This is a genomic window from Mucilaginibacter pedocola, assembly GCF_002013915.1.
GTDB lineage: Bacteria > Bacteroidota > Bacteroidia > Sphingobacteriales > Sphingobacteriaceae > Mucilaginibacter > Mucilaginibacter pedocola.
Window position 1 is genome coordinate 1 of sequence record NZ_MBTF01000037.1, and the last position, 230,686, is coordinate 230,686.

Annotated in this window: 163 protein-coding genes, 3 tRNA genes, 1 pseudogene and 2 riboswitches (1 of these 169 cut by a window edge); of the genes and pseudogenes, 95 read left to right on the forward strand and 72 right to left on the reverse strand. The window is 46.3% G+C overall.

Translation table 11 applies throughout. The features are described 5' to 3' along the window. Positions 1–16: 16 nt before the first annotated feature. The 4 genes and pseudogenes from BC343_RS26315 to BC343_RS32020 form a co-directional block, all read right to left on the reverse strand. On the reverse strand, positions 17–982 hold the full coding sequence (locus BC343_RS26315) for an IS110 family RNA-guided transposase (protein WP_078347262.1): 966 nt from the start codon (positions 980–982) through the stop codon (positions 17–19). Positions 983–1,299: 317 nt separating this feature from the next. Then, entirely contained in the window at positions 1,300–1,902 is a 603-nt protein-coding gene (locus BC343_RS26320) for a helix-turn-helix domain-containing protein (RefSeq protein ID WP_238381876.1), read from the reverse strand. Positions 1,903–1,983: 81 nt separating this feature from the next. Next, the gene (locus tag BC343_RS26325) at positions 1,984–2,811 is read right to left on the reverse strand and encodes an AraC family transcriptional regulator (protein ID WP_394333397.1); all 828 of its coding nucleotides are present in this window, start codon (positions 2,809–2,811) and stop codon (positions 1,984–1,986) included. Next, positions 2,750–2,884 (reverse strand): annotated as a pseudogene (locus BC343_RS32020) (hypothetical protein); the annotation flags it as partial. The gene BC343_RS26325 and the pseudogene BC343_RS32020, both read right to left, overlap by 62 nt. Before the next feature lie 143 nt (positions 2,885–3,027). On the opposite strand from BC343_RS32020, the gene BC343_RS26330 reads away from it, so the two are divergent. Both BC343_RS26330 and BC343_RS26335 read left to right on the forward strand, forming a co-directional pair. Further along, positions 3,028–4,623, forward strand: coding sequence for a glycoside hydrolase (locus BC343_RS26330; RefSeq protein WP_078350817.1), 1,596 nt, complete (start codon positions 3,028–3,030; stop codon positions 4,621–4,623). Positions 4,624–4,767: 144 nt separating this feature from the next. Further along, positions 4,768–4,840, forward strand: a tRNA-Phe gene (locus BC343_RS26335). Between the two features lie 122 nt (positions 4,841–4,962). Here the strand turns inward: BC343_RS26335 and BC343_RS26340 are convergent. The 3 genes from BC343_RS26340 to BC343_RS26350 form a co-directional block, all read right to left on the reverse strand. Then, on the reverse strand, positions 4,963–6,087 hold the full coding sequence (locus BC343_RS26340; RefSeq protein WP_078350818.1) for a sensor histidine kinase: 1,125 nt from the start codon (positions 6,085–6,087) through the stop codon (positions 4,963–4,965). Further along, positions 6,084–7,412 carry a PAS domain-containing protein gene (locus tag BC343_RS26345; protein ID WP_078350819.1) on the reverse strand — a complete coding sequence of 443 codons (1,329 nt, stop codon included), beginning with the start codon at positions 7,410–7,412 and terminating at the stop codon, positions 6,084–6,086. Before BC343_RS26345 ends, BC343_RS26340 begins: the two co-directional genes overlap by 4 nt. Before the next feature lie 213 nt (positions 7,413–7,625). Continuing rightward, the gene (locus tag BC343_RS26350) at positions 7,626–8,177 is read right to left on the reverse strand and encodes a hypothetical protein (RefSeq protein ID WP_078350820.1); all 552 of its coding nucleotides are present in this window, start codon (positions 8,175–8,177) and stop codon (positions 7,626–7,628) included. A gap of 108 nt (positions 8,178–8,285) precedes the next feature. Between BC343_RS26350 and BC343_RS26355 the strand changes: the two genes are divergently transcribed. From BC343_RS26355 to BC343_RS26375, 5 genes are all read left to right on the forward strand, one after another. Further along, a complete protein-coding gene (locus BC343_RS26355) occupies positions 8,286–9,173 on the forward strand; it encodes a LysR substrate-binding domain-containing protein (protein ID WP_078350821.1) in 888 nt (295 codons plus the stop codon). 171 nt (positions 9,174–9,344) lie between these two features. Continuing rightward, positions 9,345–10,226 carry a PAS domain S-box protein gene (locus tag BC343_RS26360; protein WP_078350822.1) on the forward strand — a complete coding sequence of 294 codons (882 nt, stop codon included), beginning with the start codon at positions 9,345–9,347 and terminating at the stop codon, positions 10,224–10,226. Next, the gene (locus BC343_RS26365) at positions 10,223–10,621 is read left to right on the forward strand and encodes a hypothetical protein (protein WP_078350823.1); all 399 of its coding nucleotides are present in this window, start codon (positions 10,223–10,225) and stop codon (positions 10,619–10,621) included. The genes BC343_RS26360 and BC343_RS26365 overlap by 4 nt, the downstream gene beginning before the upstream one ends. A 184-nt stretch (positions 10,622–10,805) precedes the next feature. Next, positions 10,806–13,271, forward strand: coding sequence for a PAS domain S-box protein (locus tag BC343_RS26370; protein WP_078350824.1), 2,466 nt, complete (start codon positions 10,806–10,808; stop codon positions 13,269–13,271). A 168-nt stretch (positions 13,272–13,439) separates the two neighbouring features. Beyond that, entirely contained in the window at positions 13,440–14,360 is a 921-nt protein-coding gene (locus BC343_RS26375; RefSeq protein WP_162276950.1) for an SMP-30/gluconolactonase/LRE family protein, read from the forward strand. A 72-nt stretch (positions 14,361–14,432) separates the two neighbouring features. Here BC343_RS26375 and BC343_RS26380 read toward each other — a convergent pair whose 3' ends face one another. The 5 genes from BC343_RS26380 to BC343_RS26405 all read right to left on the reverse strand — a co-directional run bounded on the left by BC343_RS26380 (position 14,433) and on the right by BC343_RS26405 (position 18,172). After that, entirely contained in the window at positions 14,433–15,212 is a 780-nt protein-coding gene (locus BC343_RS26380) for an AraC family transcriptional regulator (RefSeq protein WP_078350826.1), read from the reverse strand. A gap of 8 nt (positions 15,213–15,220) precedes the next feature. Continuing rightward, on the reverse strand, positions 15,221–16,258 hold the full coding sequence (locus tag BC343_RS26385) for an SDR family oxidoreductase (protein WP_078350827.1): 1,038 nt from the start codon (positions 16,256–16,258) through the stop codon (positions 15,221–15,223). 383 nt (positions 16,259–16,641) lie between these two features. After that, positions 16,642–17,148 carry a helix-hairpin-helix domain-containing protein gene (locus tag BC343_RS26390; RefSeq protein WP_078350828.1) on the reverse strand — a complete coding sequence of 169 codons (507 nt, stop codon included), beginning with the start codon at positions 17,146–17,148 and terminating at the stop codon, positions 16,642–16,644. Beyond that, on the reverse strand, positions 17,145–17,405 hold the full coding sequence (locus BC343_RS26395; RefSeq protein WP_078350829.1) for a hypothetical protein: 261 nt from the start codon (positions 17,403–17,405) through the stop codon (positions 17,145–17,147). The genes BC343_RS26390 and BC343_RS26395 overlap by 4 nt, the downstream gene beginning before the upstream one ends. A gap of 407 nt (positions 17,406–17,812) precedes the next feature. After that, on the reverse strand, positions 17,813–18,172 hold the full coding sequence (locus tag BC343_RS26405; protein WP_238381877.1) for a winged helix-turn-helix transcriptional regulator: 360 nt from the start codon (positions 18,170–18,172) through the stop codon (positions 17,813–17,815). Positions 18,173–18,274: 102 nt separating this feature from the next. On the opposite strand from BC343_RS26405, the gene BC343_RS26410 reads away from it, so the two are divergent. The 5 genes from BC343_RS26410 (at position 18,275) to BC343_RS26430 (ending at position 22,861) form a co-directional block, all read left to right on the forward strand. Continuing rightward, on the forward strand, positions 18,275–19,027 hold the full coding sequence (locus BC343_RS26410; RefSeq protein ID WP_078350830.1) for an SDR family NAD(P)-dependent oxidoreductase: 753 nt from the start codon (positions 18,275–18,277) through the stop codon (positions 19,025–19,027). A gap of 13 nt (positions 19,028–19,040) precedes the next feature. Beyond that, on the forward strand, positions 19,041–19,799 hold the full coding sequence (locus BC343_RS26415) for an SDR family NAD(P)-dependent oxidoreductase (protein ID WP_078350831.1): 759 nt from the start codon (positions 19,041–19,043) through the stop codon (positions 19,797–19,799). 195 nt (positions 19,800–19,994) lie between these two features. Next, positions 19,995–20,555 (forward strand): hypothetical protein, encoded by a 561-nt coding sequence (locus tag BC343_RS26420; RefSeq protein ID WP_078350832.1) that lies wholly within the window; start codon positions 19,995–19,997, stop codon positions 20,553–20,555. Between the two features lie 6 nt (positions 20,556–20,561). Continuing rightward, positions 20,562–21,251, forward strand: a complete 690-nt coding sequence (locus BC343_RS26425) for a DUF6193 family natural product biosynthesis protein (RefSeq protein ID WP_078350833.1) — start codon at positions 20,562–20,564, stop codon at positions 21,249–21,251. A gap of 62 nt (positions 21,252–21,313) precedes the next feature. Then, entirely contained in the window at positions 21,314–22,861 is a 1,548-nt protein-coding gene (locus BC343_RS26430) for a serine hydrolase domain-containing protein (RefSeq protein ID WP_143822365.1), read from the forward strand. Between the two features lie 183 nt (positions 22,862–23,044). On the opposite strand, the gene BC343_RS26435 is transcribed toward BC343_RS26430, so the two are convergent. Further along, entirely contained in the window at positions 23,045–24,205 is a 1,161-nt protein-coding gene (locus BC343_RS26435; RefSeq protein WP_078350835.1) for an MFS transporter, read from the reverse strand. 133 nt (positions 24,206–24,338) lie between these two features. Continuing rightward, positions 24,339–25,124, reverse strand: coding sequence for an alpha/beta fold hydrolase (locus BC343_RS26440; protein WP_202909872.1), 786 nt, complete (start codon positions 25,122–25,124; stop codon positions 24,339–24,341). 153 nt (positions 25,125–25,277) lie between these two features. Here BC343_RS26440 and BC343_RS26445 point away from each other — a divergent pair, with 153 nt between their 5' ends. The 5 genes from BC343_RS26445 to BC343_RS26465 all read left to right on the forward strand — a co-directional run bounded on the left by BC343_RS26445 (position 25,278) and on the right by BC343_RS26465 (position 35,247). Beyond that, complete coding sequence (locus tag BC343_RS26445; protein WP_078350836.1) at positions 25,278–27,866, forward strand: ATP-binding protein; 2,589 nt, start codon at positions 25,278–25,280, stop codon at positions 27,864–27,866. Between the two features lie 47 nt (positions 27,867–27,913). Continuing rightward, complete coding sequence (locus BC343_RS26450) at positions 27,914–29,353, forward strand: SEFIR domain-containing protein (protein ID WP_078350837.1); 1,440 nt, start codon at positions 27,914–27,916, stop codon at positions 29,351–29,353. Positions 29,354–29,516: 163 nt separating this feature from the next. Next, positions 29,517–29,626, forward strand: a riboswitch (SAM riboswitch). Between the two features lie 100 nt (positions 29,627–29,726). Next, a complete protein-coding gene (locus tag BC343_RS26455; RefSeq protein WP_078350838.1) occupies positions 29,727–30,305 on the forward strand; it encodes a TlpA disulfide reductase family protein in 579 nt (192 codons plus the stop codon). A 308-nt stretch (positions 30,306–30,613) separates the two neighbouring features. Then, positions 30,614–33,802, forward strand: coding sequence for a SusC/RagA family TonB-linked outer membrane protein (locus tag BC343_RS26460; RefSeq protein WP_078350839.1), 3,189 nt, complete (start codon positions 30,614–30,616; stop codon positions 33,800–33,802). Positions 33,803–33,807: 5 nt separating this feature from the next. Next, a complete protein-coding gene (locus tag BC343_RS26465) occupies positions 33,808–35,247 on the forward strand; it encodes a SusD/RagB family nutrient-binding outer membrane lipoprotein (RefSeq protein ID WP_078350840.1) in 1,440 nt (479 codons plus the stop codon). 143 nt (positions 35,248–35,390) lie between these two features. Here BC343_RS26465 and BC343_RS26470 read toward each other — a convergent pair whose 3' ends face one another. From BC343_RS26470 to BC343_RS26490, 5 genes are all read right to left on the reverse strand, one after another. After that, a complete protein-coding gene (locus BC343_RS26470; RefSeq protein ID WP_078350841.1) occupies positions 35,391–37,373 on the reverse strand; it encodes an NACHT domain-containing protein in 1,983 nt (660 codons plus the stop codon). A 94-nt stretch (positions 37,374–37,467) separates the two neighbouring features. Next, positions 37,468–39,648: a hypothetical protein gene (locus BC343_RS26475; RefSeq protein WP_078350842.1), complete on the reverse strand. Its 2,181-nt coding sequence runs from the start codon at positions 39,646–39,648 to the stop codon at positions 37,468–37,470. Positions 39,649–39,736: 88 nt separating this feature from the next. Beyond that, a complete protein-coding gene (locus BC343_RS26480) occupies positions 39,737–41,263 on the reverse strand; it encodes an FG-GAP repeat domain-containing protein (RefSeq protein ID WP_078350843.1) in 1,527 nt (508 codons plus the stop codon). Positions 41,264–41,420: 157 nt separating this feature from the next. Further along, positions 41,421–43,211: a RagB/SusD family nutrient uptake outer membrane protein gene (locus BC343_RS26485; RefSeq protein ID WP_078350844.1), complete on the reverse strand. Its 1,791-nt coding sequence runs from the start codon at positions 43,209–43,211 to the stop codon at positions 41,421–41,423. A gap of 11 nt (positions 43,212–43,222) precedes the next feature. Then, complete coding sequence (locus BC343_RS26490; RefSeq protein ID WP_143822366.1) at positions 43,223–46,495, reverse strand: SusC/RagA family TonB-linked outer membrane protein; 3,273 nt, start codon at positions 46,493–46,495, stop codon at positions 43,223–43,225. 663 nt (positions 46,496–47,158) lie between these two features. On the opposite strand from BC343_RS26490, the gene BC343_RS26495 reads away from it, so the two are divergent. Together BC343_RS26495 and BC343_RS26500 are read left to right on the forward strand one after the other, a co-directional pair. Continuing rightward, positions 47,159–48,238, forward strand: coding sequence for a sensor histidine kinase (locus BC343_RS26495; protein ID WP_078350846.1), 1,080 nt, complete (start codon positions 47,159–47,161; stop codon positions 48,236–48,238). Then, on the forward strand, positions 48,219–48,914 hold the full coding sequence (locus BC343_RS26500) for a LytR/AlgR family response regulator transcription factor (RefSeq protein WP_078350847.1): 696 nt from the start codon (positions 48,219–48,221) through the stop codon (positions 48,912–48,914). The genes BC343_RS26495 and BC343_RS26500 overlap by 20 nt, the downstream gene beginning before the upstream one ends. Positions 48,915–49,129: 215 nt before the next feature. Here the strand turns inward: BC343_RS26500 and BC343_RS26505 are convergent, their stop codons facing one another. Continuing rightward, positions 49,130–50,086, reverse strand: coding sequence for an AraC family transcriptional regulator (locus BC343_RS26505; RefSeq protein WP_078350848.1), 957 nt, complete (start codon positions 50,084–50,086; stop codon positions 49,130–49,132). 100 nt (positions 50,087–50,186) lie between these two features. Between BC343_RS26505 and BC343_RS26510 the strand changes: the two genes are divergently transcribed. Together BC343_RS26510 and BC343_RS26515 are read left to right on the forward strand one after the other, a co-directional pair. Continuing rightward, entirely contained in the window at positions 50,187–52,445 is a 2,259-nt protein-coding gene (locus BC343_RS26510) for a TonB-dependent receptor (protein ID WP_078350849.1), read from the forward strand. 39 nt (positions 52,446–52,484) lie between these two features. Next, positions 52,485–53,852 (forward strand): HmuY family protein, encoded by a 1,368-nt coding sequence (locus tag BC343_RS26515; protein ID WP_078350850.1) that lies wholly within the window; start codon positions 52,485–52,487, stop codon positions 53,850–53,852. Positions 53,853–54,126: 274 nt separating this feature from the next. On the opposite strand, the gene BC343_RS26520 is transcribed toward BC343_RS26515, so the two are convergent. From BC343_RS26520 to BC343_RS26540, 5 genes are all read right to left on the reverse strand, one after another. Continuing rightward, on the reverse strand, positions 54,127–55,194 hold the full coding sequence (locus BC343_RS26520) for an NAD(P)-dependent alcohol dehydrogenase (RefSeq protein WP_078350851.1): 1,068 nt from the start codon (positions 55,192–55,194) through the stop codon (positions 54,127–54,129). A 13-nt stretch (positions 55,195–55,207) separates the two neighbouring features. After that, on the reverse strand, positions 55,208–55,603 hold the full coding sequence (locus tag BC343_RS26525) for a (R)-mandelonitrile lyase (RefSeq protein WP_078350852.1): 396 nt from the start codon (positions 55,601–55,603) through the stop codon (positions 55,208–55,210). 96 nt (positions 55,604–55,699) lie between these two features. After that, on the reverse strand, positions 55,700–56,578 hold the full coding sequence (locus BC343_RS26530) for a helix-turn-helix domain-containing protein (RefSeq protein ID WP_078350853.1): 879 nt from the start codon (positions 56,576–56,578) through the stop codon (positions 55,700–55,702). A gap of 61 nt (positions 56,579–56,639) precedes the next feature. Further along, complete coding sequence (locus BC343_RS26535; protein WP_078350854.1) at positions 56,640–57,221, reverse strand: TetR/AcrR family transcriptional regulator; 582 nt, start codon at positions 57,219–57,221, stop codon at positions 56,640–56,642. A 220-nt stretch (positions 57,222–57,441) separates the two neighbouring features. Further along, a complete protein-coding gene (locus BC343_RS26540; RefSeq protein WP_078350855.1) occupies positions 57,442–58,191 on the reverse strand; it encodes an SDR family NAD(P)-dependent oxidoreductase in 750 nt (249 codons plus the stop codon). Between the two features lie 518 nt (positions 58,192–58,709). Between BC343_RS26540 and BC343_RS26545 the strand changes: the two genes are divergently transcribed. The 3 genes from BC343_RS26545 (at position 58,710) to BC343_RS26555 (ending at position 61,285) form a co-directional block, all read left to right on the forward strand. Continuing rightward, positions 58,710–60,008 (forward strand): (Fe-S)-binding protein, encoded by a 1,299-nt coding sequence (locus tag BC343_RS26545; RefSeq protein ID WP_078350856.1) that lies wholly within the window; start codon positions 58,710–58,712, stop codon positions 60,006–60,008. A gap of 63 nt (positions 60,009–60,071) precedes the next feature. After that, positions 60,072–60,497 carry a DUF2750 domain-containing protein gene (locus BC343_RS26550; protein ID WP_078350857.1) on the forward strand — a complete coding sequence of 142 codons (426 nt, stop codon included), beginning with the start codon at positions 60,072–60,074 and terminating at the stop codon, positions 60,495–60,497. Continuing rightward, entirely contained in the window at positions 60,497–61,285 is a 789-nt protein-coding gene (locus tag BC343_RS26555; protein ID WP_078350858.1) for a (Fe-S)-binding protein, read from the forward strand. The genes BC343_RS26550 and BC343_RS26555 overlap by 1 nt, the downstream gene beginning before the upstream one ends. Before the next feature lie 166 nt (positions 61,286–61,451). Here BC343_RS26555 and BC343_RS31150 read toward each other — a convergent pair whose 3' ends face one another. Next, on the reverse strand, positions 61,452–61,616 hold the full coding sequence (locus BC343_RS31150) for a hypothetical protein (protein ID WP_156088777.1): 165 nt from the start codon (positions 61,614–61,616) through the stop codon (positions 61,452–61,454). Between the two features lie 134 nt (positions 61,617–61,750). Then, complete coding sequence (locus BC343_RS31155; protein WP_156088778.1) at positions 61,751–61,912, reverse strand: hypothetical protein; 162 nt, start codon at positions 61,910–61,912, stop codon at positions 61,751–61,753. A gap of 71 nt (positions 61,913–61,983) precedes the next feature. Between BC343_RS31155 and BC343_RS26560 the strand changes: the two genes are divergently transcribed. From BC343_RS26560 to BC343_RS26570, 3 genes are read left to right on the forward strand one after another with little or no spacing between them, the layout of a single operon-like run. After that, entirely contained in the window at positions 61,984–62,469 is a 486-nt protein-coding gene (locus BC343_RS26560; RefSeq protein WP_078350859.1) for an ABC transporter ATPase, read from the forward strand. A gap of 19 nt (positions 62,470–62,488) precedes the next feature. Further along, positions 62,489–62,680, forward strand: coding sequence for a hypothetical protein (locus BC343_RS26565; RefSeq protein WP_078350860.1), 192 nt, complete (start codon positions 62,489–62,491; stop codon positions 62,678–62,680). Beyond that, positions 62,680–63,015: a type II toxin-antitoxin system RelE/ParE family toxin gene (locus BC343_RS26570; RefSeq protein ID WP_078350861.1), complete on the forward strand. Its 336-nt coding sequence runs from the start codon at positions 62,680–62,682 to the stop codon at positions 63,013–63,015. The genes BC343_RS26565 and BC343_RS26570 overlap by 1 nt, the downstream gene beginning before the upstream one ends. A gap of 57 nt (positions 63,016–63,072) precedes the next feature. On the opposite strand, the gene BC343_RS26575 is transcribed toward BC343_RS26570, so the two are convergent. Further along, positions 63,073–63,645, reverse strand: a complete 573-nt coding sequence (locus BC343_RS26575; protein WP_078350862.1) for a hypothetical protein — start codon at positions 63,643–63,645, stop codon at positions 63,073–63,075. 163 nt (positions 63,646–63,808) lie between these two features. Between BC343_RS26575 and BC343_RS26580 the strand changes: the two genes are divergently transcribed. Continuing rightward, positions 63,809–64,441, forward strand: a complete 633-nt coding sequence (locus tag BC343_RS26580; protein ID WP_078350863.1) for a YdeI/OmpD-associated family protein — start codon at positions 63,809–63,811, stop codon at positions 64,439–64,441. An 88-nt stretch (positions 64,442–64,529) separates the two neighbouring features. Here BC343_RS26580 and mtgA read toward each other — a convergent pair whose 3' ends face one another. The 4 genes from mtgA to rpsF form a co-directional block, all read right to left on the reverse strand. Continuing rightward, a complete protein-coding gene (gene mtgA / locus BC343_RS26585) occupies positions 64,530–65,288 on the reverse strand; it encodes a monofunctional biosynthetic peptidoglycan transglycosylase (RefSeq protein ID WP_202909873.1) in 759 nt (252 codons plus the stop codon). Between the two features lie 101 nt (positions 65,289–65,389). Continuing rightward, entirely contained in the window at positions 65,390–65,833 is a 444-nt protein-coding gene (gene rplI, locus BC343_RS26590) for a 50S ribosomal protein L9 (protein WP_078350864.1), read from the reverse strand. 16 nt (positions 65,834–65,849) lie between these two features. Then, positions 65,850–66,113 carry a 30S ribosomal protein S18 gene (gene rpsR / locus BC343_RS26595; RefSeq protein WP_078350865.1) on the reverse strand — a complete coding sequence of 88 codons (264 nt, stop codon included), beginning with the start codon at positions 66,111–66,113 and terminating at the stop codon, positions 65,850–65,852. Then, positions 66,113–66,478: a 30S ribosomal protein S6 gene (rpsF, locus tag BC343_RS26600; RefSeq protein WP_078350866.1), complete on the reverse strand. Its 366-nt coding sequence runs from the start codon at positions 66,476–66,478 to the stop codon at positions 66,113–66,115. The genes rpsR and rpsF overlap by 1 nt, the downstream gene beginning before the upstream one ends. A 124-nt stretch (positions 66,479–66,602) precedes the next feature. Here rpsF and BC343_RS26605 point away from each other — a divergent pair, with 124 nt between their 5' ends. The 5 genes from BC343_RS26605 (at position 66,603) to BC343_RS26625 (ending at position 70,446) form a co-directional block, all read left to right on the forward strand. After that, positions 66,603–67,259 carry a hypothetical protein gene (locus BC343_RS26605; RefSeq protein ID WP_078350867.1) on the forward strand — a complete coding sequence of 219 codons (657 nt, stop codon included), beginning with the start codon at positions 66,603–66,605 and terminating at the stop codon, positions 67,257–67,259. Between the two features lie 67 nt (positions 67,260–67,326). After that, positions 67,327–67,572, forward strand: coding sequence for a hypothetical protein (locus BC343_RS26610; protein WP_078350868.1), 246 nt, complete (start codon positions 67,327–67,329; stop codon positions 67,570–67,572). 64 nt (positions 67,573–67,636) lie between these two features. Next, positions 67,637–67,900 carry a hypothetical protein gene (locus tag BC343_RS26615; RefSeq protein ID WP_078350869.1) on the forward strand — a complete coding sequence of 88 codons (264 nt, stop codon included), beginning with the start codon at positions 67,637–67,639 and terminating at the stop codon, positions 67,898–67,900. Then, on the forward strand, positions 67,900–68,544 hold the full coding sequence (locus BC343_RS26620) for a zeta toxin family protein (protein ID WP_078350870.1): 645 nt from the start codon (positions 67,900–67,902) through the stop codon (positions 68,542–68,544). The genes BC343_RS26615 and BC343_RS26620 overlap by 1 nt, the downstream gene beginning before the upstream one ends. Positions 68,545–68,613: 69 nt before the next feature. Next, the gene (locus BC343_RS26625; RefSeq protein WP_078350871.1) at positions 68,614–70,446 is read left to right on the forward strand and encodes a DNA polymerase III subunit gamma/tau; all 1,833 of its coding nucleotides are present in this window, start codon (positions 68,614–68,616) and stop codon (positions 70,444–70,446) included. 244 nt (positions 70,447–70,690) lie between these two features. Here the strand turns inward: BC343_RS26625 and BC343_RS26630 are convergent, their stop codons facing one another. Together BC343_RS26630 and BC343_RS26635 are read right to left on the reverse strand one after the other, a co-directional pair. Beyond that, complete coding sequence (locus BC343_RS26630; protein ID WP_078350872.1) at positions 70,691–71,116, reverse strand: hypothetical protein; 426 nt, start codon at positions 71,114–71,116, stop codon at positions 70,691–70,693. Positions 71,117–71,183: 67 nt separating this feature from the next. Beyond that, entirely contained in the window at positions 71,184–71,897 is a 714-nt protein-coding gene (locus tag BC343_RS26635) for a hypothetical protein (protein ID WP_143822367.1), read from the reverse strand. A 299-nt stretch (positions 71,898–72,196) separates the two neighbouring features. Between BC343_RS26635 and BC343_RS26640 the strand changes: the two genes are divergently transcribed. Next, positions 72,197–73,426 carry an NADP-dependent isocitrate dehydrogenase gene (locus tag BC343_RS26640; RefSeq protein WP_078350874.1) on the forward strand — a complete coding sequence of 410 codons (1,230 nt, stop codon included), beginning with the start codon at positions 72,197–72,199 and terminating at the stop codon, positions 73,424–73,426. A gap of 68 nt (positions 73,427–73,494) precedes the next feature. On the opposite strand, the gene BC343_RS26645 is transcribed toward BC343_RS26640, so the two are convergent. After that, positions 73,495–74,040, reverse strand: a complete 546-nt coding sequence (locus BC343_RS26645; RefSeq protein ID WP_078350875.1) for a hypothetical protein — start codon at positions 74,038–74,040, stop codon at positions 73,495–73,497. 143 nt (positions 74,041–74,183) lie between these two features. Between BC343_RS26645 and BC343_RS26650 the strand changes: the two genes are divergently transcribed. Then, positions 74,184–75,164: a type I phosphomannose isomerase catalytic subunit gene (locus tag BC343_RS26650; RefSeq protein WP_078350876.1), complete on the forward strand. Its 981-nt coding sequence runs from the start codon at positions 74,184–74,186 to the stop codon at positions 75,162–75,164. Positions 75,165–75,224: 60 nt separating this feature from the next. Here BC343_RS26650 and BC343_RS26655 read toward each other — a convergent pair whose 3' ends face one another. Both BC343_RS26655 and BC343_RS26660 read right to left on the reverse strand, forming a co-directional pair. Next, entirely contained in the window at positions 75,225–75,653 is a 429-nt protein-coding gene (locus BC343_RS26655) for a response regulator (protein ID WP_078350877.1), read from the reverse strand. 13 nt (positions 75,654–75,666) lie between these two features. Continuing rightward, the gene (locus BC343_RS26660; protein ID WP_078350878.1) at positions 75,667–77,148 is read right to left on the reverse strand and encodes a PAS domain-containing sensor histidine kinase; all 1,482 of its coding nucleotides are present in this window, start codon (positions 77,146–77,148) and stop codon (positions 75,667–75,669) included. A gap of 471 nt (positions 77,149–77,619) precedes the next feature. On the opposite strand from BC343_RS26660, the gene BC343_RS26665 reads away from it, so the two are divergent. The 5 genes from BC343_RS26665 to BC343_RS26690 all read left to right on the forward strand — a co-directional run bounded on the left by BC343_RS26665 (position 77,620) and on the right by BC343_RS26690 (position 81,886). Beyond that, on the forward strand, positions 77,620–78,693 hold the full coding sequence (locus tag BC343_RS26665) for a glycoside hydrolase 5 family protein (RefSeq protein ID WP_078350879.1): 1,074 nt from the start codon (positions 77,620–77,622) through the stop codon (positions 78,691–78,693). 3 nt (positions 78,694–78,696) lie between these two features. Next, positions 78,697–79,425, forward strand: coding sequence for a family 16 glycoside hydrolase (locus BC343_RS26670; RefSeq protein WP_078350880.1), 729 nt, complete (start codon positions 78,697–78,699; stop codon positions 79,423–79,425). A gap of 293 nt (positions 79,426–79,718) precedes the next feature. Then, positions 79,719–79,838, forward strand: a riboswitch (SAM riboswitch). Between the two features lie 152 nt (positions 79,839–79,990). Next, positions 79,991–80,626: a peroxiredoxin gene (locus BC343_RS26675; protein ID WP_078350881.1), complete on the forward strand. Its 636-nt coding sequence runs from the start codon at positions 79,991–79,993 to the stop codon at positions 80,624–80,626. Between the two features lie 15 nt (positions 80,627–80,641). Further along, positions 80,642–80,717: transfer RNA gene (locus BC343_RS26680), tRNA-Cys, on the forward strand. 581 nt (positions 80,718–81,298) lie between these two features. Further along, on the forward strand, positions 81,299–81,886 hold the full coding sequence (locus BC343_RS26690; RefSeq protein ID WP_143822368.1) for a GIN domain-containing protein: 588 nt from the start codon (positions 81,299–81,301) through the stop codon (positions 81,884–81,886). 142 nt (positions 81,887–82,028) lie between these two features. Here the strand turns inward: BC343_RS26690 and BC343_RS26695 are convergent, their stop codons facing one another. Next, a complete protein-coding gene (locus BC343_RS26695) occupies positions 82,029–82,640 on the reverse strand; it encodes a class I SAM-dependent methyltransferase (protein ID WP_078350884.1) in 612 nt (203 codons plus the stop codon). Between the two features lie 173 nt (positions 82,641–82,813). On the opposite strand from BC343_RS26695, the gene BC343_RS26700 reads away from it, so the two are divergent. Further along, entirely contained in the window at positions 82,814–84,991 is a 2,178-nt protein-coding gene (locus BC343_RS26700; protein WP_078350885.1) for a carbohydrate binding family 9 domain-containing protein, read from the forward strand. Positions 84,992–85,166: 175 nt separating this feature from the next. On the opposite strand, the gene BC343_RS26705 is transcribed toward BC343_RS26700, so the two are convergent. Then, positions 85,167–86,138, reverse strand: coding sequence for a hypothetical protein (locus BC343_RS26705; protein ID WP_078350886.1), 972 nt, complete (start codon positions 86,136–86,138; stop codon positions 85,167–85,169). 246 nt (positions 86,139–86,384) lie between these two features. On the opposite strand from BC343_RS26705, the gene BC343_RS26710 reads away from it, so the two are divergent. Together BC343_RS26710 and BC343_RS26715 are read left to right on the forward strand one after the other, a co-directional pair. Continuing rightward, a tRNA-Gln gene (locus BC343_RS26710) sits at positions 86,385–86,458 on the forward strand. Positions 86,459–86,576: 118 nt separating this feature from the next. Then, on the forward strand, positions 86,577–88,238 hold the full coding sequence (locus BC343_RS26715; RefSeq protein WP_078350887.1) for a hypothetical protein: 1,662 nt from the start codon (positions 86,577–86,579) through the stop codon (positions 88,236–88,238). Positions 88,239–88,254: 16 nt separating this feature from the next. Here BC343_RS26715 and BC343_RS26720 read toward each other — a convergent pair whose 3' ends face one another. The 4 genes from BC343_RS26720 to BC343_RS26735 all read right to left on the reverse strand — a co-directional run bounded on the left by BC343_RS26720 (position 88,255) and on the right by BC343_RS26735 (position 96,952). Beyond that, a complete protein-coding gene (locus BC343_RS26720) occupies positions 88,255–89,754 on the reverse strand; it encodes a SusD/RagB family nutrient-binding outer membrane lipoprotein (protein WP_078350888.1) in 1,500 nt (499 codons plus the stop codon). Positions 89,755–89,762: 8 nt separating this feature from the next. Beyond that, on the reverse strand, positions 89,763–93,203 hold the full coding sequence (locus tag BC343_RS26725; protein WP_078350889.1) for a SusC/RagA family TonB-linked outer membrane protein: 3,441 nt from the start codon (positions 93,201–93,203) through the stop codon (positions 89,763–89,765). 392 nt (positions 93,204–93,595) lie between these two features. Then, positions 93,596–95,755 (reverse strand): glycoside hydrolase family 3 N-terminal domain-containing protein, encoded by a 2,160-nt coding sequence (locus tag BC343_RS26730; RefSeq protein WP_078350890.1) that lies wholly within the window; start codon positions 95,753–95,755, stop codon positions 93,596–93,598. 87 nt (positions 95,756–95,842) lie between these two features. Next, the gene (locus BC343_RS26735; protein WP_078350891.1) at positions 95,843–96,952 is read right to left on the reverse strand and encodes a FecR family protein; all 1,110 of its coding nucleotides are present in this window, start codon (positions 96,950–96,952) and stop codon (positions 95,843–95,845) included. 454 nt (positions 96,953–97,406) lie between these two features. On the opposite strand from BC343_RS26735, the gene BC343_RS26740 reads away from it, so the two are divergent. After that, positions 97,407–100,067: a glycoside hydrolase family 2 protein gene (locus BC343_RS26740; protein ID WP_078350892.1), complete on the forward strand. Its 2,661-nt coding sequence runs from the start codon at positions 97,407–97,409 to the stop codon at positions 100,065–100,067. A gap of 404 nt (positions 100,068–100,471) precedes the next feature. On the opposite strand, the gene BC343_RS26745 is transcribed toward BC343_RS26740, so the two are convergent. The 6 genes from BC343_RS26745 to BC343_RS26770 form a co-directional block, all read right to left on the reverse strand. Then, a complete protein-coding gene (locus BC343_RS26745) occupies positions 100,472–102,043 on the reverse strand; it encodes an FG-GAP repeat domain-containing protein (RefSeq protein WP_078350893.1) in 1,572 nt (523 codons plus the stop codon). A 72-nt stretch (positions 102,044–102,115) separates the two neighbouring features. Then, entirely contained in the window at positions 102,116–103,450 is a 1,335-nt protein-coding gene (locus BC343_RS26750; RefSeq protein ID WP_143822369.1) for a vanadium-dependent haloperoxidase, read from the reverse strand. Beyond that, positions 103,450–106,746, reverse strand: coding sequence for a VCBS repeat-containing protein (locus BC343_RS26755; RefSeq protein ID WP_202909874.1), 3,297 nt, complete (start codon positions 106,744–106,746; stop codon positions 103,450–103,452). Before BC343_RS26755 ends, BC343_RS26750 begins: the two co-directional genes overlap by 1 nt. A gap of 136 nt (positions 106,747–106,882) precedes the next feature. Further along, positions 106,883–108,475, reverse strand: a complete 1,593-nt coding sequence (locus BC343_RS26760; protein WP_078350894.1) for a SusD/RagB family nutrient-binding outer membrane lipoprotein — start codon at positions 108,473–108,475, stop codon at positions 106,883–106,885. A 5-nt stretch (positions 108,476–108,480) separates the two neighbouring features. Then, positions 108,481–111,645: a SusC/RagA family TonB-linked outer membrane protein gene (locus tag BC343_RS26765; RefSeq protein ID WP_143822370.1), complete on the reverse strand. Its 3,165-nt coding sequence runs from the start codon at positions 111,643–111,645 to the stop codon at positions 108,481–108,483. Between the two features lie 428 nt (positions 111,646–112,073). Next, complete coding sequence (locus tag BC343_RS26770; RefSeq protein WP_078350895.1) at positions 112,074–112,712, reverse strand: RNA polymerase sigma-70 factor; 639 nt, start codon at positions 112,710–112,712, stop codon at positions 112,074–112,076. Between the two features lie 342 nt (positions 112,713–113,054). Here BC343_RS26770 and BC343_RS26775 point away from each other — a divergent pair, with 342 nt between their 5' ends. The 4 genes from BC343_RS26775 to BC343_RS26790 are packed head-to-tail and all read left to right on the forward strand — an operon-like array spanning position 113,055 to position 121,211. Further along, complete coding sequence (locus tag BC343_RS26775) at positions 113,055–114,494, forward strand: alpha-L-fucosidase (protein WP_238381879.1); 1,440 nt, start codon at positions 113,055–113,057, stop codon at positions 114,492–114,494. 13 nt (positions 114,495–114,507) lie between these two features. After that, positions 114,508–116,811, forward strand: coding sequence for a family 20 glycosylhydrolase (locus BC343_RS26780; protein WP_078350896.1), 2,304 nt, complete (start codon positions 114,508–114,510; stop codon positions 116,809–116,811). Then, complete coding sequence (locus BC343_RS26785; RefSeq protein WP_143822371.1) at positions 116,796–118,931, forward strand: alpha-L-fucosidase; 2,136 nt, start codon at positions 116,796–116,798, stop codon at positions 118,929–118,931. The genes BC343_RS26780 and BC343_RS26785 overlap by 16 nt, the downstream gene beginning before the upstream one ends. A gap of 6 nt (positions 118,932–118,937) precedes the next feature. Further along, complete coding sequence (locus BC343_RS26790) at positions 118,938–121,211, forward strand: GH92 family glycosyl hydrolase (protein ID WP_078350897.1); 2,274 nt, start codon at positions 118,938–118,940, stop codon at positions 121,209–121,211. A 405-nt stretch (positions 121,212–121,616) separates the two neighbouring features. Here BC343_RS26790 and BC343_RS26795 read toward each other — a convergent pair whose 3' ends face one another. Beyond that, a complete protein-coding gene (locus BC343_RS26795; RefSeq protein ID WP_078350898.1) occupies positions 121,617–121,955 on the reverse strand; it encodes a hypothetical protein in 339 nt (112 codons plus the stop codon). A gap of 166 nt (positions 121,956–122,121) precedes the next feature. On the opposite strand from BC343_RS26795, the gene BC343_RS26800 reads away from it, so the two are divergent. The 5 genes from BC343_RS26800 to BC343_RS26820 all read left to right on the forward strand — a co-directional run bounded on the left by BC343_RS26800 (position 122,122) and on the right by BC343_RS26820 (position 129,408). Further along, complete coding sequence (locus BC343_RS26800; protein WP_078350899.1) at positions 122,122–123,153, forward strand: GntR family transcriptional regulator; 1,032 nt, start codon at positions 122,122–122,124, stop codon at positions 123,151–123,153. Positions 123,154–123,418: 265 nt separating this feature from the next. Next, positions 123,419–124,540 carry an L-rhamnose/proton symporter RhaT gene (rhaT, locus tag BC343_RS26805; RefSeq protein WP_078350900.1) on the forward strand — a complete coding sequence of 374 codons (1,122 nt, stop codon included), beginning with the start codon at positions 123,419–123,421 and terminating at the stop codon, positions 124,538–124,540. Between the two features lie 44 nt (positions 124,541–124,584). Next, complete coding sequence (locus BC343_RS26810; protein ID WP_078350901.1) at positions 124,585–126,705, forward strand: bifunctional aldolase/short-chain dehydrogenase; 2,121 nt, start codon at positions 124,585–124,587, stop codon at positions 126,703–126,705. Between the two features lie 63 nt (positions 126,706–126,768). Then, positions 126,769–128,043, forward strand: coding sequence for a TIM barrel protein (locus tag BC343_RS26815; protein ID WP_078350902.1), 1,275 nt, complete (start codon positions 126,769–126,771; stop codon positions 128,041–128,043). Between the two features lie 3 nt (positions 128,044–128,046). Further along, positions 128,047–129,408 (forward strand): FGGY-family carbohydrate kinase, encoded by a 1,362-nt coding sequence (locus BC343_RS26820; RefSeq protein ID WP_078350903.1) that lies wholly within the window; start codon positions 128,047–128,049, stop codon positions 129,406–129,408. 21 nt (positions 129,409–129,429) lie between these two features. Here BC343_RS26820 and BC343_RS26825 read toward each other — a convergent pair whose 3' ends face one another. After that, positions 129,430–130,509, reverse strand: coding sequence for an acyltransferase family protein (locus BC343_RS26825; protein ID WP_162276951.1), 1,080 nt, complete (start codon positions 130,507–130,509; stop codon positions 129,430–129,432). A gap of 262 nt (positions 130,510–130,771) precedes the next feature. On the opposite strand from BC343_RS26825, the gene BC343_RS26830 reads away from it, so the two are divergent. The 6 genes from BC343_RS26830 to BC343_RS26905 all read left to right on the forward strand — a co-directional run bounded on the left by BC343_RS26830 (position 130,772) and on the right by BC343_RS26905 (position 151,900). Beyond that, the gene (locus tag BC343_RS26830; protein ID WP_078350905.1) at positions 130,772–132,541 is read left to right on the forward strand and encodes a tetratricopeptide repeat protein; all 1,770 of its coding nucleotides are present in this window, start codon (positions 130,772–130,774) and stop codon (positions 132,539–132,541) included. 195 nt (positions 132,542–132,736) lie between these two features. Beyond that, positions 132,737–135,598 carry an MBG domain-containing protein gene (locus tag BC343_RS26835; RefSeq protein WP_078350906.1) on the forward strand — a complete coding sequence of 954 codons (2,862 nt, stop codon included), beginning with the start codon at positions 132,737–132,739 and terminating at the stop codon, positions 135,596–135,598. Further along, positions 135,492–137,225, forward strand: a complete 1,734-nt coding sequence (locus tag BC343_RS26840) for a cadherin-like beta sandwich domain-containing protein (protein WP_078350907.1) — start codon at positions 135,492–135,494, stop codon at positions 137,223–137,225. Before BC343_RS26835 ends, BC343_RS26840 begins: the two co-directional genes overlap by 107 nt. A gap of 663 nt (positions 137,226–137,888) precedes the next feature. Then, on the forward strand, positions 137,889–146,093 hold the full coding sequence (locus tag BC343_RS30865; RefSeq protein WP_143822372.1) for a cadherin-like beta sandwich domain-containing protein: 8,205 nt from the start codon (positions 137,889–137,891) through the stop codon (positions 146,091–146,093). A gap of 274 nt (positions 146,094–146,367) precedes the next feature. Beyond that, positions 146,368–150,645, forward strand: coding sequence for a cadherin-like beta sandwich domain-containing protein (locus tag BC343_RS26900; protein ID WP_078350908.1), 4,278 nt, complete (start codon positions 146,368–146,370; stop codon positions 150,643–150,645). Between the two features lie 223 nt (positions 150,646–150,868). Next, positions 150,869–151,900: a YncE family protein gene (locus BC343_RS26905; RefSeq protein ID WP_078350909.1), complete on the forward strand. Its 1,032-nt coding sequence runs from the start codon at positions 150,869–150,871 to the stop codon at positions 151,898–151,900. A gap of 122 nt (positions 151,901–152,022) precedes the next feature. Here BC343_RS26905 and BC343_RS26910 read toward each other — a convergent pair whose 3' ends face one another. The 11 genes from BC343_RS26910 to BC343_RS26960 form a co-directional block, all read right to left on the reverse strand. Then, on the reverse strand, positions 152,023–155,160 hold the full coding sequence (locus tag BC343_RS26910) for an efflux RND transporter permease subunit (RefSeq protein WP_078350910.1): 3,138 nt from the start codon (positions 155,158–155,160) through the stop codon (positions 152,023–152,025). 68 nt (positions 155,161–155,228) lie between these two features. Beyond that, complete coding sequence (locus tag BC343_RS26915; RefSeq protein ID WP_078350911.1) at positions 155,229–156,323, reverse strand: efflux RND transporter periplasmic adaptor subunit; 1,095 nt, start codon at positions 156,321–156,323, stop codon at positions 155,229–155,231. A 37-nt stretch (positions 156,324–156,360) separates the two neighbouring features. Beyond that, the gene (locus BC343_RS26920; protein WP_078350912.1) at positions 156,361–157,635 is read right to left on the reverse strand and encodes a TolC family protein; all 1,275 of its coding nucleotides are present in this window, start codon (positions 157,633–157,635) and stop codon (positions 156,361–156,363) included. Between the two features lie 74 nt (positions 157,636–157,709). Beyond that, complete coding sequence (locus BC343_RS26925; protein WP_078350913.1) at positions 157,710–159,089, reverse strand: HAMP domain-containing sensor histidine kinase; 1,380 nt, start codon at positions 159,087–159,089, stop codon at positions 157,710–157,712. An 80-nt stretch (positions 159,090–159,169) separates the two neighbouring features. Continuing rightward, on the reverse strand, positions 159,170–159,847 hold the full coding sequence (locus tag BC343_RS26930) for a response regulator transcription factor (RefSeq protein ID WP_078350914.1): 678 nt from the start codon (positions 159,845–159,847) through the stop codon (positions 159,170–159,172). Between the two features lie 244 nt (positions 159,848–160,091). Next, positions 160,092–163,151, reverse strand: coding sequence for an efflux RND transporter permease subunit (locus tag BC343_RS26935; protein ID WP_078350915.1), 3,060 nt, complete (start codon positions 163,149–163,151; stop codon positions 160,092–160,094). Beyond that, entirely contained in the window at positions 163,148–164,083 is a 936-nt protein-coding gene (locus BC343_RS26940; RefSeq protein WP_202909875.1) for an efflux RND transporter periplasmic adaptor subunit, read from the reverse strand. Before BC343_RS26940 ends, BC343_RS26935 begins: the two co-directional genes overlap by 4 nt. Beyond that, positions 164,083–165,321: a TolC family protein gene (locus tag BC343_RS26945; RefSeq protein ID WP_162276952.1), complete on the reverse strand. Its 1,239-nt coding sequence runs from the start codon at positions 165,319–165,321 to the stop codon at positions 164,083–164,085. The genes BC343_RS26940 and BC343_RS26945 overlap by 1 nt, the downstream gene beginning before the upstream one ends. Positions 165,322–165,575: 254 nt before the next feature. After that, positions 165,576–166,004, reverse strand: coding sequence for a PepSY-like domain-containing protein (locus BC343_RS26950; protein ID WP_143822373.1), 429 nt, complete (start codon positions 166,002–166,004; stop codon positions 165,576–165,578). A gap of 74 nt (positions 166,005–166,078) precedes the next feature. Continuing rightward, positions 166,079–167,326, reverse strand: coding sequence for a sensor histidine kinase (locus tag BC343_RS26955; RefSeq protein WP_078350917.1), 1,248 nt, complete (start codon positions 167,324–167,326; stop codon positions 166,079–166,081). Further along, entirely contained in the window at positions 167,323–168,000 is a 678-nt protein-coding gene (locus BC343_RS26960; protein ID WP_078350918.1) for a response regulator transcription factor, read from the reverse strand. Before BC343_RS26960 ends, BC343_RS26955 begins: the two co-directional genes overlap by 4 nt. A gap of 198 nt (positions 168,001–168,198) precedes the next feature. Here BC343_RS26960 and BC343_RS26965 point away from each other — a divergent pair, with 198 nt between their 5' ends. The 7 genes from BC343_RS26965 (at position 168,199) to BC343_RS26995 (ending at position 186,695) form a co-directional block, all read left to right on the forward strand. Beyond that, the gene (locus BC343_RS26965) at positions 168,199–172,365 is read left to right on the forward strand and encodes a two-component regulator propeller domain-containing protein (RefSeq protein ID WP_078350919.1); all 4,167 of its coding nucleotides are present in this window, start codon (positions 168,199–168,201) and stop codon (positions 172,363–172,365) included. An 813-nt stretch (positions 172,366–173,178) separates the two neighbouring features. Beyond that, positions 173,179–176,352, forward strand: a complete 3,174-nt coding sequence (locus BC343_RS26970) for a SusC/RagA family TonB-linked outer membrane protein (RefSeq protein WP_078350920.1) — start codon at positions 173,179–173,181, stop codon at positions 176,350–176,352. 21 nt (positions 176,353–176,373) lie between these two features. Further along, positions 176,374–177,996, forward strand: a complete 1,623-nt coding sequence (locus BC343_RS26975) for a RagB/SusD family nutrient uptake outer membrane protein (RefSeq protein WP_078350921.1) — start codon at positions 176,374–176,376, stop codon at positions 177,994–177,996. Between the two features lie 133 nt (positions 177,997–178,129). After that, a complete protein-coding gene (locus BC343_RS26980) occupies positions 178,130–181,702 on the forward strand; it encodes a VCBS repeat-containing protein (RefSeq protein ID WP_078350922.1) in 3,573 nt (1,190 codons plus the stop codon). 93 nt (positions 181,703–181,795) lie between these two features. Next, positions 181,796–183,622: a 3-keto-disaccharide hydrolase gene (locus BC343_RS26985; RefSeq protein WP_078350923.1), complete on the forward strand. Its 1,827-nt coding sequence runs from the start codon at positions 181,796–181,798 to the stop codon at positions 183,620–183,622. A gap of 9 nt (positions 183,623–183,631) precedes the next feature. Next, positions 183,632–185,635 carry a c-type cytochrome gene (locus tag BC343_RS26990; RefSeq protein ID WP_238381880.1) on the forward strand — a complete coding sequence of 668 codons (2,004 nt, stop codon included), beginning with the start codon at positions 183,632–183,634 and terminating at the stop codon, positions 185,633–185,635. Positions 185,636–185,924: 289 nt separating this feature from the next. Next, positions 185,925–186,695, forward strand: coding sequence for a 3-keto-disaccharide hydrolase (locus BC343_RS26995; RefSeq protein ID WP_078350924.1), 771 nt, complete (start codon positions 185,925–185,927; stop codon positions 186,693–186,695). A 246-nt stretch (positions 186,696–186,941) separates the two neighbouring features. Here the strand turns inward: BC343_RS26995 and BC343_RS27000 are convergent, their stop codons facing one another. After that, positions 186,942–187,700, reverse strand: a complete 759-nt coding sequence (locus tag BC343_RS27000; protein ID WP_078350925.1) for an SGNH/GDSL hydrolase family protein — start codon at positions 187,698–187,700, stop codon at positions 186,942–186,944. A 307-nt stretch (positions 187,701–188,007) separates the two neighbouring features. Between BC343_RS27000 and BC343_RS27005 the strand changes: the two genes are divergently transcribed. Both BC343_RS27005 and BC343_RS27010 read left to right on the forward strand, forming a co-directional pair. Continuing rightward, on the forward strand, positions 188,008–188,463 hold the full coding sequence (locus BC343_RS27005) for a gluzincin family metallopeptidase (protein WP_078350926.1): 456 nt from the start codon (positions 188,008–188,010) through the stop codon (positions 188,461–188,463). Between the two features lie 18 nt (positions 188,464–188,481). Next, positions 188,482–189,633 (forward strand): M1 family aminopeptidase, encoded by a 1,152-nt coding sequence (locus BC343_RS27010; RefSeq protein ID WP_162276953.1) that lies wholly within the window; start codon positions 188,482–188,484, stop codon positions 189,631–189,633. Here the strand turns inward: BC343_RS27010 and BC343_RS27015 are convergent. From BC343_RS27015 to BC343_RS27025, 3 genes are all read right to left on the reverse strand, one after another. Then, positions 189,623–190,117, reverse strand: a complete 495-nt coding sequence (locus BC343_RS27015) for a hypothetical protein (protein WP_143822374.1) — start codon at positions 190,115–190,117, stop codon at positions 189,623–189,625. The two genes, BC343_RS27010 and BC343_RS27015, sit on opposite strands and share 11 nt — an antisense overlap. Before the next feature lie 64 nt (positions 190,118–190,181). Then, positions 190,182–190,919, reverse strand: coding sequence for an esterase family protein (locus tag BC343_RS27020; RefSeq protein WP_238381881.1), 738 nt, complete (start codon positions 190,917–190,919; stop codon positions 190,182–190,184). Between the two features lie 53 nt (positions 190,920–190,972). Beyond that, positions 190,973–191,569 (reverse strand): GDSL-type esterase/lipase family protein, encoded by a 597-nt coding sequence (locus tag BC343_RS27025; RefSeq protein ID WP_078351095.1) that lies wholly within the window; start codon positions 191,567–191,569, stop codon positions 190,973–190,975. Between the two features lie 206 nt (positions 191,570–191,775). Between BC343_RS27025 and BC343_RS27030 the strand changes: the two genes are divergently transcribed. The 21 genes from BC343_RS27030 to BC343_RS27130 all read left to right on the forward strand — a co-directional run bounded on the left by BC343_RS27030 (position 191,776) and on the right by BC343_RS27130 (position 216,949). Beyond that, positions 191,776–192,795 carry a glycosyltransferase family protein gene (locus tag BC343_RS27030; protein ID WP_078350929.1) on the forward strand — a complete coding sequence of 340 codons (1,020 nt, stop codon included), beginning with the start codon at positions 191,776–191,778 and terminating at the stop codon, positions 192,793–192,795. Between the two features lie 213 nt (positions 192,796–193,008). Beyond that, a complete protein-coding gene (locus BC343_RS27035) occupies positions 193,009–193,791 on the forward strand; it encodes a polysaccharide biosynthesis/export family protein (RefSeq protein WP_078350930.1) in 783 nt (260 codons plus the stop codon). Between the two features lie 17 nt (positions 193,792–193,808). Next, positions 193,809–196,274, forward strand: coding sequence for a GumC family protein (locus BC343_RS27040; RefSeq protein ID WP_078350931.1), 2,466 nt, complete (start codon positions 193,809–193,811; stop codon positions 196,272–196,274). A gap of 52 nt (positions 196,275–196,326) precedes the next feature. Beyond that, positions 196,327–197,217, forward strand: coding sequence for an ABC transporter permease (locus tag BC343_RS27045; protein WP_078350932.1), 891 nt, complete (start codon positions 196,327–196,329; stop codon positions 197,215–197,217). 8 nt (positions 197,218–197,225) lie between these two features. Then, positions 197,226–198,536 carry an ABC transporter ATP-binding protein gene (locus BC343_RS27050; RefSeq protein ID WP_078350933.1) on the forward strand — a complete coding sequence of 437 codons (1,311 nt, stop codon included), beginning with the start codon at positions 197,226–197,228 and terminating at the stop codon, positions 198,534–198,536. Positions 198,537–198,585: 49 nt separating this feature from the next. Beyond that, positions 198,586–199,563 (forward strand): glycosyltransferase family 2 protein, encoded by a 978-nt coding sequence (locus BC343_RS27055; protein ID WP_078350934.1) that lies wholly within the window; start codon positions 198,586–198,588, stop codon positions 199,561–199,563. Position 199,564: 1 nt separating this feature from the next. Beyond that, positions 199,565–200,524: a glycosyltransferase family 2 protein gene (locus BC343_RS27060; RefSeq protein WP_078350935.1), complete on the forward strand. Its 960-nt coding sequence runs from the start codon at positions 199,565–199,567 to the stop codon at positions 200,522–200,524. Between the two features lies 1 nt (position 200,525). After that, positions 200,526–201,380 (forward strand): DUF5672 family protein, encoded by an 855-nt coding sequence (locus BC343_RS27065; protein WP_078350936.1) that lies wholly within the window; start codon positions 200,526–200,528, stop codon positions 201,378–201,380. Continuing rightward, on the forward strand, positions 201,370–202,542 hold the full coding sequence (locus BC343_RS27070) for a glycosyltransferase family protein (protein ID WP_078350937.1): 1,173 nt from the start codon (positions 201,370–201,372) through the stop codon (positions 202,540–202,542). The genes BC343_RS27065 and BC343_RS27070 overlap by 11 nt, the downstream gene beginning before the upstream one ends. 54 nt (positions 202,543–202,596) lie before the next feature. After that, on the forward strand, positions 202,597–203,661 hold the full coding sequence (locus BC343_RS27075; protein ID WP_078350938.1) for an NAD-dependent epimerase/dehydratase family protein: 1,065 nt from the start codon (positions 202,597–202,599) through the stop codon (positions 203,659–203,661). Positions 203,662–203,670: 9 nt separating this feature from the next. Then, entirely contained in the window at positions 203,671–204,777 is a 1,107-nt protein-coding gene (locus tag BC343_RS27080; RefSeq protein WP_078350939.1) for a glycosyltransferase family protein, read from the forward strand. 430 nt (positions 204,778–205,207) lie between these two features. Next, entirely contained in the window at positions 205,208–206,332 is a 1,125-nt protein-coding gene (locus BC343_RS27085; RefSeq protein ID WP_078350940.1) for a glycosyltransferase family protein, read from the forward strand. A 5-nt stretch (positions 206,333–206,337) separates the two neighbouring features. Beyond that, positions 206,338–207,492 (forward strand): glycosyltransferase family protein, encoded by a 1,155-nt coding sequence (locus tag BC343_RS27090; protein ID WP_143822375.1) that lies wholly within the window; start codon positions 206,338–206,340, stop codon positions 207,490–207,492. A gap of 63 nt (positions 207,493–207,555) precedes the next feature. Beyond that, entirely contained in the window at positions 207,556–208,644 is a 1,089-nt protein-coding gene (locus tag BC343_RS27095; RefSeq protein ID WP_078350942.1) for an acyltransferase family protein, read from the forward strand. Positions 208,645–208,802: 158 nt separating this feature from the next. Continuing rightward, positions 208,803–210,038, forward strand: a complete 1,236-nt coding sequence (locus BC343_RS27100; protein ID WP_078351096.1) for a glycosyltransferase family 4 protein — start codon at positions 208,803–208,805, stop codon at positions 210,036–210,038. 30 nt (positions 210,039–210,068) lie between these two features. Then, complete coding sequence (locus tag BC343_RS27105; RefSeq protein ID WP_078350943.1) at positions 210,069–211,418, forward strand: hypothetical protein; 1,350 nt, start codon at positions 210,069–210,071, stop codon at positions 211,416–211,418. A gap of 8 nt (positions 211,419–211,426) precedes the next feature. Then, positions 211,427–212,539 (forward strand): glycosyltransferase family 9 protein, encoded by a 1,113-nt coding sequence (locus BC343_RS27110; protein WP_078350944.1) that lies wholly within the window; start codon positions 211,427–211,429, stop codon positions 212,537–212,539. Beyond that, positions 212,536–213,753 (forward strand): glycosyltransferase, encoded by a 1,218-nt coding sequence (locus BC343_RS27115; protein ID WP_078350945.1) that lies wholly within the window; start codon positions 212,536–212,538, stop codon positions 213,751–213,753. Before BC343_RS27110 ends, BC343_RS27115 begins: the two co-directional genes overlap by 4 nt. A 354-nt stretch (positions 213,754–214,107) precedes the next feature. Next, positions 214,108–214,653, forward strand: a complete 546-nt coding sequence (locus tag BC343_RS27120) for an LbetaH domain-containing protein (protein WP_078350946.1) — start codon at positions 214,108–214,110, stop codon at positions 214,651–214,653. A gap of 22 nt (positions 214,654–214,675) precedes the next feature. Beyond that, positions 214,676–215,488, forward strand: coding sequence for a glycosyltransferase family 2 protein (locus BC343_RS27125; RefSeq protein WP_078350947.1), 813 nt, complete (start codon positions 214,676–214,678; stop codon positions 215,486–215,488). A gap of 204 nt (positions 215,489–215,692) precedes the next feature. Beyond that, positions 215,693–216,949, forward strand: coding sequence for a WcaI family glycosyltransferase (locus BC343_RS27130; RefSeq protein WP_078350948.1), 1,257 nt, complete (start codon positions 215,693–215,695; stop codon positions 216,947–216,949). 145 nt (positions 216,950–217,094) lie between these two features. On the opposite strand, the gene BC343_RS27135 is transcribed toward BC343_RS27130, so the two are convergent. The 4 genes from BC343_RS27135 to rfbB form a co-directional block, all read right to left on the reverse strand. Continuing rightward, positions 217,095–219,251, reverse strand: a complete 2,157-nt coding sequence (locus BC343_RS27135; protein ID WP_078350949.1) for a heparinase II/III domain-containing protein — start codon at positions 219,249–219,251, stop codon at positions 217,095–217,097. 193 nt (positions 219,252–219,444) lie between these two features. Next, positions 219,445–220,305 (reverse strand): glucose-1-phosphate thymidylyltransferase RfbA, encoded by an 861-nt coding sequence (rfbA, locus tag BC343_RS27140; protein WP_078350950.1) that lies wholly within the window; start codon positions 220,303–220,305, stop codon positions 219,445–219,447. Positions 220,306–220,346: 41 nt separating this feature from the next. After that, complete coding sequence (gene rfbC / locus BC343_RS27145; protein ID WP_078350951.1) at positions 220,347–220,907, reverse strand: dTDP-4-dehydrorhamnose 3,5-epimerase; 561 nt, start codon at positions 220,905–220,907, stop codon at positions 220,347–220,349. Between the two features lie 20 nt (positions 220,908–220,927). Further along, entirely contained in the window at positions 220,928–221,980 is a 1,053-nt protein-coding gene (rfbB, locus tag BC343_RS27150; protein ID WP_078350952.1) for a dTDP-glucose 4,6-dehydratase, read from the reverse strand. Positions 221,981–222,322: 342 nt separating this feature from the next. Between rfbB and BC343_RS31890 the strand changes: the two genes are divergently transcribed. Genes BC343_RS31890 through BC343_RS27175 form a run of 4 tightly spaced genes read left to right on the forward strand, consistent with a single transcriptional unit; the run spans position 222,323 to position 226,366 of the window. Then, positions 222,323–222,994, forward strand: a complete 672-nt coding sequence (locus BC343_RS31890; protein ID WP_156088779.1) for a CatB-related O-acetyltransferase — start codon at positions 222,323–222,325, stop codon at positions 222,992–222,994. A 48-nt stretch (positions 222,995–223,042) separates the two neighbouring features. After that, the gene (locus BC343_RS27165; protein ID WP_078350954.1) at positions 223,043–224,329 is read left to right on the forward strand and encodes an O-antigen ligase family protein; all 1,287 of its coding nucleotides are present in this window, start codon (positions 223,043–223,045) and stop codon (positions 224,327–224,329) included. Further along, positions 224,307–225,185, forward strand: coding sequence for a glycosyltransferase family 2 protein (locus BC343_RS27170; RefSeq protein WP_162276954.1), 879 nt, complete (start codon positions 224,307–224,309; stop codon positions 225,183–225,185). Before BC343_RS27165 ends, BC343_RS27170 begins: the two co-directional genes overlap by 23 nt. After that, complete coding sequence (locus tag BC343_RS27175; protein WP_078350956.1) at positions 225,182–226,366, forward strand: glycosyltransferase family 4 protein; 1,185 nt, start codon at positions 225,182–225,184, stop codon at positions 226,364–226,366. Before BC343_RS27170 ends, BC343_RS27175 begins: the two co-directional genes overlap by 4 nt. 9 nt (positions 226,367–226,375) lie before the next feature. Here BC343_RS27175 and BC343_RS27180 read toward each other — a convergent pair whose 3' ends face one another. Next, positions 226,376–227,776 carry an undecaprenyl-phosphate glucose phosphotransferase gene (locus BC343_RS27180; RefSeq protein WP_078350957.1) on the reverse strand — a complete coding sequence of 467 codons (1,401 nt, stop codon included), beginning with the start codon at positions 227,774–227,776 and terminating at the stop codon, positions 226,376–226,378. Between the two features lie 821 nt (positions 227,777–228,597). Here BC343_RS27180 and BC343_RS27185 point away from each other — a divergent pair. Then, positions 228,598–229,038 carry a glycosyltransferase family protein gene (locus BC343_RS27185; protein WP_078350958.1) on the forward strand — a complete coding sequence of 147 codons (441 nt, stop codon included), beginning with the start codon at positions 228,598–228,600 and terminating at the stop codon, positions 229,036–229,038. A 3-nt stretch (positions 229,039–229,041) separates the two neighbouring features. Beyond that, complete coding sequence (locus BC343_RS27190) at positions 229,042–229,521, forward strand: glycosyltransferase (protein WP_078350959.1); 480 nt, start codon at positions 229,042–229,044, stop codon at positions 229,519–229,521. Between the two features lie 95 nt (positions 229,522–229,616). On the opposite strand, the gene BC343_RS27195 is transcribed toward BC343_RS27190, so the two are convergent. Beyond that, a protein-coding gene (locus BC343_RS27195) for an endo-1,4-beta-xylanase (protein ID WP_162276955.1) crosses the window boundary here: on the reverse strand, positions 229,617–230,686 show its 3' portion. 184 nt of this gene lie beyond the right edge of the window; only the last 1,070 of its 1,254 coding nucleotides appear in the window; its start codon lies beyond the right edge, outside the window — the gene reads right to left on this strand; its stop codon occupies positions 229,617–229,619.

Genomic DNA, 230,686 nt, shown 5'->3' on the forward strand with positions numbered 1-230,686 from the left:
TCGAAATGAACTGTGTTTAAAAGCAAATAATATTTGAATAATTTTCCTGATATGTTGAGTTAGTTTTAGCTATTGCAAAAGCTTGCTTTAGCAACTTATTTACGACTGCGATCAAAGCAACTTTTTTGGCTTTTCCTTTTGCCAGCAAGCGTTCATAAAGCTCCCGGCAGGCTTTATTGCAGCGTTTTGCGCTCCATGAGCATACATACAATGAGGCCCTGATCGCAGACATGCCCATTTTACATATTCTTGGCCTGCCTTTTACACTGCTGCCCGATTCGAACAGGCGCGGGCATGTCCCAATGTAAGAGCTTAATTTACTGCAATCGCCGAAACGCTCGAAACCACCGCTTACCAGGATGAGCATTATCGCTGTTTTTTTGCCAATGCCAGGTATGCTTTTCAGTCCTGATAGCATTTGCCCATAATGTTCAAGAACGATCTTTTCCATGTTAGCTGAAAGCCGTGATATAAGTTGTTTAAGGTGGCATAGCTCTTTTTGTATCGTCTGCCTCAGTGCTTTTTGCATCATTCCTGTAGCTGTAAAGCTTTCAAGCTGGTTGCTTAACACAGTATGCTGCTTGCTCAATCCTGATAAAATGGCTTCTGTTTGCTGTAATTCTACCACATGCTGCTGTGGTGGGGCCCATTGCTCCGGCTTAGCCATGGCACCATACTCTGCGATCAGGAGTGCGTCTTTCTTATCTGTTTTAGCCCGGGACATACGCATTTGGCTGTAGCGGCGAATCACCAAAGGATTTACCACACTTACCTTAATGCCCTTCGTATGCAGGAAGCAAGCAAGCCTTAAATAATATGGGCCGGATGCTTCCATCACGATATGGCTATCTGTATCCAATAGCTTTAAGAAGCCGTCGAAGCCTGTAGTTTCGTTGCTGAACTGATAATGGCGTCGGCCGGCTGATACGTCAAAGGACGCTTTTGAAATGTCTACACCAATGTAATTTGCATGAGTTTCCATAACTTTGTTTTGAGATAAATACTGTAGAAGAACCTGCTTTACTGCTTATCAATCCTACATACAGGCTCTTGTGGCCTAATGAACTGTTCAAGCTTGTAAGCAAAGGGGTAAAGTGATCTGCATTTCGAACGGCTTCCTACAGCCAATGACAACTCGTGATCTTTCTCTTTACCCTTTTTCTTCTACTTTAAATTTACTCTAAACACTTAACTTTTTCCTATAAGCAAACATAGGATGACATCGTTTTTTTTCCGTCCCCGCAGGGTCTCTTTGCAAAAGGACCCTGCGGCACACGGATGCCATTCAAAAACGTAAGGCTACTTCTTCACATAGCACTTCTGATAACTCAGCGGGCTTTTCCCGGTTATCTCTTTAAAGTACTTATGAAAGCTGGCGAAGTTGTAAAAGCCGCTTTCGTAGCATATCTCCTTTACGTTCATTTGGTTGTTGATGAGTAGCTTACACGCGCTGCCTACTCGTATCTCGTTTATAAAGCGCGAGTAGGTTTTTTTGCTGCGCGATTTAAAAAACTTGCAAAACGAATTGGGGCTGATATTGGCTACCGAGGCTATCTCCTCCAGCGTTATTTTCTTTTTAAAATTCTCGATAGAGTAATTATAAATGGCGTTGATACGGTCCTTCTCCGATTCCTGGAAGTTATGCTGAAAGCCCAGCGATGCCAGTACCTTGGTTTCTTCGGCAGCGGCTATGGCAATCAATACCTCCATTAGCAGGATGATTTTGCGGCTGCCCTCGGCCCGGGTTATTTGTTCTACCAGTTCGCCAATTTTAGGTACCCCTGCCCCAATAGGTTGTAAGCCCCTCCGTGCTCTGTTCAGTAGGTTTTTAATTCCCTTGTTTTCGGGCAGGGAAAGAAATTGCGCCCCCCAAAAATCTTCTGTGAAGTGTACTACGCTCACATCGGCGCTGGCTTTTCCGTCCCCGCAGGGTCTCTTTGCAAAAGGACCCTGCGGCACACGGATGCCCTTCAAAGACGTAACCTATTTCTTCACATAACATTTCTGATAACTCAGCGGGCTTTTACCCGTTATCTCTTTAAAATACTTATGAAAACTGGCGAAGTTGTAAAAGCCGCTTTCGTAACATATCTCCTTCACGTTCATTTGGTTATTGATGAGTAGTTTGCAGGCGCTGCCTACTCGTATCTCGTTTATAAAGCGCGAGTAGGTTTTTTTGCTGCGCGATTTAAAAAACTTGCAGAACGAGTTGGGGCTGATATTGGCCACCGAAGCTATCTCCTCCAGCGTTATCTTCTTTTTAAAATTCTCGATAGAGTAATTATAAATGGCGTTGATGCGGTCCTTCTCCGATTCCTGGAAGTTATGCTGAAAGCCAAGCGATGCCAGTACCTTGGTTTCTTCGGCAGCGGCTATGGCCATTAATACCTCCATCAGCAGTATAATTTTGCGGCTGCCTTCGGCCCGGGTTATTTGTTCCACCATTTCGCCAATTTTAGGCACGCTGGCCCCTATCGGTTGTAGTCCCCGCCTTGCCCTGTTCAGCAGGTTTTTAATATCCTTGTTTTCGGGCAAGGAGAGGAACTGTGGCCCCCAAAAATCTTCAGTGAAGTGTACTACGCTCACATCGGCGCTGGCTTCATCGTTCTCGTATTGCTCGTCGAATTGCCAGTAGTGGGGCAGGTTAGCGCCTACCAATACCACATCGCCATCGCTGAAATGCGAGATATGGTCGCCAACGAACTGTGTACCGCTGCCCTGTTTCAGGTATATCAGCTCCACTTCGGGGTGGTAATGCCAATGCCCGTTCACGTTGGGCCGGGTATCGCGCCGTGCATTGAACGATTGCACCAAATTGGTAGATACTTTTAATAACTGCGGTTTCATTTTGGGGGATAATTGGTAAGGATGAATCTACAAAAATTCAATCATTAAGCTTGTAAATGCATTTTATATTTTACAATAATACAATATCGCTTAATATTTTGATAAAGCCGTTAAATTCTACACTTTATTTCAACAGGTTAGTTACAATGCCCTACAGGCAAAAAGTTTAAATTTACGCCTATGAATATCCGCTTCCCCCGATACATTAAGCTTGCTCTATTGTTTACCGGCTTTTTGGCATTTGCACAGGAGTCGTTCGCCCAAACAAAGCCACAGGCAGCCTTAACCATTACCGTTGATGCCAATAACACCGCCCAAACTATCGAGAACATCGGTGCCTCGGGTTGCTGGTTTTCGGAGGGGATAGGTAAATACTGGCCTCAAAGCAAGAAAGAGAAAATAGCCGAATTGATGTTCAGTAGAGCGTTCGATGACACCGGCGCACCTAAAGGCATAGGCCTTTCCGCATGGCGTTTTAATATAGGCGCAGGCACCGCAGAGCAGGGCGATAGCAGCGGTATTAAAGATTTCCGCAAACGCACCGAATGCTTTTTAAGTGCCGACGGCAAATACGACTGGAGCAAGCAAAGCGGCTACCAATGGTTCCTGCGCAAGGCTAAGGACTACGGCGTTGAAAACCTCATAGCCTTTGTGAACTCGCCGCCGGTGCAGTTCACGCAAAATGGCTTGGGCTATAAAACCGTTAAAGACTACCGCAGCAACCTCAAGCCCGAAGCTTATGAAGCCTACGCTGCATTCCTGGTCGAAGTGATAAAGCATTTCGATGGCGAAGGGCTGCATTTTAACTACATCAGCCCTGTGAACGAACCGCAATGGGACTGGTACAACAAAAAGGGCCAGGCATCGCAGGAGGGGAGCGCCTGGGCCAATGCTGAGATACACCATGCCGTTGAAACCTTAGATGCCGCTTTGCAGAAAGCGAAACTCAGCACGCAAATATTAACCACCGAGGCGGGTATGCTCAACTATTTGTATGGCGGAAAAACCGCAACCTCGCGGCAAATACAAAACTTTTTTACCGATAGCAGCAAACTGAGTTTTGCAAAACTTAAAACCGTGCCGCGCATTATTGCCGGGCACAGCTACTTTACCGATAGTGGCGACAGCGCTATGGTGGCTACCCGCAGGCATTTGTCAGATACAGCCGCTAAATACGGCGTGAAGTATTGGCAGTCGGAATATTCGATGCTGGGCGATGGTTTCCGCGAAGGCACAAAAGCCAAACGCAGCCAAATGGATTGCGCCCTGTTCTTAGCTAAAATTATCAACCGCGACCTTACCATAGGCAATGCTACCGCCTGGCAACTGTGGAACAGTTACGAACCCGGCAGCGCCGAATGGGATACGCGCTATTACCTCATCGCCCTTAAACCGAACGAACAACATACCGACGGCGACTTCAGCATCACTAAAAACCTGTGGGCAATGGGCAACTACAGCCGCTTTATACGCCCGGGCATGAAAAGGCTCAACATGCAGCGCAGCGATAATATGGACGATGTAAAGGCCGGGCAGCAGCTGATGCTTTCGGCTTTTAACGGCGGAAAGGATAAACTGGTAATAGTGGCTGTTAACTACACCGATGAGGCAATGCCCGTCAACCTTGCCCTCAAAAACTTTAAAAGCATCCGCAAGTACCGCACTTATACCACTTCGGCAGCCCCCGAAGAAGATTTGAAACCCTCATCGGTACAAAAAATAAGCAACGGCATAGTGGTTAAGCCCCGTTCGGTAACCACTATTGTGCTGAATTAAGTGGTGTGGCGAAAATAATTGAAAAATTAATCGGCTGAATTTCAGGCAGAGGAGGGCGATTTTTGGCGAGGATGAAAACTAAATTCAAAAAAAACTTTACAGTAACCGAAAAAACGCTACATTTGCAAACCTTAAACGGAACGCGGTACCATAGCTCAGATGGTAGAGCAATGGACTGAAAATCCATGTGTCACTGGTTCGATCCCAGTTGGTACCACGAAAAGAAAGCCTTTAATCGAAAGATCAAAGGCTTTTCTTATTTTATACCCTTCGCTGGACAATAATTATATCTAAAAGACAGATACTCGCTTTTATGTACTATATGGCGGTATTCTTGATCTAAACCTTGGGTACGGTAAACCAAAAAGTGCTGCCCTTACCCAATTCGCTATCGGCGCCGATGCGGCCGCCATGCCGGTTGATGATCTCGGCGCAAATGAACAGGCCTAACCCAAGGCCCGAATAATTTTTACCCGAGTGGTCTGCCCGCCAGTAACGGTCGAACAGGTGCGGCAATTGTTCGGCGGGTATGCCAGGGCCGGTATCTTTTACCGATATTTTTACTTCGGTTTCCAGCTCATCAATGATCATCCAAATAGTTTTAGATGCCGGCGCATATTTTACTGCGTTGTTCACAAAGTTTACCACCACCTGGTCTATACGGTGTTCGTCGGCATAAATTTGCAGGCTCTTGTCGCCCTGCACTACCAATTCGTGCTTCTGCTCTATGCGTATGTGATTGCAGCAAACGTCCAGCATTTCCCAAATGGTGAACCATTCTTTTTGTAATTTCAACTTGCCCTCGCTGAAACGGTTAATATTCAACAGGTCATCCACCAAAGTGGTTATTTTGGCCATGCTGCGGTTAGATGTTTCGATGAGTTTAGGCAAGAGCGGACTCTCCGGCTTATCTTTCAACCGTTCCATTAGCTGTAAATTAGCTTTCAGGCTGGTTATAGGAGTTTTTAGTTCGTGGCTGGCAATACTCAGGAAATCATCTTTTCGCTGCTCAAAACCCTTACGTTCGGTAATGTTTTGCGTTACGCCTGCCATTTTAACGGGTTGGTTTTCCGCATCGTAGCGAGGCCTGCCCGATGCCAGTATCCAATGCCGTGAGCCATCGGGCCAGGTGATTTGGTATTCAGCTGTGTATACGCTGTCGTTTTTAAGTGCGGCATTGATCTGCTCCTGCACGTAATTGCGGTATTCGGGTACAATGGCTTCTATCAGGTCGGGGAAATCGAGCGGAGCGTTCGCAGCCAAACCAAAATTCTTTTTACACTGATCGCTGCAGGTCATTCGTCCCGATGTGATATCGAGCTCATAAGAGCCTAATTGCCCCGCTTCCAGTGCAAGACTTAAGCGCTTGTTCGCCTCTAAAACATCCTGCCGTGCCTCAACCTGGCTGCTCACATCCGTAGCCACGATCATTACCGATACAGTTTGCCCGTTCTCATCTTTCACGGGCTGGTAAACAAATTGAAATATATGCTTACCAATTCGCCGTTTTGCTCAATTAACGCTTTGGCTTCATCTCCATAGTAAGGTTTTCCGTCGGTCAGCACATCCTGCAATAAATCTAAAAAAGGCTGGCCTTCCAATTCGGGCAGGGCTTGTGCCAGGGGCAGGCCTATAACCCTGGCCGTTTTACCCCAAAGTTCCAGTAACTTACCGTTGGCCGATTCTACTACCAGGCTGTGCCCTGTTAGCAGGCCTATGGCAACCGGTGCATCGGCAAAAAGCGCGAGCGCCCTGGCCTCGCTTAAAAGCAGCACTTCGTTTTCCAGCCGCAGCCCGGCATTTGATGCATTAAGTTTTTGATTAGCGTTTTGCAGTTCGCGGCCTATCTCGTCCAATTGTTCATTGGCTGCAGTTAGTTCTTCATTTACAGATGTATATTCCTCGTTCAGGGCCTGCAACTCATCGTTGGTGGCCATATATTCTTCGTTGGCGGCGGCCAGTTCTTCGTTAAGGTCTTTTAATAACGCTTCGCTTGCTTCCAGTAACTTGCGGTTTTCCACAATGGCGGTTATATCTGTTACGGTGGCAAGTATAGAAGTTATATTGCCCTGGGAGTCCTCGAGCGGCTCGTAACCCAGGTCGATATAAATTTTGCGGGGACTGCCGTCGGTGCCGGCAATATCAGCCGGTGTTTCCTTAATGGCCAGTGAACGCCCGGTGTTCAGCACATCGCGCAGTAATTGCGGAAAAGGCTGCCCCTCCAGATCAGGGAAAACATCCATCAGCTTTTTGCCAATCACTTCTTCGCGGGTGCGCCCCCATATTACCAGCATTTGTTCATTGGCGGTCTCTATAACCAGGTCTTGCCCGTCTATAATACACATACCCACCGGCGAACTTGATACCAGTTGCTGTAAACGGCGCTCGGCCTGCTGCAAAGCTATACGCGCACTCACCTCTACAGCGGTATGCAAAAGGGCGTAGGTTTTGCCCTCATCGTCGAGCATTGGGCGGTATGTGAAATCGAAATAAAAGGTTTGCAAGTGGCCGTCTACCATTATTTGCGCAGGCGTGCCCTTGGCCTCATAGGTCTGCCCGGTGGCCCAAACGTTCTTTAGCAATTGAGTAAATGGCTGCCCGGTCATTTCCGGCAAAGCATCTTCAAATCGTAAGCCGTTCACGGTAGCATCTTTCCCCCATATCTTCAGCATGGCCTGGTTTACAAATGCAATGGTAAGATCTGCATTGCTGTAAATGGCAGTAGCATCGGTAGAGTTTTGTAAAATGGTTAATAGTTGGCCAGGGGTAAGGCCTTTATTATTAGTCATATCTTCAATTAGGGAAAAACAGTGCAATAATTTTAGAACTTTTAAAGTTAAATAAATGTTCTAATAGTAAAAAGGGCGTAGCCGCAAAAGGTGTATCATAATTATTGCGGGTGAGTGCTAAATTGAATTGGAGGAGTTGTGGCCCGGCAAATAAAAAAGCCCCGATCGATAAAGATCAGGGCATTCTTTTTACATCGGGCGACCGTGCTTTACTTATATCCCATACTCCCCGGTCAACGCTTTCTTCTCAATGCTTTTGGCAAATAGCGGCGTTTCTTCGTGGTTGTGCGCGTCAGATGCTTCCTGGCGGTCGTGGGCGGCTTGTGCCAGGGTAATGTTGTGGGCTTTAATATGCTCTAAAAACTCTGGCGTAGCGGTGGCGTGTATCTCGTTGGTGTACTCGCAGGTGTTATCGTCTATTTTGGTGGCTTTTAGTTCCCATAGCACCTGCACTTTGCTGCGGCCGTTGGCGGTGATGGCGTCTGATACCGATAACATGCGGCAGTAATCGGCACGGTACTCGGTGGCTACGTAGTGCTGTATGATGAGTGCGGTACCAATAGTTTCCACGTTTATAGACATGGGTTGGCCATCCGGTGTGCGGGTAAAGCCGGCGGCGATATGTGCCGTAGAGCAGGCCTGGTATTCGGCATCGGGAAGATTGAACAGCCAGTCGGCGATGTTTACTTTTTCGATAGGTGCGTTGATGATAGCTTTTACGGTAGAGTGCGAAAGGGCGTTTTCTGATGTTTGTTTAATTTCCATGGCTTTGTTTGTTTTGATATTTCAAAGGTGGTGGTTATTTGGTAATCGTCTAAACTCATTTTTTCGATATAGTTCATCGGTAAAACCGATTAATGACTATCTTTAGTTATGGAACTCCGCCAACTGAAATACTTTGTAAAAGCAGCCGAACTGCAAAACTTTACCGATGCCGCCGCACAGCTTTTCATTACCCAGAGCACCCTTTCGCAACAAATAAAACAACTGGAAGATGAACTGCGCCTGCCGCTGTTTGATCGTATAGCCAAGCGTGTGAGGCTTACCGAAGCGGGCAAAACCTTTTTGCCCTACGCCCGCAAAACCCTGAAGGATGCCGAAGATGGCCGCGATATGCTTAAAGATATGATGAACCTGCACACCGGTACGCTGGCGGTAGGTGTTACTTATGGGCTTACCAACCTGCTTACAAAAGCAGTAATTGGCTTTGCAGAACAGTACCCCGCTATTCAATTACAGATTGGGTTTGGGACTACTGAAGAATTGCTTCACAAACTCAACGAGGGTAAGCTGGATATGATGTTGTCGTTTTTCCGGGGAGATAGCAGCGGGAGTTATATTACCGAAGAGCTGTTTTTGTCGCGGCTTTCCTTAATTGTACACCGCGATCATCCGTTGGCAAGTAAAAGGCACATTAGTATAAAACTGCTTCAAGGCATGCATTTATTGTTGCCATCGGCAGGGTATAGTATTCGCAACTATCTGGATAGTGCGTTGACAAAGCAGGGCGTAACGCCTGATGTGCGAATGGAGGTAAACGACATTAATACCTTATTGCAATTAGTAAGCAGCGGCAAGTGGGCAACGGTGCTAATGGCCTCCTCGATATTCGATCATCCCGAACTGGTGGCTGTTGAGATAAAAGCCGATGGTATGGCGAGGTTTGGTACCATTACCTGGCCATTGGAAGCCTACCGCAAAAAAGCCGCTCTAAAATTATCAGAATGCTTAATTGCGGAAGGGAAGAAAATTGGAGGTTAAATAATAAGCAAAAATACACGTAATTATACGTATAATTGATTCCCCTAAGGAAAACGTCTGCCGATGAATCGGCTTGATTAAAATGAATGATGGCTGCTTACTAAAGCTGCATTTCATTGTTTTGATGCACCATGCCTTTTCTGTTTCTCTTACAAATTTCTGCCGATACAAATGACTTTTTCTTTCCGCAATCAATTCCGAAACTACTATACCGCTTTCGTTGGAAAACGGATACTGCAAGATACAGTAAGCGGGCAACGCGACCTGAGCTACTGGCAGAACAGGCTGTTTACAACTGCCATATTTTTTGCCTTGCCGGTTAGTTTATTTGCGCTGATACCGAGTGTTATACTGGAGTTGCAGGAGGGGCATACCTACATTGTAGCCGTGAACTTTTTTGCGCTTGGTTCGGTTGCGTTTTTTGCTACCACAACCAAAATCAGCATCCACTTGCGTAAAATGTTTATAGCGGGGGTAATAGTGTGTTTCGCCATAGTGGCCATGGCTTTTATGGGTTCGTTCACCATGGGCTGCATTTACCTGTTCCCCTTAAGTATATACGTGGCCCTTCAGTTCTCCAGCCGGTTGGCATACGGCACTGTAGCCTTAAACTTTGCTATATGCAGCTTTTTTGCCCTTGTTATTTGGCTCAGGCCCTTTAACCTGCCCGAACTTTTCAAAAATGTATCCCTTAACCATTGGCTTATTTATTCGGTCAACTTTGTTTTTATGGACCTGGTGGTTGTTATACTCATCAGGCAATTGCTAACCGGGCTGGAGCGAACAATGGTGAAAGAAAATTCCCTTTACCGCAACCTGCAAAAAGAATGGCACGAGAAACAGGTAAGCAGCGAGTTACTTAAAGAGTCGGAAGCGCATTACCGCACGCTGTTTTTTCAGAGCCCGCTGCCTAAATGGATATTAGACAGTGAAAGCCTGGCCTTTTTGCAGGTGAACAATGCAGCGCTGAATGCTTATGGGTATACCGAGGAAGAGTTTTTGCAGATGAAACTGCAGGATATTCATTTGCAAGGACAGCTGCCCGAATTTTGAGGGTCGCCCGGGTATCGCCCGAGTTTACGCCGGTATATACCACCATGCATGTATGTAAAGATGGCACCCCATTGCATGTAGAGGTTAGGCGCAGGGATATTTTGTTTAATGGAAAAAAAGCAAGGCTTATTATAACAACCGATATAACCGAGCAGGTTAACTATACACACGCCATTAAACTCCAGAATAAAAAGCTGCACCAAATTGCTTATGAGCATTCGCACGTGGTGAGAGTTCCGCTGGCCAACATTATTGGCTTAACCATGCTTATTAAGCAAACCGGGCTAACTGCCGAGCAAGCCGAATTGCTCGATTACATGGGGCTATCTGTTCAGCAGCTTGATGAAGCCGTAGGGCGAATTGTGCAGCACGTAGAAACTGTATTACCCGAGTAGTGCCGCCGGGCAGGCCGCAATCAACGGCGGTAGCAATTAGGTTGAATGCCCTGCCAGGTTAACAATGGTAGTGGCATGCAAGGCCAACAGAAATAAACCAAAAATTTTCAATTTTAAAAACCTTGCGCTATCTTGCATAACCTGATTTTTTAATGTATTCGTTTGGAGTGCAGCTTATATTACTATGGCTAAACCTTTATTGCACAATCCACTATTGGAAGTGCTTTGTGAGCATTTAACCGATTGTGCTATCTGTTTATTGAACCAACAAGGAGAGGTTATTAACTGGAATACCGGTGCCGCTCGTTTTTTTGGTTTTGAACCTGCCGAAGTGCTGGGGATGCCTGCCGATATACTTTTCAGCCAATCGCAATTAGCCCAAGCTTTACTTTCAACACATTCGAGGCCATTTTACCAAGCAGAGTGGCAATTGGCCCGCGGTGGCGAAATGGTGCTGGTGAAATTGCAACTTATAACCACAAACGGGGAAGGCGATTCGTACGCGCTGCTTGGCCAAAGCCTTTCGGGCGGATACAAGCCCGGTAACGCCTCAGATGCCGATAGCCCTTTTCTCTACAACGAAAGCCTTTTCAGGCAATTGATTGAGCATAGCCATTCGGGCATTAGTTTGTTTGATAGCAGGCTTAATTTTATTTACCGCAGCCCCTCGGCTGCACGCATTACCGGTTTTAAAGATACCCAGCGCGCTGTGCTCACCGTTTATGAAACCGTGCACCCCGAAGACCTGGCACATGTAAAGGCCGTGCTCAACGATCTGATGCTTTTTCCGGGGCAGTCGCGCCAATGCCATTTTAGGTGCCAACATGCTGATGGGCACTTCATACATCTCGATTGCATATTTACCAACTGGCTGGATGAACCCGGTATACGGGCCATTGTATTGAATTTTCATGATGTAATCGAAACCAAACTATCCGAAACAAAACTGGATGGCATGATGCAGGAGCTATCGGCCTACCAGTACGCGCTCGACGAAGCCGCTATTGTTGTGGTAACCGACCGCTTTGGTAGTATTACGCACGTTAATGATTATTTCTGCCGCATATCGGGCTATTCGCGCGAGGAGGTGTTGGGGATGGATCATCAACTGCTTATTTATAACCATTACCCAAAAGCTTTTTTAAAGAACATAAGGCATAACCTGGCCATGGGTAAAATATGGCGGGGCGATATACGCAACCGGGCAAAAGATAAAAGCTTTTACTGGGTAACAACCACTATTGTACCCTTCCTGAACCCCGATGGCAAGCCCTACAGGCACATTGCTATTTGCTATGATATTACGGCGGGCAAACAGGCCGAAGAAGAATTGCAGAGGCTTTTTGAGAGCGTGCCCGATATTGTTTGTACGGTTGGTACCAACAGGCGTTTCAGGTGGGTTAACCCGGCTGTGCGCAACATTTTGGGCTATACAGAAGATGAGTTTGTTCAGAAAACGATAGACGAACTTATTCACCCGGCCGATCGGGAGGTAAGCCGCCACCGAATGAAACGCTTTATTGAGGCAGAGATAGACACACATTCGTTCGAGAACAGGTATATAAAAAAAGATGGCTCGGTTATTAACCTGGCATGGAGCGTTCGTAAATCTCCCGAAGAAGGTATACACTTTTGCATAGCAAGAGATATTACAGAGAAAAAGCAGTTGGAAGAACTATTGCATAAAACCAACGAACTGGCCCATATAGGTAGCTGGGCCCTTTACCCGCAAACGGGAAATGTTTTTTGGTCGGACATAACGCGCGAACTGCTGGAGGTAGCGCCCGATTATGATATGCAATGGCATATGGCAGATATATTTTGCGGCCCCGAGTCGCTTAATAAAATAAACGGCTCTATTGACGATGTTATAAATGGAGGTGACCCTTTTAATATTGAAATAGAGGTGCGCACCGGCGGCGGAAAAATGATTTGGGTAAGTATTTTGGGCGAGGGCAAGTTTGACGGAGGTGTTTGTACACAGGTTTATGGTACGGTACAGGATATCGACATACAAAAACGCGCTCAACTGAAACTACAGGAGCAAGCCGAAGAACTGGCGGCCTCGGGCCAGCGGTACGGTGAACTTTTTCACATGAACCCGTTGCCCATGTTTGTGTTTGATGCCGATACACTGGCTTTTATGGATATAAACAGCGCTGCTATTAAACAATACGGCTATAGCCGCGAAGAATTTTTAAGCATGACGCTGCGAGAAATACGCCCTGCCGGTGAGGTAGATCGCCTCAACCGCGCCGTTGAAGAGCGCCGGCTGCATAACCACTTGTTTCGCCCGGGTGTGTTTACCCATCTAAAGAAGAATGGCGAGGCCATACAGGTAGAAATTGTAAGCAGCGCACTGCAATACCACGAGCGCCCTGCGAGGTTGGCCCTGGTGTTGGATGTTACCGAACGCAACCGGCAAGTAGCCGAAATAGAGGCGCAGAACAAAAAGCTGCGCGAAATAAGCTGGATGCAATCGCACATTGTGCGTGCGCCGCTATCGCGTATAATGGGGCTGGTAAACCTGCTGCACGATACAAACCCCAATAATAAAGAAATAGCGGAAATTACCGGTTACATACAACTGTCGGCAAAAGAACTCGACCAGGTGATCCAAAACATTACCGACAGCGCCTTTTCTAATTAAGGTTGCAGATGGCTTTGATAGCGCCTTGATAAATGGTGCTGATTGCCTACATTAGCATAAACAATTATACCTATGTTTTGCTCAAAATTTGCCAAATGTCTTGTGCCCGCCTTGCTTATATTGCCCATAATTGCCTTTTCGCAACCCAAAAAGGTTAAAACTGCCGATATGCCAACAGGCTCAATAGAGGTATTCCGCCCTGAGATGAAGAAACTTTTTAGCGTGGATGCGCGTGCGGAGGTTATTGCCAAAGGCTTTAAATGGGCCGAGGGGCCGGTTTGGGTACCCGGCAAAAAGATGCTACTGTTTTCTGACGTACCCAATAACAAAGTATACCAGTGGACGGCTGCCAAAGGCCAGGCGCTTTATTTGGAGCCTTCGGGGTATTTGGGTACAGCGCCAAGGGCAGGGGAGAAGGGTTCTAATGGTTTGGCCTTAACCAACGATGGGCGCTTGCTACTCTGCCAAGATGGTGAACGCGTGCTGGCCGTGATGGATGCCCCCATTAATGCACCAAAGGCGAAGTTTAAAGTATTGGCCAAAGGCTATCAGGACAAACGCTTTGATAGCCCTAACGATTTGGCAGTTGCCAAAAACGGCGATATTTATTTTACCGACCCGCCCTATGGCCTGGTGGAAGGCATTAAAAAAGATGCACCCTACCAAGGGGTATACCGTGTAAGTAAAAACGGCGTAGTAACGCTGCTGGTAGATTCGATATCGCGCCCTAACGGTATTGCCTTGTTCCCCTACGGGCGCAGCCTCATCATTGCTAATTCGGATACTAACAAGCCTTTTTGGTACAAGTACGACATTGATAAAAATGGCAAGCTAACCAACGGGCATGTATTTTACGATGGGCGTGCCGAATTCAAAAAAGCACCCCGTTCATCCGACGGCGTAAAGATTGACCCGGCAGGCCACGTTTACGCTACCGGCCCCGGCGGCGTGTGGGTTTTTGATAGTAAAGGTGTACCCCTTGGCCGTGTGAAGATCAATATTGATACCTCTAACTGCGAGATAGCTTACAACACTAAAGAAATGTTTATTACAGCAGGTAATTATGTGCTGAAGATAAAGATGCTGTAATAGCTGTTTTGGAACGCGCGGCACGCGCGCACCAGCGTAGCTTGGCGCTCGTGCGTTTGTGCCGCGTTCGTGTCAAACCAGTTCTGTAGGGTTATATCCAAAGCGCTTTTTAAAGGCGAAAGAAAAATGCGAAAGGTCTTCAAAGCCGCTGTCTAAATAAACTTCGGATGGTTTGCGTTTGTGCTCGGCAATCTGGTAATGCGCCAGTTCTAACCGTTTATTGGTTAGCCATCGCCCGGGTGTTTGGTTAAAGGCTTGTTTAAAATCCTTTTTGAAGGTGGTGAGGCTTCTGCCTGTGAGGTACCCAAACTTCTCCAACGGCAGGTTAAACCTGAAATTCTGCTCCATAAAAGCTGCCAGGTCCAGTTTGCCGGGTGCTTCAAAATACCCTAACAACCCATCGGCTGCCGGGTTAATAGTGCGTAGTACTCTTATCGCTTCTTCTACCTTAAAGGCGGCAATATCGGCGGGCAAAGCATCATTTAAATCGAAGTAGGGCTGCACCGAATTAAACAAACTCTGCAGCAGCATATTCTCGGTAAATATAACAGGCAGGTTACTGCGTGGTGCCATCGGCCGCTCATTGGTATAAAAGCGCTTTAGCCTATCCTGGCGGAAAATAACGGATATGGCCAGGCAGGGTTCGCCGTTGAGGGGCAGCTTACTCATGCGGCCCAGCTGGTCGCGCGGGAACAATACCGTATCGCCCGCCCGGAACCTGAAACTACGGTCGGCAGCGGAAATGCGCACCTCACCAGATAGTACGCGCAGCAGCACCGGGAAAGGCAGGGTAAGCTCGCGGCTGTAATGGATCTCTTTTTTGCAGGATACAAACACTTCGGCTATCTCCATAACGCAATTTACAATAAATTTAACCTGATGAGGCTTTCTGCCGTTGCAAGTATGGCCTCTTTGGTGCTGCGCGGTTTCCAGCCTAGTGTATCAATGGCTTTGGCGCTGGTGGTATTCATGTGTTTACTCAATAGCGGCAGCATGCTTTTTACCATGGGGTCGGTAAGGGCGGCAACGCGCAGCAGGGTATTGGGCAGTTGCTTTACGCTTACTTTTGCGCCGGCCTCGCCAAGGTTATCTTTTAATATTTTAGCTACCTCAACCATCCAGATGCTTTCGCCCGCGGTAGCTATATAGCGTTCGCCATTGGCTATGGGGCTGGTCATGGCCAGCAGGTGCAGGCTTGCTACATCGCGCACGTCCACAAAGAAGGAGTTTATTTTAGGGCTGCCTGCCATTTTACCGGTTAACAGGTTTTTTATCACGTTTATAGAGTGCGAATACTCGGCACCCAGCACCGGCCCCATTACGCCTGTGGGGTTAACCGCGCTTAATTCAAGCGCACCGCCTTCGCGTTGTATAAATTCCCAGGCGGCCTTTTCGGCCAGTGTTTTCGATTTCTGATAGGCAGGGGCTTTTTCGGTATTGCTCCAATAACTTTCGTCGTAAGGCGCGGTTTGGTCGGGGTGCCCGTAAACTATTGCACCTATGGCCGATGTTAGTACCACCCGTTTTACACCGCCATCGCGGGCCGCACGCAATACCCGCAGCACACCCTCGCGGGCGGGGACGATCATTTCGTCTTCGTGTTTAAAGTTGAGTTTAGGAGTGGGCGAGGCTACATGCAGTACATATTCGCAGCCTTTTACGGCTTCGGCCCAGTTATGATCTGCTGACAGGTCGGCTTTTATAAAGCTGAGTTTATCGCCAGCGTTGGCGCCACCTTCGGCCAGCATGGCATGTACATTAGCTGCCTTATCTAACGAACGCAGGGTAGCCCTTACGCGGTAGCCTGCATTTAACAATTGAATAATGCAGTGTACGGCAATAAAGCCCGAACCGCCTGTTACTAAAACTAATTTTCCGTTATCTGAATTTGTGTTCATCTCTTATGGTATTTGATGACACAAAAATCGGTGTAAACAGCCCCGCTAATTTTGTTTAAAAGGCGTAAGGTGCTTTGTTTAAAAGGCGGGTGGGGGTGGCTTGGATAGCTTGCAAGGGAACGCGCGGCACGCGCGCACCAGCGGTGGAGAGTAATTTAAAATAACTCTCGCACGGAACCTGTCGAAGACAATAAAAACCGGCATTGGCCTGTTCGGTAACCACAGGCCCTGCTTAGGCATTGCCTTTCATAGAACAGGGCGCAGCCGGCAGTTTTCTTTGGTTCGTTTCTTTTGCTGCCAAAAGAAATGAACATCCACAGGCTGAACATATATCATTGCCTCAGCTAACGAAGCGTTTCAGAACATTAAGCAATGACTAATGATCACTTCCCCTCCAACTTCTCTTTATACGATTCCATTTTTGGAAACAGCCCGGTTTCGTGCCAGGCACGGGTGGGGCGATCGGGCGGAAAGCCGTATTTTTCGCGGTAGGCCTTTCGTTCGGCGGTGAAATTCCACCAGCGTTTACTTTCGTCGCGGTGTTCAATGTAGTGGGTAAGCAAACGGTACGAATCTTCTACACATGGATCGGCCCAGCAGTTGCAGTGCTTTTCGTAGGCATCAAAAAGTTCTACCGGAGATCGGCCTTTCAATTCATCCAGCGAATAATAGCCTTGTGCCATCAACTCTTTGGCAAAGCCGATGCCTAAAGATGGAATGCTTTGGAATTCCGCAAGGGCATGCAACTCTTTACTGCGTTGCGGCGAGGCAGCAAGCATGGCAGCTATCTCATCAGGCGCGTAATCGCGCAGCATTTTTTGGCTCACCTTCTGCTGCTTCAGCGTTTGCTTCTCGGCAACGGTTAGTTCGTAGTCAATGTTCTTTTTCATAGCGTTTTCAGCAATTGGTCCATTTCTTTTTGGTGCCCGCCAATAATGCCTGCTACTTCTTCCTGCTCATAAACATCAAGCACAGTGCCATCATATATCCAGTTGTCATCCGCATCGAACAATATGCGGCCAACATTAGCCTCCTGCATGGCATCGTACAAAGCATAGCCCTCGCCTGTATCGGGCAATATGCGCAGCCAGCGGCCGGTACTTGTTTGGGCGTTGGTAGGTTTTTCGTGGAATAGCTTGCTCCTCATGCAAGTAAAGGTACAATAAAATCGCCTATTTGCTAATTAAATTAGTAATTTATTAAAGGAACTCGAAAAGGTTTTTATAGGAATTTTTGTCAAGCAGGCAGGTATATCCCCCAAACCATATTGGAGAACTCGCCTGCGGCAAAGCGGACGAGGGTTTGTCCGTCAGTAATTTCAAAAATGCCCATTTCGTGCCATTGTTGGTAAAGAGGGTCTTGCACCCTTACCGACTTCCTAAGATCTTTCCATTCGTGCCCCAAATATTCAAGCCATCTATCAGAAGTTCTTCTCCGTCGATCACCGAGCGAAAGAACACCCAGTTTTCATTTGATTGTATGTTAGTATACATTATCCAACCGCTATTTTATTATCGCTGGTGCGCGCGTGCCGCGCGTTACCCAATAAGCAAATTATCTCCCTGCTATCTTTTTCCGGTGCACTACGCCCCAGTCCGAAAGTTCGGTAATGATGGTTTGCAACGTATTGCCGTGTTCGGTAAGTTGATATTCTACCGTTACGGGTTGGGTCGGTAGAACCGTGCGCGTGATCAGCTCATTTATTTCCAGTTCCTTCAGTTCTTTACTCAGCATCCGGTTAGATACCCCTTCCACATCATTCAAAATATCAGAGAACCGCCGTTTGCCGTAGCAGCATATCGATGAGATGATCGCGATCTTCCATTTCCCGTTCAGGGCATCCATCGCATCCTGAACCGACCGCATCCTTTTTTTCTGTTCCTGGTGGAACTCAGTTATTTTACACGTTGCCATGATACTTAGTTACATCTGTGTTACCATTACTTTTCGGTACTAAGTTACTAAAAATAACTTTAGTACTATAGCTTTGCCCACGAAATCTTAAATGAAAAAGTAATGAGCAAATTAAAAAACAAAGTAGCCGTTATAACCGGTGGCAATAGCGGTATCGGCTTCGGTATTGCAGAAGCATTAAAAAACGAAGGCGCATCAGGAGCCATTGTAGGTAGGAACCAGGTAACGTTAGACAGCGCCTCAGCACGATTAGGAGACAGCTTCATTGGCATTAATGCTGATGTGACCAACAATGCTGATCTGGAACGCGTGTTTAAAGAGGCATCAGAAAAATTTGGTAAGATAGATGTATTAGTGGCCAACGCGGGTGCCGGAACCATTGGAACGGTAGCAACCATCAGCGAGGCAGACTACAACCAAACCATGGACCTGAACCTCAAGAGTGTTTACTTCACCGTGCAAAAAGCCTTGCCATACATGAATGATGGTGCATCTATCATCCTTATCGGCTCAAACGCAGCGCACCGTGCCTATGCATCTTTCACGCTGTATGGCGCAGCCAAAGCTGCGGTTATCTATTTGGCCAAAGGATTTTCCAGCGACCTACTGGACAGGAAGATCCGTGCGAATGTAATTACACCCGGAACCACCGATACGCCTGCCTTCGACAAGTTCGTTCCCGCCGAACAGATCGATGGATTAAAGCAACATTTCGCCAGCGTAATGCCGATAGGCAGGATTGGCCAACCCTCAGATATTGGTAAAACGGCGGTTTTTTTGGCCTCGGACGATTCTTCGTTTATGCTGGGTGCCGAGCTATTGGTAGATGGTGGGATGACGTATTTGTCGAAATAATTAATTGAAAAACATGAAAAAGTTAGAAAACAAAGTAGCGGTAGTTACCGGTGCTTCAAAAGGAATAGGTGCCGCCATAGCAAAATACTTTGCAGCAGCGGGCGCTAAGGTGGTAGTGAACTATGCCTCGAGCAAAGCAGGCGCAGATAAAGTTGTAAAGGAGATTACAGAAAACGGCGGCACAGCCATTGCCGTACAAGCCGATGTATCAAAAGAGGCCGACGTAACAAGGCTATTCGAAGAAACCGTAGCGGCTTTCGGCTCGCTGGATATTTTGGTGAATAATGCCGTATCGCAAGGCTACGCACCTATCGAAATGATATCTGTAGAAGCTTTTCACCAAAGCTTTAATGTGAACGTATTGGGGCCTATATTAACCATACAGGCAGCGCTGAAGCTGTTTGGCGCTAATGGCGGCAACATTATCAATATCAGTTCGGGAGCCAGTAAATACCCGCTGCCCAATGCCTCTTTGTACTCATCAACCAAGGCGGCATTGGATGCTTTCACCATTGCTTTATCCAAAGAACTGGGCACCAAAAACGTGCGTATCAATTCTATTTTACCCGGTGCTACCGATACCGAAGGCGCACGCAGCGCAGGCGTTACCGTAGGCAGCGAATACGAAAAAATGTTTATTGCAAATACGCCGCTCGGCCGCCGCGGTCAACCAGAAGATATTGCCAAAGCCGCAGTTTTCCTGGCATCGGATGATGCCGCCTGGATAACCGGCGAACAAATTTCCGTTTCGGGTGGGATGTATGGGTTTTAATGACTGTTAAATGCAGAGAGCGGGCACTTAGGGCCCGCCCTTCCCAAACACCGTTGGCATTCACATTCAGTGGGCATATATTGGACGGAACTTTTCTGGTGCGGTTACTTACAGTTGCAGGCAGGCAGTATGGGGATTAAATGCCATAGGTTAAGAATTGGGTAACAATGTTTATCTTTAACAAACCTTATTAACATGTCTTTCAAACTCGGCGACTTTTTCCCTAAAAAACAAATAAACGAGCCCTATTTAGAGCTGGCAGACCCGCGTTGGTCCGAATTGGAAGGCGGGTATAGAGCTTCGGGTTACGACGCTTCAATTTCGCTGAGGAAACTTGAAAAAGCAGCCAATGCCAAAGAGGTTGAGGAAGTATATCGCGAGTTATGGGAGGATCTTCATCACCAGGGCGACCTTGGCCCGGCATCTTACTATGCAGTTCCGCACATGGTACGGATAGCAAAAGAAAATAAGATCGTGACCTGGGATGTATTGGGTTTGGTATCTTTAATAGAGATACAACGCCACAAAGATGGCAACCCGGCTTTACCAAAAGCGCTGTATCCTGTATACAGTAAGGCTTTGTCCATGTTACAGGACTTAGTTGCGATGATATTGGATAACGATTGGGACACGAGCACTATAAGCACCGCACTTACGGCCCTGGCAATTGCCAAGGGGCATCTTAAATTGGCTGAAGCCGTTCAGAACCTGGATGATGACGACCGTATAGAGGACTTTTTGGAGCAATACGGATAAAGTACTATGTATATCAAATTAGCAAAACACACAAAACTCGATGATACTTTGAACCGTGCGTTCGCGCAAATAGGTTCTATATTAAAGGTGAGGGTTGATGAAGAGAATTTTCTCCCCGATTTCGGTTCGTGTGTAGAGAACGGCGCGAAGTTTTCGCAAATTTATACTGCGGAAGACGACACCTTGATACTGCCCGACTTTTGGAAAAATGGCGTTTGCTTTGCCCACGGAAGCACCACTGATGTTATCCAATTAGCTAACGCAATTGATCGGTGGTTATGCAACGATATTAAAATAAAAGAACTTTCAGGCCAGTTCCCTTTTATCTCGCCAACCGAGCAGGCTGCTTTTTTTGAAGAAGGCAGGGAAGTTGAATATGCCTGGAACAGGGTATTAAATGACCGCTCATTGAAAAATATCTCGACCGTAGTTAGGCTTGCTAAGCAAGACGAGGTATTAGGCGCGCTCTTTCCTTTCACGAGTATGAACAGGCTTTGCTTCAGCAGATGCACCGGGTATCCTTACACTTCTGATATTCCCCTCATCCAAGCAGCTCTTGATGGTACCTACCAAGTTCGGCTGCCGGATAATACTTTGTTAGGTGGTGGCAACGCTATAGAGGTAATATCTTTACTCAAACAAAACCTACCTGCGAATATTCAACCGGCAGTGCCCGGAACAGCGGATGATTTGTGATATGCCTTTTCCTTTTCCCACCCAAAACACCTACCTTTCCTATCAATAAACCATCTCAACCCATGCCAGCTAAAAATACCCTCTTGCCCTCTGCAAAGCTTTTCGCCTTTGCTTTATGTTTTGCCATAAATACATCGCAAGCGCAAAGCACCTTACCAACCAGTAAGCCCGAAACCGAAGGCATACCCGCCGCGGCTATCGATAGCTTTTTAACAGCTGTTGGGCAGAGCAAGCACGAGTTTCATAGTTTTATGATGCTGCGCCACGGTAAGGTGGTGGCACAGGGCTGGTGGAACCCCTACGAGGCTAAGCTGAGGCATACGCTATACAGCTGCAGCAAAAGCTTCACTTCTACGGCAATTGGTTTTGCAGTGAGCGAAAAACGCTTAACGGTTAATGATAAAGTGGTATCGTTCTTCCCCGATAAGTTGCCTGATACTATCCCTGCGCATTTGGCCGCGCTGACGGTGAAGGATTTGCTTACCATGTCGGTAGGGCAGGAGCAGGACCCTACTTTCGCTGTCGCATCTACGCAGGAAGATTGGGTGAAAGGCTTCCTGGCGCTACCTATTGCAAATAAGCCGGGTACTAAATTTTTGTACAACTCGCTGGCTACGTTTATGCTATCGGCCATTGTGCAAAAGGTTACCGGGCAAAAGGAGGTTGATTATTTGAAACCGCGCCTTTTTGAGCCATTGGGCATTAAAGGGCAGGATTGGGAAGTGAACAAACAAGGCATCAATACAGGCGGCTGGGGGCTGCGCGTGCAAACCGAAGCGCTGGCCAAAATGGGGCAGCTTTACCTGCAAAAAGGCAAATGGCAGGGCAAACAAGTATTGCCTGCTGCCTGGGTAGAAGAAGCCACCACCGCTAAAATAGACCAGGCACCCGGCGCGCCGCAAAGCAAAAAAGATTCGAGCGATTGGATGCAGGGTTACTGCTACCAGTTTTGGCGCTGCCGCAACAACGCCTTCCGTGCCGATGGTGCCTTTGGGCAATACATTGTGGTAATGCCCGATCAGGATGCCGTAATAGCCATTACATCTGAAAGCCCCGACATGCAGGGCGAACTGAACCTGGTGTGGAAGTACCTGCTGCCCGCCATGCAGCCAAAACCGTTGCCTGCCAATGCATCGGCCGATAAAAATCTCGATACTCATTTGGCAAACCTGAAGCTTGCGCCGCTTTCGGGCAGCGATAAAGGCACTTTCAACCAAAACTTTACAGTGAAGCCCAATCTTTTAAACATTAAAGCAATAGGCATCAACATTAAAGATGGCATTTGCCACATCAGTCTGAAAAAGGATGCCGAAACCTACAACCTTGATTTTGCTACCGGCAAATGGCTGCCCGGCGAAACTGCCATGCAAGGCCCCGGCATTGTTAATGGCGCAAAGGAAGACTTTAGCATACTGCAGCCTTACAAAATAGTTGGCAGCTATGCCTTTACCGAGGGGAAAGAATTACAGCTAAAACTTCGCTATATAGAAAGCCCGCATACCGAAACCATCATCTGTAAATTTGATGGCAAAAATTTAACGGCTGATGTTGGCTTTAGTTACACTTATGGTAAAGACCATATTACTTTGCAGGGAGAACTGGCGGAGTAATTTTGGGGAGGCTAAAGTCCGCGAGTTAACTCACCCCGACGGCCTGCCATTCGCGGGCGTAGGCTCTTTCTACTTCGTAAAGAGGGCGTAAAACATTTTATTGTAATGCAGCTCACCCTCTTTGCGAAGCAGAGAGGGTCGAACAGCGATAGCGCATTCGGGGTGAGTAAAATAGCCCGCCTATTAAAACGCCACCTTCACCTGCTGCTGTTTCTTGATCAGTAACCAGGCGAAGAAAGTTCCTGCCAAAGCCATACAGGCCCCCACCAACGATGGCGAATTAAAACCAAAACCCGCAGCAATAGGCAATCCTCCGAAGAATGCGCCCAAAGCATTACCGATGTTAAAGGCAGCTTGCGTGGCTGCAGCGCCAAGCATTTCGGCCTCCGCGGCGGTTTTTATCATGAGTATTTGTATGGGAGTTGCTAAGGCGATAGATAAAGCACCGGCAATAAAGGTAAGCGCCAACGAAACGGACTGGCTACCGGAGAACAGGAATATCAGCACTAATGTGGCCGCCATGGCGAACAGCAGCACAATACAGGCCTTTACGGGTTCCATTTTATCAGCCAATCGGCCACCAATAACGTTACCCACCACCATGCCCAAACCCGCAAGCACCATAATGTACGATACCTGGTTGGCCGAAAAATGCGAAACGTTGGTCATCAGAGGTGCTATATAGCTTATCCACGCGAACAAACCGCCGGTGCCTATAGCTGTGATCAGAATAATGAGCCATGCTTCGGTGCGTTTAAATAAGGCCAGTTCTGTTTTGATATCGCCGGTCCTATCTACCGGTAGCCTTGGCAACCATAATTTTATGGATAACATAGTAATTAGCCCTATAACAGCCACTAAACCAAAGGTATACCGCCACGAATAATGGTGCCCTATGTAGGTACCTATAGGCACCATCAACAAATTGGCCACGGTAAGGCCCGCAAACATTAAAGAAATGGCTTGCGCCTGTTTACCTTTCTCGGCCAAACGGCTGGCCACTACCGAACCTACGCCGAAGAAAGCGCCATGTGGCAAACCCGAAACCAGCCTCGCAATTAGCAGCGTGGTATTGTTTGGCGCAAAGGCCGATAGCGCATTGAATAGGGTAAATATTCCCATCAGCGCCAGCAATATCTTCTTGGGCTCGTAATTACTGCTAATGGCAACCAGCAAAGGCGCACCAATAACTACGCCTAATGCGTATGATGATATGAGGTGGCCGGCAACAGGTATGCTGATGTGGAAATCGGTTGCGATATCGGGCAGAAGGCCCATCATTACAAATTCGGTGGTGCCAATGCCAAGCCCGCCAAGGGCCAAAGGGAGTAGGTTCTTCTTCAAAACGGATATATTAAGTGTTTCGACACACAAAATTACGGTTTTGAAAGCAGGTAAATGGTATTAATAGTGTCATTTCGACACGAAGTGTTCTTGGCTCCCGGGAACGCGCGGCACGCGCGCACCAGCACCTATTTTATTTTCCTGCCGATGCCTTTTCTATTAATGCAGAAACCTCTTTGGGGCGCGACTGGTAAATCGAGTGGCTGGCACCGGCAACTTCTACCGTTACGCTATTGGCACGTTTGGCGTACATGCGCTCCAGGTCGGGATTAATAATGCGGTCGGCACCGGCCACCATGTACCAGCTGGGCTTGGTTTTCCAGGCGGGGTTTACGATGACGTGATGAAAGACCGAATCGGTTATAGGCATCTGTGCGTGTGCGGTAAAGTTGGCATCGACGGCGGGCAGGTCGGCGGCAAAATCGGCAGCGAAGCTTTCGGGGGCAATGTTATCTTTCCCGTCGGCACCTTTCTGTAACGATTTATAGGCCGCCGGGAATTTTTTGCCGTTATCGGCCTCGTTCTCGCCGGCATCAGGCGCGTGGGCCGCAATGTACACCAGCGCGGTAACTTTAGGGTCGTTACCCGCTTCAGTAATTATAGCACCGCCGTAGCTGTGTGCCACCAATACGCATGGCCCGTCCTGCGCATCTATTACCCGTTTCACGGCTTGCAGGTCGGCTTCGTATGATGTTAGCGGCTGCTGTACCACGCTCACTTTATAACCTTTTTTGGTAAGGATATCGAACACCGGCCGCCAGCCCGAGCCATCCACAAAGGCACCATGCACCAGCACGATGTTTTTTACAGGCGGAAGTTGGGCAATAGTTGGGTTATATATAATGGTGGCAGCTTGTAAGGTTGGCGCACTTTCGGCCATCGATAAAAGCAAAAGGGCAGCGGCTAATAATTTTTTCATGGTGTTAGCTAAGTTAACTTAAAGCGATAACGGCGCTATTCTTCAATTGTTTAGCTTTAGTATTTATCCTCATTGGTTTTTACAATAGCCCGACGTTTGTCCCCCTAATTTCCTCCTCTATCCCCGTTAATAATTGCTATTTTAGGCACATATATGAAACCTATATACCTTACCTTATTTCTACCGCTGTTTTTAATAATATGCTTCAACGCTTCGGCCCAAAAACACGGGCAGGCCGAGATAGATTCGCTAAAGGCGCGTTTGGCCACCGAGAAGCGCGATACCGCCAGGCTTACCCTGCTGTGCAAACTCGGGGCGGCTTATGCTCCCATTGGCCAGGCAGATATTGCCGCTAAATACATCCACGAAGCCGAGGCGCTTAATAAAAAATTGAAGCCCAAATACACCAATGTGTTGTTACTGCGTTCCTCGGCCATTGTTGATTTTTACGGAGCCGATATGGTGGGGACAATAGCCAAATTCAACCGCATTATAGCCATTGCCGATTCTACGCACAATGAAGCGCAAAAATTTGATGCCCTAACCTTCATAGCCCGCTGCGAAATAGGTATGGGGCAAAAAGATAAGTCGCTGGAGCATTCGCAGCAAACATTGGCCTATTTTAAAAAGGTAGGTAATAACAAGCGCATATCTGCCGAAATGGGGCGGATAGCCACTATCAATAGCATGAACCAAAAGCGGGACAAAGCCCTTGCCCTTTATGCCGAAGCACTGAAATATGCCACGGCCTCGCGCGATACCACCACTATTATCGATTCGTATAGCAACTATGGCGAGTTTTATATGGACAATGGCGAATATCAAAAGGCATTAGACTGGTTTGCAAAGGTTGAACCGCTTCTTAAGGGCTACGAGGCCACGCCCGATTATACGCATTTACTTACCCTGCAGGCCACCTGCTACCAATACATCGGTAATTTCAGTAAGGCGATAGAAGGCTTTTTGTTGGTGGCCAAAATAGCTGCCTCAAAAAGCAACAACTTCGAGTTGATGCAGGCATACTTTGACCTGGGCTATGTTTACGACCAATTGCACAACCCGCAAAAGGCTATAGACCTGTATAAAAAAGCGCTTATCCCTGCCAGAAAGATACCCCAGATTGGCGCAAGATATATAAGTGCCACCGAGGGCGAGATAGCCAGGTTACTTTTATCATTAAACGACTATAAACAAGCTGTTGAGTATAACAAAATGCAGCTTAAAGATGCCCTGAATCCGCAGATGAAGGCCTATGCCTACAACTCGCTGGCCGATACCTATTTTAAGATAAAGGACTACAGCAACGCTATGCGCTACGCCAAACAGGGGCTTGATTACAGCAAAACCCAAAAGTTCACATTTGCTGCGCTGCATACCGTAATGGGTAACATCATTCGCGATGCACCCGATAAAGTTCTGGTAGAGGGGGGCTTAGCCCCGGCAAAGCGGAACGAAGAAATGCTGAAGTACCTAAAAAAAGGTTTTGATTATGATGTGCAAACTAAAAACACCCGGGAGATAAAAGACGACCACCTTGCACTAAGCCTGGCCTACGAAAAGCTGCACAATTACCCTTTGGCCCTTACGCATTACAAACGCCACAAAGAAATGGCCGACAGCCTGGCCGAGCAAACCCAAAAGAGCGACGCACGCCAAAAGCTGGCCGAGTTTGAGTTTGCCAAGCACGAAGATTCGTTAAAGTATGCGCAAAGCCTGGCTACCCAAAGGCTGAACGAGCAGATGCGTTTGCAGAAAGCGGAGATACAGAGCAAACGCTACCAAAGCTATTTTTACATAGGCGGTTTGGTAGCGCTGGTAGTGCTATCAGGTTTTATTGCGCTCAACTACAACAACCAGCGCAAGGCCAATACCCGCATCAGCGAGGCCAATAATGAACTAAGCAAACAACAACAGGAAATAACCACCCAGCGCGACCAACTGGCCGAAACGATAACCGACCTGAAGGCTGCGCAGGCGCAGCTGATACAATCAGAAAAAATGGCCTCATTGGGTGAGCTTACCGCCGGCATTGCCCACGAGATACAAAACCCGCTGAACTTTGTAAACAATTTTTCGGAGGTAGGTACCGAGATACTGGCCGACCTGAACGAAGAACTGGATAAAGGCGACATAGAGGAAGCCCGCGCCATAGCAACCGAGCTGCACCAAACGCTGGAGAAAATAAACCACCATGGCAAACGCGCCGATGGCATTGTAAAAGGCATGCTGGAGCATAGCCGCGCCTCCACCGGGCAAAAAGAGGCAACAGATATCAATAACCTGGTTGACGAATACCTGCGCCTGGCCTACCACGGGCTGCGTGCCAAGGATAAAAGCTTTAACGCCGACTTTGCTCTAAACCTTGCCGAAGATCTGCCGCAGCCCAAAGTAATAGCGCAGGATATTGGCCGGGTAATGCTCAACCTTTTCAACAACGCTTTTTACGCCGTGCAACAGAAGCAAAAAACCGCAGGAGCCGGCTACAAACCTATGGTAAAACTTAGCACCCAGTTAAAAGGTAAACAACTGCTGCTAACGGTAGAAGACAACGGCACCGGCATACCCGATGCTATAAAAGATAAAATTATGCAGCCATTTTTCACCACCAAACCAACAGGACAAGGTACCGGATTGGGCCTCTCGCTCAGTTACGATATTGTAGTAAAAGCCCACGGCGGGAAGATAAATGTGGAGAGTAAGGAAGGAGAAGGGACAGTGTTTGTGGTGGCGTTGGGGGTATGAGGGTATCATAAATTCATGGATATGATTTAGAGTAGTATTAGATTTTTATGGAAAACAAAAAAGTATTTATTTCATATAGCTGGTCTTCACCATCGCATGAAGATTGGGTGTTAGAGCTGGCAAATCGATTAGTACAAGACGGAGTTGATGTAATCTTAGATAAGTGGGATTTACGCGAAGGGCATGACAAATATCATTTCATGGAAGGAATGGTGAAATCCCCTGAAATTCATAAGGTATTAATAATATTAGACAAAAAATACTCAGAAAGGGCTGACGAACGCAAAGGAGGAGTAGGAACAGAAACTTTGATTATTACACCTCAGCTATATGCAGATGTTACCCAAGAGAAATTTATACCAGTGGTTGCAGAAGTTGACGAAAGTGGCAGAGCTTATCTTCCTGTTTATTTGAACGGTCGCATCTATATTGACCTCTCATCTAAAGATAACTTTGAATCAAATTATGAAAAGTTATTGCGAAGTATATACAGCCGCCCCAGCCTCACCAAACCGGCGTTAGGAAAGCCCCCTAAATATTTATTTGAAGATTCGCCTGTCCGTTACAAGACTACGACCTTGGTTAGAGGACTGGATGTGCAATTAGACAAAAATCCAAATAGAATAAATAGTTTTTTAAACGATTTCCTGGACGAATATTTTAATTGCCTGCCAGCTTTTGCTTTAGATGAAACTGTAGGGACTAGCTACTTAGGAATCGGAGAGGCTGCCTTCAATAAATTAACTCAATATGTCTCTCTAAAAGCAGATTATTTAGCATTCTTGGGTAAGATTTTCAAAAGCACAATCTTCTTTGATCATGACGTATTAATACAGTTTTTTGAGAAATTGCCAATGTTATTCAGACCTTTAGATGAAAAAACTAATTGGCAATCGTATTATTACGAACATTATAAGTTAATAATTTATGAATTGTTTTTATATACAATTGGGCTAGCAATTAGGTATAATAATTTGACACTGTTGCAAGACCTATTTCATTCCCGATATTTTATAAAAGATCAATATGAGGGTCCAAAAAGTAATGATGATTTTACTGCTTTTCGTTATTATTATGATATGATGGACCAGTATTATAAAAAACTTTATAATAAGAATTTTTATAGCCCGCAGGCCGATTTTATTATTCATCACATTCCAGAGGGTTGGAATCGTTCATTTGTGATTAACGCCGATTTACTTTGTTATTACGTTGCTGCGTTAAATAATAAAATTTGGTTTCCGACCACATATATATACAAGTCTCGGGATGGCGCTCCGTTTGACATAATTTCAAGATTAGTTTCTCGAAAACATTTCGATAAGATAAAAAATATTTTAGGATTTGACGATGTAGAGGCATTGAAGAAAAGAATCGTCGAAGTTAATGAACTAAATCAGCGGAGAAGTTATTCTCACGGATTTGCGGATCCTATACCCCAATTTTCCTATTATATCGATGTTGATAAAATTAGTACAGCATTGTAATCCAACCTATCACATCACACAAGTGCGAATATGCATCGGTAGGGCAGGGCGCTTACCCGTGCCTAACCAACTAACAATTCCCAACATCTTCACAATTAAATTATATAATATCTATAGAATTAGTAGAATATATTATATATTTGCATCGTTAAATCGTTCTTAATAATTATCAAGAAAGACTGAGGGATAGGCCCGATGATGTCTTAGCAACCTATACGCCCATTGGTATAAAGGTGCTAATTCCTATCTGTAGCGATACAGAAAAGATAATGTCCGCAAAATATTTGCATTGCCTCGCACAAGGCTTTTCATTAGACCCCTCATCCCGCTCTTCTTTTTCTTGTTGGTTATTCGGAACACTGAATATCGAACTATGAAAATTAAACATCTACTATTTACAGGCGCTTTACTGTTATCTGCATTTATTGCAGGCGCACAATCCGTACAACCGGCTACCGCCGCAACTCCCGAGGTAGACCGCGGTTACCTTGTAAAAACAGGCGACACCGCCCCATCTGATTTTGAACTGCAACTAACCGACGGCACCAAAACTTCCCTGAAACAACTGGAGGGCAAGATCGTCATCCTGCAATTTACGGCAAGCTGGTGCGAAGTATGCCGCGAAGAAATGCCTCACCTGGAGAAAGACGTATGGCAGGCCTACAAAGACAAAGGCGTGGTACTGATAGGTGTTGACCGAGACGAACCGCTGAAGAAAGTTAAAGCCTTCCGCAAATTCATGAACATCAGCTACCCGCTGGCGCTGGATCCCGGTGCTGATATCTTTGGCCGCTTCGCCAACAAAAAAAGCGGCGTTACCCGCAATGTGGTGATAGACCGCGATGGTAAGATAGCCTACCTCACACGCCTTTACGATGAGCAGGAATTTGCCGGCATGCTAAAAGCCATAGACGACCTGGTGAATAAACCCGTTGCTGCCCTTAATAACTAATAACCCCTACATCCAAATCAATACATTTTATATGAACACAACTACCAGCCCCAACCGAAGCCGCTTGAAACAACCGACCTCGAACTTTAACAGCCTTATGGCAAGCTACCTCTCTTCTATGTGTTGTTTTTGCTAACTCTTCAGCAATTCCCGGCATAAGCTACCGCTTTAAGTAGCCGGGAACCATCAGCTTTTTCATTCAATACAAATACCTAAAGCCCGCTGGTATTGCGCCAATTGTGCAAGCCATAGCGCGAGCTGTGTGCATTCGTATTGGCATTTTTTCAGGACCTATTCAACAATTGATCATGTTTAAAACTTACAAATCAGTACTGGCAATTTTATTGCTACTCTTTACCCTGCAGCAGGCCAAGGCCCAGGCTTTAAAAATAAGCGGTGTGGTAACCGCTAAAACCGACGGGCAGCCGCTACCCGGCGTTAGCATCGGCGTAAAAGGAACCACCACCGGCACGCAAACAGATGTGCTGGGTAAATTCACCATCAGCGCTAACGCGAACGATGTGCTGCATATATCGTATCTCGGCTTTGCGCAGCAGGATGTGGTTGTGGCCAACACCGGCGCGCCTCTCAATATTGTTTTACAGGAAGCCGCCAATTCGCTTAACGAGGTTGTAGTTACAGCGCTGAATATCTCTAAGGATAAAAAGTCGCTGGGTTATGCCGTGCAGGGGCTGAAGTCTAAAGACATATCCGAAGCCAAGGAAACCAATTTTGTAAACGCTTTATCGGGTAAAATAGCGGGCGTTAACGTTACCGGCAGCCAGGGCGACATGGGTTCGTCGCGTATAGTTATCCGTGGCGAAACATCGGTATCGGGCAATAACCAACCGCTTTTTGTGGTGGATGGTGTTATTGTAGATAACTCGCAGTTTCAGGGTACCAACGGTTCGAGGGATTTCCAGAACGCCATTGCGGATATCAACCCCGAAGACATCGAATCGGTAAGCGTGCTGAAAGGGCCGAACGCCGCCGCGCTTTACGGTTACCGTGCAGCAGCAGGCGTTATCCTCATCAAAACCAAAACGGGCAAAGGCGCCAAAGGACTGGGCATTAGCATCAACTCTAATACCTCTTTTGCTACACTGAAGGTTTTCCCCGATTACCAGAACGAGTACGGGCAAGGCTCTAACGGCAAATTCAGCTATGTAAATGGTGCCGGCGCAGGTGTTAATGATGGTGTTGACGAAAGCTGGGGGCCTGCTCTTAACGGACAGCTGATCCCGCAGTTCTTCTCCAACGGTCAGCCCGCTCCATTTGTGGCTCACCCTAATAACGTGCGCGATTTCTTTAAAACCGGTGTTACGCTTAACAACGGCGTAGCCTTGGCAGGTAACAGCGATAAGTTCGATTACAGGCTATCGTACAACAACCTGCACCAAACCGGTGTGGTGCCCAACTCGTCGCAAGGCAGAAACTCATTCCTCATCAATACTACCTTCCGCCCTACATCTAAACTGACGATCACTACCATTGCCAATTACATTAAAGACGATGCCGATAACCTGCCCGGCGCATACGGCAGGCGCGCTACCAGTACCATGCTGCAGTTTACATGGTTCGGCCGACAGGTGGATATAAACCAGCTGCGCAACTACCGCGATGCTAATGGCAACACCTTTAACTGGAACAACAGCTACTACAGCAACCCATATTTTATTGCTTACGAGAACACCGTGGGGCAGCACAAAAACCGCATCATTGGTAGCGTGGAGCTGAACTACAAGATCATAGATGGCTTATCGGCAAACTTCCGCACCGGTACCGATTATTATAACGACCGGCGCAAGATCAAAGTAGCCTATGGCACCAACGGCACGCCATTTGGTTCGTACGAAGAGGATGCTTACACCGTGAACGAAACCAACACCGAGGGCCGTTTGCAATACACCAAAAAATTGAATAAAGACTTCACTTTTGATGGCTTTGTGGGTGGTAACATCAGCACTATTTTGAACGAGCAGAACGACCAGATAGCGCCTAAACTGGCGGTAGCGGGTTTATACACGCTGAGTAACTCGCGCGATCCATTGGTATCATCCAACTACTACGGTAAACTAAAAACCTACAGCTACTTTGCATCGGCACAAATTGGTTTCCGCAACTACGCGTTCCTGAACCTTACCGGCCGTAACGACTGGTCGTCAACCCTGCCGGCATCCAGCTTATCGTACTTCTACCCATCGGTGAACGGAAGTTTGATACTATCTGAAGCGCTCGACTTTAAGAGCGACGTATTAAGCTACCTGAAACTGCGAGGCGGATGGTCAAAAGTGGGTAAAGCAACTACGCCTTACCAGCTTATTAATACTTACAACTTCACCGCGCCCTTTGGTACCAACCCGCAGCAAAGCGCAGCAAGCATTAACCTGAACCCCGACCTGAAACCCGAAACCACAACATCGGGCGAGGCAGGCTTCGAGGCCGGTTTCCTGAACGACCGTGTTAGGCTTGATGTAAGTGTTTACAACACCAACAGCGTTAACCAGATACTGAACGTGGATGTGAGCCAAACCACAGGCTACAGCCAAAAGCTGATCAACGGCGGCCGCATTAACAACAAGGGTTTGGAGGTGCAATTAGGCTTAACGCCCGTAAAAGCCAAGGACTTTACCTGGGATGTAACCGTGAACTACTCGCGCAACAAAAGCAAAGTTATATCGCTTGATAACGAAGGCAAACTGCAAAGCTACATACTGGGCACCAACCGCACGGTGCAGGTATTGGCAGCCGTTGGCCAGCCGTATGGTACCTTGTTTGGCACTTCGTATACCCGCGATGCATCGGGCCAAATTATTATTGGTGCTAATGGCACTCCTGTGGTTAACAACACCAAAACGTACCTGGGCAAATACACGCCCGATTGGTTAGGTAGCATTAACAACAGCTTCACTTACAAAGGCATTAACCTGAGCTTTTTGGTGGATGCGCGCTTTGGTGGCTCTATCTATTCTAACACCAACCGCACGGGTACTTACACCGGCGTGCTGGCGTCAACACTGCCCGGCCGTGGTGCGGCTAATGGCGGTTTAAGCTACTACTATCCAAACAATAATACCTCGGCTGCAGCCGTACAGATCGCAGCAGGTACAGCGGCACCGGGCGGCGCTACCGTTTATGATGATGGTATGATCTTTAAAGGCGTAAAGGCTGATGGCTCGGCCAACACCACCATTGTGCCGGCACAATCGTACTACAAGGGCTTTACCAATGTTGATGAGGCTTTTGTTTACAGCGCATCGTACGTAAAGCTTCGCGAGGTTAAACTGGGTTACACCTTCCCGTCGCAATGGGTTAAGGGTATCGGGCTGCAATCGGCAACACTATCTGTTGTTGGCCGTAACCTGTGGATCATCCATAAAAACGTTCCGAATATCGACCCTGAGACCGCCTTTAACACCGGTAACGGCCAAGGTTTGGAAGACCTGACCCTGCCAACCGTGCGCAACATTGGCTTTAATGTTAACCTTAAATTCTAACGACAATGAAACTTAAATATACGACCATACTATTATCAGGAGCCCTTTTGCTATCGGTAAGCTCCTGCAAAAAGGACTTGGTGAAGATAAACCAAAACCCCAACGCATCGCAAAATGCGCAACCTGATTACCTGCTGACGGCCGCCACAAAAGCAACGGCAGATACCTATTGGGGTACCGCCAATAATATGGATGCCAGCCTGCTATTTGTGCAATACTGGGCAAAAATACAATACACCGACCCCGACAGGTATATCTACACAAGCACCTCGTTCACCGATCTGTGGAGCGTTGGCTACGCAAAAAGTATTGTGAACCTTAACCAGATCATTAAACTGGCCGATGCCCAGGCCAACCCCAATTATAAGGGTGTTGCGCTGGTGCTGCGCTCGTGGGTGTTCGCATTGTTAACAGATAACTATGGCGATATACCTTACACACAGGCTACCAATATCGACCAATATCTTACCCCGGCTTACGATAAGCAAAGGGATGTGTACCTCGCTTTGCTGGAGGACCTGAAAACTGCACAGGCATCGCTAAATGTAGCTGGTCCCGCCATATTGGGCGATGTAATCTACGCCAATAAAATAGCGCCGTGGAAAAAATTCGCTAACTCGTTGCGCCTGCGCATAGCCCTGCGCATTGCCGACCGCGAGCCCGAAAAAGCAAAGCAAGTAATAGCCGATATACAGGCCGAAGGCAGTGGCTACATCAGCGCCAACAGCGAAACCGCCCAATTGGTTTACCTGGCATCACCGAACCAAAACCCGATAAGCAACCTGTTCGACACCCGTGATGATTACCGCATCAGCAAAACCATTGTAGATAAATTGTTCGCGCTGAACGACCCGCGCCTGCCTATATATTCCAGCAAAACGCAGGATGCTACGCCAAATACCTATGTAGGTATACCCAACGGTTTATTAGTGGGCGATGCAAGTAATTTGGGCTTCACCAAAACATCAAAACCCGGTACCTACTTTTTGGCACCCGGCGCCCCGGCAGTCATAATCAGCTATGCCGAAGTATTGTTCGACCGTGCCGAAGCCGCCGCCCGTGGCTTCACTACCGAAAACGCCGCCGACCTGTACACCCAAGCAATCACCGCCTCGTTAAATCAATACAGCATAGGCGATGCTGCCATAGCAACATACCTTGCACAGCCGGCGGTAGCTTATGATGCCACGAATTATAAAAAATCGATAGGGGAGCAGAAGTGGCTGGCCTTATTCGGCCAGGGCTTAGAAGCATTTGCCGAATGGCGCAGGTTGGATTACCCGCAACTGGCACCAGCCGTAGCCGGCACGCTAAGCGGTAAACTACCCCTACGTTTCCTTTACCCCGGCACCGAGCAATCCCTAAACGGAACAAGCTACAAAGCCGCCGTTGCCAACCAGGGCGCAGATGTGTTGACGACTAAGCTTTGGTTCGATGTGAATTGATACACTTGGTTCTTATACTAACAAAAAAGCACCCGTGAGGGTGCTTTTTTGTTGAATAGATTCGCCGATTAAAAGAAATTAAAGCCTAGCGCGAGTATGCAGCGGTGTGAAATTGAGGGGGCGTACTCGAGTCAGTTAGGGAACTAGCTAATGGAGAAGTTATCGGCTAAATCAGTTTTGATATTATCTTCTATTTCATCTAACGTTTGCATGGCATTGTCTGCATCGATAATGATTTCTCTCAAACTTGAATAAGTCAATAGATTGTTGACATTTTCAAAGTTAATTGTGCTGTTAAGTGAGCTATTGATGTTTCCTGTTAATTTTACAAACTGATACATTTTTTTGAATTTGTATTTTATCAACGTTTTTTTAGGATCAACATCTCTCCGATTTATATATTTCACAAGTGGATTTTTTTTTGCCGCTAGTATATACAAAATCAAAATTTTGGGATGATCTGCAAAAAATGCAAATATGTCACCACCATCCATATGGGGCAACGCTATGCCTTCGAGTCTGTTGTTGCCTTGTTCATTTATACTGAACAAATCTATCATATTGTCCAGCCTGTCATCATCTTCGTGGTTAATACTGTTATCAAGTTGCGCCAAATAGTGTTGTGTCAAAAAACATAACTCCTTACGATATGTAATTTCTTTGTTGGGAATAGACAAATCAAGATTTCGAAGATACGATAGAGAAAAATTGCGAAATTCTGTCAGCAAGTTTAGTAATATAACATTTCGAAAGATTTTATAATCCATATCGTAATAGAGATCAAGGATATTTTGATATTTTTCAATCTCTTTGTGATTGTAAATTTGAGATATTATAGAAGTTTGGTGCTCTTTTGAATCTAGATAGATGAATTGCGCAGCAAAATATTCCTGTAATGATTTATGAGCCCAGCGATAATAGTTCCCGTCTTGGGTGAACAGCGGTACAGTTATTAATAAATCATTTAAGAAGTCAGAATCTCTAAATTCTATTCCTACACAAAACCCTCTACTTTCCCTTATGAGTCCCAATAATTCGTCTTTATCAAATTCGATTTTTTGTCGTTTGAATGTGGAAAATCCTATATGCCTCAATACTCTATGAAAGTCATCTATTTCTAGTTTTGAATATTTCGGGTGGGAATAAGAATCACCTTTAGTTAAGTCATGATTTTCAAAGTTTGCGTCGTAAACCTGTCTGTAAAAAAGATATTTTTTAAAAGGAATGGCTTGTTTGAACTGAAATGCTGTAAACAAGAGTGATACCAATAGAGGGTTTGTCATAAATTCCTCCATATTGGACATCGTGCTTTCTTGGAGTTTTTTTATCAATGATGTTGAAATATCTCCTTGTTTATCATATTTTCTAAGTAGTTCAAATGCTTCATTTTTATTTAAGGGTTCGATTCTAAATTGTTCAAAGTCACCAAAGCTTGCTAATGCTTTTTCTGGTCTAGAGGTTAAAATAAATTTATTATCATTTGCCTTTGATATAAAGCTTTGGATATCGGCCGTAACTATTTCTCTGTCAGTTAATGATATCTCGTCAAAGCCGTCAAGAATAAAGATAAACCCTCCGTCTTTGATAAGTTCAAACAGTAATTGAGAATTGAACTCTTTGTCGATCGCACTTATCTGTTCATGAATTTCTTTTAATATCGTTTTGTCCTTGCTTAGCCTTCGTAGTTCGATCAAAATGGGCGCCCCGTGCCGCTTATCTATAACATCCATGAATATTATCTTCATTAATGTTGATTTGCCCATACCGGCTGTGTCGGTAATTAATATTCTTTCATACTTTTGTAACAACTCATTTGGAAAACCAGTTAACTGAGTCTTTTTATCATCATTTGAATCACGGATTGTTAAAGGAATATAAATCTCCTTGAGAAGTAATTGGGAATTATTGAATACCAAGGTATTGGCAACGGATATTTTTTTATAAGTTCTATGAAAATATTCTGAAAAGTGCTTATCTGTGGGAACCCAATCTTTATTAAAATCAATCTTTAGTCTTTTATTTAACTTTTCAAGTTTAGGGACTAAAAATGTGTCAACGACTGCTTTTATTAACGGGCTTGCAACAATTAATGCATCTTTGACTTGACTAAGTTCATTTTGTGCCATATGAGTTCGATAAGGTTTTTATAAATATCGGAAAAATACTTATTCGACAAAATCAAGTATTGGACCGGTAATCATTTACACATTATCCCTACTTCTACCACTCCAACTTCACCCTAATCCCATCCGGGCTATTATCAAACCCCATATAAATGGTAGATGACTTTTCGCTCCACGATAGTTTTGGGTTGGGCACCAACGCGCCTTTGTTATCCGTTACGGTGATGACTTTCGGTGTAGCCGGCACCAGTACACGCATGCTGTTGATGGTATTTATAGGGCTTTTTGCCGTGAACTCGTAGCTGTTGCTGCCGATCTTTTCATCGTAGATGCGGGCTGCGGCGGCCAGTACTTGTGGTTTGGTTTTGTCGGCTATGCGGGCAAGGTTCACTAAAAATGCCTGGGTGCCGGGGGCTATTTTCTTTTCGTCGAGTACGGGCAGTTGCGGGTCGAAAAGGTCTATCACCGGGCCTTTGATGGTGTAGGGCTGGCTGTCAGTGTTCTCATCTATTACCGAAACGATATCATAGGGGCCGCGCTGCAGGTACAGGCTGTTCTTAAACTCCATTTGGCCGGCTTTGGCGGCATCTTCGTAGAGGCTTTTTACCGTGGCTATGTAGTTTTTAGCGCCGCCGGCCTCCAATACAAATTCTTTGGGGTTTTGGTTAATGTAGGCGAAGGTGCCTTTACCCACTTTAAATTGCGTTTGGCCGGGCCCGGGTTTTACACCGAGCAGTTTAAACAGGTGCTCTGATGGTGAAGCGTATTTATTGCTTTTGGTGTTCCACCATTCCATAACCGATTGGTAAGGGTCGTCGTCGCGGCCGCAGTAGAGCAGCACGCCGCCCTTTTTCACCCAGGCCGCAAGGTTCTTATGCACCTCGGGCGACATGGGCTTCATGTTCGAATAGCTCATCACCAATACCTTAATATCCTTCAGTGTAGCAGCAAAACCCAGGTTCTCCATGTGTACGGTTTGCACCGGTACACCCAGTTTTACCAAGGGCATGGTTTGCCCGTAGAAATTAGAGAACTGCGGGTCATCATACCCGTTATGCGTAGGGAAACGCTGGAACATCAGTGAGTTACCCATCAGCACACCCACACCATTTACGCCAGAAACGCGGTTGGCCGATATCGGCATGGCATTCAGCGCATTCACCATCACCTGCATTTGGGTACTGTAATATTTAGGGATAAGCACGGCGCTATCGCTGTTGGCTATTTTGTAGGGGCGGGTGTATATACGCTCGGGCCATGGCATCACCTCGTAATCGGCAACCATGGGGTAAAGCAGTTTGGCGGTAAAGGTGGCTTCGTAATTGCGTTTGTAGTCGCTCCAATCGCGCGGCCAGTCTTCAATAGGGTCCGTTAAAAAGAATACCTTACGGCGGGTAGGGGCAGTCATGGATACAGTTGAGCCATACTCCAAAAAGGCATTCTCGAATACGCGTTCCTTGCGCTTACCGTCATAAAAAGTAGGCTCGCGCGAGGTGCCGGTCCATACCTGTGCTATGTAACCATCAATGCTGGGCAGCGATGCCAAACTGGCTTCGGGGCTAACGATCTGCCACGAGGAATAGTTGACCAGCGAATGTGTGGGGATAAAAAACTTCACATCAAGCCCCTTACTTTTGCCATAGGCCTTGCCATATTCTGATGCCTGTTTAATGGCATTGTAATATAATTGGTATTTCAGTTTACTGCTCAGGTAAGTATTTTCCGGCGATTCGTGCTGCGGCCTCCAGGGGAAACCGTAGTACTTCTGCCATTCATCTTTAAAAACATCGCCGTAACCTGCCCTTGCCCAAAATTCAGGTTCCTCCAGGTAGATAGAAGTAATACCTGCATCGATCACTTTTTTAATAATGGCCTCTTTAAAATAGTTAATGAACGACTGCGTGGGCACAATGTAGGGGATGTTTTTGCCGTGGCCAATGGTATCGCCGTTTTGTTGTATCTGGCTTTCGGCCATGTGGTTTTTGCCATCCCACTTGCCCAAAAAGTAGTCCTGGTATTCGCCCCAGGCAATACCCGTCATAAAATGGGTGGTGTAACCATGCTCGCGCCACGACTGTACGCGTTGCTGAAAGGTTTGGTTGGGGCGGTCGTTAGCGCCGTACACAATGGCAATATCGCTGCGCACGTCAATCTCGGGCCGCCAGGCGCTGCTGGTTTGGAAGGCGGTTTTCTCTTTCGGGTTGTCAACAGGCGTTATCTGGGCATGCAGCGCAAGGGAGAACCCGGCGGCGCAAACAAGGGCTATGGCTTTTTTCAAGGCGGTATATTTGGAGATGTAAAATTGGTACTCTTCAAATATAGCTGTTGCCGTTTAAAAATGTCATCAGGACGGGAAAAATGTATGCTTACTTACCCATGTTCTTTAACACCACAAACGGCGTGTATGTATCCCACAATGCCTTCGTTTCTCCCTGGTTCATAAAGCCGATGGCGTAGTTGCCTAACACAACATCCGGCTTGCCGTTGCCATCCACATCTTTTACATCCATACATATCCATCGGCCGTATTTACTTAAAGGCAGACGGTGCGGGGTAAACTGCATGGTGCCTGTTTGCTCAAAGTAAGTAAAGCCCTCTTCGGGGTTGTTCTTCAGGTCGGAGAAGAAAGCGATTAGTGCTATATCCTGTTTACCATCGCCATTAAAATCAGTAGCTATGGCTTTGGTGGCGCCGTTAACCGGGTAAAAGTATGCCTGCTTGTATTTAAAACCGCCCATGTTCAGGAAGATGTAAACACCGTGGTAGGGTTTCAGCACGCGCGAAAAATCGCCGTTATCGCCGCAGGTGTACAGTATATCTAATTTGCCATCGTTATTTATATCTACCATTTGGAAACTGCTGGAGCCATATACCGGCGGAAAATGCAGCAGGTTGGTAGTAGTAAAGCCGCCTTTTTTATCGTTCAAAAAAAGCCATACACCTTCCTGTGCCTGGGCAAAAAGGCAGGCAACATCCGGCCAGCCGTCGTTATTAAAATCGCCTATGGTTGCTTGTTCTGCACCGGGCATGCTGCTGATGGTTGTTTTTTGGTATTGCCCGGTTGCCGTTTGCTTGTAAAGGAATAAGCCGCCAAAGTTATGCCCGAAACTGCATACCAAGCGGTCAGGCAGTCCGTCTTTGTCAAAATCGGCAATGAGCGATTGCATAGGGCGCGGCAAGTTTACTGCTACCGGTGTTTCGCTACCACCGGCGAGGGGCATATCTACTACCGAGCCGGTAGCCACATCAACAGCATCCATCGAACCAATAAATGTAAAAGCAGCGTGCTCAACGCTTTTTGCATCTTTGCTAAAATACGCGTCGACAGCAGGGGAATTGTATTGTTTTGCTGTTAGTTGCTTCAACATGGGCGACCATTGGTAGATGCTGTTTGTAGCTCTATCGCTTGTGAAATACTGTTTGCTAATGGTATCAAAGGCAACCATAGTGGTAGTTGCCGGGGTGGTATTGGCGTGTTTTGGCAGTTGTAGTTTAAAGCCTGCCCAATCGTGAACAGGCACAACTGGTGGTTTTGCAGGCGTTAAGGTTTTTGGTGCCGTGGTTTTATAGAAATCAACAATTTTCATCCAGTCTTCGTAACCTAACATGGCCTTGGCCGATGGGGCGTTTACATACTGGTCATCGCCATATACTCCTATACCGAGGTGAGGTGCCATTGCCGGCAATACATGCTTTGCCCAGGTTTCTCTATCGAGCAGGGCGGGTTCGGGGTATTTATGGCAGCTTACGCAGTATTTTTTAGATAATGTTTCGCCTGTTTCGGCGACGGGGGCTTTTGATGGATTGTCCCCACAACCCAGCGCCAATGTGATGATGATGGCTGTTGTGGCTATTATTGATGAAAGGATGAGGGGCTTGTTGAGTTTTTGCATCGGTAGAAATATACAGGATGTTTAGGGGATGTATTCGCAATTATAGCGATGGAGTTCAAACCCATCGCTATGGGGCGTTATCATCCCTCCCCATATAACGCAAAAAACGAGGCAACTTGCGCAGCCTCGTTTTTTTGGATAAAGTTTATGGTGTCAATTAATTGTACCCCGGGTTTTGTTTTAGGGTTGATGCACCACCTACAGTTTGCAAACCAATTTGAAACTGTGGTATAGGGTAGTATTCGTTTTTATTCGGTGTCCAGCTGGCACCGGTAACATCTGAGGCAAACTGGCCATCAAAACCATAGTAAGCCGCTAATGCCTGCTGCGCTATACCCCAGCGCGAAATATCGAAGAAACGCTGGCCTTCCATACCCAGTTCTATCTTGCGTTCAAAGTATACGGTCTTCAGAGCCTGGTCTTTACCCATGGCGGTGAATGCACCTGCAGGCCATGTGGCAACTACATAATTAGCCGCCGTTTCGGTAGTGAAACCGCCGGTTGGGTTAGCTGCGTTTACATATTTGTATACATAGCTGGCAGGGTTGGCTGCCCTTGCACGCACGCGATTTACCAAAACCTGTGCAGCATCAAGGTTACCCAGTTGTACTTTAGTTTCGGCGGCTAACAGCAACACATCAGCAAAACGGATAATGTTGATCTGGTTGGCACTACCCGGTGCCCAGCTGTGCTGATCGGAGTAGGTATCTTTAGTAGATTGGTAGTACGTATTCTTTTTAGGCGAATAAGGGCCGGCGTAGCTCTGTGCGCGAATCCAGTCCTGGCCGGGGTGGTTGCCCCAATCTAAGAACGGAATGCCGCGGCGCCCAACGGTCCAGTCTAAACGCGGGTCAACGTTACCGGCATCTGGCGTAAACGAGTTACCCGATGATACACCACCCAGGCCCTGGTCGGTCTTTAGCGGGTGGCTGTTGTAATCGTTTACGTAAGGTAAGCCGGCAGCATCGGTGCGGAAAGAGTTTGCCAGATCCATTGATGGCTGGAAGAAACCGCAGCAACGGAAAGGGCTGTTGTACGGGAAGTTAAGCATATCGCCATTGTTGGCCTCTGATATCTGGTTGCTGCCATCGTTAGCTGCCTGCTGTATAGCAAAAACGGTTTCTTTGTTGTTTTTGGTTGCAGCGCCAAAGTTGTCCTCATAGTTATCGGTAAGCCCGTAAGCTACCCCTTCGGCGTTAGTGCCCGATGCTATAACCGTGGTGAAAAGTGCATCAGCATCAGTCCATTTCTTTTGGTAAACATAAGTTTTTGCCAGGTATGCGCCGGCAGCCCATTTGTTTACACGGCCTTTTTGCGATTGCGTAGGAGGCAGGTTATCGTAAGCGAACTGGAAATCGGCTTCAATTTTTGGCCAAATGTCCTGGTCGTTGGCCACCATAAAATTGGTGGTGGTTTCATCAACGTAAGGCACCATATTCCATATCTTTTTCAGTTCGAAATAGTAGTGGCCGCGCAGGAAACGTGCCTGTGCAATAATATTGGTTTTGTCGGCATCGGGTATGCCGGCAACTAAATTCGCTATTTTGATGGTGTTATTACACCTGGCAATGCCTTCGTAAACAGCTTTCCATTTAGAGTTTAAGAAACCGTTGCTGGCATCCAGTGTCCAGGCGGCAATTTGGTTTATAGCGGTTTGGTCGGTACCGTCGCTGCCTTTGTGGGCATCGCCACCGGCAACACTACCAAATACCCAGTTACTACCTGCTGCTTCCCAGGCAGAGCCTCCGCCTAAGGCTGCATTATCCTGCGCGGTTCCGTCTAAGGCAGAGTAGGCACCAATTAGTAAACCATCAACACCAGCCGGGGTATATACCTGCTCTGTGCTTAGTTTACCTAAGGCAGGCTGCTCTAAAAACTTTTTGCACGATGTGCCCAATAAAACACCGGATGCCAATAAGCAAACCGAGAATATCTTTATATTTTTCATAATATGTGAGATTAGAATTTAACTTGTACACCAAATAGAATTGTACGCACAGGAGCATAGCTACCACGGTCGATACCGAAGTTTATGCTTGATTGCTGTGCACCGTTATCACCAGATCCGGTGATCTCAGGGTCAACACCCGAATAGCCGGTTACGGTTACCAGGTTTGCGCCCGATACGTATACACGTAGTTTGCTCATACCTACTTTCTTTAAACCTGCAGGGTCGAAGGTGTAGCCTAACTGCACGTTACGTAAGCGCAGGAACGAACCGTTCTCTACGTAGTAATCGTTTGGTGCGGTGCTGCTGCTGCTAAAGCCATTAACTTCCTGTATAGGGGCTTTGGCGTTGGTGTTAGTTGGTGTCCACGAATCGTATAAAGCGGTACGGCTTTTGGCACCACCAAAGTTAGAGTAGAAGTCTGTCCACCATTTTACGTCGTTCCAGATCTTAGCACCAACAGATGCGTACCAGAACATGCTCAGGTCCCACTTTTTGTAGCTGAAATCTAAGTTTAAGCCGGTAGTAAAGTTGGGGTTAGGGCTGCCTAAGTTGGTACGGTCGGCAGCGGTAATTTGCCCATCGCCGTTTACGTCAACATATTTAAAACGGCCCAGGCCAATACCGTCCTGGTAAACGCCGGTAGGGGCGCTTGCATTGGCGGCATCAATTTCTGCCTGGGTGTTCCAGAAACCATTGGTTTTGTAACCGTAGAACGAACTGATAGGCTCGCCTACCGCAATACGGTTAATGTACGAACCCGCAAAACGGCCCGATTGCAGCGGAACTTCCTGTTGGCCTAAAGAGATAGCTTTTACTTTATTGTTGTAAGAAGTGAACGTTAAGGTAGCGTTCATTTTCAACTCGCTGCCCAGGTTATGGTGGGTTGAAACAGCCACGTCAAAACCCGAGTTGCGCATTGCACCAACGTTGGTATACGGTTGCGTAGCAGTACCCGCAGTGCCCGGTAGGTTAGGGTTAAACAACAGGTCGGTAATATCTTTTACGTAATAATCGGCAGAGATCTCCCATTTAGAGTTAAATAAGGTTGCATCAAAACCAACGTTTAAGTTACCGTCTTTTTCCCATTTAGCATCGGGGTTACCAAAGGTGCTTTGGCCAAGGCCCGGTACAGTGCTTTTGCTCGATCCGGTTATATCGTAATATGAGTTGAACCTGTTTTGAGCAAAGGTGGTGTAAGCGTTGGCAGGAGTTACGTTGATCTGGTTACCCATAACACCGTAACCACCGCGGATCTTCAAATCGTTTAACCAGCTAATGCCTTTCATGAAGCTTTCTTCAGATAAGCGGTAGCCCAAGCTTGCTGCCGGGAACCAGCCGTAAGTATAGTTCATAAATCTTGATGAACCATCGCGGCGGATAGTGGCGTTCAGTAACAAGCGGTTGTTCCAGGTGTAGTCTAAACGGCCTATCAGAGAGAATAATTTATCTACCGATAGGTTGCTGTAAGCCGTTGGGGTACCGGTACCGGTAGAAAGGTTTACGTAGTTAGGGTCGAAAGTGTAGTAGCCGGTGTTGCTGCCGCCCAAGGCCTGGTATTGGTTACGGTACAATTCGGTACCGGCCAAAAACGCAATGTCGTGCTTGCCAAATACCTGGTGGTAACGGGCGGTGTTGGTCCAGGTGTAGTTATAGCCCGAGTACGAGTTTTCGTAGTAAGTATTCAGGATACCGTTCTCTGAGTTCTCATACTGCGGATAAGTGAAACTGTGGTTGTTACCCGAGAAATACTCGCCACCAAACTGGCTGCGTAACGTAAGCTGTTTAAGCACGTCTGCCTCGGCATATACGTTACCAAACAGCCTGTTGCCTATACCGTAGTTGTTGGCGGTACGTTGTTGGTTAGCAACCGGGTTAGCTGCGTTACCCAGGTTGGCAGTATTTGAGCCGGCATAGTTGCCCATAATATCGTAAACCGGGATAATGCGCTGCTCGCGGAACGACATACCGATGGCACTGCCTTCGTCGTTTTGGTTAGCCTGAGGGTTATCAGTTAACGAGAACGACATGTTTTCGCCTACACGGAAACGCTTGCTAATGTTGTAGCTGGTATTTGCCCTGATGGTGTAACGCTTGTTGTAAGTGTTTATTAAGCTACCCTGCTGGTTAAAGTAGTTCATCGAGAACAGGTAGGTTGCCTGGTCGGTGCTGCCGCTTAAAGCTAAGTTGTGGCTTTGTATAGGCGCATTTTTAAATATCTCGTGATACCAGTCGGTACCGGCCTGGTTGGCTTTGGTAATACGGTAAAAGCCAGAAGCATCGCCCGAGGTATAAAACGGGTTTACGTTATATTTTGAAGGGTCAACTTCCGGGTCACCGCTTTTGATGCCATAAGGGCCAAAGCCACCCGCGCTGATATATTCGGGCAATACGTCGCCATTAGGGCCATACAAGTTGCTGTCGAAATTTGGGGTAGTTGGTGTGCTGGTATTTAGCGTGGCCGTGTTAGTAATGGCCAGGCGGCGCAGGGCCATCATTTCGGTTGGGTTAAGCAAATCGTAAACGTTGCCGCCTTTTGGCCTTTGCGTACCGTAGTAGGCATCGTAGCTGATGTTTACCTTACCCGAACCTTTTTTGGTAGTAACAATAATAACCCCGTTGGCGGCACGTGCACCGTAGATAGATGCAGAACCCGCATCCTTCAGTACCTGCATGTTGGCAACGTCGTTAGGGTTAATATCGTTTACGTTGGTAGTGGGCACACCATCAACCACATACAGCGGCTGGTTATTGCCAAAGGTATTGGCACCGCGTATTTTAACCTGTGGCGTTTGGCCCGGCGCGCCCGATGTTACTACTGTAACACCCGCTGCCTGCCCCTGTAACTGGTTTTCTACCGATGCTACGGGCTGCTTGTTCATGGCAGCCATATCAACTACGGCAACAGCGCCCACAAGGTCTTTCTTGCGTTGGGTGGCATAACCTGTTACAACTACTTCATTCAGTGAGTTTTTGCCGGCTTGTAATGTAATGTTAATGGTTTCGCCATCGCCAACGGTAACTTCCTGCGTGGTATAGCCAATGTACGACACCACCAGCACGGCGCCTTTACTTACATTGAGGGTAAATACCCCGTTAACATCTGTTTGTGCACCAAGGGTAGTGCCCTTTACCAGCACCGAGGCGCCAACTACGGGCAGCTTGTCATCGCTGCCGATAATTTTACCGGTGTGCTTGGTTTGAGCCGAAACTACCATTGAGGATACTACGCAGCATAGCAGCATACATAGCGTTTTTCCCTTAAGGAGTAAACTTCTAAGCATAAAATTTGAGATTTGGTTGTTTGTATATTTGGTTTATTTATTGCGCACAAAGAGGGCTTGCCATGCAATAGCATTGGTTAAAAAAGTGCGTTTCGGATCTCATCCCGAAACGCACGCCAACATCATTTCTCAAGTGATATTGATCAACTAAATCCCGGGCTCTCATGTTAAAAATTGCCCAAGTCCTTTAAATATGATTGTATGATAGTAAGGTGGTTTCTTCCTCGCTTATCATGGTAATGTATGTAGTAGGCGTATGGAAGTTTTTATTGATGGGTGTTTAAACGCCTATTTAGGGGGAAGGTGCGTTAACTTGCCCGGCTCATAAAAGCCTTCCGGTTTATAATTCTTTGCAAATAATAGTGATATAGTCCATCAAAATTTGTAAATGCGACGAAATGGTGCTTTTGTGAGACGATTTGCCTGATGTTTGAGACATTGAAAAAATGGCAAAAATTATCTGCGGATGTTGTGTAATATTTTTGATATATTGGTGCTGAATATATAAACCAGTTATAACACCATCATGTATTTAAGTTAAGTTTGGCGTAGCCGCCGGGCTTATACCTAACTTCCTGCGCCGGAGACGCCGCCTTTGTGCCGTTGCCTGCCGCGGGGTATAATGATGACCTACTGAACCTTAAGTGATCATTTAACCAGGTTATGAGCAGCAACGCGGCGTTAACTCGCTTTGATTTGTCGAACAAGTATTTTAAAATAATAGTCCATGTTATGGCATGGCTGGCTATGCTCGCCTTCCCTTTTGTGTTAGACATTAGCGAGCACGGTAGCTTTCTCGATATTTTCGACAGCAAGAATCATCTGCTCCGGATACGCCTTTGCAGCTTTGTTTACTGGATACCGCTTTTTTACGTTAACATTTACGTGCTGGTGCCTTTGCTGTTTAGTAAAAAGCGGTACCTGCTGTACGGGGTTGCCACGGTTGTATTGTTTTGTTTTTGCGTGGTGTCCGATGCGGTGCTTATTAAATTTCTGCATGCGCCTTTAGTATATAAGCCACTGCTAACGGCATATTTTCGTATGCCGCCCTTCTTGCTTACGCTGGCGGCCAGTACCATATACACCATGATCGCCGATAAAATAAGCAGCGACCTGCGCAGCAGCGAGAAAGACAAAGAAACCCTTAAATCGGAATTGTCATTTCTGCGCTCGCAAATAAGCCCGCACTTTATTTTTAATATTCTGAATAATATTGCCGCCATGGTGAGGCTGAAAAGCGACGAGCTGGAGCCCACGGTAATGAAGCTATCGGGACTGATGCAATATATGTTGTATAATACCGACGATGATAGGGTGAGCCTGGCGGTAGAAACCAGTTACCTGAAATCATACATCGATTTGCAGAAGCACCGTTTTGGCAACCGCGTAAAAGTGCAAACAACTTTTGTGGTGCACGATGCCGAGCGAACAATAGAGCCTATGCTGCTGATACCCTTTGTAGAGAACGCTTTTAAACATGGCATCGGGGTTATTAACGATCCGCTTATTAAGGTAACGCTGGAGGCAGATAATAATAAGCTTAAATTTAGTGTGGTGAATAATTTTAACGATATCGACAATAATCAGAAAGATTCATCGTCGGGTATTGGTATAGTGAATGTAACCCGCCGCCTGCAGTTACTATACGGCGACCGCCACCAACTGGATATCCAAAAAGGAGAAACCTGTTTTACTATAAACTTATCAATAGACCTGGGACAGAATGAATTGTATAGCCGTTGACGATGAACCCCTTGCGCTTGCCCTTCTTGCCGATAATATCAGCAAAATACCCTTCCTGAATTTGGTGGCCACCTGTAACGATGCGTTAGAGGCCAGCCAAATTTTGCAGCAGAACGATATAGACCTGTTGTTTATGGATATACAAATGCCGGCCATGTCTGGCCTGCAATTTATAGGTACGCTTACCAAACGCCCGCTGGTTATCATTGTGTCGGCCTATAAGCAATACGCGCTGGAGAGTTTTGAACTTGATGTGATAGACTACCTGCACAAGCCCGTTCCGCTGGATAGGTTTATGAAGGCCTGTAACAAGGCCAACGAATTATATGAACTGCGCGCGCAGCAAAGCCAGCCATCTAAATACACTTTCCTGAATGTTGGCTATACGCTGTTGAAAGTAGTTTTTGATGAGGTGCTTTATATTGAGGGATTGAAAGATTATGCTAAGATCTACTTTACAAACAGCGATAAAACTGCTGTGGTGAGGTTGAGTTTTAAATCTATTGAAGAGCAATGGCCATCAGAATTTTTGAGGGTACACAAATCGTTCATCATAAATTCCAAACAGATAAGTGCCGTAAAGAAAAGTTCGATACTGGTGGCCGAGAACGAATTGCCATTAAGCGAAACTTACCGCCATACCATCAATAATTTTATAGCGCTTAACAGCCGGTAATGCGTAATTGAATTGAGTTGGCCATTTTTTTAGCCCGTGGGGCTGAAAGCTTTGTAGAGAACCGTTCAACCAACCTATCGAGCGCCGTAGGTGCTCAACTAAATCGAGTTCAACACCTAACAGCGTTGTTTATTCTCTAAATATTGTTTCTACAAAGCTTGAACCTCTACGAGGTTATAAACTTGTAGCTTAATGCCATTACGCTAACGGAATTACTACACCACCGGATGTTTACTCGGCAGGTACCCTAACTTCCGTTTAAAAGCATCGCTAAAGTGGTGAGCGTTTTTATAGCCTACCTCGTGCGCTACTTCGCTTACTTTGTAATTGCCGGATGATAACATGGCAACGGCCCTTCGCATCCTAACATCAAGCAAATAGCCGAATACCGTATTGCCATAAGCCTCACGGAAGCCTTTCTTTAACTTAAAATCATTCAACCCAACTTTGTGCGCCAGTTCAATGAGCGAGTAGGGCTGGCGCAGGTTTTGTTTAATGATGAGCTTTGCCTGCTCCAGTTTCTCCAGGTCTTTTGTTTTGATGGGGGAGGGTTGCTCGGTACCAACCTGTTTCAGTTGCTCCATACTGATGAAAAGCAGTTCCAGCATTTTTGCCGCCATAAATAGTTGGTGAAGGCTGTTGTTATCTGCCCGCTGCAGCAGGGTGGTAATTATATCGGTCATGGGCAAGGTTACCTGCCTGCCCGCGCGCCAGGCATTGCCGGATAGCCTGCTGCGCAACACCTGCTGCTCGCCGCTCGAGAAAAGTTTGGGCAATACATCCCCATAAAAACAAGCTACAAAAAGTTTTGCTTTGCCGCTAATGCCAAGCGTTGCCCCGCTGCCTTCTGCAGTAGGGAACACAAAGTGCGAACGCTCGCGCAGGCTAAAACTTCCGCGTATATGCCCGCTAATAGTTAAACTGCCCGAAAGTGTGAAGCACATAATTAAAGCGGCTTCGCCCAATTGCATATCCAGCGGGATTTCGTCCTCAATATCTACCTCAATTGAAAATGCCGATACATCCGCTATCTGCATAGCCTTAATATTTATTACCGACCCGCCTAACTTGCTTTCGCGCAGGGTTATTACAGGCTCGTTATTGCCCTGCATTTGGTAGGGGCTCGCGTTAAAAATGGTATCGGCAGAAATACTATGCGTAATGGTAAGCATTCAGGTAATCCGTTTAACGTTGAAAATAATCCCGATGGCGTTGACAGCAGGACTAAGAAATCGTTCAAATTTGCAACATTATTTTTAATTAGTCTAAATAATGATAAAATACTTTACGATACTCTTTTCCTTTATACTCTTCGTTCAGCAAAGCACGCTGGCACAAAACGGTTTTGGTACCGTTGAAGGCAGCGTAATAACCGCCGATGGCAAAGCCGCAGCCGGCGTAACCGTGCAGGTGCTTAACTCCAACTATGGTGCAAGCACGCAAAACAATGGCAGGTTTGCTATTAAGGTAAAAGCAGGAAGCTATACCTTGCAGTTTAAAGCATTAGGTGCCGCGGTTAAAGAAGCAAACATTACCGTTGAAGCAGGCAAAACCACCACCGTGCCCGGAGTTGCCTTAGAACTTACCGCATTGCAACTGAAAGATGTAGTGGTAACGGGCCAGTACGCCCCCCAATCCATGAAAAATTCGGTTTACATGGTACGAACTATCAGCGCCGAGCAAATACGCCTGCGCAACCCTACTAAAATTCAGGATATACTAACCGACCAACTGGGCGTACGTTTTACTAACGACCTAACCCTCGGCACATCGGATATTACCTTAATGGGCGTATCGGGCCAGCGGGTGAAGATATTAATGGATGGTGTGCCATTGCTGGATAGGGGAGACACCCGCGAAAGCCTTAACCAGATAGACATTAACACCATCGACCATGTAGAACTGGTAGAAGGCCCTATGTCGGTAAGTTACGGTAGCGATGCTTTGGGTGGTGTGATAAACCTGATTACCAAACGCGGAAGCGGCGGCGAAAATCTGAGGGTGAACGGCCGCGTGCAGGAAGAAACCGCAGGCAAACAATACAAAGGCTTTAATGGCAGTGGCACGCACCAGGCCAACCTGGGTATAAACTGGGAGCATAAAGGCTGGCAGGTAGGCGGTGGCGCAAGCCGTAATTATTTTGACGGCGCGCGTTTGGGCTGGATGCCGAAAGACCAGTACTTAGGCAACGCAGTAGTTGGTTATCGCAATAATAAATTTCACCTGTGGTACCGCTTTGATGGCACCGACGAAACCCTGCGCAACGATGGTACGCCAAACGCATCTACCAGCATCCGCATAGACCAGCATTTTTTAACCAACCGCTGGATGCACCAGCTACAGGCCGAGTGGCAATTGAGCGATAAACTGAGCTTCAACGGCGCAGCATCATATACCGATTATAGCCGCCGCACGCAAACCTCCAGCTTTAACGTCCTAACCGGCGACCGCAGGCTTACCCTGGGCACCGGCGAGCAAGACAAAGCCGCTTTTGATAGCAAATTCTTCCGCGGTACGTTGCAGTATAAACTGAGCGATGCGGTATCGATACAGCCGGGTGCCGAAGTAAACCTTACCGGCAGTACCGGCGCACGCATATTGGGTACCCCTACTATTAACGATTATGCCTTTTTTGTATCGTCGGAAATAATGCTTAATAAGGCCATCAGCATCCGCCCCGGTGCAAGGTTCACCAAAAACTCGGTGTACGACGCGCCGCCGGTGATCCCTTCGTTAAATACGAAGATCAAACTATCTAACGACCTGGATCTGCGTTTGGCTTATGCCCGTGGTTTCCGCTCGCCGGCCCTGCGCGAATTATACTTTAACTTTTTCGATGCCAGCCATTCTATCCGCGGTAACGAAAACCTGAAGGCCGAATACTCTAACAGTTTCAACGGCTCATTCACCTGGCGCTCGTTCAAAATTGGTGGAGCGGATGTGCGCTCGTCTATCGGAGGTTTTTACAACCAGTTCGATAATTTCATTGGCACAGGTTACGATCCTGCCGACCCATCGGTGATGACCTACATCAACATCGATAAATACAAAACCACCGGCGGTACCCTGGATAACACCATCAACTATAAAAACCTGACGGCGAAAGTGGGCTTCTCGTACACAGGCGTTTACAACCGCCTGCAGGCAGAAGATGCCAGCCTGCCCGGCTTTAACTGGTACCCCGAAGTAAACAGCACCCTACTCTACCACCTCAAAGGCATTAAAACAGATTTGAGCCTGTTTTACAAATTCAACGGCAAACTGCCGGCCTACGAACTGCGCACTGTTAGCGGTGTAACCAGCATCCATCGCGCCGAGCGCGCGGCCTTCCACACTGCCGATCTTACTATCAACAAGTTCGTTAACAGCCGCATTAGCCTGGCCGGTGGCGTGCGCAACCTGTTCAACATTACCAACGTGAACAACACCTCGGCAGATGTTGGCGGTGCACACAGTACCGGTGGCCCGGTACCAATAGGCTATGGCCGCTCGTACTTCCTTGGCTTAAACTTTCAATTCAGTAAATATTAATCATACACAACATAATCATTCTTAATTAATACACACTTCATGAAAAAATTATCTTACATCGTTTTAGCTTTTTTGCTGATAACTACCGCTTGTAAAAAAAGCGACCCGGCTTTACCGGATAATCAGCTGGCATTTTCGGCATCTACACAAGGTATATCGTCTACCGACGCCTCTATCGACATCGTGCTGAGCCTTGGCCGCGCAACCGACGTAACTATCCCGGTTACTATCGCTGTTACATCAACAGGCGTAACTTACGGTACCGAGTTTACAACTGCACCTGCTGCAACTGCAGGTACTATCAGCGCAACTATCCCTGCCGGCGCAAGCTCAACTACAATTAAACTGACCAAAACTGCCGGTATATTCCTGCAGGGTAACGAGTCGGCTACCTTTGAGGTGAAAACCGCAGGTTCACCTGTAGTTATTGGCGCTACCAGCAAACTGGTATTAAGCTTCTCATCTATCACTTCAACCGGTTCGGAATTAACACTGAACGGTGGTGAAGGCGGTTCGGCTGCTATCAACTCAGTTTATGTTGATTTAAGCGCAAATGCCCAAACATCGGTAAAACGTACCAGCTGGGACCTTGGCTTTTACAGCGGTGCCGATTTCCGCGTGATACTGAACAACACCAGCGCTGCATCGGTAGTTGCGGTTAACAAAAATGATATCAACGCCGTATCTGCTGCTGATATCACCATCACCGACCTGCAATTGGGCTTCGGCGCGGGTAACTTCAATATTTTTGATGATGTAACCGGCGACCTGACCAAAACTGCTATCCCTGTTGTATCGGCAACTGATGCTGATAATAAAGTTTATGTAATAAACCGCGTTGGTGGCTCGGGTACTACTGCAGCTGCTGCCGACCTTGAGAAAATACGTGTATTGCGCACCGCGACAGGTTACACCCTTCAATATGCCAAACTGAACGAGACTACTTTTAAAACCCTTACTATAAATAAAGATGCTGCCTATAACTACAGCTTTGTGAGCTTTGATACCGGCGCTATTGCTGTTGAGCCTGCTAAAGACCGTTGGGACTTTACCTGGGGTTACAGCATCTACTTCACCGGCACTACGCCTTATGCGTTCTCGGACTTAGTGTTTAACAACTACTTAGGCGGCGTACAAATTGCCGAAGTATTAACCAGCACTGTAGCTTACGATGCTTACGCCGAAGCTAACATTGCTACTACTACCTTCGCTGCAGGCCGCAACACCATAGGCTCTAACTGGAGGGCAACCACCGGTACCGTAGGTGTAAAAACCGACCGCTTCTACGTAATAAAAGATGCTGCCGGTAACGTGTATAAACTGAAATTTGTGAGCTTTACCACCCAGGATGGTGGTACAAGGGGCTATCCGAAAATAGCATACGCCCTGGTGAAAAAAGGCGCCTAATTAATACGTTGATATATCTGTTTTGAGGAAACGGCCCCGTGCAAGGGGCCGTTTCTGTTTTTGAGTGTTTTTTAACCACGGAGGTTAGGGAGGTGACGCGGAGGTTCGCGGAGACAGCCTGGCTTGTGGTTAATTTTTCACGCAAAGGCGCTAAGCCGCAAAGTGAAAAAACTTGTTAACTTAGGGCTTTTGCAAAACTCTCTAAACGGTTTGCTAAGCTCTCTGTGAACCTCCGCGTAACCTCTGTGTTCTCCGTGGTTAAAAAACACTTAACTTAGTTTTTCCCCTTCAACGAAGCCATATCAATAACAAAACGGTACTTCACATCGCCTTTTAGCAAGCGGTCGTAGGCATCGTTTATGTTTTGGATATCGATCATTTCAATATCGGCAGCGATGTTGTGCGCGCCGCAGAAATCGAGCATCTCTTGTGTTTCGGGGATACCGCCTATCATAGAGCCTGCAAAGCTTTTGCGGCCGGGGATAAGGCTGAAGGCAGCTACCGGCAGCGGATACTCGGGTGCACCAACCAATGCCAGCGAACCATCTACACGCAACAAACCCAAGTAGGCATTAATATCGTGCTCGGCCGAAACTGCATCCAGTACAAAATGCAGTTTGCCTCGGTATGCAGCCATTTGCTCTGCATCTTTTGATAGCACTACTTCATCGGCACCCAGGCGTTTAGCTTCCGCAAATTTTGATTCGGATGTGGTGAAGGCCACTACATGTGCGCCCATGGCTTTGGCAATTTTAATACCCATGTGGCCAAGGCCGCCAATACCTACCACGCCAACTTTTTTGCCGGGACCAACATTCCAGTGGTGCAGTGGCGAATAGGTGGTAATACCTGCGCAAAGCAATGGTGCAGCAGCGGCAGGGTCGAGGTTATCGGGGATGCGGAGTACGTAATTCTCGTCGACCACTACGCTTTCCGAGTAGCCACCGTAGGTAACCTGCCCGTCGATGAATTTGTCGGGAGCGTTGTAGGTACCTGTCATACCGGGTTCGCAGTATTGCTCCAAACCTTCCTGGCAGTACTCGCACTCGCGGCACGAATCTACTATACAGCCTACGCCCACCATATCGCCCACTTTAAATTTGCTTACATGGCCACCTACCGATACCACGCGGCCAACAATTTCGTGCCCGGGTACGCAAGGGTAAATAGTGCCGTGCCATTCGTTACGGGCGGTGTGCAGGTCTGAGTGGCAAACACCGCAGAATAAGATGTCTATCTCCACATCGTGCGGGGTAGGTTTGCGGCGTTTAATGTTTAATTGGTCTAAGGGGGCTTCGGCAGCTTCGGTGCCGAATGCTTTGATATTTGTTGTTTCTGTCATAAGTCGTTTTAAATTATTTAGTGTATTGCTCGTCGGTCACCTTTGCCAGCCAGGTAACCACTTCGCCGTTCACATCTTCCTGTATGGCAATATGGCTCATGGCCTTATCGGGCGCGGCGCCATGCCAGTGCTTCTCGTTCGGTTCGAACCAAACTACATCGCCGGGCAATATCTCCTGTATCGCCTCGCCTTCGCGCTGTACGCGGCCCACGCCCGATACCACAATGAGCGTTTGCCCCGCGGGATGCGTGTGCCATGCTGTACGAGCACCCGGCTCGAAGGTTACGAGCGCCCCGGCACCTTTGGTTGCCTCTTTCTTCTGAAATAATGGGTCGATGCGTACCTGCCCTGTAAACCAGGCCTCGGGTCCTTTTACAGATGCCTGTGCACCATTTTTAATGATTTGCATATGGATAGATTTTGATTGCTGCTCAAAAAAAGCACTGCAAAAGTAACTACCGTGCTAACGAAGTGTTTATAAAAATCAAACCGATGATTAAGAAAATCAAACTTCGGCTGTACGCAGCGACATGGGGTTGGTACCCGTAAGGCGTTTAAAGTAGTTGTTGAAATAGCTCGGATACTCAAAGCCCAGGGCGTAGGCAATGTCGGCAATGTTCCAGTCGGTGTGTTGCAGCAGGGCGCGGGCTTCGTTGATGATACGCTCGGCGATATGGGCGGTGGTTGGTTTTCCGGTTACCTCTTTTACGGCACGGTTAAGGTAGTTGATGTGCAGGCTGAGGTTTTGGGCATAATCCTGCGGGCTGCGCAATTGCAGGGGCTTATCGGGGCTTTCTACCGGGAACTGCCGCTCAAGCAGATCGAGGAATACCGAAGTGATGCGCGAGGCGGCGTTCTTGTGCTGATCGTAACTTTCGGTGGGCTGCAGTTTCATGGCCTCGTGCATAATAAGGTTGATGTAGCTACGCACCAGGTCGTCTTTATAGGCATATTCGCCTTCCTGCTCTTCCATCATCTTCAGGAAGATAGTGGCCAGGAAATCCTTTTGCTGCTCTGTAATATTAAGAATGGGGGTACCGCCTATCTTAAAGAAAGGCGATTGCTGCAGCATATCCGCTCGTTCAGATACATTCAGAAATTCTTCGGAAAACAGGCAGGCGTAGCCCACGCAGGTGGAAGAAACGGTTTCCCAGGAATAAGGCACCCGCGGGTTGCCGAAAAACAGCACGGTACCTTCGGCAACGAAGCTGCGGTCGGCGTAATGGATAATGCTTGTACCTGTGCTGAGGCATATTTTATAAAAATCCTTGCGGCTATAAATGCGGGTGGCGTTACTGTCGCCACCTATCTGGAAGGCGTTAAAGCCTTTCAGCTTCAGTTTGCTGTTATAATCAGATACGGGCCGGGTGCGTGCAGTTTCCATCCGGCAAATTTAAGGAAATCAAACTTGTATTTTCAAAAAGCCCTTGGGAAGTAGGCTTACACTACCCCAGCACCAGCACAGCGGTATTGATGATATCATCAAAAACAGCCTTATCTTTAGTTGATTTGGCAGTTACCTGTATGCCTTTTACGGTATTGAACAGGAAGCGGGCGAGGGCGCGGGCATCTTGTTGGTTGGTTATCTCGCCCTTTTCCTGCCCCTTTTTTATTACGGTGTAAAATATCTCGTCAATCTGCTGGTCGTTCTTTTGGATGGTTTCGCCCACCAGTTTATCGTGCAGGCCCATTTCCACTTCGGCGTTTACTATGAAACACCCTTTCTGACTTATATCATTCAGCAGACTGCTGCTTATAAATTCCAGCAGGCGTTTGATGGTTTCTTTGGCGGGCTGGTCTACGCGCATCAGTTCGCAAAACTTGGCAGAGTTGGCGGTTTGGTAGCTATCCAGCGCTTTCAGGAACAGGCTGTGCTTATCGCCAAAGGTATCGTACAGGCTGGAGCGGCTGATGCCCAATCCATCCACCAGGTCCTGCATCGAAGTGGCGTTGTAGCCCTTCAGCCAGAACAATTCAATGGCCTTGTTCAGTACCTCTGTTTCATCAAAATCTTTCGTCCGTGCCATAACCTAAAATAGCTTTGCCTAATAATAAGCAAAGCTATTCATTTTTAAAATGTTTTTAAGTGGGGCGCCGCAAACAGAGCGCAAAGGCCGGTGCGGTTCCCCTCTTGAGAGGGGTGGAGGGGTGTGTTTCGCAATTTTGCATAGTGGCTCACACACCCCTGCGCCCGCTCTCATCCAACGCGCCCCCTCTCAAGAGGGGAAGTTGGAATCCCGATAAAAATTATCTCACCCCGCCGCCTGCAAGCAGAGTTTCGTTTGTCAACCAGCGCGAATCGTCTGATGCCAGGAATACGGCTATATCAGCAATATCATCCGGCTGGCCAATGCGCCCAAGCGGGGTGGTTTTAACAGCCTCGTGGTGGAAATCGCTGCCAATGAAACCTGCAGCGTGTGTGCCTTCGGTTTCTACCATGCCGGGGTTTATTGAGTTCACGCGGATATTTTTTGGTCCAAGTTCTTTTGCCAGTACGTGAGTAATGGCATCAACAGCGCCTTTTGTAGCTGTGTAAATAGAACTTGCCGGAGGCGTAATAGCGCTCACTACCGAACCAATGTTGATAATGCTGCCGCCATTGGTGTTAAAGTTGGCAACTGCTGCCTGGGTGGTTAACAACAGGCCCAATACGTTGGTATCAAACTGGTAGTGGAAATCTTCCTCGTTTATCTGATCTATCGGGCTGAATTTGTATACGCCGGCGTTGTTCACCAAAATATCGGTAGGGCCAAAGGCTTTGGTGGTTTCTGCGAAGAGGTTCTCTACTTCGGCGCGGTTGGCCACGCTGCCTTGTACGGCAATGGCTTTACCGCCGTTGGCCACAATTTCTTCTACCACTTTATCGGCACCGGCTTTTGATGATGAGTAGTTCACCACTACCGAAGCGCCTGCTGCGGCCAAACTTTTTGCTATACCTGCACCAATACCTTTTGAAGCGCCTGTTACTACGGCTACTTTATTTTCTAACTTTTTCATTGTTTTTCGTTTTAAATTTGTTTATTGGAATAATCGTTCCGCAAATATAAACACGATTTGGAACAATCGTTCCGATAAATAATTTTTATTAGTTTATTATGACAATGACACGAGTTTATCGGCGAGGTGTCTTGACAGGATTTAGGGATGGGCAGGATTATTTCAGGATTTTATTTTTTGGGATTTAACCGATTGAAAGATGATTTCACCGATGGGAATCGATTTTATTGACTGCACCGATTTTTTTAATCTGATAATCCTATAATCATGCGAATCAGGGTTCAGAGAAATGCGATAGGGATAGGAGCGGAAAACCCACAGCCGCGGGTGGCTTGCGTGCGTGGAGAGGCGAGGATTTGCAGCGGATAGCCCGGGCCGCAGGTATCGCCATTATTTTACGCTTCCTTCAAGACAGATTCTAAATTCACCTAAACTTTTGCAATTCCTCAACATTTAAACAATCTTCACAAACATTACCGAGAATTTATACTTTAGCCTTTAATTACTATGCACGCATAATGATAAGCCAATTTATCTTCATCATCATTTTAGGGGCGGCCGTTTATTTGTTCGGCAAAAACGTGGCTAAGGTTAGGCGCAATATTTTGTTAGGGAAAGATACCGACCGTAGCGACAATCCTGCAGAACGCTGGAAACTGATGGCTAAAGTTGCGCTGGGCCAAAGCAAAATGGTGAAACGCCCAACGGCGGCAGTGCTGCACTTGTTTGTTTATGTGGGTTTTGTGATCATCAACTTGGAGGTGCTCGAGATAATGATAGATGGCATCTTCGGTTCGCACCGGGTATTTGCCGGTCCGCTTGGCGGGCTTTATGGTTTGCTTATTGGCAGCTTTGAAGTGTTGGCATTTTTAGTGCTGGCATCATGCGTGATATTCCTGGTTAGGCGCAATGTGGTTAAGTTGAAGCGCTTTACGGGTACCGAGATGACGGCCTGGCCAAAGTCGGACGCGAACTATATTCTCATTACAGAAATTTTATTGATGGCGGCCTTCCTCACCATGAATGCTGCCGATTATAAATTGCAAGCCCTGCATGTTGGGCATTATGTTACTGCGGGGAGTTTCCCGGTGAGCGCCTTAATTGCCCCGCTTTTGCCTGCGGGTGCCGGTGCTTTGGAGGCTATAGAGCGTGGTTGCTGGTGGTTCCATATCATTGGTATACTGGCCTTCCTGAATTACCTGCCCTACTCTAAGCACTTCCATATTTTGCTGGCCTTCCCTAACGTGTATTACTCTAATTTGAATGCCAAGGGCAAGTTCAGTAATATGGCGTCGGTAACCAACGAGGTGAAAGCTATGCTTGATCCATCCTTTGTGCCCGAAACTACCGAGGTGAGCCGCTTTGGTGTGAAGGATGTCACGGACTTAACCTGGAAGAACCTGATGGAGGCCTACACCTGCACCGAGTGCGGGCGCTGTACATCGGTTTGCCCGGCAAATATTACAGGTAAGCTGCTATCGCCCCGCAAAATTATGATGGATACCCGGGACAGGCTGGTAGAGCTGGGCAACAATATTGATAAACACGGAAAGGACCATACTGACGATAAAAGCCTGCTGGATAATTACATTACCCGCGAAGAACTTTGGGCCTGCACTACTTGCAACGCCTGTGTGGAAGCCTGCCCGGTAAACATAAACCCGCTGGAAATTATTACCGAAATGCGCCGCTACGTGGTGATGGAGGAATCGCAGGCGCCGGCCAGCCTAAACAATATGTTCGGCAACATGGAGAATAACGGTGCGCCGTGGAAATATAGCCAGGCGGATAGGTTCAATTGGGCGGAGAAGGGTTAGCAGTTGGCAGCTTGCGGTGGGCAGTTAGCAGTTTGCGTGACGGTTTAAGAAAGAAATTTTAAGATGGAAAGAGATTACGAATTATTTATTGAGAAGGTGGCTGCATCTAAATTGGTGTGGGGATTGAAGGATAAAAAAGGATGGGCTAATTCGTCGTCGGCGGAGGATGAGGAAGTGGATGTTATTCCGTTTTGGTCGGAGCGGGCGTATGCCAAGGCTTGCGCGCGTGACGATTGGAAGGATTATACACCTACCGAAATTCCATTGGCTTACTTTTTAGAAGAGTGGTGTGTAGGCATGGCCGAAAACGACACGCTGATAGGTACCAACTGGAACTCGAAAATGATAGGAGGCGAAGGGGAGGCTTTGGGCATTGCGTTAGATATTCTGAACCAGTTGAAGGTTATTAATTCGGCCATAAAGTTTAGCAGTTACGCCAGCATTGATGAATTTATAAGCGAAATAAGCGAAGAAGAAGAGCAACAATAATGGAGCTGAATATCCCTACAATGGCGCAAATGGTTGCCGAAGGCAAAACGCCCGAAATACTTTTCTGGGTGGGTTGTGCCGGCAGTTTCGACGAGCGTGCACAGAAAATTACCCGCGATATATGCAAAATACTGCAGCATGTAGGCATTAGCTACGCCGTGCTGGGTACCGAAGAAAGCTGTACCGGCGACCCTGCCAAACGCGCGGGTAACGAGTTTTTGTTCCAGATGCAGGCCATGGCTAATATAGAGTTGCTGAACGCCTACGAGGTAAAAAAGATAGTAACGGGCTGCCCGCATTGTTTCAATACCATTGCTAACGAATACCCCGGGCTTGGCGGCACTTACGAGGTGATACACCATACCCAACTGATACAAGGCCTTATAAATGATGGCAAACTAAAGGCTGAAGGCGGCGAAAGCTTTAAAGGCCGCCGTATTACCTTTCACGACCCATGTTACCTGGGTCGCGGCAACGGCGTTTACGAAGCGCCACGTGCCGCTTTAGAAGTGCTGGACACCGAACTGGTAGAAATGAAACGCTGCAAAACCAACGGCCTGTGCTGTGGTGCCGGCGGTGCCCAGATGTTTAAAGAACCAGAAAAAGGCAATAAAGACATAAACGACGAGCGCATGGTAGATGTAATAGAAGCTAAAGCCGACGTAATAGCCTCGGGTTGCCCCTTCTGTATGACCATGCTGAGCGATGGTGTAAAACATCTCAACAAAGAGCAGGATATAAAAGTGCTGGATATTGCCGAGATAACGGTGAGAGCGAACGGGTTGTAAACCGAATTTGCCTCTATAAAAAAGCGGGGGAATGTGCGATTCCTTCCTTGGGGAAGGAGGAGGAAGGGGTTTAGTAGACTGTGTAGATGCCAGCTTTGTGGCTAAACCCCTCCCTGCCTTTGCGCTCAGCCAACCGCACCCCTCCCCAAGGAGGGAATTTTAAGGTTTACATCCCCCTCTGCCTCAAAAACGTCAGCCCCACTTTCAAGCTATCCAGCCTTTGGGGCGATAATTTCCGCACAGGGATGCTGACGGATGTACCCGTGGAATCGAGGTCGCCGGTTGGGTCCTGGTAGGTTTGGATAATGATATCGTCGGTTTGGGTCTGCATTTGCAGGGTATCTGTTTGCGCACTGCCGGGCAGATAATTTAAGCCTTTTAGCCGCTTGATATTGAAAGAATAATAAAGCCGCTTACCCTGTTGATAAGTTTTTTGCAGGCGTATAAAATGATCGGGTGTGAGGGTTATTTCCCATTTGGCGATGTTTGGTTCGGCGGATGGTCGTAACTTTCTGTGAGGGCTTTATTGCCCCAGTTTACCCAGCCTTGTTCATCCATAAAAGCCGCAAAACCGCATAGCAAAGCCATTATTGCCAATAGCGGCACCGTTAAAAATACTTTTTTCACCGTTGGTAGACGTGATGTTGGTATGACAACAATTAATACTATCAAGTTAACAAATACAGTAAATTTGTGTTATGGAATTTTCTTCACATTCGCGCGTTTGGGTGTACCAAAGCAATCGTAAATTAACTGATGCCGAGGTGCTTGAAGCACAGGTTTACCTGGATAATTTTACCAAAAGCTGGACGGCCCACAGCAACCAGCTAAAGGCGAAAGCCGAGGTGCGTTATAACCGCTTTTTTGTGCTGATAGTAGACGAAAGCCAGGCAGGTGCCAGCGGCTGCTCAATAGATAAATCCGTAAACTTTATGAAGCAACTGGAGCAGCATTTCGGCGTCAACCTGTTCGATAGGTTCAACCTGGCCTATCGCGATGGGGAAGAAGTAGTATCAGTTCCACGCGCGCAGTTCGAAGCTTTGTTGAAAGAAGGCAAAATAACATCAGAAACAGTTGTATTCAACAACCTCGCCCAAACCCTTACCGACCTGCAAACCAAATGGGAAGTGCCTTTTAAAGATAGCTGGCATAAACAGTTGTTCGGCGATTTGGTGGTGGTGTAGATATTTATTAAATTTGAGTATGACAACTTTTACAGTACAAATTAAAGATAGCGATACCGAACTCTTTTTGGGTATGCTGAAAAAGTTCAAAGCCAAAGTAATAGAAGCGCCTAAAGAAAGTGAACTTACTTTGGAAATAATGGAAGCTTTAAAAGAGGTTAAAGATATGCGCGAGGGGAAACTCAAACCACTAACGCTTGAAGATATCTGATGCCTCATAGAATAATTTATTCTTCAAGGTTCATTAGAAAAGCGAAAGATTTGAAAAAGAAACATCTTTCGCTTGTAGAAGACTTAAAAGTCCTCGAATCCTCTTTATTAGTTGATCCAACATTAGGCGTTGATTTGGGAGCCGGACTCAGGAAAATTAGATTGGCTGTAACCAGCAAGAGTAAAGGAAAAAGCGGCGGCTATCGTGTAATAACTTTTTTGGTTACGGAAAACGAAGGGGCTATAGCGATTAATATGCTTACACTATACGATAAAAGTGAGGAAAGCAGCATAAACAAGAAACGTTTATTAGAATATGTAAAGGAACTTGAATGATGACTTTACAATCTGCCCGGAGCAACTTCTTTATGAAATAGTCGTCGTTGATTATACTTACTCCTCGATATTGAACGAGCCCTCTACCAAATGCTTACTATTATCGTTTTGGTCGGTGGCTTCCACTCTAAAAAAGCCGCGGATGTGGTAAGCGCCATCTATCTTCTTGAAGGTACTGGCCTTTACCTTGCCGCCGCTGTCGTCGCTTAAAATAAAATTTTGATACCGCAGGCCAAGCAGGTCATTGGCGTATTCACCTTCGCTTATAGCACTAAAGTTTAATTGAAATACGATCTCCGGATCAGCTTGTTCGGCAACCAGATTGGTGTAGCCGGTAACAGCAACGCTACCCGGTTGCGAAACTTTGGCGGTGGGTGCATTCAGTATAACCGTTTCGCCGCCATCAACTTTAAATACTATGGTATTGGCGGCGCCAACGGGCACAGTATAGGTAGCATCAGTGGGTGGGTTGCTGCCATCATCAACGTCGGGCACGGTTACCGTATCGGTGGTAGTGGTATCGCCGGTTTGAATATCTTTCGGGTATACAGGCGCATCCAATTTGCAGCCGCTAAACATTAAGGCAACACCAAGCGCAAAAGGCAGTAACCATAAAGTAATTCGGAACATAGGCGTATAATGGTAATCAAAGTTATCATATTTTCCTATTAGTAAAGTGTTTAACTGCGTTTAAATAATTGTTCGATCACTACGGCATCGGGCGGCTTATTAGCTAACAGCCTTGTTTACCGAAATATTTATAAATTTACTTTTATAAACCTACGCGAAGATTATGGAACAGTACGATGCCCGTATAGATGCCTACATAGAAAAAGCAGCAGATTTTGCTAAACCCATTTTAACGCACCTGCGCCAGTTGGTGCATAAGGCCTCGCCGGAAATTACCGAGACTATGAAATGGAGCGCACCATTTTTTGAGTATAAGGGCGTGCTGTGTTTTATGATGGCTTTTAAGCAGCATGCAGGCTTCGGTTTCTGGAAGGCTGACCAACTGCCCGACCCGCACCAAATACTCCATACCGAGGGCGGCGAATCGGCAGGTAGCATAGGCAAACTAACATCATTAGCCGATATTCCTGATGAGGATATATTAATTTGGTACATCCGCGAGGCCATGGCGCAAAAGGATGCCGCGGGCCCCGTTAAAGCCAAACCTGCCGCAAAGAAAACAGAGCCTAAACCAGCCGCAGCCGTTTTAGAAACGCCCGATTACTTGGCCGATCTGTTAGATACCAATGCCGAAGCGAAGACCTATTTTGAGAAATTCAGCCCATCGCAAAAGAAGGAATATATCACTTGGTTTGAGGATGCAAAAACCGAAGCTACCCGCGAGAAACGACTGAAAGAAGGCCTTGAATGGATAAGCGAGGGCAAAACCCGCCACTGGAAGTATAAAAACTGCTAAGCAGTAAATAACGAATCTCCAGCGCCGAGTGATGAAGTTTAAAAATTCGGAGTTGGAGATTCGAAATTCATTATTCGATATTCAATGATTAAAACTCCAGCGGCCCCAGCCTGCGCATATTTGCGCGGATAAGGTACTGCCTGTGCTTTAAATACCGGGTAGGGTTAGTGGCCGACCATTTACGCGGGCTTGGGAATATCACCGCAATAGCAGCCGCCTGCCTTACAGTAAGCTTTGATGCCGGCTTGTGAAAGTAGGCTTGCGAGGCAGCCTCTACGCCGTAAATTCCATCGCCCATTTCAATTACGTTGAGGTAAACCTCCATAATGCGTTTCTTGCTCCAAAAAACCTCTATCAGTACGGTAAACCACGCTTCCAATCCCTTGCGCAAAAATGAGCGCCCCTGGTACAGGAAAACGTTTTTGGCAGTTTGCTGGGTAATGGTGCTGCCGCCGATGAGTTTTTTGCTTTTTGAGTTTTTTTCGATAGCGCGCTGAATTGCCTTAAAATCGAAGCCGTGGTTCTCTAAAAAGGTTTGATCCTCGGCTGCAACTGCGGCGCGTTTCATAGGGTCGGCTATTTCATCAAAATCCACCCACTCTTTGTCTATCTTCCACTCTTTGCCGTCGGCCTTGCGTTCAAAACCACGTTGTATCATTAGCCAGGTAAATGGCGGGTTAACAAACCTGAAAAGGATAACGCCGAATAAACTTAGCCCCACAAAAGCAATGAAAAGCAATTTAACGATGCGAAATACCAGACGCCCTATGCCACCCCAACGCGTTTGTGGTTTACGGTATTTCGATTTAGTGTTTGTTTTGCTCTTCGCTTTGTTTGCCTGTGCCATTTGTATTGCTAATCTATAAAACAAAAAAGGAGTTCTGCGAATGCAAAACTCCTTTTTATTTTCTAAATCCGACATCGAAAATTCGACATCCGAAATCAGAATTACTCAGCTACTACTTCGAAAGGTACCTGAACTTTTACTTCTTTGTGCAGGTTTACGTTAGCAACGTATTCGCCAACAAATTTTGGCTCCTGGTCAAAAGTGATGCGGCGGCGGTCAACATCAAAACCTTCTTTTTTAAGGGCATCAGCAACCTGGATGGTATTGATGGCACCGAAGATTTTGCCGGTTTCGCCTGCTTTAGCGCCGATAGTAAGCTTAACGCCTTCTAATTTAGCAGCAATAGCATCAGCATCTTTGCGTATTTTTTCTTGTTTAAATTGAGCCTGTTTCAGGTTTTCTGCCAATACTTTACGTGCAGATTCTGTGGCTAATATGGCATAACCCTGAGGAATCAGGAAATTACGGCCATAACCTGGTTTAACGTTTACTACATCGTCTTTATCACCCAGGTTTTTTACATCTTGTTTTAAAATAACTTCCATTGTGTAAACCTCCTGTTTATTTTAATGAGTCAGTAACGTACGGTAATAAACCAATGTGGCGGGCGCGTTTAACAGCTTGAGCCACTTTGCGCTGGAATTTTAATGAAGTACCGGTTAAACGACGTGGTAATACTTTACCCTGGTCGTTAACGAATTTCAACAAAAAGTTAGCGTCTTTGTAATCGATATACTTGATACCGTTCTTTTTGAAACGGCAGTATTTTTTACGGTTGTCCTCTACTTTAGGGGCGGTAACGTATTTAATTTGCTCGTTTGCCATTATTTGCTTTCCTCCGCTTTAGCTGCAGGCTTTTTGTTGAAAGCACCGCTACGTTTTTTCTCATTGTAAGCCACTGCGTGTTTGTCAAGGGCAATGGTAAGGAAGCGCAGTACGCGCTCATCGCGCCTTAATTCTACTTCCAATTTGTTAATTACTTCACCGGGAGCCTTGAATTCAGTTAAGTGATAGTACCCTGTAGTTTTTTTCTGGATAGGGTACGCAAGTTTTTTCAAACCCCAATTATCCTCCTGGATAATTTCGGCTCCGTTGTCGGTTAAAACTTTGCTGTATTTGGCGATAGCCTCGGCAGCAACTTCGGTCGACAACAACGGGGTAAGAACGATCACGATTTCGTACTGTTGCATTGTTATACTTTGATTTTTAATTAAATACCCGCCTATAACGGGGCTGCAAATGTAGCAAGTTTTATTGATATTTCAAATCAATTTATATGTATTTTGCACCATTAAAACACTGCCTAACACCGTAATGAAAAATATCCTGCCATTACTTTTCGCCCTGCTATCGTTAAACGCTTATTCGCAACAGAAAAAGCCGGTTAAAGCTACCAGGCCTGCACCACCGCCGGCCGTGCGCAAACTAAGCGCCGCCGAGCTTAAACTGAACGGGTTGGTGTGCGATTGTATAAGCAAGGTTGATATTGATAAACTGAAAGGCACAGAAGCGAACAAGGTGTTCGAAGACTGCGTAACGGCCCACAGCGATTTGATCATTAAAATAGCGGCCGAGCACAAAATAAACGTTGCCGATGAAGCCGCCATGACAGGGCTTGGCGTAGACATAAGCAAAAACCTGCTAAGCCAAAATTGCGATGCCGCCCTTAAGCTGGGAATGAAGATGAACGATGACGAGCAAACAGATGCAGCAGGTACGCAGGATTTTACCGGTACTTATAAACGGATAGATGATAACGGCTTTAACCTGTTGATACTAACGGACGAGAGCGGAAACGAAAAACAATTTTTATGGCTGAGGCAATTCCCGGGTTCCGAAAAGTTGGCCGCGCCTGCAGAGCAATTGGCAGGTAAGAAGTTAAAAATAAACTCGCGCGAGATAGAGGTATATGTGCCTAAGGCTAAGGGTTATTATACAATGAAGGAGATAACAGGCCTTGATTTTTTGTAAACATTTGTTGGGTACTTACTGAAACATATTGGTGCGTGTAATTGTCTTGCTTACAAACACTATCACCATGGAATTTTCTGAAAGCAGGTATAACGAAACAGGGGCTACAGGTTTTTTGTACGACACTATATTTTTCCAGGCACCGGGCGAGGATGATGAGATATTTGAAGGCGACTGGGACGATGAAGAAGACGAAGATTTTGACGATAAACTAAACGATATTGACGACCTGCACGAAATACGCGTAGGCGACGACGTACGCGAACCCGACCCGGAGGATGATGACCATTTGCCGGATGATGATTTACAGTAGGGGCAACGCTTCATAGTTTGCAGAAGGCGTTTAAATTCGTTATATTTGAATTAGCGAATTTATTATGATAAAGGTACCAAGCGAGATAGAAGAACTGGAAAGCGTTGCTATTAAAGCTGTCTTGCGTTTGCGCGAAGAAACTCTTTTGTCCGGCGAACCCTTTATGCTCAATGTTGAGGGGCTACCCTCGGAGCAGTGTTATTTTGAATATCCTGACGGGACTATAAAATTAGTGGCTTATCTCCCCGGAATGAACGATTTTTCGGTAATTCAAGAGCTTACTGCTAAAGAGAGCTATAAATTGAGGCAAGATATAGGGTTGAACTGATGCCTACCCTCTATATTATTACCGGTCCGAACGGTTCCGGTAAATCTACGGTTGGTCCCGCTTACCTTCCAACCTATCTTCAAAGTAATTATAGTGTTTTTGATGGCGATAAACTTTACGCTCAGAAAATGCACGAGTTGCATTCAGCTAAGATAGCGTCTTCGAAAGAAGCGAGAAACATCGCAGCAGACTTTGTAGTGGCTACACTTGAAGCATTACTTGATAAGGCTTTGGCTGAACGAGATAACTTTATTTACGAAGGTCATTTCCCAAGTTATGCTACGTGGAAGTTTCCTAAAAGATTTAAAGATGCCGGGTATTTTGTTGAAATGCTGTTTTTGGGATTGCGCGACCCCGACATATCTGAAATGCGTGTTGGTATACGAACTAAGAAAGGTGGGCACAACGTTCCGAGATATGATATTGAAAATAACTTCTACGGCAATTTAGAAATGCTGAACGAGCACTATCAAATCTTAGATCACCTGCAAATTGTTGATACTTCCTTCTTTAGGCCTAAACCATTAGCGGCATTTAAAGGTTTCGAAATTGTATCTTGCGTAAAGTACCCGGATCTGCCGGAGTGGTTCGTTAAATATTTGCCGACGTTGGCTAACCAAATCAAAAGCGTAGACAGCCGTTAAACTACCGGCAAATCACAAAATTCCAACACTGCTATTTTACTTAGCAAATTTCTTGCTACCTTTATACCTGTGGATAATTTTATTGTTTCGGCACGCAAATACCGCCCGGCTACTTTCGAAACCGTTGTTGGCCAGCAGCATATCACCAATACGCTGAAGAACGCCATCAAAAATAATCAGCTGGCGCAGGCATTTTTGTTCTGCGGGCCGCGTGGCGTGGGCAAAACTACCTGTGCGCGTATCCTGGCCAAAACCATAAACTGCACCAATTTGCAGCCCAATGGCGAGGCCTGCGGCGAATGCGATAGCTGCCGCGCTTTCCAAAACGGTAACTCCTTTAATGTTCATGAACTGGATGCGGCATCAAACAACTCGGTTGATGATATCCGCAGCCTGATAGAGCAGGTTCGCATACCGCCCCAAGCTGCCCGTTACAAGGTTTATATTATAGATGAGGTGCACATGCTGTCGCAGGCGGCCTTTAACGCCTTCCTGAAAACGCTGGAAGAACCACCTAACTACGCTATATTTATATTAGCTACTACTGAGAAGCATAAGATACTGCCCACCATCCTGTCGCGATGCCAGATATTCGATTTCAACCGCATCAGGGTAGAGGATATGGCCGGGCATTTGGCCAATATTGCTACTAAAGAAAGCATCAAATACGAGAACGACGGCTTGCACATCATCGCCCAAAAGGCAGATGGTGGTTTAAGGGACGCCCTCTCCATGTTCGACCAGATCGTTAGCTTTAGCGGTGCCAATGTTACCTACCGCGCGGTAATCGATAACCTTAACATACTCGATTACGATTACTACTTCAGTATAACAGATAAACTATTGGGCGAAGACAATGCCCAAACATTGTTGCTGTTCGATGAGATATTATCGAAAGGTTTTGATGGCGCACATTTCATCTCGGGCCTGTCGGAGCATTTCCGCAATTTGTTGGTGGGCAAGGATACCGCCACCATTAAATTGCTTGAGGTGAGCGAAACCATTAAGGCGCGTTACCTGCAGCAATCGCAGGCGGCATCAACATCGTTCCTGCTATCGGCCATGAATATTGCCAACCAGTGCGATATTGCCTATAAGCAAAGCAAAAACCAGCGTTTGCAGGTAGAACTGGCGCTGTTGAAGATGTGCCATTTGCTCTCGGTTTTTAACTTGGCCACCGCGCCAATGCCACAAACAACAGCAGCTGCCCCGCAAGGGGAGTTAAAAAAAAAACCTGATACAGTAGCACCGGCACCAATTCAGGCACCCGTAGCGCCCGTTGAAACGCCCGTTGTGCCCAATAATGCGCCGCAAACTTATAACCGCTCTACCCCCTCGTTAACGCCCCCACCGGTGACGGCCACGCCCTCTATAGCGCCGCCGGCAGAAGCCGAAAAACCTAAGGTGTCGTTTACAGCCAATGTACATGCCGGGGTAACATCGGTAAAAATTCCCAGCCTGAAAGATTTAGGTAAACAGGTGGAAGAGGCATTAGCGGTAGAAGATGATCCTTACTTAAAAGGTACCGACAAGGAGCCCTTCAGCTACGATGAGTTTTTGCAATTGTGGACCGACCACGGCATGAAACTTAAAGCCGAAGGCAAGCCCGCCGGTGTTTACACCCTTTTTACGTCGGTAACGCCACGCGTAGTAAGCCCCGAGGTGTTCGAGATAACGGTATCAAACAGGGTACAGGAAAAAGACTTCCGCGACGAGCGCCCCAATGTGCTCAACTTTCTGCGTACCAGTTTAAAGAATTTTAGCGTAGAGGTAAATGCTAAGGTAGAGGAGAGTACGGTAGTGCGTAAGCCTTATACCTCGCTGGAGAAATTCCAGCATATGGCGGCTAAGAACCCGCAGCTAATAGATCTGAAGAATAAGTTTAATTTGGATTTTGATTAGTGAACTGGCTATTTAACCACAGAGGGCACGGAGCTTTACACAGAGGTTCACAGAGCTTGGTTTTGGGCTACTATTTTCACATATGTGCGTAGCATCGCAAAGCGAAAATAGCCAATTTGAAAACTCTTAATTAGCTTGCAAAGCTCTCTGCGTACCTCTGCGTTTTTCTCTCTGTGTTCTCTGCGGTTAAATAACCACTAACAAAAAAGGGACGACATTGGCTGCCCTCCCTTCAAACAAGTTTTTATCTGTTAAACCCCTTCGGTATATCATTTTTAGGATACCCTTCCTCATCCAAATCATCTCGATCATCCTCGGGTGTGTGGGCAAGCTTTTCATCCAGCGGGTTGAGTTCTACAATTTTACCGCTATCGATGTGCATCCCTAACGATTCCGCATCCGTTTCCAGCGAACGCTCTTCGTCGTACTCGCCTTTTACATCGTAGGGGTTGGCCTCGTCGTAAGTAGAATTGATGTCTTCGCCGTTTTTTACTGTGGTATCGTAAGGGTCGGGGTGGTCGTAGTCCGGGTCGTCGCCTTTTACATCGTATTCAAAGCTGTCTTCAGCTTCGTTAAAATTCAGGTCGTCGCTGTCGGCAGTATCTTCTGCACTGTTCTCCAGGTCGTCTTCCCTGTATTCGGGGTCTGTTTTTTCGTTCTCGGGTGCCATAGGTTTTCAATTTGTATACTATAAATATACATTAAAAACCCTGCCAATGTTTTTGGCTCAATAGTAATTAATAGTGTATCTGTTTACGGTACGAAGTAACACCCCCCAAAGCAAACTTAAGTGTAATGTTGTACTGCATCAGGTTGTCTTTGCTTTTGCCGGCAGTAAAACCATCCATGTTATCGTCGAAATCGCGGTTCATTTGCGCGCCAATATCAACTTTGAACGATGGTTCGTTGTAGCGGTTGAAAAGTTTAAACTCATAACCTATCCTCATCGGCAAAAACAACTCGTTGCTTTTATTGAGGCCGTCAGTATAATAGCCCGGTGTAACCTGAGATTCGCGCTGGATGTTGCCATCCCTTATATCGTTCATGATATAGCCAAGCCCTGCCGAAATGTAGAAGTTCTTGATCACGTTCATGAATTGGCTACGCGAATAATCTATCAGTTCGCCCGCCTGTAGCTGGCCCCTGAATACAAGCGCAGTGTAATTATTTTTAAAGTACCTACCCGATCTTGATAATACGTGCCCGCCTTCTAAAACACCCACCTGCACTTCGGCTACGTAATTAACAAAAGGTGTGTGGTTATAAGTGAAGTTTACGTTGGTAGAGAAAGTGTTTTTTATCAGTTCGGCATCGCCATATACACGGTTAATGTTGCCGCCAATACCAAAATCGTACTGGGCGTAATCGTAACCTATTTGGGCATTGGCAAAAAAAGCAACCGAGGTTAGCAGTAGGGTAAGTAATGTTGTTTTAAAAAGCAACTTTGTCATAAATTTCATTTAGCAATGCCTTGCTAAAGGGGCTTAAGTTTTAATTTTTTAAGAGCTGTATTTGTAAGTTTAAAAGCTATACAACTCTTAAATTCAAATGCGGGGTTAAATTACACTATTTATTTTATTGTTTAATTATCAAATAAGCGAATTTTTGTGTGTAAGGTTTGTAAACATTATAAGTGTTACAGCATTTTAACGCGGTTTTTTGAAAATTATGTCGATACTGTGAAAATTTACAAATAAAATTTTATGTAAGTTTGAAACCGTTAAAACAACAAAATAACCCATAATAAGGTATGTCAAAAATTAAAGTAGAAAACCCGGTAGTTGAACTGGATGGCGACGAAATGACGCGCATCATTTGGAAATTTATTAAAGATAAATTGATTATCCCTTATCTTGACCTGGATATAAAATACTACGACCTTGGTATTGAATACCGCGACCAAACCGACGACCAGGTAACTGTTGACGCTGCCAACGCTATTAAACAATACGGCGTAGGTATAAAATGCGCTACCATTACCCCCGACGAAGAGCGTGTGAAAGAGTTTGGCCTGAAACAAATGTGGAAATCGCCAAACGGTACTATCCGTAATATATTAGATGGTACAGTTTTCCGCGAGCCAATTGTAATGAGCAATGTACCGCGTTTAGTACCAAACTGGACTGCCCCTATATGCATTGGCCGCCACGCATTTGGCGACCAGTACCGCGCTACCGACTTTGTAACCAAAGGTAAAGGTAAACTTACCGTTAAATTCACTCCCGAAGATGGCGGCCCTGAGCAATCATTTGAAGTATTTAACTTTAAAGGCGATGGCGTGGCTTTAACCATGTACAACACCGACGAATCTATCAAAGGCTTTGCTCACGCTTGCTTTAACCAGGCGCTGATGAAAGGCTGGCCTTTATACTTATCTACAAAAAACACCATCCTGAAAAAATACGATGGCCGTTTTAAAGATATTTTCGAAGAGATTTACCAAAACGATTACAAAACCAAATTTGCTGAAGCAGGCATTACTTACGAGCACCGTTTGATTGACGACATGGTTGCATCGGCCCTTAAATGGAACGGTAACTTTGTTTGGGCTTGTAAAAACTACGATGGCGACGTACAATCTGATACCGTTGCACAAGGTTTTGGCTCATTAGGTTTAATGACCTCTACACTGGTTACTCCTGATGGCACCGTAATGGAAGCCGAAGCTGCACACGGTACCGTAACCCGCCACTACCGCGAGCACCAGGCCGGCCGCCCAACTTCAACTAACCCAATTGCATCTATTTTTGCATGGACCCGTGGTTTAGAGTTCCGCGGTATATTGGATGGTAACCAGGAGTTGATCGATTTCTGCAAAGCTTTAGAAGCTGTTTGTATAGAAACGGTAGAAAGCGGCAAAATGACCAAAGATTTGGCCATCACCATAAAACCAAAGGTAGAACACGGTACCGATTACCTGTACACCGAAGAGTTTTTGGAAGCAATTGACGAAAACCTGAAAGCAAAATTGGCTAAGTAATTAGCAGCTTTTAATATTTAGAGAGCCCGTACTTGTGAAGAGGACGGGCTTTTTTGTTGAGATGATTTTTATTTATTGACTGATAATTTTTCCATGCAGACCGCGGAAACTTTTGTAAGCACGCCTGCCGGGAATGGTAGCATAACAGAATCCGGGTATATCTTTTTAAGTTCAGTGATGAAACAATCGCATGCCTTATTTTTTTCTGCTAAATCACCGCCTTCATTATTTGATAAAATAGCCTCACGGAACATTGTTTCCATTTCTTTGGTCCAGGGCCTAAGCGTTGGCGTAAGTCCAGTTTCGCCCGCTATGGCCTCCTTTGCGTGCGCAAAGCCATAATCCACGCCAATTTTTCGTGCCAAACGAGTAAGGCTATCTTGCGGTATCGATTCTAAACCATTCGGTAGTTCGGTTTTCAATCTCGTTATCATATAGTCAATAAGGTCTGCCCTTTTGGTATCATCCGGTAAAAGGGCTTTCATATCCCCGTCAAGCTGATAGCGCCATTTTTGCTCATAGGTATCTGTCCATACGGTTGTTTGTTTTGATTTTGGTGAAGTGCATGAAAAAAGGCAGGCAGAAAGAAGAGTTATAATAAATACGTTTTTCATGTGTTAAGGTTGGCAACGTTGTATCGCACTAAGATAAATTAAACCTTGGTTTGTTTTCGAGCCAATACAATTTTAACAAAACCTTATTCCCCGCGTCGGCAAATTCCCTAACTTAGCCGCATTAACTCAAAGTATATACTACTATGTCAGCATTATATCCGCTAAAATTTAAAACCATCTATAAAGACAAAATTTGGGGTGGCCACAAAATAGAGACCTATTTACATAAAGATATTGGCGATCTGCCAAACTGCGGCGAAACCTGGGAAATATCGGGCGTAAAGTCGGATGTTTCTGTGGTGGATAGCGGCGAACTAAAAGGCCAGTCCCTTGCCGATTTGCTGGAGAAATTCCAGGGGGAATTAGTGGGGGAAAAGGTTTATGCACACTTCGGCAATATTTTCCCGCTGTTGGTGAAATTTATTGACGCTAACGACGACCTGAGCGTACAGGTACACCCCGATGATAAACTGGCTAAAGAACGCCACAACTCTTTCGGCAAAACCGAAATGTGGTATGTGATAGAAGCCGACCCGGGCAGCACGCTGATCACCGGTTTTAACCGCGAAATGACCGAGCAGGAATATGTAGATGCGCTGAACAGCGGCCACATTATGGATATCCTGAACAAAGAGGATGTTACTGCGGGTGATGTTTACTTTTTACCGGCCGGCCGCGTGCATACCATCGGCAAAGGCTTGCTGATAGCCGAAATACAGCAAACATCGGATATCACCTACCGTATATACGATTTTGACCGTGTTGACGATAAAGGCAACAAACGCGAACTGCACACCGAAGAAGCGTTGGCAGCTATCGACTACAAACACTACGACGAATACAAAACTCTTTATACTCCGGTGAAAGATGAAACCGTGCACGTAGTAACCTGCCCATACTTCACCAACAATATTTTAGACTTTACCCACGGTACCGAAAAGGATTATTCTGCTTTAGATTCCTTTGTGATACACGTGTGCGTGGCCGGCGAGTACACCATTACACACAACGGCGCTGCATACCCTGTTAAAATGGGCGAGTGCATACTGCTGCCAAAAACCATCGATAAAGTGGAACTAACCACCACATCGGGTTTCAAAATACTGGAAAGCTATATTGAATAGGTATTGTTAAAATAAAAAAACAGAAGGGGCGTGGGGGACTGCGCCTCTCTTTTTTTGCGCTTAATTGGCGTTGCGCAAACCCGGTTGGTACGAATTAATGATATCTGCGATATAAGTTTCGCTGATAGGCTTTAAAATATAATCCTCAATTACAGGATTTTTTTTTGCCCGGTTAATATCGTTTACGTCAACAGATGAACTGATGGCATAAAGTGAGACTTTTTTACCCATTTGGGATTTTAATTCCTCAAAGTTGTGGGTAAATTCCCACCCATCCATTACGGGCATGTTAATGTCTACAAATATTACATCAGGCAGTTTATCGGCATACGAAGGGTCCTTCAGGTAGTCAATTGCCTCCTGTCCGTTGCTGAAGTTGAGTATCTCAGCAAAAACGCCCTTTATTTCCATAAACTTTTTGAAACCGTAGATGAAGATATCATCATCGTCAATAATACACGCCGTCACCATTTTTCTCTCCGCACTCATTTTCTTGGTTGTTTTAGGTAAGCCTTACTGTAAATTTTGTGCCAACATTTACGGTGCTATCTACAGCAATGCTTCCACCCAGGGCTTCTACCTGGTTGCGGGTAATAAACAGGCCTATGCCTTTAGCATCTTTGTTGTGGTGAAAAGTGCGGTACATGCCAAATAGCTGATCGCCATAGCGTTTCATATCTATGCCCACGCCATTATCTTCAAACACCAGGTATATGTGGTTATCGTCGCGGCGGGTGTAGCAGTTTATTATGGGGTTGCGGTCGGGGTGTTTGTATTTTATAGCGTTGGTAAGCAGGTTTTGGAAAATGCTCTCCAAATAAGCAGGGATATAGTTTATATCGGCCACCTCATCAAAATCGGTAGTTATCTGCACATTAGCAGCATCTATATTGGTACGCAGCAAGGCCATTACATTATTAAACATAGCCTCAAAGTTCACCAGCTTACGCTCTTTGCCTATTTCTGACTGGATCTTCACGATCTCGTCCAAATGCCCCATAGTGGCGCTAAGGCTCTCGCTGATGGTTTTAATGTGCGAAAATATCTCTTCTTTATCTGCCTCGGCTTTGGTTTCCTCGAAAAGGTTCACCATAAATTTGAGGTTACCCGCGTGCGAGCGCAGGTTGTGCGATACAATATAGGCGAAGTTTTGCAGGCGCTTGTTCTTATCATCCAGCAGGTTGATAGACGACTGCATGCTAAGGCCGTCGCGTTTAATGATGTCGATATCCTGGAAAATACCGCGCACGGTAACGCATCTGCCAAAATCATCAATAACGGGTATGCCCTTGGCTCTCACCCAAATAATATTGTTTTTGGCAGTTTTAAACTGTACCTCCAAATCGTATGGTTTGCAATACTTTATGGCATCATCAACAGCTTTGGCAATGGTTTGGCGATAGGCCGGCTCAAAAAAGCTAATGGCTTCTTCAATACTCAGTTTAATATCACCATAAAGTTCGAAGATATTGTACACCTCGCGCGACATGTTCAGCGTCATGCTGGCAATATCTATATCCCAACCACCAAGGCGGGCAATGCGCCCTGTTTCGCCGCATCGGAAATCGGCCTGCGCGGCTTTAACCTCGGCAATTTTGTACTGGTTAATATTGTTTAATACGCCATAAATAAAGCTGCCGTCGTCATCATCGTGCTTCAGTACCGAACTCTCAAACCATTGGTAGCCTTGTTGTTTGGTTAACAGCCTTATTTGCGCTACCGGAGCAGGCGCCGGGCCGGTATAGTGGGTGGCCTTTAAAAATGGTTGCTTATCCTGGTAGTAAAGTATGTTTTCGAAAAAGTTTTGGTACGAGCACTCTATCTCGCCGGGCTGGTAACCTAAAATGGCGTAGAAGCCTTTGCTCCATTTAGCGGTTTTAGTAATGGTATTATACTCCCAAACACCGGTATTAACGTTGTTTATTAAACGCGCAAGATGAGCAGTGCTTTCGCCGGTAAAATCGTAACTATCAAAAAAACTCATTGTCCTGCTCGTTCCTGTATATTTTATACCACTACTAAGTAATAAACATGCCAAAAAAACGCATTTTGCCTTATTACAACCTTCGGTTGTTGCATTTATGCTATTCGTGATGATTTGCCCGGCTTATTGTTGGGGATATTATTTTGTTACGAAAGTATCAAAGTAATTCCGCTTTATCAGCTTTATTTTTAGCAATTTATCATTTAATTTAAAAAGTACGTAAGAAGCTTATACGCAAAAGTTATATTATGGTTATAACTATTGTTAATTGTATTAATAGGTAATATTAGGTTGCAGAATAATTAACAATTGCCATTTAATAAACAGGTTTAAAAAGTAGAGTTACACTATGCCCGTAAACTTTTTACCACCGCGTACGCTTAGCATTTTTGTATCGTTTTTAAAAATGAGACTATAACGCGAAGTAGCCCATCAGGTAAGTTATATATTTAGCAGCACCAATTATTTTTCATGAAAACAATACACTATAAATTCCTTTCGGCGATGCTTATCGCCACCGTAACCGCTACCGCCGCGTTCGCTCAAAAGGCAGCGCCGGGCAAAGTTTGGACACCCGCTAAAGCCAATGCCTGGTATGCCCAAAACAAATGGCTAACCGGCAGCGATTTTATCCCGAGCACTGCCATTAACCAATTAGAAATGTGGCAGGCCGATAGCTTCGACCCAAAAACCATCGACCGTGAGCTTGGCTACGCAGAAGGCATAGGCTTTAACACCATGCGCGTGTTTTTATACAGCCTTGCCTGGAAACAGGATAAAGCCGGCTTTAAGAAACGTATGGGCGAGTATTTGGCCATTGCAGATAAGCACAAAATAAAAACCATGTTCGTGTTTTTTGACGACTGTTGGAACGCCGATGCTAAAATTGGTACCCAGCCTGCGCCGAAAGTAGGTATACACAACTCGGGCTGGCTGCAGGATCCCGGCAACCGTATAAAAGATGCCGGCATTTATGACGAACTGCAAGCTTACGTTACCGATGTAATGACAACCTTTAAGCACGATAAACGCATTTTGCTTTGGGACCTTTTCAACGAGCCGGGCAACTCTAAAAAGAAAGATGCTTCGATGCCTTTATTGGTGAAAGTATTTAGCTGGGCACGCGCCGTAAACCCTGACCAGCCGGTATCTGCAGGTTTGTGGGATTGGAACTTCGAGAAATTGAATGCCTACCAGGCTTTGAATTCTGATGTAATTACCTACCACGATTATACCGACGAAAAATCGCACCTGAAAACCATCCAGCTTTTGAAAAGCCACGGTAAACCGCTAATTTGCACCGAGTACATGGCCCGTACCCGCGGGAGCAAATTTGGTAACGTATTGCCGATGCTGAAAGAGCAGAACGTAGGCGCGCTGAACTGGGGTTTTGTAATGGGTAAAACCAATACCATTTACGCCTGGGATAGCCCGATGCCTGATGGTGCCGAGCCTAAAGTATGGTTCCACGATATCTTCCGCAAAGATGGTACGCCATACATACAGGAAGAAGTTGACCTGATCAAAAAATTAAACGGAAAATAAAAAATGAAAGTTTTACCGGCCGTTGCCCTGGGTTTATTCATAAGCCTTTGCAGCCTTACAGAAGCCCGTGCACAAGGACGCCCAAAATTGGCAAAGCAACGGCCGGTAACTTTTATAACACGTGAAGCGAGAGTAGGGAAGGTGATGTATCCGCTGGCAGATATGCTGAAAGCAGGCGAACTGGAAACAGTAAACCGCGAAGCCACCGCTTTTGATGCCGACGGAAAGAAAGGCGTAAAACTCTCTGCTGCCGAGAATGAAGGCCTTGCATGGTTAAAGAACATAGATTTTGACCACGGGGAACTGGAGGTGGATATGAAAGGGAAAGATGTGTTTCAGCATAGCTTTCTTGGTATTGCTTTCCATGGTACAGATGAGCCTAATACGATGGATGTGATATACTTCCGCCCCTTCAACTTCAGGACAGACGACCCTGTAAGGAAGATACACGCTGTGCAGTATGTATCTCTCCCGGAATTTGATTGGGAAATACTTCGCGAAAAACACAACGGCCAATACGAAAAGGCCGTAACACCTGCCCCCAAAGCAGACGAATGGTTCCATGCCCGTATCGTGGTAAAAGGAGCCGATGTAACCGTTTACGTTAACGGCAACCCTCAGCCAAGCCTTTCTATCAAAAAACTCAACACCAATACCCACGGCAAACTTGGCCTATGGGTTGGTAATACCTCTGATGGCGAGTTTGCAAATCTTACGGTGAACTATAAGTAGATGTGCAGATTTCAGATTGCAAATGTGCAGATGACACTCATCATTGGTATACTAAAGCTCATCAGATAATCCTAAAATCAAGCGAATCAAGGTTCAGTAGATGTGCAGGTGTGCAAATTTCAAATGCGCAAATGAAGCTCTTTTGTACCAATTAATTCTTGATGATCTGTAATGCATCAGAGAATCCAATAATCAAGCGAATCAAGGTCTCTGTCATTTCAAAATAAAATTATAAAGTCTATAGGATTTATAGTTTTTGTATTTACATTTGTGTTGTTAAACGTTCTTTAAAATACTTATCCAGAAAGACAGAGGGAAAGGCCCTATGATGTCTTAGCAACCTGTACCGGCCACCTGGCTGTGTGTAAGGTGCTAATTCCTGCTTCGTGAACCAACCCGGAGACAGATAAGCTGAGTTAACAGACCATGGTGTTCAAAACGCACCTTTTGGCATTTCTGCCGCCGCCCGCCTTTCTTTACCAAAAATTTAACGGATAAGTTTTACAACTATTAAGCATATAGCATTACTTTGCTGTAAACAATACTTAAAATAAAACATACCACTATGAGCTTACGCATTGGCGACGACGCCCCAAATTTTAAAGCACAAACCAGTAAAGGCGAAATTGATTTTTACGACTACCTTGGCGATAGCTGGGGTGTACTTTTCTCACACCCCGCCGATTATACCCCTGTTTGCACAACCGAGCTGGGTAAAACGGCATCGCTGAAAGATGAATTTGAGAAACGTAATGTAAAGGTTATTGCCCTGAGTACCGACAGTGTAGAAAAACATGCCGGCTGGATAAACGATATCAACGAAACCCAGAATGTGGAAGTAACCTTCCCCATTATAGGCGACGAAAGCCGCGAGATATCTGAGGCGTACGATATGATACACCCTAACGCATCGCTTACGGCTACTGTGCGTTCGTTATTCGTTATCGGCCCGGATAAAAAAATAAAACTAATCATTAGCTATCCGGCATCAACCGGCCGCAACTTCCAGGAGATACTGCGCGTTATCGATTCGTTGCAATTAACAGCTTACCACAGCGTAGCGACCCCGGCTGATTGGAAAGACGGCGAGCAGGTAGTAGTGCTGCCATCTATCAAAACCGAAGATATCCCCGCCAAATTCCCTAAAGGGTTTGTAGAGGTGAAACCATACTTGCGTTTAACACCGCAGCCTAACAAGTAACAGGCAAGCGTTTAGAGCCGCGTGGCCGAGAGGATAGGCATGGGCCTGCAAAACCCAGTAACGGTAGTTCGAATCTACCCGCGGCATCCCACAAAAAAAGTGATCTAAGTTTTCAATTAGCGGCGTACCGGGAGGTGCGCCGCTTTTTTTGTGTTAGCTCTTATTCTTTGTCATCCTGAGTGCAGCGAAGGATCTATTAGCCACAATGCTATTATCGAAATGCTATTATCGTAATGCATTATCGCTAATAGATGCTTCGTCCCTCAGCATGACAAATGTTTGAGGCAGCGATAACGTGTTATTTTCTGCCTCCAAACTTTTCAAAAAAGTTACTGCCGCCTTCAATTTTACGCCGCCAAAATTCACGGATGCTGCAGTAGTCGTCAAAAAAGCCTTTCGATAAAATAGAGAATTGATAATTAAAAGGCTTATAAATAGCTATAAAATAGCGTAAAAATCAATTTTTTGAGGCTTTATTACGTTGTTTTCAAATAGTGTATTTTTTACACTAAGATGGCCGCGCTTTCTGAAATAAACCTCACCTTTGCGCTCACTTAGAACGGGGGTACCCAACAACTTTTTAAAGTGTACCAACGGGTAGGTAATTGTATTTAAAAAGAGGAAAAAATACAATTGATGCACGAAACCTTAGAGAATAATAACACCATGAAAATGAAACATCTATTCCTTACAGCAATAATGACTGTTGCTTTAGGAGCCTTCCAACCAACCTATGCCAATACTATTAAAGACGACGCATTTACCATATTAGAAGCTGTAGGCAACATCAGCAGCATTGAAGTACACGGCAACGTGGAGCTTTTTGTTACCGATGCCGCAGCCGACCAAATAAAAGTTTACAATAAATACTACGCAGAGAACGCCGTTGTACAAAACCGCGATGGCAGGTTGCACATATCATCATACGGTAACGAGAAATTGGTGATATGGGTAAAAGCAAAAGACCTGCGTTCGGTTGAGTTGTTTGATAATGCACAGGTATCATCGTTCGGTACCCTTTCGAAAATTGAATTGAAAGTTGCTTTGCATAACAATTCAAGCGCTAACCTTAACCTTGATGCTTATAAATTAAGCCTCGACGTTCAGGACAACGCAAAAGCCGATATACAAGGCGGTGCTGATGTATTGAATCTTAATAAGGCAGTTGAACAAAACGTTAACCGCGGTAATTTTGCTGCGATGAACGTTTACGAGAACAAACAAATTGCTGTTGCCGCTAAACAGGTATCAGCTATATAATATTGGGTTTTAGTTTAGTTTAGTTTAGTTTTGAAGAGGCTGCCTGAAAGGGCGGCTTTTTTTTGTGCCCAATTATCGCTGCCACAAGCCTCACGGCTTGTGGCCCGCATGCAAGGTAGCCGACATGTAGGCCATGTTAGTTTTACTTCTTTCGCAAACACCAGGTGGTCATGCACCGCAGATTTTGCACGTTGGTAGTTTTAATGGGCTCGAAGAGTTCTCCGTTCAATTCTTCAGTGTATTCAAGTAATATCTGTTCGTTCACTAAAAAGCGCTCGCTGCCGTCGGGGAGTTTGTAGCGGCTGTTGCCTAAGGGAATAACGCGGCCTTCTATACCGATATCCGATGCCAGCCTGGCGAACAAATAGCCACTGGGTTTCAGCACCCGCCACATCGAGCGCAACATAGCATCAAAATGGTTGCTATCGGCAGCAAAATGCAATACCGCGCTGCTGATCACCAGGTCGAATTTTACATCCTCAAAAGGCATATCTTCAGCAGGGCAATTCACAAAATTGGCGGCCGGGTTATCTGAGCCAAGGGCTTTCGACAAAAACTGTACTTCGGCAATAGCATTTGTGTTTGGGTCGATGCCGTAAACCTTAAAATCTTTTTGCAGGAAATAAACCAAATTACGCCCGCCGCCGCAGCCGGCATCCAATATGGTTTTACAATTATCGAAACGGCCCTTTAATAGCTGGTCGAAAAGGTAGATATCGATGTTTCCGTAAAGTTGCTGCACGGTCGCGTTCATGAGGGTAAAGGTAGATATTCGATTCAAAAATAGCGATGGGTTTAAAACCCATCGCTATTTTTGGATTGACCGTAACAAATGTGTTCAAAACACACATTGCCTTCTTTTTATCCGGATAATATTGATATACTTGTTTGTTGTACCCAAGTATTTAAACCATTATCTCTCAGCCCTTGCAACCAGGAAAACTCACCTTACTGCTGCTTTGCTTTTGCCTTGCCGGCTCTTCGGCTCTTGCCCAAAAAAAGAATGCCAATTACCAGTACCATATTAAACGCGCCACAGCTGCCATAAAAATTGATGGAGTTGATGATGAGTCCGACTGGCAACGCGCCGATTCTGCCGCCAGTTTCTTTTTGGTGCTGCCCATGGATACCAGCTTTGCCAATGTGAAAACTACCGTGAAGATGACCTACGATAATAATAATTTGTACGTAGTGGCTATCTGCTACAAAGGCAAGTTAAAAGGGCAGAACATGGTGGAATCGCTAAAGCGCGATTTTAATTTTGTGAAGAACGATAACTTCCTGCTGTTTATGGACCCCTTTGATGCCCGTACCGATGGCTTCAGCTTTGGTGCCAACGCAGCTGGTGCACAATGGGACGGTACCATGTACGAGGGGGGCAAGGTAGACTTGAGCTGGGATAACAAATGGTCATCAGAAGTAAAGAATTATCCCGACCGCTGGATATGGGAAGCATCTATCCCGTTTAAAAGTATCCGCTATAAAAAAGGTATCCGCGAGTGGGGTATCAACTTCAGCCGCAACGACCTGAAGTCGACCGAGAAATCGGCTTGGGCACCGGTGCCAAGGCAATTCCCAACGGCATCGCTGGCTTATACCGGCACCCTGGTTTGGGACGAAGAGCCGCCCGTGGCCAGCAGCAACGTATCGGTTATCCCGTATGCGCTGGCGGGGCTCACTAAAGATTACCAAGCCAAAACATCAACCGACTGGCGCACCGATATTGGCGGCGACGTGAAAGTGGGCCTAACCTCATCGCTCAACCTGGACATGACCGTGAACCCCGATTTTTCGCAGGTGGATGTGGATCAGCAGGTAATAAATCTTAACCGTTACGAACTCTTCTTCCCCGAAAAACGCCAGTTCTTTTTAGAGAACGGCGACTTGTTCGCCAACTTTGGCTATGCAGATATTCGCCCTTTCTTTTCGCGTAGGATAGGCTTAAATGCGCCTATCCGTTTTGGTACACGCCTTACGGGTAAAATAGACAAGAACTGGCGCGTTGGGGTAATGGATGTGCAAACCGGGCAAAGCGGGAGTAACAATCTGCCCGGGCAAAACTTTGGTGTGCTTACCTTGCAACGCCGCGTGTTCTCACGCTCCAACATTGGCGTAATGTTTATTAATAAAGATGCTACAGGCAGCGCACCAAACACCGGCAGCACAGCTGCGGCTTATAACCGTACTATAGGTTTAGAGTATAACCTGGCATCATCTAACAACTTGTGGACGGGGAAATTATTGGGGCTTAAATCGTTTAGTCCGGGTGTTACCGGGCACGATTATGTGCAGGCTGCGCACTTGCAATATTTGAGTAAATACTGGCAGCTTTACCTGCAGCAACAATACGTGGGGCATAATTACAATGCCGAGGTGGGCTACGTACCGCGTGTGGGTTATAATAAGTTGAGCCCGTTGTTGCTGCGCAACTTCTTCCCTAAAAGCGGCTCGGTGCTGGTGCATACGCTGCAATTATCATCCAGCTACTTTTTTGATGAGCATTATAAACGTACCGATAATGAAAGCACGCTCAGTTACATCATCACGTTCCACAACCGCAGCCAGCTTTGGTTTTCGGGCGTAGATACCTACGTAAAACTGTTACGCCCATACGACCCAACCAATACAGGCAAAGCGATGCTTCCTATAGGTTTCGAGAGCCATTGGAACACTGCCGATGTGCAATTTATCTCCAAGCCACAAAGCGTGTTCACTTATGTATTTGAAACGGCATATGGTGGTTACTATGCCGATGGTACCAAACTAACGCTAAGCAGCCAGTTAGGCTACCGCTTTCAGCCTTACGTAAATATTGCTGTTAATGCTTCCTACAACGATCTGCGGCTGCCGCAACCGTACGGTCACAACAAATTTTGGCTGATAGGCCCGCGTACCGATGTTACCTTTACCAACAGCCTGTATTTTACCACTTTTGTGCAATACAACGAGCAGGCCCGCAACATGAACATTAACACCCGCCTGCAATGGCGCTACAAACCCGCATCCGACTTATTTGTGGTTTATGGAGATAACTCCATCCCATCACCCTTCTCGGTTAAAAACCGCCAGCTGACGGTAAAGTGGACGTACTGGTGGAATATATAGGTGTTTAGAGGTTGGTTAGTTTGTGGTTAGAGATTAGGGAATGATTTTGTAGAGACGCAATACTTTGCGTCTCCCGTTTGCAAGTCCACCATGCAAGCCCTACACCTATGCAGTGGGCGACGCAAGGTATTGCGTCTCTACGGTAGAAAATGTTTAATCTGTAATTAACCCCTTATCACTTGCCCTTCTTTTTCTCCCCCGTTACATTCACAATTATAAAACTGGCATGAGGTATGCCCAGCGTATATCCGGGTTTTACATCAATATAGGCCTTAAAATAACCATCAACAATGCCGCGCATGGCCCGGTTGGATGCATCCCTAAACTCCTCGTAAATAAAATTTACAGATCGCAGGTAATGCAACGATCCATCGGCATTAATACGTACCGAAAAGCCATAGCTGAAATCGTCGTAAGCGTTTTTAATGCTGATATTGTACTCGGGCAGCATATAATCCTGCAGCATACCTTCGCGTTTATCATCGTCGCCAATATTGTCTATTTGTTTAATGGTGAGCAATGGCGTTTTACTTTTCAGCGTGGCTTGTTCGCGTGCAGAGAAGGCTTTATCGGTATCCCGTGCGGCCTCTTCTGCTTTTTTGCGGATGAATAGCGTATCGGCCCTGCGTGGTTTCATTAGTTCGGCAGGGCTGGTGTGCAGTTTGTTTTTGATATAATCATCGGCATACAGCGTCATGTAAACGATCGAGCTATCGCGCATTAGTTTGCGTGCCTTCACCTTCATTACCTGGAAAATGATACTATCACGCGATAGTTTGCGCAGCCTTAACCATGACCATGCCACGTTGAACAGCGAATCGTGGTCGAATAACACCGGCGCATTAACAAACATTTTGCGCTTTGGGTTATAAATATTCACAGAATCGTCTGACAGGAAGGAGAGATGCCACTCTGGCTCTAACTGGTAGCCATCTTCGTTGAATATCACACCGCTGGCAAAAGCGCGCCTAACCTCGCTGTACCTAATACCTTTTACAGGCAGGAATGAGGGCTTAACCGACTCATCGTTGGCGATGCTGGTGTATATTTTATTTTTCTTTTTGTCGCCGCAGGCGCTTAGTAAGCAGATAAAAGCAAGCAGGGCAATTATAGTTGTGCGGTTATTTTTGAGGTAAGTGTATAACATACAATGGCGAAGATACTATAATGACATCAAACGCAAAACCCGCGGCTTTGTGCGCATTGTAAAAATTTAAGTACCAATAATAGTGTAATAAACAGTGCGGAAAGGCTGGTGCGGTTCCCCTCTTGAGAGGGGTGGAGGGGTGTGTTTACGACGTTTGCTATAAAAACATTGCTTTTCATTTTACGAGTTTTCCATATCTCTAAAAATTATTACTTTTGTACCCCGCCGCAAAGCGGTACCGTAAATTTTCGCATAGTGTAACGGTAGCACATCAGACTCTGACTCTGCTAGTAGTGGTTCGAATCCATTTGCGAAAACCATCCCGAAGGCAAATAGCACCTGTACTATTTGCCTTTTTTGTTGCACTATTTGTCATTCGCAAAGCATCATCCCGCTATTTTAGCTAATTTTCAGCCGCATATACCCCAAAACTTGCTTATGAAATTACGCGCCATAATTGCCACATTTACCGTACTTTTTGTTACCCTTGCTTCGTTCGCAGTAACGCAAAAACCAAAGGTAAAACCTAAAATTGTCAACATAGTCAACTTCATACGCCTGCTGGAACCGCGCGAGCCTGCCGTTACCGAAGATGTGCTTTACCAAACAGTAGTGAAGCAGGTGGAATTGATGAATAAATACAAATTACGTGGCACCTTCCTGCTGCAGTACGATGCATTAATGGATGCCCGATACCAAAAGCTATTAAAAAGCCTGCCTGCAGGCTCTTTTGAGATAGGTGGTTGGTGGGAGATACCGCAGCCGATGGTGGAGAAAGCGGGGCTCAAATGGCGCGGGCGTTACCCATGGGACTGGCATGCCAATATTGGCTTCTCTACAGGCTACACGCCCGAAGAGCGCGAGAAACTGGCCGATGTATACATGAAGGATTTTAAAAGCATTTTTGGCTATTACCCCAAGTCGGTAGCATCGTGGTTTATTGATGAGCACACACTGAATTATTTATACACCAAATACCACATTATTGCCTCGGCAAATTGTAAAGACCAATACGGCACCGATGGTTACACCCTATGGGGCGGGTATTGGAACCAGGCCTATTACCCCAGTAAGGTAAACTCGTATATGCCGGCCCAAAACGCCGCTAACCAAATACCTGTACCCATCTTCAGGATGCTGGGCAGCGACCCGGTGAGGCAATACGATGCGGGATTAGGTACCAGCTGGCAAAGCGTTATTACCTTAGAGCCTGTTTATAAAGATGCCGGCGGCGATGCCAAATGGGTAAGTTGGTTTTTAAAACAACTGGTAGAAGGTGAGGCCATGGAGTTTGGCTATACACAGGCCGGGCAGGAAAACTCTTTCACCTGGGATGCTATGGCCAAAGGGTTGGAAATGCAGATGCCGTTGATAGCCAAACTGCGCGATGAGAAGAAGGTAACGGTAGAAACCCTTGCCGAATCGGGCGCATGGTTTAGTAAACAGTATAAAGTTACGCCGGCAACCTCGGTTACCGTGAACGAAGATTTGGCCGGCAGCAACCGACAAACAGTTTGGTTCAACAGCCGTTTTTACCGCGCCAATTTACTTTGGGAAGATGGCACTTTGCGTTTCCGCGATATACATTTATTTAACGAGAAGCTACCATCAAAATACCTCACCCAAAAAGTAGAAACCAATGTTTGCTCGTTTTATACGCTGCCATTTGTTGACGGTTACTTATGGAGCACACCTACCGACCTGGCAGGGCTTCGTTTTAAAACCAATGTCAACGGCAAAGAAGTGCCGTTAACAGGTGGCAAGCCCACCATCACCAACCCCACATCCGGCGTATTGCAAGTTTCGTGGCCGCTGGCATCGGGTAAGGGAACGCTGCATATGGTGTTTACTGAAAAACAGCTGACCGTAAAGGTAACCGGCAAAGCGCCTGCTAATTGGTTTTTAGATATGCATGTATCTGCCAAAGCAGAATTGCCTTTTCAAGTGATAAATGCTTCGAGCGTGGACAGTAAATTTGAAGGGATGGATTACAAAGTACGCGCTTTAAGCGGTAGCTTTTCAAAATTGGCGGGGCAAGAGGTTTTTCGCCTTAAACCAATCGCCGGTACGTTAACTTTAAATTTTGTGGAGAGCAGATAACGAGAAAGTACACAGTTTACTTATCCCACCAAACCCTTGCATGCTCGTTAAAATCGTTCATGCCGCCGTAGGCCGAGAGGGCGCTGGTTGCATTGGCATTGTTCAGCGTAAATTCCAGTTCGGGGTAGGGGAGTTTGCGCGGGATAACGCCCGGAGAATTACTTACCCCGGTGATGGTATTTGGATTAGGAATGAGCTTAGGGTAACCAGTACGGCGCCAGTTGGCATACACTTCATCCGCATCGAACATAAAGCCTGCTACCCAAAATTCGGTATTAATAATCTCTATCGAACGCTCGGCTGTAGGGTTAGCCGGGTCAACCATGGGGTTTTTGGCCAGGTACGCATTTATTTGCGCGTTGCTGATGGTGGGCGAAGTAGGCAGCAGCGCCAGCGATTGCATATGCGCCGTTATACCCGCCTGGTAATGTGTATTGGCATCGCCCGTAATAAAGCCCCGCAAAACGGCTTCGGCTAACAAAAACTCTACCTCGGCATACTGGAAATCGAAGAAAGGCGTATCTCTTGGCTGGTAAACCGAATAGTTAACCCGTGTGGTGGGTATCGGGCCACTGCTATCAAAGCTATAGCCGCGGTAAGTTGCCGTATCGGTGGAGGTTATAACGCCCCCTAAGAAAGCTTCTTTATCATAAACGGCCCCGTATACCTTAAGGCGCGGGTCGCCGCTGGCACGCATGTGGTTAATGAGGGTTTGGTGGAGGAAAAAGTGCTGGTCCGACAGGTTGAAGGCGTAACCATTGGGTGCGTTAGTATTATGCTTCAGCACTGGCATATCGGCGTTTGAGGCCATTACGCCATAGTTATAAGCTTCCGTTACCAGCGATTTTGCCTGCATGGCATCCACCTTTATTAAGCGCATGCCTATCCGTAATAATAACGATGCGGCTAATTTTCTCCATCCGCCGGTATTGCCGCCATAAAACTGGTCGCCCTGCACATTTTCGGGCGCGTTGGCTTCCAGTGTACGGATGGCATCGCGCAGCTCACTAATAAGGTCGGTATATATAAGTTGTTGTTTATCGTAAGCCGGTGTAAATACACCTGCAGAAAGCGCTTTGCCTGCCTGGCTGTAAGGTATATCGCCGTAAAAATCGGTGAGCTTTTGGTAGATGAATACTCGCCATATCCGCGCAGCAGCATAGGTGGTAGCCATGCTGTTATCCGTTTTCAGCAGCGGCAAAATATACTCCAGGTTTTGCAGCACCGGGATGTAAAAGTTGTTCCAGTAACGGCGGGCAATATCGTCGGACTGCATGTAGTTAGTCCCCGACCAAAAATCCGAATAACCGTATTGCATAAATGCTGCACAGTAATTGGTGCGGGGCTCCATATCCAGTTGCGATGTTTTCACCAGCGCATCCGAGAACATGTAGCCAAGGTTAGGGCTGGCCACGCCATCGGGGTTTGCATTGTAGCGGGCAAAATCTTTAGTGCAGGCCAATGGCGCAAAGGCCATTAACGCTAACACTACTATTTTTTGCCTCAATTGCCTCATTGCTTTGTTTAAAAACTAACGCTTAAATTAAACCCAAAAGTACGGCTGGTGGGTAATCCCCCCGTATCGTACCCATACCCGTTGCCAATACTGTCTGATGATTCGGGGTCGAATATAGGCAGGTCTTTCCTAAAGAAAAACAGGTTGCGTGCTATCAGCGAGAATGTTGCACTTTTTATAGGCGTTGCGGCCAGTAGTTTTTTTGGAAAGGTATAGCCCAACGTTATTTGCCTGAATTTGATAAAAGTGCGGCTGTAAACCGACATCTCATCGGCATAATAAGCCAGCGATGCTGCCGCGTTGTATTGCTGGTAGGGGCTATAAGGTAGCGTATTGGCCACGTAAACGGGCGCTGCATCGGTACCTGTGTTTATCATACCCTGCGGAATGTACGTGCCATCACGCCCCAACAAAGTTTTTTCCGAATTGCCGAAGAAGGCCGCCCAGCGTGCGCCGTCCTCAAATATTTTGCCACCAAATTGCCCGTCTATCAAAAAGCTTAATCGCCAGTTTTTGTAGCGGAAAGTGTTCATCAAGCCACCGCTCCAGTCGGGGTTTACGCTGCCTAAGTAGGTTTCGTTATTTACAATAAGCCCCCCGGCGGCATTGCGTAGCGGATTCCCGGCAGCATCAAAGCTCAATGTGCCCTTATCAATTACCGATGCGTTTTTATTGGTGGTACCATCGGCACTTACGGCTTTATACAACAAGTTTCCATTGGCATCACGGCGTAGAGCAGTCCCGAAAATAGACCCCAGCGGATAGCCCACCTTTGCTTTGATATTATAATAAAAGGCCACGCCATTGGTACCTAAGGCATCGCTTAGTTCGGTTACACGGTTGCGGTTTTTGGCGTAGTTTACGCTGATGTTCCAGGCGAAGTCGCTGGTTTTAATGGCTGTGGCATTCAGCAATAATTCCAGCCCCCGGTTTACCATGGAGCCGGCATTTTGGTAGGTGGCGGCAAAGCCCGTAGCTACGGGCAGGGTAACGGGCAGCAAAAAGTTTTTTGATGTTTTGTTGTACCAGGCCACATCCAGTAAAAAGCGGTTCTTGAAAAATTTCAATTCGGTGCCAACTTCCGTTTCTGTAGTGGTTTCGGGGCGAAGCGAGGTTGGCGGTAACGAACTGTTGTTGATCTGCTGCCCCGGAATGCCATTCACCGTTTCGGTATATTTAAACGTCAGATCGGTTTGGTTGGGCGTGGGGTTGCTACCTGTTTGGCCAACGGCAAGCCTCAGTTTACCAAACGAGAGTATATCGGGGTTGATGTTCAGCGCATCCGAAAAAATAAAACTCATGTTAGCCGAAGGGTAGAAGATGTGGTTAACAAAGCCCGGCCGGGTTGATGACAGGGCCGAATACCAATCGTTACGGGCGGTAACCTCTAAAAAAAGCAGGTTTTTGTAACCGAATTGTGTTTCGGCAAATACCGAGTGGCTTTTAGAACGCGGTACCGATACCTGCACAGGCAGGCCTACGGTGGTGTTGTTGATATTGGTTGATGTTGGGTCGGTAAGCCCTGTGCCGGTTAAGGTAAGCGAGCTAAAAGTAGAACCCTGGAACTCGGCACCCGCGAATGTACTGATGCTAAAATCGTTGAACGTGCGGTCATAATTCAGCATGGCGCGTATATCGCTCCTGCGCTGGTCAATCGCCGAGGTAGTGATACTGCCGCTGCCGTTTTTATTGTTAGGGAAATTTACCAGCAGCCCGTCGGTGGTCACGTAGTCAAAACCTCCAATGAGGTTCACATGCAGATGGTCTGTAACATCATAAGTAATATTTGCCGACGAAAGGATACGGTTTTGTGTTTGGTTGTTTACTATTTTTTGCAGCTGTATGTAAGGGTTGGTATATACATACAGGTAGTTGCCATTAGCATCCTTTTGATCGAGGAAGGCAATATCGGTAGTATTGTCCGATCTTGTGAAGTATTTCACAAACGAGCCCCGGTCATCCCCGCGCAGTAATGGGGCATTAATACGGAGCACGCGCGATAGGTCGGCCTTAAAATCGGTATGCAGTTTATCGCCAAAATCCTGCACAAAACGCAGCACGCCGTTATAACGCTGGTAGTTGGAGCCGGGCGTGGGTGTATTATTGCGCGTTTGCGAGAGCGAAGCCCGGAAGCTGTTATTCTCGGTAGTTTTGCTGAATGCGAGGCTGTTGGTGGTAGATATACCCGTGCGGTAAAGCGCGTCAAAACGCTCCTGCATGGTTTGGGGTTTATACACGCCCATCTTACCATCAGCCCCTAAATACTGCTGCCCTGCAAATTTTACGCCCCAGCTTTGCCCCGTAAGGTAATTGCTGTTGCTAATATTATCTGCCGCGGTATACAGCCTCCCGTTGTTGCCCCGACCATATTCGTACTGGAAACCATCATAGGGTTTCACCTGCTCTAACACGGTATTGCTGTTAAAATCTATCCCCACCCCGGGGCTTTTTAAGCCTTTTTTGGTAGTGATGAGTATAACCCCTCCCTGCGCGCCGCCACCATAAAGCGCCGCCGCCGAGGCTCCCTTTAGTACAGTTATTGTTTCAATATCGTCGGGGTTGATGGATGATAGCCCGTCGCCCGGGTCGCTGCCGCCAAATACCTTTAGCGGTTCTTCGGTGTTCTCTTTGGTGGTGCTGGTAATGGGTACGCCATCTACCACGTATAGAGGCTGGTTAGAGCCCGAGAAAGAAGAATATCCCCTTAAAATAATGCGTGATGAACCGCCTGGCCCGTTAGGTGGCGATTGCACCGTTAATCCCGCTACCTTACCTGCTAATGCGTTCACAAAGGTTGGCTCCCGGGTTTCGGTAACTTCGCTGCCGTTCACGGTGGTAACGGAGTAACCAAGCCTCCTTTCGTTTTTGTTTAAGCCCAGCGCCGTTACCACAACTTCATTCAGCGCCTTATCATCCGGCGACATTTTTATGGTTAGTTTTCCTAAACCGTCAAACTGTATTTCGGATGTTATATACCCAACATAGCTCACTACTAATGTGGAATTATCGGGTACAGGCAATATAAACTCCCCGTTTACATCTGTAACGGTTTTGTACGAGCTGTTTTGCACCTGTACGTTGGCGCCCACCAGCGGGTTGTCGTTCTCATCTAACACTTGCCCTTCGGCCTCGCCGGTTGCCACGCGTTCGCCGGCAGGTATTATTACTATTAAATTGTTGGGGAGTTTTTTATAGCTGTAGCCGGTGTTGGCCAATATTTGGTCGAGTATTAGCGTTACCTCGGTGTTGGTTACCTGTAGGGTAACTTTTTTATCTGCCGGTATTTTTTTTTCGCTGTAAACAAAGTGGTAGTCGCTGCGCTTTTCAATGGCCTTCAGCGCTTTCTTAAAGTCGGTACGCTTTAGTTTAAGCGATATTTTACTTTGGGCAAGCGCCGGCAAAACGGCCAGTGTGCAAAAGATAGCGATAAGCAGAATTTTCAATTTCATATCATCGATCTTTCAACAGCCACCATACCTTTTATTGCAGGCAGGGTAATTAATCAGGGTATTTACGAATACAGCTTTTGCCAAACGAGAGCAATTGTTTTAACGCCAAAATTTAATTCTCTTTTTTATAAATACTTGTAGGCAAATACGCTCCGGATATTGTTCTTATACCGAAGAGCTTCTTCCATACGTATTTATGGATCGGAATATGATTTAAATTCCCGATCATCTCAGAGAATTGTTTAGTTGGAATTCCGGGGAGCGATCCCCGGTTTTTTTTCTCCAAAAACACCAATAGGACAGCCGCAATGCGGCCATCCTTTCAGGGCAATTAAGATAAAGTAATATTATTGGCTATCCAAATAACTCGCTTATTTTAACAGTTATTCGTTCTACTTCACAGTGAACTGCTGCAAAATAGCTTTGTCGGCTGCATCGCGGCCAACCTTTAGGGTATAGGTGCCGGGGTATAGTTTAAAGCGGTGTTTCTCTGCATCCCACTTCTGCAATTCGGTAACCGGTATTTTAAGGGTAGTAGTTTTGTTTTCGCCCGGGCTTAAAGTAACCTTATCAAAAGCCTTTAACTCTTGTAACGGCAGGTTATCATTAGTTGGGTATACAATGTAGGCCTGTGGCGTTTCTGTACCTGCGGCTTTGCCGGTGTTGGCAATATTAACGGCTACCTCAATCGTATCAGCAAGTTTATATTCTTTCTTCGGGCTGCTTTTAGCTTCGTAGTTAAAGGTGGTATAGTTTAGGCCATAACCGAATGGGTATTGCACTTTGCCACCATAGTAACGGTAGGTACGGCCTTTCATGCCATAGTCGCCAAAGGCCGGCAGGTCATTCACCGAGTTGTAGAAGGTTAACGGTAACCTGCCCGATGGTGCTACCTTACCGAACAGCAGATCTGCCAAAGCATTGCCGCCTTGCTCGCCGGGGTACCATGCCAATACAACCGCATCGGCATATTGGGCAACTGCGGCAACATCTACGTCGCTACCAGCAGTAATAACTGCTACAATAGGCTTTTTAACGCTTTTGCGCAGCTCTTTCATAAAGGCCAAATGGCTTGGAGGTAGGCTCAATGTTTTTTTATCGCCACCGGCAACTGATAAGAATGCATCACCTGCCTCGCCCTCGTCTACCGGAGTAAGGCCTATTACAGCAATAGTTAAATCGGCATTACCGGCGCCCCATATACCACCAAAGTGGGTGGTATCGGCTTGCCCAACGGCCAAGTCGTACTCTACACGTGTCCCTTTATCAACCGCTGCCGACATGCCCTCCACAAAGTTTACCATGTTAGAGTTGATACCGTGGTAGCTGCCTACTATCGCGTCAAGCGATGCTGCGTTCGGGCCTAACACCATAATGCTTTTGTAAAGGTCTTTTTGCAGTGGCAATACATTGTTTTTATTCTCCAGCAAAACCATGCTCTGCTGTGCTGCTTCGCGCGCTAACGATATGTGAGCGGCATTGTGTATGCTGTCTGCTCCGTAGTTATAGTATGGCGATAGTTTTGGGTCGTTGTAAAAGCCCAGTTTCATTTGGGTCGTCAGCACCGGGGTAAGGGCTGCATCCACATCTTTATTGGTGATGAGTTTCTGTTTAACGGCCTCTTCCACGTCAGATTGCAATACGCCCGAGCAATCTAAATTCAACCCGGCTTTAATACCTGCAGCCGCAGCTTCGGTACGGGTTTTAAGGTATTTGTGGGTAAGGTATACATCATCCAATGCGCCGCAATCGGTTACTATGTAGCCTTTAAAGCCCCATTCTTTACGGATAACTGTTTGCAGCAGGCCGTTTACCGAGTTTGGCACACCGTTAACGCTGTTATAGGCCGTCATGATGCTGGATACGCCGCCTTTTACCAGTTTATTAAATGCGTACATGTAGGTGTTGCGCAGGTCCTGCTCGCTCACTTTCGAGTCGAAATAATCGCGAACGTTCTCGGGGCCGCTGTGTGCCACAAAGTGTTTGGCCGTGGCCGATATTTTGTATTGCCCTGCAATGTTGCCCTGCATACCATTAACATAGGCCAGGCCTATTTGCCCGGTCAGGAAGGGGTCTTCCCCATAAGTTTCCTGTCCGCGGCCCCAGCGCGGGTCGCGGAAGATGTTAATGTTTGGCGACCAGTAGGTAAGCCCCACGTATTGCCCGTGGTTATTATTGGCAACGGCCAGGTTGTATTTGGCGCGTGCCTCTGTTGATATTACATCGCCCACCTGTTTAACCAGTTTAGGGTCGAAAGTTGCCGCCATGGCAATGGCCTGCGGGAAAACCGTTGCTTCGCCAGCGCGGGCCACACCATGTAAGCCTTCGTTCCACCAGTTGTAGGCGGGTATGTTCAGGCGTTCTACAGGCTGGTTGCGGTAACCCAGCAGCATTGCCTTTTCGGTAAGGGTAAGGCGGCCCAAAAGGTCTTTTACCCTTTCTTCGTTTTGTAGTTTGGGGTTTAAATAAGCCGGTGCTTGCTGTGCGCGGGAAATAAGCGGAGCTGCTGTGCTTAACGATAATGCCAGTAGCAGGGAAGGAACTAATTTCATGTTAGTTTAACAGATTAAATTTCGGCCTGTACCGTTTGCTTTAGGCGAAGGGCCGTAAGGAATGCGCTCCGGGTGGGGAGGGCTTTATTAATAAATATAAATTACAGATCCGTAGGCCTTGTAGTCGAATTTCTCAATATCGCGCAGGGCATCAAGCGCTTGCGTAATGCTGTCGTTATCAAACACACCGCTAAAAACGAATTGCTTTGCCTTTTCGTTCTTAAATTGAATATCTACCCCGTACCAAACCTCCATTTTATCGGCCAGGTCGGCAAAGTTGTTATTATCAAATATAAAGCGGTTCTTCATCCAGGCGGTTTCTATCACGCTGCTATCCTTGCCGCTAAAATGGGTAAGCGAGGTAAGGGTATATTGTGGAGCTATATTGCCGCTCGCCGCCTTGCCTGTATCTCTGCGCAGGTGTTTTGGATTTCCCGCTTCGTTATTTTTTAAAATAAGCTTTTCGTTGGGCTTCAGGATGATACGGTCTGATGGGCGATCTTTCATGGTAACCTCTATGGCACCGGTTATTAAGGTGGTTTCAATAACGGTATCCTGCGGGTACGACCGTAGGTTGAAAGTAGTACCCAAAACTTTCACATCCATTTTATTGGTATGGATGATAAAAGGGTGCTGATGGTCTTTAAAAACATCAAAGTAAGCCTCGCCGCTTAACATTATTTCGCGGGTGTCGCCATCAAAGGCGGCGGGGTACCTTATGCTGCTTTGCGAATTAAGCGTAACCTTTGTACCATCGGCAAGGGTGGCTACCAGCTTTTGGCCCTTAAGGGTACTTTTTTGCACCCATCCTGCGGTAACATCACCGGTTTTTTTTTGAGAGAAATTGCCTTTAAAGAATAAAGCGCCCGCAGTTATTAAAACCAGTGACGCAGCTGCAGCCGGCCAAAACCGGAATAAGCTTCTGTTTTTTGATGCAGCGGCAAAGTCAATAATTTCAGCATCGCCGGTATTGCCTGCTGCTTCAAGCCTTTTTATTTTATCCTGTATCTTCTGGAAAGCAATGGCATCGTCGGTGTATTCGGTATCGGAGTGTTCCCAATACAGGTTCATCCCCTCCAATTGTTTTTTATACGACGGGTCGCTGTCAACGAGATATTTCAGCTCCGCCTTTTCTGCCGGAGTGATCTCGTTTGTCAGTTGTTTTGAAACCAGCTCAATAAATCTGTCGTTGCCCATCGATATAAATAACCCGCACTTTTTACTTAGGACAACATTTTACCGGAAATACCTACAAGTTTTAAAAAAAATGTAGGCAGGCCCAATAATGGGTTATCCATTACAATAATTGGCAACTGGTTTAAATAAACTATTCTACTTAGGTTTAAACAGCTGTATTTTTAATGTTTTATTGGTTAAACTACATTAAAACAGTGTTTTGCAGCGCCAATTTACTTATAAGACGCAGATTTTAGGCATCCGGTTTCACTTTATTTAAAAATAACTACTAAAAAGGTATGAAAAGTATTTATAAAAGGTTGTAGGCAATAAGGGGCTTAACTTTGTCATTGTATGCAGAGGCGGTATTGGCATCCATTTATACCACCTCCATCGGCCGGGGCATACGTTTTGGCAAAAAGCGGGCATACTGCATATCCGCATGTTATATTTTTCTTAATACTTCTAAAAAAACATGATCAAAAAATTTACCCTTCGTAAAGTTGTTCCTGTTGCCATGTTGCTTGGTGGCGCCTTTTGGGCACCCATAGCAAATGCACAAAGCAGCTATGAGTTAAATTCGGGTTGGCAATGTGCGCCCATAGCTAAGGTGAAAGATAATGGTACCGCCATATCAAGCACCGCTTACAGCACTACCGGCTGGCTGCCTGCCACTGTACCGGGCACCGTTTTAACCAGCCTGGTGGCCAACAAACAAATGCCCGACCCTTTCTACGGCATGAACAACGAGCAGATACCCGATATATACAAAACCGGGCGCGACTACTATACCTATTGGTTCGTAAAAGATTTTAAGCAAACTGCCACAGCCGGCGGCCAAACTTATCTTAACTTCCGTGGGGTTAACTATAGCTTTGATGTGTTTTTGAACGGGCATAAGCTTAACAGCACCCTTAATAAAGGCATGTTTATGCGCCGCAGTTTTAATATTACCAAATGGCTTAACGCAGCCGGTAACAACAGGCTGGCTGTTATAGTTTACCCGCCCGATGTGGTAGGTAATCCCAATGGCGGGCAGGGCGGCGACGGTACCATTGCCAAAAACGTAGGCATACAATACACCGCCGGCTGGGACTGGATACAACCCATACGCGACCGCAATACCGGTATTTGGGATAAGGTAACCATACAAACTACAGGTGCCGTTAAAATAAACGATCCGCACGTGATAACCCTGGTGCCCGGCGTTCGCCAACCCGAGGGTGCTCAGGCTCCTGCCATTATAAAACTATCTGCCGAATTGCAAAATGCTACCGCAGCGCCTGTGAGTGGTACTTTGCAATACATCCTCGATGGTAAAAAAGTAGCTAAGAAAGTCACGCTTAAAGCAAACTCTAAAGAAGAAATTAAGCTGGATGACTATACTTTGGTTAACCCCAAGCTATGGTGGCCAAGCGGCTACGGTGCGCAAAACCTGTATAAGCTGAAGCTGCAATTTGTGGCCGATGGCGGCAAGGTTTCTGATGAAGATAATATTTCGGTAGGGGTAAGGCAAATAACCACTGAATGGAATGCCCGTACCGAGAGCAAACAGGTGAATATTAACGGGCAGAAAATATTTATAAAAGGCGGTAACTGGATCATATCCGACGAGATGCTGCGCTTTAGCGATGCCCGTTACGATGCCGAAGTACGTTTCCATCGTGATATGAACCTGAACCTGATCAGGGTTTGGGGTGGCGCACTGATAGAACGCCCCGAGTTTTACGAGGCTTGCGATAAGTATGGTATGCTGGTTTTTCAGGATATGTGGGGATCAGGCGATTGTAATGGCCGCTGGTTAGACCCAATGAAACTGGAAGACCAATGGACACGCCGCAAATACCCTGACGACCATAACCTCTACCTCGAATCGGTAAAAGACCAGGTAAAACTGTTGCGCAACTACCCATCGCTGGCCATGTGGTGCGGCGGTAACGAAATAACCCCTCCGGAGGATATATTGGTAGCCCTGCGCGACCATATTATGCCCGAATTGGATAATACCCGCTGGTTCATTGAGTACTCTAACTCCGAAAATATGTCGCGCAACGTGAACGGTGGTAATGGCGATGGCCCTTATGGTATTCAGCCACTATCGGTGTTCTGGAACGAGAAAACTTTCCCTTTCAATTCAGAAGTTGGTTCGGTAGGCGTAAGCGATTACGAATCGTTGAAGCGCTTTATCCCGAAAGAAAACATGGTAGCACCTGTTTACGACGAGCAAACCGGCAAAAACAAAGTTGACCCTGTTTGGGATTACCACAAGTATATTGGCTACGATTGGTCGATAGCTAAGTATGGTAAAGTGAAGGATGTGGAAGATTTTGCCAACAAAGCTCAACTGGTAAACTACGACCAGTACCGCGGACTGATGGAAGGTTTTAGCTCGCACATGTGGGATTGGTATACAGGCTCTATCATCTGGAAAACCCAAAACCCATGGACAGCCATGCGCGGCCAGATGTATGATTACTACCTGGACCCTAACGCCTGCCTTTACGGCTTGCATAACGGCAGCGCGCCGCTACACGTAATGTATAACCCAACCGATGGTATGGTAATGGTGGCCAACAATACCTTTAAGCCCGTAACCAACATGATGCTGGTTGCCAAAATGTACGATATGGCGGGCAAAGAAAAACTGATAACCCAGGTTTTTGCAGATGTAACCGCCACTACTACCAAACGTTACCTGTCTATCAAAAAGGATATCGACGCTTTTGCCAAAGAGGATGGCGCATTTGTGGTGCTGGAGATATTGGCCGAAGACAAAACCCAGTTAAGCCAGAATATTTACTGGGTACCCAATGAAAAAGGCGAATACAGCGGCCTGCAAAAAATGGATAAAAGCCAGCTTACTGTAAACGCAAAAGCCATAAAAAGCGGCAAAATAGAAGTTACGTTGAGCAATACCAACAATGCACCGGTAGCATTCTTCAACCGTGTATCGGTGGTTGACGGTGGCACCAAAGAACGTATTTTGCCTGCCTTCTACAGTGATAACTACGTATCGGTATTACCCGGCGAAACCAAAAAGGTTGTGGTAGAATATACCCCGGCCAAAAACGCCGCCGCACCGCAGATAAGCATCAGCGGTTGGAATATGGCGGAGAAGGTTATAGCGGTTAATTAAATTCTTCGCGCCCTTTGTGGTAAAAATTTTACCGCAAAGGGCGCAAAGATTACGCAAAGAAGCACAAAGGTTTTGCATATCGATAATAAGTTCATGTAAAGACGCTTGGTTGCGTAAGTAAAAAAACTTTGCGGCTTTGCGCCTTTGCGTGATTTAGATAAACACATGCATGGCCTTTGTGTCTCTTTTTGCCCTTGTTGGTGTTATCACCAACAAGCCCGTGATGTTATCAGTTACGGAATATCTGTAAGGCCATTTGCTCACCAAGGGCATAAGGTTCTTACATGCATTGGAGTTGTTGGTGATAACACCAACAACGGCGAGAAATCTTCTTCTTCCCAACTTTTTCTCTGCGTCCTTTGCGAAAACTTTGCGCACTTTGCGGTTAAATCACCACCAAAACTTTACCTCCCCAACTCCTTCTTCGGCTGGTGCAACTTATTCTCCAATAATATCAGCCCGTATCTGGCATTTTTCCATTGCGCATCCAGTTCGGCAGGCACGGCACCGGGCGATTGGGCGAAATTACCCAGCAGGATATCCATATCTCCGTCGCCATCTACATCGGCCTTTTCCAGCGTGAGCGATTTGATGGGTAAGCCGCCTGCGAGTGTATAGGGCTTAAAGCTGAAGGTTTTGCTATCAGTGTTTTCCAGGTAGATGAACGATTCGCTGATCAGTTTTCCGAAATCGGGGAAGAAGGCTGACGCGGCCAGGTCGATATCGCCATCGTCATCAAAATCTTCTGCCAGTACCCGGGTTACGCCATACATCGGGAAAAAGAATTTCTCCTTAAAGTTGCCTTTACCATCGTTTAGGTTCAGCCGGATGCCGTGGTAGGGTTTCAGAATGTTGGAGTAATCGGCATTGTCGCCATGTACGGTTATAATGTCGGTTTGTCCGTCGTGGTCGTAGTCGGTCAAAACCATATCCGTGGTGCCATAATTGGGCGGGAAGCGCAGTACCCTTTTATCTTTAAACTTCAGTTTATCTTTTTGGTAATAGATATGCACGCTCTCATCGCCCTGCGAAAACATGGCTACGATATCCTTTTTACCATCGCCATCCATATCCCTTATAAAACAGATGATAGCACCCGGCTGCTGCGATAGTATGTCTTCTTTATACTCATCTCCGGCTTTGTCTTTTTTAAACAGCGATAGCGAGCCCGTTTTGTTGCCAAAGTTGCATACCACCAATTCGGGGATGCCATCGCCGTCCAGGTCGTCCATTTCGGTATGTACGGGGCGGTGCAGGGTGGTTAAAACAGGCGTTGGTTTATCATTATCCAGCTGCGCAAAACTGCCCGTGCTCAGTTCGGTAGGGTATAGTTTGCCAATTTGGGTGAGGTAGGTTTTGTTTTGGTAAAAGTTGAAGTCGACTACCGGGCTGGCCGTTTCAAATGTTTTGGTAATGCCTTTTTCAAAATTCCAGTTGATCACCTTGTTGTACATATTGCTTATCCATAGGGTATGGGATGTAGGATTGTATTCCAGCCCGGTGATCATCGAGGGCGACTGTTCGTCTATCTGTATGTTTTTGCGGGTAAATTGTTCCAGCGGTTCGCTGCGTTCTATTCGGCTTTCATCGTAAGTGAGGCTGTCAGGAGCGGCGCTAACAATGTAACGTTCCAGTTTGTCCCAATCCTCCTGCGATAGCATAGGATGCTCGGGGATAATGCCGTTTTTATTTACTACTGCTTTTTCTTCGGGCGAGAGCCCGCGTAGCGGGTCGTAGCCAGGGTATATAATACCCATGCGGCTGGCCATTACCGGAAGTACATGGGTTTTCCATATTTGTTTGGTAAGGCTTTGCGGGTCGGGTTGGGCATGGCATAAGCCACAATAGCGAATAAACAACTCTCGCCCCTCATCAATTGGCCGGCTGTGTGCAGGCGGCTTTGCGGTGAATGAATTTAGGCTGATAAATAGCGTAACGGCAAAGCAAAGTACTAAAAGTAAACCCCTCCATCCCATAAGCACATGTATTTATAGTACATACGCTTAAAGGAGGAAATGGATGCTACGTATCCAAAATATTACTAAAGATTATTTCAGTATGGGCTCTACTTTGGCCGCTTTTAGTTTTTTCACAATATCGCCGCCTACCAAACGGCCCTGTTTATTGCCGTTTTCTATAGCATCATTGAAGTGTATGCCACCATAAAATCTCGAAATAGAGGCTTCCTCTGCGGCCTGTATAAACGATTTGAATTTGCGCGGGCCTACGCCGTATGGTATCTCCGAATCATCGGTATATGCAAAGTGATCGCCAAGTAAGTAGGAGAGCACCGTTGCCGAAGCATTGGACAGCACCGCATGCCCGCTCGGGTATTCCGGGAAGGGCGGGGTTTGTAAAAGTGGGGTCCATTTATTGTCTATGTAACGCACAATATACGTTTCGGGGCGTATGCCGTTGCTGCGGTATTTCTCGTCCCAGCAGCTAATGAAGGCATCCATCAGGGCAACACCTTCCAGCGTAAGCACCTGTACCGCCTTATCAAAACTCAGGTTGGCTTTTTTAACAGCTATGCCGGCAATATTCATCCAGTGCCCGCCCGGGCTTATTTTTTTGAAACCGATCATCATGTGGCCCGATGTGGTTACGGCAAAGGGGTTGCAATCCCAAAACGAGGCGATGGTTATCTGCTCGCTGGAGGCGTGTTGCGATATCTTATAAACCGCATAAGCCTCTTTATAAAATTCGCTGGTAGTATCGGTACTAAAAGGTGCCGGGCGCACAGGGACAAATTGCTGTGCCGAATCTATCATCATAGGGCGCACGGTTTTCCAGTTAGGCTCTACAGCTTCCATATACATGGGTGGGGTAGGGTACCAGTTTTTAACACCTTTTAGGGGCGTATAACGTAGTTTACCGCTCAGGCGGTTGTAATTGTCGCCACGGCTGTAGGCCAATATCTTTTTGGTCATTTCCTCGGCAACTTTTACCGATGCCTTGATGGTTTCTTCGCTGATGTTGTTTTTCTTCAACAGTTCGATGTATTTGTCCTCATCATCCTGCAGCATATAGCCCGATGGCAGCATCATTTTGCCGCTTTCGAGTATGCAGTACATCGATGCAATTTTGTAGTCATACTGGCCGGGTTTCAGGCTTAGGGTGTTATCCTGGTCGTAACTTTTGATGAAGTTGCCAAGCGGAACCATTTCTTTATTATGAAGTGTGGCCAGGTTATATGGCCCCATCATAAAGTAGGCGTAATAGCGCGATGCAGCGGGCGGGTTAACCACATCGTGTATCATTACAGCCGAAACCGAATTAATGGCCTTATCCAGCTGCAGGTATTCGGGTGCGGTTGCTTGCTGTGCAATTGTACACTTTCCAAGGGTTATAAAAGCAAGCAATAGTTGTATCTTCCTGATCATTAGTTTTCGCGGTAAAATTGTAAGGGTTGGTTGCTTATGCCCAACATTAAATAGGCGCTGCCATTTATTTTTATTTCTGCTGCCGATTTTACATCACCATTCACACATAGGCCCGATACAGGTTGCGTTTGATAGGTAAAACCACCTTTGCCATCGCCCAGCAGTAAACAGCCGTAATTGGCATCAAAACTGCCCAGTTTAAGGCGGTTATCGCTGTGGTTACCCAGCAGCAGCAAGTCGGGTTTACCGTCGTGGTTGTAATCGCCGGTTAGTATTTGTGCTACCGAGGAAAACTGCGCCTGAATAGGCAACTCGCTTTTTACAAACTTGCCGCCACGGTTTAAAAACAGGGTAGTTTCGGTAGTGTTGGCAAACAGGCGGGTAGCTTTTGCCAATTCCTCGGGTGTAAACACCTGTTTCATGGTAGCATCGCAATAATCTTTGTACGATTTGAATTTGCGGCGCATCGGGAATATCTGGTCGTTTAGTTCATCGCGGCTTACAAAGGGATAACTTATGCCTTGTATGTAAAAGTTTAGAAAAGGGTCTATCGAGCCATTGTTGTCGAAATCGGCAAAAAACATTTCGGCGGGTTCGGCGCTGTTGGCATGTATTTGGGTATTGTTGCCCAGGTTGCCGGCAATAATATCGGGTTTGCCGTCGCCATCTACATCGGTTATTAAAACGCTGCTCCAAAAGCCATTTACGTTATTTCCCAAATAATCGGCGGTTTTATCTTCAAAGCCCGTTTTTGTATTGATGTAAACCGAAAGTGGCACCAATTCGCCGCATAGCACTAAATCTTTGCGGCCATTGCCGTTCAGGTCGACCCATTGGGCATCGGTAATCATACCGGCTTTGTTAAAGGCGGCGGGGATGGTGGTAAAAGTGCCATCACCATTATTTTCCAACAAATAGCTGCGAGGCGCAACAGGGTATTGCCCGGGGATAATGCGCCCGCCAATGAAGAGGTCGATCTTACCATCGTTATTATAGTCGCAGGGGCGCACGCAGCTTTTGGCGCTGGCCGTGGTTACCGGCAGGGCGGTGCTATTGTAGTTGAAGTTTCCCTTGCCGTCGTTCAGGTAAAGTTTGTCCTGTAATTGCGAAGTGCCTGGTTCCAGAAGGGCGTAGCCGCCTTTGGCTACGTACAGGTCGGGGTAGCCATCGCCATTGGCATCAAAAAATACAGCAGCCGAAGTGTTTTCTGCATTGGCATCGGCAATATCTTTTGCTTCCCAGCCGCCCGCTTTGGTTTGCAGGTAAAGTTTGCTGGTGTTGGCCTCGCCGCTTATAAAAATATCTTCCAGCCCGTCTTTATTCACATCGGCCTTGGCCACTACAGGGGCGGTTTTAGATGCCATAAACAACATCAGCGGCTGGCGCTTAAAATCGTTTATACTGTTTTCGGCATTGGTATAGTCTACCGGGGCTTTTACAGTGCTGAATAATTGCTTTGGTACTGACGCTGCGGTCGCATTATCCTTCGCATCGTTTATGTTCAAATTAAGCCTTTGGTTGGCTTTAACATTAGTAAGTAACTGTGTTTTGCCGCCGGGCCATATCACTTTTACCGAATCGGCTACTGTCGCATCGCCCAGACCGAAATTGAGTACGGTAGATACGCAGGCTAAATACCCCCTGTTAGGGTTAAGTTCCTGGTATTGCTCGACCTTGTTAGCATACACGTATACTTTGGCACCTGTTGCTGCAGATTTACCAGCCTGCATGGTTAGATCAAATGCCAGGTAATTACTGTTGGCAGCTTCGCGGCTGGTGTTTTTAAAAATGGAGGCAACGTTGTTAATGTTGTTGGTAATGATATCCAGGTCGCCGTCGTTATCCAAATCAGCGTAAGCTGCGCCGCTGGAGATACCCGGATTGTTGATGCCCCAGTCCTGCTTTTTATCGCTAAAGGTGAGGTTGCGGTTGTTTTTGAAAATATAGTTGGATAGGGTGGTAGATGGCATGGCTTGCACCAAATCCATCAGTAGGGTGGGCTCCTTTTCCATCGCCTTCTTTATCTTATAATCGCCCCAATAGCGCAGGAAATCTTTATTGGTATAATCGCGCAGATAACCGTTAGATATAAAGATATCCTTATAGCCGTCGTTATCAAAATCAGCTATCAGCGGGCACCAGCTCCAGTCGGTGTTAGATACGCCCGCCAGCTGGCCTATTTCGCTGAAAGTGCCGTCGCCGTTGTTTAGCTGTAGCATATTGCGCATGTACTGCTTATATAGGCCCTGGTTCACCATCAGCTCGAACGATTCGTAGTTCTCCTGCAGTTGCAACAGCTTTTGGCGGCGGTTATCGGGCGGAAGCATATCCAGCGTGATAATGTCGGGCAGCCCGTCGTTATTCAGGTCGGCAATATCAACGCCCATCGAAAATTGCGACATGTGCTTCAGCATTTTTTGCGATTGCTCGCTAAAGGTACCGTCGCCTTTGTTGATGTATATATAGTCGGGTTCGTTGTAGTCGTTGGTTACATAAATATCGGGCAGGCCGTCTTTATTGATATCGGCAATGGCCATGCCCAGCCCAAAGGTGAGCGGATTTTGAATGATGCCTGCCTTTGTGCTTACATCTTCAAAACGGCCTCCCTTGTTTTCAAACAGGCGGTTGCTGGCCAAAGCATCTACCTGGTTTTTGGCTTGCGAGAGTTCAATATTGTTTATTTTTTTAACGTTATGGTTCAGCAGGAACATATCCAGCTTACCATCATTATTATAGTCGAAAAATGCGGCCTGGGTGCTGTAGCCCGGGTCGTCGAGCCCGTACTCTTTAGCTTTCTCCGCAAATTTGTTTTTTCCTTTGTTAATGAAGAGCTGGTTGCGGCGAACATCGTTATCGCCCAGCCCCGAGTAGCATACGTATATGTCTAATAAGCCATCGCCGTTTACATCGGCCATGGTGGCACCGGTTTTCCACGAGCCTGAGCGGCCCGAAAGGCCCGGAGTTTCGCCGGTAATGTCTTTAAATTTTAAACCGCCCTGGTTCAGGTACAGTTTGTTTTGGCCCATATTGCCGGTGAAGAAAAGGTCGGGCAGGCCATCGTTATTAATATCGCCAACGGCAACACTGCCGCCGTTGTACAGGTATTCGTAAGAGAGTACGTTTAGTTTTTCGTCTTCCTTAAGGTCGTTACGGAAGGTGATGCCTGTTTGTGTAGCGGGTAACAGGTTAAACAGCGTTTGCTGGGCCAACACGCGCTGCTGAAGGGCGGGCATGGCCAATGCGGTAAAAATTATACACGCACGTTTTTTGATATTACCGGGGAAACAGTAAGGCATTTATCAACGGGTTAATTTACTTAATTAAGGAGATATAAAAATAGCGAAAGCTACGGAAAGATAGGCGTTTAAATTCTACTTTAAACAAAAAACCAAGGCTGCTATGGCAGCCTTGGTTTTTATGAGTTGGTGTTTACTATTTATCCCAGTAAACCCTTGCGCTGAATACGTCGCCACCCGATAAAAGGGCAACTGCCGCAGCGTAGTTGGTTGGGTTGGTTGATGGTAAACCCAGTGGGTATGGAATCCTGCGTGGGATAGTTGTTGAAAACTGGCTTGGATAGCTTACAGCAGTAATTGCAGGGAAACCCGACCTTCTCCAGTTAGCCCAAGCTTCGTTGAAGTTGAACGTAGTTGAAGTTAATACAAAGTACTCCATGTTTATTTGCTGTAATGCAGTAGCAGCTACCAATGGGTGAGTAGCAACATAAGCAGTAATGCTTGCAGTTGGTACAGTACCCGCAGCGTTAAACTGTGCAATAGTTGCCATATCTGCAGCTAAAGCGTTTGCGTAGTGGGTAGCGGCGTTACCGGTGTTCCAGCCGCGGGTAGCAGCCTCAGCCAATAACAGTTCGCTTTCGCCGTAAGTCATCAGCATGTTAATGCGGTTACGGTCGTCGTACACGGCAAAGCGTGGGCGCGAGTATTTACCAACAGGTGCAGCAACGTCACCACTAACAGCTGGGTCAGCAGGCGAAGCACCAGGGTAACCCGGAGCGTGCGATACATCCTGGGCACCACCTTTAAGGTCGTAACCGTTTGGTAAACCAACTTGTAAAGCAGCGGTGTTATCGCCTGCAGCGTAAACTTCGCTGGCAGCTTTACCCTGGCCTGCAGCAATCTCGGCCACAGCGCTGATGCGTGGGTCGGCAGTTGATTGCATGTAGCTGATCAGGGTGTTAGACCAACGTACCTCGCGGAAGTCGTCTTTTACCAAAATAGCATTTACGTCGCTGTTGCTGTTACCGTTAGTCTCGTCGGCTTTAACTTTAGCGTTATCGTCAATAGAAGCCATGGTACCACCGGCGTAAGCTTTCTCTGCATATTTCTGTGCAGTAGCAGCATCGGCTTTAGTTAAGCGCATAGCTGCACGCAGCATTAACGAGTAACCTAGTTTTTTCCATTGAGCAATGTTACCACCGTAGAACAGGTCTGATGATGGTTTGTCTTTAGCTGCATCCAAAGCTGCGGTTGCAGTTTCTAACTGAGCCAGCATAGAAGTATATATGCTTTGCTGAGTATCAAACTTTGGTGTAACAATACCTGCTTTTGCCTGGCCGGCTTCCGAGAAAGGAGCATCGCCGTAAGCATCGGTAACACGTTGCAATATCATCATACGCATAATGGTACCAACAGCATCAAGGTTAGCGTATTCAGCTTTACCTTTAATCAGGTTTTTCATCTCATCTACCAAAGTAGAAGCGCCATAGCTGGTGTTCCAGGTACGCTCAAAATAGCTACGTCCGCTACCGGCGTAAACATATTTATCACCGTTACCATAGTAATCATAAGTAGAGGCTAAACCCTGTACCCACATACTTTGGAAAAGCAATTGGTCGTAACCGCTGTTAGAGAATTTTATTTGCGACTGAGCTAATAAAAAGTTGGGAGGAAAAACTTCCGCGTTAACCTTAGTAGGGTTGGTGTTAATCGCATCAAAGTCTTTAGTACAACCCGCTATAAAGGTGGCACCCGCAAGCAGGTAACCATATATAAGTCGTTTTTTCATCTTTGTTATTTTTTAAATTTAAAGTTAACATTTAACCCGTAAGTTCTAACAGCAGGAACGCTGGTACCTTCTATACCGGCATAGTTAATGCCAGGAGCGAAGTTCGATTCAGGATCGATGTTGTCCGAACGTTTCATGATAGTCCACAGGTTACGGCCTACTAATGATACAGTGATCGAGTTGAACGGTGTGTTAGCTAAAGTTGTTTTTGGCAACGAGTAACCTAAAGTTACCTGGCGCAGTTTAATAAAGCTACCATCCAATACGTTCACGGCAGAAATGTTACGTGCTACAGCCTGGTAGTAATCCTGAGCAGGTACGTTAACAGTGTTTGGCGTACCGGTTTCAGTAACACCCTGGCCAACAACGCCACCTTCACGGCCAACCAAAGTCATTTTGTTTAAACCACGGAAGATGCTGTAGTAGCTGGTTGCAGATAATACTTTGTTACCATAACGGTAGTCGATCAGGAACGAAAGGTTGAAGTTTTTGTAGATGAAATCGTTGCTGAAACCACCATAGAATTTAGGTACAACGCTACCCATAGCTACACGGCCTGTAGCTTTTGGAAGGCCCGCTGCATCAAAAATGATGTTGCCGTTAGCATCGCGCAGGTAGTCGTTAGCCAAAATTTGAGGGCCTGCCATGCCTGCAACAAACGCTGTAGTTGCGTTAAGCGGGCGGTAAGTACCTAAGCCTAAGTTTTGGTTAGTAGCATCAGTTGATAATACTTTGTTGTTTACGTAAGTAAAGTTGAACGAAGTATTCCAGCTAAAGCCGTTCATTCTTACCGGAGTGCCGCGCAACTCAACCTCTAAACCTTTATTTTGGGTTGATGCGGTTGGGATGAAATAGCTGGTGTAACCGGTTGACCAATCTAACGAGCCTGTTACGATCTCATTTTTGGTTTTCCTTTTGAAGTAAGTAACATCAACACCTAAACGATCGCCGAAGAATTTCAACGAAGTACCGATCTCAAACTCGCTCAGGGTGTATGGTTTCAGGAACAAGTTTGGCAGCGAGCTGTCAAAGCTACCTGCAGGGGTGCCATTGATAGAGTTAGCAACGTTGTAATAAACGCTGTTAGTATATGGGCTTGGGGCACCACTGGTGTTAGCGTAAGAAACTCTTAATTTACCAAAATCTAAACCGTTGATGTGGGTAAGTTCAGAGAAGATGAAGCTACCTGATACCGAAGGCGTGAATATACCACGGCCAACCGAGCCACTGATAGCTGAGTAAGCATCGTAACGGCCGCTGGTACCTAATACTAAGTAATCTTTAATGGCGAAATCAGCAGTATAGTAAGCCGAGTTAACCTGTTGTTTCTGGATACCCTGGTTACCGCTATCCCTTGTTTTACCGTTAGAAAGATCGTAGAAGTAAGGGATGATGAATTGGTTAGCATTGATGTAAGTACCTGATGCATCGCTTTTGCGGATGTTACCACCCACCGAAAGGTCGAGGTTCAGGAAGTCTTTCACGATGTCGTGTTTAGCACCGATCAACACGTCAGAGTTCAACTCAGTAATTTGAGTAGTTTGAGTGCTCATGCTACCGTTGTTACCTGCGTAAGCAGTACCGGTTGGGGTGATACCCAAACGGCCATCATGAATTTTATCGTAACCAACACGGCCTTGTATGTAAGCCCATGAAGTTAACGCATATTTAGCAGTGATAGATGATATTAAACGCTCCCTGGTAGTGTTGGTTACAAAGTTGTAAGCAGCAAAGTAAGGGTTGGTTACATAAATATCGTTGGTGAAAGATTGCTCCATGCCGTTTGCCTGGGTGCCCGGCGCAAGAATGCTTTGCGACTCGTTTGGTGCCAGGAACTGCACGTTGTTAGGGTTACCCGGGCCATCGCTCAAACCAGAACGGTTTTTAGCTTTATCTAAAATGTAGTTGGCAATCAGGGTAATGTCTAAATTCTTAGCTACGGTTTGAGTACCGTTGAAGTTGAACGTTTTACGGTTAAGGCCGCTGTTTGGCGTAATGGCATGGTTATTCATGTCAGAAGCCGATAAACGGAACGCGCCGGTTTCGTTACCGCCGGTTAATGAAACTGTATTAGTAAAAGTTTTACCTGTTTTGTAGAATTTAGTGTAATCGTCGCTGGTTTTTGAGTAAGCGTAGCTTTTGCCGTCAAACTGTATAACCTGCGAACCGTCAAGTTTAGCACCCCATGCAAGGTTACCCGAGCTTAAAGCACCTGCAGCGTTAGCAGGCTTAACACCTTTTTCGCCCTGGCCATATTGGTCTTGGAAATCAGTGTTATCATAAACCTGGTCTAACTGGTAGTTGCTGTTGTACTCAACACCAAAGCCCGAGTTTTTTTTGCCCGATTTGGTGGTGATCAAAATAACACCGCCTGTAGCGCGTGTACCGTACAATGCCGAAGCCGATTGGCCTTTCAGTACAGTCATGGTCTCGATATCATCAGGGTTGATGTTGCTGATACCGTCACCGTAGTCGGCACCACCCCACTCGCCTGATTGGCCACGCTGGGTGTTATCCATTGGTACGCCGTTGATAACGAACAATGGGCCTTGTGTAGAGCTGGTGCTTGTAACACCACGTAATAATATACGGGCAGATGAACCGGCGCCACCGTTAGTACCGGCAACACTTAAACCGGCCACACGGCCTTGTAAAGAGTAAGCAACGTTGGTTTCTTTAGCAGTAGCCAATGCTTCACCTTTTACGGTGGTTACCGAGTAACCTAATTTTTTCTCGTCTTTTTTAATACCCAACGCTGTTACTACAACTTCCTGTAGTTTGGTGCTGGCTACCATGGTTACCCTTAGGGCTTTACCGGTAAATACAACTTCTTGTGTTTTGAAGCCCACGTAGCTGAACACTAAAGTTGAGTTTACAGCAGCATCAAGGGTAAATTTACCGCTTGCATCGGTTTGTGTACCTGTGCCTGTGCCTTTAAGAGCAACGCTAACGCCAATAAGCGCTTCGCCGTTCTCATCGGTAACAACACCGGTAGCCGGAACAAATTTGCTGTTTGTTACTTTAATGGTAGTAACATTAAAAGGGGCTGCTACAGCCGGAAGCTGCATACCTGCCATTACTGCGAATGCCAGGGCAACTTTACATACCGGAAGCGCGTTTTGCAACCGGTATCTGTTTTTTACACCCATTGGATGTTTAAAAAATTCCATATTTAATTAATTAGTTAAAGAGGGGTTAATATCAACAGGCCACAGTGTATGGCATGTTGTTTAAACAGTTTTAGTTTTGGTTAAGCGGTAGTTCCACCAGGTAACTATGCTCAAGTAGTATGGGTGAGTATTTTTTTCTTACATAGGCAAGCTCTTTTTATTTGTTTAATTATAGTTTTTAGGGCCTCTTGATCGCCGTTTATTGGTTCCGCACTACGCGGCGTGTGTTGTAATGACAATTAAAAAATTAACATTGCCTACACGATTTATAAATAATTTAAAATTTTTATCAGAAACAAGTAAGTGTTAATAATACACTATGCTCTTGATAGTAAATTCGTTAATAAAAAATACACAGGTAGAAGCACGCCGCAATGAAATGCGGTAGTTAACACAGGGATATTAATCCCATTAAACTTATAGGTTGGTTACCGGGTGAGAAGGCCGGCGAAAAAAGCAGCAGCCATTATTAAAATTGGCGCATGCATTACGGTTGATCGGGTACGTTTTTGGTCAGGGTTCAGCACGTTGCTTAGTTTTTTTAAGGCCCTGAATAATTGCGTTTGTACGGTACGCGGCGAAATATCAAGCACTTCGCCAACTTCTTTGTATTTCATGCCGTCTTCCTTTATCAGGCGGAAGATGATGCGGCACTGTTGCGGCAAAGCACTAATGGCTTTATCCAGCTTAAACACCAATTCTTTTTTTTCCAGCTCTTTTTGCGGGTTGTAGGTATTTACCAGTTTAAACTCGTCGGTATCTTCTATCTGCACCAGGTGTATGTTCGAGTACTTTTTAATGTAGTTGAGCGACTGATTTTTTACCGCTATATATAAATAGGTGGCCGGGTTGTTTATGCCGCAAAGCTTTTGGCGGTTTTGCCAGCACTTAACAAACAGTTCGGATACAATATCTTCGGCAACTTCGTTTTGGCGTACGTATAAAACACAAAATTTGATGAGCGGCTTGTTTAAAGCATAGAACAATTGTTCAAATGCTTTCGCATCATCGTTGTTACATACGAGGTTCCAAAGTTCGGCGATATTTGCACTTTTGTTCTTCACCATTCTAATAGTTTTTAAGCCTTAGGAAACTTAACATCAGCGTAACAATTATAGTACATTAAATACAAAAAATCAACAACTTTGATGATTTTTTAAAAATTTTTAAAAAGATTTAAAACTTAGTGTAGCTTTTACAGTAAGAAAATCCGCTATAAGACTACAAAATACAACATATTGTATATAAAACACTAAGCTTGGGTGTAAAAACTACAATAAGTGGGCTTTTTTATTGAAAATAATGCAGTAAAACTGGTTGTAAAATATAAAAAAGCGCGTTTTGTAGGCAAATCCGTCCGGAAATGTGTCGATAGGATACATAATGCCCCGTTATTAATAAGTAAACAGATGATGAAAAAGATTTCCGCTTTGTTTTTAATGCTAGTGAACGCCACCGTATTGTTGGCCCAGCAGCACAATATGTCTAAAACCTACCAGCCACCAACCGACCCGTTGGTGCAGCAAAAATTACATAACTGGCAGGACCTGAAGTTTGGCCTGTTTATGCACTGGGGTACTTATAGCCAGTGGGGCGTGGTAGAAAGCTGGAGCATTTGCCCCGAAGATGAAGGCTGGACACAACGCAAAGGTCCATACGGCGCCACCTATAATGGTTATGTAAAAGCATACGAAAATCTGCAAACCACTTTTAACCCAACAAAGTTTAACCCTGAGAAATGGGTAGCTGCAGCAAAAAGCGCAGGGATGAAGTATGTGGTATTTACTACCAAACACCACGATGGTTTCAGCATGTTTGATACCAAGCAGACCGATTATAAAATAACATCGGCAAAAACACCTTTTTCGAGCAACCCTCGCAGCAACGTTACCAAAGAGATATTTAATGCTTTCCGTAAAGAGAATTTCCTGATAGGCGCGTACTTCTCTAAGCCCGACTGGCATTCTGAAGACTACTGGTGGCCATACTTCCCGCCGAAAGACCGCAACGTGAATTACGACCCGGCCATGCACCCTGAGAAATGGCAGAAGTTTAAAGACTTTACCTATAACCAAATTGGCGAATTGATGACCGACTATGGCAAGGTTGATATCCTTTGGCTGGATGGCGGCTGGGTACGCCCGAAAAACACTATTGATACAACGGTTGATTGGCAAAAAGGCATCAAATTTAACCAGGATATTGATATGGCTAAGATAGTAGGCATGGCACGCACCAAGCAGCCGGGCCTTATCGTAGTTGACCGTACTGTTACCGGTGAGTTTGAAAACTACACAACCCCTGAGCAGGAAGTACCCGCAGCACCGCTGGACCATCCGTGGGAAACCTGCATCACCATGGGTGATTCGTGGAGCTACGTGCCTAACGACCATTACAAATCGGCAAGCCAGATTGTACAACTGTTAGTAAAAGTAGTATCGCGCGGGGGGAACCTGTTATTAAATATAGGCCCCGGCCCCGATGGTGATTGGGACCCTGTTGCTTACTCGCGCCTTAAAGAGGTGAGTGCATGGATGGGTATCAACGGCGAGGGTATTTATGGCTCAACTTCGGTAGCGCCATATTCTTCCGGTAATATATATTATACTAAAGCCAAAAACGCTAACGCGATATATGCCTTTGTTTTAGCAGATAAAGATGGCTTGAAGCTGGACAAAACCGTAGCCCTAAAGGTTAACAACATTAAAGCCGTTAAAAAGGTAACCATGCTGGGTGCCAAACAAAGCCTGAAATATAAACTAACAGGCGACGACCTGGTGGTGACCATCCCGACTGCCATCCAAGCTAACCCCGGCCAACTGGCAGCAACTTTAAAAATAACGTACTAATTATTTCTATCAGATGAAATTATATAAAGCGGCGGCTTTAATTTGTTCTTTAACGGTTATAGGGTTCGGCAGTGCATCGGCGCAACAAGCCGATGCACGTTACCCAATTATTCCGTACCCAACCCAACTGGTGCCGGCTACGGGTAGTTTTACCGTAACGCCGGCCACTAAAATTGTAGCATCGGCAGCGTTTAAAAACGAGGCGGGGATGCTAAACCAGCTGCTGGCGAATAGCCTTGGTAAGAAACTGTTGCAAACTACAGCTGCTGCTGGTAAAACTATCAGCCTGAAATATGATGCAAGTGTTACCGCCGAAGAAGGCTATAAGCTAAGTATTACTCCTGCGCAGGTTGTAATAGCTGCCAAAACCAGCAAGGGCATGTTTATGGGCGTGCAAACGCTTAGGCAACTGCTACCTGCTACTGCCGAGCGCAGCAGACTAAAAACTATGGCAAGCCTTAGCCTGCCTGCAGTAGCTATAAATGATGCACCGGTTTATGCTTACCGCGGTATGCATTTGGATGTATCGAGGCATTTCTTCTCCATACAATACCTGCACAAATTTGTCGACCTGCTGGCGCTTTACAAATTCAATAAATTCCACCTGCACTTAACGGACGACCAGGGCTGGCGTGTGGAGATAAAGAAATACCCTAAGTTAACCCAAAACGGCGCATGGCGTACCTTTAATAACCAGGATAGCGCCTGCATGAAAAAGGCGGCAGATAATCCCGATTTTGAGATAGACAAGTCGCACATTATTACCCGGAACGGCAAAACCCTTTACGGCGGTTTTTACACCCCGGCACAATTGAAAGGGCTGGTGGCTTATGCTTCTGCCCGTAAGATTGATATCATCCCCGAAATTGATATGCCGGGCCACATGATGGCAGCCATAAACGAGTACCCGGAGCTGCTAAGCTGCGATGGCGGCAAAAGTGCTTTTGGCGAATTGTTTACCAAGCCTATTTGCCCTTGCCAGCCGTCAACCTTCAAATTTGCGCAGGATGTTTACAGCGAGATAATGGATATCTTCCCGTCCAAATTCATCCATATTGGTGGCGACGAGGTAGACCGTTCATCGTGGGCTAAATCCGAAGAGTGTAAAGAGTTGATGAAAAAGGAAGGCCTGAAGAATACGGCCGAGCTGCAAAGCTATTTCATTAACAATATGGAGAAATTCTTCATCTCTAAAGGGCGTAAGCTGATTGGCTGGGACGAAGTGCTGGAAGGCGGCGTAACCAAAACCGCTTATATTATGTACTGGCGAAGCTGGGTGCCCAAAGCGCCAATAGAAGCCGCCAAACTGGGTAACAAAGTTATCATGACGCCGGGCAACCCGCTTTATTTTGATACCCCACCCGATAAAAATTCAGTGCCTAATGTTTATAATTTCCAAATTATTCCCAACGGTTTGACTGCCGAAGAAGGTAAGAACATCATTGGTGCGCAGGCTAATATCTGGTCGGAATACATCCCTACAGAAAATCGCGCCGATTACATGTTCATGCCTCGTATGACAGCCCTCGCCGAAGTGCTATGGACGCATAAGCAGGATTATCCATCGTATCAGCAACGCTTAATGGCGCAATACAGTAGGTTGGATGTGCTAAAGGTACACTACCGTTTGCCCGACCTGGGCGGCTTCCTCTCGTCGAACGTGTTCACCGACGAAACTAAACTGGATATCCAAAAGCCATTACCGGGGCTTACCATTCGGTACACCACCAATGGCACGCTGCCAACTGCTGCCTCAACGGTGTTGGATAAGGTTTTGCCTATCACCACATCGCAACGTATACGCCTGGCGGCATTTAAAGCCGATGGCAGCATGGGCGATGTGTACGACCTGCAATACCAAAAACAAACATTGGCCGAGCCGGTAAACACCTTTCAGCTGAAAGACGGGCTCGCTTGCACCGAGTACAAACAGCTCTATAAAAACACATCGCTGTTGCCAACAGGTAAACCCGATACTTCTTTTGTGGTACAAAGCATTGCCGTGCCAAAGGAAGCCGAGGCTCCAAGTTTCGCTATTAAATTCCGCGGTTATTTTGATATCCCTGCCGATGGTATTTACAGCTTTTACCTTACCTGCGATGACGGCGGCACCCTGAAGATAGCCGACCGAATGGTAGTTGATAATGATGGGCTACATGCCGCTATAGAGAAGAATGGTCAGGTTGCCCTCAGGAAAGGCTTACAACCGGTAGCCTTAGATTTTATTGAAGGCGGCGGCGGTTATGCCCTTAAATTAAAATACAGTGTTAACGGCTCCGAGCCACAAGATATCCCATCGGCATGGTTGAAACATTAAACGCCGGACTGAAGAAGCTTTCCGTGTTGTGCGTAGCTACCGGCTTCGCTATTAATTCATTTGCGCAGGCACCACCCAAGCCCTATGGCGCATTGCCCAATAAAGCCCAGCTCAATTGGCACGAAATGGGGATGTATTGCATTATCCACTTCGGGGTAGATACTTATACCAATAAAGAATGGGGCTACGGCGATGAGGACCCCGCTATAGTGAACCCTACCAAATTCGACGCCATGCAAATTGTTGGCGCGGCAAAGGCGGGCGGTTTTAAAGGCGTGGTAATAGTAGCCAAACACCACGATGGGCTTGCTATTTGGCCCACCAAAACTACCGAGCACAACATCACCAAAACAAGCTGGAAAAACGGCAAAGGCGATATGGTGAAAGAATACAAATTAGCCTGCCAGAAATTGGGTATGCAGTTGGGCTTATACTGCTCGCCTTGGGACAGGAATAACCCTTACTACGGCACGCCAAAGTATTTGGAGATATACCGCGCGCAGATAAAAGAATTGTACACCAATTACGGCCCGATTTTTATATCCTGGCACGATGGCGCCAACGGCGGCGACGGCTACTATGGCGGCAAACGCGAAGAACGCAAGATAGACCGCACCACCTACTACGATTGGGACAACACATGGGCCATGATACGTAAATGGCAACCCAACGCAGCTATCTTTGGCGATATTGGTGCCGATGTGCGTTGGGTGGGTAACGAGGAAGGAGAGGCCGGCAAAACAAGCTGGGCCACCTACGCGCCGCAGGCGCCCGATGCGGGTAAAAAGCCATCTAACGGTTACAGCAAATATTGGGAAGCTACCGAAGGTACGCGTAGCGGCAACTGGATGCCCGCAGAATGCGATGTGCCCCTGCGCCCGGGATGGTTTTACCATGCCTCGCAAAATGAGCAGGTAAAAACGCCTTACCAATTACTCGACCTGTATTACAAAAGCGTAGGCCGCGGTGCCGACCTGGACCTTGGCTTATCGCCAAACCGCGACGGCTTGCTGGATGATAATGATGTAGCATCGCTAAAGCAATTCGGCGCGTTGCTTAAACAAACCTTTGCTGTTAACCTGCTCAAAGGCGCAAGCTTTACGGCAAGCAACATTCGTGGTAACAGCAAAGCCAAATTCGGCCCCGCATTTTTAACAGATGCCGACAGGTACAGCTATTGGGCTACCGATGATGCGGTTAAAACCCCATCGCTGGTGGCAGATATGCACACTGCCAGAACGTTCAATGTTATCCGCCTGCGCGAGAATATTAAACTGGGCCAGCGCATTAACTCGATAGCGGTAGATGCTTATTTAAATGGCGAATGGAAGGAAATTGCCACAGCCACCAGCATTGGTGCCAACCGGCTAATCCGCCTGCCGCAAAATATAACGGCAAGCAAAGTAAGGCTGCGCGTAACCGGTGCCGAAGCTTGTGTTGCGTTAAGTGATTTCGGTTTATTTAAAGAGCCGGCCCACCTTACTGCACCAGGCATCAGCCGCGATAAAAAGGGAATGGTAACTATTGCTACCGATGCACCGGTGAGCAGCATCCGTTATACTACAGATGGTACTGCGCCAACCGCTTTATCACCTGTATATCAAAACTCTTTTGCACTGGCTAATGGCGGTACGGTTAAAGCCGTCAGCTTCGAGGGGAATAAAGCCAGCGAACTAAGCACCAAAGCATTTGGCCTATCAAAAGAAGGCTGGAAGGTATTGGCAACATCGGCACAGGCAGATACCAAGCCCGAATATGCTATTGATGAAGATGCAAATTCTAACTGGAACACCCTGCCGAAGGATAGCCTTGCCACGGCAGCATTCCCGCAGGAAATAGCCATTGATATGGGTGCGGAGCAAACTATAAAGTCCTTTACCTACTTGCCAAGGCAGGATAAGAAAACCGGCGGCATTGCCGATAGGTACATATTTTACACCAGTGCCGACGGGCAAACCTGGCAGCAGGTAGCCGTCGGAGAATTTTCTAACATACAGGCCAACCCCATTGAGCAAACCGTGCCTTTGGCCAAAGCGGTACAAGCCCGCTATTTTAAATTTTCGGTACTCCACGTAACCAAAGGGAATGGCCTTGCCGTTGCCGAATTGGGCGTTAATTAATTATTGATGAAAAAGTATTTCAAACCGTTCTTATTAGCTATAGCACTTTGCGGTGCAGCAGTAGGTGCATCGGGGCAGGCCAAAAAGAAAGCCGCCGCCGATTATACCTCTTTTGTTGACCCTTACATTGGCACCGCCCTGCACGGGCACGTATTTTTAGGCGCCAATGTACCTTTTGGCGCGGTGCAGTTAGGCCCAGTGAATATTAAAGTGACCGATTGGGATTGGTGCTCGGGCTATAACTATTCTGATAGCACCATTGCCGGTTTTGCGCATACCCACTTAAGCGGTACAGGTATTGGCGATTTGGGCGATATCCAGTTTATGCCAACCGTTGGCGATGTAAAAGTATTGAGCGGCAGCCTCGCCGGCGGGTACAATAGCGGTTACTATTCGCTGTTCAGCCATAAAGATGAGGTGGCCCAACCGGGTTACTATTCGGTAAAGCTGAAGCGCTACAATGTCAGCGTAAGGCTAACCGCCACCACAAGGGTAGGGCTGCACGAGTATACCTTCCCGAAAGCTAAAGATGCGCACATCGTTATCGACCTGCAAAAAGGTATCGGCTGGGATCACCCCGTGGAAACCTATATCAAACAGTTAAACGATACTACCGTAGTTGGCTACCGCTTGTCTTCGGGCTGGTCGGTTGACGACAGGATATATTTTGCAGCGGTGTTTTCTAAACGTATCAGCAATTTTGCGGTGTACGATAGTTTGGCGAAAGCTGCCGGTGCCGAATTGAAAGGCCGAAATGTAAAAGGCGTATTAAGCTTTGCTACCGCAGCAGGCGAAAAGGTGAAGATAAAAGTAGGCATATCGCCGGTAAGTACCGATAACGCCCTGCTGAATATTGCTGCAGAAGCCTGCACCTGGGACTTTGATAAGGTACGCGCCGATGCCAAAGCCCTTTGGAATAAAGAGCTGAGCCGTATTGCTATCAAGGCAACTCCTGCCCGCATGAAAACCTTTTATACCGCCATGTACCACACCATGATAGCGCCATCGGTTTACAACGATTTTAACGGCGACTATCTGGGTACCGATAAAAAGGTGCATAAAAAGGCGGGCTTCACTAATGTAACCACCATGTCGCTTTGGGATACTTACCGTGCCGAGAATCCCCTCATGACCATTATGCAGCCCGGGCACGTGAACGATATCATCAGTTCGATGCTGGCCATTTACCAGCAGCAAGGGCGCTTGCCCGTTTGGCCCTTAATGGGCAGCGAAACCGATTGTATGGTGGGTAACAGCGCCATCCCTGTTGTTGCCGATGCCTTCCTGAAAGGCTACAAAGGCTTCGACGGCGAACTGGCCTACGAAGCCGTAAAGACCACCGCCATGGGCAACGGCCGCGGCCTTAAGTATGTGAAAGAGCTGGGTTACATTCCTGCCAATACACAAACCGAAAGCGTGGCAACAGGTTTAGAATATGCTATTGACGACTGGTGCATAGCCCAAATGGCCAAAGCGCTGGGCAAGCAGGACGATTACGAATACTTCAGCAAGCGCGGTAAAAACTATACCAACTACTTCAATAAAGAAACCCACTTTATGCGTGGCTGCGTAGGCGAAAACGAATGGCGCACGCCATTCAGCCCCTTTGTATCGCGGCACATGAAAGACGATTTTACCGAGGGTAACCCATGGCAATACACCTGGCTGGTGCCGCAAGATGTGGAAGGGCTGATGCAACTATTAGGCGGCCGCGATGCCTTTGTTAAAAAACTCGATTCGCTGTTTGTTGCTGAAGGTGATGTGGGTAACGAAGCATCTAACGATATTACCGGTTTAATTGGCCAGTACGCCCATGGCAACGAACCAAGCCACCACATTACCTACATGTATGCCTACGCCGGCCAGCAATACAAAACTGCCGAAAAGGTGCGCTTTATACTGGATGAGTTTTACACCAACAAAAAAGACGGCATCATAGGCAACGAAGATGTGGGCCAAATGTCGGCCTGGTACGTGTTATCGGCAATGGGCTTTTACCCGGCTAACCCTGCTAACGGTGCCTACGTATTCGGCAGCCCCGTAATTAATGACGCCGTGCTGAAACTGGCAGGTAACAAATCGTTCCATATCACCGTGAAAAATAACATCGGTGCCAATAAATATATCCAAAGCATTATACTGAACGGCAAGCCATACGCCAAAAGCTACCTGAAACATGCTGATTTGGTGAAAGGCGGTAACATCGTTATCACCATGGGCAGCAAGGCATCGGCAACATTCGGCGTAGCGCCGGAGGCAAGGCCGAAATCGGTTTATTAACAAAATAATGTCATTTCGATGAGCAGCGGGGAGGGAAAGCGCGGGAGGGCGAAGAGAAATCTTGTTCAATATGCAAAGGCACAATGCAAAGCCACCATGTTAAGCGGTAATGCTAAGTCGAACAAGATTCCTCGTCGCTTCGCTTCCCTCGGAATGACAAAGTGATTCACAAAACCAAATCTTGCTATTATCCCTCAAACCCCTTAATATTGCCAACCCACCACGGTTGGCAATATTTGTTTAAATGAAGCAGCTTTTCCGTCACCGCAGGGTCTCCTGACAAGGGACCCTGCGGCACGGATGCCTTTAAGAAACGTAAATTACTATCGTTTGCATGATCGGCAAGCAACAATGGAATGCGTCGCAGAGCCCTTTTCAAGAGACCCTGCGGGGACAGTGAGTGTCTTATTTATGGCATACCGGATAATTGAATCTTAATTTTTTTTTATCTTTCTTTAAATAAATAACCATCTCTCCTTTTTTCTTAAAAATCGAATCGCCCAAGTTGGAAACCGACCAAATATCTTGATGCCGAGGCACACAATAACATAACGATCTAATCGTGTCATAATGGTTTTCTGATCGAATTATCATAGATCCGAAACAGCCAACGCCAGTCTGGTTTTTAATAATTATTTTCCCGTTATATTCGGCCTCACGATATTCGGAATCAATATCTACCAGGCAACCCTGTGTAGCAGCTATTATAGCCAAAACAAATATTACAGATAGTGTTTTTTTCATAGGCCTTTTAATAGATCAAATTTATATTTATTGACGTTAACTTTAACCGTCACCGCTTGGGTTCCTGATAAGGGGCCCTGCGGCACGTATGCAAAACCAAATCTTGCTATTATCCCTCAAACCCCTTAATATTGCCAACCCGCCACGGTTGGCAATATTTGTTTAAATGAAGCAGCTCACTTTTTACGATTATATCAAGATCGACGAATACTCGGCCACGCCGAAATATTTGCAGTTGACCAACTCCATCATCAACGCCCTCGAGGCGGGTAAGATAGCCAAGGATTTCCTGCTGCCTTCCATAAACGACCTCAGTGCCCGCTTCGAAGTATCGCGAGATACGGTGGAGAAATCGTATAAGCACCTTAAAAAAATTGGCGTCATCAATTCTGTGCCGGGGAAAGGCTACTATATATCCAATACCGATTTCCGCCAGAAGCTGAAGGTATTCCTGCTGTTCAACAAACTCAGTGCACACAAAAAGATCATCTTCGATGCCTTCTCGGCCGCTTTGGGCGAGGATGTGGCTATCGACCTGTATATCTACAATAACGATTTCAAGCTTTTCAAAAAATTGGTGAATACCAAACAGGAGGGTTACTCGCATTACGTTATAGCCCCGCACTTTTTGGAAGGCTTTGAGAACGCCCACGAGGTGATCAACACCATCCCGAAGGATAAACTCATCCTGCTTGATAAAAAGATACCCGGCATTACCGGCGAATACAGCGCGGCCTACGAGAATTTTGAAAAGGACATATACCACGCCCTGTGCCAGGCCCGCGAGCAGTTGAGCAAATACCACACGCTCAAACTTATCTTCCCGGCGCATAGTTATTTCCCCGTAGAGATATTAACCGGCTTCAAACGCTTTTGCCAGCAATACGCCTTCAACCACAAAGTGATCAGCGATATTGCCGCCGAACCTATAGGCGAGGGCGAGGTGTTCATAAACATGATGGAAGACGACCTGGTGATACTGCTGCAGCGCCTCATCGCTATGGAATTGAAAGTTGGCCAGGATGTAGGCGTAATATCCTACAACGAAACCCCCATCAAAAAAATACTCCTCAACGGCATCACCACCGTATCCACCGATTTTAAATTCATGGGCGAAGTTGCCGCCTCGCTGGTGCTCAGTAATGAAAAGAAGCACATCGAAGTGCCTTTTTATTATACCAGGAGAGCGTCGTTGTAGCTTTTTTACGATTCCCTCCCTCGGGAGGGGTGTGGCTGCCCCAAGCGCAAAGGCAGGGAGGGGTTTAGCCACAAAGTGTAACCGTATACAAAGCGTTAATTCAATGCGTCGAAACCCCTCCCTGCCACCACACCACCCATCACGCCCCTCCCCCGGGGAGGGAATAAGAATTTTTCCCTGACACATGACAGTCCATGACGGATGTTGTTCCCGTCATCCCTACATTAGCCCTACCATTTTATAAACCTAATTATACAGAGAATACATGGAGGTGATCTTCGGGGTAATATTCCATTTTGTTGGAGGATTCGCATCGGGCAGTTTTTACATCCCTTACAAAAAAGTAAAAGGCTGGGCCTGGGAAAGTTATTGGATAATAGGGGGCTTGTTCTCCTGGCTTATTGTGCCGCCGCTGGCAGCATGGTTAACCATTCCGCGTTTTAGCGAGATTATAAGCGCCACTAACGGCAGCATACTGTTGTTAACCTACTTTTTCGGCCTGCTGTGGGGCATAGGTGGGCTAACCTACGGCTTGGGCGTACGTTACTTAGGGGTATCGTTGGGTAGCACTATCATACTCGGGCTTTGTGCCGTGTTTGGCGCACTAATACCTTCGGTATACTACAATATAGTTCCGCAGGAAGGTAAGGATAGCTTTACCGATATAGCTACAAGCCACTGGGGGCAAATGGTACTGTTAGGCTTGGCTGTCTGCATCCTCGGGTTAATTATCTGCGGAAAAGCAGGTACCCTGAAAGAGAAAGAACTGGCGGCCGGCAAAGCCGATGTGGCTGATAATAAAGATTACCGCTTCGGGCTGGGGATAACGGTGGCCATTATATCGGGTGTCCTTAGCGCATGCTTCAACTTCGGTATAGAAGCAGGTAAAGTAATGGCTGATGAGGCTAACGCCGCGTGGCAGGCCTTGCACCCGGGGCAGGGTAATTTCCTGTACCAAAACAACGTGGTGTACATCATCATTCTTTGGGGCGGGTTAACAACCAACTTCATTTGGTGTATGATACTGAATGCCCGCAACAAAACCTTTGGTAACTATACCGATGGTAGTAAACCGTTGTTGAAGAACTACATCTTCTCGGCATTGGCGGGTACCACCTGGTTCTTGCAGTTCTTTTTTTACGGCATGGGCGAAAGCCGTTTGGGTAATGGCGCCAGCTCGTGGATATTGCACATGGCCTTCATTATCCTGATAGCCAACGTATGGGGGCTGGTACTTAACGAATGGAAAGGTGTGAGCAAAAAAGCGACTAACACGGTCATTGCAGGTATTGCCACCATCATATTATCTGTACTAATAGTGGGTTACGGTAACTCGCTGAAAACAAAAGCGGCGGAACAAAAAACGGTTTCGCAAAACATTAAATAACAACAATAAAAATCCAAAAGAATCAACAATAATAATTTAAAGGAATGTCTGCCAACACAACACAATTTAAGCATGTAAGCTATTTATGGGACGAAGCCAAAGCCGCCGAACTGGCCGGCGATGAGGTTGCCCTACTGATATACCGCTCTAACCTTTTAGGTGCCGACTTGCGCCTTACCAACTACGGCGGTGGTAACACCTCCTGCAAAGTGATAGATAAAGACCCTTTGACAGGTAAGGATGTAGAGGTAATGTGGATAAAAGGCTCGGGCGGCGATATTGGTACGCTTAAAAAGAGCGGCTTAGCTGCACTGTATGTAGACAGGTTACGCAGCTTAACCAATGTTTACCGCGGTATCGAATTTGAAGACGAAATGGTTGCCCTGTTCAACCACAGCATATTCGACCTTGATTCTAAAGCGCCTTCGATAGATACGCCGCTGCATGGTTTCCTGCCCTTTAAACATATCGACCACCTGCACCCCGATGCTGCTATTGCCATAGCTGCTGCAAAAGACGGCGAGCAAATAACCAAAGAATTATTCGGCGGTACTATTGGCTGGGTAGGTTGGCAGCGCCCGGGTTTCGACCTTGGTTTGCAACTGAAAGAATGTTTGGATAATAACCCGGGTATCCGTGGTATTATGCTGGGTTCGCATGGTTTGTTTACCTGGGGCGATACCGCTTACGAAAGCTACATCAACACCCTGGAGGTGATAGAAAAATGCGCCGAATACCTGGAGCAAAGCTATATCAAAAACGGCAGCGTTTTCGGCGGTGCCAAACTGGAGAGCCTGCCCGAAACCGACCGTAAAAAACAAGCGGTTGCTTTAGCACCTATACTGCGTGGCTTCTGCTCATCGGCTACCAAAATGATAGGCCACTTTACCGATGATGCCCGCGTGTTAGAATACATCAACTCTAACGACCTGGAGCGCCTTGCCCCAATGGGTACCAGCTGCCCCGACCACTTCCTAAGGACTAAAATTAGTCCGTTGGTATTGGAGTTGGGCGCAGGCGACGACCTGAGCGATGTGGATGCCATCAAAGCAAAACTTACTCCTGCTTTCGAGGCTTACCGCGCCATGTATACCGACTACTACAACACCTGCAAACACCCCAACAGCCCTGCCATACGCGATGCTAACCCGGTGGTGATACTGTACCCGGGCGTGGGTATGTTCACTTTTGCAAAAGATAAGCAAACCGCAAGGGTAGCTGCCGAGTTCTACATAAACGCTATCAACGTAATGAAGGGTGCCGAAGCAATATCGGAATACACCTCGCTGCCGCACCAGGAAGCTTTTGATATTGAGTACTGGTTGCTGGAAGAAGCAAAATTGCAGCGTATGCCAAAGCCAAAAGCGTTATCGGGCCGCGTAGCCTTAGTTACGGGCAGCGCAGGTGGCATTGGTAAAGCTATCGCGAAGAAATTTGCCGAAGAAGGCGCAGTAGTAGTGTTGAATGATATGAACGCCGAGCGTTTACAAGGTGCATACGATGAGTTTGTAAAGCAATTTGGTAAAGATGCGGTTACTACTGCCGTGTTGGATGTTACCAGCGAAACCGATATACAAGCTGCCGTAGCTACTGCTACATTAGCCTTCGGCGGGGTCGACCTTATTGTGAACAACGCGGGCCTATCCATCTCTAAAACCATAGCCGGCCACACCGAAAAAGATTGGGACCTGTTGTACGATGTATTGGTGAAAGGCCAGTTCTTTGTTACCCAGGCAGCTGTTGATGTAATGAAGAAACAAGCCATGGGTGGCGATATCATTAACATAGTGAGCAAAAACGCTTTGGTAAGCGGTCCTAACAATGCAGGTTACGGCAGTGCAAAAGCGGCGCAATTGCACCTGAGCAGGCTGAATGCGGCTGAGTTGGGTGCCGACCGTATCCGCGTGAACGTAGTTAACCCCGATGCTGTGATCAGCGATAGCAACATTTGGGCTGGCGGCTGGGCCGAAGGGCGCGCAAAAGCTTATGGCGTAACCGTTGAAGAATTGCCGGCTTACTACGCAAAACGTACCTTATTGAACGAGGTGATACTGCCCGTAGACATTGCTAACGCATGTTTTGCTATAACAGGTGGGCTGTTAAGCAAATCAACCGGTAACGTTATTAACGTGGATGGTGGCGTAGCGGCAGGTTTTGTACGCTAAGCTTTTATACAACAAAATATAAATAAAGGCCGGTTAACCGCCGGCCTTACCAAATTATAACCGATGCAAATTGAGAAACACAAAGTTGATGAACTAAACCATCAGCAAAGCAACACCCATAAACGCAATTTCGAATACGTAGCCGCCGATGTAGCCAACCTTGACGAAGTATTGGCAAAAGTTGGTGCCTTTAACGTAGCTATACCAAGCTGGGCATTAGGTACGGGTGGTACACGCTTCGGCCGCTTCTCGGGCGGTGGCGAGCCTCGCAGCCTCGAAGAAAAAATTGAAGATGTAGGCGTTATACAGGCGCTGAACAAGTCGAGTAATTCTATTTCATTGCACATCCCATGGGATATCCCCGAGAATGCTGCTTCGATGAATGCACTGGCCGCGCAACTGGGCCTTCACTTTGATGCTGTAAACTCCAACACCTTCCAGGACCAAAAGGACCAGAAGCTAAGCTACAAATTCGGCTCGTTGCACCATACCGATAAAGCGGTGCGCCAGCAGTCAGTTGAGCACAATATACAGGTTATCAAATACGGGCAGGAGTTGAACTCTAAGGCGCTGTCGGTTTGGTTGTCTGATGGTTCTAACTTCCCGGGGCAACTGAATTTCCGCAAGGCATTCCAAAACACGTTGGAAAGTTTAGAGGAAATTTACGCCGCTTTGCCTGATGATTGGAAAGTATGGGTAGAATACAAACCCTACGAGCCTAACTTTTACTCAACCACCATTGGCGATTGGGGCCAAAGCTACCTGCTGGCATCTAAATTAGGCCCGAAGGCAAGTACTTTGGTAGATCTGGGGCACCATTTGCAGGGTACCAACATCGAGCAAATAGTTTCGCTATTGCTGATGGAAGATAAGCTGGCGGGCTTCCACTTCAACGATTCTAAATACGGTGATGACGACCTTACCGTAGGCAGTATCAACCCTTACCAACTGTTCCTGATATTTAACGAATTGGTTGAAGGTATGGATGCCAAAGGCATTAACCACGCTACCGGCTTGGGCTGGATGATAGATGCATCGCACAACGTGAAAGACCCTATCGAGGATCTGCTGCAATCGGTACAGGCCATCAAGATAGCTTACACGCAAGCGTTGTTGGTTGATAAAGCTGCTTTAGTAGCTGCACAACAAAATAACGATGTAGTGCTGGCTCAAGAGATATTGCAGCAAGCCTATCGTACCGATGTTCGCGCACTGGTAGCCGAGGCAAGCCTGCGCAATGGCGGTGCCATAAACCCGGTTGATGCCTACCGCAAGTTAAAAGTGAGAGAGAATTTGATAAACGAACGCGGGCTGAACACCGTGGCCACAGGCCTTTAATATATGAGTGCTACCCCGGTTATAGCCGTGTTTGATGTTGGCAAAACCAACAAAAAACTGTTTTTATTCGACGAGAATTACCGCATTGTTTTCGAGCGTTCGGCGCGGTTCAACGAAACGGTGGATGAGGACGGTTTCCCCTGCGAGAACCTGCAAAGCCTGCGCCTCTCGGTATTCGATTCGATGAGCGAGATATTCCGCCTGAAGGATTTTAAGGTAAAGGCCGTGAATTTTTCAGCCTATGGTGCCAGCTTTGTATACCTCGACGAATCGGGGCAACCCGTTGCGCCGCTATACAATTACCTTAAACCTTATCCCGAGGAATTAAGCAGCAATATATACAACCGCTACGGCGGCGAGTTGCAGTTTAGTAACCAAACTGCCTCGCCGCTGTTGGGGAGTTTAAACTCGGGCCTGCAGCTTTACCGCCTCGCCCAGCAACAGCCCGCGTTATACAAAAAAGTAAAGTATGCGCTGCATTTGCCGCAATATTTAAGCTTCCTGCTGTCGGGCCAATACTATTCAGACATGACCAGTATTGGCTGCCATACTGCGCTTTGGGATTTTGCCAACCAGCGTTACCACCATTGGGTACAGCAGGAGGGCGTAAGCCTTAAACTGGCACCCATCGCTGCAGCAGATGCCACTTTGCCCGCGCTGTTCCCCGGCAACAATTATAAAGTAGGGGTGGGGCTGCACGATAGTTCTGCCGCACTTATACCTTACCTCATCAGTTTCCGCGAGCCTTTTATATTGATATCTACCGGTACCTGGTGCATCAGCCTCAACCCGTTCAACCAATCGCCGCTTACCGAGGACGAGCTGGATAAAGATTGCCTTTTCTACATCCAGTACAAAGGCAGCCCGGTAAAGGCTTCGCGTTTGTTCACGGGTAGCGAGCACGAGCAGCAGGTGAAACGAATTGCCGCGCATTTTAACCAGGATGCCATCAAGTTCCGCAATGTGCCTTATGATGCAGGTATCATCGAACGCCTAAAAAAGAAGTTCCCGCAGGCATCGGGTGAATTCGCTAAGGAATCTATGTTCGCTACAAGGGATCTTTCAGCTTTTGCAGATGATGTTGAAGCTTATCACCAACTAATGCTCGATTTGACCAACCTGCAGGTAGTATCCACCCAATTGGTGCTCAAAGGCAGCCAGGTAGTTACCCGCATATTTGTAGACGGGGGCTTCAGCAAAAACAGCATTTATATGAACTTGCTTGCATCGGCCTTCCCGCACCTCGAAATTTTCGCAGCCTCCATGGCGCAAGCCTCGGCCATTGGTGCAGCACTGTGCATCCATAAAGATTGGAACAGCAAGCAGGTGCCAAGCGATATAATCGAGTTGAAGTATTATGCTTAAGAAAGAGTTGTATTATAGTTGCTACGGCCGGTTTAAGGCATCATCGGTAAGTGGGTTGTAATTATCCTGGTTTGTAGAGAAAGCGGGCTTTTTATGGTTCATAAACGGCCGTTCGCAAAACAGGTAAAACAGATAGGATACAGCCACAATAAACGGCGTACCTATAAATACCATGAGATAGTACGATGTAACTTCACCGAGGCCCATAGGGGCGATGATATACTGCCAGATTACTTGGATAAGCGGCGCGTGAATAAGATAAATACTGAAAGCAAATGTGCCTGCAAAAACCAGCGGGCGGAACGATAATATTCTTTTTAAAAAAGGCACCTTATCGCCGCTTACCAATACCAAAAACGATAACGTCCAGCAACCAAAAAGTACGTCGTGGTATTCAAAAGAGTAGGGTAGGTTGGCAAATGCCGGAAATCGTTGTATGGCAAAAACCAATACAAACAATGCAATGCAAATAATTAGCCAGGGTAAACCGGCTCTTAGCCGTGCGGCTTTATGATTGCTTGATAACGAAATATGAGCCGCCAGCATACCTAAGGCAAACAGGACGATGTAAGGGTTTACACCATCTAAGCTTTGTTCAATCCCTAAGTTATAATGCGTGTTTGCATAGGTGGCAATCAAAAAAATTATAACGGATATTACTACTGTTAATAATAAGGTGGCCGCAATTCCAAATTTCCGCCAAACCCAAAGTAATAACGGGAAGAAAAGGTATATCCTGAACTCGACGGAAATTGTCCAGAGCGCATGATTGATCTTGAACATGGTTTCGCTAAACACATCCTGTACCAGCAGCAGGTGTGTTACAATACTTTTGCCGGTTACGGGCAGGCTTACATCCCAATGCCTGCCTGTATTTTTCCCGATAAGGCTTAGTATCAGTAAAAGGGAAAACGCTACAGCTAAGTAGTAGGGTATGGCAATACGTTTAAACCTTTTTTTGTAGAATAAAATTATCCCGCCGTTTAAGGATAAAGTGTTGTGTTTAATAAGCGGAATGGTTAAACAGAAACCCGATAGTACAATAAAGAAGTTAACCGCAAAGTGGCCGTAAAAAAAGCTGATGATACTATATTTTTTCAACAGCCGTAAGCTTGGAATAATCAAAGTGGAATTGCGCTACCGTATGGTGTAATACAACATAAATTGCGGCAATGGCCCTCAAGCCATCGAGGTAAGGCAAATACGAAGTTTTGGAGTTTGATGTTGAAAGCATGAAGCAGCCCAAACTTATAAAATATTTATAGATTTTGACTGCTCGGCGGGGCTATCGGTAAATAGTTAAATAAAAGGCATATTAAATAATACAAAAAAATATATTTGCCTACCCTATTATTTAACTGTTGTGCAAAACCACCGCAATTACCGCATCATACATGTATGTTTTTGGCTATTGGCAGCCATGAGCATATTTGCGTCGTTTTCGGTACGTGCACAGGAGGGGTGGTCGGCGGCTAAGTTTGCCGACATGAGCAACGAGCAGCGCTACCGGTACGTACACAATTACCCTTTTTATAAGATCGATAGCGGCGCGCTTGTGAATTCGGTTTTTGTGCAGATGCGTGATATAGCACAAAAGAAAGGCGACAACCGAGCAGAACTGGCCATTGATTTTTATAATTGTTTCTCAAGCGGTAATGTCGGGGTTAAAACACCGGGCGGCATATCCTCTGATAGCCTTTTTCATACCATAGAGAACCGGGCCAAACGTTACGGTTTTCCCATCGAAGAAACTGTTGCGCGTTTTTACCTTACCGAAAACGCCGCCAACAGCGGTAAAATTAGTTACGAGCAACGTTATACTGCGCTGATGCGCATTACAGAACACATGCAGCAACTGGGCTACCAAAACTTCAGGGATTATTACATCGAGAATATGATGCTTCGCACTGCAATGGTAATGTGGGACCTGGATGATCGCGAAAAGGCCTATCTATACCTTTCCATAGCCGAACGTTTTGTAGCTACAACGGAAGAAGGCAATTGGTATTTTACCCAGGTAATGAGCTACCTGCAAACTTATTGGAAGATCAAAAAAGATTACCGCCGCTCTTTGGCATATGCTTTTAAAATTAAGAATTTTCACGATCACTACAGGCCTGTTAGTCCCGGTTCTATAGAGCATAATAACTTTTGGCGGGGTTTTTCTACCATTGAGATTGCCGACCTTTTGGTTAAACAAGGTAAAGTTGCCGAAAGCGAGCAGTATGCTGATAAGGGTTACATGCTTAGCAAAGCACCGCCTAACGCCCTCAGTAATTTTTACGCTTTTCAGGCAGAGTACGATGCGCTTATTGTTTTAGTAGATGTTAAACTATCGCTGGGGAAATTGCAGCAGGCCGGTGCTTTACTGCAGCGCGCTCAGCAATTAAAAAGTTGGTTAGAGGCCAAAAAGCAGCTAGACTATTTTAAACCGCTGCGCCTGTACCGTTACCTGGCCGAATATAACGAACGTAAGGGTAACTCCGCAGTAGCACTTAGTTATATTAAACAGGCCGATCTATTACAAGATAGCCTTACCCGCCGTAACGATGCCCATAAGCTGGCCCGCGCCCAGCAAAGGCTTGAATCGGAGAAGTATGCCCAAAAAATAGCCGAGGTAGAAAAAGAAAAAAGGCTGGAGAAAACATTGCGGCAGGCAGCCTTAGTTATATTGGCATTGGTGCTTATAGTTGGCTTTATGTATTACAAACGCGCGCAGGCAATCCGTAAACAAAAGGAAAGTGAGTTAGAAGCCACCAAACAGCAACTGCTGCAGCAAACCCAAATACTGCGAGAGAAATCGGAACAGGCGGATAACCTGCATGCCGAAATGGAAAAGCTATCGGCAACGGGCCAGCGCAGCGAATATTTGGAGCAGCTTACCCGCGCTACCATCCTTACCGATGATGATTGGGCAAGCTTCCGTACCCTGTTTGAGAAAGTTTACCCCAACTTTATATCCGAACAAAAACAGCTTTATCCCGGCATTACCCCCGCCGAAATACGCCTGGCCGTATTAGATAAATTGGAGCTGAATACTAACGAAATGGCCAATATGCTTGGCGTATCTAAAAACACCATCCACCAAACCCGTGTGCGCCTGCGCAAAAAAATGGAGAATAATGCCTCCTGATCACTTTTTAAAGCGATTGCCTCTGTATTAAGCTGATTTTAATTAAGTATTTGTAATTCAGTATTTTAATTTCATTTAAAAGCGTTGTCACTTTTTTGTCATGCGCGTTTTTGTGCATTTGTTTCACAATAATCACACTTTCGTTACATAAAATTTCGGGCAAATATTATTGTGACACAACCTAACGCTTATTGTATGAAACGACTACTACTATTTTTATTGTTAACCATTTCGGGCTTTGCGGCATCGGCTGCTAATTTTACCATTACGCTTGGTAGCACAAGTTACACTAATTTGACAACGAATGGTGTAAGTGTTTTTTCGTCGGTAAGCAAAGGTTCTTTTGATTTTTATGACGAGTATGGGTTTATTTACAGCACAACATCCACTTCCCCCGTTTATAATAGCAGTTTCAAACTTAGGGTAGGTACTTCTTCCTATAGTGGAAATATTAGCACTTACATTTCCGGCCTTACCTCTGGCGTAAAATACTATGTTCGGTCCTACGTGAAGGACGGTTCAGATTATTATTATGGTGCGGTGAGCAATTTTACAACACCTAAATCGCCGCAAAATATATATTTTTCCACAACCGCGAGTAAGGTATATGGCGATGCGGATTATAACCCGGGAGCAACAACCAGTAGTGGTTTATCCGTTAACTACAGTAGCAGCAATACCGCTGTTGCAACCGTAGTTAGTGGCATAATTCATATTGTAGGAGCGGGTAGTGCTACTATTACTGCCTCACAAACGGGGAATTCAAGCTACTTGGAGGCACCTCCAATGTCCCAAACATTAACTGTTAATAAGAAAGCCGTTACAGTAACTGCTGTTGCAGCCACTAAAACCTATGGAGATGCCGACCCACTGCTCGCTTATACCAATACTGCTTTGGCAAATGGTGATATTTTTACGGGCGCATTGTCAAGAACTGCTGGCGAAACAACGGGCAATTACGCGATAGGTATAGGTACCCTTGCTCCGGTTAATTCGGGCAATTACGCTATAACCTTCACAGGTGCCGACCTTACTATAGCGCCCAAAACGATAAACGTTACGGCCAACATGCGCAAAAAACATTATGGCGACCCCGACCCGGCGTTCACTTACACTGCCGATGCATTACCCGAAGGCGTAGCTTTCACCGGCGAGTTGGTGCGCGAGCCCGGCCAAAATGCGGGTACTTATAAAATTATACAGGGCAGCCTGGCATTAGATGCCAATTATGCCATCAATTTTACCGGTAATGACTTTTATATATCAGAAAGAAGGCTTGATATTACCGCCGATAATACAAAGAAATTTGCCGGGGGGGCAGATCCTGTTTTAACCTATACCATTAACGAGGGTAGCCTTTTGGCGGGCGATAACTTTAGCGGTTCATTGGAGCGCGAAGCCGGCGAAGAGCCGAACAGCTATGCCATAACCCAGGGTTCGTTAACTGCCGGTACAAATTATAACATCACCTTTAACCCGGGGGTGTTCACTATCGAGCAAGAGGTTATCCCGGTAACGGTAAGTGCTGTAGCGGTTAGTAAAACGTTTGGCGATGCCGATCCTGTTTTCACTTATACTAACGACCGTGGCCTTACCGAGGCGGACTTTAGCGGTGCATTAGACCGCGCACCTGGCGAAAATGCAGGTACGTATAAAATAGATGTAGGTACATTACAGATAACCAACCCTGCTTATAAACTGGTATTTGCCGGTGCCGACCTTACTATAGCGCCCAAAACGATAAACGTTACGGCCAACATGCGCAAAAAACACTATGGCGACCCCGACCCGGCGTTCACTTACACTGCCGATGCATTACCCGAAGGCGTAGCTTTCACCGGCGAGTTGGTGCGCGAGCCCGGCCAAAATGCGGGTACTTATAAAATTATACAGGGCAGCCTGGCATTAGATGCCAATTATGCCATCAATTTTACCGGTAATAACTTAAATATAGTTCCGCTCGGGTTAACAGTAATTGCCGATGCGTTAGGCAAAATTGCAGGCGATGCCGATCCGGCGCTCACCTATGCAATTACCGATGGTAGCCTTATTGATGGCGATGCTCTGGCAGGCGTCCTCGTACGCGAGCCGGGCGAGGAACCGGGCACTTACCGAATTGAGCAGGGTACACTTACAGCAGGTGCAAATTACAACCTGTATTTTGAAAGTAATGTGTTTTCCATTGCGCCAAAGGTGCTGCCTCAACTCTCGGGTTTCTCGGCTTCTAAAGGTACTTTGGTTCCTGCTTTTGACCCCGCAGTAACAAATTATACACTCTTTTTAGGCAATGAAGTAAGCCGGGTGAGCTTTACCTTATTCGTGCCCGATATTTCCTACACTTTATCGAGCGGTGGAGGGCCACTGCCACCAAATTTGCCAACACCTACTATTCCATTCCCTGTTGGCACAACCACCATGGCCGCAACTGTAACAGCATCTAATGGCGCTAACCAAACCTACTACATAAACGTAGTGCGTGCCGCATCATCAAATGCCGATCTGTCTAATTTAGCATTAACCGCGAATACTACGCTAAACCCGGAGTTTAACTCGTCGGTAACCGACTACACCGCAATTACCAATTCAGATTTAATAGCGGTTGTGCCTTCTTTGAGCGATGCTACAGCCCGTGTTACTGTGAACGGGAGCAGCGTGCGCAACGGCGACTATTCTTCACTTATTAGCTTACCTTTTGGCACAAGCACTATCCGGGTTGATGTGGAAGCTGCAGCCGGTAATATTAAAACTTACCGCATAGCCGTTACCCGTACTTTGTCGTCAGTTGCCGATCTGTGGTCGCTTACACCATCTTTAGGCACTATGTCGCCTGCAACGTTTGATAAAAATGTGTTAAAGTATACAGTTGTTGTACCAAACTCTGCAAGTAGCATTAAGTTTGATGCCTATGCCGACAAATACGCCACTATAAAGGTGAATGGCGCTTTACTGAATGCGAGCAACCACCGATGCCATAACATTGCCTGTTGGTTCTACTATTGTAACCATGCAGGTAACCGCACAAGATGGCACTGTGAAAACCTACACTGTTACGGTTAAGCGTGCAAGCTCATCGTTGGCTACACTGTCAAGCCTTTCTCTTACAGAGCCATCGGTTGTGAGGATAAATACCACCTCAGGCCCCGGCGATTATAATTCAACCGCTAAGGTATCTGCGTCAACAAATACAATTCGTTTAGTGCCTGTAGCTTCAGATCCCGGCGCAACTATCAGGGTTAACGGCGCAATAACAGCCAGCGGTGCAACATCTGCCCCGGTAACGCTAAATGCCGATTCTACCTTTATAACCGTACAGGTAACAGCAAGCAACAACACCAAAGTTAAAAGGTATGTGGTTAAAATAACCAAAGAACCGGCCTCGGCAGTGGCTTCGTTAAGCAAGCTTTCGCTTGTAGAACCGGATGCTGTGCGGGTAAATACTACCACAGGCCCCGGCGACTATAACTCAACTGCAAAGGTAGCTGCATCAGTAAGCAGCATAAAGGTGGTACCCGTGGCTACCGATGCCGGCGCAATGATAACAGTTAATGGCACAGTAACGGCAAGTGGTGCAACATCTGCTCCTGTAACGCTAAACGCCGATTCTACATTCATTACCGTTAAAGTTACGGCCGCCAATAAAGTTACCGTTAGAACCTATGTAGTGAAGATAACCAAAGAACCGGCCTCTGCCGTAGCTACTTTAAGCAAGCTTTATTTGGTAGAGCCTGCCGTTACAAAAACCAACACAAGCAGCGGCCCGGGCGATCATAACTCTACCGCATCGGTTAAATCAACAACCAATAGTATTAAAGTAGTTGCCGAAGCAGCCGACCCGGGCGCTACTATAAGGGTTAACGGCGCGGTAACCGCCAGTGGCATTGCATCGGCCCCGGTTGCGCTTAACACCGGCGATAACACCATCAGGGTGGAGGTAACTGCTGCAAATAATACTACCGTTAAAACCTATGTTATAACGGTAACCAAAGAGCCTGCGCCGGTGCAACTTTCGGCTGTGGCAACCCTAAGCAAGCTTTACCTGGTATCACCCGCGGTTACAAAAACCAATGTAAGCAGTGGCCCGGCAGACCATAACGCTGTAGCCAGTGTATCGGCCACTACCAAAACAATTAAGGTGGTAGCTGTGGCAACTGATAGTACTGCAACCATCCGTATCAATGGCGTAATTACTCCAAGTGGCGCGGTTTCGGCACCGGTAACTTTAAATGCCGGCGATAACACTATTAACATAGTTACAACTGCACAAAATGGCACCACTACAAGCAGCTGGGCTATAATAGTAACCAAAGCTAAGCCACCGGTTATAGCAGCCATAAACAACCGTAACGGCCAGGTTGATATACTGCAAAAAACAGAGCCTTTAACAACCGAAACCCTGCCCGAAGCCATTACAGTTAAACAAGCTGTATCGCCAAACGGCGACGGTATTAACGACCGCTTCACTATTGAGGGTATCACAGCCTTCCCCGAGAACGTAGTGCGCGTAATGAACCGTAACGGCGATGTGGTATACGAGGCTAAAGGTTACGATAACCTGGGTACTGCCTTTGACGGGCGCAGCAGCAACGGCACCATGCAGCAACCCGGTACTTACTTCTACGCAATAGAATATAAAAAAGGAGCAGAGATATTAAGAAAAACCGGTTACCTTGTATTGAAGTACTAAGTTGAGCATTGGGGGGCTAAATGCCGCAACTTAGAAAGCAGAGCTGCTACGGGCCTGCTTTAAGGAAAAGACAGAAACGACTGTAAACCCTAATTATACTATACCGGTAAGCCGCCTTGCGAAAGCAGGGCGGCTTTTTATTTTGCTACCCGCCCCGAAAAAAGCTGAACACACCCTTATAATTAGGGTGAATTTAGCCTGCTAATGGCAAGTAATATTAAATAATATTGAAGGCGAAAAGTGCGTGTGGTTTTAATGCGGGTTGCTTAAACGTATGTTTTGTTCGAATGTTGTCCAAATGGTGCGTTTTAGAGATAACAGGAATGTGTTTTTCGGCTATGTCGACACTTTGTATACACTTTAGATAGCGTTTGTCTTATTAATTAAATGTTTATTTGCATAATAATTATCAATTATAAATACCGAAGTAATTTATTTACAGCTTGATGTAATAAATAACTCGGCAACCTATAGTTAATATCACAGTTATAAAATATGGAGATACCTCTACTTTTCAGTAGCCCTTCTTGTTTATACGATCATGTTCCCGTTGCGGTGCACATAGCCCCTTTGTGCCGTTACATATTACCTTGCCGCTGCCCCAAGTAGAAATTAATAGCCAATTATATACCTTATTTCCCCAATTAATTTAAACCCGGTTAAATGAAAAAACTATTACTCCTGGTCGTGCTTATCATGTCATCGTTGTTTGCTTCGGCGCAACTGCATTTTACAGATTTTGAAACCGCTACGAACAAAGCATTCTCGTTCACTTCCGACGGGCAGGTGTTTAACATCACATCGGTGGGTACAACTTTTTTTATACAGGCCGGTTACCCAACCACCGGCTGGAGCGGTATTAAAAGAGATAATAAGTACATCGACAATAGCGGTACTGCGGGTATAAACAAGCAATGCGACTTCACCATCAGTAGCGCGGCGGGCTTTAGGCTGCATAGTTTTTGGCTGTACGTATCAACCAGTAATCTGGCAAAAAACACTTACGGCGAGGTTACTATTATCGGGTATTCTAATGGCGTTCAACAATTCAGCGTTACCAAAGTTGGTGACTGGACCAGCAACGAAAGTAACCCTACCAATGGCTATACTTATTTCGATTTTAAAACTTTTGGCGGGAAAAACGTTACCGGCATAAATATAGATGCGGTAAAAATACAAACGAGTAGGGAGATATCTTATATAGGGTTAGATGCCTTTACCTGGTCTGATACTAAAGAACCTGCCAATTTAGCTACAGGGGGTGTTTCAACTATTACCAACTCAAGCGCTGCGCTAACATCTACAGTTAATAATGTAGGTAAACCGGTAGCTACCGAGTATGGTGTGGTTTACGGAACCGCTTTTAACCCGACTACCGCCAACTCGAAGGTAACGAACACCGGCGCCATTGTAACAGGGCAATATACTGCCACAATAAACGGCCTTACACCCGGTGTTACTTATTATGCAAGGCCTTATGCCGTTAACGAGACCGGCACAGCATACGGTACAACTACAAGCTTTACCACTAAAAAAGACCAAACCATCACCTTTGCGCCAACAGCCACCAAAACCTATGGCGGTGCCGATTTCGACCCTGCAGCAAGCGTACCGGGTGCGCTTCCGATAACCTATACCAGCAGCGACCCTACTATAGCTTCGATAGTTAATAACAAAGTGCACATTATAAAAGCAGGCACGGTAACTATTACGGCATCGCAGCCGGGTAACGCTGCTTACATGCCCGCAGAAAATGTATCGCAAACCTTAACCATTGATAAGGCGGTGCTTACCTATACAGCAAACGCGGCCAGCCGCAACTATAACCAGGCTGACCCGGCATTTAGCGGAACCCTTAGTGGCTTTGTTAACGGTGATAACGAAGCTACGGCCACAACGGGCACTATAGTTTACTCTACAACTGCTAATTCAACGTCTCCGGCAGGTGCAATCTATCCAATTGCCGGTAGCGGGTTATCGGCCGCCAACTACATCTTTGCGCAGGCTGTCGGCAATGCAAATGCCTTTACCATTAACAAAGGCGTTGTTACTTACAAAGTAACACAGGTAACCAGGCCATACGGGCAGGATAACCCAACGTTCGCGGTAACGTATACCGGCCTTGCCAACGGCGAAACCATTGAGCAGGCAGTGGGCAGTGAAATTATTTTTTCATCGGTAGCCGATAAATCAAGCCTGCCCGGTGTTTATGCGGTAACAACCCCGGCGATATCGGCAGCGAACTATACTTTTGTTCCCTACCCGGGTAATCCGAATGCACTAATTGTAAAAAAAGCAGAGTTAACCTTTGTGGCCCAACCGGCAACCAGGCAATACGGTGACCCTAACCCGCCTTTAACAGGTAAGCTGGTAGGGTTTGTGAACGGCGATACCCAGGAAAATTCTACCGTTGGTTTTGCAACGTACTATGGGTCTCCTACCGAAAGAAGCCCTGTGGGTAACTACAGCATAACCGGCTTAAGTTTATTATCTTCAAAATACACATTTGTGCAAGCGCCCGAAAACAGCACAGCGCTTACCATCACAAAACGTGCCTTATATTATACCGCCAAACCGTTTAGCCGCGCTTTTAATACTACCCCCGGCACTGCTTTAACAGGCACTTTAACCGGTTTTGCCAACTACGATACCCAGGCCAATGCCACTACCGGTACACTAACCTTCAGTGCCGATGTAGATATTAATAGCCCCGTTGGTACTTATGCTATCACGGGTTCGGGAGTTAGTGCAACCAACTACGATATACAGCAAGCGGCCTCCAATGCTTCGGCTTATTCTATTTACCTTTCAAGCAATGGTAATTTAAGCAATTTGGTAGCCAGCGAGGGTACTTTATCGCCGGTATTTGCACCCGAAACTAACAGCTACACCATTAGTGTGCCTAATACGGTAAGTAGCATAACACTTACCCCAACCTTATCAGATGCTAATGCACAGGTTAAAGTAAACGATGCAGAGGTTACATCGGGTAGCCCTTCGCAGGTTATTGCACTGGCCGTTGGCGATAACGCTATTCACGTTAACGTTACCGCGCAGGATGGTACCACTACCAACCCATACACGGTTACGGTAAACCGCCCACCATCTTCGGATGCCTCGCTTAGTGCCCTTGCTGTGGGTGGCACGGGCGTATCGGTAAGCCAGGACCCGAATCTGAGTAATCGTTTTACAGGCACGGTAGCTAAGGATATAACATCATACACCGTTACGGCAACGGTGAATGAGCCGAACGCAAAATTATATATAGATGGCACGCTGGCTACTTCGGGCAACACGGTTACACTTCCGCTCGCAAAAGGCGATAACTCTGTGGTTGTTGACGTACTTGCGCAAGATGGCGTGACTCACCAGTACCAGTATATTTACATTACAAGGGCTTTCTCTGATATCAAAACCCTGGCATCGCTTAATGTTAGTGCTGGCGCATTAGACCCTGTTTTCAACAGTAATGTAGACACGTACACACTTGCGGTAAGCAATACTACCCCCTCGGTAGTGTTCACAGCGGTATCGACCGATACCTTGGCTACTTTATCGCAGGATGGTTTACCTTTTGTCTCATCGTTCACCAAACAATTGCCCGTTGGTATTACCAACTTCCCATTAACGGTAAGGGCAGAGAATGGTGATTTTAAAACCTACGACATTACCGTAACCCGTGCCGTATCTACCGATGCCACATTGGCTACTTTGGGTATCAATACCACAACAGGCGCAATAGAAACATTCGACCCGGCAACGCTTACTTATAACACTACCGTTGCTTATAATGTTAATACCCTGCAGCTTAAACCTGTGGCTACTAACGATGCCGCAACCATCAAAGTGAACGGCGTTCCGCTTAACCCGGTTAACGGTTATACTTACACCTTCAATTATTTTTCGTCGCCCGAAACTATACAGATAGAAGTTACCGCAGGCGATGGCTCTACTACCCAAACTTACAACGTAGTGGTAACCCGCGAGATGTCTGACAATAACCTGTTGGCCAACCTGGAGGTTACCGACCTTACCAATAACTTTACCATCTCTCCGGATTTCGACCCCAATGTTGATACCTACAACCTGGCCATTACCGACCCGGGCGTACAATTCATTTACGTAAAGCCAACCAAAGGCGAAAGCCACCAGGAAGTGAGGGTAAATTATGGCGCGGCATTAGTTAGCGGCGGCCTGCAAAGCGTAAACCTCAACAGTGGCCCTAATACTATAGGCGTGCGCGTACGATCGCACCAGGGTACCGCGAAACTCTACACTATTAATGTAACCCGCGCATATTCGGCGGTAGCTGATATGAGCTACCTTACCTTGAGCCAAAACGTAACCGGCGGTTTCTCGCAGTTCTTTAACAATATTACCGATACCATTACCACCAGCGTGCCAAACAGTATCGATTCGTTGTCGATAGCTCCCGGCCCGGCAGATGCAGGTGCTTCATCTACAGTGAACGATTACCCCGTACCGTACGACCAGGCGAGCCCTAAAATGGCATTGGCAGCGGGCAGCAATTCATTTAAAATTGGCGTTATCTCTGCCGATAAGAGCGCTACTAAATACTACACTTTAGTAATAAACAGGCTGCCATTTACCGACGTTACGCTCAGCGGTTTAACCGGCGATAAAGGTATATTCAACTACCCCTTCTCTCCCGAGCGCACAAGCTACAACGTAACCGTTGGCAGTGCCGACGAGTATTTTACACTTACACCTGTGGCTAATTCGGCTAATGCAGTAGTAACGGTAAATAACGATACTATTAGTGTTGCCCACCCAAGTTACACCAATACTTATCCGCTTAACGAGTTCGGTAACACGTTATTCCGTACGGTGGTAAAAGCTGCCGATGGTGTAACCAGCAAAACTTACAGCGTAAGGGTAACGCGCCAAAGTGCGGATGTTGCCGCACTTAGCGGTATCGGTTTAAGCAGTGGTTCGGTATCACCGGCATTCACCGCTGCCAATAACAGTTATTCGGCATCTGTTGGCTACGAGGTTTCGAGCATCAACTTTACGCCAAAAAGCGCCGAAGCAAGCGCTGTGGTTACGGTAACTGCCAATGGTAATACAACATCCATTAATGGCAGCACGCCTTATGCAGCAGTTGCGCTGGCCTTAGGCGAGAACGTAATTACTTCTACCGTTGCATCGTTAGATGGTAACAGTACCCAAACTTACACAGTAACCGTGGTACGTGGTAATCCATCAGCAGATGCTACCTTGGCCAACCTGGGCGTTAACTCGCGCCTGTTAGACCAGGCCTTTGATAGTGCTACACAAAACTATACCCTTGCGGTTCCATATTCGGCCGGTAGCCTTGGCCTTGCTCCCACAGCTACCGATGCACATGCCACTATCAAGATCAATGGTAACGACTACACCCCGGGGCCTGCGCTTAATTTCTGGCTGAGTGCAAGTTCCACACCTTTTACAATAGCCGTTACCGCACAGGATGGTACAACAACCAAAACTTATACACTTGTTGCCAATAAACAACCCGCACATACCGACGCTACCCTGGCAAGCCTGTCGGTTGAGGGTGTAGCGCTAAGCCCGGTATTTGCCCCGGAAACAACTTCGTATACCGCTACTGTTGACGAGGCTGTTACATCGGCACGCGTTTTTGCGGCCGTTAACGATGCTTACGCTCACGCCACTATCAATTATTTGCCTATCGATACATTATCTAACGGCTTACTTGTGCCGTTGAACGTAGGCCTTAATACCGTTACGGTAAGGTCGCGGGCAGAAGATAACACCACTAAAACTTATACCGTTACCATAAGGCGTGGTGCTGCACCAAACGTTAACCTGGCATCTATAACCACAAGTGTTGGTACCTTAGATCCGGTTTTCGATCCGGAAACAACTGAGTATATGGTGGCTTTGGCAGATACTGTTAACGAGTTTGATATCAGCGCAAACACTGCCGACCCTAATGCGCAACTGGCCATTTATGGCGAGAGCAGAGCCTCGGGAGCACCAATAACCCTGTCTCCAAACTCGGGCGACAACATTATAGATGTTAAGGTTACTTCTGCAGATGGTACTGCAAGCAAAACCTATAATGTTAATTTCAAAAAAGCGTTATCGGGCAATGCTAACCTTGCCGGTGTGTTTTTAGTAAGCGGAAGCGACTTTTTAGAACTACCCGACTTTGACCCGGCAGTTTATAACTACACCGTTGATGTGCCCAATGCAGTGGAATATGGAGAAATGTACCCATACCCGCAAGCCGGCGGTGTTAGCATGACGATCAACGGAGCAAATACCGACTACGTAACCTCCGCCCTGAACGAAGGCGATAACATTTTTGTAATTGTTGTTACATCCGAAAACGGTAATGCTACCAAAACGTATACCATCAACATCAAACGTGCATTCTCAACAAAAGCTAACCTTGCTTCGTTGATAACGACGATAGGTACTTTAGAACCCATATTTAATGCAGATACGCTTAATTATATGGTTCAGTTAAATTCGGGGGAGAATATGATAAGCATAGCGGCTATACCGGCCGATCCAAACGCTACTGTAAATGTTAACTATAGCGGTGGTGCTTCGGGGATGTTGTATTTAAACCCCGGCGATAATGTTGCGCCGATAGAAGTTACATCGGCAGACGGTACACTTACCAAAACCTATACCATTACCGTTAAAAAGCCAAAGGATACGAATGCCGGGCTTCAAGATTTATATTTCGACAACAGTACAACGTTCGCACAGGTGCCCGGTTTCGACCAAAGCCTGCGCAATTTTACTATGGACGTGCCTAATAGCACTTCATCGGTTCGCCTGGTGCCATTTGCCAACTCACAATTTGCAACCATAAAAATAAACGGCCAAAATTACAATGGTTATTACGGCACATTTCTTCGCCCGGGTGCAAACGTATACATTATTGAAGTTACTGCGCAGGATGGTATAGCGAAAGAAACCTATACCTTAACCATTAACCGCGGCCGATCAACAAACAACAACCTGTACACCTTACAAACCACCGCAGGCACATTAAGCCCTGCATTTGATAAGGATGTGCTTAGCTACAGCCTTACCGTGCCGGCAAATACCGCAACAATTGGCCTTACCGCGCAATTGTCTGATACCACAGCACGTGTATCTATAAACGGCGAACCTAAGCAAACCTACTACTACCAGCACCAGGTGGCATTGGCCTACGGAAGCAATACCTTTACCGTTACTACATCCTCGGCATCGGGTGCTGATAAGGTATACACCATTATTATAACACGTACACCTGCATCAAGTATTGCAACGCTTTCGGCTCTTAGCACCAGTTCGGGCTCGCTGAGCCCTGCGTTTAACCCTAATACGTTAAACTATACCGCTGCGGTATCAAGCAACACAGCCAGTGTTACTATTACAGCTAAAGTGACGGATACAAAAGCTAAGATCAGCATAAACGGAATAGCCACGGCAGATAACACGCCATCGGCCCCTATAGCGCTGGTTGCGGGCATTAACCCCATATCGGTTATCGTAACAGCCGAAGACGGAACCCTTAAAACCTATACCGTTAACGTAAAGCGAGCCGCTTCGGCAATAGCAACGCTCAACAAACTTTACCTGGTTGAGCCTGCTGTTACAAAAACCAACGTAGCTACCGGCCCCGGCGATTACAACTCTACGGCGGCGGTAACCGCTTCAACCAAAACTATTAAAGTGGTGGCCGTAGCTACCGATAGTACGGCAACCATCAGGGTTAATGGTATTGTAACAGCAAGCGGCGCAGCTTCGGCACCGGTAACGCTTACCGCCGATTCTACCTTTATTACCATACAGGTAACGGCTGCAAATAACACTACAATTAAAAACTACGTAATAAAAGTAACCAAGCCGCTTTCGGCAGTAGCTACTTTAAGCAAGCTTTACCTGGTTGAGCCGGCTGTAGAAAAAACAAATACCTCTACCGGCCCCGGCGATTTTAACTCAACGGCTACTGTAGCGGCACACGTTAACAGCATCAAAGTAGTGGCTGTAGCTACGGATGCAGGAGCTACCATCCGTGTAAACGGCGTAGTAACAGCAAGTGGTGCATTTTCAGATGCTATAACGCTTAGCGGTACAGCTACCGACATTACGGTAGAAGTAACGGCGCCAAATGGCATAGCGGTTAAAACTTATGTAATAAAAGTAAATAAGGATGTACTTTCATCCGTAGCTGCGCTTAGCAAGCTATACCTGGTATCGCCGGCGGTTACTAAAACCAACGTAAGCAGCGGCCCTGCCGACTACAACTCAACCGCAAGCGTATATGCTACTACCAAAACTATCAAAGTAGTGGCGGTGGCAACTGATACTACAGCAACCATCCGTATTAATGGTGTAATAACCGCAAGCGGCGTAGCTTCGGCACCGGTAACCTTAAATGTTGGCCAAAACACTATTAATGTAGTGGTAACCGCACAAAACGGCACCACCACACGTAGTTGGGCAATTATAGTTACCAAACCGGCGCCTGTTGTTATTGCTACCACAACGCCAAACCGCAACCAGGTAGATATCATACAGAAACCGGAGCCTTTAACCACCGAAACCCTGCCGGAAGCTATCACGGTAAAACAGGCAGTATCGCCCAATGGCGACGGTATTAACGACCGCTTCACCATTGAAGGTATCACCGCCTTCCCCGAAAACAAAGTGCAGGTAATGAACCGCAACGGCGAGGTGGTATACGAGGCCAAAGGTTACGATAACCTGGGCACAGCTTTCGACGGGCATGGAAGCAAAGGCACCATGCAGCAGCCGGGCACTTACTTCTACTCAATAGAGTACAAGAAGGAGGGGCAAACCATCAGGAAAACCGGTTATCTGGTACTGAAGTATTAGCATTAGAGAGTAGAGGTTAGAGAGCGAAGAATAGTTGGAAAACTTGTGAAAAAAGCCCCCTTTTAACACATCAGTAAAATAATTAAACTAAACCCACAATTACCACCAAGCCGCCCCGCGAAAACGAGGGCGGCTTTTTTATTACAGATGATAGATGCATATTATATACAGCTTTAATGCCTTGTATGTAAATGTTTTCGCGGGTATAAGTATTAAGTATTATATTTATGCTGCCAAATATTAAAATGTAAATACCCCAAAGCCTAAGCCAAGTATGAAGAAAGTTTTACTCCTTCTTATCCTTACCTGTTATACATTCTCGTTATTAGCGCAAGCACCCAAAATAAGTTACAGCACAACGCCTGTTTTTACAGCAGGTGTTGCCATATCGCCATTGCAGCCTACTAATACCGGGGGCGCAGTGCCTGCTAATGTATATGCGCAAACCAGCGCTATATCCGATTCTACGGGGATCTACAATAGTACAGGGGCGAAGACCCAGCCAACCGGCCTGAAGAACTTGAATGGCATAACCGTCGACGCCCAGGGTAATATTTATGTGGGCCGGTACCAGCCAACCTTTGTCAGTAAAATTACTCCACAGGGTACTACCAGTACTTTTGGGGGGACTTGGCCCGCCAATACCTATAGCGCTCCGGGTAGGATGTGTGCGGATAATGCTGGCTATGTATATCTGGCTGATCGAACAGATGGCCATGTTAAAAAGATAAACCCGGCGGGAATTGTGACTTTCATTGGTGACACAGTTAGCAGGCCAGGCGGCATAGCTGTTGATAAAAATGGAAATATATATGTGTCGGAACCTGGTTTAAGCCGTATCCGGAAAATTACTGCTGCCGGGCAAACAACTTTGTTTGCCGGAACATCAGGTGTTCCGGGAAGTACCGATGGTCCTGCTATTTCAGCAAAATTTATCGAGCCCACTGCCTTAACAATCGATAATGCCGGCAATTTATATGTTGTTGATAGCTACGTTGTCAGAAAAATCAGTGTCACCGGCCAGGTTACTACCCTTGCGGGTAAATTATACAGTTGGGCCAGTGCCGACGGAAGGGATACCTCCGCCTCATTTCGCGAACCGGCTGGTATAACTGTTGATGCAGCAGGGAACGTTTACGTGGCCGAACCCTATGCTATTCGCAGAATAAGCCCCGATGGATACGTTTCAACTATTGCAGGTAAGCCTTATAACGGAGGTGTTACTAACGGCGTGGGTTCTGCAGCGGGTTTCTGGTACCTTAACGATTTGGTATTTGACGGCACAGGGAATTTGTATACTGCGGAACGACAGGCGGTACGAAAGGTATCGCTCACCGGTTATGCTATTGACAAGCCATTGCCCGCCGGTTTAGTGTTTGATGCTAAAACTGGCATCATCAGCGGCAAACCTACCGGCACCTTCCCGGTTGCTACTTACAAAATAACTGCATATAACCTTGCCGGCGAAAGCTCTGCAACTGTTACCCTGCGCTGTATTTCGTCCGATCCAAGGCTTAGTAACCTTACTTTTAGTATAGGTACCCTAAGCCCCGCTTATACATCCGGTAACATCACCTATCAAAGTTCTGTCCCGGTGGGCACGGCAAGTATTATGGTAACGCCGGTGCTCTTTGATAGCACAGCCACCATAAAAATAAATGGTGTTGTTGCGCGCAATGGCCAGCCTAACGCGGTGGCAATTGTTGCCGGTGATAATACGGTTGCCGTAACCGTATTGGCATCCGACGGGGTGGCTACCCGTACCTATTCGGTAAAAGTAAACCGTCCGAGTTCGTCGGAGGTTCAGGTAACGAGTATAGATCTCAGCAGCGATTATGTAAGACGAGATGGCGCAGGCATAAACTGGATAGTTGATGGACCTGTATCGGGCATTCGTATAAAAATAAGTACGACTACCAATACAACTATTAAAATAAATGGAACGACTGGTGTCGGCGGGGCTTTTTCAGGTCTTATAGCTTTAAATTATGGAATAAATACTTTCCCGGTAGAGGTTATATCTGAAAATGGAGTTAACAAAGAAGCCTTCACCATCACTATAACACGCGGTTCGTCCAGCACGGAGGTGCAAGATTTTTTCATGACTCCTGGTACCTTAACGCGTGAGAGCACGCATTACCCAACGCCACCGTCAGACAAATGGTTCGCCACTGTGCCTGCAGATATGACGTCCATACGTTTAAAAGCCGCAGCTAACGCTAACGTCACTATCAAGGCTGGAGACTTGGTGATCCCCCAAAATGCCTGGTCAGAAGAAGTTCCGTTACACATGGGCGTTAATCAATTTAGCGTAGAGGTAACGGCTGAAGACCGCGTTACCAAACGCGCGTATTCCATTCGGATAGCGCGAGGGTCGCCCTACGTTAGCCCCGGAACAATAACAACCGATCTTGTATCACTTAAGCCTATGGAATATTCCTACCAGAACTTGCTGGCTGGCGCGCTACCTACAGCAGATAAGCCTATACGAGTGCTTGCTACATTATCCGCGGAAACTCCAAACGCCACTATACAGATCAATGGAGTTGCGGTCGCAAACAACACCTATTCGGCACCGATAACATTGAAAGATCGTGATAATAGGATAAGCGTTGAATATACTTCAGAGAATGGCGAAAGTAGTATCAGTTATACCGTGTTAATTGGTGTAGGCTCAACCGATACAAGCTTTACGGCTATGGAATTGTATGCGTCGGGTGCCGTTCCGCTTAACCGGGTAGGTATTACGGATACCTGGACCGCCACTGTAAATAGTGCGACTGAAAAAGTGATGTTAGAAATGTTTAAAAATAACTATGAAATAGATTTTTTTGCGCAGGATAGGGATTTTAGCTCCTATATAGCATTGAATCCGTTGAATTACGGACTGAACGACATTGTCGTTAAGATAAGAGCTCCCAACAAGGTAACCACCCGCAACATCCACCTCCTAATCACCCGCACACCGACCTCTACCGATGCAGATTTAAGCTCGATAGCTTTAACCGACCCGGTTGCAGTGCTGAAGGCTACGAACGGTTCGGTAAATAGGTATACCGCGACTGTGGCAAACACTACCACTAGTATTAAAGTACTGGCAAAAACGCAGAACCCACGTTCTTGGCTATCTGTCAATGGGGCTTTCCAGTTCGGCAACGTTGCATCGGAACCTATCCCGTTAGTTCCCGGAGATAATATCATTCGTGTTGATGTAAGGACGGAAGATGGTACCCTCACTCAAGCCTACATCATCAATGTAACCCGCGCTGCCTCCGCAGTTGCCACCCTGAGTAAACTTTACCTTGTTGAGCCCGCCGTTACCAAAACTAATACCTCTACCGGCCCCGGCGATTATAACTCAACGGCATTGGTAAAAGCCACCACCAAAAGCATTAAAGTGGTAGCCGTGGCAGCCGATCCAAATGCAACTATCACCGTTAACGGCGTAGTAACCGCAAGCGGTGCTGTATCTGCTCCCATAACACTAACCGGAGGTGACGCACAAATAACGGTAGAGGTAACTGCTGCCAATGGTATTACCATTAAACGCTACGTAATAAAAGTAAGGCCTCCGGCGGCAATTGCTACCCTAAGCAAGCTTTACCTGGTGGAGCCTGCCGTTGCTAAAACCAATACCGCCACAGGTCCCGGTGATTATAACTCGACGGCATTGGTAAAAGCCACCACCAAAAGCATTAAAGTGGTAGCCGTGGCAACCGATCCAAATGCAACTATCACCGTTAACGGCGTAGTAACCGCAAGCGGCGTTGTATCGGCCCCTGTAGCGCTGGCCGGTGGAGCGGGAACCATCACCGTACAGGTAACGGCAGAAAATGGCACCACCATTAAGCGTTATGTAATAGCGGTTAAGCCACCATCGGCAATTGCGACGCTGGCGAAGCTTTACCTGGTGGAGCCTGCAGTTGCAAAAACCAATGTTAACAGCGGCCCGGCAGAATACAATTCAACGGCCAGTGTATCGGCTACCACCAAAACCATTAAGGTTGTGGCTGTGGCTACCGATACTACGGCTACCATCCGCATTAACGGCGTAGTAACTGGAAGCGGGGCTGTTTCCGCACCGATAAGCTTAAATGTGGGCCAAAACACTATTAATATAGTAGTAACCGCGCAGGATGGTACCACTACACATAGCTGGGCAATAATAGTGGCCAAGCCTGCATCACGTTTTGTAAATGCCATAAGTGGGGCTGATAATGAGGTAGGCATTATTCAAAAAAATGAACCGGTATCTGAAGCTTTGCAGGAGGGAATAATAGTAAACCAGGCAGTATCGCCAAACGGCGACGGTATAAACGACCGTTTCAATATCGAAGGCATCACCGCCTTCCCCGAAAATATAGTGCGGGTAATAAACCGAACCGGGGAGGTAGTGTACGAAGCGAAAGGTTACGATAACCAAGGCATCGCGTTTGATGGGCATAATAGCAAAGGCGCTATGCAGCAACCCGGTACTTATTTCTACTCGGTAGAATACAAAAAGGGTAACCAAACTATTAAGAAAACCGGCTACCTGGTACTGAAGTATTAGGTTTAGAGGTAAGAAGATAGAGAATAGAGGTAAGAGGTTAGTTAAGCAATACCCTGCCGCCCTCCTTCAGCAGGGCGGCAGGGTATTGCTATAAACTTATCACTGTCGCCATAAAGTATCATCCATGTATTTCCTAACCTCTAACTAACCAACCTCCAACCACTACTCTCCAACCTTTCTACAGATTAACTTTTTAACATAGCCGAAAATTAAGCCCCACGTTATGTTATTAAAAACAACAATAAAAGCAGTTGCAGCAAGCCTATTTGCAATTGCCTCCTTAAGTGCATCCGCACAAACAAAAACCGGTTTCCGCATCCTTAAAAGCCATAGCATAAAAAGCGCAGGCGGTTGGGATTATGTTACCGTTGATGCCGCCGAAAAAAAGATATATGTATCGCACGGTACGCAGGTAAACATCCTGAGCACGGCCACCGGCGACTCTGTTGGTGTTATACCCAATACCAACGGCGTGCATGGTATAGCGCTGGTAAAAGGGCTAAAGAAAGGCTACACCAGTAACGGCCGCGATAACAGTTGCACCGTATTTAATCTGGATGACAATACCGAGATAACTAAAATATCGGTAGGCACAAACCCCGATGCCATTTTTTTTGATGAGTTTTCTAACCGGGTGTATGCCTTTAATGGCCGCAGCAACGATGCCTCGGTGATAGACCCGGCTACGGATAAAGTAGTAGCAACCATTCCGCTGGCTGGTAAGCCCGAAACCGGCGTGTCCGACGGCAAAGGGAAGGTGTTCGTAAACTCCGAAACTACCAACGAGGTTGTGGTGATAGATGCCCAATCGTACAAAGTAACTGCCCGCTACAAAATAAACGATGGCAACGAACCATCGGGCCTGGCTATTGATAGGGCTACTAACCGCCTTTTTGTTGGCTGCGGCGGTAACCAAACTCTGGTTGTAATGGATGCCACCAACGGGAAGAACCTGGCAAAATTCCACATCGGCGATTGCGACGGCGTAGCCTTCGACCCCATGCTGAAGCTGGCTTATACCTCTAACGACGAAGGCACCATATCGGTAATAAAAGAATTGAACGCCAACAAATTTTTATTTGTAGAGAATATTAAAAGCGAGAAAGGCGCTCGGACCATAGGTATTGATATACTTACCCACCACCTGTTTTTACCTACTGCAAAACTGGAGCCAGTTGCCCCAACTGCCGAGAATGCCAACCCACGCCCTAAAATGGTGCCCGGTACTTTTCACATATTAGAAGTTGGTAAATAAGCCTACGATTGTTTTAACGGAAGCGGCCTAAGGTGTAAATTTTGGGCCGCTTTTATTTTGTAGTCAATAAAAAAGGCCGCCTGTTTAGGGGCGGCCTTAATGTCCTGGGGGCGTGGACGTTGTTACGCGTTTATAGCGCCTATGCGTTTCAATAATTTACGGTTCTCGCGTTTGTGTATAAAACGGTTTACGATAGCATAAATTACAGGCAGTATCAGTAAGGTAAGGATGGTTGAAGTAACCAAACCACCAATTACCACAATGGCCAAAGGTTTTTGCGTTTCTGAACCTATACCGGTTGATATAGCTGCCGGCATTAAACCGATAGCGGCCATCAAGGCGGTCATCACTACAGGGCGAACGCGCGATATTACACCGGTTAATATAGCCTCATCTAAAGGCATGCCTGCTTCAAGGTTCTTTTTGAAAACCGAGATCAGGATAACCCCGTTCTGTATACACACCCCGAACAAGGCTATAAACCCGATACCTGCCGATATACTGAAGTTGATACCCGTAATGTGCAGGGCAAGTATACCGCCAATAAGCGCGAACGGCACATTCATGATAACCAGCAGCGCATCTTTTGCGTTGCCGAACATCATGTAAAGGATAAGGAATATTACCAGCAAGCAAATTGGTACCACGCGCGATAGTGTTTTCGAAGCACGTATCTGGTTCTCAAATTCGCCGTTCCAGGTAAAGCTATAACCTTTATCGAGTTTTACGGCAGCATTTACTTTTTGCTGCGCCTCGGCAATGGTGCTGCCCAGGTCGCGGCCACGTACCGAGAATTTTACGGCAATGTAGCGGGTGTTGTTATCCCTGAAGATGAACGCCGGACCGGTTATCTCCTTAATGGTCGATATCTCTTTCAGCGATATTTTTGAGCCGTTAAGCGTTGGCACCATCAGGTTTTGTATTTTATCGTCGTTATCGCGGTATTGCGGCTGGTAACGTATACGGATATCGAACTTGCGTTCGCCCTCGTACAACTGCGATGCTGCTTTACCACCTATCGCCATTTCAATTACGGCATTGGCATCGGCAGTTGATACACCGTAAAGGGCCATCTTACGCTGATCTAATTCTATCCTGAATTCCGGCTGACCCAGGTTGCGCAGCACACCAAGGTCGTCAACGCCTTTAATATCTTTCAGCACCTTCATTACGGCATCGGCCTTACGGTCGAGTTCGTTAAAATCGGGGCCGAAAATTTTTACGGCCATACTGGCGTTCACGCCTGCCACGGCCTCGTCAACGTTATCGCGTATAGGTTGCGAGTAGTTGAACACTATACCGGGCAGCTTTTTCAGTTGGGTGTCCATCTGGTCTATAAGCGCTTCTTCGGTAAGCCCCTTTGGCCATTCTTTCTTGTTCTTTAAGTCAACCTGTATCTGTACGTTAAAGAAGCTCTTAGGGTCGGTACCGTCGTTGGTGCGGCCCACTTGCGCAAGGGTTTGTTTCACCTCGGGGAACTTCTCCAGTATCTGCATCATTTTCTGGTTAACTTCTTCGGCCTGGTTAAGCGATACGCTCATAGGCAGTTCAGCCTCTACCCAAAGTGCACCCTCGTTCAGATCAGGTAAAAACTCGGTACCCAGGAATTTTGCAGAGAAAAAGGTTAGCCCCATAAATGCAAAGGCGATAATAAGGCTCAGCTTTTGGTTTTTATAGGTGAAACCAAACATGCGGCGTATACCATTCTCGAAGAAGATAACCACGCGGTTGTGTTTCTCTTTTACATTCTTTTTAAGCAATATGCTCGATAGGGCGGGCACCAGTGTAAGCGTAAACAACAGCGCACCCAGCAAAGCAAAGCCTAAGGTATAGGCCAACGGCGAGAACATTTTACCCTCTACCTTTTGGAAGGCGAAGATGGGCACCAAACAGGTGATGATGATGAGCTTGGAGAAGAAGATGGCCTTGCCCATTTCGGCACCCACGTTTTTGAACAGGCCGAGCTTGGCCAGCCCGTTAAACTTCTGCATGCCTACCTCTTTGGCCTTATGGTCCAGCGCGACAAATATCCCTTCAACCATTACCACCGCACCATCTATAATAATACCGAAGTCGACAGCACCCATTGATAGCAGGTTGGCCGTCATGCCCTTAATGCGCATACATATAAAGGCGAACAATAGGGCAAGCGGGATAATGATGGCCACGGTTAATGTGGTCCTCCAATCGGCCATGAACAGGAATACGATAACCGTTACCAGTATAATACCCTCGCACAGGTTATGGATAACCGTTTCGGTACAAAAATCCATCAGGTTAGTACGGTCGTAAAAGGTATCAATCTTTACGCCGGGGGGTAGTATATTATCATTTAGGTCGGCAACTTTGTCGCGTATGCGCTGTAACACTTCGGCTGGGTTTTCGCCTTTGCGCATTACAATGATGCCCTCTATTACATCCTTTTGGCGGTCGCGGCTTACCTGGCCCAAGCGTGGTAGCCCGCCTTCTTTTATATCGGCAACGTTTCGCGCCAGTATTGGCACATTGTTTACGTTTTTGATGATGATATTTTCTATCTCGCTAATGTTGTTTATCAAACCAATACCGCGCACTACAAAGGCCTGGCCGTTTTTCTCTATCACATCGCCGCCTACGTTAATGTTGCTGCGGTTAATGGCGCTGTAAACATCCAGCGAGGTAAGCCCATATTTTTGCAGCAGGGCAGGGTTTACACTCACCTCGTAAGTTTTCTCCTCGCCGCCAAAGCTGTTCACATCAGCTACGCCGGGTATGGCTTTAAACTGGCGGTCTAATATCCAATCCTGTATAGCGGTAAGTTCGTGGAGAGATCTGGTTTTGCTTTTCAGCGTGTAGCGGTAAATTTCGCCGGTAGGGCCATATGGCGGCTCTACTTCGGGTTTTACGCCGTCGGGCAGGTCGGCATTGCCCAGGCGGCTAAGTACCTGCTGGCGCGCAAAGGCATCATCCACATCATCGTCGAAGATAATGCGCACGTAGGATAGGCCGAATGCCGACGTGGTGCGCAGGTTCACCTTTTTTTGTACCGAGTTTAAAACGGTCTCCATAGGTATGGTGATCATTTTCTCCACTTCCTCGGCGCTGCGGCCCGGCCATTGAGCTATAATAATTATCTGCGTATTGGTAACATCGGGGAAGGTTTCGATAGGGGTATTGGAATAGCTCCAAACACCCAGTATGGCCAACACACCGGTAAGGAAGAACACCATCGCCCGGTGCCTGAGCGAAAAGTGTATAATATTTTTAATGAGCTTGTTCATTTGCTTCAAATTGGGCAGCTATGCAGCTTGCCGGTAAATACAATTGTGTAACAGGGGCTTGGTGTGGCTTAATCTTCGGTTAAGGCGTTATAAAGCAATAATTGGCCTTTTGATATTACCTTATCGCCGGGTTTAAGGCCCGATGCGATGTAAGTGATATTGTCCACTGTTTTTATTACGTTCACCTCGCGCACCTGCAGGTTGCAATTAGTGTTATAAACCACCACGAAATTCTGGCTGTTATCAAATATCACTGCCGACGAAGGGATAGCTACCGAGCTGCCCGGCTCGCTGTTGGTAATAAGTACATTGGTAAACATCTCGGGCTTCAGCAGCATATCGGTGTTTTGCAGCGCCACGCGTACTTTCATTACTTTGTTATCGGGGTCTAATACAGAGCTTACTTCATCTACCTTGCCGGTGAAAACTTTATCGGGGTAGGCCAGGGTGGTAATGCGGGCATCGTAGCCTTTTTTCACTTTGGCAATATCGGTTTCAAAAACGTTGGCCCATATCCATACATCTTTCATGTTTGATATAGTGAACAAGCTGCTGCTATTATCTGGGCGGATGAAGTTGCCTGCAGTGATATTCTTTTCTACAATGTAGCCATCGCCGGGAGCTTTTATAACCAGTGTACCGCTGGCGTTGGTATTGCCGCCGCCGTTAATGGCTATCTGCTGCTGCACTTTGCTGTTAGATGCAAGGGCTTTATTGTAGTTCTCTTTAGCTTCGGTATAGTCGCGTTCGCTGCTGATGCCGTTTTTGTACAGGTATTCGGCCTGCTCTAACTGGCGTTTGCTGATGGCTACATCGGCTTTGGTTGATGTAAGGTCGGTATAGTTACCCGCAACGTCGGCACTGCGCAGTACGGCAAGGGTTTGGCCTTTGCTCACTTTATCGCCAAGGGATACCTTAACTTCCATTACCTGCCCGCTGGTAAACGGGAATACTTTTACCACCTTGTTATCATCAAAAGATACCTCGCCCGAAAGGGAAAGCTCGTCTTTCATTTGCGTGGTTTTGGCGGTATCAATAGTTATGATCTTGGCCATCGAGTCGCTGATGCAAACCTGTTTGCTCTCCATGGTGCCGGTTTTATTTTCCTGGCAGGCGGTAAGGGATAGTAGGCCCGCTGCCATATATATCAATTCTTTTTTCATCGTGTTATATGCTGAATGTTGCTGTTTTCGGGTTTAATTATAATGGAGCTACCACGGTAGTGCCAACGGCAAAGTTGAGGTCGGCAATGGCTTTTTGCAGGTTAAGCTGCTGCTGTAGTATTTTCAGTTTGGTTTCGCGGTACGTGTCGAAAAAGTCTATAAACTCTTGCAAGCCCACCTGCTTTTGCTGAAAGCTTTTTTGCATGCTGTTGTACAGCTGATCATACTTATTATAAAAGTCAGTTTCCTTGGTGCTCAGCAATTGCTGGCTCAGGTTGTACTGGTTCACGGCTGAGTATACATCGTTCTTTAGCTGCAATTCGTTGTTTTGCAGGGTGTATTCCTGGCTTTGGGCGGCCAATTTGGCGTTTTTAATATTGCCCTGGTTGCGGTTAAAAATAGGAAGCGGCAGGCTTATTTGCAGGCCTACGTAGTTGTTGGCGTAACTGCTGTGCTGGTCGTAACTGCCGCCAATGGTAATATCTGGCACGGCCATGGCTTTTTGCAGGGCCAGGTTGTGCTGGTTTTGGTCCAGTTGGTAGCGGTTGGCCAAATAATCGCCGCGCAAGGTTTTGGCCTGGTCGGCAAGGGTAGCGGCGTTAAGCGTAGTATCGCTGTTATTGAATGTGATCAGCGGCGAAATAAATTGGGTTTCGTTGGCGGCCAGCAGGGTTTTTAGTTCGCTTTGCAGCTCGTTTATTTGGCGGTCTATCTCTACCAGGTCGTTCTGTAAACCAAAGTTGAGCGCTTTTAAGCGGATAACATCTTTAAGCGAGTTGTTGCCCGCCTGGTACGATTTCTCGATGGCGTTTACCATATTGGTTGCCGATGTTATTTCGGTTTGGTAAACCTTGCGCTGATCCAACAGATTGGCCACCTGCGTAAAATCGAGCAGCAGGTTGTAACGCAGGTTGCGCATCAGGTCGTTAAACTGGGCTTGCTGTATCTGCACGCCGTCCTGTGCTATTTGTATTTGCTTGCCGCGTTTGCCGGCAGTTTTTATTAGCTGGCTTAGCTGCACAAATACCTGCCCGCCGCCATTGCTGTGGTCGAAGTATTTTTTTGTGGCATCGGTAATGTTTTGGTCGGTGCTTAGGTTGGGGTTGTCCCAAAGCTTGGCTTGCTTCACTAATGCCTGGGCGGCATCAACGTTATACTTTTGGGCAAGCAGGCTCAGGTTTTTGTCGAGGAAGGCTTTTTCAGCCTCCTTAAAGCTCATCTTCACCGTATCGGTTTGCTGGGCTTTTGCCCCCTGCGCCATCGCAAAAGCGAGGCCCAAAAGAGCTATGGTTTTTATGTGACCGGTTCTCATTTGTTCGAAAAATTTGATGATACAAACCTATTCTACCCAAATTAGACGCACATTAAAACCAAATTAGATTAGCATTAGAATTGGTTTTGGCTATTGTGCGTTAAAAACTCAACAGTAAAAGTGCTGCCCTTGCCGGGTTTTGATGCTACTTTTATACTGCCTTTGAACAACTCGATGATCTTATGAGCGATGTAAAGCCCAATGCCGCTGCCGGAGATAGAGCGGTCTTTATTTACCCTGAAAAACGGGCGGAAAATTTTTTCGATATCTTCTTTGCTGATACCCTGCCCTTTATCTGTTATGCCGATGCGAATGGCATTTGTATTTGCTTCGAAACCCAAAACTACGGGCTGCCCCGCCGAGTACTTAAATGCATTATCAATAATATTATTCAGCGCTATAAATAGCATTGATTTATGCGCCGGCATCGTGAGCAGCGATTCATCCTCGGGCAGGTTATTCAACTTTATTTGCAGCTGGCCCGGGCCTTTTTTGTTTGCCCAATATTCTTCCAGCTCCCAAAGCAGTTCGTCAACGCGGATGGGGGTGAGGGCGGCGCGGGTATAGTTAAGGTCTACCTGGGCCAGTTCCATCAGGCTGGTTATGGTTTCCTGCAGGCGGGCGCCATCATTAGCAATAGAGTGCAGCACCCGTTCGTACTCGGCCATGTTGCGCTTTTTGTTCAGGGCAACATCTACCTCGCCCATAATACTGGTAAGCGGGGTGCGTAACTCGTGCGAGGCATTGGCCACAAAGGTTTGCTGTAGTTCAAACGCGTTTTGCAGATGCTCCAACAAACGATTAAAGTTGTTCACCAGTTCGGCTATTTCGTCTTTCGTGTTTACTTCATCAACACGCAAGTGCAGGTTGCTGGCCTGTATATTGCTTATCTGCTTAACCAAATTATCAACCGGCGAGAGTGCCTTTTGCGCAAATATCCGGCCGGCAAAAAATAACCCTATCCCGAAAATGAAGAATAACACGGTGGTTATTTTGGCGAGCACAATGGTGCGGTGCCGTAAATTGGCATCAACGGCCGATGCTAATATTACGTAGTTGCCCTGGTTATCGTGATAGTATTTGCCAAAAACTTTACGAGGGCCTTCTTCATATTCAATATAGCCGTCGCGGCGCACCTGCTCTATGATATCCTTCGTCCAGTAAATATTGCTTTCGGTGTTAAAAGCCGAGAGGTTGTAGTCGTCGTAAATTTTCATCACCTCGTCGGGCAAGCGCTCGAGGTATTTTTGCTGAACACGGATGAGTGAGTCAGAGGTTAATTCATCGGCCTTCAGGTAAAACTGCGATGCCAGGTGGGTACGTTCCTGTAAGCGGTTATAAAAATCCTGCGTGAAGAAAGAGAACACCGCCACATATACCGCCACCAAAACCAGCAGCAACGCGCCGGAGCTAATGAGCGTAAAGTATAACGACAGGCGGGTTTTTATCTTCATTATTTTTTTGGGATTTCACCGATTATTTTTTGTGATTCCACCGATTTTGGTTGATTTCACCGATGTCTATCTTCTTACTCTTAGTCTTTTAGAATATAGCCCATGCCGATAACCGTGTGGATGAGCTTTTTATCGAAGCCTTTTTGGATCTTGTTGCGCAGGTAGTTCACGTACACATCTACCATGTTGGTGCCGGTATCAAAGTTGATGCCCCATACCTTCTCCATAATATATTCGCGGGAAAGCAGCTTTGCAGGGTTCCGGATGAACAGCTCCAGCAAGCTGTATTCTTTGGCCGTGAGAACAATTTGCTGGCCATCGCGTTCGGCAGTTTTGTCCCAGGTGTTCAGCTTTAAGCCGCCGAAACTAAGAATATGGTTCTCTTCTTCTGATACCTTTTTGCGGCGCAGCAGTGCCTCTATACGGGCAAGCAGTTCGTTAAAATGGAAGGGTTTTACCAGGTAATCGTCCGCGCCCGATTTTAGGCCATTTACGCGGTCGTCAATGGTTCCAAGGGCGCTCAGCATTAGTATCGGCAGCGAGGGTTGGGTTTTGCGTATCTCGCGGCAAAGGTCAATCCCACTCATGCCGGGCAGCATCACATCAAATATTACCAGGTTATAGGGTTTTTGCTGCATCATTTGCAGGGCATCTTCGGCATTGTCTATCACATCAACACCGTACTTATGCTCGGTAAGCCCCTTTTTTATAAATGATGAAACTTTGTCGTTATCCTCAACAAGGCAAATGGTATCCATAAATTACGCCCGGCCTGTTTTAACAATGCCGGGCGTAAATTTAGTTTATTGCGATGGTAAAATACAAGAGGCAACAACGGTTAACAGGTGGCTCCTCCGGAGCCGAAACCTCCTTTTTTGCGTTGGCTACAAACACGTGACTCCTCCGGAGTCGGCGTTGCCTTTTTTACGCTCCGATAGGAGCATCGTGTTTGTAGGAAAAAATACATAATGATGGCTCCAGCGGAGCCACCTGTATGGGGCATTATTTTGCCTCATGTGCGTTAAAATTATGATTCCTGTAAAATATCCTTATCAAAGTCGGCAATACAATAAGCAACAGGGGTAATGCTGCCAAAAAGCCGCCGATAACCGCTATGGCCAATGGCTGGTGCAGCTGCGCCCCGGCACCTATACCCAATGCCAATGGCATTAAGGCTATTATGGCCCCCAAAGCCGTCATTAATTTAGGGCGAAGGCGGGTTGATATAGAATAGATAATGGCCTCATCTATACTGCTGGTTTTGGCGCTTTCGCGGAATTGCCAGAAGGTGAAGATTGCATTCTCGCCAATAATACCTACGATCATAATGAGCCCGGTGTAGCTACCCACATTAAGTGGTGTGTTGGTGAGGAATAGTGCCAGCATACTGCCGCCTATGCCTAATACTGCCACCACCAATATGAGCAACGCTATCCTGAACTGCCTGAACAGGAACAGTATCACTGCAAATACTAACAGGCTGGAGGTGATCAGTATCATCAGCAACTCTTTGAACGATTGCTGCTGCTCGGCATAGGCACCGCCATAGCTTACGTGGTAACCGGGCGGTAGGGTCACCTTATCGGCAATGGCTTTTTGTATGGCGGGGATAACAGTCCCCAAATCGGCATTCTCTAAACGGGCGGTAATTACACCCATGGCCTGCAGGTTTTCGCGTTCTACCTCGGCGTCGCCGGGGTGCAGTTCAACTGTGGCCAGCGATGTTATAGGTATCAGCCTGCCATCGGGCAAAAATATACTTAGGTTTTTCAGCCCTGCAACATCCTGCTTGCGGTTGCTCGGGTACACCATGCGGATTGGCGACTGCTGCTCCCGCTCGAACAAGGTGCCTATCACATTCCCCTCCAATGCCGACTGTACCTGCGTTTGCAGCGCGGCAGGGGTAAGGTTGTATTGCGCCAATTTGGTATAGTCGGGCACCACATTTACCGAGGGGCCGGCTATTACGATACCGTCAAATACGTCGGCTGTACCGTGGGTATTGGTAGCAATATCGGCTATCTGCTTAGATAGTGCCTGTAGCTTTGCCTGGTCGTCGCCGAATACTTTAATTTCAATAGGCTGGGTGGAGGCCATCAGATCCCCCAGCATATCTCCGATAACCTGCCCAAAATCTACCCGTAGTGCTGGTTGGGTGGCCTCTATTTGGATGCGCAGGTCGGTAATTACTTCCTCGGTTGTTTTTGTGTGTCCTTTTTTTAGTTGTATTAAGTAGTCGCCGGTATTTGGTTCGGTAATGAAAAACCCCATTTGGGTACCCGTACGGCGCGAGTAAGCGGCCACGTCGGGTTCTTTAATGATCATCTTTTCTATCTCGCGCAGCATGCGGTCTGTCTCTTCCAGCGAAGTGCCGGGCGGCGAGGTATAATCCAACACGATACTACCTTCGTCCATATCGGGCAAAAAGCCGGTTTGCAGTTTGCCGGGGATGAATACGATAACCGCCACCAGTACCAGCATCATGATAATACTGATGAAAGGGTTGAGGATGAAGAAGGATACCCAGCGTTGCTGTTTCACTTCGTGGGCTTCTTCTTTGGCTTGCTTGGCCGATTTTGGTTTATCTTTTGTAAGCAGTAGGTATATCACCGGCAAGCCTATCCAGGTTACAAAAAACGAACAGGTGAGCGTAATGATCATGGTATCGGTCATCACCTTGAAGTATGCCCCGGCAACCCCTGTCATCATCAGGAAGGGGATAAATATCACAATGGTGCTTATGGACGAGCCCACCATGGCCGGCAGCAGGTAATCTATAGCCTTTTGCAACAAGGTAAGGGTGGGTTCTTCGGGATGCTCTTCGTGGGTGCGGTGTATTTGCTCAACCACCACAATGGCATCATCAATAATTAAACCTATGGCCGCCGCAATGGCACCCAAAGTCATGATATTGAAGGTATACCCCGTAGCATACAGAATAATTAGCGTAAGGCACAATGTAACCGGTATGGTTATGAGGATGGTGGCGCTTGCCTTTAGGCTGCGCAGGAAAATAATAGCTACGATGATGGCCAGCGCCAAACCTATCCATAAACTATCGCTCACGCTTTTTATCGATTCGTTCACAAAATCGGCCTGAACATAGTAGGGCTTTATGGTAACGCCTTTGGGCAATACCTTTTGCAGGGCGGTTACCTTAGCCGTCATGGCGGCAGACAGGTCTACCAGGTTAGAGTTAGGTTGTTTTATTACCGCTATCAGTACCCCCTCGTGCCCGTTAGCGTTTATTTTGGTGTAGCCAACTGCGGGGTTTATTTGTATATCGGCAACATCTTTCAGCTGTATAACCCTTTTGCGGTTGTTGCTTACCACCAGGTTTTGCAACTGCTCGCTGGTGTTTACGCTGGCATCGGTAACGGTAAGGTACAGCATCTTATAATCGGCCATGTAGCCGTTACTTTTGATGAATGCCGTTTGCGCCATAGTATTGGTTATCATATCGGGCGTTAGGCCCAGTGCGCTCATTTTTTGGCGGTTAAGCACCAGCCAGTATTCTTTGAATTTGCCACCGATCACCCGAATTTCGGATACACCATCAACCTGCGACAAAAAGGGCTTTACCGTGTAAGTAGCCAACTGCTGTAACTCGATAGGCGAGAGGTTATGACTCTCCAGTGTATAACCGCTTACGGGTAGGATGGAGGGGTTCATTTTCTCCACGGTAACATTTACCTCCGGGGGCAGATTGTTTTTTATCTGCGCAATACGCGATTCGATGCGTTGCTGGCTCAGGTCGATATCGGCATCCCAGTTCATGAAGGCCGATATTTCGCAACTACCGCGGCTGGTGGTGCTGCGTACATAGTGAAGGCCGGGCACCTGTTTCACTGCGTTCTCCAGCGGCTTGGTAACCGTAACCATCATTTTGTTTACGGGCTGCAGGCCGGCATCGGCAATGATCTTTATTTTAGGAAAGGTAATTTCGGGGAAAAGGGATGTTTGCAGGCGCGAGTAAGCAAATGCCCCGCCCAGCAGCACAATGAACAGCACCAGGCTAACGGGCTTTTTGTGCGTTACAAAAAAATTTTCGAGCTTGTTCATGGCTTCACAATTTTAACCTTGGCGGTATCTGCCAAACCATAATTGCCGGTAACGGCTATCCTATCGTGCGCATTAAAAGTGGGCGAAATTATCTCCACCTTTCCGCCCGATTCTAACCCCTTTTTTATCGGTGTTTTGATGGCAGTGGTGTCGTTTATCAGTTTCATCACCCAAAATTCATCTTGCGTTTCGTTGGAGAGTACTGCCGATTTGGGTAGCGATGGTGCGCTGCTTTTTGCTGTTTTAATGATGAGCGCTTTGGCTACCAAATTTTCGGGGATGGGCTGTGCGCTCGCTACCTTTATTACAATTCCCTGCGTTTGCGATGCCGTATCTACCGAGGGCATGGTACTGGCAATATGGCCCGCCAGCTTTTGGCCATCGGGGAGAGTAAGGGTTAAGTTTTGGTTATTTTGCAGGGTGCGCTTTAACTCGTAGGGAAGTTGCATTACAAAGGCGAAGCTTTCGCGGTCGCTTATGGTGGCCAGTTGCTCGCCATCCTGTACGTAATCGCCAACCTGGTGCACCAGATCGCTCACATAACCACTGCGCGACGCGCGGATGTAGTTAATGCCCGAGAACTTGAAAGTAGTATCGAGCACGTTAATAGTATTACCAATGCTTTGGGCCTCCTTGGTTTTTATGGTGAACATCAGTTGCCCCTTTTCTACATAATGCCCGGGCAGTATGGCTACCTTTTGTATGTAGCCAATGGCGTTGGCTTTTACATAATTCTTCTGCATGAAAGATGAGGTGGCGTTCAGATCGATAGAATCGGCAAGGGCGCTGTTATCAATAGTGGTTACCGTGATGGGCGTTTGCGGGTTGGCCACGCTTTCTTCTTCGGCAGGCTGCCCGCTGCAACCATAGACCGATGCCATTACTGCGCAGGCAAAAAATAAAACGGCGGGTTTAAAGGGATATGTTATCATTATCTGCTCCAGTAATTAAGTTGATTTATCAATTGCAGCCTGCTAATGGTGTTTTGCGCCAGCTGGTTTTTTATGCTGAGGTAGCTGTTTATGGCCAGTATCAGGTCGGCAATTTTAAGGTCGCCGGTTTGCATCAATTGGGTATTTACTTTTATCAGGCTTTCCGAGTATTTAAACTGGTCGTTTATTTCTTTAATGAGTTTATCGTACTCATTAATCTGCTGGTTCAGCTGGTTTACCTGCTGGTTATATTGGTTCAGGTTGAAGGCTTTGTAAACCTGTTGAGTTTCCTGCTCCAGCGCCAGTTTTTTATAGGCCAGCTTTTTCTGTCCGCCATCGTAAATGGGCATGGTAAGGCTAAGCCCGGCGCTTACGCCAAAGTTTTTGTAGTAGCCGGCCATCAGGTCAGAGTTGTAGCCGCCATCGGCAAAGGCGCTTAGTTTGGGGCGGTAGCTGTAATCTACCAGTTTGCGGCTATTGGCCAGGCGAAGGCTGTCAATACGGTATTGCTTAAAAAATATACTGTTGCTACGGTCGAATACCACGCTGCGGGGCAGTTCGGGCTTGGCAATATCCGTAAGGGTGGTATCCGCAATGCCGCTCAAGTAATTTAAGGTGGCAAAGTCGGTTTTGTATTGCAGTTTGCTTTGCGATAGTTGTAGTTGCGCACCCTTCAGCGTTACCAAAAAGGTGAGGTAGTCGCTTTGGCGGTATACGTTGTTGCGGGTAAGTTTTTTTAACAGGCCTTCTTCTTTCACCAACAGGTCTACCACTTCCTGGTTAAATTGCTGTTGCTGCAGGCTGCCATAGGCGGTAATGTATTGGCCTATAATGGTGCGGCGAAGGTCCTGTTCGGATAGTTTTACACTGTTCCGTAAAGAATCCTGACTAAGGCCAATAGCGGCGAATTGCGACTTCAGGTAATCCTTACCTATAAAAGATTTGCTGACCACTACCTGTCCGTTCAGCATTTGCCCGTTGGTAATGGCCTGCGAGTAGCCGTAGCCTTTTATTACCGGCGCGTAAAGCCCGCCGGCAATTAACCCTACCTGCGGTTTAAAACCCGCACGGATGCGCACGCTATCTATCTGCGCGGCAAGCACCTGGTTGTTCAGGTCTTTTATCAGCGGGCTATTCTTTATGGCCTGCTGCACAAAATCATCCAGCGTTTTGGTTTGCCCAAAAACGGCGGTGCTGCCAAGCAATAAGGTTATAATAAATATTAGGGTATACTTCATTAGTAACGAGGTGCAAAAAGTAGGGGGCTGGCTGAGCGTAAAATTGGGGTGCAATTCTGGATAAATTTTGGATAGGGAGGCTAAACTATAGCGATGGGGTTGAAACCCATCGCTATGGGGGGAATTGCTCTCGCGTATAAAGTTTGTCATGCTGAGGGACGAAGCATCTATCGCCACCTTGCATGGTGGTTATTGCATTGTGGCTATCAGATCCTTCGCTCTCGCTCAGGATGACAAACATTTATGGGAAGCGCTTAATCCTCCGCCACTTTAATAAACTTGCCATCTTTATCGAACAGCAGATCTTTACCTTTTACTTCGGCCTCGTAGGTAACTTCGCCGGTAGCGGTTTTGGTAATTTTGGCGGCCTCTTTTATGGCTGCGCCTTTGTAATGCTCTTTTACATAGGTAGTAACGGCAGCAGGTAGCTCAGTGGCTTTTATCTCCAGTTCGCTTTCCAGCTGGGTGCCATCTGCCTTAAATACGGCCGATATTTCGCTGCTGCCTTGTTTAAAACCGGCTTCGTAATCGCTTTTTTCTTTTTCCCACTTCACGGTTTTTACGCCGGGGTAAGCGGTTTCGAATGCGCTTTTTACGGCAGCTGGTACTTTAGTTTGGGCATTGGCCGTTAGCGCAAATGCCGAGGCCAGTGCAATGGCCAGTGTAGTTTTAATGGTTTTCATTTTAGTAATTTTTTACTAAGATGAAGCCTAAATCTGGGGCTAATTGGGAAAGAATCTGGAGTAATTTAGGATAATTAAAATCCTACCGAAAAAACGTGTTTGTTGTTAATGAAGTGATAGTTGAGCCGAAAGCCATAGTTATCACACACCTGTTTGCAAATGGTTAGCCCCAGCCCAATACCTTCCGATTCGTTAGATTTATGGAATCTCTTCAGCACCTGCTCAATATCAAATGCCTGGCTGCCGGTATTGGTTATGGTAAGTTGTTGCGCCTGCAGGTTCACGGTAATTTCGCCGCCTGCGTAGTTATGGCGTATGGCATTGCTTATTAAATTGTTGAGTAGTACCTCTACAAGCAGTTTACTGGCTTTTACCTGCTTTTCGTGCAGGTTGCTTACCAGGGTGATATTTTTGCTCTGCATAATGTCCTCGTGCTGGTAGAGGCATTCTTCCAGTATTTCCATAATATCCATCTGCTCATCGCCGGTTATCAGCCCGTTCTCTATTTTTGCCAGGAGCAGCATCGATTTATTAAGGCGTGTAAGCCTGGCAACTGTTCCATAAATATCATTTAATAGTTTGCTTTGCCTGTCGGTAAATTCATCGGTTTGCAGCAAAGTATCGAGCTTGGAGTTAATGACCGATATGGGCGTCATTAACTCGTGTGAAGCATTTTCGGTAAAGCCTTTCAGGTTTTGGTAATCGTTTTTAACGCGGCCCGCCATCGCAACCAGGGCTTGGTCCAGTTCTTTGAACTCGTCAATGGTAGTGGGTGTGCTGCTTACGGCCGTTTTATCAGCCGGACTAAAGCCCTTTAGTTGCGCCAGCACTTTGTAAAATGGCTGCCAAATACTTTTCAGGATAAAGCGGTTGAGCAACGTGAGCAATACCAGCAATACCGCTATTACGCAAATGGTTATCTCGAAGATGATCTTGATAAGGTACTCTGTTTCTACCTTAGATTGTATGACCAGTATGCGGTAGTTTTTATCCTTCACCATTACCGAACTGATCAGCGCGCGACCGGCTTCCATATCCTCTTCGTCCAGCTCTTTGTAAACAGTATCAACAAAGCGGCGCTCTATCTTCTGCTCGCCCAGCGGCATAAAGGTTATTTGCTGATGGTTAGATTCGTAAACATCGGGCAGGGCGTGGTTCAGTTTTACATAGTTAAATACTTCGTTCTCTTCCAGCACCAGGTCTTTATCTATCCGGTTGGTGAGGATGTGGCTGATGGCGTAGTAATAAATAATACCCGTAACCAGCAAGGTGGCAACAGTAACGGCAATGTTTATGCTGTTAAACTTGTTCAGCAGTTTCATGCTTCGGTAAATTTGTAGCCCATACCGTAAGCGGCCTGTATATAATCCCGCGCGCCGGCTTCCACCAGTTTTTTGCGGATGTTTTTAATGTGAGAGTAAATGAAATCGAAGTTGTCTGCAATGTCAATGCTATCGCCCCAAAGGTGCTCGGCAATGGCGTTTTTAGATACTACTTTGCCCTTGTTAGCAATAAAATAAAGCAACAGCGAGTATTCCTTGCGCGTAAATTTTACGGGCTGACCGCTCACCATCACGCTTTTGGCCGAAAGGTCTATACTTATCTCATTAAATTTAAGCAGGTTGCTGCCATTGAACGATTTACGCCTCACAATAGCCGCAACGCGCGATTTTAGTTCCGACAGATGGAAAGGTTTGGTAAGGTAATCATCCGCACCCAGGTCTAATCCCGTCAGGCGGTCATCCAGCGAGTTTTTAGCCGAAATAATGAGTACGCCATCATTATGCTCGTTCTCTTTCAAGTGTTTGATAATATCCAAGCCGTTGCCACGCGGCAGGGTAAGGTCAAGTATCACGCAATCGTACCGGTACACGCTCACTTTGGCCAGCGCGGCGGTGTAGTCGGCAGCGGTTTCGCAAATGCTGTCGGTCCCGGTAAAATAGGCCTCAATGCTTTCGCGCAACCCGGCCTCGTCTTCTACTATCAATATTTTCACAATATAAAGGTAGGTGATAAAATTGTAGAAAAGTTGGATGGCGGATCGTCATCAATATAGCGATGGGTTTGAAACCCATCGCTATATTGATGCAATCGATTGAAAAATTTTCAAAAGATTAGTGTGTCTTCAACAATTATTGCCTAATTTTATTTCCGCGGCTATTCCCATCGGCCGCCAATACCAATTATAGTACTTATGAGATTTAAACTTTACGTGCCGTTTGTGTTTTTTGTGTTGTTGTATACGCGGGTTTCGGCACAGAAAGATACCTATGAGTTTTCGCGCCTGGATATTACTAACGGGTTGAGCGATAACCAGGTAAATGCTATTTATAAAGATGAAAAAGGCTTTATGTGGTTTGGTACCACATCGGGGCTTAACCGATACGATGGCTCCAAGTTCAAAATATTTAAACGCGATAACAGTAACCCTAACTCGCTGGTAGAAAACCATGTAATGCGCATAGAAGGCGGGCCCGACCATAAAATGTGGGTGTTTACGCATAACAGCATCAGCGTTTACGACCCCGAAACCGAGCGCATGAACAATAACATCGCTGCTCAAACCAAGCGCTATAATATCCCCACTGCCCAAATTACGCAGGTAAAAAAAGATGTAGAGGGCAATTATTGGTTTGTTACCAATCGCGCGGGGTTATATAAGTATAATCCTGGGACCAAAGCCACGGTATTTTACAGCACGCTGAATAGTTCGCCTGCTGTGCTGCACTCAGATAATGTTACGGCTATAGTGCCTTCGCCACAAAAAACAGTTTGGCTGATGTATGGCGATGGCGTGATAGAAGAGCTGAACCCGCAACGCCAAAAAATACAGCACACCTTTACCGCCTTTGCCGATGCTATTAACAGGGTGCCCAGCACCTACAATATGCAGATAGACCATTTAGGCAACCTTTGGTTATGCTGCTATGCTGCCCCAATAGGCGTTTACAGCTATAACACCAGCACTAACGAGTTACTGCACTACAGTAAAGATACGCCGGGGCGCAGGCTGAATGCCAACCTGATGACGGGCATTATACAGGCAGATGATAACAATATTTGGATAGGGAGCGACCACGGCGGCATCAATGTAATAAACCCGGTTACTCACGAGGTTAGCTTTATTATGAGCAAGGCCGACGATGCCAAATCGCTCAGTGGTAACAGCCTTTATTTGTATAAGGATGATACCGGCATTGTTTGGTGCGGAACTTTTAAACAGGGCATAAACTACTACCACAGCGGCATGATGCAGTTTCCGCTGTATAAACATTACGCTAACGACCCTAATACGCTTCCTTACGGCGATATCAATAGCTTTGCCGAAGATGATAAGCACAACCTTTGGATAGGCACCAACGGCAACGGATTGGTTTACTTTGATAGGGCTACCAACACCTATACCCGTTACAAGCACAACGCTGCCGACCCCAACAGCATAGCCAATGATATAGTAGTGCGCCTGCATATCGACAGAAACAAAAAACTGTGGATAGGTACTTATTTTGGAGGTTTGGACCGTTTTGACGGAGGTACGTTTACCCATTACCGCCATAACGAAAAGGATAGGTCCACAATAAGCGACGACCGTATTTATGCCATTACCGAAGATGCCGCCGGCGATATGTGGGTGGGCACTTTCTCGGGGGGCTTTAACGTATACGACGCGAAAACCAACACGTTCAAACACCCGGTTTACGCTATGAGCTCTGAGTACACGTCTATAATTTATGAAGACCGCAGCCGCAACAAATGGATAGGGCGCGATAAGGGGGTAGATGTTATAGACTATAAAACCAGCAAGGTGCGCCATTATGCATCCGAACCTAAAAACCGCAATAGCCTGGTAGGTAACGATGTAAATGCTATTACGCAAGACCGCCGCGGGCTGATATGGATAGGCACCAAAGACGGGCTGAGCATTTTAGACCCCCAAACCAACAACTTTCTGAATATAGAGGAGGGTCTTAACCTGCCGGCCAACAATGTATCTAACATAGTTGAGGATAAGCAGGGCACTATGTGGGTGAGCACCACCAACGGCCTGGCGCACATAACGCTGGATAACGTGAGCGGCAAGTATAAGTTCAGGATAAACAACTATAACGAGCAGGATGGCTTGCAGGGCAGGGCTTTTAACCTTTATGCCGCTTTGGAGTTGAAAAGCGGTGAGCTGGTTTTTGGCGGTATTAACGGGTTTAACCTTTTCGACCCCAATCGCAAGAATACCTTTAAACCTCGCCCTAATTTGGTGTTTACGGATATGCACCTTTTTAACAAAACGATTGGCGTAGGCGATGCTGTGGCGGGCGACGTAATATTAACCAAAGCGCTGTCTGAAACAAAAAAAATTACACTGGAGCATAACCAAAATGTATTTGACATAGAGTTTGCTGCCGGCGATTACTTTAACCCCGATAAGGTAAAGTTTGAATACAAGCTGGAAGGTTTCGACAAGAACTGGATAACCGTGGCCGGCAACAACCGCAAAGCCACTTACACCAACTTAGATGGTGGCGACTACGTATTTAAAGTACGTACCCAAAACGCAGGCTTCGATGATACCATTGCGCTTGATATTACGGTGAAGCCGCCCTTCCTGAAATCTCCCTTCGCGTATTTTTGCTATTTTATATTGTTGATGGGTACGCTGCTTTACGTTAGGCACCGCGGCATTATAAAACTGAAGCGCGAGTTTGAGGCCAAGCAGGATAAGATGGAGGCCGAGCGCAAAATTGCCCGCGAACGCGAAGAGGCCCGCCGTATGCACCAGCTGGATCTGATGAAGATAAAATTCTTTACCAATGTAAGCCACGAGTTCCGCACGCCGCTGTCGCTCATATTATCGCCAATTGATAACCTGATTAAAGCCAGCGATAAACCTGAACAGCAAAACCAGCTGGTAACCATCAAACGTAATGGCAAGCGGCTATTGAACCTGGTGAACCAACTGCTCGATTTTAGGAAGATGGAATACAACGAACTGAAGTTGAGCCTGAAACGTGGGGATATTATCCAGTTTACTAAAGAGGTAGCGGCATCGTTTAAGGATGTGGCGCAGCAAAAGCAAATACAGTTTTTGATAGAAAGCGATATACAATCTTACGTAATCGATTTCGACCAGGATAAAATGGAGCGTATACTGTTCAACCTGCTCTCTAACGCCTTTAAGTTTACCCCATCGGGCGGGCACATCAGCGTAATGCTGAGTATGGCGGCCGTTAACGAGCACAAAGGCGAGCAAAACCGGTTGGAGATAAAAGTGATAGATACAGGCATAGGCATCCCTAAAGAGAACCAGGAGAAGATATTCGAGCGTTTCTTTCAGGACGATATGCCCGAAAATCTGCTTAACCAGGGCAGCGGCATAGGCTTATCCATCACCAAAGAGTTTGTGAAAATGCAGGGCGGCACTATTGAGGTAGAAAGCGAGCCCGAGTACGGTAGCTGTTTCTCTATCAGCCTGCCTGTAGGTAAACAACTGCCTGCCGATGTACCTGCAATTGCCGACGAGCAGGTACAAGATGTTGAGTTGACCGTAGAGAAAAATATTGAAACGGCTCCCGGTTCGGCCAAAAAGCCGACGATTTTATTGGTGGAAGATAACGACGACCTGCGTTTCTACCTGAAGGATAACCTTAAGAACAGTTTCCACATAGTGGAGGCCGTGAATGGCAAGGATGGCTGGCAAAAAGCGCTGGCTATGCACCCTAAACTCATCGTAAGCGATATAAGCATGCCGGTTATGAACGGCACCGAGCTTTGCCGCAAAATAAAAGGCGATAGCCGCACTGCCGAGATCCCGGTATTGCTGCTCACCGCCCTGGGTACCGATGAAGACCAATTGGCCGGCCTGGATAGCGGCGCCAACGATTACATCGTAAAGCCATTCAACTTCGAGATACTGCTATCTAAAATTCATAATGCGCTGCGGATGCAAAGTACCTTCAAAAAAACCTACCAGAAACAGGTAGAAGTGAAGGCCAAAGACATTGCTGTGGTATCTGAAGATGATAAGTTTATCCGCAATGCCTTCGAATACATCGAACAAAATATCACCAACCTTAATTTCTCGGTAGAAGCGCTGGCCGCGCAACTGAACCTGAGCCGCGTATCACTTTACAAAAAAATGTTAACGCTAACGGGCAAAACGCCGGTTGATTGTATCCGAACCATACGCCTGAAACGCGCCGTACAGCTATTAGAGAAAAGCAAACTCAGCATAGCCAACGTGGCCTACGAGGTGGGCTTTAATAATGCGGCCTACTTTGCCAAGGTATTTAAAGAAGAATACGGCATACTGCCATCCGAATACATCAATAACTTGAAAAAGAACGAAAAGGAAACGGAACTGGTGTAAAATTATACAACTCCCTCCCACGGGAGGGGCGCGGCCGGGAATGTGTGCAAAGGCGGGGCGGGGTTTAGCCACAGTATTTAAACGAAGGTATATCATTTAACATTTGTATTACTCTTACAACAAATAGTGGTATCCTTATTTAGCAATCCACGCTAACTTCACATCGAGTTAATTTTGCTGCTCTCATACGGTGGAAATTGCTTTAGCACCTCATTAAAATATGTAAGCATGTTTTTTGAGGTTAGTTGGTGTACTTATTGGTATGGCGCTCCGCCCGAGAACGGAGCGCCTTTTTTGCGCCTTATGTTTTGGTGTTGTACGCCTCCCTCCGTGGATTGAAACCCACAACTACAACATATATCGTCCGTACCGGACTTTAGCTCGCCAAACCTTATATCCTGATTTGAAACTTCTAAGAGGCGTAGCCTCGGTAAATATTGTAGCATTGGGTTGAAACCCACGGGGTCCGGCACATATTGTAGCCGTTGGTTTCATCCCACGGGCCTCAATTTCAGCCTGCATTATCCCCCCTCAGCAGCCATTTTCCCCATACGCATATTGTTAACCACAATAAAACCTTGCTCTGTAGCGCGTTACGTTCAAAACCATCACGAAATCGATTGCAATTGATGCTTTTATGCATATAAATGCCCATTTTAGCGGTAAAAAAGCCCATTAACATTTGTTATACAAACGTTAACATTTGTGTTATTTACTCTTTTTTATCTCCAATACTTTTACTTCCGATGAACAGTGCCACACCCAAGGCACCGTCATCAATAACCAATTTAACTTTTTTACATTTTTAAACGTATGATGAGAAAATTACAAATTAAAGATCTTGTAGTACTGCTCTGCACAACCTTTATATTGTGCCTTGCCAGTACGGCCGGTTATGCACAAACCCGGCAAATTGCAGGTACAGTAACATCTGCAGACGGGCCGGTTCCGGGCGCATCGGTGTCGGTTAAAGGAACAACCAATGGCGTTATGACCGGCGCCGACGGTGGTTTCAAACTTTCGGTTACCGGTAACCCAACGCTGGTAGTAAGCGTGGTGGGTTATGTAACCAAAGAGGTTGAGGTAGGCAGCGCCGGCGTATATAACGTTACACTGGTATCAGCCACCAGCAACCTTAACGAGGTGGTAGTAGTAGGTTACGGTACCACCCGCCGTAAAGACCTTACCGGTGCGGTAGGTTCGGTTTCTTCAAAACAGATTGAGCAGGTACCGGTAACCTCGGTAGACCAAACCTTACAAGGCCGCGTATCGGGTGTGCAGGTAACCAATAACGATGGTGCACCGGGCGCAAGCGTTACGGTATTGATTCGTGGTGTTGGTAGTTTGGGCAGTAACGATCCCTTGTATGTAGTAGACGGTTACCCTATTACCGGTGGCCTAAACAACATCAACGCAAGCGACATTGCCTCTATGGACATTTTGAAAGATGCATCGGCAACAGCTATCTACGGTGTGCGTGCATCAAACGGTGTGGTTATTATCACCACCAAAAAAGGTACCCGCAACAGCGTACAGGTATCGTTAGATGCTTATGGCTCTATCCAATCGGAACCTAAAAAATACGATGTACTTAACGCTTCGGAATGGGCTACACTGGCCAACAACACTCCGGGTTTCACACGTTTGCCTGAGTGGTCTAACCCATCATCGTTGCAAAACATCAACTGGCAGGACGAAGTTTACCGCCAGGGCGTAAGACAAAGCTACAACCTGGCCATCCGCGGCGGTAGCGACAAAGTTTTGGCCGCTTTTTCGGCAGGTTATTTTGATCAGAAAGGTGTTGTTACCGGCTCGTTCTTCAAAAGGATGAACATGGGTATGAATATCGATTACAATGCCACAAAATGGTTAAAGTCATCATCGAGCGCCAAATTCTCTCGCCAAAATTCTAATAACCCGTTTGGTACCGGTGCATTAGCTACGCTTAGCGAGTTGATCCCAACCATGCAGGGTAATAAATTAACTAACCTGGCTAAAGATGGCAATGGCAACTACGGTTACTACGATCCTATTAACATCTACGTAAAAAGCTGGAATAACCCGCTTTACCAGATCGAAACACAGGATACTAAAAACCTTACCAACTACTTCTTAGGTACCACTTCATTAGAAGCTACACTTTTAGAAGGCCTGAAAATTAAAACTAACCTGGGTATAAACACTACTGATTACTCGGGCTACTACTTCACTCCGTCTGATACACGCTCTTTAGACCAATATGGTGTTGCCAGCCCCAACCAGCTGAGCACCTATTCGCAAAGCGCAAATAATACTTACGAGTGGTTGTGGGAAAACACATTATCTTACTCTAAAACCTTTGGCGATCATTCAATTGATTTCGTAGGTGGTGTTTCTCAGCAAAAAAATACTTTCCGCCAGGTAGGTGGTAACGGTAACGATTTAATAAGCGACGCTATCCGCGACCTTTCGCAAGTGAAAAACCTTGTTGCCTTTGGTAACCAGCAGATATTCACTTTGGCATCGCAGTTCGGCAGGATCAACTACAAGTTTAAAGATAAGTACCTGTTAACCGCTACTGTAAGGCGCGATGGTTCCTCTAAATTTTACCAGGGCAACCAATACGGTATATTCCCATCAGGCTCTATCGCATGGAGGGCCAAACAAGAGTCGTTCCTGAAAGATGTTACCTTCCTTAACGACTTAAAAGTGAGGGCAAGCTATGGCGAGGTAGGTAACCAGGCTGGCATCAGGCCTTTCCAATACCTGGCGCGTTACAGCTCGGGCGGCCCTGCTACATCGGGTACCAACGTTGGTTACCCTTTTGGCGGCACTTACCAAAACGGTTTGGCCTATGTTAACTTAGATAACCGCGGCCTTACCTGGGAAAAATCAAAACAAACAGATATCGGTATCGATGCGGCTTTCCTGAACGGCGACCTTTCGGTAACGGTTGATTACTACCGTAAAGATTCTAAGGACTTCTTGCTGCAAATACCAACCTCATCGCAATCGGGCGTTACGCAATCTGCTCAAAACGCAGGTAGCATTCGCAACCAGGGTTTCGAGATCGGTATCAACTACAGGAAAACTGTTAACGACTTTACTTACGGCTTAGGCTTAAACGTTACCACCGTAAAAAACAAATTGCTAAGCATTACGCAAACCAAAAACTTTATTGGCAACCTGGTTAACTTAACTACACCGGCAAACGGCTGGCAAGAGTTTAGCCGTACCAATATTGGCCAACCTGTAGGCGAGTTCTTTGGCTACCAAAGCGAGGGTATCTTCCAAACTCAAGCGGAAATTGATGCGCTTAATGCTAAAGCACCCGATGGCCACTACCAGGGTAACGATGCGCAGCCAACTGTTCCCGGCGACCGTAAATTTAAAGATATTAACGGCGACGGACAGATAACTGCTGATGACCGCACAAGCCTGGGCAGCCCTATACCAAAATTCTACGGTGGTTTCAATATTGACCTTGCTTACAAAGGCTTTGATTTTAACGCCTTCTTCTACGGTAGCTATGGTAACAAAATATTTAACTATCAGGCACGTAACCTTGAGAGCTTCCAGGCACCGGGTTTCGTAGGTGTACAAAACGTTAGCCGCGTTTATGCCGAAAACGCATGGACTGCAAGCAACCCATCAAACCGTTACGCAAGGGTAAATTACAACGACGATATCAGCGCTAACAACGTAGCATCGAGCGTGTATGTTGAAAACGGTAGCTACCTGCGTTTGCGTAACGTAACTTTAGGTTACACCCTGCCGGGCGCTATCAGCAAAAAGATGACCCTGAGCAAAGTAAGGATATACATTGCCGCGCAAAACCTGTTCACTATTACCAAATACACCGGTTTAGATCCGGAAATTGGCCAGGCTACAGGTACCGATCCTAATAACAACAACAGCTCGGCAAGCAACGCAACTGCATCGGGTATAGATATTGGTACTTACCCTGCCTCAAGGTTTTATACCCTGGGTTTAAACGTAACATTTTAAGTAACAGCAACAGCACCAACAATGAAAAAGAATAAGATAAAATATATATACATAATGGCGGTTGCACTTATTGTAGCAACTCCCTTCAGCTGTAAAAAAGGATTCCTGGATCAAACAGATTCATCAAACCCTACCGAGCAGGCCTTGTTTAACAAAGCCTCTGACGGTGTAGCGCTGGTAAATGCAATTTACGATACCTACCAAAACGCCGACCTTTTGAAGAAATCGCTTTGGTATTATGCCAACTTCCAAACACACGATTTCTTTAACTGGGGTAACGATAGGTTTTACAACACCTACGCCATACCAACAACCTTTGGCGGTATACAGGTGTTTTGGCAACGTGCCTACATTGGTATAGCCCGCGCAAACTCGGCCCTGGTAATTTTGCAAACCATGAAAGATAAAGGTGTACTTACCGATGCCCTGTTTCAGCGCCTTACCGGCGAGGTATACTTTTTACGCGGTATGACCTATTACTACCTTGCTGCAAGTTTTGGTGGTGTACCTCTGGAGCTTAGCAACGGTGCCAACGATGGTTTAAAACCACGCAACACCCAGGATGAGGTTTTTGCACAGGTAGAGAGCGACCTGAAACAAGCCGCAAGCCTGTTGCCATGGAAAGAGGAATACCCTGCTGAAGAGCTTGGCCGTGCATCTAAAGGTGCTGCTTACGCTTACCTTGGTTCGGCACAAATGTGGTTGAAAAAATATACCGATGCATTGGCCTCATTTAACCAGGTAGTAGGTAAATACACCTTGCTTACTGATTTTGTTGATGTACACGAGTACACTAACGAGAACAATGCCGAGTCTATCTTCGAAGTGCAGTTCATCCCTGCAGGTACCCAAAGCTGGGGTGCGGGTAACGAGGTAGCCTGGATAGGCACCTTTGGTATGCCCGAAGAAGTATCAAACTTTGGTTACGATTATGGTAACAAAGGCTTATACGATGGTTTCCAAACCGGCGATTTGCGTAAAGTGCCTACCATTATTGGCCCCGGAGACGTACACCCCGGTAAAGCTATTATAGCAAGGGGCGGTATAGCAAGCTACCCGCTGGTTAAAGCAGGTTTTGCCAGCACCGATGCTGCCGTAAAAGCTAAATACACCGGCGACGATGGCAAGATCATTAACACTTGCGGTACCATATCGCACCCTTGGGTAGGCAGCGACCCTTCGCAATTGCGTACAGGTTACTACAGCACAAAAATGTGGCGCGATGCTACCTTAGATGGTAACTCGGGTAACTCAACAATTTTTGGTGCACAAAACCAGATACTGATGCGCTATAGCGAAGTATTACTGAGCAAAGCAGAGTGCCAGGCCCGCGGCGGCGACAATGCAGGTGCTTTAGCTACCCTTAAACTGGTACGCGACCGAGCCTTTGGCGGCAGCGCCCCTGCGGTGTACATGAGCGAAGGCAAAGTGGTTACCGATGTGCTGCAAATGGTTTACCACGAATACCGCCACGAGCTTTCGGGCGAGTACTCAACTTTTTATGACCTGCGTAGGGCTGGTGTAGCTACGGCGTTTATCAAAGAGGTTTATGCTATTGATATCCCTGCCGGCCACGAGTTATATCCTATCCCACAATACGAGATAGGCCTTAACCCAAATCTTACTCAAAATCCGGGCTATTAATAGCTTCGGTTGAATTAAAAAGGAGGCTTTTCCCGCATAGGGGGAAGCCTCTTTTTGCTAATTAATAAAATATCGGCAAATAGGTGTAAGCCAATTATTACATTTAATACCGATAACCTATTGGTTCCTAATTATGAGAGCGTTTTACAGTATTTTATTGGCGGCTTGCCTGCTATGCCTGCTTTCCTGCAAAAAGAAAACCCGGTTCGAGCAAATATCTTCCTCGCACTCGGGCATTCATTTTAAAAACGAAATAACCGAGAACGATTCTATTAACCCGTTGGATGTGGTAAACGTTTACAATGGCGGCGGCGTGGGCATCGGTGATTTTAATAACGATGGCAAACAGGATATCTTTTTCTCGGGTAATATGGTATCAAACCGCCTGTACCTTAACAAAGGCAACTTCGAGTTTGATGATATTACCGATGCTGCCGGCATAAGCGGTAGCGGGCGCTGGGGCCGCGGCGTGAGCGTTGTTGATATTAATAACGACGGGCTGATGGATATTTACGTGTGTAACACCATTTATGCCGACTCTACCCGCCGTTATAATTTCCTGTACATAAACCAGGGGCTCGATAAAGATGGCATCCCTAAGTTTAAAGACATGGCCAAGGCTTACGGGCTGCAAGCGGGTACCGAATCTACCATGGCCAGCTTTTTTGATTACGATAACGACGGCGACTTGGATATGTACCTTACGGTAAACAATGCCAGCGATAAGTACAACCCCAACATTTTTGGCGCAAACGAAACACGGGCAGCAAACATTATAACCGGCAAACTATTCCGTAACGATTGGGATGCCGCGTTGAAGCACCCCGTGTTTACCGACGTAACGGTAGCAGCGGGTGTTACTACAGCGGGTTTCGGCCATGCCGCATCTACTGTAGATTTTAACGGAGATGGCTGGAAAGATATCTACGTATCAAACGATTTTATATCTAACAACACACTCTACATCAATAACCACGACGGTACGTTTACCGATCGTGCTAAAGAATATTTCAAACACACGTCTTTCAACGCCATGGGGCAGGATGTAGTAGACATTAATAACGACGGCCTGCCCGATGTGGTAGAGCTGGACATGAACCCCGAGGATAACTACCGTAAAAAAATGATGCTGGGGCCGAACAACTACCAGCTATTCGAAAATTTTGATTTATACGGCCACCAATACCAGTATGTGCGCAATACATTGCAACTAAACCAGGGGCCAAGGCTTGGCCAGCAAGGTGCAATTGGTGCACCCACTTTTGCCGAAATTGGCTTTTTAAGCGGCATTGCCCAAACCGACTGGAGCTGGACCCCGTTGCTTGCCGATTTTGATAACGACGGGTTTAGGGACATGATAGTAACCAACGGTTTCCCCAAAGATGTATCCGACCGTGATTTCATGACCTACCGCCAGGAGGCCTATGCTGCTGCATCAAAACAAACGGTGCTGAAGCAAATTCCCGAGATTAAACTACACAACTATGCTTTTTGCAACAATGGCAACCTTACGTTTAAGGATGTAAGTACCGATTGGGGCTTAGCGCTTCCCACCTTCTCTAACGGTGCCGTATATGCCGATTTGGATAACGATGGCGCCATGGATATGGTGATAAACAACATTAACGATGAAGCACTGGTTTACCGCAATACCTCGCGCGACGATGCGGAGAAACTGGCAAACAACCAATACCTGCAATTCACCTTTAAAGGCGAAAAACAAAATCTGAACGGGTTAGGTGCCATAGTTGATATTTACTACGATAAAGGCAAACAGCAGGTTTACGAGAACAACCCATACCGCGGCTACTTGTCGTCGGTACAAAATATTGCGCATTTTGGCTTGGGTAAGGCAAGCCTGGTAGATTCGGTAATAGTGAAGTGGCCCAATGGCAAACAGCAAAAACTGTTAAACGTAAAGGCCGGCCAAACCCTAAAGTTAAATATAGCCGATGCAGCGGATGGTAAAGTCCAAACTGTTCCCTTATATGCTGCTAAGGCACTTTTTACCGAGGTAACCGATTCTTTAGGCATCAACTTTAAGCATAAAGACATTGCGTTTATCGATTTCAATATTCAAAAGCTGCTGCCGCACAAACTGTCGGAATACGCGCCCGCTTTGGCCGTTGGCGATGTAAATGGCGATGGGCTGGATGATATGGTTATAGGCGGCGATTCTTATAACCCGGCGCAGGTATTTATACAAAAGACAAACGGTGGGTTTAGCCAGCGTAGTTTGTTGGCAAATAATGTTTCTGCCACCAATTTAATAAAAGATACCGGGCTGCTTTTGTTTGATGCCAACGGCGATGGCAAGCCCGATTTGTACGCGGCCAGTGGCGGCTACGAAGCCCAACCCGATGCCCCGCAGTACCAGGACAGGCTGTACCTGAACGATGGCAAAGGCAATTTTATTTTAGCTACCGATGCTTTGCCACAAAACTATACCAGCAAACTTTGTGTGCGCGGTTTCGATTATAATAAAGATGGCAAGCTTGACCTGTTTGTATCGGGCAGGGTGAAGCCATGGGAGTACCCCAAGCCGGTATCGAGCATTATACTACGTAATGATAGCCAAAACGGCAAAGCAAAGTTTACCGACGTTACCGCCGAAGTAGCGCCTGCTTTGAAAGATATCGGGCTGGTATGCGATGCCACCTTTACCGATTTTGATAACGATGGCTGGCCCGACCTGATGCTTGCAGGTGAGTGGATGCCCGTTACCTTCCTGAAAAATAACCACGGCAAGTTTACCAACGTAACCGCCAACAGCGGCATAGCAAACCAGCTGGGTTGGTGGAACTCGATAGTCGCCGGCGATTTCCGCCACACCGGCCGCACCGATTATATTGTAGGTAACCTGGGCCAAAACAGCCTGATGCAGGCGAACGATGAGTATCCGGTTTACATTACCGCGAATGATTTTGATAAGAGCAAAATTTACAGCGCCGTACCATCAACCTTTTTTAAAGATAAAGATGGCAAGATGAAGGAGTTTCCGGTAGAGGGGCGCGATGATATGCTGAAGCAGATGATCAGCCTGAAGAAAAAATACACCAATTACAAATCATTCGCTTTGGCTACCATGGATGAGATGTTCCCGGCCGAAACACGTAAGGGGGCGATAAGGCTAAAAGCAAATATGCTGAAGACCTGCTATTTGCGCAACGATGGCAACGGGAAGTTCACTATGATACCCATGCCGGTAGAAGCGCAGGTATCTGCAATTAACGGTATGGAAACCGGAGACTTTGACGGCGACGGCAACCTGGATGTGATAATGACAGGTAACGACTATGGCACCGAAGCTGCCATTGGCCGTTACGATGCCCTAAACGGTTTGCTGCTGAAAGGCGATGGCAAGGGCGGTTTTAAACCCCAAAGCATTTTACAAAGCGGTATTTATATCCCCGGCAACGGCAAGGCTTTGGTAAAACTTCGCGATACAAAAGGGCAACTATTGTTAGCCGCAAGTCAGAACCGTGATGCGCTGAAAGTATTTAGACTGAAAGAGCAAAACAGCAGCATTGCCCTGCAACCCGGCGATGCTTATGCCCTTATTAAATACAAAAATGGCAGCACACAGAAGCAGGAATTTTATTACGGGCTGTCGTTCCTGTCGCAATCGGCGCGTTTTATTACGCGGACCGCTGATATGCAAAGTATTACGGTGGTTGGCCTTAACGGAAAACAACGTGTAATTTAAGTATTGCAATCGATTGTATTTTTTATATATTTGGTGAAACTAAACTAAATTATGGCTGCTTGGGAAGCCCCGCCCAAGGCCCGATAAACTGATATGGTAAACAAACTTTACACAACTATGGGCCTGGCCTTGCTGGCTTCGGTATGCGCAACGCGGCCGGCCATTGCCCAGCTAAAAACGCAGGTGCCGTTGAGCAGCCTTTCGGCATTTACCAACCCTCCAAAAAATTGGGAGATAGATGGAAGCGTACATGCTGATATGGATAAGCAGAACGTTTTCAATCTTGGCAAAGGCACCGGAATACTGGTAAACAACGTTGACGAGAAAAATCCCGGGCACGACCTCTACTTCGGGCTTCGCCACGGCGACCTCGACCTGGAACTGGATTACATGATGGCCAAAGGCGCTAACTCGGGCATATACCTGCAGGGCCTTTACGAGATACAATTGCTGGATAGCTGGGGTACGGTAAACCCAAAGTCGAGCGATAATGGCGGCATTTATGAACGCTGGGACGATACCAAACCCGAAGGACAGAAAGGTTACGAGGGCCACGCCCCCAGGCAAAACGCCAGTAGGGCACCGGGCTTATGGCAACATATGCGCATATCTTTCCAGGCACCAAAGTTTGATGAGAAAGGATTGAAGATAGCCAATGCCAAAGTACTTTATATATGGTTGAATGGCGTACTCATACAGGAGAACGTAGAACTATCCGGTCCAACGCGTGGTGCTTACGATACTAAAGAAGCAGCCCTCGGCCCGTTACGTTTCCAGGGCGACCATGGTGCAGTGGCTTTTAAAAACATTAGCTACACCAATTTTGATAAACCACACCCAACGGTGGCAAACCTGCAGTACACGGTTTACAAAGGTAATTTTGGCGAGGAACCTGACTATGCCAAATTAAAGCCCGAAGCACAGGGTACAACGCCGATACTTACCTCTAACGAAGTAAAACTTGCTAACGAGTATTTGCTGAAGTATACCGGCACCATCCACATTAACGACGCAGGGGAGTACACCTTTAAACTCAGTATTCCCGGCGGTAAAGGTGCACTTAAGATCAATAACACAAGCGTTGTGCCTGTTTCTACCAACCGCGGTACGGGCGCAGTTACCCTGCCATCGGGCGATCAGCCTTTCGAGCTTTTCTACAGTAAGAATGTAGATTGGGCAAAATCGGCACTGGGCTTAACCGTTGCAGGGTCCGGTGTGCGCGAGTATTTGCTGAGCGATGCAAATGTAAGCTCTAACGATGCGGTAGACCCGATACTCATTAACGCCACCGAAAACACAGTGCTCCGCAGTTTTACCGACCTGCCCGGCGGTATCCGCGTAACCCACGGCATAGGCGTAGGCAGTACCGAACAATTGCACTACACCTACGATGCCGATAAAGGCATGCTGGTACAAATATGGCGAGGCAGCTTCCTTGATGCTACCCCCATGTGGCATGAGCGCGGGGACGGTTCATCGCGCCCCGCAGGTTCCGTACAATACTTTGGTAAGCCTGCACCCGGTTTAGCAAAACTGGCTACTGCCGATGCTGCATGGCCTGCCGATACCAATGGCACGGCTTATAAACCCAAGGGCTATACGCTGGATAAGGATACCCGCCCCACTTTTAAATATTGGATATACGGCGCATTAGTTACCGATGCCAGCACAGTAATACCCGGCGGGCAAGGCTTGCACCGCGAGGTAAATGTATCGGCACCGGTAGAGGGCTTAACCATGCGTTTAGCACAAGGCAGCAAAATAGAGCAGTTGAAGAACGGCTTCTATACGGTTGATGACCAATACTACATCAAGTTAGATGAGGGCACCGATGCCAAACCAACCATCCGTACGCAAGGCAGTACGCAGGAATTGGTAACGCCTATCAAACAAAAATTAACCTATTCTATCATTTTTTAAGAGGCAGCCATGAAGAAGATATTTAAAGTTGGAAAAGTTAGAGAGGTTGTAGAAGTTAAAGAAGTTAGAATGGTTGGAAATGTTAGAAAAGTTGCGAAACTGGCTACCGTTATTGGTGTAATGGCTGCTGCGTTATTTTTGAACCAGCGCGCCTTTGCCCAGGCCGAATCGCCAAAAGAGGACGACTTTTTTAAGATAATGAAAGTTCCCGCGCCCGAAGGTACCATACTGGAAGTTGGCGGTTTATGTACTTTGCCCAACGGCAGCATGGCTGTAACTACCCGCCGCGGCGATATTTTTATAGTAGAGAACCCTACCAGTCAGCGCCCGTTCTTCCGCAAATTCGCGTCGGGATTGCATGAGGTATTAGGTGCCGCTTATAAAGATGGTGCCCTGTACGTAGTGCAGCGCGGCGAGCTAACCAAACTGGTTGATACCGATATGGATGGCAAGGCAGATGTTTTCGAGACAGTATACGCATGGCCGCTTTCCGGTAACTACCACGAATACAGCTTCGGTCCTAAAATAGCGCCGGATGGTTCTTTCTTTGTAACGCTAAACCTGGGCTTCCCGCCCGATTGGTGGCACCCTAAAAGCTTTGTGCCATACCGTGGCTGGGCTTTAAATATTAAGGAGGATGGCACGGTTACCCCCTGGGCAGCAGGTTTCCGCTCTCCATGCGGTATCAGTATGATAGATGGCGAACTGTGGTACAGCGATAACCAGGGCGATTGGGTAGGCTCGGGCAGTATTATGCCGGTTAAAAAAGGTGCGTTTATGGGTAACCCCGCCAGCCTGGTGTGGACCAACCTGCCAAACTCGCCGCTAAGCCTTACGCAGGAAAAATTCTTTGCCACCAACAACCCGCGCATCGAATTTGATAAATACGGTCAACCATTCAAACCACAAAACATCGTAAACGAAAAATTCAAAACCGAATTTGAGGCCAAAAAAGAAATACCCGAATTGCAATTACCTGCCGTTTGGCTTCCGCATGGTATATTGGGTATCTCCAATTCTGAGATCGTAAAAATACCCGAAGGTGCTTTTGGTCCTTTCTCGGGCCAGTTGCTGGTGTGCGACCAGGGGCAGAGTATGGTAGACCGTATATTCCTGGAGAAGGTGAACGGGGAGTATCAGGGTGCTGCATGGGCTTTCAGGAGTGGTTTCCAATCGGGTATAGTGCGTTTGGCCTGGCTGCCCGATGGCTCGCTGGTGGCGGGTGAAACCAACCGCGGCTGGGGTTCGGCAGGGGAGGCCACTATGGGGCTTCAACGCCTGATATGGAACAATCACATACCATTCGAGATGCGCGCTATCCGCGCCCAACCCGATGGCTTCGAGATAGAGTTCACCAAACCTGTAGACAGGAAGGTAGCTGAAGATATCGCCTCGTATTCGGTCGATAGCTACATCTATAAATACCATGGCGTGTATGGTAGTCCGCCGGTGAATAACGAGAAATGCCCCATCGTAGGCGTTAAGGTGTCGGAAGATGGCATGAAGGCGCGTTTGATAGTAAACAACCTGCGCCGCTACTATATCCATACCATTACGCTTGATGGTGTGCGCGATAAAGAGAATTACTTCAATTTGGTACACCCAACCGCTTACTACACGCTGAACAACATCCCCGAAGGTAAAAAATTAAGCATGAGTGAAGTGAGTACCAAAAACTCAGTGAAAGCAACAGCACCTGCTAAGCCTGCAGCCGCAAAACCGGGTATTAAAACTGCAGCAGTAGCTCCTGCAAAGGCACTTACTTACGAAGAGGTTAAACCGCTATTGGCCAAAAACACCTGCTCGGCCTGCCATAACCCCAATACCAAACAGGTTGGCCCGGCATTTAAAGAAGTAGCTAAACGTAATTACAGCGTAGCGCAAATTATGGCATTAATAAAAAACCCGAAACCCGAGCATTGGCCAGAGTTTTCGACCCCAATGCCGCCCATGCCGCAAGTAACCGAAGCCGATGCCAGGAAAATTGCGACCTGGATAAGGACGTTGAAATAAAAGCGAAGCTTTTTCTTCTTTTGGTTCCCCTCTCGAGAGGGGGCGCGAAGGAAAGTGAGAGGGAAGGGGTGTGTTAACCACAAAGCAATGAACGTTATGCATAGCGGCGAAACACACCCCCTCTCACCGCCGCCTGTTCAAGCGTCCACGCTTGAACAAAAACCTTTGTAAGCGTCCACGCTTACTTTTTAAAATAAACACGGGAGCGCGGACGCTCCAAAACATGTTCAGTCAAGCGTGGACGCTTGACCGGGCGTAATAATTTATGAACGGATCAAAACGAAGAAACATGAAAACGAAACACCTTTTTATAACCGCTCTGCTAGCCGCCACGTCCCTCGCCGCCAATGCCCAAAACGCCAAACCCGAAGACACCGAGTTTTACACCCCTGTGCCTCCTGTGGTAAGCCCGGGTAAAGCAGCAAGCGATGCTCCATCTGATGCAATTGTGCTGTTCGGTGGTAAAAACCTCGACGAATGGGTGCTGGTGAACGACACCGCTGCAACAGATAAATGGCTGGTTGCCAAAAATGTGATCACTGTCGACAAAAAGAAGGGCGATATACAAACTAAACGCAAATTCACCGATTTTCAGTTGCACATCGAATACCGCATCCCGGCAGACATAGAAGGTAGCGGGCAGGCACGCGGCAACAGCGGTATTTTCCTTGCCGCCCTGCCATGGGGTGCAGGTGGTTACGAATTGCAGGTGCTTGACAACTATAACAACAAAACCTACACCAACGGGCAGGCAGGCAGCATGTACAAGCAGTCGCCGCCGCTGGCCAATGCATGCCGCAAACCCGGCGACTGGAACACCTACGACGTAGTATGGACGGCCCCACGCTTCAATGAGGACGGCACCGTGAAAACCCCTGCCCGTGTTACTGCGATACACAACGGTGTGCTCGTACAAAACAATTACGAATTGAAAGGAGATACCCCATACATCGGTGCGCCAAAATACCGCGCTCACGGCCCGGCACCTATCAAATTACAATCGCACGGCGACCCAAGCAAGCCTATCAGCTACCGCAATATTTGGGTAAGGAATTTGTAAGGATAGTAGCAGTATTTTCAACTTTGTCATCCTGAGTGATAGCGAAGGATCTGTTAGCCACAAAGCAATTGCCACTTTGCAAATCGGCTAATAGATGCTTCGTCCCTCGGCATGACAAGCGGGTGCGTGGGGCATGGCAAGCCAGTCGACCCATAGCTTGCAGGGACTTCGCGCACCCTTCGACAAACAGGACGACGTATGATGTAAAATTCGTCTTTCGGACTTTCCGACTGCGGACTTTCGACTTTACACCAACCCCACCTTCTTCCCTGCAACCTTTAACCATTGCCTGGCCATTAACTCGTGGCCGGCGGGCATGGGGTGTACGCCATCCCATATCCAGTATTCAACGGGAGCTTTGCTTAGCGCATCATTAAATGGTTGCTGAAAGGGCACAAATACTGCATCAAACTCCGTAGCGAGTTTTTTGGCGATAGCCTGCCGTTTCTCCACCTCTTCTTTCCATTTATCAAATTGAGCGTTCACGCGGGTGCCGGGCAAAATAAAGGGTTCGCAAATGATGAATTTGATATTGGGCAGGGCTTCTTTGGTTTGCTTTAAAAGCGCCAGGTAGCCTGTTTCGTAGTTTTCAGCACTGTAGTTGGTATCGCCATTTACACAGGCCAATACATCATTCACGCCAATTAAAATACTCAACACATCGGGTTTTAATGCCAGTGTATCGGTTTGCCAGCGGGCGGCCAGGTCGGTTACTTTATTGCCGCTGATGCCGCGATTGTAGAAATGGAATTTACGGCCGGGGTGATCATACCATAGTCGGCTGGCCAGCAAGCAGGCATAGCCATGGCCCATTACGTGGTTCCAGTCGTTATCGCGCGTGCGGTTGCCGTCGGTTATCGAGTCGCCCTGGAAAAGGATAACCATATCGGTTTTCAGCTTTTCAGCAGTCGGTGTTTCTGCTTTTAATAGGTTTGGCAATGCGGTTGCGGCAGCGCCTATCAGGGTGGTTTGTTTCAGGAAATTGCGGCGGGTATGGTTAGCCATAGGTTGGTTGGAATTTGCTTCAATGTATGTAAAAAATACCGCTGCTCAAGACCCTTTTTTCTTTTTCTCCTCTTGATAAAGGCATTTGAGGGGCGCTCTTTCCATTGCGAACTATGGTTCCCCTCTTGAGAGGGGTTAGGGGTGTGTTAGAGTTTATGCAAAGTGAATTTGCAAAGCCGCTAACACACCCCTGCAGCCGCACTTGCCCGCCGCGCCCCCTCTCAAGAGGGGAACCACAAAGGCCTTTGCTTATATTGTTTCTACTATCTGCCTAAATGCCTATTTTGTAGCCTCAAGCCATATCCCCATGAAAACCCGCCGCCTGCTTCTGTTTTTCGCTTTCGTTATTGCCTCAACCGTATCGTTCGCCCAAAATCGCGACATCAGTTATATGGCAGCCGGCGGCAAATTGCGTCCTTTACAGGCCATTATGGATATCCGCCATTACACGCTTTCGCTTGATGTAGATATCCCTAAGAAAAGCATTGATGGCTATGCAGAGATCAGCCTCATTCTCAGTAAACCTACTGATACCCTGCTGTTCGATTTGGTGCATCTACTGGATGTGCATAGCATTATGGTTGACAAAGGTAAAGCAACATTCGAACACAAAGGAGATTCTATTTTCATCGTTAACAAGGCTGGTTACAAAACGGGCAAACACACCATCCGCATCAATTACGGCGGCGAACCTCCCATTGCCGTGCGCCCGCCATGGAAAGGCGGCTTCACCTGGACTACCGACAAAGCGGGCAACCCATAGGTAGCTATTAACTGCCAGTTGCAGGGGGCACAAGTATACTTCCCGTGTAAAGACCACCCCAGCGACGAACCCAACGAAGGCGTAGATATGTTCATTACCATCCCTAAGGGCTTATCGGTTGCTGGTCCCGGTTTATTGCAAGGGGTGAAGAATGTGGCTAACGATAAAGCCACCTGGCATTGGAAAACCAATTACACCATCAGCAATTATTGCGTGGTGTTCAATATTGCCAAATACAAAGTTTATAGCCGCCCGTATACTACGGTAGGGGGGCATAGTGTGCCCATCCAGTTTTATGTGTTAAAAACCGATACCGCAAATGCTAACCATGTAATAGATATCCGCGAACGCGATACCCGTATCCTCGAAAAATATTTTGGCGAGTACCCCTGGTATAAAGAGAAGATAGGCATTGCTGAGGTGCCTAATTCGGGTATGGAACACCAAACCATGGTTACTTATGGCGATAACTTTAAGTACGATAAGTACCCGGGGTTTGATTATTCGGCCAACCTGTTCCATGAGTTTGGGCACGAGTGGTGGGCTAATAAAATAACCAATAAAGATTGGGCGCACATGTGGATACAAGAAGGGATAAACACCTATGCAGAAGCCCTTTTTTTCCGCGAAACATTGGGCGAGGCAGGTTACGATTCGGTAATGGTGGCACAGCGTGCGGGTATCCGAGGCACCAAACCAACCGTGCAAGGCGAGGGGCTTGATATGAATGTGGTTTATAGCGGTGATGTATACGCCAAGGGCTCCTTTTTTATGCATACCCTGCGGCATGTAATTGGCGATAGTGTATTTTTTCCGGCGCTTAAAAAGTTTGCTACCGATGTGCAATACCCTTACGATAAATTCTTCACTACGCAGGATGTGCAGGACTTTTTCAACAAGCAATCGGGCCGTAAGCTGGATGCCCTGTTCGATTTTTACCTGCGTACTACCAATACGATGGATTTCGAGCTGAAACACACCCGTCCCGAAACCTATATACTAACCATAAAAAACAGCCCGATGGATCTGCCGGTAGATATTTTAACGGATAAGGGGATTGTTACCACTACCATAAGCGCCAACAAAGCCACGCCGTTTAAGATCATCAGCAAAACACAGCCGGTAGTTGACCCGAAAGGATGGTATTTTAAGAGAGTGATTATTCAATAACTACGTGGCTGGTTAGCTGGCCCCAGGCAATCTGCTTACGCGCCAGTATTTTGCTTAGTTGAATTGTTTCGGGGGAAAGGGTAGCCCAGTCGCACACGGAATTGTACTCAACGCTGTGGCTAACCTGTTCACCATATCGCATTTCTATCCTAAGTTTTCCCACAAATTCCGTACAGAATTTCTTTGGGCTTACCGGATTAATGATAAGGCTATTGGCAATTAAGCCAAGGGTGTCCCTTTCGGCATTGGTGAACTTGATCCAGAGCGTATCTTCCTTTATTTTGCCTTTTGGCCGCGGAGAAAAAATTGACCCAGGATTGTACTTTGTTACCATCGATGAATCGCCCCCGTCGTAATGGTCGCGATAAATCAAAATATTTGTGCCTTGAACAGGGCTAATACGTAAGGATGTCCAGGTAAGTTCGTTTCTATTGGGTTTGTTGTCAGTAAAGCCGCACCCGCTTAATAAAATAATAAAGAACAAGACGGTTAATGTGAATTGCCTCATAAGGTTAGGTTTTGTATAGAACCAATGTAAGTTGTATTTCTTATAAATACAATTCCACCATCTTTTTCCAATACCTTGGCCTATGTGCGTAGCCGTCCCAAACGTAAAATTCGTTGGGGATGCCTTTATCCCACAGCAAGCGGCTTATTTCCTGGTTGTTGAACAGGAATGGGTCGGTTTGGCCCACTGCCAGTATGATGGTTAGGCTGCGTAGTTCTTCCAGCAGGGAATGCTCGTGCATGTTTGCCACGTATTGCCGGGGCATGTTAAAGTAAACTTGCTGGTTATGGTAGCCATCGAACAAGTCTCTAAAATCTGCCAGGTGTTCGGTAAGGTCGTAGCGGCCGCTCATGCTTACGGCTTTTTTAAAAATATCAGGGTGCTTTAGTGCAATGTTGAGCGCGTGGTAGGCACCCATGCTGCAGCCGGCAGCTTCTATGTAAGCGTTGCTGTTTTTTTGTTTAATGAAGGGCACAACCTCGGTAATAAGATAATCTTCGTATTGCACATGGCGGGCAATACGTACTTCGGGGTGCACATGGGTATTGTAAAAGCTTTCGGCGTCCACACTGTCAACACAAAAAAGCTGAATTTCTTCGGATGCGAGTTTATGCTCCAGCGCAGCTAAAATGCCCCAATTCTCATAATCGTAAAAGCGGGCCATGCGGGTAGGAAAGAATAGCACGGGCCTGCCACCGGTGCCAAACACCAGCAGCTCCATATCGCGCTGCAGCGCGGGGCTGTGCCATTTGTGATATTCCCTGTTTATTGCCCCCATTTATTACCGCCCGAAATTTCTTTACTTAATGTTAGTTCATCGTGAACACGGGGTTAACTGTTAACCATAATTTTGCTGCTAACCACCTCTTTCCAAACCTGGTAGCCCTGCGGGCTTAGGTGTAGGGCATCACTTGCGTAGAGTTGTTTTTGCGGATAGCCATTATTATCAAGCATCTTTTTAAACACATCTATAAACTGCCAGTTGCCGCCTTGCTTTATTATCTCGTTTTCGATGAGGTTGTTGGTGTACTTAAACTGGTCGGCTCTGTTCCAGCGGGCCGGGCTCGGTTTAAGCGAAATAAAATAGCAGGGGATGGGCCCGAAACGTTGCATGGCCTTTACGCAAAGCTGCTGAAAAAAAATAAACACCTCTTCGGGATGGCGGCCATCGCCCAGGTCGTTATCGCCGGCATAAACTATCAGCCGTTTGGGTTGGTAGTTATACATCACCCTATCGAAAAACCATACGCAGCCAGCCAGGGTAGAGCCGCCGAAGCCAAGGTTAAGCGGGTGCAGGCCTTCAAAATCGCGTTGCAGGCTATCCCACATCCGTATAGACGAACTACCGTAGAATAACGTTTCGGCTCCGTACCCTTCCTTCAGCCCCTTCTTTTCAAGGCTTTTTATATCTTCTTCATACCAATACATGCGGCATTCTTTATTAATGGGGCAATCAAATAATTTCAATAGCAAATGCTACATTCCCTCAAACCTAATTAAAATATGGCGGCAGCAGGTGGCAAATTGTATTTTATTTATTAATCGGGCAAAAACCTTGCAAGTTTCATTACAAAGGCATTCTTCTATTGCTTTAATGCACCAAAATATTATTTTTGTTTCGCAAACTAAACTTAATGGAACCAGGCAACACGGGTAGCGCAGCTCAATTATCACAGTCGGAATTGCCTGTTTTCTTTTTGCAGCTTGGCGAAAATACCAGCTTATTCTTTGGCCATGTTCTTAAACAGGCCGTGCTCAGCAACGGTAAAAATAACGTATACGTACTTACCGATACCTACTTCGACGATTACCGCGATTACAATTGCATTGATGTACGCAAGTATACCCAGGGCATAAAAGAGTTTGATAAAGTTTACCGCCACCACTCCATCAACCCTTATTTCTTCGAGAAGGCCTGTTTCGATAGATGGTTTATTATCAACGATATTGTAAAAGAGCTGGGTATTAAACATTTTGTACATGCCGATTGCGATGTTGTGGTACTGCAGGATCTGAAGCCTGTATTCAATACTTATATTAAAGATAAATACGAGGGTACCACCATGTTTTTTCAGCATGGCGAGGATAGCGTAACATCGGGACATACCTCATTTTGGAGTGCAAAGCTTATCCACGATTTTTGCCGTTTCACACTGGATAAGTACGCCAATAAAGCCGGGTTTGAAAAATTATTGGCAGATACGCTTGCCGGAAAATTTTTAGATAACAAAAACGTATCAGACATGATATTGCTTGATGTTTTCCGTACCGAGGCTCACCCTCATGTGCTCAACCTGCTTTCGCTGGAAAAAGACGGGATAAGTTTTGATTTTAATGTGAACGTACCCTTCAATGGTTGCGAGTACAGCTTTGAAACCACCCCGTCCACCAATATTAAAAAAATGATCCGCCGGAACGATGGGCTGTACGGAAAAGTGAAGGGAATTAACGGAACGCCGGTGTTTTCGAAGTTTTATACCCTGCACTTCCAGGGGTATTTAACAAAAACGCTTATACCCTTACATGTAACGGCCCAAACGGCGGGCGAGGGCGTGGCAAACTTTATACATTCCAAATCGCACAACCTGGTGCGGCGCGGAAAATTGTTTAAAAATAAAGTGCGCGACGGGTTAAAAAAATTAATCAAAAAATAAATTATATTAGAACAAAATTAGGCCCGCGAGTGGCTCCCGATTAATAAATTGTTGAATAAATAGATTTTAGTAATAATTAGAATTTTTTTATTATTTTTAGAAAATCAGTCCATTATATTAAAAAAGTAAAATAATATTGCGTAATAATTTTTAAGTTTGCAAAGGCTGCAATTATTTCGCCCTGGTATAAAAGCAACGCTGCTCTAAACTTTTATGAAAAAAAAACCTTACTCATTAGTTTTCTTTTTGCTGGCCCTGGTGGTGCTGTCGGTTTTAGGTTCATGTAGTAGTTCTAAAAAACTTGCCTACTTCAACAACGTTCAGCGCGATACTACTTATGACGTTGACCAGCAACGTTTGGAGACTAAAATAAACGTTAGCGATATACTGCAGATCAATATTTCAACCCCGGATCAAATTACTACCGCAATACTAAACTCCTCAACCGCCCAAAATACCGGGCAACAGGGCGGTTACAACGGCTACCTTGTTGACGAAAGCGGCATGATCAAATTACCCCTTATTGGTTCGGTAAAAGCAGTTGGGCTTACCAAGGCCGAACTGGCAAGCTCAATAAGCGAAGCGCTGTTGAGCAAACAGATAGCTAAAATGCCTATTGTAAATGTGCGTATTGTTAATTTTAAAATAACTGTGCTGGGTGAGGTTAACCACCCCGGTATAGTGCAGGTGCCTAATGAGCATATAACCTTGCCCGAGGCCCTGGCACAATCTGGCGACCTTACCGCTTATGGCAGGCGCAATAATGTATTGCTGATAAGGGAGAAAGATGGTAAAAGGATAACCAAGCGTTTTAGCTTAAACGATAGCCAACTGTTTGAAAAAGATATTTATAACCTGCAAAACCAGGATATTATTTACATTGAGCCAAACAATGCACGTGCCGCTTCGGCCGACCGCTCTACCCAGCTGATACCATACGCATTTAGTGCTGTTTCGTTACTCATCGTAATCTACTTACAGTTCATTAAAAATTAATCTTTTTTTTTCTGTTAATGAAAAATAATGCTCAATCGGCCAATGCTGCCAATCCGTTCGAGGGCACAACGTCTAAAAGTGCGTTTGGCGCAATAGCTTTCAGGTATTTGCCATTTTGGCCCATATTTGTGTTCACTATTGTAGTGTCGCTTACCATAAGCTATTTCTACATACATTATCAAACACCAATTTACGAGGCTAATACCACTATTTTACTTAAAGATTCGCGTACCAACGACAATACCAACGTATTAGAAGCGTTGGGCCTTTCTAAAAGTGCCAAAACGGTAGAAAACGAGATAGAGGTGCTAAAATCGCGCGTGCTGATGGAGCAGGTAGTACGCGATCTTGGGCTTTATGCCATGATTTATAACAAGGGTGCCCTGCGCGATATACTAATTTACCCTACCCCGGTAAAATTTGTTGCTCTAAACCCTGCCGAGATCAAAAACTCGCCCGATCTGCCTATTTCTTTTGAGTACGTGCCCACAAAAAACTATGTGATCATTTCGGGTAAGCAGTACCCTTTAGGCTCGCCTGTACGCACTCCTTATGGCGATTTCATTATCAACCCCGTAAAAACGGATAAGCCGGTTACAGCCCAAAGTTTTAAAGGCGAGTATTACCTGCGCGTTCGCAGTGTTAAAACTGCCGCTAAATTTACGCTTAGTGCATTGGCAGTTACGCCGGCCGTAAGGTCGTCGTCGCTCATTCAATTAAAAATGATTGACGAAGTGCCTATCAGGGCAGAGGATATACTTAACGACCTGGTAGCTGTATACAACAACAGCGGCATACAAGAGAAAAACCAAACCGCCGAAAATACACTGGCTTTTATAAATGAGCGTTTGGTTTTGGTAACCAAAGAGCTATCGGGCGTTGAAACCGAGTTGCAGGATTACAGAGAAACACAAGGCATAGTTGACCTTTCTACCGAAGGGCGTAACTACATTGATAATGCCAGGCAAAATACCATACAGCTTGCGCAAATACAGGTACAGCTGGATGTACTCGATCAAATTGAGAAATACATTGTTAAAAAGGGCAACAAATCGGGCCTGGTACCATCAACCCTGGGCATAACCGACCCTATATTGCTGCAATTGTTAGAGAAGCTTTACGCGGCCGAACTGGAGTTAGCCAATTTGAGGCAAACATCGGGCGAAAACTCGCCGCCGGTAGCTGCTGTGCAAGAGCAGATCAATCAAATTAAACCGGGCTTGCTCGAAAACTTACACGCCTTAAGGCAAAACTTGCTTACTACACAAACCACCTTACGGTCTGAGGGCAGTTTTAACTCTACACGTTTGCGTGGTGTGCCTCAAAAAGAGCGTAAGTTTTTAGAGATAAGCCGCCAGCAAGCTATCAAAAACAATATTTATACCTTGTTGCTTACCAAGCGCGAGGAGGTTGCCCTATCGCGCGCCGCCGCCGTGGCCGATAGCCGTATAATCAACTATGCCGAAAGCAAAGGTACCCCGGTTAAACCTATACCATTAAACATTTACTTGGTTGGCCTTACCGTAGGCGTTATCATCGGTATCATCTTCGTGTTGTTGCGCGAGCAATATAACCAGGAAGTATTGTTCCGTTCGGAAATTGAGCGCAAGACCGATGCTACTGTACTGGCCGAGATATTGCACGACGATAGCGGCGAAACACTGGTTATTAAAGACGGCAGCCGAACGGTAATTGCCGAGCAGTTCCGCGCACTGCGTACATCGCTAAACTTTATAGGAATAGCCGACGAGAAGAAAACTATATTGGTAACTTCATCTATCTCGGGCGAGGGCAAAAGCTTCACGGCCATAAACCTTGCGGTAAGCTTGGCCCTAACCGGAAAACGCGTAGCCATTCTCGAGTTCGACTTGCGTAAGCCTAAGATCAGTAAGATGATGGAGATTCCGCAGGAACCGGGTATTAGTAACTACATGGCAGGGCTGGCTACTTACGAAGATATAAGCCTTTCTATGGCCGACAGGAATATCCCCGGGTTGGTTATTTTGCCTGCGGGTACTATTCCGCCAAACCCCACAGAGTTGATGCTGAACGGCAGGCTTGATGTGCTGATGGCTAAACTGAACGAGGATTTTGATTACATACTTATCGACTCGCCGCCAATTGGTTTGGTTACCGATGCTAAAATATTGAACAAGTATGTAAACGCCAGCTTGTATATGGTAAGGCATAAGTATACGCCTAAGTATTACCTCAACCTGATAGACCATATACAAAGCAACAACGAGCTAAGCAATGTTAACATCATTTTCAACGGCTTAAAACTGCGTGGTATACTGGGCCGCTATGGCCAGGGCTATGGTGCCGGCTATGGCTATGGCTACGGCTACGGGTATGGTTACGGCTATGGCTACGGTTACGGCTACGGTTATGGTTACACCCAGGAAGATGATAACAAACCGCGCGGCTTAAAAGGCTTATTTGCTGCTATATTTAGAAAACCTGCCAAAAAAGGCAAAAAATAAAAAGCGCTGCAAACGCTTGCCTGCCGGGCGCAGGCTGAATAAAAGATAACAAATGGTGATAGACCCAAGTACTTCAAACCAGGAGTGGGATTTAGAAATTAAGCCTCACGATTCTGTTTTAAACCTCCACTTAAAAGATGTTTGGAACTACCGCGACCTGCTTTGGCTTTTGGTACGCCGCGATTTTGTATCGTTTTACAAACAAACCGTATTGGGGCCGCTGTGGTTTTTTATACAGCCTATTTTTACCACTATAGTTTTCACGTTCGTATTTGGCGGGCTGGCCAAAATAGGCACCAGCCATGTGCCGCATGCACTGTTTTATATGGCCGGCACAATTGCCTGGAACTACTTTGCAGATTGCCTTACCAAAACATCAACGGTGTTTAAGGATAATGCCAACATCTTCGGCAAGGTTTATTTCCCAAGGTTGATTATGCCATTGAGCATTGTGTTCTCTAACCTGGTGAAGTTTGGTGTGCAGTTTTTGCTGTTCCTTATTGTGTTTTTCTATTTTCTGTTTAAATACCATTATGCGCCTGCCGAACTTAATGGCGATAAGGTAGAGCCCAACTTGTTTTTACTGCTGTTCCCGGTGCTTATTGCATTAATGGCTATACTGGGCTTGGGGCTTGGGCTTATTATTACCGCCCTTACCACCAAATACCGCGACCTTGCTTTTGTGGTAACCTTCGGTATGCAATTAATGATGTATGCCACGCCGGTAATTTACCCGCTATCGGAAGCATCAGAAAAATACCGCCCATTTATAAAAGCAAACCCTATGACGGGGCTTATAGAAACCTTCAGGTATGGCTTTACAGGTGGGGGGCAGTTCTACCTCGATTCGTTTTTGTATAGCGTTGTTGCTTGTTTTGTGCTGTTTTTCCTGGGGCTGGTGATATTTAACAAGGTAGAAAAAGATTTTGTTGATACCGTTTAATTTAGGCCATGGGTGATATTGCTATAAAAGTTGAAAATTTATCTAAAGCATATCAGCTGGGTGATTTTGGCACCGGCACACTTAGCCGCGATATTGAGCGTAAATGGGCCTTGCTGAGAGGCAAAGAAGACCCCTTTTTAACCGTTGGCGAAACTAACGACCGCGCTACCGCCGGCACCAGCGATATAGTTTGGAGCCTGAAGGATATAAACTTTGATATACAAAAAGGCGACGCCGTAGGCGTAATTGGCCGTAATGGAGCAGGCAAAAGCACGCTGCTTAAAGTGCTTAGCCGCGTAACAGTGCCCACCAGGGGCTCGGTTAAAATTATGGGCAGGGTAGCCAGCTTACTTGAGGTAGGTACCGGTTTCCACCCCGAGCTTACCGGCCGCGAAAATATTTTTTTGAACGGTGCCATATTGGGCATGCGCAAGCACGAAATAAAAAAGCACTTTGATGCCATTGTTGATTTTGCCGGGGTTGAACGATATATTGATACGCCCGTAAAGCGCTATAGCAGTGGTATGTATGTAAGGCTTGCATTTGCCGTAGCAGCCCACTTGGAAAGTGAGATACTGATTGTAGACGAGGTATTGGCCGTTGGCGATGCTGAGTTTCAGAAAAAGTGCCTGGGTAAAATGGGCGAGGTGAGCAAAGGCGAAGGCCGTACCGTGCTGTTTGTAAGCCACAATATGGCTGCTATAAGCAACCTGTGCTCTAAATCAATTTTGCTGAAGCACGGCCAACTGCAAACCCTGGATTTTACGCATACTGTTATTGATAAGTATATCCGCACGGGCGAGAATAGCGATGGCCAGGTAAATAAGGATGATATTATAGTAAAGCAGCATTCAACAAAGGCAGGCTTTCACGCGCTAAGGCTGTTATCACCTGCAAAGGGTATCACAGCTGATTTCGGTATAAACGAAGATGTTATTGTTGAAATTGAGTACGATGTATACCACGATGGTGCTATAGTACAGCCCAGCATCCACTTGCTGGATACCTTAGACACTGTTATTTTTGCAACCTTTAGCGCTCCCTCGGCATCATCTACTGTCGATCAGTTTTATAAAGTTCCGCTGCAAAAGGGTAGGTACAAATCTACCTGTGTAATTCCGGGGAATTACTTAAACGACAAAAATTACAAAATAAACGCCTTCCTTGTGCCCGAGGGAGATATGGCAAACATGGCCATTGCCGAAAACGTACTTGCATTTACCGTAATAGAAACCGGTAATATGCGCAAAGAGTATACCGGCGAATGGTGGGGAGTAGTAAGGCCAAAACTGGCCTGGCAAACCGAGCAGGTGCTTTAACGCACCTTATTTAACACTCAGCCTTTAAAGCACAGTAATAACTTGTGTTATGAAATTAGATATTTTTATAATAACATATAACAGGAGTGCCTTATTAAAGCAAACACTTGGTGTTTTTAGTAAATCGGTTTTTGCCAATTTTCCTATAAAGGTACTTAACAACCGTTCTACCGAAGATACCCTGCAGGTAGCGCAAAGTTTTGTGCCTGCAATGCCCAACCTGCAAATTATTACGAACAAGGTAAACATAGGCGGCGATGCCAATATACTGCGCGCAATAGAACTTAGCGATGGCGAATACACCTGGGTGGTTTGCGACGATGATGATATTAACCTCGAAGCACTGAACGCGCTCGCAGATATTATGGATAACACCACTGCCGATTTGATACATGTAGGTGCCCATAAATACAATTGGGAAAAATTTGCAGGCAAGCTTGATACGCCGCGCAACCTGGTGGCTGCGGGGTATCCTTATTTTAAGTTTGCCAGTTTTATACCCTGTACTATTTTTAAAACGGCTGCGTTCCGTGGGGCTGTTTTAATTGCCGGGTACCGAAATATTGTTAACTCGTACCCGCACATGCCTTGTTTTTTCAATGCTTTGGAAGATGATAAGCTGCTTTACATTGTTCCGAAACAGGTTGTAACCGCAAGCGAGGGGAGCCTTAACTACAGTGCCGATGCATTGCATTATTGGTGGTTGAATACTTGTAAACTGCTGAAGGATAAGGCTGAGGTGCGCCTGGCTTTTTTAGACCAGTTCAGGAATATACATGCTGAGGACAGGGGCGACGGGCACGGCCTTATTATGCTGAAGATATTGATTGTAAAAGAACCAAAAGGGGGCAATGCTCACCGGTTTTTAGATACCTATTTTACAAGTGCCGACAAGGCCTTTATCCGAAAACGTATAGTGTCTGATTGGATATATTATAACATAACTAATCCCTTACGTGCGATAAAAAAGAGTTTAACAAATACTGCGGGAAAAACAGCGCCGGCAGGTAAAAGCAATATGGTGTAATATGCCACAGGTATCAGTAATAATCCCCAATTACAACCATGCGCCTTACCTTAAGCAAAGGATTAATTCGGTATTGCAGCAAACTTACCGCGATTTTGAGCTGATAATCCTGGATGATTGCTCGCCCGATAACAGCCGCGACGTAATTGAACAATACCGGGGGCATGAGCGGGTAAGCCACATTGTGTATAATGAAACCAATGGCGGTACTACCTTTAAACAATGGAAAAAGGGGATAGAGTTAGCCGCCGGCCAATACATTTGGATAGCCGAGAGCGACGATTGGTGCGAGCCAACGCTGTTGGAAACCCTGATGACGGGCTTGCTTAACAACCCGGCTTGTGTTATTGCATATGCGCAAACCTATGTGGTGCGTGGTAATAGTATCGAAAAGGTATCAACCCACCACACCCTGAGCGAATATGTACCGGGGAAGGAATATATACTAAACTACCTGGTGGAGGAATGCACCATTTGGAACGCCAGCATGGCTGTTTTTAAAAAGGAGAACTACTTTAACACCTCGCAGGAGTTTACTACTTATAAAATGAGTGGCGATTGGCTTTGGTACATCGAGATGGCCAAACAGGGCGATGTATTTATTTCGGGCCGGGTGCTAAACTATTTCCGCAACCATGATAAGGATGTAAGCGGAAAAATGTACCGCTCGGGCAGTAGTTATAAAGAGGAAATAAGGATATTGCACCATCTTAAGGACGATGGGCTGATAAGCATGGAATTGTTTAAAACAATGTTGCTTACCAAGTACATCAGGTCGTGTGTATCGAGGTACAAGTTCGACCCTAATTTGGTGAAGGAGGTGAACGAGGCTTTTTACCACGGGCAATCGTACCGCAGGTTTTTGCGGTATAATGCATGGTTGTTTTTAATGCGTGCGCGCATAATACGCCGCATGAGCGAGATAATAAAGGCTAAGGATATTTATCGTTTAAAAAATTAATATGCCCGGGCTAACCAAAATGTGTGTGATAATACCGGTACATAAACCGGCGTTAGCGCCCGACGAAGCAATTGCGCTACGGGCCTGCCAAACACATTTGGGCGGTTACGGTTGTTATTTGGTACATCCGCTGGGGATGGATACTTCGGCTTATACATCCGTTTATCCCGGCCTGCAACTGATGCCTGTAAATACGCAATGGCTGGCATCCATAGAAAATTATAATAAAATGAAAGTGAGTATAGGTTTTTACCAATTGTTTGCTGAGTATGAGTATATGCTCACCTACGAGTTGGATGCCTATATTTTCAGTGATCGTTTGCAAGATGCAGGCGCCTTTGCCTTCGATTATATTGGTGCGCCATTTTTTGAAGGCTACTGGGCGGCAAAACCCGGCGCAGCTTTTATTCCCGGTGGTAATTCGGGCTTCTCGGTGCGTAACATTCAATCGTGCATAAAGGCTTTAAATTCGTTAAAAAAATACCGACTGCATTGGCTGCTGTATAAAACTTTGCTGCGTTGGTCATCAAGGCTTAAAAACAACGTTAACCAATGGACAAAGGGCAAGTACGAGGTTTTTGTAACCGGGCGCTTTGCTTTTGCTTTCGATAATTTCCATCTCAATGAAGATGTTATTTGGTCGGAAGTGGTGCCACAACTATTCCCATGGTTTCGTGTTGCCGACCCGATGAGCGCCCTGCGTTTTAGTTTTGAATATAACCTGGACGAATCGCTTCGGTTGAACGGTGGTAAACTGCCTCTGGGCTGCCATGCCTGGGCAAAGCACTTGCCGTTTTGGGGAAAATACATCGATACCACAAACTTAACACGAAAGGAGCAAGCCAATGAAGTTTGACCTGTACCTTTCCGAAATGTCGGTATCTGATAAACATGGCGGCGGTTTAACGCTCCAGCGCATATTGGGCGACGACCTAAACAGCATCGAAAAATTTGTGCACGTAAACCGTTTCGCTGCAGATTATAATGTGAAGGGCGATTTTGCCGGCCGTGCTATGGACTTGTTTTCGATATGGGAAACCGACTTGCTGCGCACGCTTATTGGCCGTTCGCGGGCATCGCGCATGAGCAAAAGGCTCCCTATGATAAAAATGCACGCTAACCGGGCGGCTAAAAAAATAGCAGCAACCTTTGCCGGCAAACAGGAATTAACAGCTTTAGTATGCCCACAGGGAGCGAATGCCATTTTTACATTGGAGGCCTTAAAGAAATTGAAGCCTGTAAAATATATTACCTGGGTAATGGACGACCACTTGGTGCGCTACCAAAACGATGCCTGGCAATACCCTGATGGTACCGAAGAGGTATTTGCAAACCACTTGCGGCAGGCTGCTCACGTGTTTGTAATAAGTCCCGATATGCAGGCTTTTTACAAAGAGCGCTTTAGTGTAGAGTCGACGGTTTTATTTGGCTCATCGGGCGCTGCTGCTAATACATTGGTGCAAAATGGCTCTGTAGCCGGTAAATTAAAAATAGGCTATTTTGGTGCAGTGGCGGCATGGCAAAAAGATGCATTGGCCGCTGTTGGCGCAGCCTTAAAGGGTACGGATGTGCAGTTGGATATTTATTCGGGAATTAATAAGCTGCCGCCGGAATTGGATGCAGAGGGTGTTAATTTTAGAGGGAGCGTACCTCCTGCACAGGTGCTTACGCAAATGCAGAATTATGATGCCGTGCTTATACCGATTAGTTTCCAGCAAAAATTGCGTAACATGTCGCAGTTTAATATCGCTACAAAAATGAGCGAATATTTGGCTTGCGGCCTGCCTATTTTAGCCGTAGGCCCGCCTTATGCCGCCATGATAAATTACCTGGGTAATAACAAAGCGGCAGTAACCGTTGCATCGGCCTCAGAAGCTGATATCCGCGCCGGGTTTGCCCAATTGCGCAATGCGGAGCACACAGCAAAACTTTTAAAAAATGCTCAAAAATTGGTGGAGGATGAAGTAGGTACCGCGCCTATGCACAAAGTGTGGCAGTCGGTAGCGGCGAAATGGTGAGCCCAAAAACAAGATAAAAAAATACAACATACATAACCTTTGCTTAAACGTACTATGTCACATACCCCAAAAAAATTACTGGTTACCGGGTCGTCCGGTTTAATAGGTTCAGAAGTTTGCTACCATTTTGCCGGACTTGGCTGGGAGATACACGGTGTTGATAATAACCAGCGCGCGGTATTCTTTGGTTCGCAAGGCGATACCCGCTGGAACCAAAACCGCATCCAAACAGACCTTGGTGCTAAATTCATCCACCATGAGGTAGACATTCGCGACCGCGCCGGAGTACTTGCCCTGATGAAGGAAGTAAAGCCCGATGCAATTGTGCATACCGCCGCCCAGCCATCGCATGATAGGGCAGCAGCTATCCCTTTTGATGATTTTGATACCAACGCCGTGGGTACGCTTAACCTGTTAGAAGCCGTTAGGCAGGTATGCCCCGAATCGCCTTTTGCGCACATGAGCACCAATAAGGTTTATGGCGATAGGCCAAACACTATAGAACTGGTAGAAAAAGAAACACGCTGGGACTATGCCGACCCTGCCTACGCGGATGGTATTACCGAAGAGTTTTCTATCGACCAAAGCAAGCACTCGCTGTTCGGTGCATCAAAAGTAGCTGCCGATATTATGGTGCAAGAGTATGGCCGTTATTTTGGCATACCAACCTGCTGCCTGCGCGGTGGCTGCCTTACCGGGCCAAACCACTCGGGTGTAGAACTTCATGGCTTTTTAAGCTACCTGGTAAAATGCAACGTAGAAGGCCGTGAATACAAAGTATTTGGTTACAAAGGCAAACAGGTGAGGGATAATATACACTCGTACGATGTGGCCAGTTTTATTGATGCCTTTATTGCTGCACCACGTATTGCCGAGGTTTATAATATTGGCGGTGGCCGCGCCAATTCCTGCTCAATTTGGGAGGCCTTCAGCATTGCCGAAAAATTTACCGGCAAAAAACAGGTTTACACCTACATTGACGAGAACCGCATAGGCGACCACATGTGCTACATCTCTAACCTCGATAAAATGCGTGCGCATTACCCTAACTGGGATATCACCATATCGCTGGAAGAAACCATCAGGCAAATAGTTGCCGCACAAGGCACTCATATATAATATTACGGTTTGAAACTGTTAACCTATCAGCCATTCTCGTTATACTCAAACGGTGGGGGCAACCGCATACTCCGCCGTTTGTTTAAGGGGCACGAGGCGGATGTCGCTTCGTTATTGGTGGAAGAAAACCCGCTGCACCCGCGCGAAGGTGCCATCCACGAAACTATTGTTTATGCCACGCCAATAGTTCGCAAGTGGGCACGCTGGAAGCTTCGCAACTTCCGCACCTGGCTAAGGCATGGGCTGTACAAAGTATCAACTATAAAAAAGGTGCAGCAAGCGGCACGCAGCATACCGTATGATGTACTGCACGTGGTAGACCATGGACCCTATTCGGCAGCTTTGTGTACCGATGAGTTTTGTGGCGATAAACCGCTGTGGGTATCTTTTCACGATCATTTTTCTACCACCTATGGACTACGCGAAAACAGCGAAGTGCTTTGGAAACGTGCCAACCGCAGGCTGGTAATATCTGAAGAGATAGGAGAGGAGTACGGCCGCTTATTTGGCAAGGCCGATTACGAACTGATAACCGATGGCGTAGCCGCTGCCGAAGTAAGCGAACCGCTGGCAACAACTACAGAGCCCATTGCCGTATATTTTGCCGGCTTGCTTCACCTCGAATACATCCCGCTGTTTAAGGTATTGGCAGATGCTTTGGATATACTAAGCAAACAAGGCAAGCAGTTTAAGTTGATACTGCGCGCCACCCAATATATGCCTTTTTTAGAGAATAGGGCATTCGCAACTGATTACCGCCCCATGACGCTGAATGATGCGGAATTAAAAGGCGAACTGGACAGCAGCGCCATATTATACCTGCCCATAAAGTTTACCAAGCCCGATTTTTATTTGTACAGCCTATCTACCAAAATGGTCGGTTATTTAGGTGGCGCAGGGGCAATATTATACCATGGGCCCGATGATAGCGCAGCATGTAATTTGCTGCGGAAAAATCAGGCAGCGGTTAGCTGCGGGAATTTGGATGCAGAAAAACTTTCGGCAGATATTTTAGCGTTGTTGACCAATAAGCAAAGTATATCGGCACAGGCCAAAATATTGGCTAAAGCACAATTTGAAATGGCAGATATACAGAGCCGTTTTTGGCAGCAATAAAATTATTTGAAGTTTGGCCGTGTGCTTAAACCTGGTATTTTCTTACTTCCTCGGTATCGATAATTTTATAGCGTGAGGTAAGGCACTTGGCGCAGAAAAAGCGATGCAAAGGGATAAAATACTGTAAAGGCTTCAACAGAAGGGGTAACGGCTTTTTGTAATGAAAGGGCTGATTGCAGTGGTCGCAATGTAAGAACGGTTTTTGCATGTTTCTATATACTATGAATAGTACATTTTGGTTTTAAAGTATCAAAAATTTACTTTAACCAATAGCAAAAAACGCAGGGGGATGCGCAGCTAATATCTAAAACAAGTGTAAATATTAGCTTATAAATTTAGTAACATTAATGTTACATAAGTGTTTTAACAGTTGAATAAATATATCCGGGTTTAGCCTTAAAAACATTGAGCTGAAACGCCCGGGAAAGCAATGATAGAAGGTAACTTAAATATAGTTTTTGTATGCAGTTCGGTTGAGCCGGGGCACGATGGCGTTGGCGATTATACACGCCGGCTTGCCGCTGCTTTAATACAGGCTGGCAACCAATGCGCTATACTATCACTTAACGACAGGCAGGTGCAAAGCCCGGTTGCCACCACCCAGCAAGCCGATGGTGCCGATGTGCCGGTAATGCGCCTGCCTGCAAGCATGCCTTTTGAGCAGCGCATGGCTAAAGCCGAATGGTGGGTGGGGGCTATAAACCCACAGTGGCTTAGTTTGCAGTTTGTGCCTTTCGGTTACCATTCGCGCGGGCTTAAAATAGGTTTAAGTAAATTGCTTTCGCCCCTTGGCAAAGGCCGCCGATGGCATATCATGTTTCACGAGCTTTGGGTGGGTATAGCTACCGAAGAAACTAAAAAGCTGCATTGGTGGGGCGCAGCTCAGCGCATGCTCATTAAATCGCTTATAAAAAATTTAAAGCCGGCTGTTATTCATACCCACACCGCTCTTTACCAAACCTTGTTAGCGCAATTAGGCTATACCGCGCAATATCTGCCCCTCTTTGGTAATATACCCGTGGTAACCAACCCAAAAGACGGCAGCTTACCGCAATATAAGCTCGATTTTGTAGTTTTTGGCAGCATACACGATAGGGCACCTATTGACGAATTTGCTGCCGAAGCTGCCGCCTATGCAAAAAAGAAAAACATACCGGTAACACTCACCATTATTGGCCGCGGAAATGCCGAGCAACAACGCTGGGCAACGGCCTGGCAAAATGCCGGTTTAACAGTGGCTATTTTGGGCGAATTGCCTGCAGAAGAGGTATCTGCCGTATTTAGTAAGGCAGATATCGGGTTATCGGCAACGGCATTGGCCGTGATAGGTAAAAGCGGTTCGTACGCGGCCATGCGGGAGCACGGGCTACCCGTAATATCGGTAAGCAAAAGCTGGACACCCCGTGGCGTAGCCAAACCCGAAATACCCCATGGCGTGGCCGAATACGTTCCCGGTAAGTTTGAAGAGTGCGTGGCCAATAGCAAATTTGGAGGTTACGGTGTAGATGTGGATAGCGCAGCAGCTACATTTGCGCAAGCTCTCAATTCAATTTAACACTGATGAAGAAACGAAAGATATGTCTTTTTACAGCGCATTCGCCAATGGTGGGTGGGGGCGGGGCCATACTCCGCAGCCTGGTGCCACAGTTGGATGAGCTGGAAATAATATGGGCTTATATTGGCAACGGACCGGTTGCGGGCTACGAAGAAGGCTACCTTGGCCCCGCGCTGATGGGCGGCCCAATGCTGAAGGATATTTTACAAACCCGCCGCATGCTGAGCACGGGCAATATGCCTTTTATGGATGGCCTTGTCCAAAAAATGCTGGCGATTGATTGTGATGGTTATTGGATAGTGAGCCACAACGAGGGCTTGCGCCTTGCCATTGAATTAACCACCCGCCAAAACCAACGCCCGGTACATATGACGGTGCATGATGACTGGGCGGGTGCCCTCTGCGCACGATCGTTACGCTACCGCTTTATGGCCGGTGCTGCCTTAAAACTTACGGTGGAAGCCTTAAAAACACTCGAATCGTTCGACGTGATAAGCGGGGGCATGCGCGACTACTACCGCAAGCTAAGCGCTCGCCGCGGCGAAGTTTGCCACCGCTACCTGCCCGAAAGCAGCATCTTAGACGGCAGTAAACCCGATAACGGGGACACGGTTAAGGTGGGGCATATCGGCTCCCTGTATGATAAAAAAGACCTGTTTGATTTTGCATCGCTGTTGAAAGAGTTTTACCAGCCCAAAAACAAGAAGGTGCTGCTGCAAATGTGGGGCTGCCATTTATCGGCAGCCGATGTGCCTGCAGCTTTGAAGGAAAATATCGAGTTTTTTGATACGCTCCCTGAAGAAAAGGTAGTGCCCGAACTGTCCAAATGCGATATGGTTTATTGCATGTATCCGTTGAGCAACGCGCTGCACTTGTTCTCTAAAACCAGCTTGCCAACCAAATTAAGCAGTTATTTGCAGGCGGCCCGCCCCATATTTGGCCACGGCCCTGCCGATAGCACGCTTGCCGAATTTTTGAATACCGCGCAGTTGGGCGCTATGTGGAGCGGTGGTAAACAGGAGGGCTTTGCATTGCTAAAGGCAATGGAGTATTTAGAACCCGAGCATACCGACTGGCAAAACGCCCGCCGGCTTTACTTTGGCGAGAAGAATTTGCAGGTGATGCACAGGGCCTTAAACCCAAAAACCATCAATGAGTAAAACCCGGCCGTGCGGCTGGCATTATATCGGTCATAATTAATATCTTTCGGGCACTAAACAGGTATGTTAAACATAAAACCACGCGTAATTATTGGCAGTAGCAGCGTTTTTTTAGATGCCCTGCGCATTGGTGCCGCGCTAACGGTTTTGTACATACACGCTTTTGATAGGTGGTTCCCTACAAAGGCCCATTCGCCGGGGGAGCCGGGAGAACCTTCGCATGCTGCCGTTGTTATCTTCTTTGTGCTTTCGGGCTATGTTATTGCTCATACTACCATTAGCCGTAACCGCGGAGCCTTACTATACGCCCAGGCACGTTTAAGCAGGCTCACGTCTATTGTTATCCCCGCTTTGCTTATTACGGCTGTTATTGCGGTAATAGTTAAACAAGCCAACCCCGAACTATATGCCGCCCACTCGCGCGGGTACGAATGGGTGCGCTATCTTGCTTCGGGCTTGTTTGTGAATGAGCTGTGGCTTTTTTCGGCTGCGCCGCCACTCAATGGCTCGTTGTGGAGTTTAAGTTTCGAATTTTGGTATTATACCATCTTCGGTTTGTGGTTTTTCCGCAAGGGGGGATGGAAATCGTTCATACTACCCGTATTGGCGGTACTGGTGGCAGGCCCCAAAATTATCCTGATGATGCCGGTATGGTTGGCAGGTTACCTGGCTTATATTTTACCCCGGCCTAAAACGGGTAAACCAATTGCCTGGTTGTTGGTTCTGCTGGGGCTGTTTGTTGCCTGGCTTGCCGTTACTTACATACCATTTATACCATACCGCATAGGCTATACGCCACTTTATTACGCAAACCAATTTGTGACAGATTGGGTAGTAGGCCTGTTTATCGCCGCCACGCTTTGGATATTACCCACCGGCACCGAACCGGGCACCGAACACCGTTTTGCCGGCATATTCCGCAAAGCTGCCGACCTTACTTTCCCGTTATATGTACTCCATTTCCCGCTGCTGGTTTTATGGCGAGCGCTATTTGGCTACCAGGCCAACAATTGGGCGCAGCTATGGCAGGCGCTGACATCGGTACTGGTAGCAGCATCGGTATTGGGTATTTTGCTGGAGATGCAGCGCCCGGTTTGGGTAAAGTTTTTCAAAAAAATATTGGGCACCTCCAATTCCTCCCCCAAAAATTAAGTGCTTGCGTATTATCACAATTTAATTAAATAATAAGCTGCTGATAAGCCTGTAATTACAATTTCAATTATTATAATTGTATATTCTTGCAATTATGTTAATTGATGTAATTGTTTAGCAAAAGAATGCTATCCGGCCAGGGCTTGGTTTATTTATTTATGAAGATAGTTCTGTCGCATCCCACTGGTAACGAGTTTGTACGCGGGCTTATAAAAGAGCTTTCGGCACAGGGTATGTTGGCCGAATTTGATACTACGGTAGCAGCCAACCCATCATCGCCCTGGCTAAAACTTTTGCCGGGCAATTTGCGGCAAGAGTGGTTAAGGCGCACTTACCCCGTACCGCAAAGCCAGGTAAACTCGTACCCCTTCAGGGAGATAAGCCGTATGCTGATGCCTCGCTTAGGCTTAAAGAGTGCTGTTAAGCAGGAAACAGGCTGGGCAAGTGTTGATGCCGTATACCGCGGGTTGGATGGTATTGTGGCCAAACGCCTTCGCGGCATGGTAAACGGCAACAAGCCCGATGCTGTGTATGCTTACGAAGATGGAGCACTGCAGTCATTCGGGCGGGCAAAAAAGCAGGGTATAAATTGCCTTTATGACCTGCCTATTGGCTATTGGCGGGCTGCCCGCGAAATGCTGGGTGCCGAGCGGGAACGCTGGCCTGATTGGGCAGCAACCCTAACCGGCCTGCGCGATTCGGAGGCTAAACTGGCCCGTAAAGACGAGGAAATAAAACTTGCCGACGCCATATTTGTGGCCAGCAGTTTTACAAAAAATACATTGAGCTACTATCCGGGTGCATTGCCGCCCGTAAGTGTGGTGCCTTATGCTTTCCCGCCTGTGGTTGGGCAAAGAGAATATAAAGCGGGCAAAGGCCCCCTGAAGCTACTTTTTGTAGGCGGCTTATCGCAACGCAAAGGCATTGCCGATATGTTTGCGGCTGTAGAAAGGTTAGGCAGCAAGGTACAGCTTACTGTAGTTGGCAGCAAACTGGTTGATAACTGCGCCGTGCTTAACGAAGCGCTGGCGAAACACCGCTACATACCCAGCCTGCCGCATGCCGGGGTTTTGAAGCTGATGCGCGAACATGATGTATTGTTGTTCCCCTCGTTGTTTGAAGGCTTTGGGCTGGTGATAACCGAAGCCATGGCGCAAGGTACGCCGGTAATTACTACCGACCGTACCGCCGGCCCCGATGTTATTACCCATGGCGAAGATGGCTGGCTGATACCCGCCGGGTCTACAGAGAAGCTTATACAAGCCATTGAGGATATATTAGCCAGGCCTGCTATAGTTGAGCAAGCGGGGAGGGCCGCCATGAACACTGCTGCAAAAAGGACTTGGGATACTTATGGGGCCGAATTGGTGGCCGCAATTATTCGTAATAATTAACTATTTTTAGCTTTTAATTCATTAGCATTAATGAGTACCGTTCTCGATAACAATACCTCGGTAATAGGCCGCAACACTGCCCTCAATATAGGCAGCCGCATAAACCATGTGGCTATTGTTGAATCGCTGAAAAAAGGTATCTGGTTTTATTTTATCCTGCTCATTATAGAGGGGGGGCTGCGTAAATGGGCGTTCCCATCGCTTGCTACGCCATTGCTGGTAGTGCGCGACCCGGTGGCCATTTGGCTGCTGTGGACGGCCTGGCGCGCAGGCTACCTGCCCGCCAATAACCACTTCTACATCATGCTGTTTATTGGCTTCTGCGGTATGTTTGCGGCCATTACGGTAGGGCACCATAGTTTACTGGTGGCCTGTTATGGCGGCAGGATATTGCTTTTCCATTTCCCGCTTATATTTTTGATAGGCAAAATATTTGATGCCGACGATGTGCTTTACATGGGTAAGATAGTTTTATGGATGTCTGTACCTATGTTTCTGCTCATTGTAGCCCAGTTTTACAGCCCGCAGTCTGCTTTCGTGAATAAAGGTATCGGTGCCGATTCGCAGGGCGGGGGCTTTAGCGGGGCTTTGGGTTATTTCAGGCCGCCGGGTACTTTTTCTTTCACCACGGGTAATACACAATTCTTCTCGCTGGTGGCGGTATTTGTAGTTTATTTTTGGCTGAACGTTGAGAAGGTTAACCGTGTGCTGCTCATTGCAGCTACTGTAGCCATGATAGGCTCTATCCCAATTTCCATTAGTCGTGGTTTGCTTATACAAACCATACTAACGGGCGCATTTGCGCTGGCATCGCTCTCGCGTACCCCAAAACTTTTGGGCCGTATGTTTGGTGCTGCAATAGGCCTGGTTATTATTATGGCCCTGTTAAGTAACCTGCCGTTTTTCAGCAAGGCCATCGAGGCATTGACCTCCCGTTTCGATACCGCAAAACAAAGCGAGGGTAGTATTGATAATACCATTATTAATCGCATAGGTGCCAGTATAATGGAGCCCTTTACCAATGGCGACCTGCCCTTTTTTGGTTTCGGCATAGGCATGGGTACCAACGCGGGTGCAAGGCTGCTTATCGGTCGTAGTGACGTGTTCCTGATAGCCGAGGGCGAATGGGGCCGTCTTATTGGCGAACTGGGTGCAATTTTTGGTGTTGCTGCTATTATAGTACGCTTGCAGTTAAGCATAAAAATGGCCATACACGCTTATAAAAAATTGCGAATGAACGATGTATTGCCATGGTTAATGGTGAGCGTTAGCTTCCAGGCCGTTGCGCAGGGGCAATGGGCACAACCAACCGCACTTGGCTTTGGTATAATTATGGGCGGGCTAACCATTGCAGCCATTAAACGGCCCGCAACAGCATAAGCTTGCTAATGGCCCAAACAGCAAAACAGGTTTTAATTTACAGGTTGGGTAGCCTTGGCGATACCGTTGTTGCCCTGCCTGCATTCCACCATGTACGCAATACCTACCCTAATGCACAAATAACCCTGCTTACCAACAGCCCTGTGGCCAGCAAAGCCGCACCGCTGGCCAGTGTACTGGGACAAGGCTACTTTTTTGATAACGTTTTGGCCTATCCGGTTGGCACGCGTAGCCCGAAGGTTTTGCTTGGCCTTATAAAGCAAATACGGGCCTTGAATATTGATACGGTAGTATACCTGGCGGGTGTACGCGAGCTAAAATCGTTACTTAAAACTAAGCTAACCGTACAGCGCGACCGCCTGTTTTTTAAAGCCGCCGGTGTGAAAAATATGGTGGCTTTCCCTGCCAACCATCCCGATTTTGTGCTTTCTGTTGATAGCGTTACCGGCGATTTGGAGTGGGAGGCCAAACGGCTGGCACGGCGCGTGAGCCAGTTAGGCCCCATAGATATTGATGACGCAAGCTATTGGGACCTGAAGTTTACTCAACAGGAGCTGCATACCGCCAATGCATGCCTTGCACCCGTTGCAGGCAAAAATATTATTGCAGCCAGCACGGGCACCAAATGCCAGGTGAATGATTGGGAAGCTCATAACTGGCTTAATTTGTTTGCGCAGCTTTCGCCACAGCTGCCGGGTTGGAAACTGGTAATGGTTGGCGGCCCCGATGAGCATGCGCTGGCCGATAAATGCGTAGAGGCATGGGGCGGCGGAGGCATAAACCTTTGCGGGCAAACATCGCCCCGTGTATCGGGCGCGGTACTACAACAGGCAAAAACTTTTATAGGGCACGATAGCGGGCCCATGCATTTGGCTGCTGCCGTAGGCACGCCATGTGCGGCGGTATTTTCGGCAAGGCACCATCCAAGGCAATGGTACCCCCGGGGCAATGCCAATAAAATAATATACCACAAAACAGACTGTGCCGGCTGCGGGTTGGATGTTTGTGTGGTACAACAAAAAAAGTGCATACTATCGGTAACCGTAACAGAAGTTATTGATGCCGTAACGGATATTTTAAATATAAACGACAGCAAACCTATTAATAGCCCCTTACAATGAAGCTGCTGCACATTATAGCCAGTATGGATCCCGCCAGCGGGGGGCCTTGCCAGGGCATACGTAATACCAACCCCGAGTTAACGCACAACGGCGTAAGCCGCGAAGTAGTAAGCCTCGATTCGCCCGATAGCGCCTTTTTGGGCATGGACGATTTTGAGATACATGCCCTTGGGCCTGCCAAAGGCCCCTGGCAATACTCGGCAAAACTGCGCCCATGGCTTGTAGCCAACATGAGCCGGTTTGATGTGGTTGTTATTAACGGGCTGTGGTTATACTCGAGTTATGCGGGCTGGAGCGTGAAGCGGGAGCTTGATAAGAAAGCGAAAAAGAAAGGAATTTTTGCCAACGTACCTAAGCTTTATGTAATGCCCCATGGTATGCTGGATCCCTATTTTCAACGTGCGCCCGATCGTAAACTTAAGGCCATACGCAACTGGTTTTATTGGAAGCTTATTGAGAGCAGGGTGGTGAATGATGCCGACGGCTTATTTTTTACCTGCCAGGTAGAACTTGAATTGGCACGGGAGGCCTTTTATCCGTACCATCCCAAAAAAGAAATAAACGTTGGCTATGGTATTATTACACCGCCGGCCCACCAGCCCGAAATGGACGATGCCTTTTTCAGGAAATGCCCGCAGGTGAAAGGGCACCCTTATTTACTTTTCTTTAGCCGTATACATAAAAAGAAAGGGGTAGATTTATTGATAAGGGCTTATGCTGATATAGTAAATAAACAAATAGCCGAGCGCGGCGAACATTATAAACTGGTTGTAGCCGGGCCCGGCATTGATAGCTCATATGGTAAAATGCTCGAGAGGCTTATTGGCCACTACCCAGACCTAAAGGGCAACCTTTTTTTTACCGGCATGCTTACCGGCAACGTTAAATGGGGGGCGCTGTATAATTGCGATGCTTTTGTTTTGCCCAGCCATCAGGAGAATTTTGGTATTGCAGTGGTAGAAGCCCTGGCATGCGAAAAGCCGGTGCTGGTATCGCACCAGGTAAATATCTGGAAAGAGATACAACACGGCGGCGGCGGGCTTGTGGCCTCTGATTCGATAGACGGCACGCGTACTTTATTAAATACCTGGCTTAACTTACCCGGCCACCAAAAAGAAGAAATGGGCAAAAAAGCCGCCCTGGTTTTTAAGGATAATTTCGATATACAGCGGGTTGCCAAGCATTTTATAAAGGCTATTTTTAGCCAGCACTAACGTATTTTAACGTTTGCTCCGCCTGTATATGCGCTGTGGTATGTTTTCATGATAATTAATAGGTTAAAAGTAATAAGGGCAACCGTTATATCGGGCATCGTTAACTAACTCTCAAAACAGCATATAGTAACACCGTGTAGCAATAATTCAAAAAAAGGTGCCTTGTGTTGCTATAAATAAATAATATTGCTAATAATTGTATAAGTTTAGTATTATTGCTTAAAATAACAAACGAAGCTATAACGGCTTTGCCCGGTAGTTAAATTCAGCACTGTTGCCGCCTCCAATAACATAATGCAGCTGGTTAGCCATCAGAAAAAGTGATTTGTTTGCTTAGGTTTTCTTAAAAGTTAAATGGTTAATCAGGATACATACACAGGCCCTTCGTTTTCTGTGGGCAACAGGGCGGCAAGGGTTTTATGGCAGTTTGCAGCATTCTTATTTTTCAAGTTTTCGCCCCGGCCGTTCCATAGCTGGCGTTCTTTTATACTACGCTGTTTTGGTGCTAAGGTAGGCCGCGGTGTGCATGTATACCCGGGCGTAAATATTTGGGCCCCATGGAATTTAGAACTTAGCGACGAATGCGGCATTGCCAATGGCGCAACTTTGTATTCGCAGGCAAAAATTACTATAGGCTACAGGGCGGTTGTATCACAAGGTGCCTATATATGCACCGGTACGCATGATTATACAAAATCGGGCTCGCCATTAATTGCGCGCCCTATAGTAATAGGCGATAACGCGTGGGTTGCTGCCGAGGCTTTTATACACCCCGGAATTACCATTGGCAACGGATGTGTAATAGGGGCAAGAGCGGTAGTGGTTGGCAATATGCCCGAGTGGATGGTATGCGCGGGGCATCCGTGCAAGCCTTTAAAGCCAAGAGTAATAGTTGATTAATTTGTACAATGGTTATTGATTAATGGTATCGGTACTTATACTTACCAAAAACGAGGAGCAGGATTTACCTGCTTGCCTTGCATCTGTAGCCTGGTGCGATGATGTGCACGTTTACGACTCATACAGCACCGACCGTACTGTTGAAATAGCCACTGCTGCCGGTGCCGTTGTAACGCAGCGTAATTTTGATAATTGGGCCGCGCATCAAAACTGGGGCTTGGCCAATATACATTTTAAACATACCTGGGTTTTATATATAGATGCCGACGAGCGCGTATCCGACGGTTTATACCAGGCCCTGCAACAATTTGATGTAAACAGCGCAAATGCTGCTTATGAAATACAACGGCGGGATTTTGCCTGGAACGGAAGATGGCTAAAACACGCGCAAGTTTCGCCTTACTACTTAAGGCTATTTAGGCCTGGTAAAATGCGTTATGAGCGGCTGGTGAACCCGCTTTCTGTACCAGATGGGCCGGTAGAGCGGCTGGGCGGCTACCTCGATCATTACCCGTTTAGTAAGGGCATAAAGTTTTGGTTTAGCAGGCATTTGGGCTACGCAGATATGGAAGCTGCCATGCGTGTACAGCAAATGAATGGCGGAGAAAAATTCTCGTTAAAAAAAGCATTATTTGGTTCGGATTTTACCGAACGCAGGTACCATCAAAAGGGCATTTTTTACAAGCTCCCCGGCAGGCCAATAATAAAGTGGCTGTATATGGTGGTTTTGCGAAGGGCCTTTTTAGATGGCAGCGCAGGTATTACCTATGCAACCATGCAATCGATATATGAGTATTTTATAGTACTTAAAACAAAAGAGATGGTGGGTAAATAGGGGCAAGCGGAAAAAAAAAGATATATTTATACCGCTCATTTTACATAAGTATTTAATTGTAAACGCGTAAAACAATATGGTTTAAACGCGCTGCAACAGGTAGGGTTTTAGTATTATTTATTAAGCTAAATATCTGGTAAGTAAATATTTATTACTTGGGTGTTACCAAAGGAAAGCGTTACGGGGCTATGCCCGGTTTTATAAATGGACAAGAAACAAATACTGTTATTAAGTCATAATTTCTCTCCCGAACCAATTGGTATTGGTAAATACAACGGCGAAATGCTTAGCTGGTTGGTTAGCCGTGGGTACGACTGTACAGTAGTTACAACTTTTCCGTATTACCCGTTTTGGAAGGTGCAGGAACCTTATACCAACCGCTGGTATAAAAAAGAGGTAACCTACAACGAAAAAAGCGGCGCTACTTTAACCGTTTACCGCTGCCCATCGTACATCCCCGCCGACCCAACAGGCAAGCAGCGCGCCCTGCAGGATTTTTCGTTTTGGGTAACAAAATTCTTCATGGTTTTTAAGCTCATACTTTTCAATAAAAAGTTTGATTTAATTATAACCGTTGCGCCGCCATTCCACCTGGCCTACCTTGGGCTGCTTTTGAAGAAATTTACCGGTGGCAAGTTGCTTTACCATATACAGGATATGCAAATAGAGGCCGCGCGTGACCTTAAGCTGTTCTCAAAAAAACGCGTACTGGCGGGCTTGTTTAAGCTTGAACATAATATTTTGAAAAACGCCGACTATGTGAGCAGCATATCCGACGGTATGATCAAGAAGATAAAGGCCAAGTATAACCGCGAGATAGTGTTTTTCCCTAACTGGGTAGATACCAATTACTTTTTCCCTTTACACAACCGCGAAAGCCTGAAAACCAAATGGGGCTATAAGCCCGATGATATTGTGTACCTGTACTCGGGCGCAGTAGGAGTAAAGCAAAGGTTGGAACGTATATTGGTTACCGCAGGCGAATTGATAAACCACGAGCATATTAAATTTATAATTTGTTCTTCGGGGCCGTATAAAGACCAATTGCAGGAGCAAGCCATACAGAAAGGGCTTAACAATATATCGTTTTTGCAGGTGCAGGAAAAAGAGGTTTTTAACGAGTTTCTGAACATGGCCGATATACACCTGGTATTGCAGATAGCTGATGCCGGCGATTTGGTAATGCCATCTAAGCTCACAACCATTTTGGCAGTAGGCGGGGCAAGCATTATAACCGCCGCTGAGGGCACCTCGCTGCACGAAGTGGTAAAGGACCATGATTTTGGCTATGTAGTAGAGCCGCAGGATAAAGAACAGCAAGACCTGCTCACCAACCAAATACTGCAAATAAAACTGGACGAAAGCCTGGAGAAAAAACGCGAAAACGCCCGAAATTATGCGGTGCAATACCTTAACGTAGATAAGGTAATGAATAAGTTTGTAGATGATTTTATAGCATAGGCAAAGCGCTCCGCCTTCGATAATATTACTTTGGCATCTTAATGCACAAAAACACAGGTTAATGCTTAGCGATAGCCGCATCTTAATACATACCCACGTTACTAACTCGCAGCTTTCACATTAATAACTTATAGAGCTTTTAGCCCTATTTGCCCCATTCGCTTAATGGTTTTACAGGCTGGAAAACTTTATTGGCTGTACTGCCAGGTGTTAGAGTTACCGATAAATCTATTTTACTGTTAGCCGGCAAACTTATGTCAAACCCAATAAATATTGTTCCCGGGTTTCGCATTTCATAGGTGTTATGCGAATAGGTAGGCCAGGTTTTTAAAGTTATGTTGGCCGATTCGGCTACTTCTAAATAAAGTGTTTTACCGTTAAGTGTTAGTTCTGCCTTGTTTTTACTTAAAATTTTGACTGATGCCGCGGTAACCATATTCCACCTAATGGTAGTTGCTTTATTAAGTGATTTAATTTCATCTCTTACAACAACGTGGTTTTGATCAACTATTGCAATGCCCCTTTTTGCAGAAGCCACATGCCCGCTATATATTTCCGACAAATCAGTCGTAGCGCTTAAAAAATCCTTATTGGTTGTAAGGTTAGCTATAGTGGCATTGCCAGTAGCGTTTTGAAGCGCCGAATCAATTGTTAGTGTATTATGCGAAAAATTATTATTTCTGAAAACGCTCCATCGGTTAGACTCCTGCGAATAATCGGCCAGGTCTATTCCCTTAGCAGAAAGGACGCCATAATTCTCTTTTCCAAAATCAATTGCCCAACGTTGGCCATCTGCATCCATCACAAATGATCCGGCATCAAGGTGGCTGTGGGAGTTTTGTCCGCTACCGGCTTTAAGCCCCACGTAAATAGCATTAGGGTTTGTCCATGATGAGCGCATCATAGCTACCGAATTTTCCCCGTTTCCTTTCCAGGCGTTTATCTTGGGTTCGGTTACATTGTCCAAACGTACGTTACTGCCCCATATTAACCATGTAGGTAAAAATCTATAACTAATAAAAGTTTTGTCGGGGTAGGTCATAATTTTATTACGTTCTACCCATAGTAACGACTTGTCTGCTGTTTGATTAGAAAACCAATAAAGCAAACCGGTGGAACTGACGTCCTCAACATCATTTGCGTCGGAATAATTAAAAGCAATATCTGAAGTGCCCACTGCATTTTGAGCGTATTTAGCAGATTCTAAAAATCCGCTTGATTTGCTAAGCCCAAAATCTGTTTTGAATGCACTTTGTAAGGCGGTAATAGCTAAAACGTTAAAAGTTGTGCCGAAACAGTAATACCCAAAACCTTCCGGGTAAGCGCCCTCGGGCTTATAGACGGCCATTGCAAGCGGGAGAGATGAAAGCGACCTATTAATTATTTTTTTTGCAAACTCCGGGTCATCCTCATAAATAGCCAAAGCGCCATATATCATGGCCGAGTTACAAACCTGGTTCCAGTTGGTATTCTTTGTAAGCCATGAGTTATATAGGGGGTTAAGCGAAGGCTCAATTCCCTTTTTTAATATTGCTTTTTTTATGATCATTCGGTAAGTATCCGGTATGTCATTATATAACCAGTCATAAGCAATGGAAACGGCAGTGGTCATTTCCGCTACATCCAAATATACTTTTGGGTTCCAATCTTCGAATGCCGAAACGTTCAGCATTTCTTCGATAGCTCTATCAAGGTATTTTTTTTCTTTTGTCATTCGCCACGCGTACGACAAGAAAAACATTCTGCGAATTCCCTCCCTTTTCGGGTCAAATTTATTATTAGACGCGTTTTTGGTAGAAATAAGCGGTTTATTCAATATAGCCCTGCATCCGGCAAATATCAGCTGATTAACTCTGCTCAGGCCTTTATCTTCCCTTATATTGTTTTCTAGTTTTTTCTCTTCACCGGCTAAAAGCAAAAGCCTCGGGTGGTCCGGCACCTGGATATTCCCGATATGATCTGTTTGATCATCTATTGTAAATACTTGTTCTGATGCTTTTTTATGCTTTCCTGTAAACAGGTATCTGTGAAAACCAAAGTTAGATATCAATATGGCGGAGTAAATACCTATACACGCTAATGAAATGAGAAACTGAAGCCTCTTTCGAAATAAAAAGTATAAAACGAACAAGCCGTTAATAATAAGCAAAAGGGACAAATCGCGCCCCGCTAATGAAATTCTAAAATTGTCTTTCGGGTAGCCATCTGATAATAAATAATACAAAAGTGTAGCCACTGCTACTATGATATTAAGAATCAGAATATATCTATCTACTTTAGAGAGCCTTTTTTTGGGTTTCATACAATACTTAATAGCTAAGCGTTGGTATTATCCAACGTCTCAAAAATAACGTTTTTAGTGGTTTATAAATACTTACCGTTAATTTGTTTGTAGGTGATAATACTTTTTTGAAGAGCCTAATAACCAATAATTTAAATTTTGGTAAGTTATTGATATATAGCCTTTCGCGTGCTTGGTGCATTGTTTGCTGCCCCTACGCCTCCAGTTCCTGCAGGTATTTGCCGTAACCGCTTTTGATATACTTTGTGGCCAGCTTTTGCAAATCATCGTAATTAATAAAACCCATGCGATAGGCTACTTCTTCTATACAGCCAATTTTGGTGGCTTGCCTTTTTTCTATCACCCTTACAAACTCGGTAGCATTGCTAAGCGAATCAAAGGTTCCGGTATCAAGCCAGGCAGTGCCGCGGTCCATTACGCCTACATGCAGTTCGTTTTTTTCGAGGTACACCCTGTTCACGTCGGTAATCTCGTATTCGCCTCGTGGAGATGGGGCAATGTTTTTGGCAATTTCTACCACCTGGTTATCGTAAAAGTAAAGGCCCGGTACGGCGTAGTTAGATTTGGGTTTAGCCGGTTTCTCTTCTATCGATACCGCTTTCAACTCCTTATCAAATTCAACTACACCATAACGTTCAGGATCGGCAACGGGGTAGGCAAAAATGGCGGCGCCGTTTACATTGTTGAAGCTTTGTATAAGTTTGCTAAAGCCCGATCCGTAAAATATATTGTCGCCAAGTATCAGGGCTACTTTATCGTTACCAATAAAATCGGCACCTATTACAAATGCCTGCGCAAGGCCATTGGGTACTTCCTGTACGGCAAACTCAAAGCGGCAGCCCAATTCGCTGCCATCGCCCAATAGCCTTATAAACCCGGCCTGATCGTCGGGCGTGGTAATAATTAAAATTTCCTTTATCCCGGCGAGCATTAATACCGATAAGGGATAGTATATCATCGGCTTATCGTATATCGGCATCAGCTGTTTGCTTATAGCCTTAGTAATGGGGTACAAACGCGTGCCCGAGCCGCCGGCAAGGATAATTCCTTTCATAGTATTTTAATGTTGCTTAATAGTTGTTTTTATAGAAACGTTTACAGCGTGAAACCCATATCGCCGGCGTCTTTCAATAGCGGCAGCTCCAGGTCTTTCTCTGATACCAGCAGTTCGGCAGCGGGTAGCCCCCAGTCAATGTTCAATGCCGGGTCTGAATACAGCAGCCCGCCTTCTGATGCTTTGTTGTAATAATTATCGCATTTGTATTGAAAAACGGCGGTATCGCTTAATACTACAAAGCCATGCGCAAAGCCCTTCGGTATAAAAAATTGCTGATGATTTTGTGCCGACAACCTTACGGTAACATGTTGGCCAAATGTTGGCGAACCCTTCCTTACATCTACTGCTACATCTAAAACCTCGCCCTCGGTAACCCTTACCAATTTAGATTGCGCGTGCTCGCCCTTTTGAAAATGCAACCCGCGGCATACGCCTTTGGTAGAAAAAGATTGATTATCCTGCACAAAATTCACCTCGTACCCAACGGCATTGTTAAAGTTTTTGGCGCTGAACGATTCGAAGAAGTACCCGCGGTCGTCGTTAAACACGCGTGGGGTTATAATAATACAGCCCTGCAGCGGGGTGGGAGTAATAGTCATGTATGTTGGTTTACTTTTGGTTAGATGCTTGCGTATTGTGTATCGTAATAAGTGGCGTAGTTGCCGCTGGTAACATCGTTAAGCCAGGCTTCGTTGGCCAAAAACCAATCAATGGTTTCTGATAGGCCCTGCTCAAACGTTACCGAAGGCGCCCAGCCCAGTTCGCGGTTAATTTTACCGGCATCAATAGCGTAGCGCCTGTCGTGGCCGGGGCGGTCTTTCACATAGGTGATCAGCTGGTTGCTGGTGCCCGGTTCGCGGCCCAGTTTTTCGTCCATTTGTTTGCAAAGCAGCTGCACCAGGTCAATATTCTTCCACTCGTTAAAGCCGCCAATATTATAGGTATCGCCTGTTTTGCCTTCATGGAAAACCAGGTCGATAGCTATGGCGTGGTCTTTTACGTAAAGCCAATCGCGGGTGTAGTTGCCATCTCCGTAAACGGGCAGGGGTTTGTTATTGATGATGTTGTTTATCATCAGCGGGATAAGCTTCTCAGGGAAATGGTAGGGACCGTAGTTGTTAGAGCAGTTTGATATTACGGTTTTAATGCCGTAGGTATCGTGATAAGCCCGCACAAAATGGTCCGACGAGGCCTTGCTGGCACTGTAGGGCGAATGCGGATCGTACCGGGTTTCTTCGGTAAACAGGCCTTCTGCACCCAATGCTCCGTAAACCTCATCGGTAGATACGTGATAGAATAAATGGTCGGCATAGTGGCCTTTCCATTTTTCTTTAGCAGCTTCTAATAGCGTTACTGTGCCAATAACGTTGGTAAGCACAAAATCCAAAGGGTTGGTTATAGAACGGTCCACGTGCGATTCGGCCGCCAAATGTATCACGTCGGTAATGCCGTATTTATCAAAAATGGCGTTTACTTCATCGCGGTTCCTGATATCAGCCTTTTCAAACTGATAATTAGGGGCGTTTTCAACATCCTTCAAATTTTGCAGGTTGCCGGCGTAGGTTAATGCATCTAAATTAACTATCAGGTAATCGGGGTGGTTATTTACAAAGCGGCGCACAACGCACGAGCCAATAAAACCCGCTCCGCCGGTAATCAGGATCTTTTTCATAAGGGTGGTGATAAAGCGAAATATTTAAGTTGATATTTTATTAACATTATAATAAAACTAAACTTATGGTGCAAGTATACTCAAATTTTATATCATTTTATTGAGATTTATGCATATTATGCGTTGTTTTTGGTAGCGGGCATCGCACCGCACAGGAATGGGCAAAATGGCGGGCCTTCCACAAAACAGAGTATTGGCTTTAAAAGCAGGTTGCGGCAGCCTTATGTTTTATTAAGTAATAAACTATATGCAGGTGGCTTGCCCTTGTTTTTAAAAAAAGTGGGCTACTTGGTATGTTTTGCTGCCTTTAGTGTATTAAAATAATTATGTTTACCGTACGAAATGAAGAACTGGCTAAAGCGGAATTATTACAGGTTGGTTAACTTCAACAAAAACGTAAAAATTGGCAGCGGCATTGAGTTTAACATGCATAACTCTTTTGAAGGGTTTAATGTTATAGGCAATAAGGCTATCATAGGTTCGTCGCATATAGGGCTTGGTACCTACGTTTCGGCTGCATCGGTAATAAAAGATACGTTCATTGGCAGGTTTTGTTCTATAGGCAGCAACATACAAACCGGTATGGGCACGCATCCATCAAAAATATTTGTATCAACTCATCCCGCTTTTTTTTCGGTAGAAAAGCAAGCAGGGTTCAGCTTTGTTAACCAAAACCGGTTTGAAGAATTTGTTTATGCCGATGCCGAAAAAAAACTGATTGCCATAATAGGTAACGATGTTTGGATAGGCAATAACGTAATAATTACCGACGGTGTAACCATAGGCGATGGTGCCATTGTTGCCGCCGGCGCGGTAGTTACCAAAGATGTGCCACCTTACGCCATTGTTGCGGGCGTACCTGCAAAAGTACTCAGGTACCGTTTCGAGCCGGCCGAGATAGATTATTTGCTGCAAATAAAATGGTGGAATTGGGGCATGGAAAAGCTAAGGCGCAACAGCCCCGCCTTTAACGATATAAAACAGTTTATTAATACTACCCAAAACGCAACGTAATTGCCTTTTGGCCTAACCTTTAAATATCCTTTTTAAAAGCACATTTACATGGCTCCTAAAAAAAATAAAACATTCGATCTTAACTACTTTATAATGCTGGCGTTTTTACTGGTATCGGCTAATGCTAATATCATATCGTCAACTACAGTTGCCTGGGCGGTCATTATATTAGGGCTGTTTGGTGTTGCCATGCAGCGCAAACAAATAGGCCGCCGCGAATTGAATGCTATTGGCGTTTTTGCCGGTTTATATGTATTATATGTAAGCGGCCGCTTTTTCCTGGTAAACGATCTGACAACCGATTACCTCTACAGCGATTACGTTTTTTTATTTAAATACATATTTATAGCCTTTTTAATTTGTGTGGTGCTGCGCGATAAACTGCTGGCCACCTTTGTGAAGGTAATGGTGCACTTAACTATTATATCGCTGGTGTTTTTCGCCCTTCAGTTATTGGCACCAACGTTTATGTATAAAATTTTCCTGACGTTGAATTTCCCAACAGGTAACACTATACCGGGGTATACCAACGCACTATTTTTTACCTACACCCAGGGCTTTCACGATTTTAGCAACTCGGGCTTTGTATGGGAGCCGGGCGCCTTTGGTTGCTTTTTGGTGCTCACGCTTATGTTCCATTTCTTCCTAAATAAGTTTAGGTACGATAATATTACCATACTGCTTATCCTGGCAAACATCACCACGTTTTCAACTACCAACTACCTTGGCTTGCTGGTGTTGATATTCTTATCGTACAGGTACAGGGTGCCCAAAATCAACATCTATGTGCTCATATTAGTGCCGGCAAGTATATTGGCCTTCATATTTATTCCGTTTTTGGGCGATAAAATTATTGAAACCTATAATGAAGACATGCGCGACCTTAAACACTTAAAGGTGTTAGAGAAGTATTACCACCACAACCGTATGGAGATACCGCTTAACCGTTTCTCGAGCATGTGGCACATTATTGATACCTTTCAGGAGAAACTCATCTTAGGCGTAAGCAATAAATATAACGATGTGCTTAACAAGGCTTACACGGTGAACATATCAAACGGTGTGTTTGATTTTATTGCCAAATTTGGCATTATAGGTTTGCTGGTGCTGCTTTACAAGTACGCAGCAGTATGCGCCAAATACGTAATACGCTGGGAAAACGTGGCTTACTGCCTCATGATCATACTGGTGCTGAGCTTTGGCGAGCCTATTTTGTTTTTGCCTATTGTAATGATGTTTTTATTCCTGAAAGACAAGCAGACCGCCATTGATAAATATGGCAGGGAAGAGCCTCAGGACAACGAACCCGTATATGGCAGAGCAAGGGCGCGATAGTACTTGCGCGGTGTTAATTACCTGCTTTAACCGCAGGCAAAAAACACTCGATTTTTTGGCCAGCTTAACCGGCCAGGATGGCTTTGCTGCACTTGCTCCCGATATTTACCTGCTTGATGACGGCTCTACCGATGGTACCGCACAGGCAGTGGCCGAAGCTTACCCGGCTGTTAAAATTGTGCAGGGTACAGGCAGCCTGTTTTGGGCAGGCGGCATGCGGTTTTTATGGCAGCATGTGCTCACTCAAAAAAACTACAATTTGTTTTTGCTTTGTAACGATGATGTGGTTTGGCTCGATGGAGCCTTAAGCCGGCTCATTGCGGCGTACGGGCTGGTTGCATCCAAGGGCGTTGTAATGGTAGGGTCAACCCTAAGCCCGGGTACAAATAAAATGTCGTACGGGGGGCATACGCTGTTTGATGTTAACCGCGCGGCTTACCACGCTGTGGTGCCCCATGAGGTTGATAGCCTGCCTTTCCATTTGGGCAATGCTAATATATTATTGGTTGATGATGCAGCCGTGGCAAAAATTGGCGTATTTACTGATGCCTACACCCATTACCTTGCCGATTTTGATTACACACTAACCGCATTTAAGGCTGGGCTGGCAGTTTTGGTAGCACCCGGCTATTACGGCTATTGCGAAGACGACCACGGCGTGAGCTGGCTATCGGGTAAGCACACGCTTAAGCAGCGCATTAAGTACTTATACAGCCCCAAAGGGCTTGCCTACCACGAATATCTTTTTTACATCAAAAAGTTTTTCCCGGCCGATTACATTGGGGCCAAAGTTAAATTGTGGATGAAAACGCTTTTCCCGGTAATTTGGGATAAGTTTAAAAAAACAGCCAATTGAAAGTAGTTATCATCAATAACGATTTTAGGGTTTATTGGAAAGGCCGCCTGGTATACCTGCGAGAATACCTGCCGCAACAAGGAATGTCTTTGAACGCCGTGGAACTTTTCGGAAAAGGATCGCCCTACGGGTTCGATTCGGTAACCAGTACTGAGGATTGGTGGCAATGTTTGTTTCCGGATAAAAGCGCCGCCGATGTGCCTAAGGAACAGATTAAAGCGGGTGTATTTGCCGCGCTTGATAAAATAAACCCCGATGTGGTTATAGGGCCTTCTATTGTGTTTTTTGCAGGGGCGTTGGCTATTGCATGGGCAAAAAAAAGGCGGAAAAGGTTTATAATGTTTGATGATGCCCGCCCTACGCAGGTAAAGCGCAACTTTATTGTGCAATGGGTGAAAGATTTGATAACAAGCAATGCCGATGGCTTTTGGCTGCCTGCAAAAAGCTACGATACCGATTACCTTAAGTTTAAGCAGCAAGGGCTGCACTTTTTTTACGGGCTTGCTTGCATAAACAATAGTTTTTTTAGCGTAGATAACAGGCCAGCCAATACTAAAGCAATAATTTGCGTGGCGAGGTTAGTGCCCATTAAAAACCTTGATGGCCTGCTTAAAGCTTGGCAGGTTGTAGAGCAGCAGAACACCGGTTACAAGCTTATAATAGTAGGCAACGGTCCCGAAGGGGATGCGCTTACGCAGCAGGCGGCCGGCCTTAAACTGCAGCACGTAGAATTTGTAGATGCGGTTGATAACAAACAATTGCCCGTTTGCTTTGCGAGAGCTGATGCATTTGTTTTGCCGAGCTTTTCTGAAACCTGGGGGCTGGTGGTAAACGAGGCTATGGCAGCCGGGCTACCCGTATTGCTTAGCGCTACCGTAAACGCCGCTAACGATTTGCTGCGCGATGCCGAAAATGGCTACAAGTTTAACGCTTTTGATAATGCCGATATAGCAGCAAAGCTATTGCAATATATTGCGTTAAGCCCCGGCGAAAAAGCAGCTATGGGGCAACAATCCCTCCGCATTATTGATACCATGAGTTACGAAAAAATGGGAGGGCAGCTTGTAGCAGCTATTAATACCATTACAGCCGCTAAATACAAAGCGCCCGGCATAGCTGCTGCTGCTATTATAGCGCGCTGGCATGGGCGCTATAATACGTCGGGTTGGGATAAGTTGTAAGCGCTGCGATTAAAAGGCGTTCTCTTCGCCACGCAGGCTGTTCCAAACCGTCAGGAATATGATCTTCAGGTCGAGCAGGAACGACCAGTTCTCAAGGTACCAAACATCCGCCTCAACACGTTGCATCATGGCCTCGGTGGTGCGGGTTTCGCCCCTCAGGCCTTTTACCTGTGCCCAACCGGTAATACCGGGCTTCAGAAAGTGCCTTACCATAAACCTGTCTATCAACTGCGAGTATTGTATAGTGTGGCTAAGCATGTGCGGGCGCGGGCCAACAATGCTCATATTGCCCATTAATACGTTAAAAAACTGCGGCAGCTCATCAATACTGGTGCGGCGCATAAATGCCCCCAGTTTGGTTATACGCTTATCATTACGCGTAGCCTGCACCTTATCGCTATCCTTGTTAACCCGCATGCTGCGGAATTTGTAACACCAAAACGGGTTATTATCCCTGCCCGAACGCAGCTGCTTGAACAACACCGGCCCTTTCGATTCCAGCTTTATCAGTATAGCCAAAATAGGGTATAGCCAGCTAAAGAAGAATATAATGATGAATAGCGAGAAGCTAATATCGAATAAGCGCTTTAAAAAGCGGTTCAGCATGCTCTCTAAAGGTTCGGCACGTACCGATATTACCGGGATATGCCCAAAGCTTTGTATAAGCACAGGTTTTATACCGTAATCGTAATATTCGGGCACAATACGGAAGCGGATAAGGTTTTTTTCGGCACCTGATAGCAGCCCCTCTATCTTTCGGCTTTCAGATACCGGAAGCGTACAAAATATCTCATCTATTTTGTTGCTCAGCACATAGTCTATACAATCATCAACCGGGCCAAGGTATTTTACCTTATCGCTAACGGCATCGGGGTCGTCGTCAAAAAAGCCTACCAGTTTGTAGCCTCTATCGGGGTTGCCTCTAAAAAAAGAGTGCAAATCGTTACTTATACGGCCGCTGCCTACAATAATTACCTTGCGCGCATCATAAAGCGATGCACGGTTGCTTTTGCGTATACTCAGGAATATAAGCTTCCATATCCATAAGGTTACCGCAAACAGCGCACACGAATAAATAAGGTATCCACGCGTTATGTAATATGCCTTTATGCCTATTACTGTTACTATAATACATATTAAAGCAACAAAAATAAGGTAGGTTTTTATAACGCTGCGGTAAGTATTTACAGCATCGCGGTTAAGTGCTTTATCGTAAAGGCGGGTTAAATTGGCCGAGAGCAGCCAGGTTAAGTTAAATACAAGTACAATTGGAAGGTAATCTTTGTTGGTGGCCCAAAGTATATGAACCTTATCAACAATATAGTATGCTATTACCATGCTCATGTTTAAAACTATGTAATCAAACGTGAGATTAATAGTTTTAATGAATGTAGCGTAGCGATGAACCATATTAATATTATAAGTATTTACTGAATGTTTAGGTAATGATTTTGGTTATGCGAAACAGGCCCGCAAAACACGCAGCTTTGATATTTTAAGCCGGAGTATCTTTAACTAAAATTGTGGTAATATAAGCAGAAAAGCGTAGTTGCATTGTTTGTAATATTAAATTTATTTGCGCACTTTTTAATAGAAGTTTAAGCTGAAGCCTTACGCAACCTCATGTTAATAATTTATCACACGAAAATATACAAAATTCTTAAAATATCGGCAATTATTGTATTACTCTTTAAACTTTTAAGCCAGGCCGTTAACTCATACAAAATAATTAGGCCACTATCTTGCTTCTCATTTTAGATATTAAATTTTATTAATCTCTAATAGCGTTTTAATAATTTTAAAAAAATATTTTTAACACAGAGTTTATTGGAGATAAAATTGAAATTTTTTACTGTTTCAAACCATTTAAAAGTATATCTTCGGTAACTCCAATGTTGTATTAATTAACATTGGGGATTACGTAGCAACAGGCCCTTTCGTTTGATGCTTTTGGGATCCGGTCCACTTTTTTGCCCGGTTAAGCAAGCGATCAACAGATGTACAGTAGTGCAAAATACTCATCGGCGACCTGTTAATTATTAGTTTATTGAAGTTGAGTTATTATAGCGGTATTATTGCGCTTTTTTTCGCATTTAAGCGCTTATTGTCGTTAAAAGTAAACTTGTTGGTTTGCCCTTTAGCACTAATAGTGCTATATTTGTTACAAGATCATAGATGGAAAAAGTAGTTCGATCGCAAATTTATTGGCTCTTAACGCAAGGATATAAAATATGAAAGTTTTAGCTGTAGCGTCGATCGGGGGGCACTGGATTCAACTTTTAAGGCTCATGCCATTATTTAAGGAGCATGATGTTACTTTTATGTCTACTAATCCGAGTTTGCAAGACACTGTAAAAGAATATAAATTTTACCATGTGCCCGATTCTAATCGCCGGGATAAAGTGGCCCTCATGAAGTCCACATTATCTGTTAGCTGGTTGGTATTTAAAATTTGGCCAAGAGTAATTATTACTACCGGTGCAGCGCCGGGCCTTATAGCTATTTTTGCGGGTAAACTTATTGGTGCTAAAACTATTTGGATAGATAGTATTGCCAATGTAGACAGGCTATCCATGAGCGGCAAAATGGCGCTTAAAATTGCTGATAGAGTGTACACACAGTGGGAGCATTTGCAAACTGAGCAAGTTATATATAGCGGAAATATTTTATAAGAAATGATTTTTGTAACAATCGGTACCCAGGAGCCATTTGATAGGTTAATAAAGGTAATGGACGAGTTGGCCGCTACCGTGTTAAAAGGCACCGAAGTAATTGCACAAACTTTTGAAACCGATTACAAAATAGAAAACATGAAGGCCCTTAATTTTGTGCCTTCAACTGATTTTGATGCTTATTTTAATGCTGCAGATTTAATTGTAAGCCATGCAGGCATGGGCACCATTATATCGGCCCTGGTGCAAAATAAACCTATTATTGTTATGCCCCGCCTTATGTTGTATGATGAGCACCGCAACGAGCATCAGCTTGCAACAGCAAAAAAGTTTGACGAACTTGGTTATGTAGAAGTTGCCTACAGTGGCGACGAACTCAAAAACAAGATTATAGAAATGTGGCCCGATAAATTAAAGCCTATGCACCAAATTGGCAGCGTGGCCTCAGATTCACTTATAAAGTCTCTCCGCGAGTTTATTTAGAGTTAGCTAAATATTCTTAAACTGAAAAAGGCAGCGGCGGTTAAAATAGTTAACCGCCGCTGCCTTTTTTGTTTTGTATTAAGCGGATAGCCGCTTTACTGGCCCGCTTTAAAATCGGTTATCTTTCTTAACATGGGCTTAGGTTTTAAATTATTATCAAACAAATTTGGGTAGTTGCGCTTCCCCAACCGTTTAGTTAGGTAATTATTAATGTCGGCAGGGGCCCAGGTAGTAATACCAGTCACCACACCTTTTCTCTGCCTGCAAACTTTAAACACCATATTAAAAATATCAGATTGCTTGCCCTCTTTATCTATAGTATAATCGTCGCTATCATTGGCCACGGTTTTGGCTTTCGCCTCGCGGTTAAAAATAGATACGTCCAGTTCGGTAATCTGCACTTCCAAACCCAGTTTTGCAAACATATCAATACTATTGCTAAGCAACTCTTCCGACATACCATCTATACCAATATGGCACTGGATACCCACGCCGTCAATTGGCACCCCTTTTGCTTTCATCTCCTTCAAAAAGGCATATATTTTATCTCTTTTTGCTTCATCGTAAAAGGTATCATTGTAAAATAGTTTTGCAGATGGGTCTGCTTTCCTCGCTGTGCGGAAAACATGTTCAATATAGTCTTCACCGGCAATTTTATACAACGTATCTATCCTGCTGTATTGCGTGGTTTCGGTAGTTTTTGCCACGGTTTCATTCAAAACATCGTAAGCATAAACTTTTCCTTTATAGCGGCTCATAACTGTATTAATATGGCTATCCAGCCGAGAGTAGAGCAACTCTTTGGATGCCAGTTGCCCGTTATCCCAAAAAAACCAATGCGGCATCCTGTAAAACCAAACAAGGCAATGGCCTCTCACTTTCAATCCGTTTTGCACCGCAAAATTTACAATTTTATCGGCCGGTGCCCATTTATACACATTTTCGCTTGGGTGTATATTTACGGGTTTCATATCGTTTACAGGGGTAACGCTCGAGTATTGTTTGGCTATAAAACTTGCAGTACGAGGGTCTGTTACCATTTTAGAATCTACTGCCGTACCAATAGGGAAGTAGTTTCTGTAGGCCCTTTTTAACTGTACGGTTGTATCGGCCATATCTGCGGCAGGGTAATTGGGGCTTTGCGTAGCGGTACCGGTTTTTTGTG

Coding starts and splice junctions, on each gene's coding strand:
- BC343_RS26315 (WP_078347262.1), bottom strand. CDS start 982: ATGGAAACTCATGCAAATTACATTGGTGTAGACATTTCAAAAGCGTCC.
- BC343_RS26330 (WP_078350817.1), top strand. CDS start 3,028: ATGAATATCCGCTTCCCCCGATACATTAAGCTTGCTCTATTGTTTACC.
- BC343_RS26345 (WP_078350819.1), bottom strand. CDS start 7,412: ATGACTAATAATAAAGGCCTTACCCCTGGCCAACTATTAACCATTTTA.
- BC343_RS26350 (WP_078350820.1), bottom strand. CDS start 8,177: ATGGAAATTAAACAAACATCAGAAAACGCCCTTTCGCACTCTACCGTA.
- BC343_RS26355 (WP_078350821.1), top strand. CDS start 8,286: ATGGAACTCCGCCAACTGAAATACTTTGTAAAAGCAGCCGAACTGCAA.
- BC343_RS26360 (WP_078350822.1), top strand. CDS start 9,345: ATGACTTTTTCTTTCCGCAATCAATTCCGAAACTACTATACCGCTTTC.
- BC343_RS26370 (WP_078350824.1), top strand. CDS start 10,806: ATGGCTAAACCTTTATTGCACAATCCACTATTGGAAGTGCTTTGTGAG.
- BC343_RS26375 (WP_162276950.1), top strand. CDS start 13,440: ATGCCAACAGGCTCAATAGAGGTATTCCGCCCTGAGATGAAGAAACTT.
- BC343_RS26380 (WP_078350826.1), bottom strand. CDS start 15,212: ATGGAGATAGCCGAAGTGTTTGTATCCTGCAAAAAAGAGATCCATTAC.
- BC343_RS26385 (WP_078350827.1), bottom strand. CDS start 16,258: ATGAACACAAATTCAGATAACGGAAAATTAGTTTTAGTAACAGGCGGT.
- BC343_RS26390 (WP_078350828.1), bottom strand. CDS start 17,148: ATGAAAAAGAACATTGACTACGAACTAACCGTTGCCGAGAAGCAAACG.
- BC343_RS26395 (WP_078350829.1), bottom strand. CDS start 17,405: ATGAGGAGCAAGCTATTCCACGAAAAACCTACCAACGCCCAAACAAGT.
- BC343_RS26405 (WP_238381877.1), bottom strand. CDS start 18,172: ATGGCAACGTGTAAAATAACTGAGTTCCACCAGGAACAGAAAAAAAGG.
- BC343_RS26410 (WP_078350830.1), top strand. CDS start 18,275: ATGAGCAAATTAAAAAACAAAGTAGCCGTTATAACCGGTGGCAATAGC.
- BC343_RS26415 (WP_078350831.1), top strand. CDS start 19,041: ATGAAAAAGTTAGAAAACAAAGTAGCGGTAGTTACCGGTGCTTCAAAA.
- BC343_RS26420 (WP_078350832.1), top strand. CDS start 19,995: ATGTCTTTCAAACTCGGCGACTTTTTCCCTAAAAAACAAATAAACGAG.
- BC343_RS26425 (WP_078350833.1), top strand. CDS start 20,562: ATGTATATCAAATTAGCAAAACACACAAAACTCGATGATACTTTGAAC.
- BC343_RS26430 (WP_143822365.1), top strand. CDS start 21,314: ATGCCAGCTAAAAATACCCTCTTGCCCTCTGCAAAGCTTTTCGCCTTT.
- BC343_RS26440 (WP_202909872.1), bottom strand. CDS start 25,124: ATGAAAAAATTATTAGCCGCTGCCCTTTTGCTTTTATCGATGGCCGAA.
- BC343_RS26445 (WP_078350836.1), top strand. CDS start 25,278: ATGAAACCTATATACCTTACCTTATTTCTACCGCTGTTTTTAATAATA.
- BC343_RS26450 (WP_078350837.1), top strand. CDS start 27,914: ATGGAAAACAAAAAAGTATTTATTTCATATAGCTGGTCTTCACCATCG.
- BC343_RS26455 (WP_078350838.1), top strand. CDS start 29,727: ATGAAAATTAAACATCTACTATTTACAGGCGCTTTACTGTTATCTGCA.
- BC343_RS26460 (WP_078350839.1), top strand. CDS start 30,614: ATGTTTAAAACTTACAAATCAGTACTGGCAATTTTATTGCTACTCTTT.
- BC343_RS26465 (WP_078350840.1), top strand. CDS start 33,808: ATGAAACTTAAATATACGACCATACTATTATCAGGAGCCCTTTTGCTA.
- BC343_RS26470 (WP_078350841.1), bottom strand. CDS start 37,373: ATGGCACAAAATGAACTTAGTCAAGTCAAAGATGCATTAATTGTTGCA.
- BC343_RS26480 (WP_078350843.1), bottom strand. CDS start 41,263: ATGCAAAAACTCAACAAGCCCCTCATCCTTTCATCAATAATAGCCACA.
- BC343_RS26485 (WP_078350844.1), bottom strand. CDS start 43,211: ATGAAAAATATAAAGATATTCTCGGTTTGCTTATTGGCATCCGGTGTT.
- BC343_RS26490 (WP_143822366.1), bottom strand. CDS start 46,495: ATGCTTAGAAGTTTACTCCTTAAGGGAAAAACGCTATGTATGCTGCTA.
- BC343_RS26495 (WP_078350846.1), top strand. CDS start 47,159: ATGAGCAGCAACGCGGCGTTAACTCGCTTTGATTTGTCGAACAAGTAT.
- BC343_RS26500 (WP_078350847.1), top strand. CDS start 48,219: ATGAATTGTATAGCCGTTGACGATGAACCCCTTGCGCTTGCCCTTCTT.
- BC343_RS26505 (WP_078350848.1), bottom strand. CDS start 50,086: ATGCTTACCATTACGCATAGTATTTCTGCCGATACCATTTTTAACGCG.
- BC343_RS26510 (WP_078350849.1), top strand. CDS start 50,187: ATGATAAAATACTTTACGATACTCTTTTCCTTTATACTCTTCGTTCAG.
- BC343_RS26515 (WP_078350850.1), top strand. CDS start 52,485: ATGAAAAAATTATCTTACATCGTTTTAGCTTTTTTGCTGATAACTACC.
- BC343_RS26520 (WP_078350851.1), bottom strand. CDS start 55,194: ATGACAGAAACAACAAATATCAAAGCATTCGGCACCGAAGCTGCCGAA.
- BC343_RS26525 (WP_078350852.1), bottom strand. CDS start 55,603: ATGCAAATCATTAAAAATGGTGCACAGGCATCTGTAAAAGGACCCGAG.
- BC343_RS26530 (WP_078350853.1), bottom strand. CDS start 56,578: ATGGAAACTGCACGCACCCGGCCCGTATCTGATTATAACAGCAAACTG.
- BC343_RS26535 (WP_078350854.1), bottom strand. CDS start 57,221: ATGGCACGGACGAAAGATTTTGATGAAACAGAGGTACTGAACAAGGCC.
- BC343_RS26540 (WP_078350855.1), bottom strand. CDS start 58,191: ATGAAAAAGTTAGAAAATAAAGTAGCCGTAGTAACAGGCGCTTCAAAA.
- BC343_RS26545 (WP_078350856.1), top strand. CDS start 58,710: ATGATAAGCCAATTTATCTTCATCATCATTTTAGGGGCGGCCGTTTAT.
- BC343_RS26550 (WP_078350857.1), top strand. CDS start 60,072: ATGGAAAGAGATTACGAATTATTTATTGAGAAGGTGGCTGCATCTAAA.
- BC343_RS26555 (WP_078350858.1), top strand. CDS start 60,497: ATGGAGCTGAATATCCCTACAATGGCGCAAATGGTTGCCGAAGGCAAA.
- BC343_RS31150 (WP_156088777.1), bottom strand. CDS start 61,616: ATGCAGACCCAAACCGACGATATCATTATCCAAACCTACCAGGACCCA.
- BC343_RS26560 (WP_078350859.1), top strand. CDS start 61,984: ATGGAATTTTCTTCACATTCGCGCGTTTGGGTGTACCAAAGCAATCGT.
- BC343_RS26565 (WP_078350860.1), top strand. CDS start 62,489: ATGACAACTTTTACAGTACAAATTAAAGATAGCGATACCGAACTCTTT.
- BC343_RS26570 (WP_078350861.1), top strand. CDS start 62,680: ATGCCTCATAGAATAATTTATTCTTCAAGGTTCATTAGAAAAGCGAAA.
- BC343_RS26575 (WP_078350862.1), bottom strand. CDS start 63,645: ATGTTCCGAATTACTTTATGGTTACTGCCTTTTGCGCTTGGTGTTGCC.
- BC343_RS26580 (WP_078350863.1), top strand. CDS start 63,809: ATGGAACAGTACGATGCCCGTATAGATGCCTACATAGAAAAAGCAGCA.
- mtgA (WP_202909873.1), bottom strand. CDS start 65,288: ATGGCACAGGCAAACAAAGCGAAGAGCAAAACAAACACTAAATCGAAA.
- rplI (WP_078350864.1), bottom strand. CDS start 65,833: ATGGAAGTTATTTTAAAACAAGATGTAAAAAACCTGGGTGATAAAGAC.
- rpsR (WP_078350865.1), bottom strand. CDS start 66,113: ATGGCAAACGAGCAAATTAAATACGTTACCGCCCCTAAAGTAGAGGAC.
- rpsF (WP_078350866.1), bottom strand. CDS start 66,478: ATGCAACAGTACGAAATCGTGATCGTTCTTACCCCGTTGTTGTCGACC.
- BC343_RS26605 (WP_078350867.1), top strand. CDS start 66,603: ATGAAAAATATCCTGCCATTACTTTTCGCCCTGCTATCGTTAAACGCT.
- BC343_RS26610 (WP_078350868.1), top strand. CDS start 67,327: ATGGAATTTTCTGAAAGCAGGTATAACGAAACAGGGGCTACAGGTTTT.
- BC343_RS26615 (WP_078350869.1), top strand. CDS start 67,637: ATGATAAAGGTACCAAGCGAGATAGAAGAACTGGAAAGCGTTGCTATT.
- BC343_RS26620 (WP_078350870.1), top strand. CDS start 67,900: ATGCCTACCCTCTATATTATTACCGGTCCGAACGGTTCCGGTAAATCT.
- BC343_RS26630 (WP_078350872.1), bottom strand. CDS start 71,116: ATGGCACCCGAGAACGAAAAAACAGACCCCGAATACAGGGAAGACGAC.
- BC343_RS26635 (WP_143822367.1), bottom strand. CDS start 71,897: ATGACAAAGTTGCTTTTTAAAACAACATTACTTACCCTACTGCTAACC.
- BC343_RS26640 (WP_078350874.1), top strand. CDS start 72,197: ATGTCAAAAATTAAAGTAGAAAACCCGGTAGTTGAACTGGATGGCGAC.
- BC343_RS26645 (WP_078350875.1), bottom strand. CDS start 74,040: ATGAAAAACGTATTTATTATAACTCTTCTTTCTGCCTGCCTTTTTTCA.
- BC343_RS26650 (WP_078350876.1), top strand. CDS start 74,184: ATGTCAGCATTATATCCGCTAAAATTTAAAACCATCTATAAAGACAAA.
- BC343_RS26655 (WP_078350877.1), bottom strand. CDS start 75,653: ATGAGTGCGGAGAGAAAAATGGTGACGGCGTGTATTATTGACGATGAT.
- BC343_RS26660 (WP_078350878.1), bottom strand. CDS start 77,148: ATGAGTTTTTTTGATAGTTACGATTTTACCGGCGAAAGCACTGCTCAT.
- BC343_RS26665 (WP_078350879.1), top strand. CDS start 77,620: ATGAAAACAATACACTATAAATTCCTTTCGGCGATGCTTATCGCCACC.
- BC343_RS26670 (WP_078350880.1), top strand. CDS start 78,697: ATGAAAGTTTTACCGGCCGTTGCCCTGGGTTTATTCATAAGCCTTTGC.
- BC343_RS26675 (WP_078350881.1), top strand. CDS start 79,991: ATGAGCTTACGCATTGGCGACGACGCCCCAAATTTTAAAGCACAAACC.
- BC343_RS26690 (WP_143822368.1), top strand. CDS start 81,299: ATGAAACATCTATTCCTTACAGCAATAATGACTGTTGCTTTAGGAGCC.
- BC343_RS26695 (WP_078350884.1), bottom strand. CDS start 82,640: ATGAACGCGACCGTGCAGCAACTTTACGGAAACATCGATATCTACCTT.
- BC343_RS26705 (WP_078350886.1), bottom strand. CDS start 86,138: ATGTTATACACTTACCTCAAAAATAACCGCACAACTATAATTGCCCTG.
- BC343_RS26715 (WP_078350887.1), top strand. CDS start 86,577: ATGAAATTACGCGCCATAATTGCCACATTTACCGTACTTTTTGTTACC.
- BC343_RS26720 (WP_078350888.1), bottom strand. CDS start 89,754: ATGAGGCAATTGAGGCAAAAAATAGTAGTGTTAGCGTTAATGGCCTTT.
- BC343_RS26725 (WP_078350889.1), bottom strand. CDS start 93,203: ATGAAATTGAAAATTCTGCTTATCGCTATCTTTTGCACACTGGCCGTT.
- BC343_RS26730 (WP_078350890.1), bottom strand. CDS start 95,755: ATGAAATTAGTTCCTTCCCTGCTACTGGCATTATCGTTAAGCACAGCA.
- BC343_RS26735 (WP_078350891.1), bottom strand. CDS start 96,952: ATGGGCAACGACAGATTTATTGAGCTGGTTTCAAAACAACTGACAAAC.
- BC343_RS26740 (WP_078350892.1), top strand. CDS start 97,407: ATGATCAAAAAATTTACCCTTCGTAAAGTTGTTCCTGTTGCCATGTTG.
- BC343_RS26745 (WP_078350893.1), bottom strand. CDS start 102,043: ATGGGATGGAGGGGTTTACTTTTAGTACTTTGCTTTGCCGTTACGCTA.
- BC343_RS26750 (WP_143822369.1), bottom strand. CDS start 103,450: ATGATCAGGAAGATACAACTATTGCTTGCTTTTATAACCCTTGGAAAG.
- BC343_RS26755 (WP_202909874.1), bottom strand. CDS start 106,746: ATGCCTTACTGTTTCCCCGGTAATATCAAAAAACGTGCGTGTATAATT.
- BC343_RS26760 (WP_078350894.1), bottom strand. CDS start 108,475: ATGAAAAAACGACTTATATATGGTTACCTGCTTGCGGGTGCCACCTTT.
- BC343_RS26765 (WP_143822370.1), bottom strand. CDS start 111,645: ATGGAATTTTTTAAACATCCAATGGGTGTAAAAAACAGATACCGGTTG.
- BC343_RS26770 (WP_078350895.1), bottom strand. CDS start 112,712: ATGGTGAAGAACAAAAGTGCAAATATCGCCGAACTTTGGAACCTCGTA.
- BC343_RS26775 (WP_238381879.1), top strand. CDS start 113,055: ATGATGAAAAAGATTTCCGCTTTGTTTTTAATGCTAGTGAACGCCACC.
- BC343_RS26780 (WP_078350896.1), top strand. CDS start 114,508: ATGAAATTATATAAAGCGGCGGCTTTAATTTGTTCTTTAACGGTTATA.
- BC343_RS26785 (WP_143822371.1), top strand. CDS start 116,796: ATGGTTGAAACATTAAACGCCGGACTGAAGAAGCTTTCCGTGTTGTGC.
- BC343_RS26790 (WP_078350897.1), top strand. CDS start 118,938: ATGAAAAAGTATTTCAAACCGTTCTTATTAGCTATAGCACTTTGCGGT.
- BC343_RS26795 (WP_078350898.1), bottom strand. CDS start 121,955: ATGAAAAAAACACTATCTGTAATATTTGTTTTGGCTATAATAGCTGCT.
- BC343_RS26800 (WP_078350899.1), top strand. CDS start 122,122: ATGAAGCAGCTCACTTTTTACGATTATATCAAGATCGACGAATACTCG.
- rhaT (WP_078350900.1), top strand. CDS start 123,419: ATGGAGGTGATCTTCGGGGTAATATTCCATTTTGTTGGAGGATTCGCA.
- BC343_RS26810 (WP_078350901.1), top strand. CDS start 124,585: ATGTCTGCCAACACAACACAATTTAAGCATGTAAGCTATTTATGGGAC.
- BC343_RS26815 (WP_078350902.1), top strand. CDS start 126,769: ATGCAAATTGAGAAACACAAAGTTGATGAACTAAACCATCAGCAAAGC.
- BC343_RS26820 (WP_078350903.1), top strand. CDS start 128,047: ATGAGTGCTACCCCGGTTATAGCCGTGTTTGATGTTGGCAAAACCAAC.
- BC343_RS26835 (WP_078350906.1), top strand. CDS start 132,737: ATGAAACGACTACTACTATTTTTATTGTTAACCATTTCGGGCTTTGCG.
- BC343_RS26840 (WP_078350907.1), top strand. CDS start 135,492: ATGCGAGCAACCACCGATGCCATAACATTGCCTGTTGGTTCTACTATT.
- BC343_RS30865 (WP_143822372.1), top strand. CDS start 137,889: ATGAAAAAACTATTACTCCTGGTCGTGCTTATCATGTCATCGTTGTTT.
- BC343_RS26900 (WP_078350908.1), top strand. CDS start 146,368: ATGAAGAAAGTTTTACTCCTTCTTATCCTTACCTGTTATACATTCTCG.
- BC343_RS26905 (WP_078350909.1), top strand. CDS start 150,869: ATGTTATTAAAAACAACAATAAAAGCAGTTGCAGCAAGCCTATTTGCA.
- BC343_RS26910 (WP_078350910.1), bottom strand. CDS start 155,160: ATGAACAAGCTCATTAAAAATATTATACACTTTTCGCTCAGGCACCGG.
- BC343_RS26915 (WP_078350911.1), bottom strand. CDS start 156,323: ATGAAAAAAGAATTGATATATATGGCAGCGGGCCTACTATCCCTTACC.
- BC343_RS26920 (WP_078350912.1), bottom strand. CDS start 157,635: ATGAGAACCGGTCACATAAAAACCATAGCTCTTTTGGGCCTCGCTTTT.
- BC343_RS26925 (WP_078350913.1), bottom strand. CDS start 159,089: ATGAAGATAAAAACCCGCCTGTCGTTATACTTTACGCTCATTAGCTCC.
- BC343_RS26930 (WP_078350914.1), bottom strand. CDS start 159,847: ATGGATACCATTTGCCTTGTTGAGGATAACGACAAAGTTTCATCATTT.
- BC343_RS26935 (WP_078350915.1), bottom strand. CDS start 163,151: ATGAACAAGCTCGAAAATTTTTTTGTAACGCACAAAAAGCCCGTTAGC.
- BC343_RS26940 (WP_202909875.1), bottom strand. CDS start 164,083: ATGATAACATATCCCTTTAAACCCGCCGTTTTATTTTTTGCCTGCGCA.
- BC343_RS26945 (WP_162276952.1), bottom strand. CDS start 165,321: ATGAAGTATACCCTAATATTTATTATAACCTTATTGCTTGGCAGCACC.
- BC343_RS26950 (WP_143822373.1), bottom strand. CDS start 166,004: ATGAAAACCATTAAAACTACACTGGCCATTGCACTGGCCTCGGCATTT.
- BC343_RS26955 (WP_078350917.1), bottom strand. CDS start 167,326: ATGAAACTGCTGAACAAGTTTAACAGCATAAACATTGCCGTTACTGTT.
- BC343_RS26965 (WP_078350919.1), top strand. CDS start 168,199: ATGAGATTTAAACTTTACGTGCCGTTTGTGTTTTTTGTGTTGTTGTAT.
- BC343_RS26970 (WP_078350920.1), top strand. CDS start 173,179: ATGATGAGAAAATTACAAATTAAAGATCTTGTAGTACTGCTCTGCACA.
- BC343_RS26975 (WP_078350921.1), top strand. CDS start 176,374: ATGAAAAAGAATAAGATAAAATATATATACATAATGGCGGTTGCACTT.
- BC343_RS26980 (WP_078350922.1), top strand. CDS start 178,130: ATGAGAGCGTTTTACAGTATTTTATTGGCGGCTTGCCTGCTATGCCTG.
- BC343_RS26985 (WP_078350923.1), top strand. CDS start 181,796: ATGGTAAACAAACTTTACACAACTATGGGCCTGGCCTTGCTGGCTTCG.
- BC343_RS26990 (WP_238381880.1), top strand. CDS start 183,632: ATGAAGAAGATATTTAAAGTTGGAAAAGTTAGAGAGGTTGTAGAAGTT.
- BC343_RS26995 (WP_078350924.1), top strand. CDS start 185,925: ATGAAAACGAAACACCTTTTTATAACCGCTCTGCTAGCCGCCACGTCC.
- BC343_RS27000 (WP_078350925.1), bottom strand. CDS start 187,700: ATGGCTAACCATACCCGCCGCAATTTCCTGAAACAAACCACCCTGATA.
- BC343_RS27005 (WP_078350926.1), top strand. CDS start 188,008: ATGAAAACCCGCCGCCTGCTTCTGTTTTTCGCTTTCGTTATTGCCTCA.
- BC343_RS27020 (WP_238381881.1), bottom strand. CDS start 190,919: ATGGGGGCAATAAACAGGGAATATCACAAATGGCACAGCCCCGCGCTG.
- BC343_RS27025 (WP_078351095.1), bottom strand. CDS start 191,569: ATGTATTGGTATGAAGAAGATATAAAAAGCCTTGAAAAGAAGGGGCTG.
- BC343_RS27030 (WP_078350929.1), top strand. CDS start 191,776: ATGGAACCAGGCAACACGGGTAGCGCAGCTCAATTATCACAGTCGGAA.
- BC343_RS27035 (WP_078350930.1), top strand. CDS start 193,009: ATGAAAAAAAAACCTTACTCATTAGTTTTCTTTTTGCTGGCCCTGGTG.
- BC343_RS27040 (WP_078350931.1), top strand. CDS start 193,809: ATGAAAAATAATGCTCAATCGGCCAATGCTGCCAATCCGTTCGAGGGC.
- BC343_RS27045 (WP_078350932.1), top strand. CDS start 196,327: ATGGTGATAGACCCAAGTACTTCAAACCAGGAGTGGGATTTAGAAATT.
- BC343_RS27050 (WP_078350933.1), top strand. CDS start 197,226: ATGGGTGATATTGCTATAAAAGTTGAAAATTTATCTAAAGCATATCAG.
- BC343_RS27055 (WP_078350934.1), top strand. CDS start 198,586: ATGAAATTAGATATTTTTATAATAACATATAACAGGAGTGCCTTATTA.
- BC343_RS27060 (WP_078350935.1), top strand. CDS start 199,565: ATGCCACAGGTATCAGTAATAATCCCCAATTACAACCATGCGCCTTAC.
- BC343_RS27065 (WP_078350936.1), top strand. CDS start 200,526: ATGCCCGGGCTAACCAAAATGTGTGTGATAATACCGGTACATAAACCG.
- BC343_RS27070 (WP_078350937.1), top strand. CDS start 201,370: ATGAAGTTTGACCTGTACCTTTCCGAAATGTCGGTATCTGATAAACAT.
- BC343_RS27075 (WP_078350938.1), top strand. CDS start 202,597: ATGTCACATACCCCAAAAAAATTACTGGTTACCGGGTCGTCCGGTTTA.
- BC343_RS27085 (WP_078350940.1), top strand. CDS start 205,208: ATGATAGAAGGTAACTTAAATATAGTTTTTGTATGCAGTTCGGTTGAG.
- BC343_RS27090 (WP_143822375.1), top strand. CDS start 206,338: ATGAAGAAACGAAAGATATGTCTTTTTACAGCGCATTCGCCAATGGTG.
- BC343_RS27095 (WP_078350942.1), top strand. CDS start 207,556: ATGTTAAACATAAAACCACGCGTAATTATTGGCAGTAGCAGCGTTTTT.
- BC343_RS27100 (WP_078351096.1), top strand. CDS start 208,803: ATGAAGATAGTTCTGTCGCATCCCACTGGTAACGAGTTTGTACGCGGG.
- BC343_RS27105 (WP_078350943.1), top strand. CDS start 210,069: ATGAGTACCGTTCTCGATAACAATACCTCGGTAATAGGCCGCAACACT.
- BC343_RS27110 (WP_078350944.1), top strand. CDS start 211,427: ATGGCCCAAACAGCAAAACAGGTTTTAATTTACAGGTTGGGTAGCCTT.
- BC343_RS27115 (WP_078350945.1), top strand. CDS start 212,536: ATGAAGCTGCTGCACATTATAGCCAGTATGGATCCCGCCAGCGGGGGG.
- BC343_RS27120 (WP_078350946.1), top strand. CDS start 214,108: ATGGTTAATCAGGATACATACACAGGCCCTTCGTTTTCTGTGGGCAAC.
- BC343_RS27125 (WP_078350947.1), top strand. CDS start 214,676: ATGGTATCGGTACTTATACTTACCAAAAACGAGGAGCAGGATTTACCT.
- BC343_RS27130 (WP_078350948.1), top strand. CDS start 215,693: ATGGACAAGAAACAAATACTGTTATTAAGTCATAATTTCTCTCCCGAA.
- BC343_RS27135 (WP_078350949.1), bottom strand. CDS start 219,251: ATGAAACCCAAAAAAAGGCTCTCTAAAGTAGATAGATATATTCTGATT.
- rfbA (WP_078350950.1), bottom strand. CDS start 220,305: ATGAAAGGAATTATCCTTGCCGGCGGCTCGGGCACGCGTTTGTACCCC.
- rfbC (WP_078350951.1), bottom strand. CDS start 220,907: ATGACTATTACTCCCACCCCGCTGCAGGGCTGTATTATTATAACCCCA.
- rfbB (WP_078350952.1), bottom strand. CDS start 221,980: ATGAAAAAGATCCTGATTACCGGCGGAGCGGGTTTTATTGGCTCGTGC.
- BC343_RS31890 (WP_156088779.1), top strand. CDS start 222,323: ATGAAGAACTGGCTAAAGCGGAATTATTACAGGTTGGTTAACTTCAAC.
- BC343_RS27165 (WP_078350954.1), top strand. CDS start 223,043: ATGGCTCCTAAAAAAAATAAAACATTCGATCTTAACTACTTTATAATG.
- BC343_RS27170 (WP_162276954.1), top strand. CDS start 224,307: ATGGCAGAGCAAGGGCGCGATAGTACTTGCGCGGTGTTAATTACCTGC.
- BC343_RS27180 (WP_078350957.1), bottom strand. CDS start 227,776: ATGGTTCATCGCTACGCTACATTCATTAAAACTATTAATCTCACGTTT.
- BC343_RS27185 (WP_078350958.1), top strand. CDS start 228,598: ATGAAAGTTTTAGCTGTAGCGTCGATCGGGGGGCACTGGATTCAACTT.
- BC343_RS27190 (WP_078350959.1), top strand. CDS start 229,042: ATGATTTTTGTAACAATCGGTACCCAGGAGCCATTTGATAGGTTAATA.